The organism is Klebsiella sp. X13 (assembly GCF_003323835.1).
In the GTDB taxonomy this organism is placed as follows: domain Bacteria; phylum Pseudomonadota; class Gammaproteobacteria; order Enterobacterales; family Enterobacteriaceae; genus Klebsiella; species Klebsiella ornithinolytica.
The window spans coordinates 3,149,952-3,380,637 of sequence record NZ_CP030874.1; the positions used below are offsets into that span (position 1 = coordinate 3,149,952).

The 230,686-nt window shown below is 55.5% G+C and carries 217 protein-coding genes, 2 tRNA genes, 2 pseudogenes and 1 riboswitch (2 of these 222 only partly in view); of the genes and pseudogenes, 106 read left to right on the forward strand and 115 right to left on the reverse strand.

Features of this window, described 5'->3' with window-relative positions; all coding sequences use genetic code 11:
* The 4 genes in view from trpD to trpA are tightly spaced (at most 9 nt apart) and all read left to right on the forward strand, a layout consistent with a single transcriptional unit that may run on beyond the window.
* Nucleotides 1-211, forward strand: partial view of a bifunctional anthranilate synthase glutamate amidotransferase component TrpG/anthranilate phosphoribosyltransferase TrpD gene (trpD, locus tag DSD31_RS14945; RefSeq protein ID WP_004860999.1) — the final stretch only. 1,385 nt of this gene lie to the left of the window's left edge; only the last 211 of its 1,596 coding nucleotides appear in the window; its start codon lies beyond the left edge, outside the window; the stop codon is at nt 209-211.
* Nucleotides 212-214: 3 nt separating this feature from the next.
* Nucleotides 215-1,573, forward strand: a complete 1,359-nt coding sequence (gene trpCF / locus DSD31_RS14950; RefSeq protein ID WP_113991144.1) for a bifunctional indole-3-glycerol-phosphate synthase TrpC/phosphoribosylanthranilate isomerase TrpF — start codon at nt 215-217, stop codon at nt 1,571-1,573.
* A 9-nt stretch (nt 1,574-1,582) separates the two neighbouring features.
* Nucleotides 1,583-2,776, forward strand: coding sequence for a tryptophan synthase subunit beta (gene trpB / locus DSD31_RS14955; RefSeq protein WP_004860995.1), 1,194 nt, complete (start codon nt 1,583-1,585; stop codon nt 2,774-2,776).
* Nucleotides 2,776-3,585 carry a tryptophan synthase subunit alpha gene (trpA, locus tag DSD31_RS14960; protein WP_032724694.1) on the forward strand — a complete coding sequence of 270 codons (810 nt, stop codon included), beginning with the start codon at nt 2,776-2,778 and terminating at the stop codon, nt 3,583-3,585. The genes trpB and trpA overlap by 1 nt, the downstream gene beginning before the upstream one ends.
* Nucleotides 3,586-3,619: 34 nt before the next feature.
* Here trpA and DSD31_RS14965 read toward each other — a convergent pair whose 3' ends face one another.
* Entirely contained in the window at nt 3,620-4,075 is a 456-nt protein-coding gene (locus tag DSD31_RS14965; protein WP_032717281.1) for a MarR family winged helix-turn-helix transcriptional regulator, read from the reverse strand.
* Nucleotides 4,076-4,150: 75 nt separating this feature from the next.
* On the opposite strand from DSD31_RS14965, the gene DSD31_RS14970 reads away from it, so the two are divergent.
* The gene (locus DSD31_RS14970; protein WP_015584577.1) at nt 4,151-5,098 is read left to right on the forward strand and encodes a quinone oxidoreductase family protein; all 948 of its coding nucleotides are present in this window, start codon (nt 4,151-4,153) and stop codon (nt 5,096-5,098) included.
* Between the two features lie 164 nt (nt 5,099-5,262).
* Here DSD31_RS14970 and DSD31_RS14975 read toward each other — a convergent pair whose 3' ends face one another.
* Entirely contained in the window at nt 5,263-6,165 is a 903-nt protein-coding gene (locus tag DSD31_RS14975; protein ID WP_015584578.1) for a LysR family transcriptional regulator, read from the reverse strand.
* Nucleotides 6,166-6,285: 120 nt separating this feature from the next.
* Between DSD31_RS14975 and DSD31_RS14980 the strand changes: the two genes are divergently transcribed.
* Nucleotides 6,286-6,987: an SDR family NAD(P)-dependent oxidoreductase gene (locus DSD31_RS14980; protein WP_004860983.1), complete on the forward strand. Its 702-nt coding sequence runs from the start codon at nt 6,286-6,288 to the stop codon at nt 6,985-6,987.
* Between the two features lie 89 nt (nt 6,988-7,076).
* Here DSD31_RS14980 and rcnR read toward each other — a convergent pair whose 3' ends face one another.
* Nucleotides 7,077-7,349, reverse strand: coding sequence for a Ni(II)/Co(II)-binding transcriptional repressor RcnR (gene rcnR / locus DSD31_RS14985; protein ID WP_004860981.1), 273 nt, complete (start codon nt 7,347-7,349; stop codon nt 7,077-7,079).
* A gap of 119 nt (nt 7,350-7,468) precedes the next feature.
* Between rcnR and DSD31_RS14990 the strand changes: the two genes are divergently transcribed.
* Nucleotides 7,469-8,584 (forward strand): nickel/cobalt efflux protein RcnA, encoded by a 1,116-nt coding sequence (locus DSD31_RS14990; protein ID WP_032717276.1) that lies wholly within the window; start codon nt 7,469-7,471, stop codon nt 8,582-8,584.
* Between the two features lie 185 nt (nt 8,585-8,769).
* On the opposite strand, the pseudogene DSD31_RS26475 reads toward DSD31_RS14990, so the two are convergent.
* Together DSD31_RS26475 and ompW are read right to left on the reverse strand one after the other, a co-directional pair.
* Nucleotides 8,770-8,938, reverse strand: a pseudogene (locus tag DSD31_RS26475) (ISL3 family transposase); the annotation flags it as partial.
* A 1,048-nt stretch (nt 8,939-9,986) separates the two neighbouring features.
* A complete protein-coding gene (gene ompW / locus DSD31_RS15000; RefSeq protein ID WP_015584581.1) occupies nt 9,987-10,622 on the reverse strand; it encodes an outer membrane protein OmpW in 636 nt (211 codons plus the stop codon).
* Nucleotides 10,623-10,893: 271 nt separating this feature from the next.
* Between ompW and DSD31_RS15005 the strand changes: the two genes are divergently transcribed.
* The 6 genes from DSD31_RS15005 to yciA all read left to right on the forward strand — a co-directional run bounded on the left by DSD31_RS15005 (nt 10,894) and on the right by yciA (nt 17,212).
* Nucleotides 10,894-11,307, forward strand: a complete 414-nt coding sequence (locus DSD31_RS15005; RefSeq protein WP_004860973.1) for a YkgJ family cysteine cluster protein — start codon at nt 10,894-10,896, stop codon at nt 11,305-11,307.
* 25 nt (nt 11,308-11,332) lie between these two features.
* Nucleotides 11,333-12,076: a YciC family protein gene (locus tag DSD31_RS15010; RefSeq protein ID WP_004860970.1), complete on the forward strand. Its 744-nt coding sequence runs from the start codon at nt 11,333-11,335 to the stop codon at nt 12,074-12,076.
* A 52-nt stretch (nt 12,077-12,128) separates the two neighbouring features.
* Nucleotides 12,129-12,668: a septation protein A gene (locus tag DSD31_RS15015; RefSeq protein ID WP_004860967.1), complete on the forward strand. Its 540-nt coding sequence runs from the start codon at nt 12,129-12,131 to the stop codon at nt 12,666-12,668.
* 184 nt (nt 12,669-12,852) lie between these two features.
* Nucleotides 12,853-12,914, forward strand: a riboswitch (Fluoride riboswitch).
* A 79-nt stretch (nt 12,915-12,993) separates the two neighbouring features.
* Nucleotides 12,994-14,316, forward strand: a complete 1,323-nt coding sequence (locus tag DSD31_RS15020) for a voltage-gated chloride channel family protein (RefSeq protein ID WP_015584582.1) — start codon at nt 12,994-12,996, stop codon at nt 14,314-14,316.
* Nucleotides 14,317-14,530: 214 nt separating this feature from the next.
* A complete protein-coding gene (locus tag DSD31_RS15025; protein WP_004860958.1) occupies nt 14,531-16,714 on the forward strand; it encodes a TonB-dependent siderophore receptor in 2,184 nt (727 codons plus the stop codon).
* Nucleotides 16,715-16,813: 99 nt separating this feature from the next.
* Nucleotides 16,814-17,212, forward strand: a complete 399-nt coding sequence (yciA, locus tag DSD31_RS15030; protein ID WP_004860955.1) for an acyl-CoA thioester hydrolase YciA — start codon at nt 16,814-16,816, stop codon at nt 17,210-17,212.
* 29 nt (nt 17,213-17,241) lie between these two features.
* On the opposite strand, the gene DSD31_RS15035 is transcribed toward yciA, so the two are convergent.
* Nucleotides 17,242-17,778: a YniB family protein gene (locus tag DSD31_RS15035; protein WP_015584583.1), complete on the reverse strand. Its 537-nt coding sequence runs from the start codon at nt 17,776-17,778 to the stop codon at nt 17,242-17,244.
* A 133-nt stretch (nt 17,779-17,911) separates the two neighbouring features.
* On the opposite strand from DSD31_RS15035, the gene hxpB reads away from it, so the two are divergent.
* The 4 genes from hxpB (at nt 17,912) to DSD31_RS15055 (ending at nt 21,692) form a co-directional block, all read left to right on the forward strand.
* Nucleotides 17,912-18,598, forward strand: coding sequence for a hexitol phosphatase HxpB (hxpB, locus tag DSD31_RS15040; RefSeq protein ID WP_004860949.1), 687 nt, complete (start codon nt 17,912-17,914; stop codon nt 18,596-18,598).
* 127 nt (nt 18,599-18,725) lie between these two features.
* Nucleotides 18,726-19,487 carry a 2-dehydro-3-deoxy-D-gluconate 5-dehydrogenase KduD gene (kduD, locus tag DSD31_RS15045; RefSeq protein WP_015584584.1) on the forward strand — a complete coding sequence of 254 codons (762 nt, stop codon included), beginning with the start codon at nt 18,726-18,728 and terminating at the stop codon, nt 19,485-19,487.
* 91 nt (nt 19,488-19,578) lie between these two features.
* Nucleotides 19,579-20,169 carry a metal-dependent hydrolase gene (locus DSD31_RS15050; RefSeq protein ID WP_004860944.1) on the forward strand — a complete coding sequence of 197 codons (591 nt, stop codon included), beginning with the start codon at nt 19,579-19,581 and terminating at the stop codon, nt 20,167-20,169.
* 131 nt (nt 20,170-20,300) lie between these two features.
* Nucleotides 20,301-21,692 carry an L-cystine transporter gene (locus DSD31_RS15055; RefSeq protein WP_004860941.1) on the forward strand — a complete coding sequence of 464 codons (1,392 nt, stop codon included), beginning with the start codon at nt 20,301-20,303 and terminating at the stop codon, nt 21,690-21,692.
* Nucleotides 21,693-21,755: 63 nt separating this feature from the next.
* On the opposite strand, the gene cedA is transcribed toward DSD31_RS15055, so the two are convergent.
* A complete protein-coding gene (gene cedA / locus DSD31_RS15060) occupies nt 21,756-21,995 on the reverse strand; it encodes a cell division activator CedA (RefSeq protein WP_004860939.1) in 240 nt (79 codons plus the stop codon).
* Between the two features lie 206 nt (nt 21,996-22,201).
* Between cedA and katE the strand changes: the two genes are divergently transcribed.
* Nucleotides 22,202-24,457, forward strand: a complete 2,256-nt coding sequence (katE, locus tag DSD31_RS15065; RefSeq protein ID WP_113991146.1) for a catalase HPII — start codon at nt 22,202-22,204, stop codon at nt 24,455-24,457.
* An 88-nt stretch (nt 24,458-24,545) separates the two neighbouring features.
* Here the strand turns inward: katE and chbG are convergent, their stop codons facing one another.
* The 7 genes from chbG to osmE form a co-directional block, all read right to left on the reverse strand.
* Nucleotides 24,546-25,304 (reverse strand): chitin disaccharide deacetylase, encoded by a 759-nt coding sequence (chbG, locus tag DSD31_RS15070; RefSeq protein WP_113991147.1) that lies wholly within the window; start codon nt 25,302-25,304, stop codon nt 24,546-24,548.
* An 11-nt stretch (nt 25,305-25,315) separates the two neighbouring features.
* On the reverse strand, nt 25,316-26,662 hold the full coding sequence (locus tag DSD31_RS15075) for a 6-phospho-beta-glucosidase (RefSeq protein WP_004860928.1): 1,347 nt from the start codon (nt 26,660-26,662) through the stop codon (nt 25,316-25,318).
* A 102-nt stretch (nt 26,663-26,764) separates the two neighbouring features.
* Nucleotides 26,765-27,589, reverse strand: coding sequence for a transcriptional regulator ChbR (chbR, locus tag DSD31_RS15080; RefSeq protein ID WP_004860924.1), 825 nt, complete (start codon nt 27,587-27,589; stop codon nt 26,765-26,767).
* Nucleotides 27,590-27,616: 27 nt separating this feature from the next.
* Entirely contained in the window at nt 27,617-27,964 is a 348-nt protein-coding gene (gene chbA, locus DSD31_RS15085) for a PTS N,N'-diacetylchitobiose transporter subunit IIA (protein ID WP_004860922.1), read from the reverse strand.
* Nucleotides 27,965-28,016: 52 nt separating this feature from the next.
* A complete protein-coding gene (gene chbC, locus DSD31_RS15090) occupies nt 28,017-29,375 on the reverse strand; it encodes a PTS N,N'-diacetylchitobiose transporter subunit IIC (protein ID WP_004860919.1) in 1,359 nt (452 codons plus the stop codon).
* A 169-nt stretch (nt 29,376-29,544) separates the two neighbouring features.
* Nucleotides 29,545-29,865: a PTS N,N'-diacetylchitobiose transporter subunit IIB gene (chbB, locus tag DSD31_RS15095; protein ID WP_004860916.1), complete on the reverse strand. Its 321-nt coding sequence runs from the start codon at nt 29,863-29,865 to the stop codon at nt 29,545-29,547.
* 281 nt (nt 29,866-30,146) lie between these two features.
* Entirely contained in the window at nt 30,147-30,485 is a 339-nt protein-coding gene (gene osmE, locus DSD31_RS15100) for an osmotically-inducible lipoprotein OsmE (RefSeq protein ID WP_004860914.1), read from the reverse strand.
* Nucleotides 30,486-30,714: 229 nt separating this feature from the next.
* On the opposite strand from osmE, the gene nadE reads away from it, so the two are divergent.
* A complete protein-coding gene (gene nadE / locus DSD31_RS15105) occupies nt 30,715-31,542 on the forward strand; it encodes an ammonia-dependent NAD(+) synthetase (protein WP_004860911.1) in 828 nt (275 codons plus the stop codon).
* Nucleotides 31,543-31,654: 112 nt separating this feature from the next.
* On the forward strand, nt 31,655-32,524 hold the full coding sequence (gene cho, locus DSD31_RS15110; protein WP_004860907.1) for an excinuclease Cho: 870 nt from the start codon (nt 31,655-31,657) through the stop codon (nt 32,522-32,524).
* 80 nt (nt 32,525-32,604) lie between these two features.
* Here the strand turns inward: cho and spy are convergent, their stop codons facing one another.
* From spy to astC, 6 genes are all read right to left on the reverse strand, one after another.
* Complete coding sequence (spy, locus tag DSD31_RS15115) at nt 32,605-33,087, reverse strand: ATP-independent periplasmic protein-refolding chaperone Spy (RefSeq protein ID WP_004860902.1); 483 nt, start codon at nt 33,085-33,087, stop codon at nt 32,605-32,607.
* 361 nt (nt 33,088-33,448) lie between these two features.
* Nucleotides 33,449-34,417 (reverse strand): succinylglutamate desuccinylase, encoded by a 969-nt coding sequence (gene astE, locus DSD31_RS15120; protein ID WP_044349452.1) that lies wholly within the window; start codon nt 34,415-34,417, stop codon nt 33,449-33,451.
* A 26-nt stretch (nt 34,418-34,443) separates the two neighbouring features.
* Nucleotides 34,444-35,778, reverse strand: a complete 1,335-nt coding sequence (gene astB, locus DSD31_RS15125; protein WP_071359333.1) for an N-succinylarginine dihydrolase — start codon at nt 35,776-35,778, stop codon at nt 34,444-34,446.
* Entirely contained in the window at nt 35,775-37,253 is a 1,479-nt protein-coding gene (astD, locus tag DSD31_RS15130; RefSeq protein WP_032717266.1) for a succinylglutamate-semialdehyde dehydrogenase, read from the reverse strand. Before astD ends, astB begins: the two co-directional genes overlap by 4 nt.
* On the reverse strand, nt 37,250-38,284 hold the full coding sequence (astA, locus tag DSD31_RS15135; RefSeq protein WP_004860890.1) for an arginine N-succinyltransferase: 1,035 nt from the start codon (nt 38,282-38,284) through the stop codon (nt 37,250-37,252). The genes astD and astA overlap by 4 nt, the downstream gene beginning before the upstream one ends.
* Nucleotides 38,281-39,501, reverse strand: coding sequence for a succinylornithine/acetylornithine transaminase (astC, locus tag DSD31_RS15140; protein ID WP_113991148.1), 1,221 nt, complete (start codon nt 39,499-39,501; stop codon nt 38,281-38,283). The genes astA and astC overlap by 4 nt, the downstream gene beginning before the upstream one ends.
* Nucleotides 39,502-39,947: 446 nt before the next feature.
* Here astC and xthA point away from each other — a divergent pair, with 446 nt between their 5' ends.
* The 8 genes from xthA (at nt 39,948) to DSD31_RS15180 (ending at nt 47,618) form a co-directional block, all read left to right on the forward strand.
* Nucleotides 39,948-40,754: an exodeoxyribonuclease III gene (xthA, locus tag DSD31_RS15145; RefSeq protein ID WP_015584590.1), complete on the forward strand. Its 807-nt coding sequence runs from the start codon at nt 39,948-39,950 to the stop codon at nt 40,752-40,754.
* 250 nt (nt 40,755-41,004) lie between these two features.
* On the forward strand, nt 41,005-41,643 hold the full coding sequence (locus DSD31_RS15150) for a TVP38/TMEM64 family protein (protein WP_015584591.1): 639 nt from the start codon (nt 41,005-41,007) through the stop codon (nt 41,641-41,643).
* Entirely contained in the window at nt 41,630-42,337 is a 708-nt protein-coding gene (locus DSD31_RS15155; protein WP_113991149.1) for a TVP38/TMEM64 family protein, read from the forward strand. Before DSD31_RS15150 ends, DSD31_RS15155 begins: the two co-directional genes overlap by 14 nt.
* Entirely contained in the window at nt 42,337-42,903 is a 567-nt protein-coding gene (locus DSD31_RS15160) for a carboxymuconolactone decarboxylase family protein (RefSeq protein ID WP_113991150.1), read from the forward strand. The genes DSD31_RS15155 and DSD31_RS15160 overlap by 1 nt, the downstream gene beginning before the upstream one ends.
* 10 nt (nt 42,904-42,913) lie before the next feature.
* On the forward strand, nt 42,914-44,083 hold the full coding sequence (locus DSD31_RS15165) for an ABC transporter substrate-binding protein (protein WP_113991151.1): 1,170 nt from the start codon (nt 42,914-42,916) through the stop codon (nt 44,081-44,083).
* Nucleotides 44,056-45,591, forward strand: a complete 1,536-nt coding sequence (locus DSD31_RS15170; protein ID WP_113991152.1) for an ABC transporter permease subunit — start codon at nt 44,056-44,058, stop codon at nt 45,589-45,591. Before DSD31_RS15165 ends, DSD31_RS15170 begins: the two co-directional genes overlap by 28 nt.
* Nucleotides 45,591-46,223, forward strand: a complete 633-nt coding sequence (locus DSD31_RS15175) for an ATP-binding cassette domain-containing protein (RefSeq protein WP_004860866.1) — start codon at nt 45,591-45,593, stop codon at nt 46,221-46,223. The genes DSD31_RS15170 and DSD31_RS15175 overlap by 1 nt, the downstream gene beginning before the upstream one ends.
* A gap of 87 nt (nt 46,224-46,310) precedes the next feature.
* Entirely contained in the window at nt 46,311-47,618 is a 1,308-nt protein-coding gene (locus DSD31_RS15180; protein WP_113991153.1) for a sulfurtransferase, read from the forward strand.
* 5 nt (nt 47,619-47,623) lie between these two features.
* Here the strand turns inward: DSD31_RS15180 and DSD31_RS15185 are convergent, their stop codons facing one another.
* Nucleotides 47,624-48,247: a CDP-alcohol phosphatidyltransferase family protein gene (locus tag DSD31_RS15185; protein WP_044349466.1), complete on the reverse strand. Its 624-nt coding sequence runs from the start codon at nt 48,245-48,247 to the stop codon at nt 47,624-47,626.
* A gap of 86 nt (nt 48,248-48,333) precedes the next feature.
* Between DSD31_RS15185 and DSD31_RS15190 the strand changes: the two genes are divergently transcribed.
* Nucleotides 48,334-48,744 (forward strand): pyrimidine (deoxy)nucleoside triphosphate diphosphatase, encoded by a 411-nt coding sequence (locus DSD31_RS15190; RefSeq protein WP_004860854.1) that lies wholly within the window; start codon nt 48,334-48,336, stop codon nt 48,742-48,744.
* Nucleotides 48,745-49,013: 269 nt separating this feature from the next.
* Nucleotides 49,014-50,357, forward strand: a complete 1,344-nt coding sequence (gene gdhA, locus DSD31_RS15195; protein WP_004860851.1) for an NADP-specific glutamate dehydrogenase — start codon at nt 49,014-49,016, stop codon at nt 50,355-50,357.
* 799 nt (nt 50,358-51,156) lie between these two features.
* On the opposite strand, the gene DSD31_RS15205 is transcribed toward gdhA, so the two are convergent.
* The 3 genes from DSD31_RS15205 to DSD31_RS15215 all read right to left on the reverse strand — a co-directional run bounded on the left by DSD31_RS15205 (nt 51,157) and on the right by DSD31_RS15215 (nt 55,208).
* The gene (locus tag DSD31_RS15205; protein ID WP_004860845.1) at nt 51,157-53,109 is read right to left on the reverse strand and encodes a DNA topoisomerase III; all 1,953 of its coding nucleotides are present in this window, start codon (nt 53,107-53,109) and stop codon (nt 51,157-51,159) included.
* A gap of 4 nt (nt 53,110-53,113) precedes the next feature.
* Nucleotides 53,114-54,157, reverse strand: a complete 1,044-nt coding sequence (gene selD, locus DSD31_RS15210) for a selenide, water dikinase SelD (protein WP_004860839.1) — start codon at nt 54,155-54,157, stop codon at nt 53,114-53,116.
* A 301-nt stretch (nt 54,158-54,458) separates the two neighbouring features.
* Nucleotides 54,459-55,208, reverse strand: a complete 750-nt coding sequence (locus DSD31_RS15215; protein WP_004860836.1) for a GntR family transcriptional regulator — start codon at nt 55,206-55,208, stop codon at nt 54,459-54,461.
* Nucleotides 55,209-55,546: 338 nt separating this feature from the next.
* On the opposite strand from DSD31_RS15215, the gene DSD31_RS15220 reads away from it, so the two are divergent.
* Nucleotides 55,547-56,476 (forward strand): DUF7916 family protein, encoded by a 930-nt coding sequence (locus DSD31_RS15220; RefSeq protein ID WP_004860832.1) that lies wholly within the window; start codon nt 55,547-55,549, stop codon nt 56,474-56,476.
* A gap of 343 nt (nt 56,477-56,819) precedes the next feature.
* The gene (phoC, locus tag DSD31_RS15225; RefSeq protein ID WP_004860829.1) at nt 56,820-57,566 is read left to right on the forward strand and encodes an acid phosphatase PhoC; all 747 of its coding nucleotides are present in this window, start codon (nt 56,820-56,822) and stop codon (nt 57,564-57,566) included.
* A gap of 55 nt (nt 57,567-57,621) precedes the next feature.
* On the opposite strand, the gene DSD31_RS15230 is transcribed toward phoC, so the two are convergent.
* Nucleotides 57,622-58,173 carry an NAD(P)H nitroreductase gene (locus DSD31_RS15230; RefSeq protein WP_004860825.1) on the reverse strand — a complete coding sequence of 184 codons (552 nt, stop codon included), beginning with the start codon at nt 58,171-58,173 and terminating at the stop codon, nt 57,622-57,624.
* 165 nt (nt 58,174-58,338) lie between these two features.
* On the opposite strand from DSD31_RS15230, the gene sppA reads away from it, so the two are divergent.
* The 4 genes from sppA to chiD all read left to right on the forward strand — a co-directional run bounded on the left by sppA (nt 58,339) and on the right by chiD (nt 63,589).
* Nucleotides 58,339-60,192: a signal peptide peptidase SppA gene (gene sppA, locus DSD31_RS15235; RefSeq protein WP_088884041.1), complete on the forward strand. Its 1,854-nt coding sequence runs from the start codon at nt 58,339-58,341 to the stop codon at nt 60,190-60,192.
* A 281-nt stretch (nt 60,193-60,473) separates the two neighbouring features.
* Nucleotides 60,474-61,490, forward strand: a complete 1,017-nt coding sequence (gene ansA, locus DSD31_RS15240; RefSeq protein WP_015584600.1) for an asparaginase — start codon at nt 60,474-60,476, stop codon at nt 61,488-61,490.
* Between the two features lie 9 nt (nt 61,491-61,499).
* A complete protein-coding gene (gene pncA / locus DSD31_RS15245) occupies nt 61,500-62,141 on the forward strand; it encodes a bifunctional nicotinamidase/pyrazinamidase (RefSeq protein WP_004860817.1) in 642 nt (213 codons plus the stop codon).
* 194 nt (nt 62,142-62,335) lie between these two features.
* On the forward strand, nt 62,336-63,589 hold the full coding sequence (gene chiD / locus DSD31_RS15250) for a chitinase ChiD (RefSeq protein WP_113991155.1): 1,254 nt from the start codon (nt 62,336-62,338) through the stop codon (nt 63,587-63,589).
* 225 nt (nt 63,590-63,814) lie between these two features.
* On the opposite strand, the gene DSD31_RS15255 is transcribed toward chiD, so the two are convergent.
* Nucleotides 63,815-64,093 (reverse strand): YeaC family protein, encoded by a 279-nt coding sequence (locus DSD31_RS15255; protein WP_004860812.1) that lies wholly within the window; start codon nt 64,091-64,093, stop codon nt 63,815-63,817.
* Between the two features lie 44 nt (nt 64,094-64,137).
* Nucleotides 64,138-64,551: a peptide-methionine (R)-S-oxide reductase MsrB gene (gene msrB / locus DSD31_RS15260; RefSeq protein ID WP_004860809.1), complete on the reverse strand. Its 414-nt coding sequence runs from the start codon at nt 64,549-64,551 to the stop codon at nt 64,138-64,140.
* Between the two features lie 339 nt (nt 64,552-64,890).
* Here msrB and gapA point away from each other — a divergent pair, with 339 nt between their 5' ends.
* Together gapA and DSD31_RS15270 are read left to right on the forward strand one after the other, a co-directional pair.
* Nucleotides 64,891-65,886 (forward strand): glyceraldehyde-3-phosphate dehydrogenase, encoded by a 996-nt coding sequence (gapA, locus tag DSD31_RS15265; protein WP_004860805.1) that lies wholly within the window; start codon nt 64,891-64,893, stop codon nt 65,884-65,886.
* An 87-nt stretch (nt 65,887-65,973) separates the two neighbouring features.
* Complete coding sequence (locus DSD31_RS15270) at nt 65,974-66,861, forward strand: D-hexose-6-phosphate mutarotase (protein WP_004860802.1); 888 nt, start codon at nt 65,974-65,976, stop codon at nt 66,859-66,861.
* Nucleotides 66,862-66,952: 91 nt separating this feature from the next.
* Here DSD31_RS15270 and DSD31_RS15275 read toward each other — a convergent pair whose 3' ends face one another.
* From DSD31_RS15275 to DSD31_RS15285, 3 genes are all read right to left on the reverse strand, one after another.
* Nucleotides 66,953-68,410, reverse strand: a complete 1,458-nt coding sequence (locus DSD31_RS15275; RefSeq protein WP_032717255.1) for a DASS family sodium-coupled anion symporter — start codon at nt 68,408-68,410, stop codon at nt 66,953-66,955.
* Nucleotides 68,411-68,508: 98 nt separating this feature from the next.
* Complete coding sequence (locus tag DSD31_RS15280; protein ID WP_113991156.1) at nt 68,509-69,363, reverse strand: aldo/keto reductase; 855 nt, start codon at nt 69,361-69,363, stop codon at nt 68,509-68,511.
* Between the two features lie 124 nt (nt 69,364-69,487).
* Nucleotides 69,488-70,234, reverse strand: a complete 747-nt coding sequence (locus DSD31_RS15285; protein ID WP_004860797.1) for a MipA/OmpV family protein — start codon at nt 70,232-70,234, stop codon at nt 69,488-69,490.
* 427 nt (nt 70,235-70,661) lie between these two features.
* On the opposite strand from DSD31_RS15285, the gene yeaG reads away from it, so the two are divergent.
* The 4 genes from yeaG (at nt 70,662) to DSD31_RS15305 (ending at nt 76,525) form a co-directional block, all read left to right on the forward strand.
* Nucleotides 70,662-72,596 (forward strand): protein kinase YeaG, encoded by a 1,935-nt coding sequence (yeaG, locus tag DSD31_RS15290; RefSeq protein ID WP_004860792.1) that lies wholly within the window; start codon nt 70,662-70,664, stop codon nt 72,594-72,596.
* 131 nt (nt 72,597-72,727) lie between these two features.
* Nucleotides 72,728-74,011: a YeaH/YhbH family protein gene (locus tag DSD31_RS15295; RefSeq protein WP_113991157.1), complete on the forward strand. Its 1,284-nt coding sequence runs from the start codon at nt 72,728-72,730 to the stop codon at nt 74,009-74,011.
* Nucleotides 74,012-74,146: 135 nt separating this feature from the next.
* Nucleotides 74,147-74,800, forward strand: a complete 654-nt coding sequence (locus DSD31_RS15300; protein ID WP_113991158.1) for a DUF1345 domain-containing protein — start codon at nt 74,147-74,149, stop codon at nt 74,798-74,800.
* Between the two features lie 393 nt (nt 74,801-75,193).
* Nucleotides 75,194-76,525 carry a carbohydrate porin gene (locus tag DSD31_RS15305; RefSeq protein ID WP_015584604.1) on the forward strand — a complete coding sequence of 444 codons (1,332 nt, stop codon included), beginning with the start codon at nt 75,194-75,196 and terminating at the stop codon, nt 76,523-76,525.
* 185 nt (nt 76,526-76,710) lie between these two features.
* On the opposite strand, the gene yajD is transcribed toward DSD31_RS15305, so the two are convergent.
* Together yajD and DSD31_RS15315 are read right to left on the reverse strand one after the other, a co-directional pair.
* Nucleotides 76,711-77,058, reverse strand: coding sequence for an HNH nuclease YajD (gene yajD, locus DSD31_RS15310; RefSeq protein WP_004860781.1), 348 nt, complete (start codon nt 77,056-77,058; stop codon nt 76,711-76,713).
* Between the two features lie 268 nt (nt 77,059-77,326).
* Nucleotides 77,327-78,502: a glycosyltransferase family 9 protein gene (locus tag DSD31_RS15315; RefSeq protein WP_004860778.1), complete on the reverse strand. Its 1,176-nt coding sequence runs from the start codon at nt 78,500-78,502 to the stop codon at nt 77,327-77,329.
* Nucleotides 78,503-78,868: 366 nt separating this feature from the next.
* Between DSD31_RS15315 and DSD31_RS15320 the strand changes: the two genes are divergently transcribed.
* Nucleotides 78,869-79,369 (forward strand): YbaK/prolyl-tRNA synthetase associated domain-containing protein, encoded by a 501-nt coding sequence (locus DSD31_RS15320; protein WP_004860775.1) that lies wholly within the window; start codon nt 78,869-78,871, stop codon nt 79,367-79,369.
* Between the two features lie 133 nt (nt 79,370-79,502).
* Nucleotides 79,503-79,949: a DUF441 domain-containing protein gene (locus tag DSD31_RS15325; protein WP_004860772.1), complete on the forward strand. Its 447-nt coding sequence runs from the start codon at nt 79,503-79,505 to the stop codon at nt 79,947-79,949.
* On the opposite strand, the gene DSD31_RS15330 is transcribed toward DSD31_RS15325, so the two are convergent.
* Nucleotides 79,933-80,727: an AraC family transcriptional regulator gene (locus DSD31_RS15330; RefSeq protein WP_162098178.1), complete on the reverse strand. Its 795-nt coding sequence runs from the start codon at nt 80,725-80,727 to the stop codon at nt 79,933-79,935. The genes DSD31_RS15325 and DSD31_RS15330 overlap by 17 nt on opposite strands.
* A gap of 97 nt (nt 80,728-80,824) precedes the next feature.
* Between DSD31_RS15330 and DSD31_RS15335 the strand changes: the two genes are divergently transcribed.
* Nucleotides 80,825-82,009 carry a CynX/NimT family MFS transporter gene (locus DSD31_RS15335; RefSeq protein ID WP_032717253.1) on the forward strand — a complete coding sequence of 395 codons (1,185 nt, stop codon included), beginning with the start codon at nt 80,825-80,827 and terminating at the stop codon, nt 82,007-82,009.
* Between the two features lie 111 nt (nt 82,010-82,120).
* Here the strand turns inward: DSD31_RS15335 and DSD31_RS15340 are convergent, their stop codons facing one another.
* Nucleotides 82,121-82,813, reverse strand: coding sequence for a CTP synthase C-terminal region-related (seleno)protein (locus tag DSD31_RS15340; protein ID WP_064357158.1), 693 nt, complete (start codon nt 82,811-82,813; stop codon nt 82,121-82,123).
* Between the two features lie 191 nt (nt 82,814-83,004).
* Here DSD31_RS15340 and DSD31_RS15345 point away from each other — a divergent pair, with 191 nt between their 5' ends.
* Both DSD31_RS15345 and DSD31_RS15350 read left to right on the forward strand, forming a co-directional pair.
* On the forward strand, nt 83,005-83,514 hold the full coding sequence (locus DSD31_RS15345; protein WP_113991159.1) for a 2-thiouracil desulfurase family protein: 510 nt from the start codon (nt 83,005-83,007) through the stop codon (nt 83,512-83,514).
* Nucleotides 83,501-83,866 carry a DUF488 domain-containing protein gene (locus DSD31_RS15350; protein ID WP_015584609.1) on the forward strand — a complete coding sequence of 122 codons (366 nt, stop codon included), beginning with the start codon at nt 83,501-83,503 and terminating at the stop codon, nt 83,864-83,866. Before DSD31_RS15345 ends, DSD31_RS15350 begins: the two co-directional genes overlap by 14 nt.
* Here the strand turns inward: DSD31_RS15350 and DSD31_RS15355 are convergent.
* Nucleotides 83,856-84,107: a putative hemolysin gene (locus DSD31_RS15355; RefSeq protein ID WP_004860754.1), complete on the reverse strand. Its 252-nt coding sequence runs from the start codon at nt 84,105-84,107 to the stop codon at nt 83,856-83,858. The two genes, DSD31_RS15350 and DSD31_RS15355, sit on opposite strands and share 11 nt — an antisense overlap.
* A 299-nt stretch (nt 84,108-84,406) precedes the next feature.
* Between DSD31_RS15355 and DSD31_RS15360 the strand changes: the two genes are divergently transcribed.
* The 3 genes from DSD31_RS15360 to DSD31_RS15370 all read left to right on the forward strand — a co-directional run bounded on the left by DSD31_RS15360 (nt 84,407) and on the right by DSD31_RS15370 (nt 85,975).
* Nucleotides 84,407-85,420, forward strand: a complete 1,014-nt coding sequence (locus DSD31_RS15360) for a sensor domain-containing diguanylate cyclase (protein WP_015584611.1) — start codon at nt 84,407-84,409, stop codon at nt 85,418-85,420.
* Between the two features lie 115 nt (nt 85,421-85,535).
* A complete protein-coding gene (locus DSD31_RS15365; RefSeq protein WP_004101234.1) occupies nt 85,536-85,637 on the forward strand; it encodes a YoaK family small membrane protein in 102 nt (33 codons plus the stop codon).
* 215 nt (nt 85,638-85,852) lie between these two features.
* Nucleotides 85,853-85,975, forward strand: a complete 123-nt coding sequence (locus DSD31_RS15370) for a hypothetical protein (protein ID WP_086816789.1) — start codon at nt 85,853-85,855, stop codon at nt 85,973-85,975.
* Nucleotides 85,976-86,017: 42 nt separating this feature from the next.
* Here DSD31_RS15370 and DSD31_RS15375 read toward each other — a convergent pair whose 3' ends face one another.
* The 3 genes from DSD31_RS15375 to lpxP form a co-directional block, all read right to left on the reverse strand.
* On the reverse strand, nt 86,018-86,281 hold the full coding sequence (locus DSD31_RS15375; protein ID WP_004860746.1) for a DUF2534 family protein: 264 nt from the start codon (nt 86,279-86,281) through the stop codon (nt 86,018-86,020).
* A 126-nt stretch (nt 86,282-86,407) separates the two neighbouring features.
* Nucleotides 86,408-87,046, reverse strand: a complete 639-nt coding sequence (leuE, locus tag DSD31_RS15380; protein WP_015584612.1) for a leucine efflux protein LeuE — start codon at nt 87,044-87,046, stop codon at nt 86,408-86,410.
* A gap of 91 nt (nt 87,047-87,137) precedes the next feature.
* The gene (lpxP, locus tag DSD31_RS15385) at nt 87,138-88,052 is read right to left on the reverse strand and encodes a kdo(2)-lipid IV(A) palmitoleoyltransferase (protein ID WP_004860740.1); all 915 of its coding nucleotides are present in this window, start codon (nt 88,050-88,052) and stop codon (nt 87,138-87,140) included.
* Between the two features lie 790 nt (nt 88,053-88,842).
* On the opposite strand from lpxP, the gene fecI reads away from it, so the two are divergent.
* The 5 genes from fecI (at nt 88,843) to DSD31_RS15410 (ending at nt 96,289) form a co-directional block, all read left to right on the forward strand.
* Nucleotides 88,843-89,361 (forward strand): ferric citrate uptake sigma factor FecI, encoded by a 519-nt coding sequence (gene fecI / locus DSD31_RS15390; RefSeq protein ID WP_004860737.1) that lies wholly within the window; start codon nt 88,843-88,845, stop codon nt 89,359-89,361.
* On the forward strand, nt 89,358-90,305 hold the full coding sequence (gene fecR, locus DSD31_RS15395) for a ferric citrate uptake sigma factor regulator FecR (RefSeq protein WP_032717239.1): 948 nt from the start codon (nt 89,358-89,360) through the stop codon (nt 90,303-90,305). Before fecI ends, fecR begins: the two co-directional genes overlap by 4 nt.
* 96 nt (nt 90,306-90,401) lie before the next feature.
* Complete coding sequence (gene fecA / locus DSD31_RS15400; RefSeq protein WP_113991160.1) at nt 90,402-92,732, forward strand: TonB-dependent Fe(3+) dicitrate receptor FecA; 2,331 nt, start codon at nt 90,402-90,404, stop codon at nt 92,730-92,732.
* 502 nt (nt 92,733-93,234) lie between these two features.
* Nucleotides 93,235-94,422 (forward strand): HD-GYP domain-containing protein, encoded by a 1,188-nt coding sequence (locus DSD31_RS15405; RefSeq protein WP_088402531.1) that lies wholly within the window; start codon nt 93,235-93,237, stop codon nt 94,420-94,422.
* A gap of 82 nt (nt 94,423-94,504) precedes the next feature.
* Nucleotides 94,505-96,289 carry a diguanylate cyclase gene (locus tag DSD31_RS15410; protein WP_015584616.1) on the forward strand — a complete coding sequence of 595 codons (1,785 nt, stop codon included), beginning with the start codon at nt 94,505-94,507 and terminating at the stop codon, nt 96,287-96,289.
* A gap of 26 nt (nt 96,290-96,315) precedes the next feature.
* On the opposite strand, the gene DSD31_RS15415 is transcribed toward DSD31_RS15410, so the two are convergent.
* Complete coding sequence (locus tag DSD31_RS15415; protein ID WP_015584617.1) at nt 96,316-96,924, reverse strand: histidine phosphatase family protein; 609 nt, start codon at nt 96,922-96,924, stop codon at nt 96,316-96,318.
* Between the two features lie 248 nt (nt 96,925-97,172).
* On the opposite strand from DSD31_RS15415, the gene DSD31_RS15420 reads away from it, so the two are divergent.
* Complete coding sequence (locus DSD31_RS15420; RefSeq protein WP_004860717.1) at nt 97,173-97,418, forward strand: YmjA family protein; 246 nt, start codon at nt 97,173-97,175, stop codon at nt 97,416-97,418.
* Between the two features lie 186 nt (nt 97,419-97,604).
* Nucleotides 97,605-98,081 carry a cold-shock protein gene (locus DSD31_RS15425; RefSeq protein ID WP_032717235.1) on the forward strand — a complete coding sequence of 159 codons (477 nt, stop codon included), beginning with the start codon at nt 97,605-97,607 and terminating at the stop codon, nt 98,079-98,081.
* Nucleotides 98,082-98,222: 141 nt separating this feature from the next.
* On the opposite strand, the gene DSD31_RS15430 is transcribed toward DSD31_RS15425, so the two are convergent.
* The 7 genes from DSD31_RS15430 to DSD31_RS15460 all read right to left on the reverse strand — a co-directional run bounded on the left by DSD31_RS15430 (nt 98,223) and on the right by DSD31_RS15460 (nt 104,486).
* The gene (locus tag DSD31_RS15430; protein WP_048024543.1) at nt 98,223-99,245 is read right to left on the reverse strand and encodes an acyl-CoA--6-aminopenicillanic acid acyl-transferase; all 1,023 of its coding nucleotides are present in this window, start codon (nt 99,243-99,245) and stop codon (nt 98,223-98,225) included.
* Between the two features lie 21 nt (nt 99,246-99,266).
* On the reverse strand, nt 99,267-99,989 hold the full coding sequence (glnQ, locus tag DSD31_RS15435; RefSeq protein ID WP_015584619.1) for a glutamine ABC transporter ATP-binding protein GlnQ: 723 nt from the start codon (nt 99,987-99,989) through the stop codon (nt 99,267-99,269).
* A 2-nt stretch (nt 99,990-99,991) separates the two neighbouring features.
* A complete protein-coding gene (gene glnP, locus DSD31_RS15440) occupies nt 99,992-100,648 on the reverse strand; it encodes a glutamine ABC transporter permease GlnP (RefSeq protein WP_015584620.1) in 657 nt (218 codons plus the stop codon).
* Between the two features lie 52 nt (nt 100,649-100,700).
* Nucleotides 100,701-101,453, reverse strand: a complete 753-nt coding sequence (gene glnH / locus DSD31_RS15445) for a glutamine ABC transporter substrate-binding protein GlnH (RefSeq protein WP_015584621.1) — start codon at nt 101,451-101,453, stop codon at nt 100,701-100,703.
* Nucleotides 101,454-101,603: 150 nt separating this feature from the next.
* The gene (locus DSD31_RS15450; RefSeq protein ID WP_015584622.1) at nt 101,604-102,158 is read right to left on the reverse strand and encodes a carboxymuconolactone decarboxylase family protein; all 555 of its coding nucleotides are present in this window, start codon (nt 102,156-102,158) and stop codon (nt 101,604-101,606) included.
* On the reverse strand, nt 102,155-103,495 hold the full coding sequence (locus DSD31_RS15455; protein WP_113991161.1) for an aspartate aminotransferase family protein: 1,341 nt from the start codon (nt 103,493-103,495) through the stop codon (nt 102,155-102,157). Before DSD31_RS15455 ends, DSD31_RS15450 begins: the two co-directional genes overlap by 4 nt.
* A 130-nt stretch (nt 103,496-103,625) precedes the next feature.
* Complete coding sequence (locus DSD31_RS15460; RefSeq protein ID WP_015584624.1) at nt 103,626-104,486, reverse strand: MurR/RpiR family transcriptional regulator; 861 nt, start codon at nt 104,484-104,486, stop codon at nt 103,626-103,628.
* 377 nt (nt 104,487-104,863) lie between these two features.
* On the opposite strand from DSD31_RS15460, the gene DSD31_RS15465 reads away from it, so the two are divergent.
* Together DSD31_RS15465 and DSD31_RS15470 are read left to right on the forward strand one after the other, a co-directional pair.
* Nucleotides 104,864-105,847 carry a DUF1852 domain-containing protein gene (locus tag DSD31_RS15465; RefSeq protein WP_004860711.1) on the forward strand — a complete coding sequence of 328 codons (984 nt, stop codon included), beginning with the start codon at nt 104,864-104,866 and terminating at the stop codon, nt 105,845-105,847.
* 27 nt (nt 105,848-105,874) lie between these two features.
* Complete coding sequence (locus tag DSD31_RS15470) at nt 105,875-106,906, forward strand: methionine synthase (protein ID WP_004860708.1); 1,032 nt, start codon at nt 105,875-105,877, stop codon at nt 106,904-106,906.
* A 172-nt stretch (nt 106,907-107,078) separates the two neighbouring features.
* On the opposite strand, the gene DSD31_RS15475 is transcribed toward DSD31_RS15470, so the two are convergent.
* From DSD31_RS15475 to DSD31_RS26565, 6 genes are all read right to left on the reverse strand, one after another.
* Nucleotides 107,079-107,555, reverse strand: a complete 477-nt coding sequence (locus tag DSD31_RS15475) for a GNAT family N-acetyltransferase (RefSeq protein ID WP_113991162.1) — start codon at nt 107,553-107,555, stop codon at nt 107,079-107,081.
* A gap of 105 nt (nt 107,556-107,660) precedes the next feature.
* Nucleotides 107,661-108,200 carry a DUF2058 domain-containing protein gene (locus tag DSD31_RS15480; protein WP_004860702.1) on the reverse strand — a complete coding sequence of 180 codons (540 nt, stop codon included), beginning with the start codon at nt 108,198-108,200 and terminating at the stop codon, nt 107,661-107,663.
* A 405-nt stretch (nt 108,201-108,605) separates the two neighbouring features.
* On the reverse strand, nt 108,606-110,150 hold the full coding sequence (locus tag DSD31_RS15485) for a sensor domain-containing diguanylate cyclase (protein ID WP_004860698.1): 1,545 nt from the start codon (nt 110,148-110,150) through the stop codon (nt 108,606-108,608).
* A gap of 278 nt (nt 110,151-110,428) precedes the next feature.
* Nucleotides 110,429-110,626 (reverse strand): hypothetical protein, encoded by a 198-nt coding sequence (locus DSD31_RS26340; protein WP_155407398.1) that lies wholly within the window; start codon nt 110,624-110,626, stop codon nt 110,429-110,431.
* A 35-nt stretch (nt 110,627-110,661) separates the two neighbouring features.
* Complete coding sequence (locus DSD31_RS15495) at nt 110,662-111,300, reverse strand: LysE family translocator (protein ID WP_004860693.1); 639 nt, start codon at nt 111,298-111,300, stop codon at nt 110,662-110,664.
* Nucleotides 111,301-111,731: 431 nt separating this feature from the next.
* Nucleotides 111,732-111,860, reverse strand: coding sequence for a hypothetical protein (locus DSD31_RS26565; protein ID WP_004860689.1), 129 nt, complete (start codon nt 111,858-111,860; stop codon nt 111,732-111,734).
* A gap of 733 nt (nt 111,861-112,593) precedes the next feature.
* On the opposite strand from DSD31_RS26565, the gene DSD31_RS15500 reads away from it, so the two are divergent.
* The 3 genes and pseudogenes from DSD31_RS15500 to DSD31_RS15515 all read left to right on the forward strand — a co-directional run.
* Complete coding sequence (locus tag DSD31_RS15500; RefSeq protein WP_113991163.1) at nt 112,594-113,820, forward strand: MFS transporter; 1,227 nt, start codon at nt 112,594-112,596, stop codon at nt 113,818-113,820.
* Between the two features lie 365 nt (nt 113,821-114,185).
* On the forward strand, nt 114,186-114,869 hold the full coding sequence (locus tag DSD31_RS15505; RefSeq protein WP_075808703.1) for a class I SAM-dependent methyltransferase: 684 nt from the start codon (nt 114,186-114,188) through the stop codon (nt 114,867-114,869).
* Between the two features lie 154 nt (nt 114,870-115,023).
* Nucleotides 115,024-115,747: pseudogene (locus tag DSD31_RS15515) on the forward strand (tyrosine-type recombinase/integrase); the annotation flags it as partial.
* On the opposite strand, the gene DSD31_RS15520 reads toward DSD31_RS15515, so the two are convergent.
* Nucleotides 115,722-116,339, reverse strand: a complete 618-nt coding sequence (locus DSD31_RS15520) for a hypothetical protein (protein WP_097358000.1) — start codon at nt 116,337-116,339, stop codon at nt 115,722-115,724. The pseudogene DSD31_RS15515 and the gene DSD31_RS15520 overlap by 26 nt on opposite strands.
* Before the next feature lie 102 nt (nt 116,340-116,441).
* Complete coding sequence (icd, locus tag DSD31_RS15525; RefSeq protein WP_004860652.1) at nt 116,442-117,692, reverse strand: NADP-dependent isocitrate dehydrogenase; 1,251 nt, start codon at nt 117,690-117,692, stop codon at nt 116,442-116,444.
* 233 nt (nt 117,693-117,925) lie between these two features.
* Between icd and rluE the strand changes: the two genes are divergently transcribed.
* The 8 genes from rluE to DSD31_RS15565 all read left to right on the forward strand — a co-directional run bounded on the left by rluE (nt 117,926) and on the right by DSD31_RS15565 (nt 126,369).
* Complete coding sequence (gene rluE / locus DSD31_RS15530; protein ID WP_015584629.1) at nt 117,926-118,576, forward strand: 23S rRNA pseudouridine(2457) synthase RluE; 651 nt, start codon at nt 117,926-117,928, stop codon at nt 118,574-118,576.
* 20 nt (nt 118,577-118,596) lie between these two features.
* Nucleotides 118,597-119,055: an NUDIX hydrolase gene (locus DSD31_RS15535; protein WP_113991164.1), complete on the forward strand. Its 459-nt coding sequence runs from the start codon at nt 118,597-118,599 to the stop codon at nt 119,053-119,055.
* Between the two features lie 56 nt (nt 119,056-119,111).
* A complete protein-coding gene (gene mnmA, locus DSD31_RS15540; RefSeq protein WP_015584630.1) occupies nt 119,112-120,218 on the forward strand; it encodes a tRNA 2-thiouridine(34) synthase MnmA in 1,107 nt (368 codons plus the stop codon).
* Between the two features lie 59 nt (nt 120,219-120,277).
* Complete coding sequence (hflD, locus tag DSD31_RS15545) at nt 120,278-120,919, forward strand: high frequency lysogenization protein HflD (protein WP_004860640.1); 642 nt, start codon at nt 120,278-120,280, stop codon at nt 120,917-120,919.
* Nucleotides 120,920-120,922: 3 nt separating this feature from the next.
* Nucleotides 120,923-122,293, forward strand: coding sequence for an adenylosuccinate lyase (purB, locus tag DSD31_RS15550; protein ID WP_004860634.1), 1,371 nt, complete (start codon nt 120,923-120,925; stop codon nt 122,291-122,293).
* 692 nt (nt 122,294-122,985) lie between these two features.
* Entirely contained in the window at nt 122,986-123,660 is a 675-nt protein-coding gene (gene phoP, locus DSD31_RS15555) for a two-component system response regulator PhoP (RefSeq protein ID WP_004860631.1), read from the forward strand.
* Nucleotides 123,657-125,123: a two-component system sensor histidine kinase PhoQ gene (gene phoQ / locus DSD31_RS15560; RefSeq protein WP_032717229.1), complete on the forward strand. Its 1,467-nt coding sequence runs from the start codon at nt 123,657-123,659 to the stop codon at nt 125,121-125,123. The genes phoP and phoQ overlap by 4 nt, the downstream gene beginning before the upstream one ends.
* Nucleotides 125,124-125,247: 124 nt before the next feature.
* Nucleotides 125,248-126,369, forward strand: a complete 1,122-nt coding sequence (locus tag DSD31_RS15565) for a ribosomal protein uL16 3-hydroxylase (protein ID WP_113991165.1) — start codon at nt 125,248-125,250, stop codon at nt 126,367-126,369.
* A gap of 299 nt (nt 126,370-126,668) precedes the next feature.
* On the opposite strand, the gene pepT is transcribed toward DSD31_RS15565, so the two are convergent.
* Nucleotides 126,669-127,898 (reverse strand): peptidase T, encoded by a 1,230-nt coding sequence (pepT, locus tag DSD31_RS15570; RefSeq protein ID WP_004860623.1) that lies wholly within the window; start codon nt 127,896-127,898, stop codon nt 126,669-126,671.
* A 274-nt stretch (nt 127,899-128,172) separates the two neighbouring features.
* Here pepT and potA point away from each other — a divergent pair, with 274 nt between their 5' ends.
* The 5 genes from potA (at nt 128,173) to DSD31_RS15595 (ending at nt 132,585) form a co-directional block, all read left to right on the forward strand.
* On the forward strand, nt 128,173-129,291 hold the full coding sequence (potA, locus tag DSD31_RS15575; protein ID WP_064357164.1) for a spermidine/putrescine ABC transporter ATP-binding protein PotA: 1,119 nt from the start codon (nt 128,173-128,175) through the stop codon (nt 129,289-129,291).
* Nucleotides 129,275-130,132, forward strand: a complete 858-nt coding sequence (potB, locus tag DSD31_RS15580) for a spermidine/putrescine ABC transporter permease PotB (RefSeq protein WP_004860619.1) — start codon at nt 129,275-129,277, stop codon at nt 130,130-130,132. The genes potA and potB overlap by 17 nt, the downstream gene beginning before the upstream one ends.
* Nucleotides 130,129-130,914: a spermidine/putrescine ABC transporter permease PotC gene (potC, locus tag DSD31_RS15585; RefSeq protein WP_004860615.1), complete on the forward strand. Its 786-nt coding sequence runs from the start codon at nt 130,129-130,131 to the stop codon at nt 130,912-130,914. Before potB ends, potC begins: the two co-directional genes overlap by 4 nt.
* On the forward strand, nt 130,911-131,957 hold the full coding sequence (gene potD, locus DSD31_RS15590) for a spermidine/putrescine ABC transporter substrate-binding protein PotD (RefSeq protein WP_064357165.1): 1,047 nt from the start codon (nt 130,911-130,913) through the stop codon (nt 131,955-131,957). The genes potC and potD overlap by 4 nt, the downstream gene beginning before the upstream one ends.
* Nucleotides 131,958-132,063: 106 nt before the next feature.
* Nucleotides 132,064-132,585 (forward strand): methyltransferase, encoded by a 522-nt coding sequence (locus DSD31_RS15595; protein WP_113991166.1) that lies wholly within the window; start codon nt 132,064-132,066, stop codon nt 132,583-132,585.
* Nucleotides 132,586-132,609: 24 nt separating this feature from the next.
* Here DSD31_RS15595 and DSD31_RS15600 read toward each other — a convergent pair whose 3' ends face one another.
* Both DSD31_RS15600 and DSD31_RS15605 read right to left on the reverse strand, forming a co-directional pair.
* Nucleotides 132,610-134,247 (reverse strand): long-chain fatty acid--CoA ligase, encoded by a 1,638-nt coding sequence (locus DSD31_RS15600; protein ID WP_044351710.1) that lies wholly within the window; start codon nt 134,245-134,247, stop codon nt 132,610-132,612.
* 305 nt (nt 134,248-134,552) lie between these two features.
* The gene (locus DSD31_RS15605) at nt 134,553-135,272 is read right to left on the reverse strand and encodes a response regulator transcription factor (protein WP_004860603.1); all 720 of its coding nucleotides are present in this window, start codon (nt 135,270-135,272) and stop codon (nt 134,553-134,555) included.
* A 144-nt stretch (nt 135,273-135,416) separates the two neighbouring features.
* On the opposite strand from DSD31_RS15605, the gene DSD31_RS15610 reads away from it, so the two are divergent.
* The 3 genes from DSD31_RS15610 to DSD31_RS15620 are packed head-to-tail and all read left to right on the forward strand — an operon-like array spanning nt 135,417 to nt 137,167.
* Nucleotides 135,417-136,028, forward strand: a complete 612-nt coding sequence (locus DSD31_RS15610) for a cytochrome b/b6 domain-containing protein (protein WP_113991167.1) — start codon at nt 135,417-135,419, stop codon at nt 136,026-136,028.
* 52 nt (nt 136,029-136,080) lie between these two features.
* Nucleotides 136,081-136,827 (forward strand): molybdopterin-dependent oxidoreductase, encoded by a 747-nt coding sequence (locus DSD31_RS15615; RefSeq protein ID WP_369974015.1) that lies wholly within the window; start codon nt 136,081-136,083, stop codon nt 136,825-136,827.
* Between the two features lie 49 nt (nt 136,828-136,876).
* Nucleotides 136,877-137,167, forward strand: coding sequence for a pentapeptide MXKDX repeat protein (locus tag DSD31_RS15620; RefSeq protein WP_032717221.1), 291 nt, complete (start codon nt 136,877-136,879; stop codon nt 137,165-137,167).
* A 104-nt stretch (nt 137,168-137,271) separates the two neighbouring features.
* Here the strand turns inward: DSD31_RS15620 and tkt are convergent, their stop codons facing one another.
* The 7 genes from tkt to pdxA form a co-directional block, all read right to left on the reverse strand.
* Nucleotides 137,272-139,275: a transketolase gene (gene tkt / locus DSD31_RS15625; protein ID WP_113991169.1), complete on the reverse strand. Its 2,004-nt coding sequence runs from the start codon at nt 139,273-139,275 to the stop codon at nt 137,272-137,274.
* Between the two features lie 18 nt (nt 139,276-139,293).
* Nucleotides 139,294-140,244: a transaldolase gene (tal, locus tag DSD31_RS15630; RefSeq protein ID WP_004860586.1), complete on the reverse strand. Its 951-nt coding sequence runs from the start codon at nt 140,242-140,244 to the stop codon at nt 139,294-139,296.
* A gap of 30 nt (nt 140,245-140,274) precedes the next feature.
* The gene (gene rpiB / locus DSD31_RS15635) at nt 140,275-140,733 is read right to left on the reverse strand and encodes a ribose 5-phosphate isomerase B (protein WP_004860583.1); all 459 of its coding nucleotides are present in this window, start codon (nt 140,731-140,733) and stop codon (nt 140,275-140,277) included.
* Between the two features lie 28 nt (nt 140,734-140,761).
* Nucleotides 140,762-141,136: a PTS glucitol/sorbitol transporter subunit IIA gene (locus DSD31_RS15640; RefSeq protein ID WP_032717213.1), complete on the reverse strand. Its 375-nt coding sequence runs from the start codon at nt 141,134-141,136 to the stop codon at nt 140,762-140,764.
* Nucleotide 141,137: 1 nt separating this feature from the next.
* Nucleotides 141,138-142,157, reverse strand: coding sequence for a 2-keto-3-deoxygluconate permease (locus DSD31_RS15645; protein ID WP_004860575.1), 1,020 nt, complete (start codon nt 142,155-142,157; stop codon nt 141,138-141,140).
* A 92-nt stretch (nt 142,158-142,249) separates the two neighbouring features.
* Nucleotides 142,250-143,968 carry a four-carbon acid sugar kinase family protein gene (locus DSD31_RS15650; RefSeq protein WP_004860572.1) on the reverse strand — a complete coding sequence of 573 codons (1,719 nt, stop codon included), beginning with the start codon at nt 143,966-143,968 and terminating at the stop codon, nt 142,250-142,252.
* A gap of 36 nt (nt 143,969-144,004) precedes the next feature.
* Nucleotides 144,005-145,012, reverse strand: a complete 1,008-nt coding sequence (gene pdxA / locus DSD31_RS15655; protein WP_004860567.1) for a 4-hydroxythreonine-4-phosphate dehydrogenase PdxA — start codon at nt 145,010-145,012, stop codon at nt 144,005-144,007.
* A 245-nt stretch (nt 145,013-145,257) separates the two neighbouring features.
* On the opposite strand from pdxA, the gene DSD31_RS15660 reads away from it, so the two are divergent.
* Nucleotides 145,258-146,052 carry a triose-phosphate isomerase gene (locus DSD31_RS15660; RefSeq protein WP_004860565.1) on the forward strand — a complete coding sequence of 265 codons (795 nt, stop codon included), beginning with the start codon at nt 145,258-145,260 and terminating at the stop codon, nt 146,050-146,052.
* A 35-nt stretch (nt 146,053-146,087) separates the two neighbouring features.
* Entirely contained in the window at nt 146,088-147,050 is a 963-nt protein-coding gene (locus DSD31_RS15665; RefSeq protein WP_113991170.1) for a sugar-binding transcriptional regulator, read from the forward strand.
* A 182-nt stretch (nt 147,051-147,232) separates the two neighbouring features.
* On the opposite strand, the gene cobB is transcribed toward DSD31_RS15665, so the two are convergent.
* The 5 genes from cobB to lolC all read right to left on the reverse strand — a co-directional run bounded on the left by cobB (nt 147,233) and on the right by lolC (nt 152,276).
* Nucleotides 147,233-148,057, reverse strand: a complete 825-nt coding sequence (cobB, locus tag DSD31_RS15670) for a Sir2 family NAD+-dependent deacetylase (RefSeq protein ID WP_004860561.1) — start codon at nt 148,055-148,057, stop codon at nt 147,233-147,235.
* Nucleotides 148,058-148,071: 14 nt separating this feature from the next.
* The gene (gene nagK / locus DSD31_RS15675; protein ID WP_113991171.1) at nt 148,072-148,983 is read right to left on the reverse strand and encodes an N-acetylglucosamine kinase; all 912 of its coding nucleotides are present in this window, start codon (nt 148,981-148,983) and stop codon (nt 148,072-148,074) included.
* A 155-nt stretch (nt 148,984-149,138) separates the two neighbouring features.
* A complete protein-coding gene (gene lolE, locus DSD31_RS15680; protein ID WP_113991172.1) occupies nt 149,139-150,383 on the reverse strand; it encodes a lipoprotein-releasing ABC transporter permease subunit LolE in 1,245 nt (414 codons plus the stop codon).
* Nucleotides 150,383-151,084 carry a lipoprotein-releasing ABC transporter ATP-binding protein LolD gene (gene lolD / locus DSD31_RS15685; protein ID WP_004860555.1) on the reverse strand — a complete coding sequence of 234 codons (702 nt, stop codon included), beginning with the start codon at nt 151,082-151,084 and terminating at the stop codon, nt 150,383-150,385. Before lolD ends, lolE begins: the two co-directional genes overlap by 1 nt.
* Nucleotides 151,077-152,276 carry a lipoprotein-releasing ABC transporter permease subunit LolC gene (gene lolC, locus DSD31_RS15690; protein WP_015584636.1) on the reverse strand — a complete coding sequence of 400 codons (1,200 nt, stop codon included), beginning with the start codon at nt 152,274-152,276 and terminating at the stop codon, nt 151,077-151,079. Before lolC ends, lolD begins: the two co-directional genes overlap by 8 nt.
* Before the next feature lie 565 nt (nt 152,277-152,841).
* Between lolC and mfd the strand changes: the two genes are divergently transcribed.
* Both mfd and ldtC read left to right on the forward strand, forming a co-directional pair.
* On the forward strand, nt 152,842-156,288 hold the full coding sequence (mfd, locus tag DSD31_RS15695; RefSeq protein WP_004860551.1) for a transcription-repair coupling factor: 3,447 nt from the start codon (nt 152,842-152,844) through the stop codon (nt 156,286-156,288).
* 169 nt (nt 156,289-156,457) lie between these two features.
* Entirely contained in the window at nt 156,458-157,420 is a 963-nt protein-coding gene (gene ldtC / locus DSD31_RS15700) for a L,D-transpeptidase LdtC (protein WP_088912284.1), read from the forward strand.
* A 213-nt stretch (nt 157,421-157,633) separates the two neighbouring features.
* On the opposite strand, the gene bhsA is transcribed toward ldtC, so the two are convergent.
* Nucleotides 157,634-157,891 carry a multiple stress resistance protein BhsA gene (gene bhsA / locus DSD31_RS15705; protein ID WP_004860548.1) on the reverse strand — a complete coding sequence of 86 codons (258 nt, stop codon included), beginning with the start codon at nt 157,889-157,891 and terminating at the stop codon, nt 157,634-157,636.
* Between the two features lie 248 nt (nt 157,892-158,139).
* On the opposite strand from bhsA, the gene DSD31_RS15710 reads away from it, so the two are divergent.
* Together DSD31_RS15710 and DSD31_RS15715 are read left to right on the forward strand one after the other, a co-directional pair.
* Nucleotides 158,140-158,775 (forward strand): TetR/AcrR family transcriptional regulator, encoded by a 636-nt coding sequence (locus tag DSD31_RS15710; RefSeq protein ID WP_015584639.1) that lies wholly within the window; start codon nt 158,140-158,142, stop codon nt 158,773-158,775.
* Nucleotides 158,776-159,019: 244 nt separating this feature from the next.
* Nucleotides 159,020-161,206, forward strand: coding sequence for a TonB-dependent siderophore receptor (locus tag DSD31_RS15715; RefSeq protein ID WP_004860545.1), 2,187 nt, complete (start codon nt 159,020-159,022; stop codon nt 161,204-161,206).
* A 55-nt stretch (nt 161,207-161,261) separates the two neighbouring features.
* On the opposite strand, the gene DSD31_RS15720 is transcribed toward DSD31_RS15715, so the two are convergent.
* From DSD31_RS15720 to hinT, 8 genes are all read right to left on the reverse strand, one after another.
* A complete protein-coding gene (locus tag DSD31_RS15720; RefSeq protein ID WP_004860542.1) occupies nt 161,262-161,801 on the reverse strand; it encodes a glycine zipper 2TM domain-containing protein in 540 nt (179 codons plus the stop codon).
* Between the two features lie 254 nt (nt 161,802-162,055).
* The gene (locus tag DSD31_RS15725; RefSeq protein ID WP_004860540.1) at nt 162,056-163,360 is read right to left on the reverse strand and encodes an NAD(P)/FAD-dependent oxidoreductase; all 1,305 of its coding nucleotides are present in this window, start codon (nt 163,358-163,360) and stop codon (nt 162,056-162,058) included.
* 240 nt (nt 163,361-163,600) lie between these two features.
* Complete coding sequence (gene ycfP / locus DSD31_RS15735; protein ID WP_004860539.1) at nt 163,601-164,143, reverse strand: alpha/beta hydrolase YcfP; 543 nt, start codon at nt 164,141-164,143, stop codon at nt 163,601-163,603.
* Nucleotides 164,144-164,169: 26 nt separating this feature from the next.
* Nucleotides 164,170-165,192, reverse strand: a complete 1,023-nt coding sequence (gene nagZ / locus DSD31_RS15740) for a beta-N-acetylhexosaminidase (RefSeq protein ID WP_015584641.1) — start codon at nt 165,190-165,192, stop codon at nt 164,170-164,172.
* 20 nt (nt 165,193-165,212) lie between these two features.
* On the reverse strand, nt 165,213-166,031 hold the full coding sequence (gene thiK / locus DSD31_RS15745; RefSeq protein ID WP_097357549.1) for a thiamine kinase: 819 nt from the start codon (nt 166,029-166,031) through the stop codon (nt 165,213-165,215).
* Complete coding sequence (gene lpoB, locus DSD31_RS15750; protein ID WP_160873623.1) at nt 166,012-166,647, reverse strand: penicillin-binding protein activator LpoB; 636 nt, start codon at nt 166,645-166,647, stop codon at nt 166,012-166,014. Before lpoB ends, thiK begins: the two co-directional genes overlap by 20 nt.
* A gap of 21 nt (nt 166,648-166,668) precedes the next feature.
* Nucleotides 166,669-167,043, reverse strand: a complete 375-nt coding sequence (locus DSD31_RS15755; protein ID WP_015584643.1) for a YcfL family putative periplasmic lipoprotein — start codon at nt 167,041-167,043, stop codon at nt 166,669-166,671.
* 3 nt (nt 167,044-167,046) lie between these two features.
* On the reverse strand, nt 167,047-167,403 hold the full coding sequence (gene hinT / locus DSD31_RS15760) for a purine nucleoside phosphoramidase (RefSeq protein WP_004860530.1): 357 nt from the start codon (nt 167,401-167,403) through the stop codon (nt 167,047-167,049).
* Between the two features lie 359 nt (nt 167,404-167,762).
* Between hinT and fhuE the strand changes: the two genes are divergently transcribed.
* Complete coding sequence (gene fhuE / locus DSD31_RS15770; protein ID WP_113991173.1) at nt 167,763-169,958, forward strand: ferric-rhodotorulic acid/ferric-coprogen receptor FhuE; 2,196 nt, start codon at nt 167,763-167,765, stop codon at nt 169,956-169,958.
* Nucleotides 169,959-170,132: 174 nt separating this feature from the next.
* On the opposite strand, the gene ptsG is transcribed toward fhuE, so the two are convergent.
* From ptsG to yceD, 14 genes are all read right to left on the reverse strand, one after another.
* Nucleotides 170,133-171,566, reverse strand: coding sequence for a PTS glucose transporter subunit IIBC (ptsG, locus tag DSD31_RS15775; RefSeq protein ID WP_004860526.1), 1,434 nt, complete (start codon nt 171,564-171,566; stop codon nt 170,133-170,135).
* A 303-nt stretch (nt 171,567-171,869) separates the two neighbouring features.
* Nucleotides 171,870-172,655 carry a metal-dependent hydrolase gene (locus DSD31_RS15780; RefSeq protein ID WP_004860525.1) on the reverse strand — a complete coding sequence of 262 codons (786 nt, stop codon included), beginning with the start codon at nt 172,653-172,655 and terminating at the stop codon, nt 171,870-171,872.
* A gap of 10 nt (nt 172,656-172,665) precedes the next feature.
* Complete coding sequence (gene holB, locus DSD31_RS15785; protein ID WP_069476085.1) at nt 172,666-173,670, reverse strand: DNA polymerase III subunit delta'; 1,005 nt, start codon at nt 173,668-173,670, stop codon at nt 172,666-172,668.
* Nucleotides 173,667-174,308, reverse strand: coding sequence for a dTMP kinase (gene tmk, locus DSD31_RS15790; RefSeq protein ID WP_113991174.1), 642 nt, complete (start codon nt 174,306-174,308; stop codon nt 173,667-173,669). Before tmk ends, holB begins: the two co-directional genes overlap by 4 nt.
* Entirely contained in the window at nt 174,298-175,320 is a 1,023-nt protein-coding gene (gene yceG, locus DSD31_RS15795; protein WP_004860519.1) for a cell division protein YceG, read from the reverse strand. Before yceG ends, tmk begins: the two co-directional genes overlap by 11 nt.
* Nucleotides 175,321-175,322: 2 nt before the next feature.
* Nucleotides 175,323-176,132, reverse strand: a complete 810-nt coding sequence (pabC, locus tag DSD31_RS15800; RefSeq protein WP_004860517.1) for an aminodeoxychorismate lyase — start codon at nt 176,130-176,132, stop codon at nt 175,323-175,325.
* A gap of 132 nt (nt 176,133-176,264) precedes the next feature.
* Complete coding sequence (gene fabF, locus DSD31_RS15805; RefSeq protein ID WP_004860514.1) at nt 176,265-177,506, reverse strand: beta-ketoacyl-ACP synthase II; 1,242 nt, start codon at nt 177,504-177,506, stop codon at nt 176,265-176,267.
* Between the two features lie 86 nt (nt 177,507-177,592).
* Nucleotides 177,593-177,829 (reverse strand): acyl carrier protein, encoded by a 237-nt coding sequence (gene acpP / locus DSD31_RS15810; protein WP_000103754.1) that lies wholly within the window; start codon nt 177,827-177,829, stop codon nt 177,593-177,595.
* Between the two features lie 210 nt (nt 177,830-178,039).
* Nucleotides 178,040-178,774 (reverse strand): 3-oxoacyl-ACP reductase FabG, encoded by a 735-nt coding sequence (gene fabG / locus DSD31_RS15815; protein WP_004860512.1) that lies wholly within the window; start codon nt 178,772-178,774, stop codon nt 178,040-178,042.
* A gap of 12 nt (nt 178,775-178,786) precedes the next feature.
* A complete protein-coding gene (gene fabD / locus DSD31_RS15820; protein WP_004860511.1) occupies nt 178,787-179,716 on the reverse strand; it encodes an ACP S-malonyltransferase in 930 nt (309 codons plus the stop codon).
* Between the two features lie 15 nt (nt 179,717-179,731).
* Entirely contained in the window at nt 179,732-180,685 is a 954-nt protein-coding gene (locus tag DSD31_RS15825) for a beta-ketoacyl-ACP synthase III (RefSeq protein ID WP_004860509.1), read from the reverse strand.
* A 53-nt stretch (nt 180,686-180,738) separates the two neighbouring features.
* The gene (gene plsX, locus DSD31_RS15830; RefSeq protein ID WP_071824628.1) at nt 180,739-181,836 is read right to left on the reverse strand and encodes a phosphate acyltransferase PlsX; all 1,098 of its coding nucleotides are present in this window, start codon (nt 181,834-181,836) and stop codon (nt 180,739-180,741) included.
* Nucleotides 181,837-182,037: 201 nt separating this feature from the next.
* Nucleotides 182,038-182,211 (reverse strand): 50S ribosomal protein L32, encoded by a 174-nt coding sequence (gene rpmF / locus DSD31_RS15835; protein ID WP_000290724.1) that lies wholly within the window; start codon nt 182,209-182,211, stop codon nt 182,038-182,040.
* Between the two features lie 16 nt (nt 182,212-182,227).
* Nucleotides 182,228-182,749: a 23S rRNA accumulation protein YceD gene (yceD, locus tag DSD31_RS15840; protein WP_004860507.1), complete on the reverse strand. Its 522-nt coding sequence runs from the start codon at nt 182,747-182,749 to the stop codon at nt 182,228-182,230.
* 141 nt (nt 182,750-182,890) lie between these two features.
* Here yceD and DSD31_RS15845 point away from each other — a divergent pair, with 141 nt between their 5' ends.
* Nucleotides 182,891-183,475: a Maf family protein gene (locus tag DSD31_RS15845; RefSeq protein ID WP_015584648.1), complete on the forward strand. Its 585-nt coding sequence runs from the start codon at nt 182,891-182,893 to the stop codon at nt 183,473-183,475.
* Between the two features lie 467 nt (nt 183,476-183,942).
* On the opposite strand, the gene rluC is transcribed toward DSD31_RS15845, so the two are convergent.
* Nucleotides 183,943-184,896: a 23S rRNA pseudouridine(955/2504/2580) synthase RluC gene (gene rluC / locus DSD31_RS15850; protein ID WP_015584649.1), complete on the reverse strand. Its 954-nt coding sequence runs from the start codon at nt 184,894-184,896 to the stop codon at nt 183,943-183,945.
* Nucleotides 184,897-185,724: 828 nt separating this feature from the next.
* On the opposite strand from rluC, the gene rne reads away from it, so the two are divergent.
* The gene (rne, locus tag DSD31_RS15865) at nt 185,725-189,021 is read left to right on the forward strand and encodes a ribonuclease E (RefSeq protein WP_113991175.1); all 3,297 of its coding nucleotides are present in this window, start codon (nt 185,725-185,727) and stop codon (nt 189,019-189,021) included.
* Between the two features lie 696 nt (nt 189,022-189,717).
* Here rne and DSD31_RS15870 read toward each other — a convergent pair.
* The gene (locus DSD31_RS15870) at nt 189,718-190,746 is read right to left on the reverse strand and encodes a LysR family transcriptional regulator (protein WP_160873617.1); all 1,029 of its coding nucleotides are present in this window, start codon (nt 190,744-190,746) and stop codon (nt 189,718-189,720) included.
* Nucleotides 190,747-190,762: 16 nt separating this feature from the next.
* On the opposite strand from DSD31_RS15870, the gene DSD31_RS15875 reads away from it, so the two are divergent.
* Nucleotides 190,763-191,977 carry an MFS transporter gene (locus DSD31_RS15875; protein ID WP_015584652.1) on the forward strand — a complete coding sequence of 405 codons (1,215 nt, stop codon included), beginning with the start codon at nt 190,763-190,765 and terminating at the stop codon, nt 191,975-191,977.
* Between the two features lie 54 nt (nt 191,978-192,031).
* On the opposite strand, the gene murJ is transcribed toward DSD31_RS15875, so the two are convergent.
* The 4 genes from murJ to rimJ form a co-directional block, all read right to left on the reverse strand.
* Nucleotides 192,032-193,567: a murein biosynthesis integral membrane protein MurJ gene (gene murJ / locus DSD31_RS15880; RefSeq protein WP_015584653.1), complete on the reverse strand. Its 1,536-nt coding sequence runs from the start codon at nt 193,565-193,567 to the stop codon at nt 192,032-192,034.
* A gap of 112 nt (nt 193,568-193,679) precedes the next feature.
* Nucleotides 193,680-194,603 (reverse strand): Gfo/Idh/MocA family protein, encoded by a 924-nt coding sequence (locus DSD31_RS15885; protein WP_004860500.1) that lies wholly within the window; start codon nt 194,601-194,603, stop codon nt 193,680-193,682.
* Nucleotides 194,604-194,605: 2 nt separating this feature from the next.
* On the reverse strand, nt 194,606-195,253 hold the full coding sequence (locus DSD31_RS15890) for a YceH family protein (protein WP_113991176.1): 648 nt from the start codon (nt 195,251-195,253) through the stop codon (nt 194,606-194,608).
* A gap of 9 nt (nt 195,254-195,262) precedes the next feature.
* Nucleotides 195,263-195,847, reverse strand: a complete 585-nt coding sequence (gene rimJ, locus DSD31_RS15895) for a ribosomal protein S5-alanine N-acetyltransferase (protein WP_004860498.1) — start codon at nt 195,845-195,847, stop codon at nt 195,263-195,265.
* 229 nt (nt 195,848-196,076) lie between these two features.
* Between rimJ and mdtH the strand changes: the two genes are divergently transcribed.
* The 7 genes from mdtH to DSD31_RS15930 all read left to right on the forward strand — a co-directional run bounded on the left by mdtH (nt 196,077) and on the right by DSD31_RS15930 (nt 201,525).
* On the forward strand, nt 196,077-197,285 hold the full coding sequence (gene mdtH, locus DSD31_RS15900; protein WP_004860497.1) for a multidrug efflux MFS transporter MdtH: 1,209 nt from the start codon (nt 196,077-196,079) through the stop codon (nt 197,283-197,285).
* Between the two features lie 113 nt (nt 197,286-197,398).
* On the forward strand, nt 197,399-197,959 hold the full coding sequence (locus tag DSD31_RS15905; RefSeq protein WP_004860496.1) for a lipoprotein: 561 nt from the start codon (nt 197,399-197,401) through the stop codon (nt 197,957-197,959).
* 122 nt (nt 197,960-198,081) lie between these two features.
* On the forward strand, nt 198,082-199,128 hold the full coding sequence (gene pyrC / locus DSD31_RS15910) for a dihydroorotase (protein ID WP_004860495.1): 1,047 nt from the start codon (nt 198,082-198,084) through the stop codon (nt 199,126-199,128).
* Between the two features lie 72 nt (nt 199,129-199,200).
* The gene (gene dinI, locus DSD31_RS15915; RefSeq protein WP_004860494.1) at nt 199,201-199,452 is read left to right on the forward strand and encodes a DNA damage-inducible protein I; all 252 of its coding nucleotides are present in this window, start codon (nt 199,201-199,203) and stop codon (nt 199,450-199,452) included.
* A 386-nt stretch (nt 199,453-199,838) separates the two neighbouring features.
* Nucleotides 199,839-200,093, forward strand: a complete 255-nt coding sequence (bssS, locus tag DSD31_RS15920) for a biofilm formation regulator BssS (protein WP_004860493.1) — start codon at nt 199,839-199,841, stop codon at nt 200,091-200,093.
* Nucleotides 200,094-200,218: 125 nt separating this feature from the next.
* The gene (gene solA / locus DSD31_RS15925; protein ID WP_015584656.1) at nt 200,219-201,337 is read left to right on the forward strand and encodes an N-methyl-L-tryptophan oxidase; all 1,119 of its coding nucleotides are present in this window, start codon (nt 200,219-200,221) and stop codon (nt 201,335-201,337) included.
* A 74-nt stretch (nt 201,338-201,411) separates the two neighbouring features.
* Nucleotides 201,412-201,525, forward strand: a complete 114-nt coding sequence (locus DSD31_RS15930) for a YceO family protein (RefSeq protein WP_004860490.1) — start codon at nt 201,412-201,414, stop codon at nt 201,523-201,525.
* On the opposite strand, the gene trhO is transcribed toward DSD31_RS15930, so the two are convergent.
* Entirely contained in the window at nt 201,511-202,575 is a 1,065-nt protein-coding gene (trhO, locus tag DSD31_RS15935) for an oxygen-dependent tRNA uridine(34) hydroxylase TrhO (protein WP_004860488.1), read from the reverse strand. The two genes, DSD31_RS15930 and trhO, sit on opposite strands and share 15 nt — an antisense overlap.
* 210 nt (nt 202,576-202,785) lie before the next feature.
* Between trhO and DSD31_RS15940 the strand changes: the two genes are divergently transcribed.
* The 3 genes from DSD31_RS15940 to DSD31_RS15955 all read left to right on the forward strand — a co-directional run bounded on the left by DSD31_RS15940 (nt 202,786) and on the right by DSD31_RS15955 (nt 205,586).
* Nucleotides 202,786-203,706, forward strand: a complete 921-nt coding sequence (locus tag DSD31_RS15940; protein ID WP_004860485.1) for a Kdo(2)-lipid IV(A) acyltransferase — start codon at nt 202,786-202,788, stop codon at nt 203,704-203,706.
* Between the two features lie 150 nt (nt 203,707-203,856).
* Complete coding sequence (gene mdtG, locus DSD31_RS15950) at nt 203,857-205,107, forward strand: multidrug efflux MFS transporter MdtG (protein ID WP_015584657.1); 1,251 nt, start codon at nt 203,857-203,859, stop codon at nt 205,105-205,107.
* 92 nt (nt 205,108-205,199) lie between these two features.
* Nucleotides 205,200-205,586: a MysB family protein gene (locus tag DSD31_RS15955; RefSeq protein WP_004860482.1), complete on the forward strand. Its 387-nt coding sequence runs from the start codon at nt 205,200-205,202 to the stop codon at nt 205,584-205,586.
* Here the strand turns inward: DSD31_RS15955 and DSD31_RS15960 are convergent, their stop codons facing one another.
* From DSD31_RS15960 to mdoG, 3 genes are all read right to left on the reverse strand, one after another.
* The gene (locus tag DSD31_RS15960; protein ID WP_004860481.1) at nt 205,587-205,814 is read right to left on the reverse strand and encodes a YceK/YidQ family lipoprotein; all 228 of its coding nucleotides are present in this window, start codon (nt 205,812-205,814) and stop codon (nt 205,587-205,589) included.
* Between the two features lie 66 nt (nt 205,815-205,880).
* Complete coding sequence (gene mdoH, locus DSD31_RS15965; RefSeq protein WP_048023067.1) at nt 205,881-208,409, reverse strand: glucans biosynthesis glucosyltransferase MdoH; 2,529 nt, start codon at nt 208,407-208,409, stop codon at nt 205,881-205,883.
* Nucleotides 208,402-209,955, reverse strand: a complete 1,554-nt coding sequence (gene mdoG, locus DSD31_RS15970; RefSeq protein ID WP_004860475.1) for a glucans biosynthesis protein MdoG — start codon at nt 209,953-209,955, stop codon at nt 208,402-208,404. Before mdoG ends, mdoH begins: the two co-directional genes overlap by 8 nt.
* 252 nt (nt 209,956-210,207) lie before the next feature.
* Here mdoG and mdoC point away from each other — a divergent pair, with 252 nt between their 5' ends.
* Nucleotides 210,208-211,368 (forward strand): glucans biosynthesis protein MdoC, encoded by a 1,161-nt coding sequence (gene mdoC / locus DSD31_RS15975; protein ID WP_088884069.1) that lies wholly within the window; start codon nt 210,208-210,210, stop codon nt 211,366-211,368.
* Between the two features lie 56 nt (nt 211,369-211,424).
* Here the strand turns inward: mdoC and ymdB are convergent, their stop codons facing one another.
* The 5 genes from ymdB to ghrA form a co-directional block, all read right to left on the reverse strand.
* Nucleotides 211,425-211,958: an O-acetyl-ADP-ribose deacetylase gene (ymdB, locus tag DSD31_RS15980; protein WP_004860470.1), complete on the reverse strand. Its 534-nt coding sequence runs from the start codon at nt 211,956-211,958 to the stop codon at nt 211,425-211,427.
* 275 nt (nt 211,959-212,233) lie between these two features.
* A complete protein-coding gene (locus tag DSD31_RS15985) occupies nt 212,234-212,728 on the reverse strand; it encodes a DUF1097 domain-containing protein (protein WP_015584660.1) in 495 nt (164 codons plus the stop codon).
* Nucleotides 212,729-212,830: 102 nt separating this feature from the next.
* Nucleotides 212,831-213,385, reverse strand: coding sequence for a TorD/DmsD family molecular chaperone (locus tag DSD31_RS15990; RefSeq protein WP_004860465.1), 555 nt, complete (start codon nt 213,383-213,385; stop codon nt 212,831-212,833).
* A gap of 22 nt (nt 213,386-213,407) precedes the next feature.
* Entirely contained in the window at nt 213,408-214,145 is a 738-nt protein-coding gene (locus tag DSD31_RS15995; protein WP_004860463.1) for a phosphatase, read from the reverse strand.
* 83 nt (nt 214,146-214,228) lie between these two features.
* On the reverse strand, nt 214,229-215,167 hold the full coding sequence (gene ghrA, locus DSD31_RS16000; protein WP_113991177.1) for a glyoxylate/hydroxypyruvate reductase GhrA: 939 nt from the start codon (nt 215,165-215,167) through the stop codon (nt 214,229-214,231).
* A gap of 272 nt (nt 215,168-215,439) precedes the next feature.
* Here ghrA and DSD31_RS16005 point away from each other — a divergent pair.
* Nucleotides 215,440-215,527: transfer RNA gene (locus DSD31_RS16005), tRNA-Ser, on the forward strand.
* 123 nt (nt 215,528-215,650) lie between these two features.
* On the opposite strand, the gene DSD31_RS16010 is transcribed toward DSD31_RS16005, so the two are convergent.
* The gene (locus tag DSD31_RS16010; protein ID WP_004860459.1) at nt 215,651-216,556 is read right to left on the reverse strand and encodes a LysR family transcriptional regulator; all 906 of its coding nucleotides are present in this window, start codon (nt 216,554-216,556) and stop codon (nt 215,651-215,653) included.
* Nucleotides 216,557-216,670: 114 nt separating this feature from the next.
* Here DSD31_RS16010 and DSD31_RS16015 point away from each other — a divergent pair, with 114 nt between their 5' ends.
* Together DSD31_RS16015 and DSD31_RS16020 are read left to right on the forward strand one after the other, a co-directional pair.
* Complete coding sequence (locus tag DSD31_RS16015) at nt 216,671-217,531, forward strand: pirin family protein (protein ID WP_004860458.1); 861 nt, start codon at nt 216,671-216,673, stop codon at nt 217,529-217,531.
* Nucleotides 217,532-217,765: 234 nt separating this feature from the next.
* Nucleotides 217,766-217,853, forward strand: a tRNA-Ser gene (locus tag DSD31_RS16020).
* A 405-nt stretch (nt 217,854-218,258) separates the two neighbouring features.
* Here the strand turns inward: DSD31_RS16020 and DSD31_RS16025 are convergent.
* Nucleotides 218,259-220,406 (reverse strand): TonB-dependent receptor family protein, encoded by a 2,148-nt coding sequence (locus DSD31_RS16025; protein WP_113991178.1) that lies wholly within the window; start codon nt 220,404-220,406, stop codon nt 218,259-218,261.
* A 194-nt stretch (nt 220,407-220,600) separates the two neighbouring features.
* Here DSD31_RS16025 and DSD31_RS26220 point away from each other — a divergent pair, with 194 nt between their 5' ends.
* The 3 genes from DSD31_RS26220 to DSD31_RS16035 all read left to right on the forward strand — a co-directional run bounded on the left by DSD31_RS26220 (nt 220,601) and on the right by DSD31_RS16035 (nt 222,821).
* On the forward strand, nt 220,601-220,771 hold the full coding sequence (locus DSD31_RS26220; RefSeq protein WP_162786322.1) for a hypothetical protein: 171 nt from the start codon (nt 220,601-220,603) through the stop codon (nt 220,769-220,771).
* Nucleotides 220,772-220,777: 6 nt separating this feature from the next.
* Nucleotides 220,778-221,320 (forward strand): TroA family protein, encoded by a 543-nt coding sequence (locus tag DSD31_RS16030; RefSeq protein ID WP_113991179.1) that lies wholly within the window; start codon nt 220,778-220,780, stop codon nt 221,318-221,320.
* 259 nt (nt 221,321-221,579) lie between these two features.
* On the forward strand, nt 221,580-222,821 hold the full coding sequence (locus DSD31_RS16035; RefSeq protein ID WP_088402217.1) for an MFS transporter: 1,242 nt from the start codon (nt 221,580-221,582) through the stop codon (nt 222,819-222,821).
* Nucleotides 222,822-222,881: 60 nt separating this feature from the next.
* On the opposite strand, the gene phoH is transcribed toward DSD31_RS16035, so the two are convergent.
* From phoH to efeU, 4 genes are all read right to left on the reverse strand, one after another.
* The gene (gene phoH, locus DSD31_RS16040; RefSeq protein WP_015584664.1) at nt 222,882-223,670 is read right to left on the reverse strand and encodes a phosphate starvation-inducible protein PhoH; all 789 of its coding nucleotides are present in this window, start codon (nt 223,668-223,670) and stop codon (nt 222,882-222,884) included.
* A gap of 508 nt (nt 223,671-224,178) precedes the next feature.
* A complete protein-coding gene (gene efeB, locus DSD31_RS16045) occupies nt 224,179-225,462 on the reverse strand; it encodes an iron uptake transporter deferrochelatase/peroxidase subunit (RefSeq protein WP_032717675.1) in 1,284 nt (427 codons plus the stop codon).
* 4 nt (nt 225,463-225,466) lie between these two features.
* Nucleotides 225,467-226,594 carry an iron uptake system protein EfeO gene (gene efeO / locus DSD31_RS16050; protein ID WP_004860442.1) on the reverse strand — a complete coding sequence of 376 codons (1,128 nt, stop codon included), beginning with the start codon at nt 226,592-226,594 and terminating at the stop codon, nt 225,467-225,469.
* Between the two features lie 47 nt (nt 226,595-226,641).
* The gene (gene efeU, locus DSD31_RS16055) at nt 226,642-227,481 is read right to left on the reverse strand and encodes an iron uptake transporter permease EfeU (protein ID WP_004860440.1); all 840 of its coding nucleotides are present in this window, start codon (nt 227,479-227,481) and stop codon (nt 226,642-226,644) included.
* A 273-nt stretch (nt 227,482-227,754) separates the two neighbouring features.
* Between efeU and DSD31_RS16060 the strand changes: the two genes are divergently transcribed.
* Nucleotides 227,755-228,939, forward strand: coding sequence for a NupC/NupG family nucleoside CNT transporter (locus DSD31_RS16060; RefSeq protein ID WP_004860438.1), 1,185 nt, complete (start codon nt 227,755-227,757; stop codon nt 228,937-228,939).
* Nucleotides 228,940-228,971: 32 nt separating this feature from the next.
* On the opposite strand, the gene DSD31_RS16065 is transcribed toward DSD31_RS16060, so the two are convergent.
* Together DSD31_RS16065 and putP are read right to left on the reverse strand one after the other, a co-directional pair.
* On the reverse strand, nt 228,972-229,406 hold the full coding sequence (locus DSD31_RS16065; RefSeq protein ID WP_113991180.1) for a DUF3574 domain-containing protein: 435 nt from the start codon (nt 229,404-229,406) through the stop codon (nt 228,972-228,974).
* A gap of 145 nt (nt 229,407-229,551) precedes the next feature.
* A protein-coding gene (gene putP / locus DSD31_RS16070; protein WP_015584668.1) for a sodium/proline symporter PutP crosses the window boundary here: on the reverse strand, nt 229,552-230,686 show its 3' portion. The gene runs 374 nt beyond the window's last position; the window shows 1,135 of its 1,509 coding nt (coding positions 375-1,509); its start codon lies beyond the right edge, outside the window; its stop codon occupies nt 229,552-229,554.

The window sequence follows — 230,686 nt, forward strand, 5'->3', positions numbered from 1 at the left end:
CGGCACGCCGGAAGAAAACCGTGACATTCTGACGCGCTTGCTACAAGGTAAAGGTGAAGCCGCTCACGAAGCCGCCGTCGCCGCCAACGTCGCCATGCTGATGCGCCTGTACGGGCATGAAGACCTGAAGGCCAACGCTCAGCGGGTGATCGACGTGCTGCGCAGCGGAGCGGCCTATGACAGAGTGACCGCATTAGCGGCAAGAGGGTAAATAATGCAGACCGTTTTAGCAAAAATCGTTGCCGACAAAGCGATTTGGGTAGAAGCCCGCAAACAACAGCAACCGCTAGCCAGTTTTCAGAACGACGTCGTCCCGACTCAGCGTAATTTTTACGATGCGCTCGCCGGTACGCGCACCGCGTTTATTCTGGAATGCAAAAAAGCGTCTCCGTCGAAAGGACTGATTCGCCAGGATTTTGACCCGGCGACCATCGCCGGCGTCTATAAAAATTATGCCTCGGCCATCTCGGTCCTGTGCGACGAGAAATATTTCCAGGGCAGCTTCGACTTTCTGCCGATCGTCAGCGCCATCGCGCCGCAGCCGATTCTGTGCAAGGACTTCACCATCGATCCTTACCAGATCTACCTGGCGCGCTACTACCAGGCCGACGCCTGCCTGCTGATGCTGTCGGTGCTGGATGACGATAGCTACCGTCAGCTGGCCGCCGTGGCCCATAGCCTGAACATGGGCGTGCTGACTGAAGTCAGCAACGAAGAGGAGCTGGAGCGCGCCATTGCGCTGAAGGCTAAAGTGGTCGGGATTAACAACCGCGACCTGCGCGATATGTCGATTGATCTGAACCGCACCCGCCAGCTGGCGCCGCGCCTGGATCATGATGTGACGGTGATCAGCGAATCCGGTATCCATACTTACGCCGAAGTGCGCGAACTCAGCCATTTTGCCAACGGTTTCCTGATCGGTTCCGCCTTGATGGAACAGGCGGATCTCGATGCTGCGGTGAAGCGCGTGCTGCTCGGCGAGAATAAAGTTTGCGGCCTGACCCGGCCTCAGGATGCACAGATCGCCTGTGAATCCGGAGCAATTTATGGCGGACTGATTTTTGTTCCCTCCTCGCCGCGCGCCGTCAACGATGCCCAGGCGAAAGAGATTATTCAGTCCGCTCCGCTGCGCTACGTTGGCGTCTTCCGCGATGCGCCCGTCGAGGCGGTCGCCGCCCTGGCAGAACAGCTTCAGCTGGCGGCAATTCAACTGCACGGCAGCGAAGATCAGACCTATATTGACGCCCTGCGTGCGGCCCTTCCGCAGTCGGTGCAGATCTGGAAAGCCCTCAGCGTCAGCGACACGCTGCCCTCACGTCACTTCACCCATGTCGATAAGTATGTTTTCGATAATGGCCAGGGCGGTAGCGGCCAGCGTTTCGACTGGACGCTGCTGCAGGGCCAGGACCTGCGTAATGTCATTCTGGCAGGCGGCCTGGGCGCCGATAACTGTGTAGAAGCGGCGAAAAGCGGCTGTGCCGGACTCGATTTCAATTCAGGCGTAGAGTCGCAGCCGGGTATTAAAGATCCCAGCAAACTGGCTTCGGTGTTTCAAACACTGCGCGCATATTAAGGAGCAATAATGAGCACTTTACTTAATCCCTATTTTGGCGAATTTGGCGGTATGTACGTCCCGCAGATTCTGATGCCCGCCCTGCGCCAGCTGGAAGAAGCGTTCGTCAGCGCGCAGAAAGATCCTGCCTTTCAGGCGGAATTTACCGACCTGCTGAAAAACTACGCCGGTCGTCCAACGGCGCTGACTAAATGCCGTAACCTGACCGAAGGGACCCGCACCACGCTGTATCTGAAGCGCGAAGATCTGCTGCACGGCGGCGCGCACAAAACCAACCAGGTGCTGGGTCAGGCGCTGCTGGCTAAACGGATGGGTAAAACCGAAATTATCGCCGAAACCGGCGCCGGTCAGCACGGCGTGGCGTCCGCACTCGCCAGCGCTCTGCTCGGCCTGAAGTGCCGCATCTATATGGGCGCAAAAGACGTCGAACGCCAGTCGCCGAACGTGTTCCGCATGCGATTAATGGGTGCCGAAGTGATTCCGGTGCACAGCGGTTCCGCCACGCTGAAAGATGCCTGTAACGAAGCGCTGCGCGACTGGTCTGGCAGCTATGAGACCGCGCACTATATGCTCGGTACCGCGGCGGGCCCGCACCCGTTCCCGACCATCGTACGTGAATTCCAGCGCATGATTGGCGAAGAGACCAAAGCGCAAATTCTTGAAAAAGAAGGACGTCTTCCGGATGCGGTCATCGCCTGCGTCGGCGGCGGATCCAACGCTATCGGTATGTTTGCTGACTTTATCGATGAAACCAACGTCGGTCTGATCGGCGTCGAGCCTGCGGGTCACGGGATTGAAACCGGTGAACACGGCGCGCCGCTGAAGCATGGTCGCGTCGGCATCTACTTCGGTATGAAGTCACCGATGATGCAAACCGCAGACGGCCAGATTGAAGAGTCCTACTCCATTTCCGCCGGTCTGGATTTCCCGTCCGTTGGCCCACAGCACGCTTTCCTCAACAGTACCGGCCGCGCCGATTACGTGTCGATCACCGATAACGAAGCGCTGGAGGCCTTCAAAGCGCTCTCCCGCCATGAAGGGATTATTCCGGCGCTGGAGTCCTCTCACGCTCTGGCACATGCGCTGAAAATGATGCGTGAAAACCCGGAAAAAGAGCAGCTGCTGGTGGTTAACCTGTCCGGTCGCGGCGACAAAGACATCTTCACCGTACACGATATTCTGAAAGCGCGAGGGGAAATCTGATGGAACGTTATGAGACGCTGTTTGCACAACTGAAAACCCGCCGGGAAGGCGCGTTTGTTCCCTTCGTCACCCTCGGCGATCCGAACCCTGAGCAGTCGCTAAAGATCATCGATACGCTGATTGAAGCCGGTGCCGACGCCCTGGAACTGGGGATCCCCTTCTCCGATCCGCTGGCGGATGGCCCGACGATTCAGGGCGCAACCCTGCGCGCCTTTGCCGCGGGTGTCAATCCAGCGCAATGTTTTGAAATGCTGGCGGCGATTCGCCACAAACACCCGACTATTCCGATTGGCCTGCTGATGTACGCCAACCTGGTATTCAGCCCGGGTATTGACGAATTTTATGCCCAATGCGAGCGAGTGGGCGTCGATTCGGTGCTGGTCGCCGATGTCCCGATTGAAGAGTCCGCCCCGTTCCGCCAGGCGGCGCTGCGCCATAATATCGCGCCGATCTTCATCTGCCCGCCTAACGCCGATGATGACCTGCTGCGCCAGATTGCCTCCTGGGGCCGCGGCTATACCTACCTGCTGTCACGCGCCGGCGTGACCGGAGCGGAAAACCGCGCCGCGCTGCCGCTGCACCACCTGGTGGAAAAGCTGGCCGAATATAACGCCGCACCGCCGCTGCAGGGCTTTGGCATCTCCGCGCCGGAGCAGGTGACCGCTGCGCTTGAAGCCGGAGCTGCCGGAGCGATTTCCGGTTCAGCGATCGTGAAAATTATCGAGCGCAATGTTAACGATCCGCAGACCATGCTGGCCGAGCTCAAAGCATTCGTGCAGAGCCTGAAGGCAGCGACTAAAGCGGCATAACTTGCCTCCGCCGCCTGGCGCCAGTGCCGGGCGGTTATTTCCGCTGCAAGCTGTCGGCGTATTTGCGCGTCAGACGAAACAGCGCCTCAACCTCTTCCTCACTCCACTCTGCCAGTACCTGATTCATCAGCCGTGTCCTCGCCACCGCGATGCGTTCAATCACGGTTTTTCCCTGCTCGCTCAAGGTGACTTCGCTGATCCGCCGATCGTGGATATTAGGCTGTTTGAGCGCCAGTCCCTGCGCCTCCAGTTTTTTTACCTGCCGACTGACGGTGGTGTAATCGCGCCCCAGACTATCCGCCAGCTCCACAACACCCACCGGCCCGTAGCGTCCGATGGCCACCAGCAGTGGAAACAGAATTTGATCGATTTGCACATCCGCGGCCTGAAGCAGCTGTTCATCGCGAACGGGCTGGTTCATCACGCTAATGATATCGAGCAGCGCGCCGTGGAAATCGGTAATATCGTAATTATTATGTGCATCTTGCATATATTTTTTAACCGGGTATAGTGCCGTTATCTATTATGTGCATTTTACACATAATTGCCTTCAGGAGATAACATTATGAAAGCAGCCGTAGTTTTCGATCTGCAACAGGGTCCTGTCTGGGCCGATTTTACCGATCCGCAGGCCGATGCCCGTCACTCCCTGGTAAAAGTGAATGCCGCCGCCATCAGCCATGTGGTGAAAGGTCGCGCCTCCGGTAAGCATTACAGTTTCGACGGCCGGCTACCGTTTGTGGTCGGCATTGATGGCGTTGGAACGCTGGCCGATGGGCAGCGGGTCTATTTTGCCTTCCCCACTGCGCCCTGGGGCAGCATGGCGCAGTGGGCGCCGGTCGCCGTCGAGAACTGCCTGCCTTTACCAGATAACCTGGATGATATTACCGCCGCGGCGATGGCAAATCCTGGCATGTCCGCCTGGGCGGCGCTCGTAAAGCGTGCCGGACTGGCTGCCGGAGAGAGCGTACTGATCAACGGCGCAACCGGCAGCGCCGGTCAGCTTGCGGTACAGATTGCCCGCTTCCTCGGCGCAAGGAAGATCATCGTCACCGGCCGGAATACCCAGATGCTGGCCGCCCTCGGCGCCGACGTCTGCATCGACTTAACGGCAGACGATCTGACGCTACAGGCACAATTCAGCGAACAGGCGGCGCAGCAGGTTGATGTGGTGGTGGATTATCTCTGGGGCCGCAGCGCCGAACTGATGCTGCCGGCGCTGGCGAAACACAGTCCAGGCAACGCGCCGGTGCGCTACGTCCAGGTGGGTTCGCTTTCCGGCGCTGAAATTGCGCTCAACGGCGCGGTACTGAGAGCGGCCCCGCTGCAGCTGATGGGCAGTGGTATCGGTAGCCTGTCGATGCCGCAGCTGCTGGCGGCAACCGGTGAAATGCTGCAGGCTGCCGTTGCAGGTGGTTTTACCATCGCCACCACCCCGCTTGCGCTCAGCGAAGTAGCGAGCGCATGGCCGCGTGATAACAGCCAGAAACGGACCGTATTTCTGCTCAGCTAAAAAAAAACGCTTCCGCACAAAAGATGGGGTTGATATCTTAGATGAGAACCATTATCTTTCTCATTACCGAATAGTTGAGCAAAACACTCAGGTATTCGGTACGACATTGCTCACATTGCTTCCAGTATTTTTCGCCCGCACTTGTGCGGGCTTTTTTTTTGCCATCATGCCACCGGCCGACACACGCTCAACACCTGCTGGCGTAGCCAGGCATGACCGGGGGCAAGCTCCTGACGCGGATGCCACATCTGCGAGACGGTAATCTCCGGTGTGCTGACCGGCAGTTCAAAGGCGACGATGCCCTCCTGCAGGCCATGACGCAGGCAAGAGGCCGGGACCAGCGCCACCAGCTGCGAGCCTCGGGCAACCGCCAGCGCAGCGGTAAAACCCGGCACCACCGCCGCAATTTTGCGGCTCAGCCCCAATTCCGCCAGCGCCTGATCAACGGGTCCGTGCACCATCCCGTGGCGGGAAACAATCACATGTTCGCAGGCGGCATAACGCTCGCGAGTGATTTGTCCTCCCTGCGCCAGCGGATGTGTTTTAGCCACTACGCCAACAAAACGATCGCGAAACAACGCCTGCAGCCGAATTTCCGGTCCCATATTTTTCAGCACCCCAATCTCCAGATCCACGCTCCCGTCGCGCAGAAACTGCGGCCCTTTTTCACTTTTGGCGACGAAGTTAAGCTTCACTCCCGGCGCCTGCGCCGCGCAGGCGCAAATTAGTGCCGGGGCAAAAGCGTCAACAAATCCCTCGTTGGTACGCAGAGTAAAGGTTTGCTCCAGCGTCGGAAGATGAAGCGGCGCAGCGGCGTTGTTGAGCACCGAACGCATCTCAGACACCACGTTTTGCGTTCGCGCTTTTAAGTTTTGCGCATGCGGCGTTAAGACCATTTTGCGCCCGGCTCTCACCAGTAACGGGTCACCGGTGACCTCACGCAGACGGGTCAGGGTGCGGCTCATCGCCGAGGCGCTGAGACCGGAGCGGCGCGCCGCCCCCGCCACGCTCTCTTCCGCCAGTAAAATATCCAGCGCCACGAGTAAATTGAAATCGGGATCGGTCATTTAAGTTCCTGGGTTCAGTCATGGCGTCTGCTGCAGCATATTACTGCAAATGCTGCGCCTTCCGCCTGATATGTCCTATGACTATAGTCATGGACTCACGCTTTGCTCAGGAGTTTTATTATGACCACGACCGTTCGCCCTACCGTACTGATTGTCGGCGCTTCACGCGGCCTCGGCCACGCGATGGCTGCTGAATTTCTGCGCCATGGCTGGAATGTAATCGGCACCGTTCGCGATATTCAATCCACCACTCCGCTTCATCAACTCGCGCAGGAAAACCCCGATCGGGTACGCCTGGAAACGCTGGATGTGTGTGATGATGACCAGCTGGCCGCGCTGGATACAAAGCTCTCCGCTGACCGCCTGGCGATGCTGTTTGTTAATGCGGGAACCACCAATCGCGATCCGACGCAAACCATTGGCGAAGTCTCCACCGCGGAATTTGTTGAGGTGATGCTGACCAATGCCCTTGCGCCAATGCGGGTACTTGAACGCCTACAGCACCACGTGACGCCGCAGGGGCTGCTGGGCGCGATGTCCTCAGGCCAGGGTAGCCTGACCAATAATCTCCGCGGCCAGCGCGAGCTCTATCGCGGCAGCAAAGCAGCGCTGAATATGTTTATGCGCAGTTTTGCCGCCCGCTCGGCATCACGTCCGCTGGTGGTGATGGCACCGGGATGGATTCGAACCGCGCTGGGTGGCGATGACGCGCCGCTGAGTATCGAAGAGACGATTCCTCATCTGGTTACCGTGCTGCTGGCGAAACAGCAGAGGCCTGGTCTGGAGTACCTGGATTATCAAGGAAGAACCGTGCCGTGGTGATCGGTTTAATGGACGACGCACAACCATCCCGGCGTCCCTGACTCTTGTTTCAGGGCATGTAGCCGGTTTGATGATTCACGACCGGCTGCTTACTTGATATAGGAGTCGAGGACCTTGAGGACAACGTCCAGATCGGTTTCTCGCTTCGCCTCATCCCCTTCATGAACAATGTGCTCGACCAAATGGCCCTTAATGACCTCACGCATTAATCCATTGACCGCCCCGCGTATTGCGGCGATCTGTTGGAGTACAGCGGCACATTCATGCGGTTCATCGAGCATTTTTTTCAGCGCAATGACCTGCCCCTGTATCTTGTTGGTGCGGGCTTTAAGCTTTTTTTGATCGCGGATGGTATGCGACATGCTGCAATCTCCCATGGAAAAATCATGCTGATTATACCATTACGATTCTACTGGGGGGTAGTATTTTGTACTGGGGGGGAGTAGAATCCAGACACCCTCCACGACCCAGAATTCGACTCATGACCGACTTTACAACGCTGCTCCAGCAGGGAAACGCCTGGTTCTTCATTCCTGGCGCGGTGCTCCTTGGCGCGCTTCATGGACTGGAACCAGGACATTCAAAAACGATGATGGCGGCCTTCATCATCGCCATCAAAGGGACGGCCAGACAGGCTGCCATGCTCGGGCTCGCAGCCACTCTTTCACACACCGCCATCGTCTGGTTGATTGCTTTTGGCGGAATGTACATCAGTAACCGCTTTACCGCAGAATCAGCTGAGCCGTGGCTGCAGCTGATTTCTGCCATCATCATTCTCGGCACCGCCGTCTGGATGTTCTGCCGAACCTGGAGGGGAGAAAAAGACTGGCTGGCCGCCCGACAGGAGAGCGAACGGCATCATCATGATGAATCAAAACTGATTGATACCGGTCATGGCACAGTGGAACTGTCCATTTTTGAACAAGGTCAGCCGCCACACTGGCGCATACGCACGCTCAGCGGTAAAGAGTGGGATGCCGGTACTGTTTCGTTAGTGACGCAGCGAGAAACGCCCGCTGGTACGCAATCATTTGATTTTGTCGATTGCGGCAGCTATCTGCAGTCAACATCCCCCATTCCGGAACCACATGATTTTGTCGTTCGACTGTCGCTGGGACATCGCGGCCATGTCCATGATTACGATTTGGAATTTTGCGAGCATGAACATACGCACGATCATACGGAACTTGAAGGACTGGATATCAATTCCGCAGAGTACCGGGATGCTCACGAACTGGCCCACGCGCACGACATTGAAAAACGGTTCACCGATAAAGAGGTCACCAACGGGCAGATTTTACTTTTTGGCCTGACCGGCGGATTAATCCCCTGTCCCGCAGCCATTACGGTGATGTTGATTTGTATCCAGATCAAAGCCCTGGCGCTGGGCGCAACGCTGGTGGTGAGTTTTAGTATTGGACTTGCCCTGACGCTGGTGACGGTGGGGGTGGGTGCCGCAATCGGCGTCCGTCAGGTCGCCAGACGCTGGGACGGTTTTCATACCCTTGCCCGCAGAGCGCCCTATTTTTCAAGCCTGCTGATTGCCGTCATGGGGATCTATCTGGCTATCCACAGCGGGATCGTCCTGCTGCGCTAATCCTGTTCATCTTATTCCTCTTGTTCCTCTTCTTCCCGCTGAGTATCAAGAAGATGAACAGGCTGACTGACCATAACCCCGCGGATTAATAGCCGGCGGCTTTATTCGCCGCCTTTATCCGCTCGGTTCTCGCCACTTTTCCTTATGCTCCGGGCACGTGGATACACGCTGCTCTTATATAGCCAGCGATCATCCGTTAAGTCCAGCGCTCGCCCTTCTCGATCGGAAATCACCTTTATATACCGGTGTCCTTCGTAAAAACGACTTCGCCCACATGACATATGCATGGCCGATAACGTTTTTTGTTCTGGCAAGTCCACGTCTTACAGACCAGAACATTATGCCGTCAACCGCATAACATCCAGCTTCGATTATCTATAAGCATAAGTATTACAATAATGCTCATTCAACTGTATGATGTTACTCATCGAATAACCTTAACCGTAGGGAAAACAACATGCCAGATTTTTCTTTAATATTTTTTGGTGCCATTCTATTAAGCTTCCTGGTTTATGTGATAAGAAGCATAATGAAATCACACAATAAAAAAGAAACTATATTTGGTATTTTAATGTGGATAATACTAGCCTTTTCTATAGCATACATTTCTTTTTCAGATAATGCCGTTGAAGCCTTTCTTTACTTATCATCTATATCAGTAATCCTGTTCTTTACAGTAGTCATATTAAGCACCTTAATTGATTTTATACTGATCAAGACATGCATAGCGCGAGCTTTAAAAAAAATACACTCCCAAAAAAACTCGACATCCATGATATATTCAAGCTAAAAAAATCAATTTTTTACTCCAATAAAGCATGGTACATAGCATATTCAACAATCAATGGCTTCACTCTTATAGGCATAAACAAATTCAAAGACAAACCACATTCGAATAAACAGTTCAACATGAAAGCCTTAAGTGGTGAAAATTATCGCACCGACTCAATAGCACCCTTTCAGGAAGAAGAGATGGGTAAAGTCTCTTTCATTTGTCCCTTAAAAGAATTTTATGATTCCGGAAAAGCAAATAGAAAAATAGTTTATGATTATTTATTAAAATTAAAAAATGAAAAGTTCTAGTTTTTTTCTTCTGTCGTCACTATTGAAAACTTGTCCTGTAGAAAGCCCTCAGCGTTAACTGTGAGCTTTAGTCATCCCTGCGACTCAGAAATGCAGGTGTCACGGCGTTCGCTGGATAACAACAAGTCACGCTGCAGCGCGTCTTCGAGGCGTTTATACATCACGCTCTGAACGCCTCGATGTCAATATTCAGGCTAACAGCATAATGCTGCCCGGGCATACCAGACAGGTACAGTGATTCTCGGGGGAAAGAGTGGAAAAACTGGCCGTATAACGACCAGCTTTGCAGAAGGGTTTTGCAGGAGTTTTGTAGAGGAACTCAGAACCGGTAGCCGGCAGAGAACATAAACACCCACGGGTCGATACGGGTACTGACTTTCTGGTCCACGCCGCCGGCTTTAAATTTCACATCGGTGTCGATATCCATGTACCACACCGACATGTTCAGCAACCAGTCGCGGTTAATCAGGTAATCCAGCCCCACCTGACCTGCCGCACCCCAGGAGTCTTTAAGACTCAGATCGCTCAATCCGGCATTTTTACCGGTGTCATTAAAGTCTGCATTAAAGAAGGTGGTGTAGTTAATACCTGCCCCGATATACGGGCGCACTTTGCTCTGGGCATCGCCAAAGTACCATTGCGCCATCAGCGTTGGCGGCAACTGATGCACAGTGGCGATGGTCCCGGTCGGGCCGGTGCCAACCTTGTGACGAAATGGCGTAGCCGCCAGCAGTTCAACGCCGATGTTGTCCGTCGCCATATAGGTGAAGGTCAAGCCCAGCTGCGTGTTATTACTGACGTTAAACCCACCCAGACTGCCTAATACGTTATCAGAACCTTCCGTCGGTCGAACGGTGGCAGAACCCGCGCGAATAAAGAACTCCCCGGCTTCATGCGCCCAGACGCTGCCGGAAAGGGTACTCAAAATAATGCCAACCGCTGCTAACTTTTTCATATCCACTTCCTCATTATGGTTATTCAGCGCGGGCCAATATACCCATAACGAGTTACCTTTGATCCGTTCTGGATCACATAAAGTTGTAAGATTTAACATTTATTGATCCAGATTAATTTTTACTTTCATGGCGATACCAAAAAACTCACATTCGCATCAATTTTCACTGTTCGAGTCGCAAAAATTTTTTCCCGCCTCTTGCCGCCCTCGATGCGTCTGGATAATTTATCTGCCGACAATCTGTGTTGATGCGTTTTTATCAGGTGTAATCATGAGTGAAATCAACCCGTGCATGACGTGCGGTGCCTGTTGTGCGTATTTTCGAGTCTCTTTCTACTGGGCGGAAGCCGATGATGCCGGCGGCGTTGTGCCGACCAGGCTTACCGAGCCGCTCACCCCTTTTCTGCGCTGCATGAGCGGCACCAACCAACGACAAATCCGCTGCGCCGCCCTCAAAGGTGAAATCGGTGAATCGGTGCACTGCTCAATTTATCGGCATCGCCCCTCTCCCTGCCGCGAATTCAGCCAGTCCGGTGAAGGCGGCGAGGTAAACGAAGCCTGCAACCGGGCCCGCGCCCGCTACGGTCTGCCGCCGCTCATCCCTCTTTACAAAGATATACTTAGCCTGACAGCGGCAGAGGCTGCTACCTGCGAGGGATTTGCGGTACAATCGCCGGCTAGTTAACACCTGCAATACTCAAGGAGAGTGCATGTCTATCACGGCGAAGACCGTCTACCGTGACACGGGAAATTTTTTTCGTAATCAGTTTGTCACCATTTTGCTGATTGCGTTGTTATGCGCGTTAATTACGGTAGTCCTTGGCCATGCTTTTTCACCCAGTGAAGAGCAGCTCTCGATTCTGAGCGAAGGGGATAATCTGGCGGGGAGCGCCGGGCTGTTTGAGCTGGTACAAAACATGACCCCAGAGCAACAGCAGATCCTGCTGCGCGCCTCGGCCGCATCGACCTTCTCCGGTCTGGTGGGTAATGCCATTCTTGCCGGCGGCGTGCTGCTGATGATTCAGCTGGTCTCCGCCGGACAGCGGGTCAGCGCGCTGCGCGCTATCGGCGCTTCTGCGCCGGTACTGCCAAAGCTGCTGCTGCTGATTCTGTTCACCACCTTTGTGGTGCAGATGGGGATGATGCTGGTGCTGGTACCGGGCGTGCTGCTCGCTATCGTACTGGCTTTTGCCCCTGTCATGCTGGTGCAGGATAAGCTGGGAATTTTTAACGCCATGCGCAGCAGTATGCGTCTGGTGTGGGCCAATATGCGTCTGGTCGCCCCGGCGGTGATTGGCTGGCTGCTGGCGAAAACACTCCTGCTGCTGTTTGCATCCAGCTTTGCGGTACTGACGCCGAACGTCGGCGCGGTGGTAATCAATACGATCAGCAATCTGATATCTGCGCTGTTGCTGATCTATTTGTTCCGCCTGTATATGCTTATCCGCAACTAAATTAACCTGGGCCGGGACTCTTCCGGCCCTATCTGAACGACGGGTCCGATGTATGAAGCAGTTTCTGGATTTTTTACCGCTGGTAGTCTTCTTCGCCTTCTACAAGCTTTACGATATCTACGCCGCAACCACCGCGCTGATTATCGCCACCGCTATCGTGCTGATCTATACCTGGGTACGCTATCGTAAAGTCGAAAAGATGGCGCTGATTACCTTTGTGCTGGTTGCCGTATTTGGCGGCCTGACCATTTTCTTCCATAACGATGAGTTTATAAAATGGAAGGTCACGGTCATCTACGCTCTGTTTGCCGGCGCTTTGCTGTTCAGCCAATGGGTGATGAAAAAACCATTGATTCAACGCATGCTCGGGAAAGAGCTGACCCTGCCACAGCAGGTCTGGTCGCGTCTGAATCTCGCCTGGGCGCTGTTTTTTATTCTCTGCGGTCTGGCCAATATCTACATCGCCTTCTGGTTGCCGCAGAATATCTGGGTCAACTTCAAGGTCTTCGGCCTGACGGCGCTGACGCTGGTCTTCACGCTGTTGAGCGGCGTATACATCTATCGCCATATGCCGCAGGACGATAACCACTAATTAAGAAGCGGGGGTAGCGCTTCTGCCCCCGCCCTTCTTTGCGTGACGTGTTCCCCTCTCATCGTCTTGTTCTCGTTTTCAGCATGGGCAACCATCTCTCTTAAGCATCGCCTGACTTGCCGTTTCCCTGTCCCGACTTTTGTGCAGAAAACGCTTCAGCTGACGCGTTTCACCTTGTAAAATGAGCCTCACAGGGGATGGCATTCCCCCTTGAACCGCCATGTGGCTAATGATGCCTGCTTTTTATTCCCGGACCGGGAATGAGCAGGCATATCTATCATGCAGGCAACGCGTCCGGGATGGTCAACCCTCTAAGGATTCGTTCATGCGATCGCTTCATACTTCACCTCTCACCACGCTCTTGTTCCTCGGACAGTGGCTTTTTATCGCCTTTATCGTTGCCGTTCTTGCGGGGAGCGCATCCGCCGCCTTCCTCTTTTCCCTTGAGTGGGCAACGGCCAGCCGCGAAAGCCATCGCTGGATGATTTGGCTGTTACCCGTTGCCGGCTTCAGCGTCGGATGGGTTTATCTCCGCTATGGTAGCCGCGTCGAGGCCGGTAATAATCTCATTCTGGAAGAGATCCATCACCCCGCTCAGGTCATTCCTCTGCGGATGGCGCCGCTGGTCTTTATCAGCACGGTCATCTCTCATCTCTTTGGCGCATCGGTTGGTCGGGAAGGTACCGCAGTACAAATGGGGGCCTCGATAGCCGATCAATTCACCGCGCTTCTGCGCCTTAACAATAACGGCCGGCGTATCGTGTTGATGACCGGGATCAGCGCGGGCTTCTCCTCGGTGTTCGGTACACCGCTCGCCGCGGCATTATTCGCGCTGGAGGTGCTGGCGATCGGTCGGATGGACTACCGGGCGATCCTGCCCTGCCTGTTTGCCGCGATCGTCGCAGACCAGGTAGGATTGATGTGGGGCGTACAACATACCCACTATCTGGTCACCTCCATTCCTGCGCTTTCAGCCTGGACACTGCTTGCCGTGATCCTTGCCGGATGCTGCTTTGGCCTGGCCGCCCGCCTCTTCGCCGATACAACGCATCTGCTGAGTAGCCTGATGAAAAAACAGCTACCCTACGCGCCTCTCAGACCGTTTATTGGCGGACTGGTGATTGCGACGGCCGTCTCTCTCCTGCATGGCGAACGCTATATCGGGCTGGGGATCCCGGAGATCAGCGATGCGTTTTTGCATCCGCTGGCAGCGTGGGATTTTTGTGGCAAGCTGATCTTTACCGTTATCTCGCTGGGAAGCGGTTTTAAAGGCGGGGAAGTGACGCCGCTGTTCTACATCGGCGCGACGCTCGGCAATACGTTAGCACCGCTGATGCACCTGCCTGTCGGGTTCCTCGCGGGTCTCGGCTTCGTGGCCCTGTTTGCCGGCGCGGCCAATACGCCCGTCGCTTCTACGCTGATGGCCATTGAACTGTTTGGCGCAGAGATCGGCGTGTATGCCGCGCTGGCCTGCGTGGTGGCCTACCTGGTCTCTGGCTATACGGGGATCTACCGGGCGCAGCGGATTGCCGGCCCAAAACACCGTGTCGTACCGACCGGTATCCGTCTGGCGGAGCTTCCGGCCTGGCATCAGCGGCAAACGCCCGCCGCGTCTGAGACGAAAGAAGACAAACATCCTTCCCCGTAAGCCGCCCGCTCTGCGCCGCATTCCCGCGGCGCGGACCCCCATCCCCTGCTGCTGCCGTCAACCCCGCCTGTTTATTCACCTTTCTGCTATAACCCGGCAAAGTTGCGCCAATTGTGAGGATTTAATGAAGATTCATTTGCATGCATTGAAATGATAATAATTATCATTGATATTCGCAGTCTCAATTTTTAACGCTTTGATATGGATATTTACAATGAGACCGCAAAACTATTATGCCATTACGCCACTCGCGCTGGTATTTGCTGGCTTTCTGACGCCCGACGCCTTTGCTGAGGAAGCGGAACGCGATACCGAAACAATGGTGGTACACAGCACGGCTGAAGAAGCACTCAAGCAGCAGCCGGGGGTATCTGTCATCACCGCTGAAGATATTGCCCGCGATCCACCGGTTAACGATCTGTCGGAAATCATTCGTAAAATGCCCGGCGTCAATTTAACCGGCAACAGCGCCAGCGGCAGCCGGGGTAACAACCGGCAGATCGATATTCGCGGAATGGGGCCGGAGAACACCCTTATCCTGATCGATGGCGTTCCGGTGACATCCCGTAACTCGGTACGCTACAGCTGGCGCGGCGAACGTGATACCCGCGGGGATAGCAACTGGGTGCCACCGGAGATGGTCGAACGCATTGAAGTTCTGCGCGGCCCGGCAGCAGCCCGCTACGGATCCGGTGCCGCCGGCGGCGTGGTCAATATCATTACTAAACGCCCCACTAACGACTGGCATGGCTCGCTATCGTTTTATACCAACCAGCCGGAAAACAACAAAGAGGGGGCGACGAATCGCGCCAACTTTAGCCTCAACGGACCGTTGGCCGGCGATGCGCTGACCATGCGTCTGTACGGTAACATCAATAAAACCGATGCTGACGCCTGGGACATTAACCATGCCCAAAATGGTTCGTACGCCGCCGGTCGCGAAGGGGTGCGCAACAAGGACATCAACGCCCTGCTGTCATGGAAACTGACGCCACAGCAGATTGTCGATTTTAACTACGCCTATAGCCGCCAGGGCAATATTTACGCCGGCGATACCCAATACAGCAACGGTAACCTCAGCCCCGATGGCCTGGTCAGCGAGCTGTATGGCCACGAAACCAACCGTCTGTATCGCCAGTCCTGGGGGCTGACCTATAACGGAATCTGGGACTGGGGCCAGTCCAAAGCCGGAGTCTATTACGAGAAAACCAATAACACGCGTCTGCAGGAAGGTTCTACCGGCCGCGTGGAGGGGATGATCAACAGCAATGAGTACGCCACCAGCCGCCTCGAATCCTGGCGTTCAACCGGCGAGCTGAATCTCCCCTTCCACTGGCTGGCCGACCAGACCCTGACCCTCGGGATGGAGTGGAACCGCGATGAACTCAACGACCCGGCCTCCATGCAGGCAACCAACGTTACTGGCGAGACCATCCCTGGCACCTCAGGCGAGGCCTCCCAGCGCAGCACCACCAACAGCGCTACCCTCACGGGTCTCTACCTGGAAGATAATATTGAGGCAACGCCGGGCACCAATATCATCCCCGGACTGCGTTTCGACTACCACAATGAATTTGGCAGTAACTGGAGCCCAAGCCTGAACCTGGCGCAGGAGCTTGGTGAGATGTTCAAAGTCAAAGCCGGCATTGCGCGTGTCTTCAAGGCGCCAAACCTGTACCAGTCCAGCGAAGGCTATCTGCTGTCGACCCGCGGCAACGGCTGCCCGAACACCATCAGCAACGGCAGCTGCTACCTGCTCGGTAACCCGGACCTCGATCCGGAAATCAGCATCAATAAAGAGCTCGGCCTTGAATTTAACCTCAACGGCTATAACGCAGGCGTAACGTGGTTCCGTAACGATTATAAAAACAAAATCGTCTCCGGTACCGATGTGCTGGGCTATACCTCGAGCGGCAACAATATCCTGCAATGGCAAAACGGCGGCAAAGCGATCGTCGAAGGGCTGGAAGGTACCCTGCTCATCCCGATTGTGGCCGATACGCTGGACTGGCGAACCAATGCGACCTATATGATCAAATCGGAGAACAAAGATACCGGTAATCCGCTGTCGGTGATCCCGAAATATACGATTAACACCATGCTGGACTGGCAGGTCAACAGCAAGCTTTCGGCAAACGTCAACTGGACGATGTACGGCCGGCAGAAACCGCGTCAGTATGCGGAGATCCGCAACGAGACCGGCACGCTCGCCACGAATGAAATCGGTGCCTATTCCGTTGTCGGTATCGGTGCGAACTACCAGCTGCTGAAAGATCTTCGCCTGAATGCCGGCATCAGCAACCTGTTCGATAAGCAAATTTATCGCGAAAACGCGGGCGCTTCGACCTATAACGAACCCGGACGCGCCTATTACGCTGGCGTCACCCTCTCCTTCTGAATGCCCACGCCCGCAGCCGCGGGCGTATTCCCCTGTTTTCTCCCTGCCATTTTCATAGTAGCATCGCGCTGATCTTCTTTGACCAGCACAGAGTACAGAATGACAACAACAGATCTCACCCCGAAGGGCGAAATGGTTTTACGCACCCTGGCAATGCCAGCAGACACGAACGCCAATGGCGATATTTTTGGCGGCTGGTTGATGTCGCAGATGGATATCGGCGGCGCGATCATGGCCAAAGAGATTGCGCAGGGTCGCGTAGTGACCGTGCGCGTTGACGGAATGACCTTTTTACGGCCGGTGGCCGTGGGCGACGTGGTGTGCTGCTACGCACGCTGCGTGAAACGCGGCAACACCTCGATCACCATCAACATCGAAGTCTGGGTGAAGAAAGTGTCGTCTGAGCCGATTGGCCAACGTTATAAAGCCACGGAAGCCCTGTTTATCTATGTGGCGGTCGACAATCAGGGCAAGCCACGCGCGATACCTGGCGAATAAAAAAAGTGCCCGGCGTGCCGGGCCATTTTTTACAAGAATCCGAGCAGCGAGAAGAACACATAGCCGAGAACAATCATGATCACCGGCAGGATATACAGCGGGAAGTACTGCACCAGAATCGTATGCCGGGGTACCACAATACGCTCCGCAATTTGCTCACGCGTGAGCCCTTCCGGCCCCTTCGCCTGTTCAAGAATCAGCTGATCTTCCACCCCTTCACGCAGGAACTTCGCCTGGCGGCTCATGCGCGCGCCTGACGCCTGCAGCGCCATGCCAACAAACACCAGAAGATAGATAATCCAGAAGCCAATATTCAGGCTGTGTTTAAAATCCGGCAGCGGCGAGTTGTACCAGAAAAAGTTAAGGAACGGGGTATTAAAACGCATCATTTCAATCATGACGTGCGCAAAATCCATCAGCACCGCATCAATGCCCGGTTTTTTTTCGCTGTGTTCATACATAAACTTCAGTACCGAAATCAGCGTTGAAATCACCGCGGGTATAAAAATAACCCACCCTAAAATACGTTTAAGCACTGCAATGCGTCCAGCTTGTTGATACGTCATGGATTCCCCTTGTTTAAGACGCCTTCATCACCGTCTAAGTCTACCCTCACCGGCGAATTTCGCCCAATAATGCGCGGTATGATATACCATGAGGACAAATTCGTTATCTACTTGCGCTACAGGAGAAGGACTTATGTCAGCCAGGCGACAAATTCATGCCGCTATTTTCGATATGGATGGATTACTGATTGATTCCGAACCGCTATGGGATCAGGCGGAGCTGGAGGTTATTGAAAGCCTCGGCGTCGATATCAGCCGCCGCGATGAGCTGCCCGATATGCTGGGGTTGCGCATCGATTTAGTGGTGGATCTGTGGTTTGCCCAGCAGCCATGGAAAGGCGCGGACCGTGCTGAAGTCACCGCGCGGATTATCAGCCGCGCGATTGAGCTGGTTGAGGCCTCCCGCCCTCTGTTACCCGGCGTACGAGAAGCCGTCGCCTTATGTAAGGCACAAGGGTTAAAGGTTGGCCTCGCATCGGCCTCGCCGCTGCGGATGCTGGAAAAGGTCCTCACCATGTTCGAGCTGCGCGAGCAGTTTGACGCCCTCTCCTCTGCCGAATCGCTGCCGTACAGCAAGCCCCATCCTCAGGTCTATCTCAACTGTGCCGCCAGCCTGGGCGTGGACCCAATGGCCTGCGTCGCGCTGGAAGATTCGGTCAACGGAATGATCGCCAGTAAGGCAGCCCGCATGCGCTCTATCGTCGTTCCGGCCGAGGAAAATCGTCACGATCCGCGTTTTGTGCTGGCAGACGTTAAGCTCACGACGCTGGAGTCACTCACCGCCACCGATCTCTGCGGCCTGCTTTCCGGCCAGCGGTAGGCGCCCAGCGGTTGAATAATCACAAAAATAAAACGATGTTTCATTTTTAATTGTTTTTCCGCTCAGCACCCTCTATGCTTGAAAAAACGGCGTGGTTAAACGCATAAATCAGCATACAGAGGTGCATATGGTACTTAACGCCTTCGACCTGACGGGTAAGGTCGCTATCGTGACGGGATGTGACACCGGGCTGGGCCAGGGAATGACGCTGGCCCTTGCCCAGGCCGGCTGCGATATCGTCGGCATCAATCGTAAGATCCCACAGCAAACGGCCGAACAGGTGCTGGCGCTGGGACGTCGATTTACCGCCATTCAGGCTGACCTCAGCCGCCAGGATGCCATCGCCGACATCGTCGCGAAAGCCGTCTCCGCCATGGGCCGGGTGGACATTCTGGTTAATAACGCTGGTACGATACGCCGCGCCGATGCGCTCACCTTTAGCGAAAAAGAGTGGGACGACGTCCTCAATCTCAACCTCAAGTCGGTATTCTTTTTATCGCAGGCGGTCGCCAGGCAGTTTATTCGCCAGGGCAGCGGCGGAAAGATCATTAACATCGCGTCCATGCTCTCGTTCCAGGGCGGGATTCGCGTCCCCTCGTATACTGCCTCAAAAAGCGGCGTGCTCGGTTTAACCCGCCTGATGGCCAACGAATGGGCCGGACAGAATATCAACGTCAATGCCATCGCCCCCGGGTACATGGCCACCGATAATACCCGGCAGTTACGCGATGATGCCGATCGCAGTAAAGAGATCCTCGACCGTATCCCGGCCGGGCGCTGGGGCGTCCCGGATGATTTACAGGGCCCGGTCGTGTTCCTGGCGTCGCAGGCAGCGGATTACATCAATGGATATACGCTGGCGGTTGATGGCGGCTGGCTGGCGCGTTAATAATTTTGTGACAAAGAGTTACACCGTCACCTCTTTCACACACTGTATAAAAACCCTATACTGTATGAATTGACAGTTTAGGGTTTTTATCATGACGGCGGAAGGCCATCTCTTCTTTTCTATCGCCTGTGCGGTATTTGCGAAAAATGCGGAATTAACCCCCGTTCTGGCACAGGGTGACTGGTGGCATATTGTTCCCTCAGCGGTACTGACCTGCCTGCTGCCGGATATCGATCATCCGAAGTCATTTCTCGGGCAGCGGCTAAGCTGGATATCGAAGCCCGTCGCCCGCGCCTTTGGCCACCGCGGGTTCACCCATAGCCTGCTGGCGGTTTTTGGCGCAATCACGCTGTTTTATCTGAAAGTGCCGGAAAGCTGGTTCGTGCCCGCCGATGCCGTGCAGGGACTGGTGCTTGGCTATCTCAGCCATATTCTTGCCGATATGCTCACCCCGGCGGGCGTACCGCTGCTGTGGCCCTGCCGCTGGCGCTTCCGCCTGCCGATCCTCGCGCCGCGAAAAGGCAACCAGCTGGAGCGGGCGCTGTGCATGGCGCTGTTCGTTTATGCCGTATGGATGCCGCAAACTTTCGCTGAGAACAGCGCCGTGCGCTGGTCTTCGGGGATGATTAATTCACTGCAAATCACCTTTAATCGTTTTATTAGCCACCAGACCGGACGATAAACAGGCAAAACAGTCAAAATAGTTATAACCCATTCCATTTGAATATAAGTAATGAATTCCTCTTCTGCTAACCTTGCGCCATTAGAGCTGGTAACAGACCAGCCAGATAAAAACCTATCAGGAGAACGGGGATGAATTTTCCATTAATAGCGAACGTTATCGTGTTCGCGGTTTTGCTGTTTGCGCTGGGGCAAACCCGCCACAAACAGTGGAGCCTCGCCAAAAAAGTACTGCTCGGCCTCGTCATTGGCGTGGTGTTCGGCCTGGCGCTGCAGTTGATTTATGGTTCCGACAGCCAGGTGCTGAAAGACTCCATTCAATGGTTCAATATCGTCGGCAATGGCTATGTCCAGCTGCTGCAGATGATCGTCATGCCGCTGGTTTTCGCTTCTATTCTCAGCGCCGTTGCTCGCCTGCATAATGCCTCGCAGCTGGGGAAAATCAGCTTCCTGAGTATCGGTACCCTGCTGTTCACCACGCTGATTGCGGCGCTGGTCGGCGTGCTGGTGACCAACCTGTTCGGCCTGAGCGCCGAAGGTCTGGTGCAGGGCAGCGCGGAAACCGCGCGTCTGAATGCGATTCAGAGCAACTATGTCGGTAAAGTCGCTGACCTGAGCGTACCGCAGCTGATCCTCTCTTTTGTACCGAAGAACCCGTTTGCCGATCTGACCGGTGCGAACCCGACCTCGATCATTAGCATCGTTATCTTCTCCGCCTTCCTCGGCGTCGCCGCGCTGAAACTGCTGAAAGATGACGTTGAAAAGGGCCAGCGCGTCCTGACCGCGATCGACACCCTGCAGAGCTGGGTGATGAAGCTGGTACGTCTGGTGATGCAGTTAACGCCGTACGGCGTGCTGGCGCTGATGACCAAAGTGGTGGCCGGTTCCAATCTGCAGGACATCATCAAGCTCGGTAGCTTCGTGATTGCCTCCTATATTGGCCTCGGCATTATGTTTGTGGTTCACGGTCTGCTGCTGGCGATTAACGGCGTGAGCCCGCTGAAATATTTCCGCAAGGTGTGGCCGGTCCTGACGTTCGCCTTCACCAGCCGCTCCAGCGCCGCGTCGATCCCGCTGAATGTCGAAGCGCAAACCCGTCGCCTGGGCGTACCGGAATCCATTGCCAGCTTCTCAGCCTCCTTTGGCGCAACCATCGGTCAGAACGGTTGTGCGGGTCTCTACCCGGCGATGCTGGCCGTCATGGTGGCCCCGACTGTCGGTATCAACCCGTTTGATCCGCTGTGGATCGCCACGCTGGTCGGCATCGTCACCGTGAGCTCCGCAGGGGTTGCAGGAGTCGGCGGCGGCGCAACGTTCGCGGCGCTGATCGTCCTGCCGGCCATGGGCCTGCCGGTGACTCTGGTGGCGCTGCTTATTTCCGTCGAACCGCTGATCGACATGGGCCGTACGGCATTGAACGTGAACGGCTCAATGACGGCCGGTACCCTGACCAGCCAATGGCTGCGCCAGACCGACAAAACGATTCTCGACAGCGAAGAAGACGCCGAACTGGCGCATCGCTAAGCCAACAGGCACAAAAAAACCGCAGATAGCCATCTGCGGTTTTTTTTATTTCTCGCTACCCTCTCATGAGGTGATTTCGCCTTCCTGGCGCATCTGCATGGCCCAGCGCTGCGCCGCTTCCGGAACGCTAAACGCTGGCGAGCGGCGGAAATGTTCGCCCATCAGCACAAAGGCGACATACTTGCCGCGCAACAGCCACACATCGCGAAAACCGTCCATTTTGACGGCGTGTTCCGGAGGGGCGGGCTCCACCCGAGGCACGTAGCTAATGACAGGGCGGTTTTGTTGGCGAAGTGTTTTCATAACCAATAGATTCACTAAACAAAGCGGGAAACAGAAACAGCTATCATAGCCGATTGCCCTGCCTTTCGTCGCCCCTTACGTGTGTTCTGCCCGCCGGGCAATAGTTTTCACGCCTCCTGCCGGCTCATCTGGTGAGATGCTCTATAGTTAGAAGGGTTTTGGTACCGCAACGACCATTTTTCAGTAATGAAAACAGGAGACGAGCAATGTCTGATCAGAACCATAAACCACAAAACCACAAAGCGCCTCATGACGGCAGCGAATCACAACCCGGACTGGACGCTCTGGCTCCGGACGATCAATCATGGCGCCCGACGCCGCATCCCACGGCTCCCGGAGAAGAACCCAGCGCGCCGGGAAGCCTCAAAGCGCCCGATATCCACAGTAGCAAACTTGACGCGCTGGCTCACCAGCGCAAAGGCAGCGAAAACGTCCCCCTGACCACCAATCAAGGGGTACGGATTGCCGACGATCAGAATTCGCTCCGCGCGGGGAACCGGGGCCCCACGCTGCTGGAAGACTTTATTCTGCGTGAAAAAATAACCCACTTTGACCATGAGCGGATCCCGGAGCGAATCGTCCATGCGCGCGGGTCGGCGGCGCACGGCTATTTTCAGTCCTATCGCAGCCTGCGCGACGTGACGAAAGCGGATTTTCTCTGCGATCCCGCGAGGAAAACCCCGGTATTCGTCCGTTTCTCTACCGTCCAGGGCGGCGCCGGCTCGGCCGATACGGTGCGCGATATTCGCGGCTTCGCCACTAAATTTTATACCGATGAAGGCATTTTTGACCTCGTCGGGAACAACACGCCGATCTTCTTCATCCAGGATGCGCTGAAATTCCCCGATTTCGTTCATGCGGTGAAGCCGGAACCACACTGGGCTATCCCGCAGGGACAAAGCGCTCACGACACCTTCTGGGATTACGTCTCTCTACAGCCGGAAACGTTACATAACGTGATGTGGGCAATGTCCGATCGCGGCATACCGCGCAGCTATCGCACCATGGAAGGATTTGGTATTCACACCTTCCGCCTGATCAATGCCGAAGGTAAGGCTACCTTTGTCCGTTTTCACTGGAAACCGGTGGCCGGTAAAGCCTCTTTGCTCTGGGATGAGTCGCAAAAGCTGACCGGTCGGGATCCGGATTTCCATCGCCGCGATCTGTGGGAAGCGATAGAAGCCGGCGATTATCCGGAGTATGAGCTGGGTCTGCAGCTGATCCCGGAAGAGGATGAACAGGCGTTTGACTTCGATCTGCTGGATCCCACTAAGCTGATCCCCGAAGCGCTGGTCCCGGTACAGAGGGTCGGGAAAATGGTGCTTAACCGCAACCCGGATAACTTCTTTGCCGAAAACGAACAGGCGGCGTTCCATCCAGGCCATATCGTACCGGGGATAGATTTCAGCAACGACCCGTTACTGCAGGGGCGGCTATTTTCGTATACCGATACCCAGATCAGCCGGCTGGGTGGGCCTAATTTCCATGAAATCCCGATTAATAAACCCACCTGCCCGTATCACAACTTCCAGCGCGATGGCATGCACCGGATGGATATTGATACCAACCCCGCCAACTACGAGCCAAACTCGCTCAACGATAACTGGCCGCGCGAAACGCCACCGGCCCCTAAGCGCGGCGGTTTTGAGTCGTACGCTGAACGCGTCGACGGTGAGAAAATTCGCCAGCGTAGCCCCTCGTTCGCCGAGTATTACGCCCACCCGCTGCTGTTCTGGCGCAGCCAGACCCCGGTTGAGCAGCAGCATATTATTGATGCCTTTAGCTTCGAGTTAAGCAAAGTTGTCCGGGTATGGATCCGCGAACGGGTGGTCGATCAGCTGGCGCACATCGATATCCCGCTGGCGCAGGCCGTCGGCAAAAATTCAGGCATCGCGCTGAGCGACGAACAGTGCAAGATTACCCCGCCGCCGGACGTGAACGGGGTGAAAAAGGATCCCAGCCTGAGCCTGTATGCCATCCCCGGCGGGGAGATCAAGGGCCGCGTCGTCGCCGTGCTGCTCAACGAGCGCCCGGCAGCGCAGGATGTGCTGACCCTGCTGCAATCCCTGAAGGCGAAAGGGGTTCATCCCCGATTGCTTTATTCACGGATGGGAGAAGTGATTGCCGATGACGGCACGCGGCTGCCCATCTCCGGGACCTTTAGCGGCTCGCCATCGCTGACGGTCGATGCGGTCATCGTCCCGGGTGGCGACATGTCCCTTCTCAGCAACAGCGGGGAGCTACATTACTACCTGCTGGAGGCCTATAAGCATTTAAAACCGATCGTGCTGGCGGGCGACGGGCGCCAGTTTAAGGCTCTGCTGCAGGTCGCCACTCAGGGGGAGGAAGGACTTGTCGAGGCGGACGCCATTGACGCTCCGGCGATGGATACGCTGTTCACGCTGATGGCCGCGCATCGAGTGTGGTCGCGCGCCGGCAAAACGGCGGCGATTCCGGCCTGACAGAAAAGGACGGCGCGGGATCCCCCTCGCCGGATCTCCGACGCACGGGTGCAATCAGGGGAAGCCGTGCGCTTCCCCTCCGCCCGCGTTAAACGTCGCGGTAAGTCCCTAAACGGTACCCGCGCTCGGCAACCGCGTACTTGAGTGATGCCGAGGTCAGCACCTCCAGCTCTGCCAGCCGCGGGTAGCAATAGGCGCTGCCCATAATGGTGCTATCCACAAACGCCGGATGGCACATCACTTCCAGAGACGATTCACCCCGCTGGATAGAGGCATCCAGGGTTTGTAAAAACAGCGCCTCCGAGATGGCCTCGCCGTAGAACTCGCTGGTAAAACCGTCGCTGCTGCGCGCGGCATCCTGCGCCAGGTCATCACGCTCAGCGACCTGACGGTCAATACGCAGCGCCACCCCCTTCTCGCGGGCAAATGCCGCGACAATGGGATAAATCCGGGCGATCATATGCACGTGGTGATGGCTGTCGATATGCGTCGGCTCGCAGCCAAACAGCGCGATAAACCGGCGATACTGGCACTCCAGCTCATGCGCAATTTCATCCAGCGGCAGGCTATCCTCTTCCGCCATTTGCCAGATCCACTTCCCCAGACGCCCCTCGCGGGTCAGACCCGGCATCGCCGATAAAGGCTCGCCCAGAGTCAGGACAAAATGCATCCCGACCCCCAGCTCCGGCACGCAGCGGCTCAGCTGAGCCGCATGGCTAATCGCCGCCCCGTTAACCAGCGCCGTTGTCGAGGTGACCAGGCCATTTTTACAGGCTTCAATAATGCCGTAGTTCTGACCTTTACTCAGGCCAAAATCGTCGGCATTAACGATTAACACGCGTTCCATCAGCTCTCCCGTTACGCTTTCAGTTTCTCGATTGTCGCGGCAAAGTTTGGCAGCCACCTTTCGTGCGCGAGGATCATTTCGCGCGCCAGCTGCTCGGCATCGCGGTCAGAGTGAATCAGCGGACTCAAATTGAGCGCCAGCAGTACGTCGTTCAGTTCGCCGCTGATCGCGGCCTGGCTGGCCGCCACTTCAAAACCTTTGATGGTATAAATCAGCCCCAGCACTTTCTCATCGAAATGGCTGATGCGCGGCGTCGGCGTCGCCCCTGCACTGCCGAGGGTGCAGGTCATTTCCACCGCCCAGTCCGCCGGAATATTATCAATATGGCCATGATGCGGGATATTCACGTAGTGCTCGGTCTGCTTGTCATTGTAGATAGCATTGATCACTTCACAGGCCGCATCGGAGTAATAGGCGCCGCCGCGCTGCTCCAGCTCTTTTGGTTTCACCTTCAGATCCGGGTTTTTATACAGCTCAAACAGCTGTTTTTCGACCTTCTGCACCACCTGGGCGCGCGCGCCGCCTTTGTAATACTCGCCCATTTCGATGGCCAGCATCTCTTTTGGTTTAAAGTAGTAGAGCAGATAGGAGCACGGAATCAGGCGCAGCGAGCGGATCAGCCCTTCGCTGAACGGTAAATCGAAGATGTTTTTCACCGAGTTGGCGCTCAGGGTACCGGAGGCTACGCCATCGAGCAGCTCGTCGAAGCGCGATTTGCCATTCACCAGCACATCGCGAACGAACACCAGGTGATTAAGACCAAACAGGTCGATATTCAGTTCATCTTCCGGCGTCAGCTGCAGCACATCGGTGATAAACATTTTCATGCCGATCGGAATATTACACACGCCGATAAAGCGCTTAAAGTTGGTGTGGCGATAGACCGCCTCGGTCACCATCCCCGCCGGGTTGGTAAAGTTGATGATCCAGGCATCCGGGCAGATCTCCTGTACATCCTTCACGATATCAAAAATCACCGGAATGGTACGCAGACCTTTAAACAGACCGCCGGCGCCGTTAGTCTCCTGACCGAGGTAGCCGTGGCTGAGCGGAATGCGTTCATCTTTTTCACGCGCCTTCAGCTGGCCAACCCGCAGCTGTGTGGTGACGAAATGAGCCCCTTCCAACGCGGCGCGGCGATCCAGCGTTTTGTAGACCTTCATCGGAACGCCCGCTTTTTCCACCATACGCTGGCACAGCGCATGGATAATATCGAGTTTCTCCTGCCCTTCTTCTACATCAACCAGCCACAATTCCGTTACCGGCAGTTCGTGATAACGTTTGATAAACCCTTCCAGTAATTCCGGGGTATAGCTGCTGCCGCCGCCGATAGTGACAATTTTTAATTTCTGGCTCATTATATTCTCCCTTGGGGCACTACGAATTGTACGTAGCCCACCCTCCGCCTGGAGGCGGAAAGTTAAATTGAATATGTCCTGGCGCGGAACAATCCGCTCCGGTTAATTAATGCTGGTCAGTTGTTTTCGGTAATTGCTTGGCGTAAATGAGGTCAGCTTCTTGAATGTTTTAATAAACAAACTTGGGCTGCTGTACCCCGATTCGTAAGCAATATCGGTGACCGAGTAGTTGGTGATTTCCAGCTGCTTCTTGGCGAAATTGATGCGAATATCATTGATTATCTGCATCGGCGTTTTACCATAATAGCGTTGGGTTGCCCGGGTTAAATATTCCTGGGTTTTCCCGGAGAGCGCGACCATATTCTCCAGCGCGCCTTCACCAAACTTCAGTTTATCGTGCATATCCTCGACGGTATTTTTCAGCCATTGCGGAATGACATCCTGCACCGGCTCCTCGCGATAATGCCGTAAACGGTTAATGGTATAAAACGAGACCAGCTCAATAAATTCGTCAAACTCAGTTTCGCGAAAGTTCAGCGAAGCGATAACCGACTCGATGTAGCTGAGAAAGGTGCTTTTTACCGCGTAGACCTGCGAAGCAACCAGACCAAACGGCAGCAGCGGCAGATAGTGTTTCTCAAAGAAACTTTTGCTGATGCCAACGTTAAGAATGCGAGTCGCGCCAAAAGCATAAAAACTCTGGTGGTGCGACCCCATCGGGATAAAGACAAAATCCCCGCGCTCCAGCAACACCCGTTTGCCATTGATTTCCTGATAATAGCGCCCGGTTAAAACGATGGTGTACTCGTAATAATCATGCTGGTGAAGCCCGCTTACGCTTTCCGTTTTGTTATAGATAACCACATGAAAATTTTTCCCGTTGAAAAGCTGTTGTTCCCGTGCGGTACTGATCTCGGTGGTTATCATCTTTGGCTGCCTCATCGTGTTGATGGCCTATTGTACCTTCTCGTGCAGCTCAATCAATTCGGCAACCAGCTCGCGCGCCAGCATTGAGGTCATCAGATGATCCTGCGCATGAACCAGTACCAGACTGACCTTCATTTTGCCTTCGCCTTCATCGCTTTCAATGAGCTGCGTCTGCACGCGATGCGCTTCGCTCAGCGCCATTCGCGACTGCTCCATCATGTTTTTAGCGGCGGCAAAATCGCCCTGCTTGGCCTGCTTAAGTGCAGCATATGCCAGGCTACGGGCCTGTCCGGAGTTGATAATCAGCCCCATCACCACCTCTTCGAGGTCATTTTCAGGTGCGTCAACCGCTTCGATATTATCCAGATCAAACATAGTATTTCCTCATTTCTCAGGCGGTACGGGAAAGCTCCCGTACCGCTCGACATCAGAATTTCAGCGCGTTAGCGATATCTTCTTCGCTTTCCTGCTCTTCAATAACCGCCTGTGCCTTGTTGGAGACCGCGACGAACGGCAGGTAAACCAGCACCGACACACACAGGTTGAACAGCGCCACGCAAAGTGCAGCGATACTCCCGTTACTGTTGAAGAATGCCCCGAGGCCGGTAGGCATGGTCCACGGCGCCAGGTTGGTCACCGGCGGGATAATTCCCATCGAGTAAGCAGCCAGCGTAATCGCGGCCAGAATCGGCTGAATCAGGACGAACGGGATAAACATCACCGGGTTCATAATAATCGGCAGACCAAACAGAATCGGCTCGTTAATCTGGAAGATGCCTGACGGCAGCGCCAGTTTAGCCACCTGACGATGATCTGCGCGGCGTGAGCCGATGAAGATGGCGATAATCAGACCGAGCGTGGCCCCGGAACCACCCAACAGGATGTAGGAGTCCAGCATCGGCTTGGCCCAGAAGTGGAACTCTTTGCCCGCAGCGATAGCGGCTTCAACGGAACCGTACTGGTTGTACAGCGCGATGTTTTCCAGCGCCCACGGAGTCATGATGCCGTTGTCCAACGCGGTCAGCGCCAGAGACCCGTGTACGCCGAAGAACCACAGCAGGGAGTTAAAGATAACGTAGGCCCAGCCCACCACGCTGCCCATCGACGCCAGCGGTCTGGAGATGGAGTCCATGATGATCTGGTGGAAGTTGCTGCCATGGTTGGCCAACAGCCAGGAGATAATGCCGAATACGGAGAGGATCAGGAAGCCCGGAATCAGCGCAGAGAATGAGCGCGATACCGAGGCCGGTACGCTGTCCGGCAGGGTAATAACCCAGTTGCGACGGATAACAAAGGTGAACATTTCCGCCACCAGCAGGCCAATAATCATGCCCGAGATGATGTTTGCCCCACCCAGCCAGTTTGCGCCGACCGCATAGGCCTCGCCTACGCTGTAAGGTGTAACGGTCATAAAGGCAGCGACCGATAACAGCCCCGCGGCCAGCGGATCGACTTTGCGCTCTTCAGCCAGCGCCATGCCGATAAAGAACGGCGCCATCAGCGACATTATCCCTAACGTCCCGTTATAAACGTTGCCGCCGATAGCCTTAAAGCCATTTAACGTTTCAATGGTCGAGCCATCCAGGCGAATACCCATTGAATAGAAGAAAGAACCTTCACCAAAGCTCAGAAAAACGTTGTTGATTAATACGAACATGGCCCCCGCGAGGGTCAGCGGCATTAATTTAATAAAGCCGTTTTTAATCGCATTAATGTGCGGTTGCTTTCCTATTTTAACTGCAAAAGGAAGGAGTACCTTTTCAAGCGAGTCAATCACTTTGCTCATAGCAAATACCCTTAAAAGCCGTAATCGAATCATTACGGCATAGATGTATGAAATTACTCTTTGACGGGAAAATAAACTCTCACCTTTCGCTATTCAGGAAAATCAGATAATGCTTTAACGCACTGTTGATTCAGCGAAAAACAAAAAGATATTGAGTTTTAAAATTAAATTATTGTGCAGCAGCTTTCTTAATGGCCGCAACGGCCGCTTTCAGTACACCTAACCCATCGACTTTGCCATAAAGCACAGAGTCGATAACTTCCACCGGCTTATTCGGTAACAGCCGCTGAATTTCTGGAAGCATATACGCAATTTGTGGACCTAATAATACGACATCGGCTTCAGGGCCTTTTTCTCCAGCAAGTGTCTCAGGATAGGCCTCAATGATGACCGGCACTTCATATTTTTCGGCCTGTGCACGCATTTTAGAGACCAGCAGTGAAGTAGACATTCCAGCCGAGCAAAACAAATAGATGTGTTTCTTTTCCATGAGCGCTTCCTCAATTTGTAAGACCTGGCGGCTTCAGTATCATCTGATGTCTGACAGCCGGTTAAGACAGGTAATCATTCAATTAGTATTGTTTATGCATTGAGTATACGGCATCGTGCGGGGCCTGGATAATTCCTGGTTAATCAAAATTGTCTCTCATTGACCTCGTGTTTTGACTACCTTCACATTTCCCCCAAATAATTCGCGCAATTAAATAAGCATTAGCGGTCATAAAAAAACCCGACCAGTGGTCGGGCTTTCGTAGATCTCAGCATGTTGCATTACTTGCTGTTGCGCGGGTCGGTATCGTACTCCGCACAGGTCTGGTAGCCGGAGTTCATGACGCGACCGGTATCGTCGAGGGCAACAAAGTAGGTTTCAAGTTTACCATCTCGTTGACCCAGGATATAGGTCTGGCAGGTTCCACGTGCGTGGATCATGGTGACCTCAGAAGACGGTTTACCCGCAATCTGTAAAACCTGTGACCGGGTCATCCCTTTTTTGACATCTTTGACGACCGGTTGAGTGAACTGGTCGGCGGTACGATCGTAAGCCGTACACCCTGCCAGCATGGTCAAAACTGCTGCTGCGCCCAGAAATCCTGCTAAATTCTTGTTCATATTGCGTCCTCTTTTCTTCTGCGTGTTAATAAGCCTGGAATAAATACCGTTATTTTTCAAGCCGAAGGTACAAAAGGAGCAAATTTAAGCTTTTTCTAATAAAAAAATCCTATGTCATTGATTGCTCTCTTTTGCGCCACTCAATTCTGTGATCCTTGTCGTTTTCCCGGCAAAGAGGTAGCTTTAACCCCTACTGGCAGCCAAACAGATTCACTTTCCGGAGGGCGCGATGACGCTACAACAAGAAATTATTCAGGCGCTGGGCGCGAAGCCCCAGATCGATGCTGAGGGTGAAATTCGCCGCAGCGTGGACTTTTTGAAGTCGTACTTGCAGACCTACCCTTTTATTAAGTCACTGGTTCTGGGAATCAGCGGCGGCCAGGATTCAACCCTGACAGGCAAACTTTGTCAGCAGGCCATTAATGAACTGCGTGCCGAAACCGGCGATGAAAAGCTGCAGTTTATTGCCGTACGCCTGCCTTACGGTGTCCAGGCGGATGAGCAAGATTGCCAGGATGCGATCGCCTTCATCCAGCCGGATCGGGTGCTGACGGTGAATATTAAAGGTGCGGTACTGGCCAGCGAGCAGGCATTGCGGGAAGCCGGGATTGAGCTCAGCGACTTTGTTCGCGGCAATGAGAAAGCCCGTGAACGCATGAAAGCACAATACAGTATTGCCGGGATGACCCACGGCGTGGTGGTAGGCACTGACCATGCGGCGGAGGCGATTACCGGCTTCTTTACCAAGTACGGAGACGGCGGCACGGATATCAACCCCATCTTCCGTCTCAATAAGCGCCAGGGCAAGCAGCTGCTGGCGCTGCTGGGCTGCCCGGAGCATCTGTATAAGAAGCTGCCGACCGCCGATCTGGAAGACGATCGCCCGTCGCTGCCGGACGAAGCTGCGCTGGGCGTAACCTACGACAATATTGATGACTATCTGGAAGGTAAAACGCTGGATGCGAGCATCGCCCGAATTATTGAAGGCTGGTATCTGAAAACCGAGCATAAGCGCCGGACGCCGATCACCGTTTTCGATGACTTCTGGAAAAAATAACGCGCTCCCCCCGCATTTCTCTGACCCCGGCCATCGCCGGGGTTATTTTTTGCACTTTTCGCTGCCTGCACGCCCTGTTATACTGGATATATAACCAGCATCAGGAGCCCGTGTGGTGAGAAGGCAATCTGCCCCGCGTCTGGAATTCGACGCCGCGGCTATCTATGAATATCCCGAACATCTGCGTCCGTGGGTCGAGGCACTGCCTAATCTGCCGGGCGTGTATCTGTTTCACGGCGAGAGCGATACGCTCCCGCTGTATATCGGTAAGAGCGTGAATCTCCGCAGTCGGGTGCTGTCGCACCTGCGTACTCCCGAAGAGGCGGCCATGCTGCGTCAGGCGCGAAGCATCAGCTGGCAACGTACCGCGGGAGAGCTGGGCGCGCTGCTGCTGGAGGCGCAGCTGATTAAAGAACGTCAGCCGCTGTTTAATAAACGCCTGCGGCGTAATAAGCAGCTCTGCTCGTTGCTGTTGGAAGACATCCGCCCGCAGGTGGTGTACGCCCGCGAGGTTGATTTTTCCCACCACAATCATCTGTATGGCCTGTTTGCAAACCGGCGGGCAGCGCTGCAGGCGCTGAAAACCCTCGCTGACGAACATCATCTTTGCTACGGGCTGCTGGGACTGGAGACGCTTACTCCGGGTCGCGCCTGTTTCCGACACGCGCTGGGGCGTTGCGCCGGCGCCTGCTGCGGTCGGGAAAGTCTTGCCGCACATCATGAAAGACTCCGCGCCCGGATGGCGCAGATGCAGCTGGTGTGCTGGCCGTGGCCTGGGGCCGTCGCGCTGGAGGAGAAAGGCCCAGACCTCACCCACTATCACGTCATTCATAACTGGCTGTGGCTGGGATCGGTCGAGACGCTGGAGCAGGCCGAGAGCTTAACGCGCCAGCCGGCCGGTTTTGATCATGACGGCTACAAAATTCTCTGCAAACCGCTGCTGAGCGGCCGCTTTACGCTGCATCCGCTCTCCCCTCGTTAGCACAAAAAAAACCGCCGGTCCTGCCCAATGCCTGACGGCGATGTTGGGCAAGACCGGCGGTCTTCATTCATAGCGCTGAGTTATTCAGCTGGTGCAGGCATTTTACCTTCTGGCGCTTTGCGATCTGTCAGATGCTTCTCAAAATTCGCATTGAACTGTTTTTTCTGTTCCGGCGTCAGAATGTTGTAAATCTTGTTCTGGGTTTCCATACGGGAAAGCGCCATCGCTTTATGCTGCGCTTCCATTTTATCGATCTGCGCTTCCGCTTTCGCTTTATCGAAGGTATCGCTGGCGATCAGCTCATGCATCGCGCGGCGTTCGTCCAGGGACGGACGTTTCATGTTTTCGCGCTGGCCCTTCATGATGTCGCGGATCTGCTGTTTTTGCGCATCGGTCAGATTGAGCCCCTTGAACATCATTTCGTGCTGGCCGCCATGCATACCTTTATGGTGCATCATCGGTTTGCTTTCGGGCTGAGCCGCGGTGGTATCAGCAGCGTGAGCCAGGTTAGCGGCACCCAGAGCCAGTGTAGAGGCAACAAACAGAGCAGTAATCTTCTTCATATCCAGTCCTTACTTTAAGTTATTCTTACGGCGTGTTGCCGTGTTGACGAGATAAACTTTACGACGTTTATCGTCAATTAGTCAGAGCAAGAGTAAAACAATGAAAGTGTAAAAAACATTTTCTCACCAATTGTGGAGAAAATAAGGAAATTAAGGAGGGAATTGCAACAAAAAATATATAACGCATTGTTTTTTATTGGTTTTGATGGATTATAAAGCAGCAGAGATTAAAAACAAAGCATTTATCCAGGAATAATCTGCAATCAGCCCCCCGCGCACGAAAAAATAAAATTATGCACAGGAGGTGACTATACAAAATTAAACGGCCGCCCGAATGAGCGGCAGAATATTCGGCGAGCGGCTACGATAAACGCTCCAGCATCAACCCGGCCCGCAGCCCCCGCGCCACGGACGGGTTAGGAAACAGAACAAACTCCTGTGCCTTTTCTACCACATAGCGGGTATCACCATCTTCGGCGAGCAAGGTTCCGCCAGGAAAGGCGGTAAAATTGAGCGTCTGATCCGACATACAGAGATGAAAATTATCGCTATGACGGGTAATTTGCTGCACCACCCGATAGCGCAGCGGCGCCGGATCGGCGTCAACGACCGTCAGATCGCCCACCAGCAAACGCATTAGCGCCCGTTGGGTGACGTTAAATTGCGTCAGATCGTTAGCGCCAAACGGTAACGCCTTACCAAGTTCCAGGGTACAGGAGAGCGCAGCAAAGCGTTCGCAGCTGAAGTGGGTGAATGTCCCCGCCGGCTGCTGATGGAAGACCAGCGCCTCCAGCCCGGCACCTCCCAGCCAACTTAAAAACCCGTCATCCCACGGAGTTTCCCGCGCCGGAAGCACGCCAAAGCGCGTATGCAGCGATCCGCGTATCGCGGTATGTAAATCAAGGTGCCAGCGGCTGCCCGTGCCGGCGCCATAAAACCGCGTCAGTACCTGCTCCAGCTGACGCGCTCTGGCCGTCTCGTCGCTGACGGGAAAACGCTGCCAGCGCCCGCCAAACATCCGGTTCATGTCGCTGTCGCGGTAGCGCTTATTTTCCCGCAGCGCGAGCGGGTTGCCAAAGATCACCAGCAGCCGCCAGTGCAGCGGCAGCTCACCGCTAAACAGCTGCTGTAGCAGCAGATGGGTCATCTCCACCGGAGCGGTTTCATTGCCGTGGATACCCGCGGACAGAACCAGCGAACGCTCGCAGCGCGCATGCGGAGTCAATTGCAACACCCCGCAGTCCAGCCAGTGCCAGCGAAAATGCGCCGTTTCGCCATGAAAATGGTGAGGCAAACGCCCCGCCAGAGTTAATGCCAGAAAGTCGTCCACGACGCCTCCTTGAAACGAAAACTGAGTCACAGCGACTGCTGGAACGGATAAACGGAACCCAGCTGCAGGATTTGCGTCAGCCGATCGAGCGCCTCGCGACCTTCGTTCAGCAGCTGTGGATCCGCCAGATCCGCCTGGGTGAGACGATCGCGATAGTAGCGATCGACCCAGTCATTGAGGGTCACAAACAGCGCCTCGTTCATCAACACCGCCGGATTCACCGCCCGCAGCTCCGCCTCCGTCAACACCACTCGCAGGCGTAGACAGGCCGGCCCCCCGCCGTTCGCCATACTTTCGCGCAGATCGTAAACCTGCAGTTCATCAATCGGATTATCTGCGGCCAGAAGCGTATTCAGGTAGCGCCAGACGCCAGGATGTTCCTGTGCCTCCTGAGGGAGAATCAGCCGCATCGTTCCATCGGGCTTACTCAGCAACTGACTATTAAACAGATAGGTCGCCACCGCCTCTTCTACCGTCACCGCCTGAGTCGGTACGATAACGGGCGTAAACCCGACAACCTGCCCGGCAAGCTGGCGCATCAGCTGCGGCTGATCGACGAACGCCTGCTCATGGCAAAACAGCACCTGGCGATTACTCACCGCAATCACATCGTTGTGAAATACCCCTTTATCAATCACCGCCGGATTCTGTCGGGCAAAAATCACCTGCCGCGGGTTAACCTGATTCAGGCGCGCAACCGCCTGACTGGCTTCCAGCGTCTGCCGTGCCGGGTAGCGCTGCGGGCTTTCTCCCTCGCCGCCCTGCTGACGACCGTAAATAAAAAGCTGCAGACCCGGCGCGCCATACTCGCCGCCGAGGCGGTTATGGTTCGCCGCCCCTTCATCGCCAAACAGCGCCACCTGCGGTAGAGGAGGATGGATAGCAAAGCGCTGCTCATCGGGGAAGATCGCGCGCAGCAGCGCCTCGGTCGTTGGCGCTTCGCTGGCGCGGTGGAATTTATCGTTAAGATTGGCCACGGTCAGGTGAACCCGGCCATCCAGCGAATCGGCGGAAGGTGAAACCGTCGCCGCGTTGGCCACCCACATTGACGAAGCCGAGCTCACCGCCGACAGCAGATCCGGCGCCTGGCGGGCCGCCTTCTCGATGACCTGCGGATCGCTGCCGCTGAATCCAAGCTGGCGCAGCAGGGGAACATTCGGCCGTTCCTGTGGCGCAATGACGGCCTGGGGATAGCCGGCATCCGCCAGCGCCTTCATCTTTTTCAGCCCCTGCTTCGCCGCCAGCTGCGGGTTCGATACCCGATAGCGATGCCGTGTCGACGCCTCATTGCCAAAAGAGAGTCCGGCGTAGTGATGGGTCAGACCGGGAAGCCCGTCAAAATTTACCTCAAAGGCTTTCATCGTCCGGCTCCTCGCAGGAAGTCGAGACCGGGACTGAGGGTCTCCGGCAGCGTCAGTTCCGGCGTTTCGAGACTTGCCATCGGCCACGCGCAATAATCGGCCGCGTACCACGCTCCCGGACGGTGGTTACCGGAGGCCCCCACGCCGCCAAACGGTGCGGTGCTGGCGGCGCCGGTCAGCGGTTTGTTCCAGTTGACAATTCCGGCCCGCGCCTCCAGCAGCAGACGGTCGAATTTCTCGCGCTCTGCGGAAATCAACCCGCAGGAAAGCCCAAATCGAGTGGCATTCGCGAGGGTAATCGCCTCAGCAAAATCGTCATAGCGCCAGACGCTGAGCAGCGGACCAAAAACTTCCTCGTCGGCGACTTCCGCCACCGTCGTCAGCTCGATGATTCCCGGCGTCAGCAACGAGGTTCCGGCCCGTAGCAGCCGCGGCTCCAGCAGCGTTTTTCCGCCGTTAGCAACGTGCCCGAGCCAGGCCTGATGAACCTTTTGCGCCGCCTGGGGCGAGATCAGCCCGCCAAGGAACGGCTGCGGCGACGCATCCCAGGCGTCGGGCACCAAAGTTTGTGACACCGTCACCAAACGGGCAAGAAACGCATCGCCTTTCTCGCCGCGCTTCACCAACAGGCGACGAGCACAGGTACAGCGCTGTCCGGCGGTAATAAAGGCTGACTGGATAGTCAAATGTACCGCCGCATCGATGTCCTGCGGGTCGTCGACAATCAGCGGATTGTTGCCGCCCATTTCCAACGCGAGAATCTTTTCCGGCTGGCCGGCGAGCTGGCGGTGCAGCTGAAACCCTGTCGCCGAGCTGCCGGTAAACAGCAGCCCGTCAATATCCGGCTGGGCGCTGAGCGCTTCGCCGGTTTCTCGTCCGCCCTGCAGCAAGTTCAGAACCCCCGGCGGTAGTCCCGCCTCGGCCCATAGCTTCACCACCGCCTCGCCGCTGTGTGGCGTCAGTTCGCTGGGCTTAAACACCAGCGTATTCCCCGCCAGCAGCGCCGGCACAATATGCCCATTGGGCAAATGGCCGGGAAAATTGTATGGGCCAAACACCGCCAGCACGCCATGCGGGCGATGACGTAGCGTCGCCGAGCCGTCGCCCATAGCCGTCTGCGACTCACCGGTACGGCTATGGTAGGCTTTCAGGGAAATAGCGATTTTGTTGATCATCGCGCTGATTTCCGTTACCGCTTCCCACTGCGGCTTACCGGTTTCCGCGGCAATGATGGCGGTTAACTCTGTTTTGTTCGCTTCCAGCAGCGCGGCAAACTTTTCTACGATCGCCTGACGGACGCTGAACGGCTGTCTGGCCCACGTCGGGAAGGCTCGTCTCGCGGCACTGACCGCCAGCGCCACCTGTCCGGCATCGGCGTCGTTACCCTGCCAGAGCAGCGCCTGGCTGACCGGGTTGGTTTTTGTCCGCGCCGGACCGTGTCCGCTCTGCCAGTCACCGTTGATCCATAAACTCATGATTTTTTCTCCTCCGGAATCAGACGCACCAGTCTCACCCGGTCGCCGACATGGCATTTCAGGGCATCCAGTTCGCGCGCGCTTAACAGCAGGCGATCGGTATCCGGATCGGCGTGCACCAACAGCGCGCGAAACTGCAGATACTGCTCGTTGGCAACCAGGCATACCGGCCATTCCCCCGGCGCGGGCTGCCCTTCCGCAACGGTCACCAGCCGGCTTTTACGAATCGCCCGTACCCGGTCAATGTCGCACTCCAGCGTCGGCCCACCGTCGAAAATGTCGATATAGTTGCGATAGCGAAACCCTTCTTTCTCCAGCACCGCACGTGCCGGCGCCGTTTGCGGGTGCACTTCGCCGATCACCGCGCGCGCCTCATCGGATAGAAAGTCGATATACAGCGGATGCTTCGGCATCAGGGCGGCAATAAAGGCTTTTTGCCCGGTCCCGCACAGGTAGTCGGCACGAGAGAACTCCATGGCGAAAAAGCGTTTGCCGAGGCTTTCCCAGAACGGGGAATAGCCCTGTTCATCAATCACGCCGCGCATCTCCGCCACCACTTTTTCATTAAAGTGTTCGCGGAACGCGGCCATAAACATAAAGCGCGATTTCGACAACAGATAGCCGTTGCCCTCTTTACGCCAGGCCGGATCGAGAAACAGCGTGCACAGCTCGCTGCTGCCGGTGTGATCGTTGCTGAGAAACAGCGTCGGCAACGCATTGTAGACATTCAGCTCTTTCGAGGCATGAACCTGCGTCCCCACGCGGTAGTTGTACCAGGGATCGTTCAACCCCACCGCAACTTCGATAGCGCAAATCCCCACCACCGCGCCGCTGCTGGTCTCTTCAAGCACAAAAACATAGCCCTGTTCGCTTTTTGGCAGCTCCCCTCGCCAGGTTTTCTGTGAACGTTCAATCCGCGCCGCCAGCGTCTTTTCATCGGCAGGCAGCGATGTCAGGCCGCCGCCGGTTTCACCGGCCAGGGTCATCAGACCGGCCAGATCTTCGGCGACTACAGGACGAATCACCATCATGATGACGCTCCCGCGAGGAAGTGTTGGCAGGCCAGCTCAAAGCGATCCAGCCCGGTTTTGACCTCTTCCTCACTCACAATGAGCGCCGGAGCGAAACGCACCACGTTCGCGCCGGCAATCAGAATCATCAGCCCCTCTTCCGCCGCCTGGGTACTGATGGCTTTCGCCTTTCCGGCCCAGGCATCATTGAGGACGCAGCCGATCAGCAATCCCAGCCCCCGGATCTCCTTAAACAGACCATAACGCGCATTAATGGCGTTCAGTCTCTCGGTAAACCACTGGTGGCGCTGCTTCACGCCGTTCAGTACCGCCGGCGTATTGACGATCGACAGCACTTCGCCGGCCACCGCGCTGGCCAGCGGATTACCACCATAGGTGGTACCGTGCGTCCCGACGGTCATAACGCTGGCACAGGCTTCCGTTGCCAGCAGCGCGCCAATCGGGAAACCGCCGCCCAGCGCTTTCGCCGTCGACAGGACATCCGGCGTGACGCCATAGTGCATGTAGGCATACAGTTCACCGGTACGACCCACACCGGTCTGGACTTCATCAAAAATCAACAGCGCATGATGGGCGTCGCACAGCTCGCGCAGGCCGCGCAGGAAAGCCGGATCGGCTGGCACCACGCCCCCTTCGCCCTGCATCGGCTCGACAATGACCGCGCAGGTATTGTCATCGATAAGCGCCCGGGCTGATTCGAGATCGTTATAGACAGCATGCTCGATCTGCGGCGGCAGCGGGGCAAAATCCTGAGAATAGGCCGGCTGGCCGCCCGCGGAGACGGTAAACAAGGTGCGACCGTGGAAGGCATTTTTGAACGCGACGATACCGCTTTTATGGCTGCCGAAACGGTCATGAGCATATTTGCGCGCCAGCTTCAGCGCCGCTTCGTTAGCCTCTGCGCCTGAGTTACAGAAGAAAACGCGATCGGCAAACGTCGCGTCAATCAGCTGTTTCGCCAGGCGCAGGACCGGCTCATTGGTATACCCGTTGCCGGTGTGCCAGAACTTTCCGGCTTGTTCCGTCAACGCGCGAATGAGCTGAGGGTGAGCATGTCCCAGGGCATTCACCGCAATGCCGCCGGCAAAATCGATATACTCTTTTCCCTGCTGATCCCACAGGCGTGAACCTTCACCGCGTACCGGAATAAAAGCCGCTGGCGCGTAGACCGGCATCATCCATTCATCAAAATTGTTACGCGTAATTGACTGAGACATATCGACCTCTTCCGGTAAATAAAAAGTATGAATAATGTTAAAAATTATGGGTTATTACGCTGTAAATGTAGATTGCACGCTTCGTGCCAGCCAGAGGGGAAAATGCATAAATCAGAGTCAAGTAAGGAATATCAATAGGTTACGATTTCTCTTTATGCATAATAAATGCATAAATAGTGAATAAATATCTTATTCGCCGACCATAACAGTGAATAAATCAAATAGTTTATGCATCGGTAAGATATAATTCTGTATTTGTGATCCTCTACGAAATTTATCGTAGATATCCGCCCTTTTTTAGCGCAGCCTGCGCCAGAATGGTGCGCGCGGGTTACGTCAGCGACGCCAATCGGAACAACAGGCACAATAAAATGCCTTCCGGCAGCCAGCCCGGCGAATTTCTGCTACCATCCCTGCACTATTCACCTTGCACAGTGGCAGCGACTATGAAATTTCTCTCTTTTAATATCAACGGCCTGCGTGCCCGCCCCCACCAGCTGGCCGCCATCGTCGACAAACATCAGCCTGACGTCATTGGCTTACAAGAAACCAAAGTACACGACGACATGTTTCCGCTCGAAGAGGTTGCAAAGCTCGGGTACAACGTGTTCTACCACGGTCAAAAAGGGCACTATGGCGTGGCGCTGCTGACCAAAGAGACGCCGGTCGCCGTACGCCGCGGTTTCCCCAACGATGGCGAAGAGGCCCAGCGCCGCATCATCATGGCGGAAATTCCGTCGGCATTCGGGAATGTCACGGTGATCAACGGCTACTTCCCGCAGGGCGAAAGCCGCGACCACGAAACCAAGTTCCCGGCAAAAGCGGCGTTCTACCAGAACCTGCAAAACTATCTTGATAGCGAACTGAACAAAGATAATCCGCTGCTGATCATGGGCGATATGAACATCAGCCCAACCGACCTTGACATCGGCATTGGCGAAGAGAACCGCAAGCGCTGGCTGCGCACCGGTAAGTGCTCATTCCTGCCGGAAGAGCGCGAGTGGATGGCGCGTTTGCTGGACTGGGGTCTGGTTGACACCTGGCGTCAGGCCAACCCGGACAACCAGGATCGCTTCTCCTGGTTTGACTACCGCTCCAAAGGCTTTGACGATAACCGCGGTCTGCGTATCGACCTGCTGCTGGCAAGCTCTCCGCTGGCGCAGCGCTGCGTAGAAACCGGTATTGATTACGACATTCGCGGTATGGAAAAACCGTCTGACCATGCGCCGGTCTGGGCCACCTTCAAACCGTAACGCGTTTTCTCCGTCGACTCTCCCGGCCTGACGGTCGCGGAGAGTCCGCTTATCCTGAGCAAAATCAATAAATCCGCGGTAAGACATTGTTGTAGCTCGCCATTTATTATACTGTCGCGCAGACCCTGGCAAGCGGGGTGGAGGTTCACGGAACGCGGTTAAAACAGGAGATCCCCCATGGAAAAGAAGCCGTCATAAAGCAGAATCCCGGCTGCTGCTGATTTTCGCCCTGCTCTGCGCCACGCTGGCGATGATCTCCTTCTCCGGCTTTGCCGATCTGGTGACCCACTTCCGCCATCTCCAGTCGCTGATTCAACACAGCGGCCCGCTCGGCTGGACGCTCTATGTTGCCTTATTTATCGTCGCGACCCTGTGCCTGATTCCGGGCAGTATCCTGGTGATGGTCGGAGGCGTGGTCTTTGGCCCGGTATGGGGCACCCTGTTATCGCTGTGTGCGGCCACGGTGGCCTCGGCGCTCTCGTTTTTGCTGGCCCGCTGGCTGGGTCGGGATCTGCTGCTGAAATATGCCGGACATACCGCGACCTTTCAGGCGATTGAACGTGGTATTGCCCGCAGCGGTACTGATTTCCTGATTTTTACCCGCCTGGTGCCGCTGTTTCCGTACAACATTCAAAACTATGCCTATGGTCTGACGGCCATTCCGTTCGGCTCATTTATGCTGATCTCGGTCCTGACAACCCTGCCAGGGCTGTTTATCTATACCCTGATGGCGAGCGAACTCGCCAGAGAGGGCATTACGTTGGGGTTTATGCTGAAACTGAGTCTGGCCGGCCTCGCCTTATTTGGCATTATTCAGGGCGCCAAAATCTTTGCCCGGCGGCGGCAGATCGATCCCGACAAACTGCAGGTTAGCCATGAAGAAAAATAACGCCCGTCTCATCTGGTACGCTCGCGCGGCGCTGATCCTCATTGTCGTGGCCGGGCTCGTCGCCTGGTGGCGTATCCCCGCCGTGAATGCGTTTATTCAGCACAGTCTGGCGGCTTTTTCCGCCCTAGATCAGCACGCCATTGAGCGCTTTATTCACGCCTACGGTCCGCAGGCGGCCCTGGTTTCTTTCGCCTTAATGATCCTGCAGGCTGTCGTGGCGCCGCTCCCCGCCTTTCTGATCACCTTCGCAAACGCGTCGCTGTTTGGCGCCTTCTGCGGCGGTGCCCTTTCCTGGGTCAGCGCCATGGCCGGCGCCGCGCTGTGTTTTTTTATCGCCAGGGTGCTGGGCCGTGAAGCGGTTGAGAAGCTGACCGGAAAAACGGTGCTGCGCAGTATGGACGCTTTCTTCGACCGCTACGGCCACCAGACGGTGTTGATCTGCCGGCTGCTGCCGTTTGTCCCCTTTGATCCCATCAGCTATGCGGCGGGTCTGACGTCGATTCGCTTTCGCCAGTTTATGTTTGCCACCGGCATCGGCCAGTTGCCCGCCACGATAGTGTACTCGTGGGTGGGCAGCCAGTTAACCGGCGGGACATTCTGGTTTATGACCGCCTTATCCGTTCTGTTTGCGCTGACGCTGATTATCTTTATTGCTAAAGCCTGCTATCTCGAACGTCATAAGAGGAAATCCTGATGAGGTTGCCGCCGCTGCGTACCACCCCCCTGATCCTGCGCCCGCAGGCCTGGCTGCATCGTCGCCACTACGGCGAGGTGCTTAGCCCTATTCGCTGGTGGGGGCGTATTCCGCTGGTCTTTTATCTGGTGTCGATGTTTGTCGGCTATCTTGAACGCAAGCGTTCGCCCCTTGATCCGGTGCTACGCGCGCTGGTCAGCGCCCGCATCGCTCAGATGTGTCTGTGCGAATTTTGCGTGGATATCACCAGCATGAAGCTGGCTGAACGCACCGGCAGCGCCGAGAAGCTCTTCGCCGTCGCCCGCTGGCGCCAGAGCCCGCTGTTCAGCGAAGACGAACGTCTGGCGCTGGAGTATGCCGAAGCCGCCAGCCTTACGCCGCCAACCGTCGACGATGCGCTGCGCGGCAAACTCATGGCGCGATTTGATGCCCAGGCCCTGACCGAACTCACGGCGCTGATCGGCTTACAAAATTTGTCGGCACGGTTTAATTCCGCCATGGCGATCCCGGCTCAGGGCCTGTGCCAGATCCCTCAGCCAACCTCTTCAGAAGACACCAAATCATAAGGAGCGGATCATGCGCTACTGTTTACTCTGGCTCGCGGCGCTGCTGTGGGCCCCGCTTGCCGCTCACGCCGACGATAGCTGGCAACAGATCGCCCGCCAGGCCCGCGGACAGACGGTGTGGTTTAATGCCTGGGGCGGCGACCCGGCGGTAAATCGCTATCTCGACTGGGTCAGCGCGGAGGTGAAACGCGACTATGCTATCGACCTGCGCATTGTGCATATCGCCGATGCCGCAGATACGGTAAAGCGCCTACAAACGGAAGCCCGCGCCGGGCGCAAGCATCATGGCTCCGTCGATCTGCTGTGGGTCAACGGCGAGAACTTCCGTACCCTGAAAACCGCCAACCTGCTGCAAACCGGATGGGCGGAGACGCTGCCAAACTGGCGCTATGTTGATACCCGCCAGCCGGTGCGTGAAGATTTCTCCCTGCCGACCGAAGGCGCAGAGTCCCCGTGGGGCAGCGCGCAGCTCACCTTTATCGCCCGACGTACGCAGACGCCGACGCCACCAGACAGCCCGGAGACGCTGCTGACCTTTGCCGCCGCGCATCGCGGCGAGGTCACCTATCCGCGTCCGCCGGACTTTACCGGTACCGCCTTCCTCGAACAGTTGTTGATGACTCTGACGGAACGCCCGGAAGCGCTGCGTCGCCCCCCGGAGCCGCAGACGTTTGCCGCCGTCACCGCACCGCTGTGGCGCTATCTCGACCGGCTTCATCCCCTGCTGTGGCGGGAGGGGCGCGACTTCCCGGCCTCGCCGGCCCGCATGGATGCCATGCTGGCAACCGGTACGCTTCGGCTGTCGCTGACGTTTAACCCGCTGCATGCCCGGCAAAAAGCGGTCAGCGGCGAGCTGCCGAAGGACAGCTATGGCTTTGGTTTTGAGCGCGGGATGCTCGGCAATGTGCACTTCGTGACCATTCCAGCCAATGCGCGCGCCCCGGCGGGCGCCAGAGTGGTGGCCAACTTCCTGCTCTCCCCGGCGGCGCAGCTGCGTAAAGCCGATCCGGCGGTGTGGGGCGACCCCAGCGTGTTGAACCCGCAGAGCTTACCCGACGACCAGCGCCAGGCCCTGCAGGCGCGGGCTCCGCAGAACCCGCCGCCGGTACTGGCGGCCCCCCACGCGGCCTGGGTTGATGCTCTGGAGCAGGAATGGCTGCGCCGTTACGGTACCCACTGATTCTGCTGGCCTGGGGAATCATGGCGCTGATTTACCTGCCCGTCTTCCCGGCCATTGCGCTCATGCTCGCGCCGGCGTTCCGCCTCGCCTGCTGGCAGGCGCTGTTCGCCGATCCTCAGATTTGGCAGGCGCTGGCGGCGACCCTGCTCTCCACGCTCCTCGCGGTCGGCGGCGCGCTGCTGATAAGTCTGACTCTCGTCGCCGCGCTCTGGCCCTCCCGCGGCTGGCGGCAGCTGGCGGGACGCCTGCCGCTCCTGTTAGCCGTGCCCCACGTCGCCTTTGCCACCGGCGCGCTGCTCCTTTTCGCCGAAGGCGGCTGGCTGTATCGCGTCTGTTCCGTTTGCTCCCCGCCGGCCGATCGCTACGGCATTGGTCTGGGGCTGACGATGGCCATCAAAGAGAGCGGATTTTTGCTGTGGGCGATCTACGGTCTTCTGAGCGAAAAACGCCTGGCCGAGCAGGCTACGGTCCTGAAAAGCCAGGGATACGGCCGCTGGCAGTGTCTCAACTGGCTGATACTGCCGACGCTGTTGCCTTCACTTGCTATCGTTCTGGTGGCCACCACCGCATGGAGCCTGTCGACGGTGGATGTCGCGCTGGTGATCGGCCCGGGCAACCCGCCTACGCTTGCGGTACTCGCCTGGCAATGGTTAAACCAGGGTGATGATATGCAGCAGGCGAAAGGTGCCCTCGCCAGCCTGCTGTTGCTGCTCATCCTGGGAGGGGTGCTTGTTTGCGCCTGGGGTGGATGGCGTCTCTGGCAGCGACAGATCCCTGACCTGCGAGGCATTCGTCGTCCGCAGCCGCGCGCGCTTGCCGGACGGCTGCTGGCAATCGGCCTGCCGTTGAGCGGCCTGCTTTGCGCGCTGCTGCTGGCGGCGCTGGCGCAGAGCGCCTCTCCGCTAAGCGATAGCCTGGCGAACAGCCTGGGGCTGGCGCTTCTCGCCTCTCTGGCAGGGGCGCTTGTCTGCCTGCTGTGGCTGGAGTGCGGTCCTTCCCGCGGCGATAGCTGGGTCTGGCTACCGCTGGTTCTGCCCGCGCTGCCGCTGGCCGACGGTCAGTATCAACTGGCGCTGTATACCTGGCAGGATGGGCAATTTGCCACCGTCTTGTGGGGCCATCTGCTGTGGGTGGTTCCGTGGATGCTGTTTGTTCTGCGTCCGGCGTGGCGTCACCGCGATCCGCGTCTGGAACTGGTCGCGCGAACCCTTGGCTGGGGACGCTGGCAACGCGTCTGGCGGGTAAAACTTCCGATGCTGGTGCGCCCGCTGCTGATGGCGCTGGCGGTCGGCTTCTCGGTAAGCATTGCCCAGTATCTGCCCACCCTGTGGCTGGGGGCCGGCCGGACGCCGACATTAACCAGCGAAGCCGTAGCGCTCAGCAGCGGCGGCGATACGCAAACGCTCGCCGCGCAGGCATTATGGCAACTGCTGCTACCGGCGATGGTCTTTTCCCTGACCGCTCTGCTGGCATGGCTGGCTGGCCGCTATCGACGAGGATTACGCTAGTGCTCACCGTAAACAATCTGACCCTGACGTTGCATCATCGTCCCCTGCTGCGGGAAATCGCCTTTTCCGTTTCTCCGGGAGAAGTACTGACGCTGATGGGGCCATCCGGCAGCGGCAAATCTACGCTGTTCGCCTGGATGATTGGCGCGCTGGAGGCCCCTTTTCACGCCAGCGGCGAACTGTGGCTCTACAACGAACGCTGCGATGAACGCCCCACCGAGCGACGGCGGATTGGGATTTTGTTTCAGGATGCGCTGCTGTTCGACCATTTCAGCGTCGGGCAAAACCTGCTGCTGGCGCTGCCGGCCGACATCCGCGGCGCGGCGCGCAAAATTCAGGTGCAGCAGGCGCTGGAACGGGCCGGGCTGGCCGGGTTCTATTCCCGCGATCCGGCGACACTCTCCGGCGGCCAGCGCGCCCGCGTCAGCCTGCTCCGCGCCCTGCTGGCGCGCCCGCTGGCACTGCTGCTGGATGAGCCGTTTAACCGCCTGGATGCCGAACTACGCGCCGGTTTTCGCCGTTGGGTATTTGATGAGCTGGCGCGCCTCGCCATTCCGGCGGTGCTGGTGACCCACGACAGTGGCGATATTCCCGACCGCGGCCGCTGTCTGAATATCCGCGACTGGCAATGAAAACCCTGCTAACCTGCGTTATCGCAAAGAATTCCCCACGGAGGCAGCGGAAAATGTGCGCTCAATTTTCTCTTGTCGGGCATTTCGATGAAACGTGTTTCTCAATTGACCGCACTCGCCCTGCTGATCGGGCTTGCTGCTTCCACCTCCTTCGCCGCTGAAACCATGCCAACGCTAACGCTCTCCGCGCTCCAACAGCAGCACGGTATCGCGATTGATACACGCCTCAGCGCGTTCTACAACGGCTGGCCCCAACAGCCTAACGGCCCGCAGGGTCACGAACCGCAGGCGCTGAATCTCTCCGCCAGTTGGCTCAGCGCCATGAACGATGAACAGCTTAGCGCGTGGGCCCAACAGCATCAGCTGCGGGCCGATACCCCCGTTGCGCTGTACGGCAGCGATACAGACAACGCGAAAGTCGCCGCACGCCTGCAGGCCGCCGGGTTTACCCATCTCAGTACCCTTAGCGATGCGCTGAGTCACCCCGAACGTCTGCAAAAGCTGCCGCACTTTGAGCAGCTGGTTTACCCGCAGTGGCTGCACGATCTCCAGCAGGGTAAAGCGGTGACCGCCGCTCCGGCCGGACAGTGGAAAGTGATTGAAGCCGCCTGGGGCGCGCCCAAATTCTATCTGCTGAATCATATTCCCGGCGCCGGATATATCGACACCAACGAGGTCGAAAGCGAACCGCTGTGGAATAAGGTCTCCGATGCCCAGCTGAAAGCACTGCTGGCGAAACAGGGCATTCGTCATGACACCACGGTGATTCTCTACGGTCGCGACGTCTACGCCGCCGCCCGCGTGGCGCAGATTCTGCTGTACGCCGGGGTGAAAGACGTGCGTCTGCTCGACGGCGGCTGGAAAAGCTGGTCCGATGCCGGTCTGCCGGTGGAACGCGGCATGCCGCCGGAACAAAAACCGGCGCCTGACTTCGGCGCGCCGATTCCCGGCCAGCCGCAGCTGATGCTGAATATGGAGCAGGCGCGCGCGCTGCTGCATCGTCAGGATGCGTCGCTGGTCAGTATCCGTTCCTGGCCGGAGTTTATCGGCACCACCAGCGGCTACAGCTATATCAAGCCAAAAGGCGAGATTGCCGGCGCCCGCTGGGGGCACGCCGGGAGCGACTCCACCCACATGGAAGACTTCCACAACCCGGACGGCACCATGCGCAGCGCGGAGGATATCACCGCCATGTGGCGACAGTGGAATATTCGTCCCGACCAGCAGGTCTCTTTCTACTGCGGCACCGGCTGGCGCGCCTCAGAGACCTTTATGTACGCCCGCGCCATGGGCTGGAAAAATATCTCGGTGTACGATGGCGGCTGGTACGAGTGGAGCAGCGACCCGAAAAACCCGGTGCAGACCGGCGTGCGCGGCCCGGATAACAGCCAGTAACCGCGTTATGCCTGGCGCTGAAGCTGCTTCAGCGCCAGGTAGCCACTGTAAATACGGGTGGCGGTGGTCAGCCAGCAGAGCGCGCCGAACAGCCACGCCAGCCAGGCGAAATATGCGGGAAACAGGCAGCACAGCACGAACAGCAGGATGGTTTCACTCCCCTCCGTCAATCCTCCCAGGTAGTAAAACGATTTATGCGCATAGCCCGGGTTGGCTATCTGATGTTTTGCCGCCAGCGCGGCAAAGGCGAGAAAACTGCTGCCGGTTCCGATAAAAGAAAAAAGCAGCCAGCCCCCGGCCACGGCGTTTTGCGCCGGATCGGCGATAATAAACCCAAACGGTACCAGGGCATAAAACAGAAAGTCGAGGGAGATATCGAGAAATCCCCCCGCGTCGGTCAACCCGCGGCGACGCGCCAGCGCGCCATCTACGCCATCGAGAAGCCGGTTCACGACAATCGCCGCCAGCGCCGCCCCGTACCAACGAAGCCCCAGAAACGGCAGCGCCAGAACACCAATGGCGAAACCCGTCAGGGTCACGCCGTCGGCAGAGACGCCGAGGCGCTCCAGCCGCGCGGCGCAAACATTGAGCAAGGGTTTCAGGCGAGGATGCAGATGACTATCGAGCACAGCATATCTCCGATGGGCTAAAGGTTGTCTGGCAAAGATAAAGGCGGTGATAATAGGCCATTATCCTGCCCGGAACGATGATTCAGATGCAAAAAACGCTTGATGTTGTAGCCGCCATTATTGAACAGGACGGCAAAATTCTGCTGGCGCAACGCCCGCCCCATGCCGATCAGCCCGGCCTATGGGAATTTGCCGGCGGCAAAGTGGAGCCCGGCGAGAGCCAGCCGCAGGCGCTTATCCGCGAGCTGCAGGAGGAGCTCGGCATCACGGCGGAGGTTGAGCGCTATATCGCCAGCCATCAACGGGAGGTCTCCGGCCGCCTGATTCACCTGCACGCCTGGTGGGTGGCGCGCTTTAGCGGCCTTCCTGCCGCCCACTATCACCGTCAGCTGCGCTGGTGCACGCCGCAAGAGGCGCTCACCTTCGACCTTGCTCCGGCAGATATTCCGCTACTGAACGCGTTTATTGCCCAACGCGCCGCCGATCTTCCCCGCTAATTCCCTGCCACTGGCGTCATCGTTTTTAGTTATGACTGACGCCAGATTATAAATTTTGCTGTCTGGATAATTTTTCCTTGCTTGCCTAACGATTCCCGGTGTTATAGTCGGAAAATCGGTCTTTTCAAGGGCCGAATAATAAAAAAAGAGATACAAAATCATTCAGATTGCATCGGGCGGCCGCAGAAGCGCTCCCGAAGCGGGCAGCGAAGCAATCTGCAACGTGACGCGTATACATGCAACCACAACCATAAGGGGAAATTATATCTATGGATCAGATGTGCACTCTGGAAAGTTTTCTCACCCGCGTTCAACAGCGCGACCCGCATCAAACCGAGTTTGCTCAGGCCGTCCGCGAAGTTATGACCACGCTGTGGCCTTTCCTTGAGGAAAACCCGCGCTATCGCCAGCTCTCTTTGCTGGAACGTCTGGTTGAACCAGAGCGTGCTATTCAGTTCCGCGTCGTCTGGGTCGACGACCGCAATCAGGTTCAGGTTAACCGCGCGTGGCGCGTGCAGTTCAACTCGGCAATTGGCCCGTACAAAGGCGGCATGCGTTTCCACCCGTCGGTTAACCTGTCGATTCTCAAGTTCCTCGGCTTTGAACAGACCTTTAAAAACGCCCTCACTACGTTGCCAATGGGCGGCGGAAAAGGCGGCAGCGACTTCGATCCGAAAGGTAAGAGCGACGGTGAAGTGATGCGCTTCTGTCAGGCGCTGATGACCGAACTGTATCGCCATTTGGGCCCGGACACCGACGTTCCGGCAGGCGATATTGGCGTGGGCGGTCGTGAAGTCGGCTTTATGGCCGGGATGATGCGTAAACTCTCCAACAACAGCGCCTGCGTGTTCACCGGCAAAGGGCTCTCCTTCGGCGGCAGTCTGATTCGTCCGGAAGCGACCGGCTACGGTCTGGTGTACTTCACCGACGCGATGCTCAAGCGTCACGGCCTGGGCTTCGAAGGGATGCGAGTCGCGGTTTCCGGTTCCGGTAACGTGGCGCAGTATGCTATCGAAAAAGCGATGGCCCTCGGCGCCCGCGTGATCACCGCCTCCGACTCCAGCGGCACCGTTGTCGATGAAGCTGGCTTTACCCCGGAAAAACTGGCCCGTCTGTGCGAAATCAAAGCCAGCCGCGACGGCCGGGTTGCCGACTACGCCCGCGAGTTTGGTCTGACCTACCTTGAAGGCAAACAGCCGTGGTCCGTTCCCGTGGATATCGCGCTGCCTTGCGCCACGCAAAACGAACTGGACGCCGATGCGGCGCGTCTGTTGATCGCTAACGGCGTGAAGGCCGTTGCCGAAGGCGCTAACATGCCGACCACCATCGCCGCCACCGACCTGTTCCTCGATGCCGGTGTGCTGTTCGCCCCTGGCAAGGCCGCGAACGCCGGCGGCGTCGCCACTTCTGGCCTCGAAATGGCGCAGAACGCAGCCCGTATGAGCTGGAAGGCGGAGAAAGTCGACGCCCGCCTGCATCACATCATGCTGGATATTCACCACGCCTGTGTTGAATACGGTGGCGAAGCGCAGCAGACCAACTACGTCCGCGGCGCCAATATCGCCGGTTTCGTCAAAGTGGCCGATGCCATGCTGGCGCAGGGCGTCATTTAAGACGTCGTGGTTCCCTGCCGTCGTCCCCTGACGTCCGGGGATGAGCGGCAACCCCGAAAGCCCGTCATGCGGGTCACTGAAAGGTGACCCGCTTTTTTGGGTTTATCGCAGGCCAGGGCGAGTCGGTAAACGGTGGCTGGCGTGAAAGGGGCTTCGCACTCTGGCGCATGTTTCTGTGGGATATTCCGTTCACCATAAGTTCCGCGTATTTCTGTTTCCTGCGCTGCAGGTGAACGACCCAGGGCCGGTTTCGCCCGGCCCTGGGAGGACAGCGCGGGGGTTAAGGCGCGTCAGGAACACGGGCGAAAACGCAGGGGCGCATCGAGGACTGGCCGCAGGACAAAAACGCCGGAAGCGTTGGCCCCGGCGGGGTGATTCCCATGGCTGGGACGAATAAGGCGGCCAAAGGGCAGGTCGAGACAGGGAGGTTGAGTCCCGCCCGGTCCGCCAGATGAAGCCGGAGTGGAGCATACCGCGCAACGGCCGTTTTCAGCGCAATGCCGGGGGGCATCGGAGGCGGGTGAACGCCCCCCATGCCGTTCACCCGCAGCGGGTATGAGAAAAGTGTCGAATTTATCGTGAACGGAACATGCCACAAAAGTGAACGGAATACTCCCCAGAACACATACTCCAGAATATGCTCCCCCCTTTCGCGCAAACCAGCGTAAAACGACATCCCTGGCTTAATAGCGAACGACGGGACAGAAACTCCTGCAGATATATTGAAAACCTGACAGCGCCGCATAAGAATCGGTCTGCCGACCCTTAAACGATCGGCATTACGGAAGACCGGTTTTTTTTATGGATTTTCCGCGGCGGAGTCCGCAGCGGGCTTCTTGTCTTTCGTTTTAGCTTTGGTTTTACCTTTGCTGAAACTCTTTTTAGCGCCTCCCGGCGCGACAATGCCGCGGAACTGACGCACCGGCGTACTCCTGGCCTGCTCAATCAGCTGATAAAGCGTGCCGACCAGCGGCTGCATAAAGTCCTGATAACGGCACTGCTTCTCGCTAATTTGCGTCAGTACCGACTCCCAGTGAGCGGTCATATCCGGCCGGGCAGCCATCTCCGGCAGGGAGTGAATCAGCGCACGTCCGGCATCGGTGGAGTGAATATAGCGCCCCTTTTTAACTAAAAAGCCCCGCTTAAACAGCAGTTCAATGATCCCGGCGCGGGTCGCCTCCGTACCCAGACCGTCGGTCGCACGCAGAATTTTTTTCAGTTCTTTATCCTGCACAAAACGAGCAATCCCGGTCATCGCCGACAGCAGCGTTGCATCGGTAAAATAGCGCGGCGGCTGAGTTTGCCGCTCCACCACTTCGCCCTTTTCACACAACAGCTCGTCGTCTTTGGCCACCACCGGCAGCGGGGTACCGTCGTTCTCTTCATCCCGCTCTTTGTTACCCAGCAGCGCGCGCCAGCCGGCTTCGGCGAGGAAACGCGCTTTGGCGACAAATTTGCCATTGGCAATATCAAGATCGATCTGACACTTGCGGAAGACCGCATCCGGGCAGAACTGCATCAGATACTGGCGGGCAATCAGGCCATACACCTTCTCTTCGTTATCGGACAGTTTCACCTGGCTGCTGCGGGCGGTCGGGATGATCGCATGGTGCGCATCCACTTTTTTATCGTCCCAGCAGCGGTTGCGGATTTCCGGATCAACCGCCGGCTGCGGCAGCAGATCCGCCGCATGAACCGCGATGGCATTAAGAACCGCATGCCGACCGGCAAAATGCTCCTCCGGCAGATAGCGGCTGTCCGAACGCGGATAGGTAATCAGTTTGTGGGTTTCATACAGTTTCTGGCAGATATCCAGCACGTTTTGCGCGCTAAAGCCAAAGCGCTTCGCCGCCTCAATCTGCAGCGTCGAAAGCGAAAACGGCAGCGGCGCCGGCTCAGAATCCCGCTTATCGTTGTAGGCGGTCACCCGCGCCGGCTGGCCCTCAATGCGCGCCACCACGTGTTCGGCCAGCGGACGATGCAGCAGACGCCCCTCTTCATCCTGATACGGTTCGCAGGCATCGCTCGGCACCCAGGTGGCAACGAAACGCTCATCCTTCGGCGTCACGATATGCGCCTTGACGTCAAAGAAATCTTTGGCGACGAAATTCTCAATCTCTTCATCACGTCGCACGACCAGCCCCAGCACCGGCGTCTGCACCCGCCCGACCGACAGCACCCCCTGGTAGCCGGCATTGCGGCCGAGCAGCGTATAGGCGCGGGTCATGTTAATCCCGTACAGCCAGTCGGCGCGGGCGCGGGCCAGGGCCGAAACGCACAGCGGAATAAACTCGCTGTTGGCGCGCAGACGAGCAATCGCCCGCTCCACCGCCTGCGGGTTGAGATCGTTAATCAGGCAGCGCTGAACCTGCTGGCGCTTTTCTGGCGCCAGCTGCAGATAGTCGAGAACTTCGTCTACCAGCAGCTGCCCCTCTCTGTCCGGGTCACCGGCGTGAATCACCTCCTGCGCATCGCCCAGCAGACGCTTGATGACGTTGAGCTGTTTGGTGACCGACGGTTTGGGCTGCAGCTGCCACTTCTCCGGCACAATAGGCAGGTCGAGCAGATTCCAGCGCGCATAGCGCCCGTCATAGACGTCCGGCTGAGCCTGCTCGAGCAGATGGCCGATACACCAGGTGACCACCTGCCCGTTACCGCACTCAATGTAGCCATCACCTTTGCGATGCGGTTTGGGGAGCACGTCGGCGATTGCGCGACCAAGACTGGGTTTTTCCGCAATAAACAACCGCATGTAATCAACGGATCTCGATCATGGGACGTCCGCCGCGTGCGGTCACCAGCTCGCCGATGGCGGCAAGCTTAATGCCGAACTCTTCGGCTGCGGCGCGCACTTCGGCTTCCGCTTCCGGCGTCACCGCCAGCAGCAGACCGCCGGAGGTTTGCGGGTCACACAGCAGATCGCGCCACGCCGCCGGCATGTCGCCCATCAGATGGCCGTAGCTGGCAAAGTTGCGCCCGGTGCCACCGGGAACGGCGCCCGCGGCAATGTACTCTTCAACGCCCGGCAGTTTCGGGATATCCGCGTAATTGAGTAGCGCCTGAACACCCGCCCCGCGACACACTTCGCTCAGATGGCCCAGCAGGCCGAAGCCGGTGACGTCGGTCATCGCTTTTACGCCGCCGATGGTGGCAAAGGCCGCGCCGGCGAGGTTCATCTGGCACATGGTTTCCGTCGCCAGCCCCTGGTGCTCCGGTTTGAGCAGCGATTTTTTCTCTGCGGTGGTCAGCACGCCAATGCCTAACGGCTTGGTGAGATAGAGTTTGCAGCCCGCCTCGGCGGTGCTGTTTTTCTTGATCCGCTCGGTCGGCACCACGCCGGTGACCGCCAGACCGAAAATCGGCTCCGGCGCGTCAATCGAGTGGCCACCGGCCAGGGAGATGCCCGCCTGCTGGCAGGCAAAACGCCCGCCTTCCACAACTTCGCGGGCAATTTCCGGCGCCAGGGTATTAATCGGCCAGCCAAGAATGGCAATCGCCATAATCGGTTTTCCGCCCATCGCGAAAATGTCGCTGATGGCGTTGGTGGCGGCGATACGGCCAAAGTCGAACGGGCTGTCGACTATCGGCATAAAAAAGTCGGTGGTGCTGATGATGGACGTCCCGTTGCCAAGGTCGTAAACCGCCGCATCATCACTGGTTTCATTCCCCACCAGCAGGTTCGGGTCGATAAACTTCGCCCGATCGCTCTTCAGAATGGTTTCCAGTACTTTAGGGGAAATTTTACAACCACAACCGGCTCCGTGGCTGTATTGCGTTAAACGAATAGTTTGCTCGCTCATGGACATCTCCTGTCATTGCAATCCCGCTATGGTAGCGCTCAAACGCCAAGGTGGTAAGTATGACAGTCCGAAATCGCGAATGGTTGCTCATTAAGCAGACAAATAGACGATTTTGCGATGGACAAGCCGCATTACCTCGCCATCTTCACTTTTGCTGAAAGTCCGGCATGGCTAAAAATAGACAAAATGCGGAGCGGCGGGTCGATAAAAGCAGCGCCGGCCACCGTCAGATTCTTCGCCCGGGATCCTGCCCCGCTCTCACACTCAACGGGCCCGCCTGCCAGCAAGCGGCAGCGCGCCGCTATGGCGCTTTTCGACGTAGCTCAAGCGTAAAATCATAGTAATCATTCAGGCACCAGGTCCGGGTGTATTCCACGGGCCTGTCATCGGAGGTGAAGCCGATCCGGGTCACCAGCAGAAGCGGCTCATCTTGTTTGATGTTCAGATAGTAAGCCAGCTGACTGTCCGTTGATACGGCCCGGAAATGCTGAGTTGCCCGCAGCACCGGTGAGCCTTTTGTCTCCAGGTGCAGATATAACGATTCATCCATTTCGCTGATTTTATCCAGCAGATGCGCAGGCAAAACCGCCGTCTGCAGGGAAACGGCGATACCGTTAATTTTCCTCAGCCGGGTCAGCTCGACAATTTCACTTTGACCGTCTGTCAGTTGCAGAGCGCGGCGCTCCTCCTGGGTCGCTAACCGCCGCAGATATCCCACCAGCTCGCTTTGCGCTGTGCCTCCGCTCGCTGCCGCCATTTCACTAAAACTTTCCAGCGACGGCAGGGACTGGCGCACCTGCGGAGCCACGAAGGTACCGGACCCCTGATTCCGAATCAGAACCCCTTCCTCCAGCAACTGCTGTAATGCTTTTCGGGCTGTGCCTCGCGCAATTTTCAGCATCTCTACCAGCGCCCGTTCTGACGGCAGAACATCGCCTGGACGCAGCCGGCCTTCAGCAACGGCCGACTTAATGGCGTTAACCAGCTGCATATACAGCGGCAACGCGCTGGATTCATCGAGATAAAACCCGGGATGCGAAGTTGTGTTCATCGTCTCTCTGCGCAAGTGGTGACTGGTCCAGCTCCTGTGAACCAATTCTTAACCAATAATCGATCGTTGTCATCCCCAAATCAGACGCAGAGAAAAGCCTCTCAGATCACAAAATGGCCATTTTGTCGTAGTCAGGATCTCTTTTTATTCAGTATGGTTCACTAATGGTACACAAGTGGTTTAGTTTTAATTAAACCAAAGATGGCCGATGACGACTGAGGTGAATTTATGCAGGGAATTTTTTTCGCCAGCATCCAGCGACGGGTCGAGGCGCGGATAGTGCCTGCCCAGGCCGCAGGTAAAATCAGAGAACGAATTCAGCAACGAGGCATATCCCGATGAAAACTAAACGCTTGCTGGACTGCTGTGCCTCCGATTTTGTATCGATGAATAAAGAGCAGCTGCTGTATGCCATTCGCGCCAGCGAAGGTCGGGTAATGGTCAGCGAATCTATCGCCATCACTCAGCCATTGCTGAACAATGTCACCAATGCCGAGCTTGCCGCATCGCAGGGTGCGGATATCTTGCTGATTAATATGTTTGACAGTGAAAACCCGCATATTGAGGGGTTGCCTGCCGATATCGCGCCGGACAAAACGTTGCATGAACTGCAGCGCCTGACCGGGCGTATTATTGGTGTCAATCTGGAGGCGGTAGACCCGGAATTTGCGGTTGCCCATGACGATATCTGGAAAATGAGACCGGGGCGCTCGGCAACGGCTGACAATGCCCGTAAGCTGGTCGCGATGGGAGCGAAAATTCTGGTGTTAACGGGCAACCCGGCTAACGGGGTCAGCAACCGGGCGCTGGGGATAGCGGCCGAAGAGATTCGCCAGGCGGTGGGCGACAGCGCGGTGATTATCACCGGGAAAATGCACGGTGCGGGAGTGGTGCGCGAAAGCGGCAGCAGCATTATCAGCGAGCAGGATGTTATCTGGTTCGCCGCCCAGGGGGCGGATATTGTGTTGCTCCCGGCCCCAGGCACGATACCGGGAATGAGTCAGCAACGTGTGGCATCGCTTATCGATACTGCGCATGCGCATGGCGTGCTGGCGATGACGGCGATTGGGACCTCCCAGGAAGGCGCTGATGTCGGCACCCTTCGTCAGATAGCGTTGATGAGTAAAATGGCGGGCGCCGACCTGCACCATATTGGCGATACGGGTTATATGGGGATGGCATTACCGGAGAATATTCTGGCCTACAGTATTGCTATTCGCGGGGTCAGGCATACCTACACCCGCATCGCGCGTTCGGTTTATCGGTAAACAGGTATCATCGGTACCTGAGTCGTCTCTCATCCGGCACAGAAAAACGCGCCGAATGAGAGAGTGTAGAGCCTGTCCCGGCAGGCGTTATAGCACAGGCAGTTTGCACAGGGACCGCGGTGAAACCACGGCGTACAGGTCGTTCGTGAGTCTTCGCTGCGCTCCCCCTTCGGGCGGCCCTGATAGGCGTTCAAAGATACATCGTTGTGAGCACGCCCCGGGTCAAAATGACCAGCAAAATCGTCCTGTTGAGACAGGCTCTTGATTTCAGCAAAACAATGGTTCGTTAACTTTGCGTCAGTTTCGCGCCATTGTTCCTCTCCACCACAATAAGGATATCCTGATGAAAAAGCGTGTACTCGCCCTTTGCTTTGCCAGTCTCTTTTCGGTTAGCGCCTTTGCGCTGGTTCCCGCCGGGAATGATGCCACTACTAAGCCCGATCTCTACTATCTGAAAAATGCCCAGGCCATTGACAGCCTGGCGCTGCTCCCGCCGCCGCCGGAAGTGGGCAGCATTGCGTTTTTAAACGATCAGGCGATGTATGAGAAAGGCCGTCTGCTGCGCGCCACCGCCCGCGGCAAGCTGGCAGCAGAGGATGCCAACCTGAGCGCGGGTGGCGTGGCCAACGCCTTCTCCGCGGCATTCGGCTCTCCGATCACCGAAAAAGACGCCCCGGCGCTCCACAAGCTGCTCACCAATATGATTGAAGACGCGGGCGATCTGGCGACCCGGGGCGCGAAAGAGAAGTATATGCGTATTCGTCCGTTTGCCTTCTACGGCGTGTCCACCTGCAATACCACCGAACAGGATAAGCTGTCGAAAAACGGCTCCTACCCTTCCGGACACACCTCTATCGGCTGGGCTACCGCCCTGGTGCTGGCTGAAATCAACCCGCAGCGCCAGAATGAGATTCTCAAACGCGGCTATGAGCTCGGTGAAAGTCGGGTGATCTGCGGTTACCACTGGCAGAGCGATGTTGACGCCGCGCGGATTGTCGGCTCAGCGGTGGTTGCCACCCTGCATACCAATCCGGCCTTCCAGCAGCAGCTGCAAAAAGCCAAAGACGAGTTTGCGAAACAGCAGAAATAGTCGACGCGACAGCCCGGCGGTTCACGCCTGCCGGGCTATGCTTACGCGATGTTGCTCAGAAACGGACCACAAACGGCGCGGTGTCCGGCAGAGAAACGGTGGTTGAGGCTTTAAGCTGCGGCGTTCCCAGATAGAGAAAACCGACGATTTTATCCTGCTCGCGGCAGGCAAAACCTTCACGGACGATCGGGCTTTCGGTCAATGCACCGCTGCGCCAGATACCGTTAAAGCCTTGCGCCAGCGCCGCCATCTGCATGGCCATCACCGCGCAGCCGGCCGACATTTCCTGCTCCCATTTCGGCACCTTCGGGTGATCTTCGCAGCGAGCGACGACGGTGATAATCAGCGGGGCGCGGAACGGTGCACTGCGGGCCTTTTCAATGCCTTTGTCATCCTGCCCGGCCTCAATCGCCCCTTTCTCCAGCAGTTGACTGAAGCGTTCACGGCCTTCATCAGAAATAATAAAGAAACGCCAGGGTTGCAGCGTCCCGTGATCCGGGGCGCGCAGTCCGGCACGGAGAATATTTTCCAGTTGTTCACCGGTCGGCGCCGGCTCGGCAAGACGAGAAGCGCTGCGGCGGTTTATCAATAGTTCGAGAGCATCCATCTATGTGACTCCTATGATGTCATTTTTCATAAAATTAACATGCACAGGAATTTTGTTACAGCACGACCGGTGATTCCTGCTGACAACCGCCAGCCGTCTCTTTAGGATAACCAGACGCGGCAACTCATGCGGTTAGCCCATTTTTAACAATGTTAGGGAGAATACATGCGAACTCTTTGGCGGCTGCTCGCCGGATTTTTTAAATGGACATGGCGGGTACTCAACTTTATTCGCCAGCTCGCACTGAACCTGGTTTTCCTGTTGCTGGTTCTGGTTTGTGTCGGTATCTGGGCACAGTTCAGCAGCACCACCACGGAACATACCGCTCGCGGCGCGCTGCTGATGGATATAACCGGCGTGGTGGTCGATAAACCGTCCGCCAGCAGCAAACTCGGCGTGATCGGTCGTCAGCTCTTTGGGGCCAGTTCCGATCGTCTCCAGGAAAACTCGCTGTTTGATATCGTACAGACTATTCGCCAGGCGAAAGATGACCGCAATATCACCGGTATCGTGCTGGATCTGAAAAATTTTGCCGGCGGCGATCAGCCTTCGATGCAGTATATCGGTAAGGCGCTGCGCGAATTTCGCGATAGCGGCAAACCGGTGTATGCCGTGGGGAGCAGCTACAGCCAGGGGCAGTATTATCTGGCCAGCTTCGCCAATAAAATCTGGCTTTCGCCGCAGGGTGATGTCGATCTGCACGGTTTTGCCACCAACGGCCTGTATTACAAATCGCTGCTCGACAAGCTGAAAGTCTCCACCCACGTTTTCCGCGTCGGGACCTATAAATCGGCGGTCGAGCCGTTTATTCGCGACGATATGTCGCCTGCCGCCCGGGAAGCCGACAGCCGTTGGATTGGCGAGCTGTGGCAAAACTACCTCAATACCATCGCCGCTAACCGCCAAATCACGGCTCAGCAGCTGTTCCCTGGCGCTCAGGGGCTGATTGATGGTCTGCGTAAAGTGGATGGCGATACGGCGCAGTACGCGCTGAACAACAAGCTGGTTGATGAGCTGGGCACCGCCACCGACGTGGAGAAGGCGCTGACTAAACAGTTCGGCTGGAGCAAAGCGGATAATAACTATCGCGCCATCAGCTATTACGATTACAGCGTGAAAACGCCGTCCGACCAGGGCGCCACCATTGCGGTGATCTTCGCTAACGGCGCGATCATGGACGGCGAAGAGACGCCGGGTAACGTCGGGGGAGACACCACCGCCGCGCAGATTCGCGATGCCCGCCTCGATCCGAAGGTGAAAGCGATTGTTCTGCGGGTCAACAGCCCGGGCGGCAGCGTCAGCGCCTCGGAAGTGATTCGTGAAGAGCTGGCGGCAGCAAAAGCCGCGGGTAAACCGGTGGTGGTTTCCATGGGCGGCATGGCCGCTTCCGGCGGCTACTGGATCTCCACGCCGGCCAATTATATCGTCGCCAACCCAAGCACCCTCACCGGTTCGATTGGCATCTTCGGCGTCATTAACACCGTCGAAAATACGCTGGATTCGATCGGCGTCCATACCGATGGCGTGGCGACGTCGGCGCTGGCGGACGTATCAACCACCAAATCGCTGCCGCCTGAAGTTCAGCAGCTGATGCAGCTGAGCATCGAAAACGGCTACAAACGTTTTATCACGCTGGTGGCCAACGCGCGTAACAGTACGCCGGAGAAAATCGACCAGATTGCCCAGGGCCATGTCTGGACCGGTGAAGATGCGAAAGCCAACGGGCTGGTCGATAGCCTGGGCGACTTTGATGACGCGGTGGCAAAAGCCGCGGAGCTGGCGAAGCTGAAACAGTGGCACATCAACTACTATCAGGAAGAGCCGACCTTCTTCTCGATGGTGATCGATAACCTGACCGGTTCGGTCCGCGCGTCGCTGCCAGCGGCACTGCAGGCCTGGCTGCCGGCGCCGGTTGCCGCCGCGGCCAATGCCGTCAAGGCTGAGAGCGATAAGCTCGCCGCGTTCAACGATCCGCAGAACCGCTACGCATTCTGCTTAACCTGCGCCAATATCCGCTAATTCCTTCATGCAGCCCAGTTCCCCCGACAACTCAATGTTGTCGGGGGAGCACTACGCGGCCAACGCACCTGCAGCCTGATGTATGACGGGTATCCCCTGAATAATTCGAGTGCCAGGCAGGCGGCAAGCGGGCGCATCCCCGGGATGCATAGTCCGCTATGTGACCGGGGTAAACACGCGCGGCCAACGCACCTGCAACGTGAAGTATGACGGGGATTGCGCTGTATTTTTTTAGCGGTCACCTTATACTGCGCCTGTCTACGTACAACCTAAGCGATGATATGCAAAAGAAATCGATTTACGTTGCCTACACCGGTGGGACCATCGGTATGCAGCGCTCAGAACACGGTTATATCCCCGTTTCCGGCCACCTGCAGCGTCAGCTGGCGCTGATGCCTGAGTTCCACCGTCCGGAGATGCCGGACTTTACGATTCATGAATATGAACCGCTGATGGACTCTTCCGATATGACGCCGGAGGACTGGCAGCACATCGCCGACGACATCCGCGCGCATTACGACGAGTACGACGGCTTTGTTATCCTCCACGGTACTGACACCATGGCCTTTACCGCCTCAGCGCTGTCGTTCATGCTGGAGCATCTGGGCAAACCGGTCATTGTGACAGGGTCACAAATCCCGTTGGCCGAACTGCGTTCCGACGGGCAGATCAATTTGCTGAATGCCCTGTACGTTGCCGCTAATTACCCGATTAATGAAGTGGCGCTGTTCTTCAATAATCGTCTCTATCGCGGCAACCGCACGACCAAAGCCCATGCCGATGGTTTCGATGCCTTCGCCTCCCCCAATCTGGCGCCTTTACTGGAAGCCGGGATCCACATTCGTCGCCTCGGTACACCGCCAGCCCCACAGGGTATCGGCGAGCTGGTTGTGCATCCCATCACGCCACAACCCATTGGCGTCGTTACGATCTATCCGGGCATTTCTGCCGATGTGGTACGTAATTTCCTGCGTCAGCCGGTGAAAGCGTTGATTCTGCGCTCCTATGGCGTCGGCAACGCCCCGCAAAATGGCGAGTTCATTCAGGTTCTGGCGGAAGCCAGTCAGCGCGGGATCGTGGTCATCAACCTGACCCAGTGCATGTCCGGCAAGGTCAATATGGGCGGGTATGCCACCGGTAACGCCCTCGCCCAGGCGGGCGTCATCAGCGGTTTTGATATGACCGTTGAGGCCACGTTGACCAAGCTACACTATCTGCTGAGTCAGAACCTGAGCGTCGATGAGATCCGCAACCTGATGCAGGAAAACCTGCGTGGCGAACTGACCCCCGATGAGTAAGGAGAACCGATGACGAATCGCGCACTACTGCTGGTCGATTTACAAAATGATTTTTGCGCGGGCGGCGCGCTGGCCGTACCGGAAGGTGATAGCACAATCGATATCGCCAACCGATTGATCGACCATTGTCTTGCCCGCGGCGAAACCGTCGTCGCCAGCCAGGACTGGCACCCGGCAAACCATGGCAGCTTCGCCAGCCAGCACCAGGTCGAACCTTATACCCAGGGACAGCTCGATGGCCTGGTGCAAACGTTCTGGCCCGATCACTGCGTGCAGAACGGCGAAGGTGCGGCGCTGCATCCGCTGCTGCAGCAGCAGGCGATTGCCGCGGTGTTTCATAAAGGGGAAAATCCGGCCATCGATAGCTACAGCGCCTTTTTTGACAATGGACATCGGCAAAAAACCCGGCTTGACGAGTGGCTACGCCAACGCGAGATCACCGATCTGATCATTCTTGGGCTGGCAACCGATTACTGCGTCAAATTCACCGTGCTGGATGCGCTGAATCTCGGCTATACCGTCAACGTGATTACCGACGGCTGCCGCGGAGTCAACCTCCAGCCGCAGGATAGCGCGCACGCCTTTATGGAGATGGCCGCCGCGGGTGCTACGCTGTACACCCTCGACGACTGGCTGGAAACTCAGGCCTAAGCCTTGTCCCCGAACTTGTGCCCGAAGCCGCCGCCTCGGGCCATTTTCCCGCGTTTCTCTTTGACTATAAATTGAGCTGACTCTCAGATTCAACGCCCTATCGCTGGTAGTGTTAACGCGTTGTTTTTTCGCCACGCCATTTACGTGGCGTGTTTGTTTTTCAATGTCACTTTTTAAGTCAAAGAGGATCTGATATGAAGCTTTTGCCTTTACTGGCAGCATTACCCCTGCTCTGCGCTTCCGTGGTCTCCGCCAGCGCCCTGATGTCCGTCGGCTACTTTAACGGCGGTGGTGACGTCACTGCCGGTCCCGGCGGCGATATCGATAAGCTGGACGTTCGGCAGATAACCCATCTCAACTACTCGTTTGGTCTGGTCTATAACGACGAAAAAGATGAAACCAATGACGCTTTAAAAGATGCCAGCAAGCTGCATCAGATTTGGCTGTCGCCGAAAGTACAGGCTGACCTGCAGAAAATCCCGACATTGCGCCAGCAGAACCCGAACCTGAAAGTCCTGCTTTCCGTCGGCGGCTGGGGAGCTCGCGGATTCTCCGGCGCAGCGGCGACGAAGGAAACCCGGGCGGTGTTTATTCAGTCCGCGCAGGAGATTGTTGAAAAGTATGGTCTGGATGGCATCGATCTCGACTGGGAGTATCCGGTCAATGGCGCCTGGGGACTGGTCGCCAGCCAACCGGCCGATCGCGATAACTTCACGGCCTTACTGAAAGAGCTGCGCGCGGCTTTTGGTAGCAGGAAACTGGTGACCATCGCCGTGGGCGCTAACGCCGAGAGCCCGAAAAGCTGGGTGGATATCAAAGCGATTGCGCCGTCGCTCGACTATATCAACCTGATGACTTACGACATGGCCTACGGAACCCAGTACTTCAACGCCAACCTGTATGATTCAACCCGCTGGCCGACGGTCGCGGCTGCGGATAAGTACAGCGCCGATTCTGTGGTCAATAACTATCTCGCCGCCGGTTTAAAACCGAGCCAGATGAACCTGGGGATTGGCTTCTATGGCCGGGTGCCAAAACGCGCCCTTGAGCCGGGTATCGACTGGACGAAGCCGGATGCGCAAAAAAATCCCGTCACTCAGCCGTGGTTCGGACCACAGCAAATCGCCCTGTTTTCATCGCTGGGTTTTGATCTGACGAAAGACACGTACGTGAAATATAACGACATCGTCGACAAAATGCTTAACGACCCGCAAAAACGCTTTACCGAACATTGGGATGATGAGGCGAAGGTACCGTGGCTGTCGATCCAGTCGGCGGACGGCAAAGCGCTGTTCGCGTTGTCGTACGAGAATCCGCGTTCGGTGGCGATAAAGGCTGATTACATTAAGCAAAAAGGTCTGGCGGGGGCTATGTTCTGGGAGTATGGCGCCGATGACCACAATCAGCTGGCGAAGCAGCTCGCGACATCGCTTGGGATTAAACATTAATCGGCGATCGGCCGTCGGGTGAGATAAGCGGCGCCCCACCCGAAGGCTACAACTTTGCCCGGTAGCGGCGTTGCCTTACCGGGCCTGTTAAATCCAGCCGCAGGTCCTTGCAAGGATTACCGGGTCTGCTTAATCCAACTACAGGCCCTGCAAGGATTACCGGGCCTGCTTAATCCAACTACAGGCCCTGCAAGGGTTAACCCCTGCGGGCATCAGTCCGTCCCGTCACTGCATCTTCAGCGTGGCAATCGGCTTGGGCGCGATACCAAAATCTTCTTTCAGCTGCTGCTTGCTCTTCATCACCATCTGGCCGTTGGTGTCGATGGTCATGTGCTGCGCGTCGCTGTTATGCCGCGCCTGGTAGAGCATCACCAGCTGCAGGCTGTTCTCTTTCTGCTCGGGCGTTAAGGCCACACCATCCGGCCATTTTCCCAGCTCCACCGCCGTCGCCAGGCGCTGATACACTTCCGGCGTCATACTGTCTATTATTTGCTCGATTTCCATGGTCCGCTCAACTCCGCACTGGAATAATTTGCTGAATCGTTTCTTTAACCTTTAATCTGCTCGCCATTATCGTCGTCATTGAAGCTTAATGAGGCCGAATTGACGCAAAAACGCTCCCCCGTCGGCTGCGGTCCATCGGGAAATACATGTCCCAGATGCGCATCGCAGTTTCCGCAGCGAATTTCAGTGCGCTGCATACCGTGAGAGTAATCGTTCAGATAGCGAATCGCCTCCTCGCTCACCGGCTCGTAAAAGCTCGGCCAGCCGCAGCCTGAATCATACTTCGTTTGCGAGTGAAACAGCGGCGCGTCGCACACCAGGCAGTGGTAGACGCCGTCCCGTTTGTTGTGGAGCAGTCGTCCGGTGAACGGCGGCTCAGTACCGTGATTCTGCGTCACGTAAAACTGCATCTCGCTCAAATTTTTTTTGAGCTCGTCCGAGGAGGGTTTATTCGCCATGTGCTTGCTTCTCACTGTGAAAGGACAACTTTACGCCTCGATTCTAACAAAACATTAACAATGAAGCGTGGACTTTTGTTCTAAACTTATTCGATGCCAAAAGGCAGCCCAGATAATTGTGACTAACATCACATTTTTATCTTTAACGCCCTTTAAAATTCCGGGCGCGGCCCCAATATGGAATTGGGCTCAAAGGGAGAGTGAGGCAAAACATTCGAGCAAAGGTATGCTCAGGATTGATTTGTCGCAATGATTGACACGATTCCGCTTGACGCTGCGTAAGGTTTTTGTAATTTTACAGGCAACCTTTTATTCACTAACAAATAGCTGGTGGAATATATGACTATCAAAGTAGGTATCAACGGTTTTGGCCGTATCGGTCGCATTGTTTTCCGTGCTGCTCAGGAACGTTCTGACATCGAGATCGTTGCAATCAACGACCTGTTAGACGCTGACTACATGGCATACATGCTGAAGTATGACTCCACTCACGGCCGTTTTAACGGTACCGTTGAAGTGAAAGACGGTCATCTGATCGTTAACGGTAAAAAAATCCGTGTTACCGCTGAACGTGATCCGGCTAACCTGAAGTGGAACGAAGCAGGCGTTGACGTTGTTGCTGAAGCAACCGGTCTGTTCCTGACTGACGAAACCGCTCGTAAACACATCACTGCTGGCGCGAAAAAAGTCGTTCTGACTGGCCCGTCCAAAGACAACACTCCGATGTTTGTTAAAGGCGCTAACTTTGACAAATACGAAGGCCAGGACATCGTTTCTAACGCATCCTGCACCACCAACTGCCTGGCTCCGCTGGCTAAAGTTATCAACGACAACTTCGGCATCATCGAAGGCCTGATGACCACAGTTCACGCGACCACCGCGACTCAGAAAACCGTTGACGGCCCGTCTCACAAAGACTGGCGCGGCGGCCGCGGCGCAGCACAGAACATCATCCCGTCCTCTACCGGTGCTGCTAAAGCAGTAGGTAAAGTACTGCCAGAACTGAACGGCAAACTGACCGGTATGGCGTTCCGCGTTCCGACTCCGAACGTATCCGTTGTTGACCTGACCGTTCGTCTGGAAAAAGCAGCGTCTTACGAAGAAATCAAGAAAGCAATCAAAGCGGCTTCTGAAGGCGCAATGAAAGGCGTTCTGGGTTACACCGAAGACGACGTTGTTTCTACCGATTTCAACGGCGAAGTTTGCACTTCCGTGTTCGATGCTAAAGCAGGTATCGCACTGAACGACAACTTCGTGAAACTGGTTTCCTGGTACGACAACGAAACAGGTTACTCCAACAAAGTTCTGGACCTGATCGCTCACATCTCCAAATAAGTTGAGATGAGACATTGATCCAAAAAGGCGACTTCGGTCGCCTTTTTTTATGGCTTCATGTTTACGGCTAACCTTTAGGATTGCACCATGATTAACAAAATTTTTGCTCTCCCGGTAGTTGAACAACTTACCCCTGTCCTCTCCCGCCGCCAGCTTGATGAGCTGGAGCTGATCGTTGTTGACCATCCGCAGGTTAAAGCCTCCGTGGCTTTCCAGGGCGCGCACCTGCTCTCCTGGAAACCGGCTGGCGAAGAAGAAGTGCTGTGGCTCAGCAACAATACGCCGTTCAAAAACGGCGTCGCCCTGCGCGGCGGCGTGCCGGTTTGCTGGCCGTGGTTCGGTCCGGCGGCGCAGCAGGGTTTACCGTCCCATGGCTTCGCCCGTAACCTGCCGTGGGCGCTGAAAGGCCACGATGAAGATGAAAGCGGGGTGATGCTGACCTTTGAACTCAAAAGTAGCGATGCAACCCGCAAATACTGGCCGCACGAATTTACGCTCTATGCGCGTTTCAAACTGGGTAAAACCTGCGAGATCGAGCTGGAAGCGCACGGTGAATTTGAAACCACCTCCGCACTGCATACCTACTTCAACGTCGGCGACATTGCGGCAGTGAAAGTCAGCGGTCTGGGTGACCGTTATATTGATAAAGTGAAGAATGCCGAAGAAGGCGTATTAAGCAACGGTACCGAGACCTTCCCTGACCGTACCGACCGCGTCTATCTGAATGCCGAAGCCTGTAGCGTGATTCACGACGCTGCGCTGAACCGCAACATCGATGTTGTCCACCATCACCACAGCAATGTCGTGGGCTGGAACCCAGGCCCGGCGCTCTCCGTCAGCATGGGCGATATGCCGGATGACGGGTACAAAACCTTTGTTTGCGTCGAAACCTGCTGTGTCACCGAAACGCAGAAAACCAGCGAAGAGAAACCGTCTCGCCTGGCGCAAACTATCCGCGTCGTGAAACGAGGCTAGTCCCTTCCACTCCCGATAGCCGGGAGATGAGGGATTAAAAACAGGGCGATAACGCCCTGTTTTGTTTACTGACACTCGTGACGTTTTTCCGTTACCAGAATCCCACCAGTTTCATCCACGCGCCTCCCAACACTAACCAGATAGCAATCGAGGCCAGCGATACCACAAAACTGACTCCCCACCACTGCCCGGTCGTGTTATATCCCGAGCCAAACAGCGCTGGCCCCGGGCCCCCGGAGTATTGCGTAAGCCCCATCGACAAGTTTGAGGTATACCCCAGCACCAGCGCGGCAAACAGCGGCGGTACGCCGACGGAAACGGCCACGGCAAGAAATGCCAGATACATCGCGGAAATATGCGCCATCGCCGACGCGAAAAAATAGCGGGTGTAGAAATAAACCACGACAAGCAGTAAAAAAACCGTTATCCATTCGAAGTGGCCGACATAGCCGACAATTCGCTCCGATATCCAGCTAATCATGCCGTACTTATTGAGCGCATTGGCCATCATCACCAGTACGGCAAACCAGAACATGGTGTCCCAGGCCGTTTTTTCTTCAATAATATTCTTCCACGACATGATGTTGCTGATCAGCAGCACCATCAGTCCAATAAACGCCGAAAGCGTCGCGGGAATCGAAAAGAAAATATCACCGACGGTCCATAGCAATATCAGCAGGACAAAATCAAACGCCAGAATTTTTTCTGCCAGCGACATCGGTCCCATTTTGCGCAGCTCTTCCCGGGCAATCGAGGGTATCTCCGGCGTTTTCTTCAACTGCGGCGGATAGATCGCGTAAATCACCAGCGGCAGCAGGATCAGTGAGGCAATCCCCGGAGCGATGGCCCCGACAAACCAGGTCGTCCAGGTGATCTCTATTCCCTGGCTTCGCGCCAGTTCGGCGACCAGCGGGTTACCCGCCATCGCCGTTAAAAACATCGTGCAGACGATGGCATCGATCTGTGAAACGCAAATCATTAAAAAGGCGCCGGCTTTTCTCGCCGTCGCCCCAGGTTCTGACTGGTAAGCCGTGGCAATGGACTGCGTAATCGGGTACATAATTCCGCCGCCCCTCGCGGATGCCGAAGGGATCCCCGGTCCGAGGACGACATCTGACAGCGCCAGTCCATAGGCAACGCCCAACATGCTGGAACCGCATTTAGAAATAAACCACAGCGCCACCCGCTTGCCCAACCCGGTCTTGATCACCGCCCGGGAGATGAACATAGCGATACCAATCAACCAGATAGTCCCGTTAGCAAACCCGGATAACGCCGCAACTTTGTCGCTTTTACCCGGCGAGAGAGGCGTCACGCCCAAAAACGCAGAGACGATCAGCGCAATCATCGTCACCGCCCCCATCGGGAGCACCTTTAGAATGATGGCAAAGATAGTGGCGGCAAAAATGGCAAACATTTGCCATGCGTGGAGGGCGAGTCCATCAGGCGGCGGAGTAAACCAGATAATAACGCCGAAGAGTATCGTGAGAATGGCTTTCCACAGCGGGAAAGCCAGCTTCACATCCAGAGGCTTGTTAAGTTCAGTCATGTAAATCTCCTTTTTCTTTTATCTTTAAGGAGATAATCACCACTGGACCTTGATGTTCATCAACTAAGCGCCAAAGTGTTTTGGCGAATAACTGTTCTTTACACCATATCGAGCGGGACTTTTTTGCCCGGCGCGGGAAAAGCACTATCCAGCCGCGCCAGCTCCTGCACGGTGAGCGTTATCGACAGCGCAGCGGCATTTTGCGTAACATGCTCTACGCTTGCCGCTTTCGGGATAGCCATAACGCCCGGATGACTGATGACCCAGGCCAGCAGAATTTGTGCCGCGCTCACCCCTCGGTCTTCAGCAATATTTTTCACAACGCTGTGATTTAAAAGTCCATCGCGCAGACGTCCGGCCTGAGCCAACGGGCTGTAGGCCATCACCGGCAGCGACCGTTGCTGACACCACGCCAGCAGGTCATGTTCAATGCCCCGCGACGCCAGGTGGTACAGTACCTGATTGGTCGCGCACCGTTGGCCCCCGGCAACCTGCCACAGCGTCTGCATCGCGGCAGTATCGAGATTCGATACGCCCCAACGGCGAATTTTGCCCTGCGCCACCAGCCTCTCCATGCCCTCAACGGTTTGCGCAAAGGAAAACTCGCCGGCCCAGTGCAGCAGGTACATATCGAGGTAATCGGTCCCCAGACGGCGCAGGCTGGCCTCGCAGGCATCCATCATCTGCTGTCCACTCGCATGCCACGGATAGACTTTAGAGACCAGTACGACGCGATCCCGCAGGCCGCGAATCGCCTCTCCCACCACCTCTTCCGCCCCGCCATGTGCATACATTTCGGCGGTGTCGATGACCGTCAGCCCGCGTTCCACGCCCGCTCGTAGTGCAGCCACCTCCTGCGTACGTCGGGCCCTGTCTTCACCCATATACCAGGTTCCCTGCCCGATAGCAGGAACCGCCGCACGATCGCCAAAAGATACTGTTTTTTCCATCATCGCCTCCTCCGGTTATGCCGTTGCACCACCGTAATGCAAAACAGGGCGTGACGCCCTGTTTTGATGCACAAATTTCTTCGTTATGGTGCACGATCGTCTGCTCGACGAACGCTATCGTGTGCGATCAGAAGGTGTAGGTAATCCCCGTGGAGATCAGACCGCTCCAGGATTTGTCGACCATCGGACTGTCGGTGATTTCATTAGACAGGTGGGTGTAACGCGCCACGCCATACACGCTCCAGTCGCCGAGGAAACGATAGTTAGCCGACAGCTCAAGGTACGGGTTCCAGCTGCTATCCGGGTCGTAGCTACGCATGCCGCTACGATTAGACTCATGCTGAGAAACGCCGTAGTAGTATTCGTTCTGGTTATCGCTGTTCCACTCGAGGCCAATCCCCGGCGTCAAGGTCAGGTTGCCGTTGGTATAGCGATAAAGCCAGGCCGTATCCCAGGTGATACCGTTGCTGTTACCCAGCGTGTCGCCCGCAAGCGTCGTACGCAAGAAGCCGTACTGCGTGTTGTGGACATAAGAGAGCCCGGCCATCATGGTGGTTTTACGGCGATCCAGCTTGCGCATTTGCTCACTATCGCTGTCGCCCGGCTTGAAGTACATCGGCGACCAGTAGGCGGTCACGGACAGCTTATCGGTGTTGTCATTCCACAAATAGTAGCCGCCACCGAGGCCGTGAAACCAAAAGCTGTCGCTCTCATAGCTAATTGCCGGGACGGGGAAAACATCGGCATCGTATTGTTTATAAGGGTTCTCGACGATACCCACGCCGGCCCCTAACGTAAATTTCCCTTCCGCGTGGGCAGCCGAAACAGAGGCCGCAAGGCACACGCTGAGTGCCAGAGGTTTGATCTTATTCACAATCCATATTCCCGTTTGTCAATTAATACGCCGGGGCAGTTTACCGTCGTAGGCCTCATGCCTCAAATTCTTTACCCGTCATTACATAAACCATTCAATTTCTCATCAACAGATGACCATAAACTTGCAGCCGGATGACAGCCCCATGACGCGGCCTGGCAAGACGTGCGAAAAAGCGCCTTTTTTCCGGATGAGTTATTGATATGTCATTGAAATTGATTTTTGCCGGCATGCAAGTTTTCTAAATGCATCTACGCTTTAATTTAGAAGAAGTGATTTTGGCGCACGTTGTCTGTGTCGCTTCGTCAACCTGGCATAAGGGTTGCTGGAGAATCGATGAACGTCGCGCAGTTTACCTCTTCCGGGAGCTCCCACTATTCATATGAACGGCTCTCAACTTGTGCTAAAAACGAAAGGACGGCATGCCATGAATATATTCGATCACTATCGCCAGCGTTATGAAGCTGCCAAGGACGAAGAGTTCACACTGCAGGAGTTTCTTACCATCTGCCGGCAAGATCGCAGTGCTTATGCCAACGCGGCAGAACGGCTGCTGATGGCCATTGGTGAGCCAGTCATGGTCGACACGGCCCTGGAACCCCGGCTGTCCCGTCTCTTTTCAAACCGGGTTGTCGCACGCTATCCGGCATTTGAAGAGTTTTACGGCATGGAAGATGCCATCGAGCAGATCGTCTCTTACCTGAAACACGCCGCACAAGGTCTGGAAGAGAAGAAACAGATTCTGTATCTGCTGGGCCCGGTCGGCGGGGGTAAATCGTCGCTGGCTGAACGTCTGAAATCCTTAATGCAGCGTGTACCTATCTATATACTGAGCGCCAACGGTGAACGTAGCCCGGTCAACGATCATCCGCTGTGCCTGTTTAACCCGCAGGAAGACGCGCAGATTCTCGATAAAGAGTATGGCGTGCCTACCCGTTATCTCGGCACCATCATGTCGCCGTGGGCGGCAAAACGTCTGCACGAGTTCGGTGGCGACATCACCAAATTCCGCGTGATCAAAGTGTGGCCCTCTATCCTTGAGCAAATTGCCATCGCCAAGACAGAACCGGGTGATGAGAATAACCAGGATATCTCCGCGCTGGTCGGTAAAGTGGATATTCGTAAACTGGAGCATTATGCCCAGAACGATCCGGACGCCTACGGCTACTCCGGCGCCCTGTGCCGCGCCAACCAGGGGATTATGGAGTTCGTCGAGATGTTTAAAGCGCCTATCAAGGTGCTGCATCCGCTGCTGACCGCCACGCAGGAAGGCAACTATAACGGAACCGAGGGAATTTCGGCCCTGCCGTTTAACGGCATTATTCTCGCCCACTCCAACGAATCCGAATGGGTGACCTTCCGTAATAACAAAAACAACGAGGCTTTCCTCGACCGCGTGTATATCGTCAAGGTGCCTTATTGCCTGCGTATCTCCGAAGAGATGCGTATCTACGAAAAACTGCTTAACAACAGTGAGCTGACCCACGCGCCGTGCGCCCCGGGGACCCTGGAGACGCTGTCGCGCTTCTCCATACTGTCGCGGCTGAAAGAGCCGGAAAACTCGAGCATTTACTCCAAAATGCGCGTGTACGACGGTGAAAGCCTGAAAGACACCGACCCGAAAGCGAAATCCTATCAGGAGTACCGCGATTACGCCGGCGTCGACGAAGGGATGAACGGTCTGTCCACCCGCTTCGCCTTCAAAATATTGTCGCGCGTGTTTAACTTTGACCACGCCGAGGTCGCCGCGAACCCGGTCCATCTGTTCTACGTCCTGGAACAGCAAATCGAGCGCGAGCAGTTCCCGCAAGAGCAGTCGGAACGTTATCTGGAGTTCCTCAAAGGCTATCTGATCCCGAAATATGCCGAGTTTATCGGTAAAGAGATTCAGACCGCCTATCTTGAGTCCTATTCCGAATACGGGCAGAACATCTTTGACCGCTATGTCACCTATGCGGACTTCTGGATTCAGGATCAGGAGTACCGCGATCCGGACACTGGCCAACTGTTTGACCGTGAGTCGTTGAATGCGGAGCTGGAGAAAATTGAGAAGCCGGCCGGGATCAGCAACCCGAAAGACTTCCGTAATGAGATAGTCAACTTCGTCCTGCGCGCCAGGGCTAATATCAACGGACGGAACCCGAACTGGACCAGCTACGAAAAACTGCGCACGGTGATTGAGAAGAAAATGTTCTCCAATACCGAAGAGCTGCTGCCGGTGATTTCGTTTAACGCCAAAACCTCAACCGACGAGCAGAAAAAACACGACGATTTTGTCGATCGTATGATGGAGAAAGGCTATACCCGTAAGCAGGTCCGTCTGCTGTGCGAATGGTACCTGCGCGTACGTAAATCATCCTGATAACGGAAATTGCCCGGCGGTGCGTTGCCCGCCGGGCCTACAAAAACAGCGACCTGTAGGCCGGGTAAGCTCAGCGCCATCCGGCATTTCCGTCGCAGCGTAAGGTTGGCAATTGCAGCACAGGAGGGCATATGACCTGGTTCATAGACCGGCGCCTGAACGGAAAGAATAAAAGTGCGGTGAATCGCCAGCGCTTTTTGCGCCGTTATAAGGCGCAGATTAAACAGTCCATCTCCGAGGCGATCAATAAGCGTTCAGTGACGGATATTGACAGCGGAGAATCCGTTTCTATCCCGACGGATGATATCAACGAACCGATGTTTCATCAGGGACGCGGGGGGCTGCGTAACCGCGTCCATCCGGGAAACGACCACTTTGTACAGAATGACCGCATCGAGCGTCCTCAGGGCAGCGGCGGCGGTGGCGGGAGCGGTCAAGGGCAGGCCAGCGCCGACGGCGAAGGCCAGGATGGTTTTGTCTTTCAAATATCGAAAGATGAGTATCTGGATCTGCTGTTTGAGGATCTCGCCCTGCCGAACCTGAAGAAAAACCAGCAGCGCCAGCTCACCGAATTTAAAACTCACCGGGCTGGCTTTACCGCCAACGGCGTGCCGGCCAATATCAGCGTGGTGCGATCCCTGCAAAACTCGCTGGCGCGACGTACGGCGATGACGGCGGGCAAGCGTCGCGAACTACGGGCGCTTGAGGAGGATCTGGACACCATAGCCAAAAGCGAACCGGCGCAGCTGCTGGAAGAGGAGCGTTTACGTCGGGAAATCGCCGAGCTGCGGGCAAAAATCGAACGCGTGCCTTTTATCGATACCTTTGACCTGCGCTATAAGAATTACGAAAAACGCCCGGAGCCGTCCAGTCAGGCGGTTATGTTCTGTCTTATGGATGTCTCGGGTTCGATGGATCAGGTCACCAAGGATATGGCCAAACGATTTTATATCCTGCTGTATCTGTTCCTCAGCCGGACCTATAAGAACGTTGAGGTCGTCTATATTCGCCACCATACGCAGGCCAAAGAGGTGGACGAGCACGAGTTTTTCTACTCCCAGGAAACCGGCGGCACTATCGTCTCGAGCGCCCTCAAGCTCATGGATGAGGTTGTTAAAGCACGGTACGATCCGTCGCAATGGAATATCTATGCCGCGCAGGCCTCGGACGGCGACAACTGGGCGGATGATTCACCGTTGTGCCATGAACTGCTGGCTAAAAATATTCTGCCGGTGGTGCGTTACTACAGCTATATAGAAATAACCCGCCGCGCGCACCAGACGCTGTGGCGCGAATATGAGCATCTGCAGGAAACCTTTGAGAACTTTGCGATGCAGCACATTCGCGATCAGGAGGATATCTATCCGGTGTTCCGCGAACTGTTCCACAAGCAGGGTTCCGAGGCCAGAAACTAGCCAATAAAAACAGTCAGTTACATTAAGATCCTGACTGTTTTCCTTGAAGGCTGGCCGTTGAGTTTTTGCGCTTCAATTCAAATAATGACGTCTGAATAAGCCTCAATCAGTGCCTGACTGGAAGCGACTGCCACTATGCGTCTGACCGCCCACCTCTACATTCGTCTGCCCCTGCTGATTTCAATCGTTTTGGGCGTTGTCTGTTTTTTCTTGCTTCCGACACAGCTCGGGACCTTGCAAAGAGTGCTGATCGGCTGGAATACGCTGGCATGGCCTTATCTGGTTTTTATCTGGATCCGCATGTTGATTACTGATGTATCGGGCATTCAGCGCATTGCCCGGTTACAGGACCAAAGCGCGATGCTCGTGCTAACGATAGTCATTGTGGCCTGTGCGGCCAGCATCGTCGCCATTTTAAGCGAACTCAATGCGTTGAAAGAGCTCTCCGGCACGCCGCGCGTGGTCCATCTCCTGTTGACGGTGACAACCCTCATTGTCTCCTGGGCCCTCGTGCCCAGCTCTTTCGCTATGCACTATGCCCATCAGCACTATCTGCATCGGACGCAGGAGGTCACCCCGATGATATTTCCTGAAAAGCCGGAGGAGCCTGGATACTGGGATTTCCTGTACTACGCGTTTACGATTGCGGTGGCCGCACAAACCGCCGATGTGGCCACCGGGACAACCGGGATCCGGCAAATCACGCTGCTACAATCGGTTATCTCCTTCGTGTTCAATCTCGCAATACTGGGTCTGTCGGTCAACGTCGGCGCAGGTCTGCTGAATTAGCCTCTCCGAATCCGTTTCAACTGGCGCAGCAAGAAAGCCGGCTGTCGTTCCAACATGACGCGACGAAGGTTGCCCTTCCCCCCGCCCCTCCTTCTCCCGACCGGTTCCTTAGGGTCAGCATTGCCGTTTAAAACGCTTATTTTTGTGCGCTAGTCCACAATTTAATATTCCGCAAGGGCAATATTTACTTTTAAATAAATGTGCTGTTTTAGAGCCAGAGGTTACACCATACACTATGCCTGAACGTGCAATGCTGCCTGAAAAATTAATATTCTTTTATAGCAATTAAAATATTTTACATTTTAACCGCCACCAGCCGCGGCTGAGATTTAATAATTAAATCCCGTGCAATTTGTTACGGAACTTATATTTTAAAACACCAGGAATTAATTAATGAAAAAATCTTTATTACCCCTTGCCATTGCGTCGTCACTTTCAATGGTGTCCACAGCCGTATTCGCAGATGATAAAACAGATGCCCCATCCAAAACCGTCACCGCCACCGACACCTTGGCTGGTATTGATTTTTATGGGTATTTCCGTTCAGGCATGGGGGCCAGTGACGGCGGTGGTTCGATGAAAGACGCAACCGGCGGCAGCTTCGAGAAAAATAAACTCGGTCGTCTGGGTAATGAATTTGACACCTACGCGGAAGTCGGTTTTGGTAAAGAATTATATCGTTCAGGAAGTCAGTCTGTATATATCCAGACGATGATCAATATGTACGACGGCGACACCAACAGCAGCCACGAAAATAAGTTTGGCTGGGAAAACATGAATATCCAGTTCCGTAATTTTATGGGCCTGGATGAAACAACCTGGGCGGGTATCCGCCAGTATAATAAATACAGCATTGACGCTAACGACTACGATTTCTGGAACCATACCAACGTCGGCGGCGGTATTGAAAAAATGAGTCTCGGTCAGGGAAAACTTTCTGTCGCCTTCTTACATCGCGATATTGATGAAGATCTTTCAGCCTTCGCCGAAGGCGAAGTGGACGCCCAGCAGCTGATCGATTCCAATCAACTTGAACTGATGTATGACAGCCAGCCTCTGTGGGATGGCGCAACGCTGGCGGTGGGTTATAAATACCTGCACGCAGATGCCAACGATGAGCAAGTAGAGCGAGCCAACCACGATTATGTCGATGGCCAAACCGCGATGGTGGTGTTGAAGCAGCAGATCTTCGACAAAGGCGTTAACAATACGGTTATTCAGTATTATGGCAAAGGCTCCGCCCTGCAAGGCGTGACCTTTGGTGCTGCGGACACGCTCAATGGCACGGTTAAAGAGGGTGAAGGTTGGGCACTGCGTAACTACGGCACTATCCCGGTTGCCGCGGACTGGGATGTCAGCCATGCGCTGAACTATGCTGCCGCCAACGATGTTGAGCTGTGGAATGGTGATAAAGGCGATGCGTCAACGGCGTCCGTCAGCGCGAAAGTGACCTATCACTGGTCTGATTACACCCGGACTTACCTTGAAATGGGTTATTTCGACGACAAGAAAACGGTTAACGGGACTGACTACGATCGCAGCGGGGCAAAATACACCCTTGCGCAGGCGCTGTCCTACGGTCGCGATAAGCCAGAATTGCGTGTATTCGTCAGCCATTACGATAGCGACCGGGATAACTGGACGGATGCCAGCGAATCGTCCTTCAACAATGGTCTGGACAACGACACCTGGGCTGTGGGTATTCAGGCTAACGTCTTCTGGTAATAATGGACTGTCCGCTGCGGGCGACTGGCATAAGCTGCCCGCAGTCGGCAAACCGGCGCAGGATTCTGTCTGAGTGAATACGCCGGGCAGCACGGTCGCGGAGATAGCCGGATCGGAATCCACGCAAAGAGGCGCGTGGCAGGGCTGCTCAGACAGCCCTGAACCCGCAGGGAAGATAGCTGATTTTATGACTTCTTATTGAGCATCGATTTTAAATCCGCAAAGGGGTTATAGGTTGCGGCGGCCACATCTTTTTGCGCATCCTCCCCCGCCACCACTCGCGTCCCGTACTGGTCAGCCTCGGTGTATTTGGAGTGCTCATGATCGTGGCAGTACAGACACAATAACTCCCAGTTACTGCCATCTTCCGGATTATTGGTATGATCGTGATCGATATGGTGAACCGTTAATTCACGCAGGTTGGAATAGACAAACTCCCGCGAGCAGCGCCCACATATCCACGGATAGATTTTTAATGCTTTTTCACGATAGCCGCTTTCCAGCCGGGCATAGTTTTTAGGGATCAGAGCCATTGGAGATGTTACCTGTTACAAAGAGATAATGGGTTAGATAGTACCCCCAATCTGCTCCGCAAGGGAACAGAAGGTCTGATGAAAGCGCAACAGGATATGGCGTATGACGGGTAATCCCTGCGGCGCAAATCCCCCTTGTCGCTCCTGCTAGCGCGCTGGCTGAGCGGAAATCTGACGCATAAAGACGCATAAAAAAGCCAGCGATCTTGTATCGCTGGCCACGGGATGACGCCCTGCTGCCGGACTGACTCTTTACCGGCAGCGACGATTATCGATCGTTCAGACAATCCCGCGCGGGCTCTTTTGCCAGCACGCCGCCTTCAATCTCACGCATAATCAGACTGGCCAGATTCTCCATTTGATGGACCTTGCCGCATTTGACAATGATCTGCCGCGCGTTGTCATATCCCGGCGCCCACAATCGGTTGTTCATGCGCACATCTTTATAGATAGCCACCAGCGGTTTTCTCCACGCCGCCGCCATATGCACCACCGAGGTATCCGGTGAGATAATCAGATCGGCCTCGGCAATCAGCGCCATGGCGTGATGCAGCGTTTTGAAGGGGTTAATGCTCACCTTTTCTGGCAGCGGGAGTCGGATCTCATTGCGGTGATCGAGCAAAATAATCTGTACATCGGGATAAGCCTCCTGCAGTTTGCCGATCAGGGATGACAACTGCGCCTGCGACAGACTGCGGTCCGGATGCCCGGCAAAAATATTAATGATGACTTTTCGCCCGACAAGCCCCGCCAGATACTGCCGGGTTTGCTGATAAATATCCTCTGGAATATGGAGGTCATAACGCTCCAGATGTTTTTTATCCAGATTCAGATGCTCGGCGATAAACGTATAGGTTTGGCTGACATGCCAGTTTTCACAATCAAAATCAAAGGATTTTGAATAATGATTAATCGATGCCCATTTATTAAACCCCAGAACCGATTTTGCTTTTATTTGTCGCAATAACAGCATCCGGTGTATGGGCATATCGAATAAAGAGGGATCGATAACAATGTCATACTTATTATTCGCAAGCTCATTAATAACGGACTCAGGAACATTATGGGTAAATTTACGCAGGAAATCACCGGAGGCTACATTCTCAGCCTCATAGATCCGACGAATGCCCGGATGATACCGCATCACCTGGCTATTCGATTTTGTCAGCAGGAAATCCACGATAAACCCAGACTGATGAAGGCACTTAACCAATGCGGAATCGACAACCACATCCCCGATAGCGCCTTCATTGCGCATCAGCAGCACCGTTTTTGCCGATGATAAATCCAGCTCAGACCGCGCAGGGCTATCCCACAGCGTTTTTGCAATATAAACACGTAAGGCGTTACGCACTCTTTTTGTAAAATAATTACGGCGTCTGTTAAGTTCCCTTATTTTTTTAAACTTCTTTGGGGATACCCGCACCGCTGTGTTGTCCATCATCATATCCTCGTCACCACAATTAACCGCACCACTATCGATTTTGTTAAGGACTCAATAAAATGAGAAAAGTTCTATTGCTTAATAAATTCTTTCCATTTTGTTGGGATCGGTGCTTTGGCCAGCGATAAATTGAAGAGAAATTGCCTAAATTATGAATTAAATGCGAATAATCCGATGAGAAATACGAATTGACCCTCACCGCTCGCGGAGATATTCATCGTTACGCATCATGTCGTCTGTCTCTCTCCTCGGTCGAACATTCACCGCGCAAGAAATCAGCAGCAAAATGCCCCCTCAGGTTCCGTTGGTTCTCATCTGGTGTGAAGACGATTATGCTGACGACTTTGTCATGATGGAAAGAGTGAGATGAACATGCCGGAAAAACGCAACACCCACCGTCAGCTGCTCGCGCTGCTTGAACAGCACCAGGCCCACTATCGCGTCGTGGAACATGAGGCCGTGGGGAAATGTGAGGCCGTGTCGGAGATTCGCGGTACCGCTTTGGGCCAGGGGGCAAAAGCGCTGGTCTGTAAAGTCAAAGGGAACGGCGTGAACCAGCATGTCCTGGCGATCCTCGCCGCCGACCAACAGGCGGACCTGTCACGCCTGGCGCAGCATATCGGCGGCAGCAAGGCATCGCTGGCCAGTCCGGCGGAAGTCGATACGCTCACCGCCTGCGTTTTTGGCGCCATCCCACCGTTCAGCTTTCACCCGGATTTGCGGCTGATTGCCGATCCGCTGCTGTTCGATCGCTACCCTGAGATTGCCTTTAACGCCGGCCAGCTGGATAAATCCATTATCCTGAACACCGAGGATTATCTGCGCATTGCCCGCCCGGAGCTGGTCGCCTTTCGCCGCGAAAGCTGAGAGGTGATGGCTCACCGCCACGCCAAATTGTGCAGATGCCTGGAAACGCGGTCACTGGTCAAAAAAAGCCTGTCTATTCACGCTATTACGCGTAGAGTAGACAGGCTTATTATTTTGGCAAGGATCTCCCGTCATGTTCGATACAACCCTGTTTATTCTGCTCGGGCTGGCCGCGCTGGGTTTTATCAGCCATAACACCACCGTGGCTATTTCTATCCTCGTTTTAATCATCGTTCGCGTCACACCGCTCAACGTCTTTTTCCCGTGGATTGAAAAACAGGGGCTGACGATCGGTATTATCATTCTGACCATTGGCGTAATGGCTCCCATTGCCAGCGGCACGCTGCCGCCGTCGACGCTGCTGCACTCGTTCGTCAACTGGAAGTCGCTGCTGGCGATTGCCGTGGGCGTATTCGTCTCGTGGCTGGGCGGACGCGGCGTGGCGCTGATGGGCTCGCAGCCGCAGCTGGTCGCCGGACTGCTGGTCGGCACGGTCCTTGGCGTAGCGCTGTTCCGCGGCGTACCGGTTGGCCCGCTGATCGCCGCCGGCATTATTTCGCTGTTTATCGGGAAGTCGTAACCAGACTCGCCAGGTAGCGGCCTGGCGTCTGGCCCAGCCCCTTTTTAAACATCGTAATAAACGCGGTCGTCGAGTCATATCCCAGCGTTTGCGCGGTCTGCTGGACCGTTTGCCCGCGAATCAACATCTGCAGGGCCAGGATCAGCTGCAGCTGGTGTCGCCAGCGGCGAAAGCTCAGTCCGGTCTCGCGCACCACCAGCCGCGCCAGATTCCGTTCGCTCATCGCGAATTCTGCCGCCCACTGCGCCAACGTCTGCCAGCGGGCCGGATCAACCGCCATGAAATCCGCCATCTGGCGAATCTTCGGATGTGGGGAAACCGGCAGCTGCAGATGTTCCTGCGGCTGTCGCGGGAGCTCATCGAACAGCACCTGCACCAGCCGTTGCGTTGTCGGATGGGCAAACGCCTCCCCATGACGTCCGGCAAGGGTCAGAATAAGCTCGCGCACCAGAGGCGAAATTTTTAAGGTACAACAGTGCGCCGGCATTGGCGCAGCATCCGGTTCAATAAACAGAAAACTGATTTGTGCCCCCGGCGTGGCGCGGTTGCTGTGGGGCATCTGACCCGGTACCCACACCGCATACTGCGGCGGCACCATCCACATTGCGTTCTCCACCTCGCAGGTGAGCGCCCCATGCAAGGCGAGGATCAGCTGGCCTTTGCGGTGCTGATGGCGCGGGATGAACTGCTCGTCTTCCACCACCTGAATACGAAACGCGAGGGCCGATTCATGGCCGCTGTCCGGATCGTAGCCATCCAGGCCGAGTCCTATCATGATTTTGTCCGATATTAGCGATAATCTGTCATTTTAGCTTGATTTAAACCATCGGCAAACGCGCTATTGTAGCCGCCCTGTTTACTCGTCAGAGATTGCCATGAGTTCTGTTTTGCCTTCTACCGGCCGCCGTCATCTGCTGCTGATTGCCGGGATTTTATTCATTGCCTCCACGCTACGCGTGACTTTTACCGGCGCAGCCCCGCTGCTCGACGCCATTCGCGCTGACTATGGTCTCTCCACCGCACAAACCGGGATGCTCACCACATTGCCGCTGCTGGCCTTTGGCCTGGTATCACCGCTGGCGGCAGGCGTCGGTCGCCGGCTGGGCATTGAGCGCAGCCTGCTGGTGGCGCTAGTCCTTATTTGTCTGGGTATCGGACTGCGTTCGCTTCCTTCCACCGCCTTGCTGTTCGGCGGTACGGCGATCATCGGCTGCGGAATTGCGCTCGGTAACGTTCTGCTGCCGGGTCTGATCAAACGCGACTTCTCACAGCATGTTGCCAGGATGACCGGGGCCTACTCGATCACTATGGGCGGAGCGGCCGCGCTGGGTTCAGCCATGGTGGTGCCGCTGGCGCTGGCGGGTTTCGGCTGGCACGGCGCACTCTTGATGTTAATGGTCTTTCCGCTGCTGGCACTGCTGGTATGGTTGCCGCAAACGCGCAAGACCGCGACCGCGCCGCTCACCGGTTCCGGCGCCATGCACAATCGCGGAATCTGGCGCTCCGCGCTCGCCTGGCAGGTCACCCTGTTCCTCGGCATCAACTCGCTGGTCTATTACGTTATTATTGGCTGGCTGCCGGCCATTCTGCAGAGCCTTGGCTACAGCGAAGCGCAGGCGGGCTCTCTGCATGGTTTGCTCCAGCTGGCCACCGCCGCCCCCGGGCTGGCAATTCCGCTGATTCTTCATCGCCTTAAAGACCAGCGCGCCATCGCGATCATTGTGGCGCTGATGTGCGCCATCAGCGCCTGCGGACTGTGGTTCTGGCCGGGACAGGCGGTAGTCTGGACGCTAATCTTTGGTTTCGGTTCGGGGGCAACCATGATTCTGGGGTTGACGTTTATCGGCCTGCGCGCAAACTCTGCGCATCAGGCAGCGGCTTTGTCGGGGATGGCGCAGACCATCGGATATCTGCTGGCCGCCTGCGGACCACCGCTCATGGGGAAAATTCATGATGCCAACGGCGACTGGCAGATCCCGCTTCTCGCCGTGGCGCTGATTTCAGTCGTTATGGCCCTGTTCGGCGCGCTGGCCGGTCGCGACCGGGAGATAAACGGATAGCGCTTTGATAAGCCGCCATTACGATGGCGGCAATATTTTCCTGCTCACCCGCGCGTCCGGGGCGGCACCGGCAATGCGAACTGAATCCTGGAAGATTAACCGGCGGTGAGTTTATTGGTTTGCGGCATGTAAAAACGCCTGCACCAGCGGTGCGGGACGCCCTTCCAGGGCATGACGTTCATGCTGGAACAAGGTCGCCACAAAAAACGGATGCGTGACCAGCTCCACCGCGCGAATCTCCCCCTCTTCATCCCATCCGGTTACCCGCAGCTCTCCCTGCTCAAGTTCACGGGCAAAGCTGTCGGCGATACCATAGTTGCAGTGGTAGCCCTCTTCAATATGATCGCGGCCATACGCACGGGCTATCAGGGTATGAGCGCGCAGCTCAATGGTGTCCGACTTTTCAACCAGCGAACAGCTTAGCGGCGCTATCACCATCCGTCCTTCGGTATCGGTTTCAGCATGTGCCGCATCCTGCCAGCCCATCACGTTACGCGCATATTCGATTATCGCGTGCTGAAAACCACCGCAGGTTCCGAGGAAAGGCACGCTGTTTTCGCGCGCGTAGCGAATGGCGGTAAATGCGCCTTCGGCATTTTCATACGGGCTGGCGGGCACCACCCAGATAGCATCGTAATCCACCAACGCGTCGGCATGGTGAATATCACGAGTTGCCAGCCAGTCATAGCGCACGGGCAGTTCCAGCACGGCGGCGGCATCGTCGATAGCCAGGGGGATAGCTTTATGGGCAATCACGTCAGGATTGTAGTCGCCAACCAGGGCAATACGCAGGGGGGTGTTCATAGCAGGATCCTTATGTCAGAGCGATTTTCGGGCAACACAAGGAGCCTCAGATTAGCGATCTCCGTCGCGGAACACAACCCCTGTTTTCACCGCGCCAGAAGGTCCTTCGCGCTTTTGGATTGCTTTGTAGGCGGGTAATTTCCGCGCGCAGGCGCTATTGTATAGCGCAGAGAAACAATGATGGACCGCCTATGAAAAGCAAAATTTTAGTCAGCGCCTGCCTGATGGGGTTTCAGGTTCGCTATAATGGCAGCCAAAAAGCGCAGCTTGCCGACGCGCTGGCACGTTGGCAGCGCGACGGTCGGCTGGTGATTCATTGCCCGGAGCTCGCCGCCGGGCTGCCGGTCCCCCGACTCCCGGCCGAAATCCTTCACGCCCAGGGCACGGATGTCATGCAGGACCGCGCGCGTATCGTTGAGAGCGACGGTCAGGACGTCACTCCGCACTATCAGCTGGCCGCATGGCTGGCCCTGCGCACCGCACAGGAAGCCGGCTGTAAGGCCGCGTTGTTAACCGACGGCAGCCCGACCTGCGGCAGCCAGTTTATCTACGACGGGATGTTCAGCGGGCAGCGAAAGCCGGGGTCAGGCGTGGCGGCGGCGCTGCTGCGTGAACACGGCATCGCCGTTTTTTCCGACCGACAGCTACCCCAACTCCTCGCCTGGATGCAACAGAGAGAAAATAGCGATGATTCACTGTAAACGCGTTTATGATCCGGCAGAGCCCGGCGACGGTTACCGCGTTCTGGTTGACCGACTCTGGCCGCGCGGTATGAAAAAAGAGGCTTTGCGCTACGATGAATGGTGCAAATCGCTCTCGCCCTCTTCGGCGCTACGTAAAGCGTTCCACGGCGAGGCGATCGATTTTGTCAGCTTCAGTCAACAGTATCGCGAAGAACTCGACGCCCGGCGCGACGAAGGATTGCGTCTCGCCGGGCTGGCTCGCCAACAGCCATTAACCTTGCTGTATGCCGCCAAAGATACCCGGCAAAACCATGCGCTGGTGCTGGCTGAGTGGCTGGAAAACCTGTCTGCCGGCGAGGCTACGCCTTAGCGGGGTGATCCCGGCGCCACAGCTCCCATTCATCGAGGGTTTCCCCGCCGGGCAGCTTACAGTCGCTGCGCACGCCCTGCGGCGTCTGAACCGGTATCAACTTACCGCCCTTCTGACCGCAGTAAACCGAGGCCGGGTTCGCCATGCCGATAGACTTCGGCGGCGGCGGCGCATCCTGCGGCTGCGGCTGCTTCGCGCAGCCGGCCAGGGCCAGCGGCAGCAGCATTATCATCCACTTCATTTCTGCTCCTTCTTTGCACAGAGCACGTATTTGCCCTGATTCTTCATGGTTTCTCCATTTTAACTACACTTTTGCCGCGTAGAGTAGCGCTTGTTCTCGAACTGACCAGAGAACAGATCATTCCATAATCAATGAGTTTTCCCCGTCGCCCCCGACGGGGCTTTTTTTCCCCGCTGCGATCGCAGGTATTCCCTTCATTAATGTGTTAAATTTGTTGTATCTATGTTTACTCTTCGTTGGTAGCCGTTTTCCAGCATAAATGACTGACGGCCCCACCCGCGATCGGGAGCCGTACATTCATGTCAGATTTTATTCTTGCTCGCGTCTCGCAAACGCTCGCCACTGAACATTCTCTCGAAATGTTAGTCAGGCAGCTGCTTGAGATGCTGGAGCTTGTGACCAGAATGGAGTCAACTTATCTGACTCGTATTGATTTAAAAGCGCAGCGCCAGCTGGTGCTGTACGCGCATAACAGCAGCGAAATGCAGATCCCGGAAGGGTTTTCGGTGCCGTGGAATGAGTCGCTGTGTAAACGTGCAATCGATGATAACTGCCAGTTCAGTAACGATGTCAACACCCGCTGGCCGTCGTGCATCGCCGCTCAGGGGCTGGGGATTATCACCTTCTTCAGCATTCCCGTGCGCCTCGCCGATGGCTCGCTGTACGGCACATTATGTGCAACCAGCCGCAATAAGCAGCCCTATAACCTCGAAGGCGAGCAGGTGATGGCGCTGTTTGCCAACTTAATTTCTCACTATGTTGAGAAAGAGACGCTGGTTGATCAGCTTCGCGCCGCCAACGTCGCGCTGGAAATGCACTCCTATACCGACGAGCTGACCGGTTTAGCCAATCGCCGGGCGCTGTTTAAGCATCTGTCGTCAATGTTTCCCCGCGAGCGCGAGCAGCAGCGCAATCTGCTGATGATCTTTATCGACCTTGACGATTTTAAAGCGATAAACGATCGCTTTGGTCATCAGTGCGGGGACAGCTTTCTGGTCCAGATTGGCGAACGGCTGAAGGCGCATATTCGCCAGGGAGACCTGGTGGGACGTCTCGGCGGTGATGAGTTTTTAGTCGTCGGCACCGAACTGGACACGCTGCAGCAACAGTCCTTTGTTGCGACCCTGCGGCAGGCCTTATGTGGGGTTTACTTTCTTGGCGAACACCGAATTAACTATCCTGGCGCCAGTTTTGGCATCACAGAGGTAAATCCCCAGGTTCTGGATGTCGAAAGTGCGCTGCGCGCTGCGGATGACGCTATGTATCAGGATAAAAAGTCCCGGCGGCGGGATTCCTTTCTGAATATTGATTAAAACCTGACGGCGATATCCAGTATGATAGCGAGGTTTTCCGGTAAGCTGTTGCGATGCGGCGGCTTAATGGTTTTGTGGCAGGACAGGTCATATTTTTAGCTTCAGGGGTAACATCATGAGATTGGGTATTCTTTTCCCGGTGGCCATTTTTATCGTCGCCGTTGTTTTTCTCGGTTGGTTTTTCGTCGGCGGCTACGCGGCTCCGGGCGGCGCGTAATGAAAAAAAGCACCATTCTGATGATTATCATCGCGATCGTTGCCCTGGCCGGCGTTCAGTTTGGCTGGTGGTAGCATCGGCGGTCGGGGATCGTTCGTCAGAGCGTTATTGCGGAGTTATCCTATCCACTCAATAAGTTAACGCTATACACTCACTTCATCAGCCGACTCCGCACGCTCTTTGCCCGCGGACGGTGGACAACGGAGAAGTGAGAAATGAAAAAACCGATCGTGTTATCGTTGATTCTTGCGCTATGCACGCTGTTATCGGGATGTATTGTTGACGACGGCTATCACCACAGGCACCACCATCATCATTATGACGGCCGCGGCTGGTGACGAAAGGGTTAAGCAGGGCGAACGCGCGTTCGCCCCATAGCCTTAGTCCTGACGGTCAGAACCTAAAAAGAAGAAGCCCAGCGGAATGGAAAACAGCAGCGTGAACACGATGCTGTACACGGTCACCATCGCCCCCTGCAGGAAAAACATCGATGTGCTCCATTCGGAGTACGGCATATTGTATTCGCTAACGACCCCGCCAAACGTTGCGCGGCCCACCACGGTGAGCGCGATGGCAAACACAATCCCTATCGACAAGAAGAATTTCTTGCTGTTTTTGTTGCTGATGAGCTTTTGCAGAATCATCCGGGTTCCCTTTTCTCTGACCGATAATCGGCTGTATATGTAACATCAATGCAATAAAAATTGAAGGGTTTTTGTTACAAGCCAGAGGATAAAGCTATCAGGCCGGAATCACTACCGGCCAGCGGTTTACGATTGCAGGGTTGCCAGGCGCGCAGCAAAGCCGACAAACACCAGACCAATCAGACTGTTGCCGATTTTTGCCAGTTTCTTTCTGGTCTTCACGTAGCGCGTCACGAACGAGCCGGACAGGATCAGGAAGCTCATATACATAAAGCTAATCACTTCCAGCGTCAGCGCGAGGATAAAGAACGCCAGTCCGGGTGTTGTCGCGTTAACGTCGATGAACTGCACGAAAAAAGAGACATAGAAAAGAATGGCTTTGGGATTGGTCAGGCTAAGCGTCAGCGAGCGTTTCAGAATCGCGCTTCCCGGTTCAGCCCCGGCGTCCGCGTGCCCTTCCCGCTGAGTCAGAACGGAATAGAGCATCTTGCCACCCAGCCACAGCAGGTAAATCGCGCCCAGATAACGAACGATATTAAACAGCACCGGCGTGGTCTTAATCAGGGTCGCAACGCCGGCAAACGCCAGCAGCATCAGCACCGCGTCGCCGATGAACACGCCAGCCGCCGCCAGATAGCCCTTTTTAACGCCGTGTGCGATACCGGTTTTCAGAACAAAAAAGGTATTAGGGCCGGGCACCAGGATGATAAAAATAGCCCCGACCAGATAGGTCAGATAATTCAACACACCAAACTCAGCGAACACGCTGCACTCCTTCGCTTTCAACAAAAAACATGATCGCGCTCACGTTAACGCAACTGCCGCGATTTTGAAAGCGCTTACGGTGCTTGTTGGCTTAGTAGAGTGAGCCTTCGCCCAGCGGGCGGGTTTTGAAGCGCCGATGTACCCACAGATATTGCTCCGGCGCGCGCAGAATCTCTTTTTCAATCACCCGGTTGATATAGCTGGCCGCATCCTGTTTATCTTCGCCAGGATAGTCATTCAGCACATCGCTGATGTACAGGGTGTAACCTTTACGGTCCATCTTACGCACCATACTGATGCTCAGCATCTTCGCACCGGAGAGACGCGACAGGACGTAGGTGCCGTTTGTCGTCGCCGCCTGAGGGACAGAGAAGAACGGCGCAAACACGCTGCCTTTCGGGCCATAGTCCTGATCCGGGGCGAACCATACCGCCTCGCCGGCTTTCAGCGCGTGCACCAGACCAGATAAATTGCGGCGATCGATCATCGCTTTATTCGAACGCAGGCGTCCGCGGGTTTGCACCCACTCCATCAGCGGGCTGTTGTGCGGGCGATAGGTCGCCATCATCGGCCGACACAGACCCATGGTACGGCCACCGAGTTCCAGCGACATAAAGTGCACGCCAACGACCATAACACCCTGCCCGGCGCTTAACGCTTTGCTCAGATTCTCAAAGCCTTCAACGTCGAACCATTTTTTAACCCGCTCGTCGCTCCAGAACCAGGCCATACCGGTTTCGATAAGTCCCATGCCCAGCGACATAAAATTCTGCTCAATCATCTTTTCCCGCGCTTGCGGTGACATGTCCGGAAAACAGAGTTCAAGATTACGTCGGGCAATATGTTCGCGGCGCTTAAGGAAGCGGCGTGACGCCTTGCCTGCGCTGGTGCCGATGATGTGTAACAGAGGATAAGGCAATTGCACGATTAACCAGAGAATGGCAAGGCCAAACCAGGTCCCCCAGTTGCGAGGGTGCAGAAGACTTTTATTAAAAGCGCAAGGCATGATTTTTCCTGTAAACGTCTATAAATGAGTAGCGCTTAAGGAAAAAACGAAGTCCATTCATCAGTCGTTAGGCGGTACGTATAGCAACTATGACAATAGTAATCCGGCTAAATTCACTCCGGCAAGTAAAAAACACCTCCGCGGTGAAAAAAGCATAATACCCTCATAGTTGTAACAGAATGTAAAATAAAAAAGAAGATCCCATTACAAATATTTACTGTGACAACCCTTTTCTCGCTAATTATTTCGATCCGCTGATTGCACATTATTAAATCAATTTGTACTCTTCAGCGTCATATTGCTTCGCAGCCCCTGCCGTCACTGGCCGGCAACAACTTACCCACCCTGTCATCCTGCCCGAGGCGACGCGGTGGTAAAAAGTATAAACGTTGCTAAAGAATCGCGGTAATCAATATAACGCATCTCCATATATCAGAGTCAGAATCTATAAAACAGTATGCAACATATCTTTTCATTCCTTTTCTATATATCAAATAAGAATCACCTTATTTTATAAATCCGCACAATGTCTGGCGCTTTCGCTAAATAAATCATCCATTATTCGTTTACGACGAACAATTATCCTTTTTTATCCCCGACCTTCAATGATAAGCCGCCCGTAACACGGGCCGGAGACCTGATGCCGTGAAATCAACAACATTTTCTAATCGCAACAGTCACTTATTGAAATTATTGTTCGCACGACCCATTTTTGCGCCGCCTTTTAATTGTAATGATAACCATTCTCATATTAACATGTCGCTATTGATAACCTGTTTTGAACCCGCTTATGTCTCAGCTTTCCGCCACCACGCCGTTCACGCTCGCGTCTCTGTATCAAGCCCATCACGGCTGGCTGACAACCTGGTTAACCGGCAAGCTGCAATCCGCCTTTGACGCCGATGATGTCACTCAGGATACCTTTCTGCGCGTGATGGGCAGCGAATCGCTGACGGCGATCCGCGATCCTAGATCCTTCCTGTGCACCATCGCCAGACGGGTGATGATCGATCTGTTTCGCCGTAATGCGCTGGAACGCGCGTGGCTGGAGATGCTTGCCCAGCTTCCGCAAACCCTGGTCCCTTCGCCGGAGCGACAGCACATCCAGCTGGAGACGCTGCAGCAGGTCGATGCCATGCTTGATGGCCTGAGCCGGAAAGCCCGCGCGGCCTTTTTGCTTTCGCAGCTGGAGGGGCTGACGTACGCCGAGATTGCCGAACGCCTGATGGTATCGGTCAGCTCAGTAAAAAAATACGTCGCCAGAGCGACTGAGCACTGCCTGCTTTTTCGCCTGGAGAATGGCCTGTGAGTTCCGCATTAACCGAATCCCGTCGTCTGGCTCTGCGTTCCGCATCGCGCTGGTACGCGGTATTAAGCGATAGTCGCGTCAACCCCCGACAGGAGGTCCGCTGGCAACAGTGGTATGAACAAAGCCGCGATCACCAGTGGGCGTGGCAGCAGGTCGAAAACCTGCGCCAGCAGATGGGACAACTTCCCGGTCCCCTTGCCAGCCGGACGCTCAACGACAGTCGCCTGACGCGTCGCCAGGTGCTGAAAGGGCTGATGCTGCTGGTTGCCGCCGGCGGCGGCTGGCAGATGTGGAGCAGCGAACTGGCGGAAGGATTGCGCGCCGATTACCGCACGGCAAAAGGCATGCCCCTGCGGCAAACGCTCAGCGACGGCACTCTGCTGACGCTCAATACCGACAGCGCCGCCGATGTGCGCTTTGATGGCCACCAGCGCCTGATTCGCCTGCGCTACGGCGAAATTGCCATCACCACCGCCCGCGACCGCCGGCAACGACCGTTTCGCGTCCAGACCCGCGACGGTTTACTCACCGCGCTGGGCACCGAATTTACCGTCCGCCAGTTTGCCCGTGACACGCGCCTGACGGTGCAACAGCACGCCGTCGAGGCGCTGCTGCCAGACGGACAGCGCAAGATTGTCCACGCGGGCGAGAGCCTGTGGTTTACCCGCGATGCCTTCACCCGCCTTCAGGCGCTCAACAGCAGCGACGCCAGCTGGACGCAGGGCGTCCTCAGCTTCCGCGATCGTCCGCTGCATGAAGTGCTCGCCACACTCTCCCGCTATCGCCCCGGGATCTTACGCTGCGATCCCGCCGTCGCCGGTTTGCGTCTGAGCGGCACCTTTCCGCTGGGCGACACCGATGCGATTTTGCACATCATCGCGCAGACCCTGCCGGTAAAACTGCAATTTGCCACCCGCTACTGGGTCACTGTCATCGCAGCCTGAGAAAAAAAACAAAAAATTTGCCTTCTCCATTGTCCCTTTTCACCCGCTCGTTCGACTTAACAGGTGATGACAACCAAAAACGATTGTGGAGAACACATGACGCCTTTACGCGTATTACGCAAACCGATGCCTCTGGTGATGGCAATCCGTTTAAGCCTGCTGCCGCTCGCGGGGCTGGTCGCTGCCCCCGCATTGGCGGCAACGCAGTTTGATATTGCCGCCGGGGATTTAGACAGCGCACTGAACCAGTACGCCGCCCGCAGCGGCATTACGCTCTCGGCGGATGCTGGCCTGACGCGCGGAAAACACAGCGATGGCCTGCACGGCCGCTATGAGCTGGAAGAGGGTCTGCAAACGCTGCTCAGCGGGAGCGGACTGCAGCTGAAATCTCTGGGCAATCAGGCCTGGACGCTGGAACCGGCGCCGGTTAATACGGAATCCACGCTGACGGTGATCGGCGACTGGCTTGGCGACGCCCGGGAAAACGATGTTTTTGAACACGCCGGCGCCCGCGATGTTATCCGCCGCGACGATTTCGCCAAAACCGGCGCCACCACTATGCGCGAAGTCCTGAATCGCATTCCCGGCGTCAATGCGCCGGAAAATACCGGTACCGGCAGCCACGATCTGGCGATGAACTTTGGCATCCGGGGGCTGAACCCACGCCTCGCCAGCCGTTCTACGGTACTGATGGACGGTATTCCGGTGCCTTTCGCCCCCTACGGTCAACCTCAGCTATCGCTGGCGCCGGTATCGCTGGGCAATATGGATGCGGTGGATGTGGTTCGCGGCGCAGGCGCCGTGCGCTACGGGCCACAAAACGTGGGCGGCGTAGTGAACTTTGTCACCCGGGCCATCCCGCAAGACTTTGCTATCGCGGGCGGCGTAGAAGGCCAGCTCAGCCCGACCTCTTCGCAGAACAATCCCAAAGAGACGCATAACCTGATGCTGGGAGGGACCGCCGATAACGGACTGGGGGCTGCCCTGCTCTATTCAGGTACCCGCGGCAGCGACTGGCGTGAACATAGCGCCACGCGCATCGATGACGTGATGCTGAAAGGCAAATATGCGCCAAACGCGGTGCACACGTTCAACAGCTTGCTGCAGTACTACGATGGTGAAGCCGATATGCCCGGCGGCCTGTCCCGCGCCGATTATGCTGCCGATCGCTGGCAGTCCACCCGCTTAAAAGATCGCTTCTGGGGACGACGTCAGCTGGCCAGCCTCGGCTATCAGTTCCAGCCCGATGACCGGCACAAGTTCAACATTCAGGGCTTCTATACCCATACGCTGCGCAGCGGTTATCTGGAGCAAGGGAAACGCACCACGCTTTCCCCGCGTGAATACTGGGTGCGCGGTATCGAGCCGCGCTACAGCCAAAGCTTTATGCTTGGCGCTTCCGCGCATGAAGTCGGCGTCGGCTATCGCTACGTGAATGAATCCACGCACGAGATGCGCTATTACACCCCCACCGTCAGCGGCAAGTTGCCCGACACCGCCAGTCCGTACGACCGCGATACCCGCTCTGGCACCGTGGCTCACGCCTGGTATATCGACGATCGCATCGATATCGGCAACTGGACGGTCACGCCGGGGATGCGTTTCGAACATATTGAGTCTTACCAGGACGACAGCCTGAAAGGCACCCGTCAGCAGGTCAGCTATAATGCCCCGCTGCCGGCGCTTAACGTACTTTATCACCTCACCGACAGCTGGAATCTTTATGCCAATACAGAAGGATCGTTCGGTACCGTACAGTACAGCCAAATTGGCAAGGCTGTGCAAAGCGGCAATGTGGAACCGGAAAAGGCCCGCACCTGGGAAGTCGGTACCCGCTACGACAACGGCGCGCTGAGCGCGGAAATGGGACTCTTCCTGATTAACTTCAACAATCAGTACGACTCCAACCAGACCAACGATACCGTCACCGCTCGCGGTAAAACTCGCCACAGCGGACTGGAGACGCAGACGCGTTACGATCTCGGCGATCTCAATCCGCAGCTGGAAAATCTGTCGGTCTATGCCAGCTATGCCTATGTCAACGCCGTCATTCGTGAGAAAGGCGATACCTACGGCAACCAGGTGCCTTTCTCACCCAGACATAAAGGTACGCTCGGGGTAGATTACAAACCGGGTAACTGGACGTTCAACCTCAATAGCGATTTCCAGTCCAGTCAGTTTGCTGACAACGCCAACACCGTGGAAGAGAGCGCTGACGGCAGCAACGGCCGCATTCCGGGCTATATGCTGTGGGGCGCCCGCGTCGCCTACGATTTTGGCCCGCAAATGGCCAATCTCAATCTGGCGTTTGGCGTAAAAAATATTTTCGACCATGAGTACTACACCCGCTCATACGACGATAACAACAAAGGCATCTATGTCGGCCAGCCGCGTACCTTGTATCTGCAAGGCGCCATGACATTCTGATGATGACGTGGTGGTAATCAAAACGTTCGTCACCGTCCCGCCCAGGGGCGGTGACGGTGTTGTTTTACCGTGGGGCCGACGTTCGGCCCTGTACTGGCTTCACGCCGCCAACAACTCGCGAGGCAACAGCGTCTCCGTCAGCGGCGACCGGCAAGCGTTCATCACACCATCACGCAGCCTGTTCTAAAATTCGTTTTGCCGACGATCGAATCAGATAAGCCTCATCCCGGCGGCGAGGTAACGCAAGCTACTCACGACAATGTATTTTCTTTTTATGAGCAAAATGATTAACTGACGCCTGTTAAAGACTTTTTTCACGCTTTTATGCGTCTTTGTCGCCACGCATTTCGGGCTTGAGTATGGCTATAAATGAAATTATTTCGGGATTTGCTCACCGATTATTTCGCCGCGAACTAGCGTCTCTACCCCCTGCTGGCGTTATCTGGATACAGGCCACCAGAATGAGCCGATATTATCCCAATCACGCGGATGGAGAAAAACGATGCGTCTCGCCTTAAAATCAGCATTGATGCTAACCACGCGCGTTATACAGATAATCAACCCGGAACTTCAGTTGCATATGCAACGCACGGCGCTAATTGCTCTCGAACTTTCGTTAGCTCTGGAACTGCCGCGGTCGCAGCAGCAGACCATATTTTGCGCCGCACTGCTTCACGATATTGGCGTGCTCGGCGATAAGCGAATCGTCACCTCGCTGAATGACATTGATAATATCGAAGACCCTCACCAGCATCGGGGGGCCGAGATGCTCAACGGCTTACCCACCTTCGCGCCTGTTTTGCCTGTTATCCGCCATCACCACTTTAACCCGGCGCATAAAGGTAACCTCGAAGAGCATATCGTTTTTTTTGCCGATGCTTTTGAACGTCTGCTCTCCACCGGAAATATCACCACGGATCACCACCCCGACATTATCATCGACACCTTCCGCACCTTGCATCATGAGATTGATCCGATGCTCTGTGACACCGTCTGCCAGCTCGCGCAAAAAGAGCATTTCTGGCTGCATCTTCATCCCGGACATATCCAAAGGATGCTGGAGATCATCGGCCCGATTAACGAGCTGTACATCGATATCGACGGGCTGAAAGATATTTGTTTGTTAATCGCCAAAATTGTCGATACCTACAGCAGTTTCACCGCCAGCCACAGTATTATGGTCGGTGAAATATCCTGCCTGCTGGCAACCTATATGCATCTGCCGGAACAGGAGTGCAAAAAAATCGAAATTGCCGGCTATTTGCACGATATTGGTAAAATTAATATCCCACTGGATATCCTGGAAAAGCAAAGCGAACTCACGCCTGATGAACTCCGTCAGGTGCGAGAACATAGCTATATGACCGGTGAAATTCTCAGCGCCTTTAGCGAACTGGGTGAAATCATTAACTGGGCGGCAAACCACCATGAAAAACTCGATGGCAGCGGCTATCCGCTGCATCTGAATCAGGATTATCTGCAACTCCCTGACCGGATCATCGCCATTGCCGATATTTTTACCGCTCTGACCGAAGATCGCCCCTATCGCGTCGCCATGCGTTATCAGGATGCATTACAGCTGATAGAGAACGATGTTATAAATGGCGCCCTGGATAAAGATGTTTTTTGTACCTTATGCCAGCATGCCGGCACGCTACATAGCACGATTATTCGCAAAAAACGCAGCTAACCCTCTGCCCGCAAGTGGGCAAAAGCGGGTTCTATAATTAGACGTAACGTCATTTGTTCATCTGCACGCAAGGAAAATTCGGGTGAGAATCGCCACCATGACCAACTGGGCCTACGGGATCACCGTTTGCCTGACCATCACTTCCGGTATTGCCATGCTGATGGCGTCCAACGCGGAGACGGCCGAACGCCAGGCCGTACAACAGCGGCAGATCTTCGACCAGTTAACCGAAACGGTTGAAACCGAGAGCTGGGAATTATCCGACCTCGCTCGCGCTTACGTCATTAACAAAAATCCGGATGTGTTGCAGGAGTACCGCCAGCAGGCCCGTTCGCTGACGACCATAGAGCACCGGCTGGAAAAGCTGAAAGATCGGGGAGCGACGCCGCAGGAGCTGATGTTGCTGCGCGAGGGGCTGCAGATCGCGGATGAGCTGCAGGATGAACAGCAGGCCGCGCTCGCCAGTATTGAACGCGGCGCAGACAGCGAGGCGCTCTCCCTGCTCTACGGCAAGCATTATGAACAGGAGCTGGACCGGGTACAGACACAGATCGATCACTTCCGCCTTATGCTGGAAGGCCGGGCCGCCAGCGCCATTGCACAAGCCACGGAAAAATCGCACACCTGGCGTACGTTATCAGAAATAATGGTCGCGCTGACGGCGCTGATGTTCCTGTTTGTCCTCGGGTTTATCCTTCAACGGCGGGTATTATACCCGGTTGTTCGTTTAAGCGATGTGGTACAGCGTCTCGCCTCACAGGATTATGCCGTCGAAGCTCCCCAGTTCACGCAGATCGATGAGATTGGCGATATGGCGCAGGCGATCCGTATTTTCCGCGAAAATGGCCTGGCGCGTCAGCGTCTTGAACAAGAGCGCGATGCCGACTGGGCGATTCGGGAACTGCTGGCGCGCATGACGCAGCGTCTGCAAGGCTGCGAATCTTTTGATGATGTTATCAAGGTCGCCGAGCTCTTCGCGCCGAATATCGCCCCCGCAATTCCCGGGCGCCTGTATGTTCTCGAAACCAATCCCTGGCAGTTGCGCTGTGTGGCCCAATGGCTCTCGCCGCCGGATGAACCCGAGGTCTTTTATCCTGACAACTGCTGGGCCGTCCGCCGTGGGTTAAGCCATCCACCGGTCAATGGTGAGCCTGACATCGCCTGTTCACACCTGCCGGACGCCTGCATTCATCAATCGCTTTGCGTGCCGCTGGTTGCGCAAGGAGAAGCCATCGGCCTGCTCTCCTTCAGGAATGTCACCTCTGCTACCGCCCCTTCGCGTGCCTATCTGGAGCTGATGGCCGAAGCGCTGGGTCTGGCGCTGGCAAACCAGCGTCTGCGCAGCGCGCTGCTGGAGAAAGCGCTGTTTGATTCGCTGACCGGGCTGCGTAACCGTCATCATCTGGATGATGCCTTGCATACGCAAATCAATCTCGCGGTGCAAAACCATGCTCCGCTGAGCTGCCTGATGATCGATATCGATCACTTCAAGACGATTAACGATCGGTATGGTCACGAAGCCGGCGATCTGGTGATCAAGAGCGTGGCGGTCATTGTCCAACGCGCGGTACGCGACAAAGGCATGGCTTTTCGCTACGGCGGCGAGGAGTTTCTGGTGCTGCTGGCCGGCGCCAGTGAAGAGGCGGCCCGGGCCTGCGCAGAGGAGATTTACGACAGTGTCCGCAGCCTGACCCTGCGGGATGGCCTCACCGAGATTGGCCAGGTGGATGTCTCCATCGGCATTGCCAGCTTCCCGCAGCATACCCAGAGCGACAGCCTGCTGCGTGCCGCGGATGCCGCACTTTACCGGGCCAAAGAGCAGGGCCGCTCCAGAATAGTCAGTTTCGGCATGCTGAAATCCGACTAAACGCCACAAGGGGATAAGCTGTCTGCTTATCCCCGCAGCAGCAAATGGGTGGCTATCCCCCATTTCACCAGCGATAACCGACCTGCCGCATACTCCAGAACCGAGTAGCTGCCATTCTGATGCGTATAGCGAGGGAAGTGCTCCGCGCCATGGCCGTCAAGAATGGAGATAACCGCCTGTATGACCTGGCCATGAGAAACCACGCACACGCAGCGATCCCCCGCCTCACCGGCTGCAAGCAGCGCCGCGGTTGTTCTGGCGGCGGCGGCGGCCAGCGACTCGCCGTTCGGCGGCGTCACGTGCGGATCGCCGGAGTAGATCGTATCGAACAGCCTTCGCTGCGCGTCGTTGAGCTGCGGATAGACCGTGCCCTCTAATGGCCCGAAACCCCGTTCAATGAGCCGCGCATCAAAGCGGATTGGACAGGCAAAATGGGCCGCGATCGGCATAGCCGCCGCGACGGCGCGACCTGCAGGAGAAGAGACCACCCGATCTATCTCCTCACCGTCAAGCGCACGAATCAATGCCGCTATTTGTCGATGCCCACGCGCGGTTACCGGGCTATCAAGCTGCCCCTGCAGGCGGTTAACGCCATTCCATTCGGTTTCACCATGTCTGACGAGCAATATCTTCATTGACAGCATCGGGTTACGAGTTAGCGGGCAACATTACCCTCTGCAGAGAATAAAAAGAAAGTGATGCCCGGTCCAGCGTTCCCCTGACGCGCATCCTGTTGGCCGCGCGGTGGAACAGAAAATCAGACCGCCATACTCTCAGGCGTTTTTCACCTTCGGATCTCCGCAATGCGGATGGCAGAAAAAATGAAATAAGGATGATATGATCTCTGGAAAATGATGCCGGCATTAACCTAAGGGCCTACTGAATGAATAATGAAATACCGTTAAAGTATTATGACATCGCCGACGAGTACGCGACAGAATGCGCAAAGCCGGTCAGTGAAGCGGAACGCGAACCTCTGGCGCACTATTTTCAGCTGCTGCTCAGCCGTCTGATGAACAACGAGGAGATCAGCGAAGAGGCCCAGGCAGAAATGGCGCACGAAGCCGGTCTCCACCCGGATCGTATCGATGAGATCGCGACGTTCCTTAATCAGTGGGGCAATGAGTAGCCTGCCACCAGTTCTCTGGCCAGGATAAACAGGCGTGTTGTTATTCTGAGGCACGCTATTTCCCCTCGCATAGCCAAAATTTATCGTCCAGACTGAAACCAAAGACGTGGTCTGCGCAGCCATTGTGCATTACACTGCGCGCTGCAAAAATTGAGTTAATACACGATTAAGTAGGTGGTAACGGCGATGAACGGAACAATCACAACCTGGTTTAAAGATAAAGGTTTTGGATTTATCAAAGATGAAAACGGCGATAACCGCTATTTTCATGTGATTAAGGTCGCCAATCCTGAGCTGATTAAGAAAGATGCGGCGGTGACCTTCGAACCCACCACCAATAACAAGGGTTTGTCAGCGTACGCGGTGAAAGTGGTACCAGAAAGCAAATATATCTATATCGCCGGCGAACGCCTGAAGCTCACGTCGATCAAATCCTACCTGGTCTACAGCGAAGAGGTACCTGCCGATACCCGCATTGATAAAGAAAATGCGGTGCTGTCCGTGGGGATCCTGATGAGCAGCATCAAGCCGAAATCCGACGTTAAGCCCGGTGACATGCGCTCGCTGAAAAAACTGGCGATCACCACTTTTCAGGGCACGACATTGATCTTCTCAGAAGATGAAATTGACATCGATGCCACGGTGAAACTGCTTAAAGTCTGATCGTACTCTGATCCAGGCCGGCAGGCTGCACCCTTCTGATGCAGCCTGCCGGCCCCTCAAACCGCTCTCCATACGCCCTCTCTTGCCCCGGTTCTGCAACCTCGGGTGCCAGAGTAACATCGGCGCATTCACTCACACAGGTCATGCATTTACCGCCCCTTGCAAGATAGCCTGCTGCCGATCCAGGGTGAAAATGCGCCACTCTACCTGGCGAGCATTCAGCACAAACAGGGCCGTAGCCAGGGTATTTTCCTCATCCGGATCCTGCGGCGATAAACGGTATATCGGCAGTGCCGCAACCTGCTGATCGGATAAGATAGCCAGGGCGCCCGTTGCATCCAGTTGCGATGACGTTGTTAACTCGTCGATAAGGCGAGCCTGGCGCGAAGCGGAACTGTCGGTAATGACCTGCTGCACATCCCTGAGCGATTCGTGAATCAAATGGTTAGCATGACCAAATGTGCCATCCAGCAAACGCACTGAATGCCCGGCGCCTGTCGCTTCAATGCTGAACAGACGACTATCTCCGGACTGTCCCAGGGTGTGATGGAATGCACCTGAACGCGGCAGGGTGGTTAAAACGGCAATGGCCTCATCCAGCGTGCTAGCATTCAGTGCAGCGCGCGCCAGGATTTGCCGCGGTATACCGACGGGCCGGTGCAGCGCGCGAATGTTATTTACGGTATTCACGATCCCCATGGCATTGACTGCAAAAGTATGACCGCAAAGCGAACCTGGGTAAGCAAAGCTGGAAAAGGCCATCCCCTCGGTAGGTGAAATACTGACCCATGCGCAATCGTCGCGTAGCTGCGGGAACCCGTCTTCGTTGTGGGCGATCACGCGCTCCCCCTCGCGGCTCTCCCCCACTACCGTGGTACAACCATCGGACGTTGATCGCACTAAATCACCCCGGCAGTTCCAGGCGAAAACTTCGTCAACCGGCGCTTGTAAACCCGCTGCCATACCGGTCAGCTCCTGCCAAATCAACGGAAACTGCTGCTCAACCAGGGTTCGCATCGCCCGAGTTTGCGCACTGTCTTTCATACCGATAACCGTTTGCCACAGCGGAATATGTACCAGCTTTTGATGCCAGGCGTCGCGACCGAATTCGCCCAGGCGTTGACCAACGGCAAACGAAGATCCACTAATTGTGATTTTTTTCATATTGTTATCATTCACTTCTATTCAGGATACGTGTTGCAAAAATTCTTTCAGGCGCGGATTACTGCTCGCGTTTAGCAGCATATCAGGTGATCCATCTTCGGCAATGGTTCCCCTGTCAATAAAGATCAAGCGCGATGCCACGTCACGCGCAAAGCCAATTTCGTGCGTGACAATGACCATAGTCATCCCTTCATCAGCCAGCGAGCGCATAACCTTTAACACTTCATGACGCAATTCAGGGTCAAGCGCGGAAGTAGGTTCATCGAACAGCATCATTTTCGGCTTCACCGCCAGCGCACGCGCAATCGCCACGCGCTGCTGTTGGCCGCCGGATAACTCCGATGGATAGTGATTAGCTCGGTCCTTCAGGCCGACGCGATCCAGCAATGCCAGCGCCTGTTCGCGCGCCGCTGCTTTACTCTGTTTACGCACCCGAATGGGGCCAAACATCACATTCTCCAGCGCGGTTAAATGCGGAAAGAGATGGAATTGCTGGAACACCATGCCTGCTTCACGGCGGATATCACATTCGCTGGCGTGCGGATCGGTAATATGCATCCCCGCCACCAGCAGCGTACCAGAGCTAATTGCCTCCAGTTTATTGATACAGCGTAGCAGCGTCGATTTACCCGACCCCGAAGGTCCGATAATCACCACCACTTCTCCGGCTTCAATTTTCAGATTGATATCATGCAGCACGGGCGTCGTGCCGAAGCTTTTAGATACTGCGCTAAATTCAACCATGCTCATAAAATATGGATCCTTTTCTCTAGTTGCTTCAGCAGAAAACTCAGGCACAACGTCACCATCAGATAAATCAACGCTACTGCCGTCCACACTTCCAGGGCACGAAAGTTGCCGGCAATAATTTCCTGTCCTTGCCGCGTTAACTCAGCTACACCGATGACAATGAACAACGAAGTATCTTTAATACTGATAATCCATTGGTTACCCAGCGCTGGAATCATACGCCGCAATGCCAGAGGCATAATCACATGCCACACGGTGCTGCGTTGGGATAATCCCATTGCCAGGCTGGCTTCTTTAAAACCTTTATTGATCGATAATATTGCTCCACGCGTTATTTCGGCAATATAGGCACCGGAGTTAATTACAATCGTCGCAATCGCGGCAGTAACGGGTTCGATACGCACAGGTAATATCATCGGTAATGCGAAATAAATAAACATCACCTGTACCATGATCGGCGTACCACGAATTAATTCAATAAACACTAACGATAGCGTTTTCGCTATGCGACCACCAAAAGCCCGGCAGGTCCCGGCGAACAAACCAATAATAAAACCGCCCAACAGACCTGACAGTGAAATAATCAATGTCAGTTGCAACCCCTGCAACAACAGTGGCAGGGATTGCCATATATAATGACTATCAAAATTCATAATAAAACCAGTTCAGATGGAGTATGGGCCGAATTTCTTCGGCCAGAAGATGTTATTTCGGTTGTTTATCGAACCACTTCACATAAATTTTGCTATAGGTACCATCTGCGCGTAATGCCTCAAGTGCGGCATTTATTTTTGGTGTCAGGCTGCTGTTTTTCTGCATCGCGAAGCCATACTGCTGTGGCAAAATGCTATCGCTTTCCCCTGTAGATTTAACTTTCCCACCGCCCGCCGTTTTTACGTAATAGAGCACGTTCGGCGAGTCATGTACCACGGCGTCGAGGTTCCCTGCCTGCAGATCGAGATAGGCATTGTCGATGTTCGGAAATTCAATATAGTTAGCTTTGTATTTTGATTTCATAAAGGTCGCGGCGGCGGTGCCTTGTTTAAGCCCTACTTTCTTGCCCGCCAGATCGCTGAAGCGGGTGATGCTATTATTACCTGTCTTCACCGCCATTAATAAATCAGCGTTATAATATCCATCGCTAAAGTCGACAACCTGTTTTCGCGCATCGGTAATGGTAATCCCCGCCATAGCTACATCTAAATTACGCGATTGCAAGCCAGGAATTAACCCACCGAAATCCATGGGGCGTAATTCGTAGCTTATATTCATTTTTTTGGCAATCGCATCCCACAGGTCGATATCAAAGCCCACGTATTTATCACCTTGTTTAAATTCAAAGGGAACAAATGCCGTATCAACACCCACCGTAATTTTATCCTGGGCTGCGGCCAGGAAACTGGTGGAACACGCGACCAGAGCCAATGTGATTTTTAATTTGCTAAGTAAAGTAGACATAATAAACCTCAACGTCGATGAGAAAATATATATAACAAAACAGGTGCTGCGCCCGCTGAAAGGCTAACAACTGATGTGTGTATTCCATGACAAATTATGCCTGCCAAGAGGAATGAAGAAAAAATAGACTCCTGTTTGTCAGTCAATTATTTAAGCGGGAATAATCTCATCCCCGGTATCGGGTACTGGCGTCTGTGCACCGTTCATAAGCATAGAAAGTAAGCTGTAATAGCCGTTAATTCCCATCAAATCCACCACGCCCTTTTCTCCCCAAAGCGCTATGGCGTGTTGCCAGGTATCATCGCGGATTTTTTTCTCCTGGTGTAGCTGCTGGCAGAAATGATAAACCACCCACTCATCCGCTTGTAAATCCAGCGGTAGACGGCATTCATTAATAGCCTGTACCGCAGCGGCTGAAATTCCCTTCTCGCGGGCAATGGGCGCATGAATCGCCCATTCCACCGGCTGGGACCAATGGCGCGCGGTCATAAGAATGGCCAGTTCAGACAACCGTTGTCCGAGTGCGCTGCGATAACGCAGGTACTCCCCCATTCGCTGTGCGTGAGCCATCAATTCAGGGCTACGCAGCAACGGTTCAAAGGGCGGTAACAGCGCACCACGGGGGCCGTTGATGATCTCCTCTGCCAGCGGACGCTGATATTCATCCCACTCCTGTTCGGCCAGCGGCGGTAAGCGATTAATCATGCTGGCCTCGCTAACTTGTGCGTTTCTTCACGAATGACCTGGTGCAGCGTATCTACCACAAAATCAAGCTGCGGCGGGGTAATGATAAACGGCGGGGCTATCAGGATATGATCGCCATATTGCCCATCAATGGTTCCTCCCATCGGATAGACCATCAGGCCACGGGACAAACAGTTGGCCTTGATTGCCGCATGCAGCTTTAATGCGGGATCGAACGGAGTTTTGTCCCCTTTATCATGGACCAACTCAACACCGGCAAACAGGCCTCGTCCGCGGGTGTCACCGACATGCGGTAGCGCACCCAGCACATCACGCAGCGCGCTTTGTAAGTAATGACCCTGTTGTTTCACCGCTTCCAGCAGATTGTCACGCTCGATAACCTGCTGGACCGCCAATGCCGCGGCGGCGGCAGTGGCGTGACAGATGTAGGTATGTCCATGCTGGAACAGACCGCTACCAGCCTGAAGTGCGGCCATAATCTTCTCACCGGCCAGTACCGCGCCGATCGGCTGATATCCGCCCCCCAAACCTTTTGCGATGGTCACCAGATCCGGGACAACATCATCCTGCTCGAAAGCGTGCAGCGTGCCTGTACGTCCCATGCCGCACATCACTTCATCGGCAATATACAAAATGCCGTATTTATCGCACAGTTGACGCACGCCGCGCAGATAACCCGGGGTCGGTGGGGTCGCGCCGGTTGTCGCGCCGACCACCGTTTCTGCACAGAAACCGATGATGGTTTCCGGGCCGGCCTCAATCATTGCCTGCTCCAGTTCCAGCAGCAAACGCTCGGTATACTGCTGCTGGCTCTCATCCTCGCGCCGATCGCGATATTCATTGCAGGCGGCGACGCGAATCACATCGATCAGCAACGGTGCGAATTGACGGCGACGCCATTCATTTCCTCCCACGGCCAATGCTCCCAGCGTATTGCCATGGTAGCTCTGCTTGCGGGCCATAAATTTGGTGCGCTCCGGCTGACCGATTTCGACAAAATACTGGCGCGCCAGTTTCAATGCGGTTTCGACCGCTTCGGAGCCCCCGGAGACGAAATAGACGTAGTTAAGGTCTCCCGGCGCCTGGCGAGTCAACTGCTCCGCCAGTTGCTCAACGGTATCGCTGGTAAAGAAACTGGTATGCGCATAGGCTAACCGATCGATCTGTCGATGCAAGGCGGCCAGCACGTCAGGATGCCCATGCCCAAGGCATGAGACGGCGGCTCCGCCACAGGCATCAAGATAACGTTTGCCGCTGGCATCGGTGATGTAAACACCTTGCGCGCTCGCCGCGACGGCGGGGGTGTGGCGTAAGCTGCGATGAATGATCTGACTCATGCTCTGTTCCTGCTCCTGAAAACGCTATTGCGTACTATGAGGATTATCTTGCAGGATTCATTTGAATCACGTCAACGCAATTATGATACACATGTATTTAATTTTCTTATCACAGAGACAAATGCTTCATTTATCCGGATTTGCCGGGGACCACATACGCGCCAGAGTCGATCAGATAACGCTCGGCGCTCTCGATTTTGCTGACCGCCTCGTTGCCGTGACGCGCCACCAGCATCGCCAGCAGGCATTCCGCCAGCCCCATCCCGGAGACGACCGACGGGAAAAATGAAGGGCTGTCAATTGAAAACAACAATGTACACTCCGCAGCCTGAGCTAAAGGGGAGACCGGTGAGTCGGTGATGGCGATAATGCGAGCACCAGCCCGCTGTGCCGCATGCAGGACATCCAGGGACTCTCGTGAATAGGGGGCAAAACTGGTGAGCAGAACACAATCGCGAGCGGTTAGTTCACGGGTAAACACTTCAATGTTGCTTGCCAGGCCATCAATCAATGACACCCGACGATTGAATAAGCGGTAGACGTAATACAACGACCAGGCAATCGGGAAGCTGGCGCGAAACCCGCAGATATAGACGTTGTCCGCCTCATCCAGCAGCGTGACGGCTCGCGGCATCGCCTGCTGATTTTCACTCCCGGTGAAGACCAGATTCGCCTGATGCGCCTGAAAGACTTCCTCATACAGATTCGATTGCGTATCTTTGGCAACGAGCTTTTTTGCTTTAGATACATATGTATCATTGCGTAAGCCGAGATCGTCAATAAAGGCATCTTTCAGCTCTCCCCAGCCGCTAAATCCGAGACGCTGCGCCAGACGCAGCAGCGTGGCGGGCTTCACCCCGGCTTGTGCCGCGAACGCTCGCATAGATTGCACAACCAGTATATTCACGTTTTGCAGACAGAACTCCGCAGCCCGCTGTAACTCAGGGGAAAGTGTACTGAACTGACTGACAATATTTTCTTGTGGATTCATCATGTTGGTCACCGGATTTCAGAAGCAAATATCTAAACACATTTGTGATTGAGACTCTACTCTCCGGGTTGCTCAGCCCTGCAACTCACCCACTTCGCCCGAGAAGCTGCACTCTGACCGCCGGCTATCCGCAGCGATGCTCCGGCACTTCGTCAGCCTTGCTACCATGGGTTTGCTCTTCGACCATGAAGATGACTCATGTTGTAATGAAATTATGTCGCTTTCACTCCTCCAGGGACTCTGGCATAAAATATGCTCTATTAATCAGAGACAATATGATGATCGCTGAATGAAATAACCAGATAAAAAGAAAGGATATACTGGGATTCAGGGAATAACTTCAGTTTTCATATCAGAACTTAGGGTGCACCATCGCGATGAATAAAGATTTTGCTTTTACTATTAAACGTAGTCGTTTTGACGCGCATTATAACCCCGCTGAAAATACGCGAATTACAACCAACTTCGCGAATCTGGCCAGAGGGGAAAATCGCGAGGAGAACTTGCGTAACACGCTGACGATGATTGACAATCGTTTTAATGCGCTGGCGTACTGGGATAACCCGAAAAGCGATCGTTATTCTGTTGAGCTTGAAATTATTTCAGTTGAAATGACACTCACTGACCAGCACCGCAGCGGCAGCTTTCCGGTCATTGAGATATTAAAAACGAACATTCTCGATAAAAAAACGCACGAACGTATTGACGGTCTCGCCGGGAATAATTTCTCCTCTTACGTACGCGATTATGATTTTAGCGTGCGGCTGTTAGAGCATAACCAACAGCAATCCGCCTTTAGCATCCCGGATGGTTTTGGTGAATTACATGGAAATATCTTTAAACACTTCGTTAATTCAACGGTATACCAGCAGAACTTTAACAAACCGCCGGTAATCTGCCTTAGCGTATCGAGCAAAGACACCTATCAGCGCACGGGAAATCAGCATCCGGTACTGGGTATCGAATACCAGCAAAATGGCTCGTCGTTGACTGAACAATATTTTTCCAGAATGGGATTAAAGGTTCGCTATTTTATGCCGCAGAATAGCGTTGCGCCGTTAGCATTTTATTTTTCTGGTGACTTGCTTAGTGATTACACTAATCTTGAGCTTATCAGTACCATCAGTACAATGGAGACGTTCCAGAAGATTTATCGGCCTGAAATTTATAATGCCAACGCCGCCGCAGGGCAATATTATCAACCGAACCTGAATCACCAGGATCATTCATTAACCAAAATTGTTTATGATCGGGAAGAACGCAGCCAACTGGCGATTGAACAGGGAAAATTTACTGAAGAGCATTTTATCAAGCCTTACCAGAATATTCTTGAGAAATGGTCTGCTGGCTACGCGCTTTAATTTACCGAACATACAAGGTTTTCTATTATGAAAAAATTATTACCCACGTCGACGGCTGGCAGCTTACCTAAACCTTCCTGGCTGGCAGAGCCTGAGAAACTATGGTCTCCGTGGAAATTACACGACCAGGAATTAATTGAAGGGAAAAAAGATGCGCTAAGCTTGTCGCTGTATGATCAGTTACGCGCAGGAATTGACATTGTCAGCGATGGCGAACAAACGCGCCAGCACTTTGTCACCACCTTTATTGAGCATCTCAGCGGCGTCGATTTTGAGAAACGCGAGGTGGTGAAAATTCGCAATCGCTATGAGGCGAGCGTGCCGACGGTCGTGGGTGAAGTGGCGCGTCAGAAGCCCGTTTTCGTTGAAGATGCCCGGTTTTTACGTCAGCTGACCAGACAACCTATTAAATGGGCTCTGCCAGGACCGATGACGATGATCGATACCCTCTATGATAACCACTATAAAAGCCGTGAAAAGCTGGCCTGGGAATTCGCCAAAATTCTCAATCAGGAAGCGAAAGAATTAGAGGCGGCGGGTGTCGATATTATCCAGTTTGATGAACCGGCATTTAATGTCTTTTTTGATGAGGTGAATGACTGGGGGATTGCCGCGTTAGAAAGAGCCATTGAAGGACTAAAATGTGAAACGGCGGTACATATCTGCTATGGATATGGCATCAAAGCCAATACTGACTGGAAAAAGACGCTGGGATCAGAGTGGCGCCAGTATGAAGAGGCGTTCCCAAGGCTGCAAACATCGAATATCGATATCATCTCGCTGGAGTGTCATAACTCGCGTGTCCCCATGGATCTGCTGGAGCTGATTCGCGGCAAAAAGGTGATGGTGGGAGCGATTGACGTGGCAACCCAGGCGATTGAGACGCCGGAAGAGGTCGCCGGTACGCTACGTAAAGCGCTTGAGTTTGTCGATGCCGATAAGCTTTATCCTTCGACCAACTGCGGGATGGCGCCCCTGTCTCGTCAGGTCGCCAGAGGCAAGCTCAATGCGCTAAGTGCCGGCGCAGAGATCGTCCGCAAGGAGCTGCTGGCGAAATAACGCTGGCGGAGCCAGCGCGCTGAAAGAAAGTCCGGATCAGGCGTTCGGTTCGCTATCCCCCTGGCCGGACCGAACAGCGCGCAATACGACCGCACAGAAAGCCTGAGGTGCCGTGCGTTCATCTCTCCCTTTAACCGCCGTGCAGCCCGTCGGAACGCTGTCTCCGCGGGCGTTAATCGGATAACGTCTTACTCATATTGATTCCCGTCACCCAAAAGCCGGTGGACTCGTAGACGTGGCGGGCGCGTTGGTTATCTCCGGCCACGCGAAGTCGAATCTGTTCGATCCCCTGCTCCCGCATCTCCCGCTCAAAAGCGCGTAGCGCCTGCGTGCCCAGCCCCTGCCCCTGACAGGCGTTGAAGATATAAAAATCAAAGATGAACACGGTTCGCGCGGCGGTATCGGGTTTGTACCTGAGGTAGCCGACGTGCTCGTCGCGATTGTCTGATTGGCTAAAAAGAGACAGCAAAACCTGCCCGGGGGTATTCACCCCCTCAGGAAGATCCTCGGCGATTTCACGCGTCGCTTTTGTCAGTGAATCCTCTGCGCTAAGCCGATAGTTGGCGGCAATTTCACGCGCATAATCCGTAATAAAGTATTCCAGATATGCCGGATATTCTTCTTCGCGCATGGGGCGGAACATCATCATTGATTCATCCTTTGAGGGGGCGATATTTTCGCAGCGAGACGATGCATTCATCCCTTTTCATTGACGCGGCCATCCACAGCGACAGATGACGAGCGGCGAGGCCAGCTACCACATTAAATCATCAGGTACTTTGAAATCAGCATACGGATCGTCTTCATCCTGCTCTTCCTGGCTGAGCGCGCTGTGTAACACAATGCTGTCCGCATCGCGCTGTGCAATCTTATCTGCGACGTTAGCCGGAATAATCGCGTATACGCTCTCGCCGCTGCTGTCTGGCACCAGACGCGCGATCGCCAGACGGCCGCTAATCAGTTGAGCCTGAATCAGCTTATCGACAAAAATTTTCTTGATGAGGTTGTTGTCGGTAAAGTTAAAGCCAATGTCGCCTTTTGCCGGAACAATCCGGTTCATTTCAATAAGCTGCTTCACCTGGGCTTTATATTCTTTGGCTAAAGCGGCCTGCTTTTGCTGTTCACCCAGCTGCTTATCACGCTCGAGCTGCGCTTTTTTGTTTTCTTCCACCGCTTCTCGCGCTTCACGTGCCTGAACCCGTGATTTTTTGGCCGTTCTTTGCACTTTAGCGACCTTTTTGCTGGTCACTAACCCGGCTTTCAGCAGCTGCTCTTGTAAGGTGAGTTTTGTCATTTCGTCTCTGAACCCGTTGAGAAATTTCTGCGATTATAGCGGGAATGTTGGCGGCTGTGCCAGATTGCATCGCCGCAAGGCGAGCTGGTTTATGGAAGCGGCGGCCTTACAGGTCGAGGGAAGCATGGCAGAATTCCATTTCGAAATGGGGCAAGGTCAAGGGTGATGCAGGCGGAACGTTGCGCCGGTTCCGGTCTGAAAACCACTCTCAGAATATGCGTAAACATCCGCGACATGTCGGATTTAAAGACGTTGGAAACCAACATGGCGTCCGCAGGCTTTTACCCGATTCACCGACGGTATTACTGGACATGCGTCGGCAAAAGTCCAGGCCAGCAACGCTGTGTTCATTAAGAAACAAACGAACACTCACTACTTGAGAGCATTACCTTCTGACAATCCTGGCTATTGGCTATGCCCACTGACCACGACTCTGTTTCGTCCTTGTCGTTTCGCTTGATATAACGCGGAATCAGCTTCCATGAGAAGCCGCTCGTAGTCACCCTCATAATCTTTTAGCCCCGCCACACCGATCGAGACCGTAAGGTGTCCGGCCTCAGAGAACTCGGTATCCGATATGACCTGGCGGATCCGTTCGGCTATCGCAGCAGACTCGGCGAGCGTGGTTTCCGCCAAAAGGATAACGAACTCCTCGCCCCCAAAGCGGCTGATAACATCCTCTTTTCGACATGTCAGTCTGAGCAAATCCGCGGTATGAACCAGCACGGTATCCCCCGCACTGTGCCCGAAACGATCGTTAATCGTTTTAAAATGATCGATATCTACTGCGATTGCGCACTGATTTTTAAGGTTCTTGATATACGTTAATTGCTCATAGAAACCACGCCTGTTATATAAACCCGTCAAAGGATCTGTCATCGCCTCATCACTGAGCGCTGCAAATTGTGCAGAGACTAAACGAAAACGTTTTTCCATCGCATCTCTGAGTAAATACGCCTCCTGGTACCAGGCCCTGATCGAAGAGAGTTTCTCTGGCGACATGAGACTGTCATTGGCCTGAACCAGCCGCGCAAGCTGCTCCAGCGGTTTTGCGATACGGGAAGAAAGAAAAGCCACCCCTGTAGTAATAAAGAACAGTATCGCCAGCACCAGTCCGGAAATTTTCTTCACAGTATTGAGCAACATACTGGTGACGACCTCTGACGGCGTCGACACAATAATATTCCAGTCAGATTTCTTAAGACCCGCATAGCCAACCAAATAATCTCGTCCGACAAAAGAACCGTTTAAGTTGTTGCTCATATACGTTTTCAATTGCGGCGTGAGATTGACGGGCGAGCGGGTCATCGTGGGAACAGTATTGAATATAACCTTGCCATCGCGATCGACAATAGTGACAGAGACATTATCTTTATAAAAATGAAGGCCAATAAGATCGCTGAGCATACTCTGTTTTTTCAGATAAATGCTGCCGCCGAGATACCCCAGATAGTGACCATCTGGCGAACGGAGTGGATGCGAGAGCATTATCATGTCATTTCCGGCAATCGACGTGAACGGACCAGAAATCAGTGGCTTTCGCGCAACCAGAGCAGCCTGGCTTGCTTCGGAATGTACTCTGACGCCTGTCAGTGCGGGCAAGTAAGGTGACGTGGCAACAATCACCGCCTTCGCATCAACCACCCCAACCGAGTTAAATACCGCTGACCGGATCCGCAGACGCTCGACCTCATCCCTGGCCACGGATGCATCGGTGCTCTGTAACTCAGACGCTGTCCAGGCTAATTCACGCTGGGCCATGGCCAGATATCGGTCTGTGGTATCCGCAATTTTCATCGCGTAAGCCAGGTTGCTCTCACGGAGAGAATCTTCTATTTCTTTCTTTTGAAAGAAATAGATACCGGCAAGGAGAAGAATAGTTGTCAGGATAGCTCCTCCGGAGTAGAGCGCAATAAGCAGAGGGAGGAGAAACGGTTTTTTTTGAAACATTTATCACCTGTATTTCAGAACATCCTGGCGACCTGCCGTCAATTTTATCTTATGTAGCTGGCGCAGCCCTCTAAGGGCTTCCCTTCTGACAGGATTTTCATTGCTGCTGTTTTGCCGTCATAGACAACATTCACGTGTTCATGTGGGGATGATAGCAAATACCTGAGCAGGTATTATCACTACTCTGTTTTCGCTCCACCTTATTGTTGATCATTGCGCCTTCCTGGTCATCAGCCGCAGCTTTTCAGGTGTCACTATTCTGTGTCGGTGTACCCGGTTTAATAAATTCCGGCATCACGGCATACGGCCAGGGTCAGCGAGATATGTTCAGAAACGTTATCGCCCTGGTTTCTGCGGATAGCCAGGTTTGTCACGATGAGTCCAGCATTCTCCCCCCACCAGGCCGGGATATTCAATGGGAGGTGGTCAACAAGATGGATCGCAGGGTCATCAGCGATAGCCAACAAAATATCCATGTTCACGACGCCCTGGGCGATAAGGGAGCAGAGGTTCAGATGTAAGGCTGCAGAGCGGAAATGATGAGGCCTGCAGCAAAACACATGAACACCACCCCACCGGTTTTATTGAGTTTACTGAAGAGATGACCGGAAGACATCTTCATCTTTACGGAGTGTGCGAAAAATCCGTAAAGCGAGTGGATGACGATCACCAAAAGACAGAAAATAGCCGAGAGTATCGAAAACTGAGGGGCAAATGGCTGCTGCGGGTTAATGAACTGCGGGAACAGGGCCATAAAAAAGACGATGGCTTTAGGGTTCAGCAGAGAAACCAGCATCCCCTGGCGGAAGCTTTTACCGGTGGACGGCGCGACATCGCTTCCCGCAGTGGCCGCGTTATTGTTCATCGCCCGGGGTACTGAACGGAATAATTTGCTGCCGAGATAAATCAGGTAAGCGGCCCCGATGATTTTCACTGCCAGCAGGGCCAGCCAGGAGGTGGTAATGATCGCCCCAATGCTGCTGGCCGCGACGATCGATATCACCCCCATTCCGGCGGCGACACCAATGATCCCGGCCATGGCATGGCGCAAGTTATAGTTGAGCGTGTTCGTCAGGGTGAACAAAACGCCCGGGCCGGGGCTGGCGATGGTCAGGCTGGCGATAAGAATATAAAAAGCGATTTGTTGCATGAGGATACATCCTGTCAGCTGCAAGGGCGCCTCTGCACCCCGGTAAGATCAGCGGGAATGATCCCGATATAGTGAGTCGACAAATACGGTGCTATCTGACAGGCACTCACTGGCAGCGTCAATTTCCCGCCGGAGCCAGCCCCTTTTTTCAGAAGTATTCGTGATACAACAGAACAGTGAATACACTAAATTTTACTTTATAGTAACATTTTATTCTTGTCACAAAATTTTGCTGATACCTTAAAAATCAATTGATTAAATTTTATATCTTACAAATTTTGCCCTATTTGCTGCTACTTTAATCACATCGATGACGATGAAGTCTATTTCGGAACCAGCGATGATAAATATTCCGAATTTCATTCCCGTATTTTATGTTATTGACTCTTGCAGCCTGCAAAAAAATCACTGCCTTTAACTCCGGCAGAACGCTATTGCAGGAGGATGCTCTGCGTTTTCTCTGCGGCCTGCGCGATCGATGCGATCATGATGCGATAGACGCAGCGTTGCGCCGCTTCGTTACGAGAAGCGCTTTCAGGGTGTTCGTAAACATCCGGCATATTTCGTCCTTAAATGCGGTAGAGCTCAACATGATTTCCCGCAGGAGTTGACCATACTCATTCAAGGCCTGACTGAGCATGCCGTCATTGGTTGAGGCTGGAACGCAGGGGAAGGATAATGACCGCTAAACCGGTTGGCTTCGGATACATTGTATTACGGCTGAACTTTATGATAAGGCCGCCGCGAGCTGCCAATGACTTTTTTAATTTAAATCCCGATCGGTAAATAATTTATCTATTTCATAATTAATAATAACGTTGTGTCATTAAGCGCGTTGCCCCGAGAATGATAACTTTGCTTGCGGACGGTGCAGGAGCGCCATGAATAACGGGTCAAATCCGCATTTTTTATGGCATCCATATTGCTTTATTTATTGCTCAGGCAATGGAGAGGCAATACCTATAGCGGACTGAGTGAAGGGATAACGGATGGAAGCTCAAAAAATGCACACCGGAACCTTCGCGTTAAAAGAGACGCCCGCCGGCGACCGCTGCTCTTTGCTCTTCCCTGTCCACGCCATGCGATTTATGCTCAGGAGCTGCCGCTTGATTACGGCGAGTTTTATTGTCTGTCGGTGAACATATCGAGACATCACAGGAAGACGTTGCGGCTTATAAACGCAATGTGCGGGGAAAAGTTCCTCCCGGCATCAGCCTGGAACAGTTAATGCAGCGTTTAACGGAGGGTGCTTGCGCTTTACTTCCGTTCAGTTCATCCCTCCAGGAGGGCATCATGCGATACATACCAGGCCGCATCCCCGTTATCCTTGCGGTCAGTAATCTGTTTTTTACCTGTGCGGTCTCTGTTGACCTGACAATTGCCACTCTGGTGGGCTATCAGCTGGCCCCGTTGGATGAACTGGCCACCGTGCCATTTGCGCTCATCACTGTTGCCGGCGCGTTCTCGAGTCTGTTTGCTGCCGGCATGATCGGGCGGGGAAACGAGAAACTCGCGTTTATGTTGGGGTCTGGATGCGGTACCGCCGGTGGATTATTGTCTTTTCTCGCTGTGCTGAAGGGCAGTTTTTTACTTTTTTGCACCGGCTGCTTTCTTGTTGGCGTCTATCAGGCTTTCAGCCAGTACTATCGTCTGGTTGCCGCCGATCACTCCCCGCCGGAAGTGAAGGGGCAGTCTATCTCTCTGGTCATGGTTGGCGGTGTTGTAGCGGCAATCCTGGGGCCGCTGTTGACGATTGTTGCGCGGGATGTCCCGGGGCTACCTCGCTTTGCCGGCGTTTATCTCGTGGTGGCCGCGCTGGGTATTCTGTCTGCACTTAATCTGGCCCTGTTCTTCGGTCATGCGAAAAAATATTCCCCTACTCCGGACACCGCTGCGCCTTCAGAACGGTCACCGACCAGTCGGGAATTAATGAAACGCCCGGATTATCGCACCGCCTGGTTTCACCTGGTTGTTGGCTCCCTGGTGATGCTGTTTCTCATGACGGCGGCCCCACTCTCCGTGACGCACCACCATTCAATGAATGATGGTGCCCTGGTCATTCAGCTGCATCTGCTGGGAATGTATGTCCCTTCGCTGTTTACCGGTCTCCTGATACGAAAAGTGGGGCTCACCGTACTGTTATATAGCGGGATCGCTCTCAACATGTCAGCTATCGTGGTTAACCTGACCGGGGAAACGATGCTGGCATACAGCTTAAGTCTGCTTCTGGTGGGGGTCGGATGGAACTTTATGTTTGTGGGGGGCTCTACGCTGCTCAGTCTCTCTTATCGTGATCATGAGCGAAAAAAAGCGCAGGGTCTGGCCGAAACCAGCCGCTTTATTTTCTCCGCGATCGCCACATCAGGGGCGGGTGTGATGCTGGCATTGCTGGGCTGGAAGCTGCTGGGCCTGATGATGTTACCGGTCTTACTGATATGTCTGGTATCCACCTGGCAGTACGATCAGGCTATCAGGAAAGCACGCCGAACGGCGTCGCGTACTGCTGAAGACGGTTCTTAAATCCGCTCACTCCGGCCGGATGTCACATATTGGACATTCTTGAGTGCCGGCCCGTTTTTTGCGCAAGGAACACGCGGACGCTACGAGCGTAAAATAACACAGGTTTGCCGGATGTGAGGTGACTTATCAGAGAGAGGCCTCATCGTTCATCAGGGGACTTCAGGGTTCGTGCAAAACCGGCCCTGCGCTACGGGTTTTATAACGACAGCGTCTGGTGTCACTCGCCAACAATCTCGATTTTATGCCGGATACAGCCCTGTTACTTCATGCCACGCATGCTGTTTTCGCCACACAAACGCTTCATCCCATAGCCCTATGGCATATAAACTGGCGACTATGGCCGCTGACAAAAAGGCATTTTCACTATGAATCCCTATGAACAAACATATCGGCAACTGCGGGCTAATGGCGCTACCGCCTGGGCTGGGGAAGGTTATCTCAGGGCCAAAAAACAGCAGGAACAGATCTTTCACTGGCTCAACTTACATCACTACCTTCCTCATCCCGGCGCGCCGATACTTGAATTGGGGTGTGGGAACGGAGCCATGGCCGCCCAGTATCTTGCCGAACAGGGATTTGCTGTGTGGGGGATAGATTTATCAGAAACCGCCATCAGATGGGCAGAAGAGCGTTTTCAGCGCGTCGGTCTTTCAGCACACTTTCTTGTCGGTCATGTCGGTGATATCCATCAATGTCAGGATGCCACGTTTGAGCTCATTATTGATGGTAGTTGTTTGCATTGCCTGATTGATGATGCCCGCACCCGCTGCTTTGCGGAGGTGAGAAGATTACTCAAACCCGGAGGACGATTTGTCGTCGGCTCCATGTGTGGAACCCCTCGTTACCCTGAAGACAGAGCGACATATCACGCCGCGAAGCATCATTTACTCAAAAATGGTCAGCCCTGGCGAACGCTGAGACCACTCCCGGCCTTAATCAATGAGCTCAGGGAGGCGCAATTTGATGTACTTGCGACCCGCGTGAACAGCAACCCATGGTGGGATCATGCCACCCTGGTATGTTCAGTGAATCAGTCTGCGGCGGATTGATCATTCTAATCACACCAGCCATCCGCCAGCGACGTCGACCGCCCTAGAACGGCTTTATAAAGCGCAGGGCATAAGCATGAAGGATTTACTGGGACATAAGGCTCAACAGCTAACAGACAGATACTATAATGACCGCTGCAAGGGTCAGTAGTCCTATGTTGCAGAGGGCCAGCCGAGAATGGCTCAGGTCATACGCTCAGTGTTAATTGATGTGTTCAAAGAAGCACAACATTATGTGTGAGGTGACGCCTGGATATAATCCAGCTCTTGCTACTAAACAGCCTCGCCGCCGAATCGCCAGACAGCGTTTAAACCTCGATGAATGGCAAAAGATTTTCGCGATAGCTGACGTCCGCCATCAGTATATGGGCAATGCAATACTATTGGCGCTCGTTACTGGTCAGCGCCTCGGTGATATTTCGAATATGAAGTACAGCGATATTTGGGATGACTATCTTCATGTCGTTCAGGAGAAGACGGGAAGCAAGCTGGCGATCCCCCTATCCCTAAGACTTAACGCGATTGACTGGAGTTTGAGGGATGTAGTTGCGCGTTGCCGTGACTATGCAGTGAGTCCATACCTGATCCACTTCTTCCGGGCCACCTCAATGGCAGAACGAGGGGCACAGGTAAAGTCGAACACTATAACAATGAATTTCAGTAAAGCCCGGAATAAAACCAACATTGATTGGGGAGAAGGTACACCGGCTACGTTTCATGAACAAAGGCCATTATCTGAAAGACTCTACAAGGAACAAGGTATCGATACAAGAATACTTTTAGGTCATAAAACTCAGAACCAAACCGATCGATACCATGATGACAGAGGAAAAAATTGGACCACAGTCCGAATTAGTCAACGACGAGCTTTTTCCTAAAGGATTCGTCATCAAATAATTGAATTTTTTCAATAATTTTAAGTACCGAATCCTGTGTTGTTTCTCGCTCTGTGATTATTGCATTCATATAATATGAAATTCTCATCCATGCCTTTAAATGGTTTTCTTCCAAAGTCGCGACTACGGGAACAAAACTATTGAAAAGATCTATATCATTTTTGCAGTGTATACGAATATCTTTTATTGCTCTCTCAGCTAACCCATGAGTTTCAATATAACCTTTCAACGACATTAATTCTTTACTATTTTTTTCGTGCTCACTCCCATAAAACTTTCCTACTCTGTAACTTTCTGGGACATGTTTGTTTAATGTGTTAAAGAAAAAAATAAACATTTCACGAAGCCGTTTTTCTGCTTTTACTTTATTCTGTCTTTCGTTTTTCTTTTGGAGATGATCAATAATATAAAGAATGATTATAAATTCTAAAATCACCCCTGTGAATTCCGGTAACAAATTCCCTTCAAAGTAATCGATGTAATTGATACTCTTGATAAAAAATGGAGCAAGCATTAGAAGAATAAACAATACAACAAAGATCCATCTTGGTTTTTTAATCCGAATGCACTTCACATTGACCTCATTTTGATAACTTGTTTTGATAATCATTCGAAAGCTAATAATAAAAAAACGGGAGCTCCGAGGCTCCCGTTTTTGTTTAACCCATCAAGTGGATTACATGTTCGCGATGATCGCGTCGCCAAACTCGCTACATTTCAGCAGTTTAGCGCCTTCCATCAGACGTTCAAAGTCATAGGTCACGGTCTTAGCGGCGATAGCGCCTTCGGTGCCTTTAACGATCAGGTCTGCGGCTTCGAACCACTGCATATGGCGCAGCATCATCTCAGCGGACAGAATGATAGAACCCGGGTTCACCTTATCCTGACCAGCATATTTCGGTGCTGTGCCGTGGGTCGCTTCGAACAGCGCGCATTCGTCACCGATGTTCGCGCCCGGTGCGATACCGATACCGCCAACCTGCGCTGCCAGAGCATCGGAGATGTAGTCGCCGTTCAGGTTCATACAGGCAATGACGTCATACTCCGCCGGACGCAGCAGGATCTGCTGCAGGAAAGCATCGGCGATCACGTCTTTGATAATGATCTCTTTACCGGTATTCGGGTTTTTAACCTTCTGCCACGGGCCGCCGTCAATCAGCTCGCCACCGAACTCTTCGCGGATCAGCTGGTAGCCCCAGTCTTTAAACGCGCCTTCGGTGAACTTCATGATGTTGCCTTTGTGTACCAGGGTCAGCGAATCGCGATCGTTGGTGATAGCGTATTCCATCGCCGCGCGAACCAGGCGCTTGGTGCCTTCTTCAGAGCACGGCTTGATACCGATACCGCAATGTTCCGGGAAGCGAATTTTCTTCACGCCCATCTCATCGCGCAGGAATTTGATCACTTTTTCTGCTTCAGCAGAGTCCGCTTTCCACTCGATGCCCGCATAGATGTCTTCGGAGTTTTCACGGAAGATAACCATGTCGGTCAGCTCAGGGTGTTTAACCGGGCTCGGAGTACCCTGGTAGTAACGAACCGGGCGCAGGCAGACGTAGAGGTCCAGCTCCTGGCGCAGCGCAACGTTCAGAGAACGAATACCGCCGCCAACTGGCGTCGTCAGAGGGCCTTTGATAGCAACACGATAGTCACGAATCAGATCAAGAGTTTCGGCAGGCAGCCAGACGTCCTGGCCATACACCTGGGTCGATTTTTCGCCGGTGTAAATTTCCATCCAGGAAATTTTACGCTCGCCTTTATAGGCTTTCTCAACGGCGGCATCCACCACTTTCAGCATCGCCGGAGTCACGTCAACACCGATACCATCACCCTCGATAAACGGGATGATCGGGTTGTTAGGGACATTCAGTTTGCCATCTTGCAGGGTGATTTTTTGACCTTCCGCCGGAACTACTACTTTGCTTTCCATTAACCTCTCCTTCGAGCGCTTCTGGTTCTGCTCTTCCTTTTCACACTAACCGAGCGTTGGCTTTATCCGCCCACTCCGCCACCGGGTCATCCCGCTAACCGGAGATTCGCGTCCGTGCCGCCTTCTAGTAGCGCGAATCAGTTTGAGCAATATTTTTGTTAAAAAATTGTGATGAGCATGTCAATACTACCTGAATGTTTGCGTCCATGAAAGGCATTCGTAATTAGGCTATAATGCGGCAATTGTCAGGACCTGAAAATACCATGCAGAAAACTTCATTTAGAAAACATCGCGTTGAGCGATTCAGCTCACAACAAGTCGCCAGACAACGCAAAGAACACGCGCCAAAACGCGTGATCTTGTTCAATAAACCCTACGATGTGTTGCCGCAGTTTACGGACGAAGCCGGGCGCAGCACGCTGAAAGATTTTATTTCCGTCTCCGGGGTCTACGCCGCAGGTCGTCTTGACCGCGATAGCGAAGGCTTGCTGGTGCTGACCAACGATGGCGCGCTGCAGGCTACGCTGACTCAACCCGGCAAGCGCACCGGTAAAATTTACTACGTTCAGGTTGAAGGCCTGCCAACGGAAGATGCGCTGGCCGCGCTGCGCGCCGGCATCACGCTCAACGATGGTCCTACCCTGCCCGCAGGTATTGAGCGGGTCGCTGAACCGGCCTGGCTGTGGCCGCGCAACCCGCCTATCCGCGAACGCAAATCCATACCCACCAGCTGGCTGAAAATCACCCTTTATGAAGGACGCAACCGCCAGGTGCGACGCATGACCGCTCACGTAGGTTACCCCACGCTGCGGCTTATTCGTTACGCCATGGGCGGCTATACTCTCGACGGACTGGCCAACGGCGAGTGGCGCCAGGTCGGCTAATCACACAAGGAACGGGAAGTATGTTTAAACCGCACGTCACCGTCGCCTGCGTCGTACACGCGAAAGACAAATTTCTGATCGTTGAGGAAACCATCAACGGCAAAGCGCTGTGGAATCAGCCGGCAGGACACCTCGAAGCAGATGAAACGCTGGTGCAGGCCGCCGAACGAGAGCTGTGGGAAGAGACCGGCATTCGCGCCATGCCACAGCATTTTATCCGCATGCATCAGTGGATTGCGCCGGACAATACGCCGTTTTTACGCTTCCTGTTCGCCATCGAACTTAACGATACGTGCGCCACACAGCCGCATGACAGCGATATCGACCGCTGCCTGTGGCTGAGTGCGCAAGAGATCCTGACGGCATCAAATCTGCGCTCTCAGCTGGTTGCCGAAAGCATCCGCAGCTATCAACAGGACCCGCGCTATCCGCTGTCATTAATTGGTGCGTTTAACTGGCCGCTCCTGGGGGGTGCCTGAGCCGCTCGTGCGTGCTAGAATATGCCGCCTTGAAGTTCAATGTGGTGAATATTCCAATGTCAGAAAGCCAAAAAAAAGTGATCGTCGGCATGTCCGGCGGCGTCGACTCCTCTGTTTCTGCCTGGTTGCTGCTTCAGCAAGGTTATAAGGTAGAAGGCCTGTTCATGAAGAACTGGGAGGAAGACGATGGTGAGGAATACTGCACCGCCGCTGCCGACCTCGCCGACGCGCAAGCCGTCTGCGATAAGCTCGGGATTGAGCTTCATACCGTTAACTTTGCCGCAGAGTACTGGGACAACGTGTTTGAACTGTTCCTGGCCGAATACAAAGCCGGGCGCACGCCGAACCCGGACATTCTGTGCAACAAAGAAATCAAATTTAAAGCCTTCCTGGAGTTCGCCGCAGAAGATCTGGGCGCCGACTATATTGCGACCGGTCACTACGTGCGCCGTGCCGATGTCAACGGTAAAAGCCAGCTGCTGCGCGGCCTGGACGGCAACAAAGATCAGAGCTACTTCCTGTACACCCTCAGCCATGAGCAGATTGCCCAGAGCCTGTTCCCGGTTGGCGAGCTGGAAAAGCCGCAGGTGCGCAAGATCGCGGAAGATCTCGACCTGATCACCGCGAAGAAAAAAGACTCTACCGGGATCTGCTTTATCGGTGAACGTAAATTCCGCGAGTTCCTCGGGCGCTACCTTCCTGCTCAGCCGGGCAAAATCGTCACCGTTGACGGCGACGAAATCGGTGAGCATCAGGGTCTGATGTACCATACCCTTGGCCAGCGTAAAGGCCTCGGCATCGGCGGCACCAAAGAAGGCAGCGAAGACCCGTGGTACGTGGTTGATAAAGACGTCGAAAACAATATTCTGGTCGTAGCTCAAGGCCACGACCACCCGCGTCTGATGTCCAGGGGCCTGATTGCCCAACAGCTGCACTGGGTCGATCGCGAACCGGTTACCGGCACTCTGCGCTGCACGGTGAAGACCCGCTATCGCCAGACCGATATCCCGTGCACCGTGAACGCGCTGGATAACGAGCGCATCGAAGTGCTGTTTGACGAACCGGTTGCGGCGGTGACGCCGGGCCAGTCGGCGGTCTTCTATCTTGGCGAAGTGTGCCTCGGCGGCGGCGTGATCGAGCAGCGTCTGCCGCTGCAGTCCTGACAGACAGTTTTTACCGCCGGTGAGACAAAACTCTCCCCGACGGTTTACAAGGAGTAGGTGTGGCGAAGAATTATTATGACATCACGTTGGCGCTGGCGGGCATCTGCCAGGCCGCCCGTCTGGTTCAGCAGCTGGCGCACCAGGGCCATTGCGACAGCGATGCCCTGCACGTTTCGCTGAACAGCATCATCGATCTCAACCCGGATTCAACGCTGGCGGTGTTCGGTGGTAGTGAAGCCAATCTTCGCCTCGGGCTGGAAACGCTGCTTGGCGTGCTCAACAGCGGCAGTCGCCAGGGCCTCAATGCCGAGCTGACCCGCTACACGTTAAGCCTGATGGTGCTCGAGCGTAAGCTTGACGGCAGCAAAGGGGCGATGGATACCCTTGGCAACCGCATCGCCGGTCTGCGCCGTCAGCTGGAACATTTCGACCTGCAGTCTGAAACGCTGCTCAGCGCCATGGCGGGCATCTATGTTGACGTCATCAGTCCACTTGGTCCGCGTATTCAGGTGACCGGCTCACCGGCCGTGTTGCAAAGCCCGCAGGTTCAGGCCAAGGTCCGCGCCTCCCTGCTGGCAGGCATTCGTGCCGCCGTGCTCTGGCATCAGGTGGGCGGCGGGCGCATGCAGCTCATGTTTTCTCGTAATCGTCTGGTTAACCAGGCAAAACAAATTCTTGCTCATTTAACCCCGGAGTTGTGATCTATGGAATTATCCTCACTGACCGCCGTTTCCCCTGTCGATGGACGCTACGGCGATAAAGTCAGCGCGCTGCGCGGTATCTTCAGCGAATTCGGTTTGCTGAAATTCCGTGTACAAGTTGAAGTACGTTGGCTGCAGAAGTTAGCCGCGCACGCAGCGATCAAGGAAGTTCCTGCTTTTGCTGCCGACGCAAACGGTTTCCTTGATAAAATCGTTGCCGACTTCAGCGTTGAAGATGCGCAGCGCATCAAAACCATCGAACGTACCACCAACCACGATGTGAAAGCGGTAGAGTATTTCCTCAAGGAAAAAGTGGCCGATATCGCTGAACTGCATGCGGTATCCGAATTCATCCACTTCGCCTGCACCTCCGAAGACATTAACAACCTCTCCCACGCGCTGATGCTGAAAACCGCGCGCGATGAGGTGGTTCTGCCGTACTGGCGCAAGCTTATCGACGCGGTGAAAGACCTGGCGGTTCAGTATCGCGATGTACCGCTGCTGTCCCGTACTCACGGTCAGCCGGCCACGCCGTCCACAATGGGTAAAGAGATGGCTAACGTCGCTTACCGTATGGAGCGTCAGTATCGTCAGCTGAACCAGGTAGAAATTCTGGGCAAAATCAATGGCGCGGTGGGTAACTATAACGCCCACATCGCGGCGTATCCGGAAGTGGACTGGCACCAGTTTAGCGAAGAGTTTGTTACCTCGCTGGGCATTCAGTGGAACCCGTACACCACGCAGATTGAGCCGCATGACTATATTGCCGAGCTCTTCGACTGCATCGCCCGCTTCAACACCATCCTGATCGACTTCGATCGCGACGTGTGGGGCTACATCGCGCTGAACCACTTCAAGCAGAAGACGATCGCCGGTGAAATCGGTTCATCCACCATGCCGCATAAAGTGAATCCGATCGATTTCGAAAACTCCGAAGGTAACCTCGGCCTGGCTAACGCCATGATGCAGCATCTGGCGAGCAAACTGCCGGTTTCCCGCTGGCAGCGCGACCTGACCGATTCAACCGTACTGCGTAACCTCGGTGTGGGTATCGGCTATGCGCTGATTGCTTACCAGTCGACCCTTAAAGGCGTCAGCAAACTGGAGCTGAACGGCGATCGCCTGCTGGACGAGCTGGATCATAACTGGGAAGTGCTGGCTGAGCCGATCCAGACCGTGATGCGCCGCTACGGCATCGAAAAACCATACGAGAAGCTGAAAGAGCTGACCCGCGGTAAGCGCGTGGACGCGGAAGGGATGCAACAGTTCATCGACAGCCTGCCGCTGCCGGAAGACGAGAAGGTTCGCCTGAAAGCCATGACGCCGGCTAACTACATCGGTCGCGCGACGACTATGGTTGACGAACTGAAGTAATCGCCTGGTCTCGCCTTCCTGCGGGAATCGGCGAAGAGTGAGTGAATGCAGAGAAACAGATGGCCGGGAATTATTCCGGCCATCAATTTGTCATGACGTCGTCAGGGCGATAAATCCCCCCGTCACCCGCCTGAGTTTGCTTTTTTCGTCACATCCTCCATCGTCGCGCCGCTTTCCATTTCATCGTCTCTTAACCCAGCCTGAGTTTCCCCCTCTCCTTCACCTGCGCGCTGCTGAGAGCTCCGTCGTCATCGCTGATACGATGCGGATTTTTTGTAGTTGCTCTTTGTCGGCCGTTTCTGGCGGGATTTTCAGCCAAAGCTGAAGAAAAGAAAACTAAGATTAAACATGTTGTTAGCATCAGGAAGCCGGTTCCAACCCACTCAGTCTCATCCCTGAACGCTCTGCGCCGGGATACTCTTCCCGGGCAGCCCCACCATTTTATCCACACAATGTTCGTCGGGCTGGCAACAGGAGGATAAACTTGCCAATATATGCCCACGATATGCCCCTTCTCTTGCCGGATGTATATCGGGCGCTGGCGCTACCGCCCTCTCTCTACCGGCGTGGCAGGCCAGAAAACAGGACGGCTGGCGAAGTTACATCGCAAGCCTTTCATTTACAGCCGTTTAAATTCAGTATATCTATTCAGCGCTACACTATTCGAAACCAAAATAAACGGGAGAAAAGGCATGCGCGTACTCGTCGTTGAGGATAACGCTTTACTGCGCCATCACCTGAAAGTTCAGCTCCAGGAATTAGGCCATCAGGTGGACGCAGCAGAAGATGCAAAGGAAGCCGATTACTATCTGGGTGAGCACGTGCCGGATATCGCCATTGTCGATCTGGGTCTGCCCGATGAAGACGGTCTTTCACTGATTCGCCGCTGGCGCAGTCATGACGTGTCGGTTCCGGTACTGGTGTTGACCGCCCGTGAAGGCTGGCAGGATAAAGTCGAGGTGCTGAGCGCCGGGGCGGACGACTACGTCACCAAACCGTTCCATATTGAAGAGGTCGCGGCGCGCATGCAGGCGCTACTGCGTCGCAACAGCGGCCTGGCGTCACAGGTTATTTCTCTGCCGCCTTTCCAGGTTGACCTGTCACGCCGCGAGCTATCGATTAACGAACAGCCCATCAAGCTGACCGCATTTGAATACACCATTATGGAAACGCTGATCCGTAACCGTGGCAAAGTCGTCAGCAAAGATTCATTAATGCTCCAGCTCTACCCCGATGCTGAACTGCGCGAAAGTCACACCATCGACGTACTGATGGGGCGGCTGCGGAAAAAAATTCAGACTCAGCATCCGCATGACGTCATTACGACCGTGCGCGGCCAGGGCTATTTATTTGAACTACGCGAATGAAAAGCCCGCTCCGGCATATTTTGCCGCTTTCTTTACGCGTTCGTTTTCTGCTGGCGACGGCGGCAGTGGTGCTGGTGCTTTCGCTGGCCTACGGCATGGTTGCGCTGGTGGGCTACAGCGTCAGCTTTGATAAAACTACCTTCCGCCTGCTGCGCGGCGAAAGTAACCTGTTCTATATGCTGGCAAAGTGGGAAAACAACCATATCGACGTGGATATCCCCGAAAACCTCAACATGCAGAGCCCGACGGTGACGTTGATATACGATGCCAAAGGCAAACTGCTGTGGATGCAGCGCGATGTCGGCTGGCTGGCAAAACGCATTCAACCTGAATGGCTGAAAAGAAACGGCTTCCACGAAATCGAGTCCGACGTTGACAGCAGTAGCATGCTGCTGCGCAACAATCATCAGTTCCAGGAGGAGCTGGACGCTCTTCGCCAGCAGGATGATGGTTCCGAAATGACCCACTCGGTGGCGATCAATATCTACCCGGCAACCGATAAGCTGCCGCAGCTGAGCATCGTGGTGATCGACACCATTCCTGTCGAACTGAAACGCTCTTATATGGTCTGGAGCTGGTTTATCTATGTGCTGGTTGCCAACCTGCTGCTGGTGATCCCGCTGCTTTGGGTGGCGGCCTGGTGGAGCCTGCGCCCCATCGAGTCGCTGGCAAAAGAGGTCCGCGAGCTGGAAGAGCATCACCGCGAAATGCTCAATCCGAATACCACCCGCGAACTGACCCGACTGGTCAGCAACCTTAACCGGCTACTGACAAGCGAGCGCGAGCGCTACGACAAATATCGCACCACGCTGACCGATCTGACCCATAGTCTGAAAACGCCGCTGGCCGTGCTGCAAAGCACCCTGCGTTCTTTACGCGGCGAGAAGATTGACCTCAATGAAGCAGAACCGATCATGCTGGAGCAGATCAGCCGCATCTCACAGCAAATTGGCTACTACCTGCATCGCGCCAGTATGCGCAGCGGCGGTACCTTGCTCAGCCGCGAACTGCACCCCATTGCGCCGCTGCTCGACAAGTTGACCTCGGCGCTGAACAAGGTTTACCAGCGCAAAGGGGTCAATATCAGTCTCGATATCTCTCCGGAGATCAGCTTTGTCGGCGAACAGAATGATTTTATGGAAGTGATGGGCAACGTGCTGGATAACGCCTGCAAATACTGCCTGGAATTTGTCGAAGTTTCCGTGCGTCAGACCAACGACAACCACCTGCATATTCTGGTGGAAGATGATGGCCCCGGTATCCCGCTGAACCAGCGGACTGCCGTATTCGATCGCGGGCAACGAGCCGATACGCTGCGACCAGGTCAGGGCGTAGGACTTTCCGTCGCCCGGGAGATCGTTGAGCAATACGATGGCGACATTCTCACCGGCGAAAGTCTGCTCGGCGGAGCCTGCATGGAGGTCGTTTTCGGCCGCCAGCTGCCCGACGATACGGAAAGCTGAACCGCCCCGCTTCCCGCGCCTGGGCAAACTCTGTGACTGCGAAGCACAATCGCCGTCAACAAAGAGGCAGTTTGAAGCATGGCGTGTATAATCCCAGACAGACACCTGCTGTGGAATAAATAAAATGGATTATCAATTAACGCTCAACTGGCCTGACTTTATCGAACGCTACTGGCAAAAACGCCCGGTAGTCCTCAAGCGCGGCTTCGCTAATTTCGTCGATCCCATTAGCCCGGATGAACTGGCCGGGCTGGCGATGGAAAGCGAAGTCGATAGCCGCCTGGTCAGCCACCAGGACGGGAAATGGCAGGTCAGCCATGGCCCTTTCGAAAGCTACGATCACCTGAGCGAAAACAACTGGTCGCTGCTGGTGCAGGCGGTGAATAACTGGCACGAGCCGACGGCCGCGCTGATGCAGCCCTTCCGCGCGCTCCCCGACTGGCGTATTGATGATCTGATGATCTCTTTCTCCGTGCCCGGCGGCGGCGTAGGTCCCCATCTCGATCAGTACGACGTGTTTATCATCCAGGGAACCGGCCGGCGTCGCTGGCGCGTGGGCGATAAAGTCCCGATGAAGCAGCACTGTCCACATCCGGACCTGCTGCAGGTGGATCCGTTCGACGCCATCATTGATGAAGAGATGGAACCGGGCGATATTCTCTATATTCCGCCGGGATTCCCGCATGAGGGTTATTCCCTGGAAAACTCGCTCAACTATTCGGTGGGCTATCGCGCGCCAAATGCCCGCGAGCTGTTCAGCGGCTTTGCCGACTATATTCTGCAGCGTGAACTGGGCAGCCAGCGCTATGCCGATCCGGATGTGCCTTCCCGCGATCACCCGGCGGATATTCTGCCGGCTGAACTCGACCGCCTGCGCGATATGATGCTGGAGTTGATTAACCAGCCAGAGCATTTTAAGCAGTGGTTTGGCGAGTTTATCACCCAGTCCCGCCACGAGCTGGACGTGGCTCCTGCCGAGCCGCCGTATCAGCCTGATGAGATTTACGACGCGCTGCAACAGGGCGATCGCCTGGTGCGGCTGGGCGGGCTACGCGTGCTGCGTATCGATGGCGAGGTGTTCGTCAACGGCGAGAAAATTAATTCGCCGCACCGTCCGGCGCTGGACGCGCTGGCAACGCATCTGTCGCTTAACGCGGAACATTTTGGCGATGCGCTGGAAGACCCGTCGTTCCTCGCGATGCTGGCTGCGCTGGTCAACTGCGGCTACTGGTTCTTCGAGGACTAAACCGCGCGATGCCCGGTGGCGGCTCGCGCCTTACCGGGCCTACGGACCGGGCACCGGGATTGTGTATCGAACCGCATGTATTGCCCGGTGGCGGCTCACGCCTTACCGGGCCTACGGGCCGGACGCCGGGATTGTGTATCGCACCGCATGTATTGCCCGGTGGCGGCTCGCGCCTTACCGGGCCTACGGACCGGACGCCGGGATTGTGTATCGCACCGCATATATTGCCCGGTGGCGGCTCGCGCCTTACCGGACGTATAGCCCGGATAAGCGCCGCGCTATCCGGCGGCTCTCCGCGATCAGACGCCGCGTTTTGCCGTCAGCTCCGCGATGCGCACAATCACCTGAACCGCCTTCTCCATCCCCTCCAGCGTGACGAATTCATGCTTGCCGTGATAGTTATAGCCGCCGGTAAACAGGTTCGGACAGGGGAGTCCCATAAAGGAGAGCTGCGCACCGTCGGTACCGCCGCGAATTGGCTTCATTTGCGGTTCAATATCGCAATCCACCATCGCCTGGCGGGCAATCTCGACGACGTGCGGGTGCGACATCACTTTTTCATGCATATTGTAATAGCTGTCTTCAATCACCAGCTCAATATAGCAATCCGGATGCAGCCCCTTACCGACCTTTTTGGCTATTTCCATCATTTTGCGCTTGCGGGCCTCGAACTGCTTACGGTCAAAGTCGCGAATGATGTAGTGCATTTCGGCCCGGTCAACGCTGCCTTTCATGCTCGCCAGATGGTAAAAACCTTCGTAGCCTTCGGTGGTTTCCGGCACCTCGTCGGCAGGGATTTCCGCATGAATCCGTGCCGCCAGCGACAGCGCATTCACCATCACCCCTTTTGCGGTGCCCGGATGGACATTATTGCCCACGATCTTAATGGTCACCGACGCGGCGTTGAAGTTTTCAAACTCCAGCTCGCCCACGCCACCGCCGTCAACGGTATAGGCCCAGCGGGCGTCAAACGCGGCGACGTCAAAATGCTTCGCCCCTTTCCCGACCTCTTCGTCCGGCGTGAAGGCCACGCGAATATCGCCGTGAGGAATGTTTTTCGCCTTCAGCGTCGCCAGCGCGGTCATTATCTCGGCAATACCGGCCTTGTCATCGGCGCCAAGCAGCGTTTTGCCATCGGTGGTGATCAGCGTTTGCCCGAGCAGCTGGTGCAGGACCGGGAACATCACCGGGGAGAGCACTTCATCGCCAATCCCGAGAGCGATATCACCGCCACGGTAGTTTTCAACGATTTGCGGGTTTACGTTTTTGCCGCTGAAGTCCGGCGCCGTGTCGACGTGGGAAATAAAGCCAATGGGCGGAATAGCGCCGGCAACGTTGGCCGGAAGGGTTCCCATCACCGTCCCTTTCTCACTTAGCGTTACATTAACCAGTCCCATCTCTTCCAGCTGCGCCTGCAGCAGGCGTAACAGCTTCCACTGACCTTCCGTGCTTGGAACCTGACGCACGCCAGGCTTCGACTGTGTGTCCAGAGAAACGTACTGTAAAAAACGCTCAAGCAATTTATCCATGTAGCCACCCTCATCTTTTGTGACAACATTATTCATAAGCCCGAAAAGACAAATATTGCGTCAGGTCATTTTTAGCCCGGCAAATAAAAATTTAATACATGAACCGACGTATTGTTGTAAAGGTCGTGCATCCATATGAGACAGGCATTGGCGATCGCAAGCGATTGCCGTAGAATGCTTGCCCTCGTTTATTATGCGCAACCGCAAAGGTGGTTAACCACAAACCCCGCAACGGTCAATCGTCCGCTGCGTCTACATGGGACAGAGTTAAAAATTGAATATACAACCGCGTTCGCTTTCGCCGCTGGTGCAACTGGCGGGAATTCGCAAAAGCTTTGATGGAAAAACGGTTATCTCAGATCTGAATCTGACCATCAACAACGGTGAGTTTCTCACCCTGCTTGGCCCCTCTGGCTGCGGTAAAACCACCGTTCTTCGTCTTATTGCCGGGCTTGAAAACGTCGACAGCGGGCGAATTCATCTCGAAGATCAGGACATCACTCATGTTCCGGCGGAAAACCGCCACGTCAATACCGTCTTTCAAAGCTACGCTCTGTTTCCCCATATGAGCGTATTCGAAAACGTCGCCTTCGGTCTGCGGATGCAGAAAACGCCGGCGGCGGAAATCACGCCTCGCGTCCTCGATGCGCTACGCATGGTCCAGCTGGAGGAGTTTGCCCAACGCAAACCGCATCAGCTCTCCGGCGGCCAGCAGCAGCGGGTGGCTATCGCCCGGGCAGTGGTCAACAAACCGCGCCTGCTGCTGCTGGATGAGTCCCTGTCGGCGCTGGATTACAAGCTGCGTAAACAGATGCAAAACGAGCTGAAGGCGCTGCAGCGTAAGCTTGGCATCACCTTCGTCTTCGTCACCCACGATCAGGAAGAGGCCCTGACCATGTCCGACCGCATCGTGGTCATGCGCGATGGGAAAATCGAGCAGGACGGCACGCCGCGTGAAATCTACGAAGAGCCGAAAAACCTGTTCGTCGCCAGTTTTATCGGCGAGATTAATCTGTTTAATGCAACGGTCATTGAACGCCTTGACGAGCAGCGCGTCCGCGCCAGTGTTGAAGGCCGTGAATGCAATATCTACGTCAACTTCCCCGTCAAGCGGGGCCAGCGGCTGAACGTTCTGCTGCGCCCGGAAGATCTGCGCGTCGATGAAGTCCACGACGGCAGCGATGCCGACGGACTGATCGGCTACATCCGCGAGCGCAACTACAAAGGCATGACGCTGGAGTCGGTTGTCGAACTGGAAAATGGCAAAATGGTGATGGTCAGTGAATTCTTTAACGAAGACGATCCGGACTTTGACCACCCGCTTGACCAGAAAATGGCCATTAACTGGGTAGAAAGCTGGGAGGTTGTGCTGGCAGATGAAGAACACAAGTAAATTCCAGAATGTGGTGATCGCCACTATCGTGGGTTGGCTTGTGCTGTTTGTGTTCCTGCCCAACCTGATGATCATCGGTACCAGTTTTTTGACCCGCGACGACGCCAGTTTCGTCAAGCTGGTCTTCACGCTGGATAACTACACGCGCCTGCTGGATCCGCTCTATTACGACGTGCTGCTGCACTCGCTCAATATGGCGCTGCTGGCGACCCTGGCCTGCCTGGCGCTCGGCTATCCTTTCGCCTGGTTTCTGGCCAGGCTGCCGGAAAAAGTGCGTCCGCTGCTGCTGTTTCTGCTGATCGTGCCGTTCTGGACCAACTCATTGATCCGTATCTACGGGCTGAAAATATTCCTCAGCACCAAAGGGTATCTCAACGAGTTTCTGCTGTGGCTGGGGGTGATTGATACGCCGCTGCGCATCATGTACACCCCGTCCGCGGTCATCATCGGACTGGTCTATATTCTGCTGCCGTTTATGGTGATGCCGCTCTACTCCAGTATTGAGAAGCTGGATCGTCCTCTGCTGGAAGCGGCAAGGGATCTGGGCGCCAGCAAGCTGCAAACCTTTATCCGCATCATTATTCCACTGACGATGCCGGGCATTATTGCCGGCTGCCTGCTGGTGATGCTGCCGGCGATGGGGCTGTTCTACGTCTCGGATCTGATGGGCGGCGCTAAAAACCTGTTGATCGGTAACGTTATCAAGAGTCAGTTCCTGAATATCCGCGACTGGCCGTTTGGCGCCGCAACCAGCATTACTCTGACGCTGGTTATGGGCCTGATGCTGTTAATTTACTGGCGCGCGGCGCGTCTGTTGAATAAGAAGGTGGAGCTCGAATGATCGGTCGACTGCTGCGCGGCGGCTTTATGACCGCCATTTATGCTTACCTTTATATTCCGATCATTATTCTGATCGTCAACTCGTTTAACAGTTCGCGCTTTGGTATTAACTGGCAGGGCTTCACCACCCGGTGGTATAGCCTGTTGATGAACAACGATAGCCTGCTGCAGGCAGCGCAGCACTCGCTGACCATGGCGGTGCTATCGGCCACCTTTGCGACGCTGATCGGCTCGCTGACCGCCGTCGCGCTGTATCGCTATCGTTTTCGTGGTAAACCGTTCGTCAGCGGGATGCTGTTCGTGGTGATGATGTCGCCGGATATCGTCATGGCCATCTCCCTGCTGGTGCTGTTTATGCTGATCGGCATCCAGCTCGGGTTCTGGTCGCTGCTGTTTTCGCACATCACCTTCTGCCTGCCTTTCGTGGTGGTGACGGTCTATTCGCGTCTCAAAGGTTTTGATGTGCGGATGCTGGAGGCGGCGAAAGATCTGGGCGCCAGCGAGTTGACCATTCTGCGTAAAATTCTTCTGCCGCTGGCGCTGCCTGCCGTGGCCGCCGGATGGCTGTTGAGCTTTACGCTATCGATGGATGATGTGGTGGTATCGTCATTCGTAACCGGCCCGGGTTACGAGATCCTGCCACTGAAGATCTACTCGATGGTCAAAGTGGGCGTATCGCCGGAAGTGAACGCCCTGGCGACGATTCTGTTAGTTCTGTCGCTGGTGATGGTCATCGCCAGCCAATTGATTGCACGTGATAAAACTCAGGGGACGTTAAAATGAAAAAATGGTCACGCCACCTGCTCGCAGCGGGCGCTCTGGTAATGGGTATCAGCGCCGCGCATGCGGACGACAGCAAAACGCTCTATTTCTATAACTGGACCGAGTATGTGCCGCCGGGTCTGCTGGAGCAGTTCACCAAAGAGACCGGCATCAAGGTTATCTATTCCACTTACGAGTCGAATGAAACCATGTATGCCAAACTCAAAACCTATAAAGACGGGGCGTACGATCTGGTGGTGCCTTCCACCTATTTCGTCGACAAGATGCGTAAAGAAGGCATGTTGCAGAAGATCGATAAGAGCAAGCTGACTCACTTCAATAACCTCGATCCGCAGATGCTGAATAAACCGTTCGATCCGGGCAACGATTATTCCATTCCCTACATCTGGGGCGCTACGGCCATTGGCGTCAATAGCGATGCTATCGACCCGAAAACCGTCACCAGCTGGGCCGACCTGTGGAAACCAGAGTATAAGAGCAGCCTGCTGCTGACCGACGATGCGCGGGAAGTGTTCCAGGTTGCCTTACGTAAGCTGGGCTATTCCGGCAATACTACCGACCCGAAAGAGATTGAAGCCGCCTACAACGAGCTGAAAAAACTGATGCCTAACGTGGCGGCGTTTAACTCCGATAACCCGGCCAACCCCTATATGGAAGGCGAAGTGAATCTCGGCATGGTGTGGAACGGTTCGGCATGGGTTGCCCGCCAGTCAGGCACGCCGCTCGAGGTCGTCTGGCCGAAAGAAGGCGGGATCTTCTGGATGGATAGCCTGGCGATTCCGACGAATGCGAAAAACGTCGACGGCGCGCTCAAGCTGATTAACTTCCTGCTGCGCCCGGAAGTGGCAAAACAGGTGGCGGAAACCATCGGCTACCCGACGCCAAACCTCGCCGCGCGTAAAATGCTCAGCCCGGAAGTCGCCAATGATAAGTCGCTCTACCCGGATGCCGACACCATCGCCAAAGGCGAATGGCAAAACGATGTCGGCAGCGCCAGCACCCTGTATGAAGAGTATTATCAGAAGCTAAAAGCGGGCCGTTAATCCCGTCAGGCGGAGCCCCGGCTCCGCCGTTTTTTTGTCCTCTCTCTGCGTGGCTCAGCTACACTTTTCCTCATGACACCGCTGAATGTCCGGCTCGAGGTTAATCATGATGGCGACGGTATGGCTGTTTCTGGCACTGTTCAATCTGGTCGTATTTACCGCCTTTATCATTCCGCACAAGCAGCCGGCCGAGGCCTCTCCTCTGTTTCCTGTCGCCGCGATCAAACTCTTAAGGTTCATGTGGCTGGTTCCGATCCTTATTTTTGGCTATAGCCTGTCTCTGGTGGCAACCATTAGCCTGATTGAATGGGGATGTCTGGCGATTGCCGTGATCGGTAATATCCTGATGATAAAAGGCAAACTTGATTTAGGCCGGTGCCATACCTGGGCGGGTTACTATCTGCCCGGCGTATCGGCTATCAGAACCGGCATTTTTAGATGGCTTCCCCACCCTATGTATACCGGCATCGTTCTGGTCATTCTCTCGTGCAGCCTGATTTACGTCACCCACCTGCCGGCTTACATCAGCGCGATGGCGTTGATCTGTTGTCTTTATATCATCATTTTTTTACTGTTCGCCGCTTACAGAGAAAGCAAAATGCTTATGCCCCTGGCTCACGGGGCATAAACCTTAGGGCGGCCAAAAACCGATTTAGCCCGCCTCGCGCCCATCCGCCATCAGAATCTGACCGAACTCGGCGCGCAGTCGGTTTTTCAGGACTTTACCGGTGGCGCTGACGGGGAGCGCATCGATGAACAGAATCCGGTCCGGCAGCTGCCATTTCGGCACCCGTGCCTGGTACCAGGCCAGCAGCTCCGGCTCTTCAATTTCGCCCCCTTCTGCCCTGACGCACAGCAGCACCGGACGCTCATCCCAGCGCGGATGCTGCGCCGCAATCGCCGCCGCGCTGCGAATCGCCGGATGGGCAAGGGCAATATTCTCCAGCTCCACCGTCGAGATCCACTCTCCGCCGGACTTAATGATATCTTTCGCCCGATCGTGAATCACCAGGTAGCCATTCTCATCAAGAGTGCCAATATCGCCGGTATCGAACCAGCCGTCATCGGTCAACGCCGTATCGGGACGACCATAGTAATTTGCCGCCACCCAATGGCCGCGCACCTGCAGATAGCCCTGACTTTCGCCATCGTTGGCCAGCGTCTGGCCCTGCGCATCCACCACCCGCAGATCGATGCCAAAAATGACGCGTCCCTGACCGTGCCCCCGTTTTTCCTGTGTCTCCTGGGTCAGGGCCTTATGTTTGCTCAGCGGCGTGTTGATGGTGCCGATGGGCGAAGTCTCGGTCATCCCCCAGGCATGAATCAGCGCAATATCATAATCGCGGCGGAAGACTTCAATCATCGACGGCGGCAGCGCCGACCCGCCGACAAAAGATCGTTTAAAATGCGGCAGGCGAATATCCGATTTACGCAGCGCGGCAAGCAAACCGGCCCAGATGACCGGAACGCCGAAGGCGACGCTGACCTGCTCTTCGCTCAGCAGCCGCAGCAGGCTGTCGCCGTCCAGATTCGGCCCCGGCAGAACCAGGCGAGCGCCCGCCATCGCGGCAATAAAAGGCGTGCCCCAGGCATTGACGTGGAACATCGGCACCACCGGCAGCAGCGTGTCCTGTGCCGATATACCGGCCGCATCCGGCTGATTGCCGCTCAGCGTATGCAGTACCAGCGAGCGGTGGGTATTCAGCACCCCTTTCGGCTTCCCCGTGGTCCCGGAGGTATAGCACAGCGAGGCTGGAGAATCTTCGCTCACCTCGGGCCAGCGATACGCCGGATCCGCTTCAGCGACCAGCTCATCAAAAAACAGCAGCGCATCCAGCGCGGCGAGCGCTTCGTCATTCCGCGGCGCCAGCAGAACAAAATGCTTTACCGTTGGCAATTGGGGCCGCAGCGCGCAGATAAGCGGCAGAAAGGTGTAGTCGAAAAACAGAATCTCGTCCGCGGCATCATTGATGATAAAGGCGAGATGTTCCGCGGACAGGCGTGGATTGATGGTATGCGTCACCCATCCCCCAGAACTGATGCCAAAATAGATTTCCAGATGACGGCGATTATTCCACGCCAGCGTGCCGCAACGGGCGCCTGCCGGGAGATCCAGCAGATGCATGGCGGAGGCCAGATGCCGGGCGTTATCCGCCACCTCTCCCCAGGTACTGTACTCCCTTCCCCCCAACGTCCCGACCGAGACAATTCCCGTATCGCTATGATATCGCGCGGCATGTTCAATGAGCGCCCGGGTCGTTAAATCCTGATACATCATCGGTGGATGCATGACTGATACTCCGCGACTGGCTGATATGTTGTGTAAGTGATGCGGTCCGGTGTGCACGCGAACACTCACTAAATCTGGCAACAACCCGGGCAGCCAACCAAAACAGATGTGCAAAATTTAGCGTTCACGCACAACAATTCTCGTCTGGCGGCGGGGAATGTGATGGGAGATGGCTTTTCACCCGCCGCGACAGCGCGCGCTATCGGCAGAAGAGAGGCCGGTGAACGGCGAGCGAGACAGCGGCGCGCAGCGAAGAAAGTACGAGTGGTACTCGCGCCGCATTCGACTCGCGCCGGCGGAATGTTTCAGCAGCCAGGCTCGGGGTGCGGGGCCGTAAATTTGTAGCCTTTTCCCCAAACCGTCAGGATAAACTCCGGCTCCGCCGGATTATCTTCTATTTTCATCCTCAGCCGATTAATGTGCGTGTTGACCGTATGCTCATACCCTTCATGCTGATAGCCCCAGACCTGGTTGAGCAAGCTGATGCGGGAAAAGACCTTATCGGGATGCCTGGCAAAGAACCACAGCAGGTCGAACTCGCGCGGCGTCAGGTCAAGCGGGAGATCGCGCAGGCGCGCTTCGCGCGCAAGCGGGTCGATGGCCAGCCGGTCAATATGCAACATGCCGGCGTCCTGCATCAGATTCTGGGTCATGGCCTCCTGACGGCGGAAGAGCGCCTTCACTCGCGCCACCAGTTCAAGCATTGAAAAGGGTTTCGCGAGGTAGTCATCTGCCCCGAGCTCCAGCCCCAGGACACGATGGACTTCACTTGAGCGCGCGCTGATTATCACTATCGGCATGTAGCTTGCCATAGTGCGGGCATGCCGGCAGATCTCCAGACCGTCGATGCCCGGTAACATCAGATCGAGGATCAGCGCGTCCCAGCCGCCCTGCCTGACCATCGCCAGCCCACCGACGCCTTCAGCAGCATGGCTGATTTCATAGCCCTCTTCGCATAAATGTAGCTGCAGAAGCTCCGCGATATTTTCATCATCTTCAATAATTAACACTTTTTTGGGCTTCATCGCTGCCGCCTTATTGATCGCTTTCAGAGAAAGTCTATACGACATTTGCATCGCGAGTTATCACATTTAATTTAACTTTTCGTGATACATCGGCGAACAGATTCAGGCCACACTGTGATTAACGCAATAACCGGGAATATCATGATGAACAGCCCCTCAGGTCAGGTGAAACCCGCTATCGTTCATCCTTTGTGGTTAAGAATTTGCCACTGGGTCAATGCGCTTTCGATATTAATTATGGTGGCCAGCGGCTGGCGTATTTATAACGCATCACCGTTGTTTAATTTTGATATTCCGGATGCACTGACTCTTGGCGGTTGGCTGGCCGGCGCATTGCAATGGCATTTTTCAGCAATGTGGTTATTTGCTCTTAACGGTGTATTTTACCTGCTGATGAATGTTGTCAGCGGACGCTTAAAAAAACAATTCTGGCCGCTGTCGCCACGAGGGGTCATTCACGATTTTATTTCCGCATTACGCGGCAGGCTGACACATGACAATCCCGGCCATTATAACTACGTCCAGAAACTGGCCTATCTCTTCGTCATGCTCGATAGCATTATTCTGGCGCTATCCGGTCTGGTTATCTGGAAGTCTGTGCAGTTTCCGCTGCTACGAACTTTACTCGGGGGATATGACACCGCACGGGTGATTCATTTCCTGGCGATGTCCGCGCTGATGGGGTTTGTCGTTATTCATCTGCTGATGGTGCTGCTGGTCCCGAAAACGTTACTGGCGATACTCCGCGGACGATAAGGAAAATACAGTGAACAATCATAAAAATTTACTCTCCGCAGCCGACAAGACAATCGTCGTTCAGGAGGCGAGCCGGGAAATTAACAAGCAGCTCTCATCGGAAGGCCGCCGCCGCTTTATCAGGCAGGGATTAACCTTTGGCGGCCTGATGCTGTTAACCGGTTGCGATATCAGCAATAACAGCGAGGTCGAAAAAACCTTAAGCCAGATCTCCCGATTTAACGATCGTATTCAACACTGGTTATTTAATCCTGATAACCTTGCGCCGGTTTATCCCGAAAGTAGGATCGCTCGCCCTTTCCCGTTTAATGCATTTTATAGCGAGGATCAGGCGCCTACGATCGATGCCGGCGATTATCGCCTTGAAATTACGCGATTAGTAACGGACAAACGCCCCTGGACACTGGCCGAACTCCATACAATGGCGCAGGTCAGCCAGGTCACACGGCATATTTGCGTGGAAGGATGGAGCGCCATTGGTAAATGGGGCGGGGTTCCTTTTGCCCTCTTCCTCAAAAGGATCGGTGCCGATCTGCGCGCCAGCTACGTCAGTTTTCGCTGTGCTGATAATTATTATACCAGTATTGACATGGCCACTGCGCTCCATCCCCAGACGATTATTGCATTAACCTACGATGGCCAGCTATTGCCGCGTAAATATGGTTTTCCGATGAAGTTAAGAATTCCAACCAAGCTCGGCTATAAAAACCCGAAGCATATTATGGCGATTGAAGTGACCAATCGTTACCCCGGCGGCTACTGGGAAGACCAGGGTTATAACTGGTTCGCGGGTAGTTAATTTATGGCCGTCATCATCCGTTATTTATACAACATGAAGGAATTACCAAATGAAAAAAATGAATACCTTACTGATGTGCTCTGCTTTATTTTTCGGTATATCCAGCGTCTACGCTGCCGATAATATGGCGAAAGATAACATGGCCAAAGATAATATGGGTAAGATGTCTCACAACTGCACGAAAGATAGCATGAAAAAAGAGTGTATGTCGAAAGATGGGATGTCAAAGGACGCTATGTCGAAGGATAGTATGAGCAAGGACGCCATGAGCAAAGATGGTATGGCCAAAGATTCAATGTCGAAAGACAAAATGGGCAAAGACGCGATGGGTAAACAATAACCGCGCCGCCCGGCGACGAGGTCAAAGGGGTTGCCTGCCGGTTGGTCAGGTAACCCCCTTTTCATTTCATGGAGCCAAAGCCCGCGCGTTCTGCGACGCTATGACTACAGCAGCGCTTTCGCTTTCGCGACCACGTTGTCGACGGTGAAGCCGAACTCTTCGAACAGCTGCTCTGCCGGCGCAGACTCACCGAAGGTGGTCATGCCAACGATAGCGCCATTCAGGCCGACGTATTTGAACCAGTAGTCGGCGATGCCGGCTTCAATGGCCACGCGAGCAGAGACCGCTTTCGGCAGCACCGATTCACGGTACGCCGCATCCTGCTTGTCGAACGCGTCGGTAGACGGCATGGAGACCACGCGCGCCTTCACCCCTTCGGCAGTCAGTTTGTCCCACGCGGCAACCGCCAGCTCCACTTCAGAGCCGGTGGCAATGAAGATCAGCTCCGGCTGACCGGCGCACTCTTTCAGCACGTAGCCACCGCGAGCGATGTTCGCCAGCTGCTCAGGAGTACGATCCTGCTGCGCCAGGTTCTGACGGGAGAGGATCAGCGCGGTCGGGCCGTCGTGACGCTCAACGCCATATTTCCACGCCACCGCCGATTCCACCTGGTCACACGGACGCCATGTGGACATGTTCGGGGTCACGCGCAGGGACGCCACCTGCTCTACCGGCTGGTGCGTCGGGCCATCTTCGCCCAGACCGATGGAGTCGTGGGTGTAGACCATCACCTGACGCTGTTTCATCAGCGCCGCCATACGCACCGCGTTACGGGCATATTCCACGAACATCAGGAAGGTGGAGGTGTACGGCAGGAAACCACCGTGCAGAGCGATCCCGTTGGCGATCGCGGTCATGCCGAATTCACGCACGCCGTAATGGATATAGTTACCGGCGGTGTCTTCGTTAATCGCTTTCGAACCAGACCACAGAGTCAGGTTGGACGGCGCCAGGTCAGCAGAGCCGCCGAGGAATTCCGGCAGCAGCGGGCCAAACGCTTCAATCGCATTCTGCGACGCTTTACGGCTGGCGATTTTCGCCGGGTTAGCCTGCAGCTTAGCGATAAATTCACTGGCTTTGGCGTCGAAGTCAGCCGGCATTTCGCCCTTCATACGACGGGTGAATTCAGCGGCTTCCTGCGGGAAGGCTTTCGCATAAGCAGCGAACTTCTCGTTCCAGGCCGCTTCTTTCGCCTGACCGGCTTCTTTGGCATCCCACTGTGCGTAGATTTCAGACGGGATTTCGAACGGCGCGAATTTCCAGCCCAGCTGTTCGCGGGTCAGCGCAATCTCTGCATCGCCCAGCGGCGCGCCGTGGGAATCGTGGGTACCGGCTTTGTTCGGCGAACCGAAACCGATGATGGTTTTGCACATCAGCAGGGACGGTTTGTCGGTGACCGCACGCGCTTCTTCTACCGCACGTTTGATGGCGTCTGCGTCGTGACCGTCAACGCCGCGCACCACGTGCCAGCCGTAGGCTTCGAAACGTTTAGCGGTGTCGTCGGTGAACCAGCCTTCCACATGACCGTCGATGGAGATACCGTTGTCATCATAGAACGCCACCAGTTTACCCAGTTTCAGGGTACCGGCCAGGGAGCAGACCTCGTGAGAGATCCCTTCCATCATGCAGCCGTCGCCCATGAAGGCGTAGGTGAAGTGGTCAACGATATCGTGGCCCGGACGGTTGAACTGCGCGGCCAGCGTTTTTTCCGCGATAGCCATGCCCACAGCGTTAGCAATCCCCTGACCCAGCGGGCCGGTGGTGGTTTCTACGCCAGCGGTGTAGCCCACTTCCGGGTGGCCCGGCGTCTTAGAGTGCAGCTGACGGAAGTTTTTCAGCTCTTCGATCGGCAGATCATAACCGGTGAGGTGCAGCAGGCTGTAAATCAGCATCGAGCCGTGGCCGTTGGACAGCACAAAGCGGTCGCGGTCGGCCCAGGCCGGGTTGTTCGGGTTATGTCTCAGGAAGTCCCGCCACAGGACCTCCGCAATGTCAGCCATCCCCATCGGGGCACCGGGGTGGCCGGATTTGGCTTTCTGTACCGCGTCCATGCTCAGCGCACGCAGCGCGTTGGCGCACAGACGGCGGGGGGTTTTCGTGGTGTTCATGAGCTTCTTTCCCTGCCCTTACAGCATCTGCTGAATCTGGTTTTCCAGTTTGACCTGATCGACGGCGAACAGCCGGATACCTTCCGCCAGTTTTTCCACCGCCATCGGATCCTGATGATGCTGCCAGAGGAACGCCGCCTGCGTCATCGGGCTGGGGCGAGTTTCCGTGACGCAGCCTGGCGCCAGCTGGCGACTCAGCGTCCCTGCACTGGCGGCCAGCTCATCGAGCAGCGCCGGGGAGATGGTCAGACGGTCACAGCCCGCCAGCGCCTGGATCTGCTCAATGCGGCGGAAGCTAGCCCCCATCACCACGGTGTCGTAGCCGTGAGATTTGTAGTACTGATAAATCTGGCGCACGGAAACCACGCCCGGATCGCTGTCGACCTGATACTCAGCCTGCGGCTGGTTTTTCTGATACCAGTCATAAATACGCCCGACGAACGGCGAGATTAAAAAGACGCCCGCTTCGGCGCAGGCCCGCGCCTGTGCGAAGGAGAACAGCAGGGTCAGATTACAGTTGATGCCGCTCTGCTCCAGCTCCTCTGCGGCGCGAATGCCCTCCCAGGTGGCGGCGAGTTTGATGAGGATGCGCTCCGGCCCAATGCCGTTCTTTGCATACATCTGGATAAGCTTGCGCGCTTTCGACACGCACATCCCGCGATCCCAGGCAAAACGGGCATCGACTTCGGTAGAAATACGCCCCGGCACGTGACGTAGCACCTCAGTGCCGATATCCACCGCGACCTGATCACAGGCGTTAATCAGCTGGGTTTCTGCGCTGCCGCCCTGCTGACGCGCCTTGCCGATTGCGTCGGCAATCAGCGCCTGATATTGCGGGAGCTGCGCGGCCTTCAGCACCAGCGAAGGGTTGGTGGTGGCATCCTGCGGGGCAAACTTTTTAATCGATTCGATATCACCGGTATCGGCCACCACGGTGGTATATTTTTTCAGCTCGTCTAACTGGCTCATAGTCTGTTCCTTATATTACGACTGCGGATATTAATCTCTGGCGTGCTGGTGTTCGTAATAGTCGATACGCTCCACTTTTGACGCGGAGCCGCCGCCTTCATATTCGGATTCAAGCCAGGCCTGAATAATTTTTTTGCCCAGCTCCGGGCCAATCACGCGCGCGCCAAGGGTAATAATCTGCGCGTTATTACTTTTGCGCGCCCGCTCGGCGGAGAAAGTATCGTGGCATTGGGCGGCACGTACTCCCGGTACTTTATTCGCCACAATGCTCATCCCAATACCGGTGCCGCAAATCAGGATGCCGCGATCGTGCTCGCCCTGCTTTATCGACATCGCCACCGCATGAGCAACATCCGGATAGACCGTACTGCCCTGGCGTTTATCGCTGCTGTAATCCGCGACCTTCATCCCGAGCCCATTCAGATAAGCGACGATAGCGTCGCGGAAAGCATAGGCGGCATCATCCGCACCAATAGCGATTGTTTTCATGATAATTTCCTTAATTTAGCTCCAGGTCTTAATTTAGATCCTGATAGAAAGATATTCGGTCACCACGCTGGATATCATGTGGTGATTGACCACACAGATGTACCATCCCCGGTAATTCAGCCGTTGCAGCACCATCAAAATTTAAAGTGATATGGCCAAGCTGTTTTAAATTTGCCGTTGCAACACTACCTACCGCCGTCACCCGATAAATAGCCTGATTTATTTTCATTATCTGCCCGGGTGATAATTCAGCCGTTAGCTCACTGCCCCGGTGTACCGCGCAATACATCGCAATATCGTCAGGAACGGGCTCAGAGAATAAGATTAGCTTCTGTTCCTGCAGATAGTTTTCAACATACTCCCCGACAGCCGTGATAAGTAATGAATACAACGGCACAGTCATATTATTTGTTTCCTTTTGCGGCATGAGAAGATAATGCCACCTTCTCTTCACTGCTCTTTTCTTTCACCGGTTCAACCACCGGCGCGCGCTTTTTCAGACGTTTATCAAACCAGGCCACCAGTACCGGCGCGGTAATCATCGTGATGATGCTCGCCGTCGCCAGCTGTGCGGTGGCGGCATCAACGTACATCGCCAGCGAGGGGTCGGCTTGAGCGACCATTGCTGGCGTCAGCGCCGAGCTGGCTGCCGTCGTACCCAGCGCGGCTCCCAGCGCGGTTTTCTTCTTCAGGAACAGGTTGTAGATAAAATAGAACACAATGCCGGTCACCGCAGAGATAATGCCGAGCAGGATCCCCGACAGACCGGCGGTAAATACCGTGTTGATACTGGAATTGGCGCCGATAGCAAACGACATAATAATAATGATTAGCGGCTGAGCGGCGGCGCACAGCTGTTTAAAGCGCTCATCAAGGTTGCCCCACAGCATCCCAATCAGCAGCGGGATCAGCATCGACAGCAGCGCGGCGAAAGGAATATTGGCCAGGCCGCTGACCCCCAGCACCATCATAGTAACAAACGGGCCGTCCTTGACGCAGAAGACGGAGATCGCCCCGGCGTCGCTGGCATCGCCGTAGTTGCTGCACAGCGCGATATACAGCGAGCTGTTGGAGCTGGTTAAACAGGCAATCAGCGCCAGCGTGGAAATCCCGAGGAAACCGTTAGGGCCGAACAGCGCCCCCGCAGCCCACACTGCCAGCGCGCCGGCGAGACATTTAAGGAATAGCAGTACCGCACCTTTATAAAGCGGCAGCCCGGCCTGACGGATATTAATCGAGGTGCCGCAAATGAGTAGGAAAATCCCCATCATCGCGCTGGAACCGACTTTGAATAATGCGGTTGTCGGGCCACCGATGCCCAGCACTTCGGGGGCCAGGGTATTAATAAAAATCGCCGCAAGCAGTGGGATAATAATTAAACCGCCTGGCACCTTATTCATCTTTTCAAGTATATTTATGTTCATAGGGTAACTCATAAATTATGATTTGACAGAGATAACGACGCAATACTACCCAGACGACCATTACGCCGATTTTTATTTATATGAATTATTAATTATTGCTGTGCTTCTTTATAAATTCTTTCGACAATGGTGCTAATAATATCCTCCGGCCCGGTTAAACCGCCTTTACCAATGCAAATCAGGCCGGCATAATCGCCGCCGATAATACGCACCATATCGGTTTGCGGTATCACATAGTCAATCATTTCAATTCCCGTGGCGCCGAGTTCTTTAAGAACATTCACCATCGTGTCGCCACCGGTCATATACAGACCTTTAATTTCTCCCGACGCGCAGCTAAGCACTTCACGGACAATATTCCCCAATCCCTGGTTAATATTTTTCGCAGCCTGACCGTGCGCCAGACCAAAGCGCTGTTCTTCTTCCTGTAGATCCAGCAGTCGTCCGGTTAACGCTGATTCAAAAACGAATATGGCGTTCTGCTGCGCCGGTACGCACTGCCGGGCATGCTGTACCACGCGATTAACTTCGATTTCAGCGGCGTTTTTCCTGTCGACCAACAGTTCGGCGTCAACGGGGATGTGGCAAACCCTTTCATCATTGGCGATCAGATGCTGGAGCTGCTTTTTCGTCACCGGCGTTGCGCTACCGGCAACCACAAGAATCGATCCGCGCTGGCTTTCCGCTGCCGTCGTCGCTGATACGCTACTTCGCGTCTCCCGCATCAGGCCACGACGCACCGCCAGTCGTTCGGTAAAGGGGCCCGGGTCGACCGCCAGTACGTTCCAGTTCAGCGCAACCACCGCCCCGGCAATCGCATCGACATCTTCCACGGTAATGGCATCGACCACAATCACCCGCACGCCGCGCTGCTGCTGTTCCTGGAGATCCTCCTGCAACTGCCCCTCGCCTTTCATCACCGAGGCCAGCGCGATATGTCCAACCTGATGATGAGTCTGCGCCGCCAGCAGCCCCGGCACCCAGGACTCGGTAACCGGAGTGCGTACATCGCGTGCCACATCTGTGCGTGAAAGCGCGACGGAGTCAATCACCGAGTAGCCGCCAACCAGAATACGCCGCGACTGCGGCATAGCCGGCACCACAACGGCAACCGTTTCCAGCGGCAGTTGCTCCAGCATGGCGTCGATTTCAAAACCTATGCCGCCGCGCAGGGTGGTATCGATACGCTTGGTAAAGTAGTGCGCGCCGCGGGTCTGCAGCTGTTTCACCGCGGCGCTGACCTGCTGCTGGGCTTCCGCTTTCGGCAGAGGACGGCTGTCGCTGCTGACCACCATCGCCGGATACTCCACCTCATTGCGAGCGAAGGATTCGGTATCGAAGAACGCGGCGGTTTTTAAACCGCTGCGCGCCAGTAATACCCCAACGGTGGTCGCACCGGTCAGATCGTCGGCGACGATCCCCAGCTTACCGCCTTCCCCTTGCGGCCAGACCATTTCGATGCAGGCCGGCGTCACGCCGGAAACATAGATGCCTTCATGAATAAACTCCGCCAGCGGACCGCTTTTACCGGTTGGATGCAGGTTGATAGTCGGAATACCCCGTTTCGGATAGAGCCCACAGCGCAACGTACCGCCGCAATCAATAACCATCAAACCAATTTCGTCTTCCGGTGGCTCGCCGTTCTTAAAGACGTCAACGGAAGGCCAGCCGGTCAGCTCACTCAGTCGTTCAACAACCGGGGGAACCAATCCCCCGGTGATATAAGCAATCTTTTTGCTCTGATGGATATCAATCGTCAGCGGCCCACCCCAGCCTTTACTGCCTTTGCTAATCAACAGATGCTTTTCCATCTCTTTGTCCTCATTGATTCGCATTAACGCCCGCGATTATTGATGTTTCATTTTCCAGTAACGCGCCGCGACCAGCGTCGATTCCAGCATGCTGACGGTTCCTGCTTTGCCAGTACCGGCAATATCGAAAGCGGTCCCGTGGTCAACGGAGCTGCGCATAAACGGCAGGCCGAAGGTGATAGTAATGGAGCGTTCAAAGTCGAGGGTTTTGCAGGCGATATGCCCCTGGTCGTGGTACAGGGAAAGGATCGCGTCATAACGTCCCTGCTTGCCAAGATGGAATACCGAATCCGCCGGAACCGGGCCAATCGCATTGATTCCCATCTCCTGCGCCGCCTTCACCGCCGGAATCAGGTTGTCCGCTTCCTCGTGACCAAACAGGCCGTTATCAGAAGCGTGCGGGTTAAGCGCCGCAACCGCGATACGCGGATTGGCAATTTTGAGGGCGGTGAACTCATGGTGAATTTGCTGTACGCAGGCCAGCACGCGTTCTTTGTTGGCATAATCACACGCCGCTTTCAACGCCATATGGCGACTGACGAAGAACACCCGCAATTTTTGAACATGAAACATCGTCAGGCCATAATCTGACTGCGTTTCAACCTGATAGATCTCGGTATGACCCGGTAATTTACAGCCTGCCAGCTTAATCGCTTCTTTATGAATCGGCGCCGTCGAGACCACATCAATCAGGCCTGCTTTACCTAATTCGATGGATTTCATCACATAATCTAGCGACATTTTTCCCGCCAACTGCTGCACTTTTCCCCATTCAATGCTGTCGCAATCGTAATCGCCGGTTTCCATCACATCGATGGTTCCCCAGCGATACAGCGCTTCCTCCGGGTGTGTGATTTTGTTCAACGCAAAATCACATCCCATGATCTTCATCGCCCGGGCGACAATGGGGATCGATCCAATCAGAAAAGGTTGGCACTCGTCATACACGCTTTTATCCATCATGGTGGCAACGGTGATCTCCGGGCCGATCCCAGCAGGATCGCCGATAGTGATTGCGACAACAGGTTTTTTTTCTTGTGACATCGTGGGCCTCTCGTAGTTGAACGTCATTTTGTTCATATGTTCACTTGCTAATCATATGAGCAAAACATTACCTGAGGATTAAGAAGATATTGGTGATCTTTGTCACATAAAAAAATCAACCGAATTATTTAATAAAAAAATGTGATCTAACATATGTTCACACAGTGATAAAAAGTTCAATCTTTCACAGCGGTGAATAAACCATGTTCACAACGCATTGATTTACTTACGATGGAGAACGAAAGATGAAGACAATTTGGTTAGGCACCAGTTGGAAGATGAACAAGCCGCTTTCCGAAGCGATGCAATGGTGCGAGATTTTGGCGCAGCGTCTGGGGCAGGTTGTTCATCCGGATATTCAGCCTTTTGTCATCCCTCCTTTTACGGCCATTCATCCGGTCAGCCGCTATTTGCAGGAGCGACATATTCGCTGTCTGACCGGCGCGCAAAATATGCATGAAGCCGACAGCGGTCCATGGACAGGTGAAATATCCGCAGACATGCTGCTGGAAGCGGGAGCGACGCTTGTTGAGCTCGGTCATTCCGAACGACGCGGTGCCTTCAACGAAACCGACGCCGCCATTAACAGAAAGGTCCATAGCGCGTTGCGTCATGGCTTGCGTCCGCTGATATGTATTGGCGACAGCGCCGAAGAGAAAAGCTGGCAGGTCTCGCGCGAAACGGTCGTCCGTCAGATGAAAATCGCCCTTCATGGCTTAAGCCGGCAGCAGGTTGTAGACACGCTTGTTGCCTATGAACCAATCTGGGCGATTGGCGAACAGGGTACGCCGGCCCGTCCGGAGCAAGCAGGAGAGATCCATCGGGCGCTACGCCAGGGGCTATGTGAACTTTTTGGTCAGGAAACCGGGCTGCAAATCCCCCTGCTCTACGGCGGCAGCGTTAACAAGCAAAATGCGGTGGAATTACTGCAACAAGAGGATGTCGACGGTCTCTTCATTGGCCGGGCGGCCTGGGACGCCACTGGCTATTGTGAAATCGTTCAACGCGTTACACAGGAATTTATTCTTAAGTCGCAGTAATATTAGGCGGACATCAGAGATGGAAACACCAAACGATGACTGAACAAGACCCAGATTATGCACTGCTGACCGAAATCGCCGTGGCCTATTATGACCAGGAACAAACTCAGGAAGAGATTGCCCAGCGATTCGGCATTTCACGGATTAAAGTCGGTCGGCTGCTGAAAAAAGCCCGACAGGAAGGGATTGTGGAGATCAGCGTGAAATATCACCCGGTCTTTAGCTCGCAGATAGAGCAGCAGTTTATTTCCCATTTCGGCATCAAACGCGCCTTAATCGCCCTGGACCACCATGATGAAGACGAACAACGTCAGCAGGTGGCGGCGTTGGTCAGTAACTACCTTGCCGGCATCTTAAAGAATGATATGACGGTGACCGTCGGACAAGGGCGCAATGTGGCTGCCGTCGCCAACCACGTTGGGATCTTCCCGGAGCGGCACTGCCGTTTTATCTGTGGAATCGGCGGAACCAAACGCGACAACCAGCTCATAGATGCCGATCACATCAGCCGTAACCTGGCACGTAAATTTAACGGCTTCAGTGAAACGCTCTACGCCCCTGCATATGTTGAAACTCCGGAGTTGCGAGCGGCATTTATGCAAAACCGCCTCGTCAAAGCGACCCTTGAGCAGGCCAGCAAAGCTGACGTTGCGATAATTGGTCTCGGCGATATGAATGAGAACAGCTTTATGGTTCAGCTCGGCTGGTTTTCCCCCAAAGAGATTGCGACAGCCCGGCAGGATCAGGGAGTGGTGGGAGATATCGCCGGATACAGTTTTTTCAATATCCAGGGGAAACCGGTCGATACCGTTATGAACGATCGGGTTATCGGCCTGAGTCTTGAACAACTGCGGTCCATCCCCTGCGTCATTGCCATCGCCTCGGAAAGTACCAAAGCAACGGCGATACTCGGCGCCCTGCGCACTGGCGTCATCGATGTCCTCGCCACCAGCGCGTCCAACGCCCGCGCGGTCATCAATATGCACAAAGCGTTATAAAACGTGGCGCGTGGTGCGGCCTGCATAACCGGGGAGCGCTGGCCGTTGCTCCGGTTTGCCGCCTGCTCTGCTGTCATACCCGGCGGGAACGATCGGGCCGATATGAAACAGGCCGCCTATGAAAAACATAGAGCGGCCTGGTGTCTTTCGCGCCCGGCAATCAACGCCATCGCGCGACGGAATCAGAGATCTTTCAACAGCCGGTCGACGAATGCCGGTACAACCTCGCTCGCCAGACCATAGTGTTTTTCGGCAAATTCGCTGCCGACCTGGCTGGGTTCGAGGTTGAGCTCCACGGTATGCGCTCCCTGCAGACGGGCTTCGTGCACGAAACCTGCCGCCGGGTAAACGTGCCCGGAAGTGCCAATGGCGATGAAGATATCGGCATCGGCCAGCGCGTTGTAAATGTCATCCATCCCCAGCGGCATCTCCCCAAACCAGACCACGTGCGGGCGCAGCGGCGCCGGGAACTGACAGCAGTGGCACTTATCTTCCGCCGTGACGTCTCCGGTCCACTCCAGCACCTGTCCGCTCCACGAACAGCGCACCTTCAACAGCTCGCCGTGCATATGAATCACCCGGCGGTTTCCCGCGCGTTCGTGCAGGTTATCAATGTTCTGGGTGACCAGCACAAATCGATCGCCCAACGCCGCTTCCAGCCGCGCCAGCGCCTGATGTGCCGCATTCGGCGCTATCTCGGGGCTCTGCAGCTGCCGGCGACGGGCGTTATAAAATGCCTGCACCAGCGCAGGATCGCGGGCGAAGCCTTCCGGCGTCGCCACATCTTCCACCCGGTGCTCTTCCCACAAACCATCGGCCGCGCGAAACGTTTTAATACCTGACTCCGCCGAAATGCCGGCGCCGGTCAGCACCACAACCCTGGGTTTATCTACTGTTTCCACAGCCGCCTTATCCTCTTTAAAAAAAATCCGCTGGCGCAGACGTTCACGCAAGCGACGTTTATTGCGACGAAAACGGCTCAATCGGTGTAAGCGGCGCGACAACATAGCTCCCCCTGTGGTTAATGAGTCAAATGAAGGAAGGCCGCACCGCGCATACCTCCGGCATCGCCATGGCGCGCACGTTCAATACGCGGTACCCGGGCAACCGGAAGTAAATGTCGCGGCAGGCGCTGCGCCAGCCCTTCGCTTATGGCAGTAAAGTTAGACAATCCTCCGCCAAGCACCAGCAGATCCGGATCAACGATAGTCAGAATATTACCCAGACAGACCGCCAGCAGGTCAAGATAGCGTTCGACGTGCTCACGCGCCCGCGCATCGCCCTGCTGCCAGAGCGCCACGATGTCGGGTGAAGTCAGGGTGTGTTGATAGAAATGTTCATAGAGCCAGGCAAAACCGCGGCCGGAGAGATAGTTTTCAATGCAGCCCAGCTGGCCGCAGCCGCAGCGGGTGAGCGGGAAATCACGCCCCGCCACCTCCAGCGCATCCACCGGCAGCCGGATATGGCCAAATTCACCGGTAATATAGCTATGTCCGGTAATCGATTTACCGTTGAGGACCAGGCCGCCGCCCACTCCGGTACCGAGAATCAGCCCCATGACCAGCGGATATTGCGTAAATTCATCGTCCCAGGCTTCGGAGAGAGCAAAGCAGTTGGCATCGTTATCCAGACGGACTTCACGCCCGAGCCGGGCGCTCAGATCGCTGCGCAGCGACTGACCGCTGGCAGCGGGAACGTTGGCGGCATACAGCGTGCCGTCCGCAGTTTCCGGCATTCCCGGAATCCCAATCCCCACCGTCCCCTGACAGTCAAAGCGGCTGTCAGCTTCATGGACCAGCGCCTCTACCGCCTGCAGAAAGTCGGCATAACTCTCCTTCGGCGTGGCAACGCGTTTTTCCCACTGCAATCGCCGCGCGCTATCAAACACGCCCAGCGCTATTTTGCTGCCACCAATGTCAAATCCGTAGTACATAGCAATTCCTCTTTACTGACCGAAAAGGTCAGGACGTAAAGAGTGGACGACAGAAGTTCTTGTAGGTCCGCGCAAGCGAAGCGCCAGCGGGCGCAATGTCAGGCGGCGGCTTCGCCTTACCCGACCTACGAGTTCATCCCCCGCAATCCACTGAATTACTGGCCACTCAGCACCCTCGCCGGGTCTATGCGGCTGGCGCGGCGGGCGGGATACCAGCTGGCCAGCAAACTCAGCAACAGTGCCGTCACCAGCACATAAATAACATCCAGCCAGTGCAGTTCAGACGGCAGGAAGTCAATAAAATAGATGTCGCCGGACAAGAATTTGTGCCCGATCAGGTATTCGAGGCCGTTGATGATGGACGTCAGATTCAGCGCACAAATGACGCCGATCGCCACGCCAATCAGGCTCCCGACCGAACCGGCAAGCAAACCATACCAGACAAAAATGGCGCGGATCAGGCCATCTTTCGCCCCGAGCGTGCGCAGTACCGCAATATCGCTGCGTTTATCTTTCACCGCCATCACCAGGGTGGAAACGATGTTAAAGCAGGCCACGCCTATCACCAGCACCATCGCGAGGTACATAATGGCGCGGATCATCTGAATATCACGATACATATAACCGTAAGTCCCGATCCAGCTTTTGATGTAAACGTAGCTGTTGGTCACTTCGCCGGCATCACGCACCAGCGTGTTGGCGTGGAACACATCGGTAACTTTAATCGCAATCCCGGTCACGCTGCCAGCCATCTCCAGATACTGTTGGGCATCGCTCATCGGGATCATCGCAAAACTGTGATCGAGCTGGCCGCTGAGCTGCAAAATCCCGGTCACATGCAGCCTGACGCGTTTCGGCTGCAGGAGCTGATGTTCGGCGTCAGAGTTGGGGATCATGATGGAAACCCAGTCGCCCTGCTTCACGTGCAGCGCATCCGCCACCCCTTTACCGAGAATGACCTGCTGTTCGCCGGCTTTAAAATTAGCCCACGCGTTATTCTGAACAAACTGAGGCAGCGAACTCAGGCGGCTTTCCTGCTGCGGATCGACACCCTTGACCTGAATGGCGCGCATGTTGCTGCCGCTCTCCACCAGCCCGGTGAAGTTAATATACGGCGCCGCGGCAACGATCCCTTTAACCTTTTCCACCTTCGCCAGCGCGTCGTTCCAGTTGGTCCACGGCTGCTTCACCGGCTCGATTTCGCCATGCGGCACCACGGCCAGAATTCGGTTGTTCAGCTCACGTTCAAAACCGTTCATTGCGCTGAGGCCGACGATCAATACCGCCACCCCGAGCGCAATCCCGATGGTTGAAATCACCGAAATCAGCGACACCATGCCGCCACGCCGCCGCCCGCGGCTAAAACGCAGGGCAATCAATAACGATAACGGAGAAGTCATTACCTGGCCCCCATCAGGGTCAGTTCCGCGTCCAGATGGCCATCACGCATCTCCAGCTGGCGATTCATCCGTTTGGCCAGTTGCAGGTCGTGGGTCACCACCAGAAAAGCGGTGCGCTGGGCAACGTTCAGTTCCCCCAGCAGCTGAAAAATACTGTCGGCGTTGCGGGCATCGAGGTTACCGGTCGGCTCATCCGCCAGCACCAGCCGCGGCTTGTTGACCAGCGCCCGGGCAATCGCCACCCGCTGGCGCTCGCCGCCGGATAGCTCTGACGGGCGGTGGTTGCTGCGGTGTTCCAGCCCCACGGCATGCAGCATCGCCTTAGCCTGACGTTCAATATCCGCTGCTTTCTGTTTGCCAATCAGCAGCGGCATTGCCACGTTTTCAAGGGCGGTGAAATCCGGCAACAGGTGGTGGAACTGATAGATAAAACCCAGTTCACGGTTACGCAGGTCGGCTCGCGCGGCCGCAGAGAGCCGGTTCATCGACTGCCCGGAGAAGATCACATCGCCGGAGGTCGGCGTATCCAGTCCGCCGAGCAGATGGAGCAGCGTACTTTTCCCGGAACCCGAGGTACCGACAATCGCCATCATCTCCCCTTCCTCAATGCTGAAGCTGACATTGTGCAACACGTCGGTTTGCACAGTGCCTTCCTGATAGCGTTTGCACAGATTGTCGCATTGCAGCAGGATCTTATTCATAACGTAAAGCCTCAGCGGGTTGAGTGGCGGCAGCGCGCCAGGAAGGATACAACGTTGATAACAATGCCAGCACCATGGCCACCAGAACGATAATCGTCACCTGTAAAGGCTCGATTGCGACCGGCAGCGCAGCGCCGTCAAGGAACGCGCCGATAATCGGCATTAAATTATTTAACTGGCTGGCAAGCAGTACGCCGAATGCGGCGCCAAGCAAAGCGCCGACGATCCCGGCGCTGGCCCCCTGGACCATAAAGACCAGCATAATCTGTCGCGGGGTTAGCCCCAGGGTTTGCAAAATCGCCACCTCGCCCTGTTTTTCCATGACCATCATCCCCAGCGAGGTAATGATATTAAACGCCGCAACGGCCACGATCAGGCTCAGCAGCAGGCCCATCATATTTTTTTCCATACGCACGGCCTGGAACAGCTCGCCTTTCCGCTCGCGCCAGTCCTGCCACTTCGTTCCCTGCGGCAGCGCCTGCTGGCTGAGGGTATCCACCTGCAAAGGCTGACTCAACCACAGACGCCAGCCGGTAATGTTACCCAGCGGGTAGCGCATCAGGCGCGAGGCGTCGTCGATATTGGTCAACATCTGATAGCCGTCCACTTCACTGTTGGCGGCAAAGGTGCCGATAACGTTAAACAGTCGTTGGCTGGGCACCCGCCCCATTGGCGTGAACTGACTGGCTGAGGGCACCATGACCCGAATCCGATCGCCGCGGTTGACCCCCAGCTGACCGGCAAGCTGTTCGCCCAGAATAACGTTATATTTCCCGGCCTGAAGATCGCTTTGCTTCACGTTAACGAGATAGGGAGTGAGCGGATCGTTTTGCGTCGGGTCGATACCCAGCATCACGCCAACTGCGACGCTGCGGGCGCTTTGCAGCACCACATCGCCGGTCGTTAATGGCGCAATACGCGTAACGCCCTGTAATTTGATGGCGCTTTCCGGCAGTTGCTGAGGGTTCACCGAGCCCTGCTGTGCGCTGATCATGGCCTGCGGCATCAGCCCCAGGATGTTGTTCTGCAGCTCGCGCTCGAAGCCGTTCATGACCGAAAGCACGGTCACCAGCGCCATCACGCCAAGCGTAATGCCGATGGTGGATAGCCAGGAGACGAAACGACCGAAGCGGTCGGCTGCGCGCCCGCGCATGTAGCGAAGGCCGATAAAGAGTGCGGCAGGTTGGTACATGTAATCCATCTGGTTGCTGATAGCCGATGCACGAGTATATATGGCATAGCACAACGCGTAAATCACTGAAACGGTAAGTTTTTGTCGCGCAATAAGAAAAAAGTAAAGATAAATCAAATGGATATTTGATTAGTCAGCGCATATCTATCAGAATCTTTCCCCGTGGCGGGTCCTCTCACCGTCAATCAGGTTGGCGAATACGGGTCAATCGCGGATAATCATCAACATTGAATATTAGCGGTTTGCCCTTATATACCCGTCATACTTCAAGCTGCATGTGCATTGGCGACGCTGGTTTACCCGAATCACTTACCTGCGTAAGCTCATCGGGTCGCAATCGGCAAAATGAGGGACCTCTTTGTCCCTCGCCAGAGGCATCGTCGACTGTTCAGGTTCGTTCCTGACGAATTTGTCGCTCACTTGCCGCGTAACCTGGCCTGTGGCCTTGTCCCTTCGGGGTCAGTGCAAGCGCTGTTCAACAATGCCTGAGGTGTTTTTGAGCAGCAATTCGAAATATTTAGGGTACACATATCGAGCGAATCAAGAAGGGATCCTGATAACAGCTATGCCTCAACAATACCGATACACACTGCCGGTCAAGCCCGGCGAACAGCGGCACCTCGGTGAATTAACCGGCGCGGCTTGTGCCACGTTGGTTGCGGAAATGGCCGAGCGCCACGGTGGGCCGGTTATACTCGTCGCCCCCGATATGCAAAATGCCCTGCGCCTGAACGATGAAGTTCGCCAGTTTACCGACAGCATGGTGACGGGCCTGGCAGACTGGGAAACGCTACCTTACGATAGCTTCTCGCCGCATCAGGACATTATCTCTTCCCGCCTCGCCACTCTCTATCAATTACCCACCATGCAGCGCGGCGTGCTGATCGTGCCGGTCAGCACACTCATGCAGCGCGTCTGTCCGCATAATTTCCTCCACGGACACGCGCTGGTGATGAAAAAAGGCCAGCGTCTGTCGCGTGACGCCCTGCGCACTCAGCTGGACAGCGCCGGCTATCGCCATGTGGATCAGGTAATGGAACACGGGGAGTACGCCACCCGCGGCGCCCTGCTTGACCTGTTCCCGATGGGTAGCGAGCAACCCTACCGCCTCGACTTCTTCGATGATGAAATCGACAGCCTGCGCCTGTTCGACGTCGACAGCCAGCGTACGCTGGAAGAGGTGGCCGCCATTAATCTGCTGCCCGCACATGAGTTCCCGACCGATCAGGCGGCGATTGAGCTGTTCCGTAGCCAGTGGCGCGACCGTTTTGAGGTCAAGCGGGACGCCGAACATATCTATCAGCAGGTCAGCAAAGGGACCTTACCGACCGGGATTGAATACTGGCAGCCGCTGTTTTTCAGTGAGCCGCTGCCGCCGCTGTTCAGCTACTTCCCGGCAAACGCCCTGATCGTCAATACCGGCGATCTGGAAGCCAGCGCCGGGCGTTTTCAGAACGAAACCCGCGCCCGTTTCGAAAGCCGCGGCGTCGACCCGATGCGTCCGCTGCTGCCGCCGGAACAGCTCTGGCTGCGGATCGACGAACTGTTCAGCGAGCTGAAAAAATGGCCGCGTATTCAGTTAAAAACGGAGCGTCTGGCCGAGAAAGCCGCCAATATTAACCTCGGCTATCAAACGCTGCCGGACCTTTCGGTGCAGGCACAGAACAAAGCGCCGCTGGACAATCTGCGTCGTTTCCTCGAAACCTTTAACGGCCCGGTTATTTTCTCGGTTGAGAGCGAAGGTCGCCGGGAGGCGCTGGGCGAAGTGCTGGCGCGCATCAAAATTGCGCCGAAACATATTCTGCGGCTGGAAGAAGCCACCGGCAACGGCCGCTATTTAATGATTGGCGCCGCCGAACACGGGTTTATCGATAGCCCGCGTAATCTGGCACTGATTTGCGAAAGCGACCTGCTGGGCGAGCGCGTGGCGCGTCGTCGCCAGGATTCACGCCGCACCATTAACCCCGACACCTTAATCCGTAACCTGGCGGAACTGCATATCGGCCAGCCGGTGGTGCACCTGGAGCATGGCGTTGGTCGTTATGCCGGTATGACCACGCTGGAAGCTGGCGGCATCAAAGGGGAATACCTGATGCTGACCTACGCCAACGATGCCAAACTGTATGTGCCGGTGTCATCATTGCATCTGATTAGCCGCTACGCCGGCGGGGCAGAAGAGAGCGCCCCGCTGCATAAACTCGGTGGCGATGCCTGGGCGCGCGCGCGGCAGAAAGCGGCGGAAAAAGTGCGCGACGTGGCGGCGGAACTGCTCGATATTTACGCCCAGCGCGCGGCGAAATCGGGCTTTGCCTTTAAGCACGATCGCGAACAGTACCAGCTATTCTGCGACGGTTTCCCGTTTGAGACCACGCCGGATCAGGCGCAGGCAATTAACGCCGTTCTCAGCGACATGTGTCAACCGCTGGCCATGGACCGCCTGGTCTGTGGCGACGTCGGCTTCGGTAAAACCGAAGTAGCGATGCGTGCCGCGTTCCTGGCAGTGGAGAACCACAAGCAGGTCGCGGTCCTGGTGCCAACCACCCTGCTCGCGCAGCAGCACTTCGATAATTTCTGCGACCGCTTTGCCAACTGGCCGGTACGCATTGAAATGCTGTCACGCTTTCGCAGCGCGAAAGAGCAGGCGCAGATTCTTGAACAGGCCGCCGAGGGTAAAATCGATATTCTTATCGGCACGCATAAGCTGCTGCAAAGCGAAGTCAAACTGCGCGACCTTGGGCTGCTGATCGTCGATGAAGAGCATCGCTTCGGGGTTCGCCACAAAGAGCGAATCAAGGCGATGCGTGCCGACGTCGATATTCTGACGCTGACCGCCACGCCGATCCCACGAACGCTGAACATGGCGATGAGCGGAATGCGGGATCTGTCCATTATTGCCACGCCGCCCGCCCGCCGTCTGGCGGTGAAAACCTTCGTCCGGGAGTATGACTCGCTGGTGGTTCGCGAGGCGATTCTGCGTGAAGTGCTGCGCGGCGGCCAGGTCTACTACCTCTATAACGACGTGGAGAATATCCAGAAAGCGGCGGATCGACTCGCGGAGCTGGTGCCGGAGGCACGTATTGCCATCGGTCACGGGCAGATGCGCGAGCGCGAGCTGGAACGGGTGATGAATGATTTCCACCACCAGCGCTTTAACGTGCTGGTCTGTACCACCATCATTGAGACCGGGATCGATATCCCGACCGCCAATACCATTATCATCGAGCGCGCGGACCATTTCGGTCTGGCTCAGCTGCACCAGCTGCGCGGACGCGTTGGCCGCTCGCATCATCAGGCCTATGCCTGGCTGCTGACGCCGCACCCGAAAGCGATGACCACCGATGCGCAAAAGCGTCTGGAAGCCATCGCCTCGCTGGAGGATCTCGGCGCCGGTTTCGCGCTGGCTACGCATGACCTGGAAATCCGCGGTGCCGGCGAGCTGCTGGGCGAAGATCAGAGCGGGCAGATGACCACCATCGGTTTTTCGCTCTATATGGAGCTTCTGGAGAATGCTGTCGATGCGCTGAAAGCCGGACGCGAACCTTCGCTTGAGGATCTGACCAGCCAGCAGACTGAAGTTGAGCTGCGTATGCCTTCACTGTTGCCGGACGACTTTATTCCTGATGTGAATACCCGACTCTCGTTCTACAAGCGGATTGCCAGCGCCAGGAATGAGCACGACCTGGAAGAGATTAAAGTCGAACTGATTGACCGCTTCGGCCCGCTGCCGGATGCGGCGAGAAACCTGCTGGATATCGCCCGCCTGCGTCAACAGGCGCAGAAGCTGGGTATCCGGAAGCTGGAGGGTAATGAGAAAGGCGGCGTGATTGAGTTCAATGAAAAGAACAACGTCAACCCGGTATGGCTGATTGGCCTGCTGCAAAAACAGCCACAGCACTTCCGCCTGGATGGTCCGACGCGACTGAAGTTCATGCAGGATCTTGGCGAGCGTAAAACGCGGATGGAGTGGGTTCGCCAGTTTATGCGTCAGTTAGAAGAGAACGCGACCGCATAATCGCAGCGCGGAGACGGTGCCCGTCGCCGTCTTCCGCGCCTGTTTTTCTTCCGTCGCGGTCACACCCGGTAAACTTTACAAACATTTTGCAATTCACCAGGGTTTCCCCACAGATGCCCGCGCGATAATCCCCGTCTGTTTCCTCATAAAAAATAACCACTTATTTATTATGACTACTCTCATATCGCGTTTCTCACTGTGGCTGATAATGGTGGCCGTTGCTGGCGTCCTGGCCCTTCCTGCCCGCGCCAATACCTGGCCCTTACCGCCGTCAGGCAGCCGCCTCGTCGGGCAAAATCAGTTTCACGTCGTCCAGAATAACGGCGGTTCGCTGGAAGCTATCGCCAAAAAATACAACGTGGGCTTTCTGGCATTACTTCAGGCTAATCCCGGCGTCGACCCTTACGTTCCGCGTGCCGGCAGCGTGCTGACCATTCCGCTCCAGACTCTACTGCCGGAAGCGCCGCGCGAAGGGCTGGTGATTAATCTCGCCGAGCTTCGCCTCTACTATTACCCGCCGGGGAAAAACGAGGTCACCGTCTACCCTATCGGTATCGGCCAGTTGGGAGGCGATACCCTGACCCCTACGATGATCACCACCGTCTCCGACAAGCGCGCAAATCCAACCTGGACGCCGACGGCGAATATTCGCGCACGGTATAAGGCGATGGGGATAGAACTCCCGGGCGTGGTACCTGCCGGGCCGGATAACCCGATGGGCCACCATGCTATCCGCCTTGCGGCCTACGGCGGCGTCTATCTGCTGCATGGCACGAATGCCGATTTTGGCATCGGAATGCGCGTCAGCTCCGGCTGTATCCGCCTACGCGATGACGACATCAAAACCCTGTTTAAGCACGTCACCCCAGGGACAAAAGTCAATATTATCAACACGCCAGTGAAAGTCTCCGTGGAGCCTGACGGTAGACGCTTGGTGGAAATCCATCAGCCGCTGTCCAAACACTTAAATGACGATCCGCAGACGCTGCCGATAGTCCTGAATAGTGAAATGATGGCGTTTAAGCAGGCCGCGCAGACCGATCAGACGGTGATGGATCGTGCGATGACGCTGCGTTCAGGTATGCCGATTGACGTTACCCGCCACCATACTGCTGGCGAGCAGTCATTGTAAGTGCGTAGACTGAAATAAAAAAACCGCCCCTGGGGGCGGTTTTTTTATGGGATAACAAAGGGGTAAAACGATAGTGCGACGCTTCGCGGTTTCATAAAGGGGTGAAAACCGCGTCACGTAAGTGGCATAACAGGGAACAACTTACTGCTCGCGGCCTGATAAAGGGGTCAGGGGTCGCGTTTTGTCAGTGGCATGACAGGGGTAAAACGAAACTTATTTGTAGATAACCGCAGTGCCATGCAGGGTGTTTGGACCCGTGACTGAGGTGATACGGAAAGAGGTTGCGCCCATTTCTTCCGCTTTCTGCGCCAGCTGGTCTTCCAGCGAGCCCAGGTTTGTCCCGGCGGAGGCAGAAACAGTACCTATTTTGTGTTGGCCGGCAGGTGTGGATTGCACCTCAACAGCCGCGAAGCTGGCGAAAGAAAGAGAGCTTAGCACGGCGGCCAGCGTCAGCGTTTTGATGTTTTTCATGATTATTATACCTATGCAGATGATTTTTTTAGTAGGGTCGCAAGAATTAACTAACGATCGATAGGTAAATAATAATGTGACCTATATCACACGTCAATGAATTTTTATAACGATCGTTTATTTATTTATAAACAACTTAAAATTCATACATATATGAATTATTTATTTTTGCGGGTTCAGCGCTGGAAGGTTGTAACGTTTGTTTTTATAATGCCCCTTCAACAAACCAACATAGGTACAGCGGCATCATGACAACTGACGTTCAAAGTTGCACAAAAAAAAGCCGTGGCCGACCTAAAGTGTTCGACAAGGAAGCGGCGCTGGATAAGGCTATGGCACTTTTCTGGCAGCACGGCTACGAGGCAACTTCTCTTGCCGATCTGGTGGAGGCGACCGGGGCAAAAGCACCGACGCTGTACGCTGAGTTCGTCAACAAGGAAGGGTTATTTCGCGCGGTTCTGGATCGCTATATTTCACGTTTTGCCGCCAGACATGAAGCGCTGTTGTTTGCCGAAGAAAAATCAGTCGATCAGGCGCTGCGGGACTATTTCACCGCCATTGCCACCTGCTTTACCAGCAAAGACACGCCGGCAGGCTGCTTTATGATCAATACTTCCGCGGCGCTGGCGGCATCATCTACCGCGATCGCCAATACCATTAAGTCGCGGCACGCGATGCAGGAACAAACGCTGACCCAGTTCCTCCAGCAGCGTCAGCTGCGCGGTGAGCTGCCGGAAAACGGCGATGTGCGACAGCTGGCGCAGTTCTTAAACTGCGTGTTGCAAGGGATGTCCATCAGCGCACGCGAAGGGGCTGATTTCACCAGACTGATGCAAATCGCCGATACCACTCTGCGGCTGTGGCCGCAAATCCTCCAGCACTAATCTGCGCTTCCCCGGTGACGGTCGCCACCGGGTTTTCACCCTTCTTCCCTGATTAACCCCAATTTTACTCATGTTTTCACGCTGTTAGGTGTCAATTTTGTTGTAAATGATATTGATAACAATAATCACTACGTGCAAAATCCGCTCTTAAGTTTTTCTGCTTATTTCCATCTGTAACATCCGATGCGCCCGCATCGAACACTAAAAACAATATGAATGCCGTTAACTCATAAAAGGAATGCGTATGAACAAGCGTCTCTGGGTGCTTAACCCACTGCTGCTGGCCACCGCCCTGCCCGCCTTTGTCGCGCAGGCGGATGAAGAAAACATTATCGTTAGCGCCAACCGAACTCACCGCACCGTCGCCGAAATGGCGCAAACCACGTGGGTTATCGAAGGTCAGGAGATAGAACAACAGGTTCAGGGTGGAAAGGAGTTCAAAGACGTCCTGGCCCAGTTGATTCCCGGCATTGATGTCAGCAGCCAGGGACGAACCAACTACGGAATGAACATGCGTGGGCGGGCCATCGTGGTGCTGATCGACGGCGTTCGCCTCAACTCTTCCCGTACCGACAGCCGTCAGCTCGACGCCATCGACCCGTTCAACATTGAGCATATTGAAGTCATCTCCGGCGCCACTTCGCTGTATGGCGGCGGCAGTACCGGCGGCCTGATCAATATCGTGACCAAAAAAGGGCAGCAGGAACGCCAGGTGGATCTGGAATTAGGTGGCAAAAGCGGGTTTGCCAACAGCAACGATCACGACGAACGCGTAGCGGCGGCGGTCAGCGGCGGCACCGACCATGCCTCCGGCCGGTTATCGGTGGCTTATCAGCGTTTTGGCGGCTGGTATGATGGCAATAACGATGCGCTGGTCCTCGATAATACGCAGACCGGCCTGCAGCACTCGGATCGTCTGGATGTCATGGGCACCGGCACCATCAACATTGACGATAACCGTCAGCTGCAGCTGGTAACGCAATACTATAAAAGCCAGGGCGATGATTACGGCCTGTATCTCGGCAAAAACATGTCGGCCGTCACCGGCGAGGGTAAAGCCTATACCACCGACGGACTCAATTCCGACCGCGTTCCTGGCACCGAACGGCATCTGATTAGCCTGCAATACTCCGATGCCGATTTCTATGGCCAGAATCTGGTCAGTCAGATCTATTATCGCGACGAGTCGCTGACCTTTTACCCCTTCCCGACGCTCACCAAAGGTCAGGTCAGCAGCTTCTCCTCATCTAAACAGGATACCGATCAGTACGGTGCGAAGATTACCCTCAACAGCCAACCGCTCGACGGCTGGGATCTGACCTGGGGGCTGGATGCCGATCATGAGACCTTTAATGCCAACCAGATGTTCTTCGATCTGAACACCTCGATGGCATCAGGCGGCCTGCACAACGAGTCTATCTATACAACAGGACGTTATCCGGGCTATAGCATTACAAACCTGGCGCCGTTCCTGCAGAGTAGTTATGACCTGAATGATATTTTCACCCTGAGCGGCGGCGTGCGCTATCAGTGGACGGAAAACCGGGTTGATGATTTTGTCGGCTACGCCCAGCAGCAGGATGTCGCCAGCGGCAAGGTGAACTCGGCCGATGCCATCCCGGGTGGTAAAACGGATTATGATAACTTCCTGTTTAACGCCGGTATTGTCGCCCACCTCACCGACCGCCAGCAGACCTGGTTTAACTTCTCGCAGGGCGTCGAGCTGCCGGACCCGGGTAAATACTATGGTATCGGCAAATACGGCGCGGCGGTCAACGGCAACTATCCCCTGCTGTCGAGTGTCAACGTGGGTGATTCGCCGCTGCAGGGGATCAAAGTCAACTCCTACGAACTGGGCTGGCGTTACACCGGCGATAATCTGCGTACCCAGCTGGCGGCATACTACTCCACCTCGGACAAAACCATTGTTGTTAACCGTACCGATATGACGATCGACGTACAATCCGACAAACGGCGTATTTACGGTGTGGAAGGGGCCGTCGATTACTTCTTCCCGGATAGCGACTGGAGCACAGGTGCAAACTTCAACGTGTTGAAATCCCAGGTGAAGAGTGACGGTAGCTGGCAGAAATGGGATGTGACTCTCGCTTCGCCTTCCAAAGCCACCGCCTGGGTCGGCTGGGCGCCGGATCCGTGGTCGCTGCGCGTGCAGACTCAGCAGGTATTCGACCTGAGCGATGCCAGCGGTAATAAGCTCGACGGCTACAATACCGTAGACTTTATCGGCAGCTATGCGCTCCCGGTTGGCAAACTGACCTTCAGCATCGAGAACCTGCTGAACGAAGACTATGTCACCATCTGGGGACAGCGCGCCCCGCTGCTCTACAGCCCGACCTACGGCAGCAGTTCACTGTATGAATACAAAGGTCGCGGGCGTACCTTTGGCCTGAACTACGCCGTCAGCTTCTGATAAAAAAAGCCCCTCAGCCTGAGTGCAGGAGGGGCAAATAACAGTCACGTCTTTTTTACGCTTTGTTGTTAAGGACCAGCTGGCCGTTACTGTCCAGCGGAATCTGCGTACCGGGATCGTGTTCCATGCGGATTTTTCCCTGCTGATCGCCGATTTTGTAGGTCACATCGTAGCCCAGCATTTTGTCCGACTTGTCGTACACCGTTTTACAGCGCTGCTGGGTGGTGGTGTAGGTATCCCCTTCCTGCATCGAGCCCTGAATCTGGTTACCGGCATAACCGCCGCCCAACGCGCCCACTACGGTCGCCACGCTGCGACCACGACCGCCGCCAAACTGATGGCCGATGACCCCGCCGGCAACGGCGCCAAGAACGGAGCCGGCGATGCGGTTTTCATCCTGCACCGGACGACGATGGGTCACGGTGACGTTACGGCATTCCTGACGCGGAGTTTTTACGGTCTCTTTTATCGGTGTACTGGACACCACTTGCGCATATTGCGGGCCACGATCTAAGACGTTAAGACCAGCGACAGCTGCAACACCCAGCGCGGCAGCCACGCCAATCCCTATACCCGCCAACATTGATTTATTCACGGGGTATCCTCCCTTGTTGCTGATAGAAACAATTCTGCTATCGACCCGGGAACCTTGCAAATGAGAAAGCGGATGAAAAATGCGAGGAAAAGCGGAAAACGGAGTGGATTCAGAGGAATCTGAGATGTTATGCGCTCAATGACAGACAGAAATTCTGTCGTTGAGCCGGCAAGGAGATAACCGGCTCAACGTTAGCCTTGTCACAATCCCGAACGCGCCTGGCGGCACAATCCGGGAATGAGGCAAACAGATACTCAGTGCAGCTTCAGACGGGGACGAATGATGCGGTTGATGCGACCTACCAGCATCATCAGGCCGGTCTTGCAGTAGCCGTGCAGCGCGATCTGGTGCATACGGTACAGAGAGATATAGACGAAGCGCGCAATACGTCCTTCAACCATCATTGAACCGCGCATCAGGTTGCCCATCAGGCTCCCGACGGTCGAGTAGTTGGAGAGCGAAACCAGCGAACCGTGATCTTTGTAGACGTAGGACTTCAGCGGTTTGTCTTTCATCTGCGCCAGAATATTATTCAGCGCGCAGGTCGCCATCTGGTGAGCCGCCTGGGCGCGCGGCGGCACAAATCCGCCTTCCGGACGCGCGCAGGATGCGCAGTCGCCGATCGCATAAATATCCGGGTCAAGCGTCGTTTGCAGCGTTGGCTGAACCACCAGCTGGTTAATGCGGTTGGTTTCCAGACCGCCGATCTCTTTCATAAAGTCCGGCGCTTTGATCCCCGCCGCCCAGACCATCAGGTCGGCATTAATGAACTCGCCGTCTTTGGTGTGCAGACCGTTGGCATCGGCGCTGGTCACCATGGTTTTCGTCAGGACGCGCACGCCAAGCTTTGTCAGTTCATTGTGAGCGGCGCCGGAAATACGCGGCGGCAGCGCAGGAAGAATACGCTCACCCGCTTCAACCAGGGTCACGTTCAATGCCTCGTTAGTCAGCCCTTTATAACCGTAGCTGTGCAGCTGCTTCACCGCGTTGTGCAGTTCAGCCGAGAGCTCAACGCCGGTTGCCCCGCCGCCCACGATCGCGATATTGACTTTGCCGTTGGCGCCGAGGTTAGCCGAGTATTTCAGGAACAGGTTCAGCATTTCCTGATGGAAACGACGCGCCTGGTGCGGGTTATCAAGGAAAATACAGTTCTCTTTGACGCCCGGAGTATTAAAATCGTTAGAGGTACTGCCCAGCGCCATCACCAGCGTGTCGTACGGCAGTTTGCGCTCGGCGACCAGCAGCTCGCCCTTCTCGTCACGCAGCTCGGACAGCGTAATGGTTTTCGCTTCACGGTTAATATCCGCCACTGAACCCAGCTGGAACTGGAAACCGTGGTTGCGGGCGTGGGCCAGATAGCTCAGCGCATCGACACCTTCATCGAGCGAACCGGTCGCCACTTCATGCAGCAACGGCTTCCACAGATGGCTATGATTACGGTCCACCAGCGTGATTTTCGCTTTTTTGTTACGCCCCAGCTTTCTCCCCAGCTGAGTCGCCAGTTCCAGTCCACCGGCACCGCCACCTACGATTACGATTTTTTTCAATGGTGTAGTCACGAGACCCCCTAAAAATATTAACCAATTGTTAATTAAAAGTTATATAAATAGCTCTTATTTAACAACAAGTTACAGCAGTGAAACCATTCAGCGAAATTGAGAATACCATGAACGGGTCATTGGTCATACCAAAATTGATATGCATCAAGTTTTACCGCCTGTTTTTTAACCATGCCATCACCGGCGACATAAAAAAAGCCCGCCGTATTCACATACGACGGGCCGGAGGCCGGGAGCAGATCAGCCTAGCGTCTTAAAGGCTTTTATCCGCTGCAGATGGGGTGAGATGTTTTTGAATTTGTGGGTCTGCTCATGATCCCAGATGATTTCATAGTAGTGATGCAGCAGGTCGGCGGAACGCTGGCTGTCCAGCGCTTCGTCCTGGCGGGAGAGTATCACCAGACAACGATCGCGGTTTTTCTCGCGGAAATTGTTGACGCACTTGGTCCCGATATCAGCATACTCTTCAGGCCTGTCGATCTTCCCTTCCATGTTTTCCGCAGGAAACAGATTGGGGTTAAAAATAGCCTGACGCACATCGCAAAGGAAACCGATCCGTTCCGCCCAATAGCCGCCCAGACCGACGCCGCAAATCAGCGGCCGATCGTCAGTATTAAGCTGCAGCATTTTATCGACTTCTTTTAACAAGTGCTGCATATCATGTTTTGGGTGCCGCGTGCTGTAGCTTATCAGACGCACATCGGGATCGATAAACTGCAGCTGCAGCACCTTCTCATGGTTTCCGGGACTGTTTGAGTCAAAACCGTGTAAATAGATAATCATCGCATCCTCACCAGACTTCAGGTCAATTACGCAGACTTCGCCTCTTGCCAACGCGCGTGGAGCTGCTCCAGCTGCGCATTAACCGTCTTCCAACGGGCAGAATCCCTTAACTCCTGACGGGTAAATGAACCTTTATGATACAATTTCGTAACACGCTCTGCTTTGATCGGCGACAGGTTATCCAGCACGCTGACCGCCCCCTTACGATTATTGCAGACCAGGATCATATCGCAACCTGCATCCAGCGATGCCTGCCCGCGTTCGGCATAGCTGCCCATGATCGCCGCCCCTTCCATCGACAGATCGTCAGAGAAGATCACCCCATCGAAACCCAGTTCACCGCGCAACACCGTCTTGAGCCAGTGCGCTGAACCGCTGGCCGGGCGCGGATCCACATCGCTGTAGATAACGTGGGCAGGCATAATGGCGTCGAGACGATTTTCCGCCACCAGGGTGCGGAAAACCGCCATATCCCGGGCCCGAATCTCGGCTTCAGCACGCGGATCTCGCGGCGTCTCTTTATGCGAATCCGCGGTCACTGCGCCGTGTCCCGGGAAGTGTTTCCCGGTGGTTTTCATTCCCGCCTCGTGCATTCCGTCGATAAAGCGGCGGGCGATAGCCAGCGCTTTATCCGGATCGTCATGATAAGCGCGTTCACCGATCGCGGCACTGATGTGGCCGACATCGAGAACCGGCGCAAAGCTGATATCGATATCCATCGCGATCATCTCGCTGGCCATCAGCCAACCGGCCTGAGCCGCCAGCGCGCCGCCCTCTTCCATCCCCAGTAGCGCCGCAAAAGATTGCGCGGCCGGCAGTCGGGTAAACCCCTCGCGAAAGCGCTGAACGCGACCGCCTTCCTGATCGACGGCCACCACCAGATGATTGCGCGAAGCCTCGCGGATCTGGCGCACCAGCTCCCGCAGTTGGGCCGGATCGTGATAGTTGCGGGTGAATAAAATCAGCCCGCCCACCAGCGGATGAGCGAGAATCTCACGCTCTTCCGCATCCAGTTCAAACCCTTCGACATCCAACATTACCGGACCCACACTGACCTCTCTTATCCTTTTCATTCTTTGCCTAACTGACACCATGTTTCATCTGCCAGCGTGATAAATTGCCGGTCGCCGGTCTGCTGCCAGCGGCGTTCATACCAGCCCGCCATCAGCAATATGACCCAGGGACGCCAGCGTTGTACCTGTCGCCACAGCAGCCGCTCATCAATATGTGCCAGCCGGGAATATGCGGTGACCAGCTGGCGATGCGCCGTCGGCGCAATCCACACCGCGGCCAGCTCCAGCGCAATGTCGCCATCGCCCGCATATTCCCAGTCGATCAACCGCGGCCCCGCTTTCGTATGGACAATATTGCCGGCGTGCACATCCATATGTAGCGGCGCCAGCCGCAGAGGGCGAGGCTCGCCGCGCTGCAACAAACGTTTATGCCAACGCAACCACAGCGGCGTGCGCCGCGCAGGATCGCAGGCCAGCCAGTAGCGTTCAAGCAGCGGTGCCAGCGCCACACGCCAGCCCAGACGCGGCTGCCGGTGCAGATGATACAATAACCCTGCCAGCCGCGGGCACTCCGGAAGCGTGCTTTTCATCTCGCCGTCGCAATATTCCACCGCCAGCCATCCCGGCGAATAGAAAAGCGGCGCGGGGACGACGGTCTTCGGCAGGCGAGACAAGGTGCGGTACTGGCGGAGGAATTCACGGGCGGGAGCGTCGGGGTCGTGCGGCTGGCGCAGGACCAGCCGCCGGACGCCGTCGCTGATAATACAGCTGCCGCCGCTCAGGCCATTCTGGCCCAGGCCGGCGACAGGTGAATAGCGGGGAAAAAAGCGCGACAACACCTCATCGCGCGTCAGTTTACTGTTGCTGAACGGCACCTTTACCTGACCAAATAATCTCGCCGGTCTGAACCAGCATCAGCTGCATTTTCAGCTCAGGTGAATTGACGTTGCCGGTCGCATTTGAGTACAACACGTACTGAGCTCCCACGGTACGGGCAATCCCCATCGCTTTGCTGCGGCTGCCGAGACTATCCTGAGGGGATAAACCCAGCTGCTGTTTTGCCACGCCCAGCTGCTGGGCAGACACCAGCGTAAATTTGCCATTCCCGCTCAGGGCATTGCGCAACGCCGTCGTCGCCTCTCCGGCGTTTAGCGTGCCGTTGGTGCGGTTATTCACGCTGTCGACCAGCAGAATACTTCCCGCATTGACGCCGCCTGCCTGCAGCATTTGTCCCACCATCGGTTGTACCGCCGCATTCCAGTCATAATGACGCACGCGCGGCGCTGGCTGTGCCGGCTGCTGCTCGTGTTCAATCGGCCCGGGCTGCCCCGGAATAGTCGGAACCGTAGGTACGGTTGGTACCGTCGGCTGCGGCTGGGCGGGCTGCGTTGGCTTCGGCTGCGCCTCCTCAACGGGAGCGGGCTCCTGACGTTGCCCCACGCACCCAGCAAGGAATATCGCCAGTGCCGTGATTAACGCGTAGCGACACATTTTAATCATTACAATTACCCCTTACAGATAAAGATACAGGCGGGCCTTATGCGCCCCCAAAATATTCGCGCTACCGTACAAGGTGACAGAAGAGTGCGCAGGCACCGTGATACTCCGGGCCGGCTCCAGCGGATGCATTTCCAGTCCTCTGGCGTCATACCAGAAGAAGCGGTAATGCACGGTGATCGGTTCCTGTCGTTCATTAAACAGTCTGGAAGTGGCGGTTGCCTGAATCTCTGAGGCCGTGACCTCTGGCGCATCGGCGCTGATGCCCGCCGCCAGCACGTTGGATTCCATCACCAGAGTCTGCTGTTCACCCACGGGGATTTCCGCATGGGAACCGCACCCGACCAGGAGCACAGCCGCCAGAAGCGGGCCGAAATGAGCTGCGCGCATCGATTAACCTTTGTGAGCCAGCATCGGACCTAGCGGGCGACCGCCCAGCAGGTGCATGTGGATATGGTAGACTTCCTGGCCGCCGTGGCGATTGCAATTGACAATCAGACGATAGCCATCGTCAGCAAGACCCTCATCACGCGCAATTTTTGCCGCCACGGTCATCATGCGCCCCAGCGTCAGTTCATGTTCAGCGGTCACATCGTTGACGGTAGGAATCAGGATATTGGGGACAATCAGAATGTGGGTCGGCGCCTGCGGGGAAATATCGCGAAAAGCGGTCACCAGTTCATCCTGATAAACCATATCCGACGGGATCTCCCGGCGAATGATTTTGCTAAAAATCGTTTCTTCTGCCATGACTGATTCCTTATTAATTTTTATACCGTGCTCTGGCCTGCCTCTGCAGATAAACGCGGATGCACAGGATTCGCCTAAGAGTATGAGCGAGTTACTCCTCCTCTTTCAACCTGAATGCGCTTTTTCTTATCCCGCGGCGCTGTTAGCTGCTGATGGATTAATCATATCTCCGGTGAATGCGTTTAACCGAAGCGCTAATTGCCGTTTCTGATAACACTTCTTACTTCTGTTTACACATTAAATACTAATGCGTATATTTCTCATTTGTATTCACTATTGGATGCGGTGCGCTTCCAGACACGATATGACCGTGGCCGTAGAGTCCCGGCACATAACAATAACTATTTGATTAAGGGTTTATGATGCTTCTCACGATTAATTCCCGGGATCGGCGTATCGCGCCGTCCCTGCTGGCCGTTGGTATTGCGCTGGCGCTTCATCCCGGCCTCAGCATTGCCGCCGCCGATACCGACGATACCATCATTGTAGAAGGTACAACGGAAATCAGGCCTGATGCCCAGCAGCAGGATTACAGCGTTAAAACCACCACCACTGGCACTAAACTGCTATTAGTACAACGGGATATCCCACAATCCGTCAGTGTCATCAGCCAGCAGCGCATGCAGGACCAGGAACTCAACACTATCGAACAGGTTCTGGATAATACGACCGGCGTGAGCGCATCCCGCGTTGACACCCATCGTACTAACTTTTATTCCCGCGGCTTCTTCGTCAGCAACTTTGCGTATGAAGATATGCCAACGTTCCTCGATAACCGATGGAACTTCGGCGATACCGCTGGCGATACGGCAATTTATGACAAAATCGAAGTAGTACGCGGCGCGGCGGGGTTAATGAGCGGCACGGGCAACCCTTCAGCCTATGTCAACATGGTACGTAAGCATGCCGACAGTAAAGAATTTAAAGGCTCGGTTTCTGCCACCTATGGCAGCTGGAACAATCAACGTTATGTATTGGATCTCCAGGCTCCGTTAACCGAGTCGGGCAACGTCCGGGGACGGGTCATCACCGGCTACCAGGATAAGGATTCGTGGGTTGAACGTAACCACTATCGTAAAAAATTCATCTACGGCGTCGTGGATGCGGACGTCACGGATTCCACCACTCTTTCGTTGGGCTATGACTATCAGGAGAGTGAGGAAGACAGCCCGACCTGGGGCGGTTTCCCGTCAATGTTCAGCGATGGCAGCAAGACCCATTTCCGTCGAGGCTTTAACACCGCGGCCGACTGGACCTACTCTAACGTCGATTCAACCAAAATCTTCGCCAACCTCACACAGCGCTTTGATAACGGCTGGGAAGCCAAAATCAATACCATGCACGCGGAAACCAACTTTGACAGCAAGTTAATGTATATCGACGGTTATCCCGATAAAGCAACGGGACTGTATGACGCATCCAAATGGTATGGCGCCTGGGGCGGCTGGAACAAGGGTCAACGTAAACAGGACTCAGTGGACGCATTCGTACGCGGCGGGTACAACCTGCTGGGCCGCCAGCATGAAGTCATGTTCGGCGGCAGCTATAGCCGCCAGCGCAATAACTATGACAACGCCTATCCGGTTAACGATAACTATGGCCTGATGGACGTTGGCAGTATTTACGACTATAACGGTAAGCTGTCCGACCCGGCATGGTCCAATTTTGCGCTCTATCAGCGCGACGTGATCCGGCAGAAATCCCTGTATGCCGCGTCGCGCATCTCCCTTGCGGATCCGCTGCACCTGATCCTTGGCGCCCGCTATACAGAGTGGAGCGCTAAATATAACCTCGAGCGCCAGCCGGATGAAATCCGTCACGCAAAATTCGACGACGTGACCCCGTATGCCGGCCTGATTTATGACATCGACGATACCTGGTCCGTTTACGCCAGCTATACCTCTATCTTCCAGCCGACCGGCCAGCGCGATATCAATAGTGTGTTCCTCGATCCGACGACCGGTAAGAGCTATGAAACAGGCGTGAAAGGTGACTGGTTCGACACTCGTCTGACAGCAACGGTATCCCTCTTCCGTATTGAACAGGACAACGTCGCCGTGAATACCGGGACAACAATTCCAGGTTCTGGTGGCCAGACGGCATATAAATCTGTCGATGGCACCGTCAGCAAAGGGATTGAATTTGAGCTGAACGGTGCGCTGACCGATAACTGGCAATTAACCTTTGGCGGCAGTCGCTACGTTGCAGAAGATGAAGACGGAAATGCGGTTAACCCAAGCCAGCCGCGTACCTCACTGAAGTTGTTCACCCGTTACCAGTTGCCAGTGTTGCCGGCATTGACCATCGGCGGCGGCGCGCGCTGGCAGAATAAAACCTGGCAAGAGCTTGATACTGGCCCGAACAACGTCAGCACGATTACCCAAAGCGGTTACACGATTATCGATCTGTTCACCCGCTACCAGGTGAGTAAAAACTTTGCCGTGCAGGGCAATGTCAACAACCTGTTCGACAAAGAGTACTACGACTATCTGGGTAGCTACGGCGTGTATGGTGCGCCACGCAACTTCTCAGTTAATGCCAGCTACAGCTTCTGATCTATCGATTTAAGCTGTTCTCTACCAGTCAGTCCCCGCTCGTGAATAATATGGCGGGGGCTTTTTCATCCCCGATATCATCCATCTCGTCTCTTGTTCACCTGTTCATCCGCGGCCCAAGGCAGCAATAAAAAAGGCAGCCAGTTGGCTGCCTTAGTCTCCCCACATCACGACTTAGTTGCTGCGGATGTATTCATCCATTTCAGTTTTCAGGTTATCGGATTTGGTCCCGAAGATTGCCTGAACACCTGAACCTGCAACAACCACACCAGCAGCGCCCAGTTTTTTCAGGCCAGCCTGATCAACTTTCGCTACGTCGGCCACGCTGACGCGCAGACGGGTGATGCATGCATCAAGGTTAGTGATGTTGTCTTTACCGCCGAACGCTGCAATCAGTGCCGGAGCCATTTCGCTGGTCGCACCGGCTTTGCTGTCTTCAGTGGTATCTTCACGACCTGGAGTTTTCAGGTCCAGTGCTTTAATCAGCACGCGGAAGATAACGTAGTAGACGATGGCATAGCAGATACCGACGATCGGGAACAGCCACAGCTTGCTGCTGTTACCAGACAGGACGATGAAGTCGATCAGACCGTGAGAGAACGACGTACCATCACGCATACCCAGCAGGATACAGATCGGGAAGGCCAGACCGGCAAGAATTGCGTGGATAACGTACAGAATCGGCGCAACGAACATGAAGGAGAACTCGATCGGCTCGGTGATACCGGTCAGGAACGAGGTCAACGCTGCGGAGATCATGATACCGCCCACTTTCGCGCGGTTTTCCGGCTTAGCGGAGTGCCAAATCGCGATAGCAGCAGCCGGCAGGCCGTACATTTTGAACAGGAAGCCACCGGACAGTTTACCCGCAGTCGGGTCGCCTGCCATATAACGAGGGATATCGCCGTGGAAGACCTGACCTGCCGCGTTGGTGTATTCACCAATCTGCATCTGGAAAGGAACGTTCCAGATGTGGTGCAGACCAAACGGTACCAGGCAGCGTTCGATGAAGCCGTAGATACCGAACGCCACAACCGGGTTCTGGTATGCCGCCCACTGAGAGAAGGTCTGGATAGCAGTACCGATCGGTGGCCAGATGAAGGACAGGATCACGCCGGTGAAAATAGCGGCGAGACCGGAGATAATCGGAACAAAACGCTTGCCCGCAAAGAAGCCCAGATATTCAGGCAGCTTGATACGGTAGAAGCGGTTGAACATGTACGCTGCAATAGCACCAGAGATAATACCGCCGAGTACGCCGGTATCAGCCAGGTGTTTGGCCGCAATTTCTTCAGCAGGTAAATGCAGAACCAGCGGCGCAACGACCGCCATGGTTTTCACCATGATGCCGTAAGCAACAACGGAAGCCAGCGCAGATACGCCGTCGTTATTGGTGAAGCCAAGCGCCACACCGATAGCGAAGATCAATGGCATATTGGCAAAGACTGAACCGCCTGCTTCTGCCATAACGTGGGAAACAACGGCTGGCAGCCAGCTGAAGTTTGCGGAACCGACGCCCAGCAGGATACCTGCGATAGGCAGCACGGAGACCGGCAGCATCAGCGATTTACCGACCTTCTGCAGGTTAGCAAATGCATTCTTAAACATAATTGAGAGTGCTCCTGAGTATTTGGTGCTTTTTACGTTTTCACGCATTGGCACGGGGGGAGAACCGTGCCGTGGACAGGACATCTAAGCGCCCTTTATTTATTACACAGAGTAAAATAATTGACGGAATCATTGTTTGACGGCTATCACGTTTCAATCAGTCAGCGTTGAAAAATTTACACCAACTTACATAAGCCGTGTCTGGATGTTGCAAAAAACCCTTCACCGCCCATTTTGTGGCGGTGAACTTTACTCGCTTTACCTATTAATTACGAGCCTTAAAATAATAGAAAGATCGGCAGGTTACAGTCTGGCGGGGTCAATGTGGAACAGGCTGGCGAAATTTTGCGTGGTCTGTTGCGCCAGCTGCTCAAGCGAAACCCCCTTCAGTACCGCCATGTATTCCGCAACATCGCGTACCATTGCCGGCTGGTTTTCTTTGCCGCGATGCGGGACCGGCGCCAGATACGGCGAGTCGGTTTCCACCAGCAGACGGTCGAGCGGAACATAGCGCGCGGCATCGCGCAGCTGTTCGGCATTACGGAAGGTGACGATCCCGGAAAACGAGATATAGAAACCCATATCCAGCAGTTTACCTGCCGTCTCCCTGTCCTCAGTGAAACAGTGTAGTACGCCACCGCAATCCGTCACTTTTTCTTCCTGTAAAATCGCCAGCGTGTCGGCGCGCGCGTCGCGGGTATGCACGATAACCGGCTTGTTTAACTCGCGGCCAATGCGGATATGATCGCGAAAGGAAGCCTGCTGGCGGGGTTTGGTTTCCGGCGTGTAAAAATAGTCCAGCCCGGTCTCCCCCATTGCGACAACCCCCTCTTCCGCCGCCAGCTTGCGCAGCTCGTCAACATCGTACTCTTCATCCTGATTGAGCGGATGGACGCCGCAGGAGAAAACCACATTGTCGCGCGGGCCGACCAACTCACGCATTCCGCGGTATCCCGGCAGCGTCGTGGCCACCGCGAGGAAAAACTTCACGTCACGGGCAGCGGCTTTTGCCAGCACATCGTCCACGTCTTTGTGCAGCGTTTGATAATCCAGGCCATCCAGATGGCAGTGGGAGTCGACTAAAAACATAATGTCTCGCTCAGAGGTGGGATACGGGAAGTACCGTCCCAGGTTGCAGGTAATGTTCCCAGCGCAGAAGGCGCTCGGTTAGCAGCAGTTCGCGGTTGACGCCAACCACGTTCAACAGCTGGTCCCGGCAGGCGCTGACGTCGCGTGCGATCGCCTGCAAGCGGGCGGCAGGCAGCGCCTGCGCCAGCTGATTGACCAGCGTCCAGGCATCAGGGTTACTCACCAGGGTGATTCCCTGCTGCCGTTTTTGTGCATCCAGCAGCAGCGATGCCAGCCAGTGCAAACGAACTGCGGCCTGTTCGTGATTCAGAATCGGCAGCAGCGCCAGCCAGTCGCCGCTGCTTAACACGCTCGCCAGCGTCTGGACCAGCTGCTGCCGGGAAGCCCAGTGACTTTCCTGCAGCAGATCCAGCGCCGCCGCAGGCGCATTCGCGCTCAGGCGTAGCGCGGAGAGCAGCGCCTCCTGAGGCAGTGCCACCTCGCGTTCCAGCCACGCCAGCCCGTAGGACTCTGACGGTGGCGCAAGGTGATGGAGGCGACAGCGGCTGCGCAGCGTGGCCAGCAACCGCGCGGGTTCCTGACAGGCGAGGAAAAACCAGGTGTTTTCCGGCGGTTCTTCCAGCGTTTTTAACAGGGCATTTGCCGCGGCATCCGTTAACAAGGCAGCATCGCCTATCCATACCACTTTGGCGCCGCCAAGACGGGAACGCTCATACAGCTTTTCGTTAACGTCACGCACCGCGTCAATACCGAGGGCGCTTTTGCCTTTTTCCGGCGCCAGGGTGTAGTAATCGGGGTGCGTGCCAGCCTGCATCAGCTGGCAGCTATGGCACTGCCCGCAGCTTTTATTTCCTTCCGGCTGGCGGCACATGAGATAGCGGCACAGCGCATAGATCAGCGCCTCGCCCCCCATGCCAGGCAATGCCTGAAGCAGTAACGCATGGTGACCCCGTCCAGCCTGATAGCCGGCGACTAATTGTTCAAATGACGGGCGTAACCACGGGTACCATTTCATGCGCTTTGCTCCGCGACCCACCGACTGATAACCGCCCTGATATCGCTTGCGACGGCGTCCAGCGATTGCGTCGCATCGATGGTGTGAATAGTAGGATCCTGCGCCGCCAGCTCAAGGTAGCGCGCCCGGGTACGATTGAAGAAATCCAGCGACTCTTGTTCAATGCGATCGAGTTCGCCGCGCGCGCGCGCGCGCTTCAGACCCACCTCCGGCGTCACATCCAGATACAGCGTCAGGTGCGGGCGAAAATCGCCCAGTACCGCATCACGCAGCGTCGCCAGCATCGTCTGGTCGATACCGCGACCGCCGCCCTGATAGGCCTGGGTCGACAGATCGTGACGATCGCCGATGACCCATTGGCCGCGAGCCAGAGCGGGTTTGATCACCGTCTCGACCAGCTGAACGCGGGCGGCGTAAAACATCAGCACTTCGGCTTTGTCATTAATCACTTCATCGCCGGTGGATTGAATATCCAGCACCAGGCTGCGCAGCTTCTCGGCCAGAATAGTGCCGCCCGGCTCACGGGTAAACACCAGATCGCTGATACCCGACTCCTGCAGCGCCTCCACCACCAGATTGCGCGCGGTGGTCTTCCCTGCGCCTTCCAGGCCTTCGATAACGATATAGTTATTGCGCATTTTTTTCCTTAAGTACTTTCAGATAATCCTGTACCGAGCGGTTGTGGCTGGCCAGATTGGTATTAAACGTATGCCCACCTTTACCATCGGCAACAAAATAGAGATAAGGCGTTTTCGCCGGGTGCGCCGCGGCGTTCAGAGAGGCTTCTCCCGGTACGGCGATAGGCCCCGGCGGCAAACCGCCGATCGCGTAGGTATTGTAGGCCGTCGGCGTCTCCAGATCTTTGCGAGTCAGCTTGCCAGTATAACTCTCCCCCATACCGTAGATCACGGTCGGGTCGGTTTGCAGACGCATGCCAATCCGCAGACGATTGATAAATACCGACGCCACGCGGTCGCGTTCTGCGGCAACCGCCGTCTCTTTTTCAATAATGGACGCCATGGTCAGCAGCTGGTTCTGATCTTTGTACGGCAGATTATCCATCCGCCCTTCCCAGGCTTTTTCGACCTGCGCGACCATCTTCTGATGCGCGCGCTTGAGGATCGCCACATCGCTGGTATGGGCGGTATACATCCAGGTATCCGGCCAGAACCAGCCTTCAACCCAGTCCGCATGCTCGAGGTTAAGCGCCTGGGCGACGGTTTCGTAGCGATCGTCCGCCAGCGTATGTTTGATGTACGGCGCATCGCGCAGCTGACGCAGGTAGTCGCTCACCCGCATCCCTTCCACAAACCGCAGCGGGAACTGGGCCTCTTTGCCGCTGCCCAGCAGTTGCAGCATTTCACGCACCGTCATGTTCGGCGTGAAGCGGTAGGTACCGGCTTTAAAGTGGGATAATTCAGGCTCAAGACGTAGCAGCCACTGGAATACGCGCGGCCGGTTAATGACCTTATCGCCGTACAGCTGTTCGCCCAGCGCCATGCGCCCGGTACCGGCCTCTAAGGTGAAGATCGTCTCTTCTTTAATCAGCAGCTTGCTCTGGGCAAGCTGACGAACTTTCCAGATGCCCGCGCCTGCAGCAATGCCCAGCACGACCAATAACAGCAGGATAAAACGTAACATTTTCTTCATGACTAACCAGACAGCTCACACAGTGGGGCTAAAAAATGATAAAGCTCTCGCGAGGACCAGCATGTCTCGTCCCAGCGGCGAACCGGTACCAGCGGCATCAGCGCATTGCATATCAGCACTTCATCGGCATCACGCAAGGCATCTGCGCCCGCAGTGACTTCGACAACGCGAAACGGCGATTGTGCCAGCTGCGCGATGCAATGCTGACGCATAATGCCATTGACTCCGGCATGATCGAGACGTGGCGTAAACACATCCATCCCCTTGCGCCAGAACAGATTTGCGGCACAGCATTCCGTAAGCCACCCGTCGCTGTCAAGAACCAGCGCCTCATCGGCGTCCGTCTGCTCAAGATGAGACCGGATCAACACCTGCTCCAGTCGGTTCAGATGCTTCAGCCCGGCCAGCAATGGATTACGCCCCAGGCGAACCGGGCTTAGCGTCAGCGCAACGCCGGTTTCTTGCCAGCGCGCATAATGGGCGGGATAAGCTGAAACGCTGAGGATACGTGTGGGACTCTGACAGCTCGCGCCGCTGTAGCCGCGACCGCCCGCCCCCCGGGTCAGTATCACTTTCAGCACGCCGCTTTGCTGTTCAAGCGCCAGGCGCTGCATTTCAGCTTCCAGCTGCTGCCATTGTGCGTAGGGAATCATGAGCGCTGCGCAGGCCAGCTGCAAACGTCGGAGATGGGCCGGCAACATCTGCACTTGATGTCCCACGATACGTGCGGTGGTAAAGCACCCGTCGCCGAACTGGATTGCCCGGTCACTGGCGGCGAGGGTGTCCCGTTCAATGCCATTAATCAAGAACATAGCGGCTCCTTATCGGTGGCCTGTCAGTGTCTCAGGATGAATTACGCAGGACAAGCAGAGAAAGCTGAAGAAAAAAGAAGGCCCGCATTTTATGCAGGCCTGAGTCAGGATTTAGCGGCAGGCGCGACGGGCTTAGATCTTTTTAAAGATCAGTGAACCGTTGGTGCCACCAAAGCCGAAGGAGTTACACAGCGCGTACTCCATACCGGAAACCTGACGCGCTTCGTGCGGAACGAAGTCCAGGTCACAACCCTCATCCGGATTATCCAGGTTGATGGTCGGCGGAACCACGCCATCGCGCAGCGCCAGGATGGAGTAGATCGATTCTACTGCTCCGGCGGCGCCCAGCAGGTGCCCGGTCATTGATTTGGTTGAGCTGACCATCACGCGGCTTGCAGCATCGCCGAAGACAGATTTAACCGCCTGCGCTTCTGCTTTATCGCCCGCCGGCGTCGAGGTGCCGTGCGCATTGACGTAAGCAATCTGGCCCGGTTCAATCCCTGCATCGCGGATGGCATTCACCATCGCCAGGGCCGCACCGGCACCATTCTCCGGAGGAGACGTCATATGGTAAGCATCGCTGCTCATACCAAAGCCGACGATTTCCGCGTAGATTTTCGCGCCGCGTTTTTTGGCGTGTTCGTACTCTTCCAGCACGACCATACCCGCACCGTCGCCCAGCACAAAACCGTCACGATCTTTATCCCACGGACGGCTTGCCGCCTGCGGATTGTCGTTGCGGGTTGAGAGCGCACGCGCGGCACCAAAGCCACCCACGCCAAGCGGGGTACTGGCTTTTTCCGCACCGCCGGCCACCATTGCGTCAGCATCGCCGTACGCAATGATACGCGCAGCCTGACCAATATTGTGTACGCCAGAGGTACAAGCGGTCGCGATAGAAATACTCGGCCCACGCAGACCAAACATGATGGTCAAATGCCCGGCCACCATGTTAACAATTGTAGACGGTACAAAGAACGGGCTGATCTTACGAGGTCCGCCGTTGGTCAACGAACTGTGGTTTTCCTCGATCAGGCCGAGACCGCCAATGCCGGAACCAATAGCGGCACCGATGCGGGTTGCGTTCTCTTCCGTTACTTCAAGACCAGAATCCTGCATGGCCTGAACGCCAGCGACAATTCCATATTGAATGAAGGCATCCATCTTGCGCTGTTCTTTGCGCGAGATAATGTCATCACAGTTAAAATCCTTTACTAAGCCAGCAAATTTTGTTGCATAGGCGCTAGTATCGAAATGGTCGATCAGGCTGATGCCACTCTGACCGGCAAGGAGAGCTTTCCAGGTAGACTCTACGGTATTGCCGACAGGAGACAACATGCCCAGTCCGGTCACAACTACACGACGCTTAGACACGGTTGTCCTCCAGGGAGGGAAAATAGATTCTTGTGGGACAAAAAGATAAAACTCAGGCGGTCGAATGACCGCCTGGAGATGTTCACTTACGCCTGGTGACCGTTGATGTAATCAATGGCAGCCTGAACAGTGGTGATTTTCTCAGCTTCTTCGTCCGGAATCTCAGTATCAAACTCTTCTTCCAGAGCCATTACCAGCTCAACGGTGTCAAGAGAATCAGCGCCCAGGTCTTCAACGAAGGAAGCATTGTTGGTAACTTCTTCCTGCTTAACGCCCAGCTGTTCGCCGATAATTTTCTTAACGCGTTCTTCGATAGTGCTCATACTCTTAAATTTCCTATCAAAACTCGCTTTCGCGATGGTTTTCGTAGTGTATAAAATGTTGAAAAATTTGCAACTAAATCCCGGCAGGTCTTACCACGATTTTACGCTATTTTGCGGGTGTTTGCCCTCAGAACGCAAATCATTTTGCACAAAACCGCATTCGGGATCGCACAGACTGCGCGGTTCCTGAGCGTTTTGTGCAAATCTCGGTCAGACCATATACATTCCGCCGTTGACGTGCAGGGTTTCACCAGAGATGTAACCTGCTTCGTCAGAAGCTAAGAACGCAACCGCACTGGCGATTTCTTTTGCATCGCCGAGGCGACCCGCAGGAACTTGCGCCAGAATACCCGCACGCTGATCTTCAGACAGCGCACGCGTCATGTCCGTTTCAATAAAGCCCGGAGCAACAACGTTAACAGTAATACCGCGGGACGCGACTTCACGTGCCAGCGATTTACTAAAACCAATCAGACCCGCTTTCGCCGCAGCGTAGTTGGCCTGACCAGCATTTCCCATGGTACCGACCACAGAACCGATAGTAATAATGCGGCCGTGACGCTTTTTCATCATAGCGCGCATTACTGCTTTTGACAGACGGAAAACTGATGACAGGTTGGTTTCGATAATATCGTTCCACTCATCATCTTTCATTCGCATTAACAGGTTATCACGAGTAATACCGGCATTATTAACCAGGATATCAACTTCACCAAACTCTGCGCGAATATTTCCCAGAACAGATTCGATAGATGCCGGATCGGTCACATTCAACAGCATACCTTTGCCATTAGCACCGAGGTAATCGCTGATCGCCTGCGCACCGCTTTCGCTGGTGGCCGTGCCGATCACTTTTGCGCCACGGGCGACAAGCGTTTCTGCGATTGCGCGGCCAATGCCGCGACTTGCACCGGTAACCAGCGCGATTTTTCCTTCAAAACTCATGGTATTCCTCTTTTATTGCTCAAGCGCCGCAGACATCGCTGCTGGCTCGTTAAGCGCGGAAGCGGTCAGGGTGTCAACAATACGTTTGGTCAGACCGGTGAGGACTTTACCCGGTCCCACTTCATACAGATGCTCTACGCCCTGGGATGCCATAAACTCAACGGTTTTGGTCCACTGAACCGGGCTGTACAGCTGGCGAATCAGCGCATCGCGAATCGCGTCTGGCGCCGTTTCACACTTCACATCAACGTTGTTCACCACCGAAATAACCGGTGCGTTAAAGGTGATGTTTTGCAGTTCAACCGCCAGTTTTTCCGCCGCAGGCTTCATCAGCGCGCAGTGGGACGGGACGCTCACCGGCAGCGGCAGCGCACGTTTAGCACCGGCAGCTTTGCAGGCGGCACCGGCACGCTCAACGGCTTCTTTGTTGCCGGCAATGACCACCTGGCCCGGCGAGTTAAAGTTGACCGGAGCCACGACCTGCCCTTCGGCAGACTCTTCGCAGGCTTTGGCAATAGACGCATCGTCAAGACCGATAATCGCTGACATGGCGCCGGTCCCTTCCGGAACAGCTTCCTGCATAAATTTGCCGCGCATTTCGACCAGACGCACCGCGTCGGCAAAATCAATCACGCCGGCGCAAACCAGCGCGGAATACTCACCCAGGCTATGACCCGCCAGCAGAGCCGGGGTCTTACCGCCCTGCTGCTGCCAGACGCGATACAGCGCCACGGAAGCAGTCAGCAGCGCAGGCTGAGTTTGCCAGGTTTTGTTCAGTTCTTCCGCCGGGCCCTGCTGAGCAAGCGCCCACAGATCGTAACCCAACGCCGCAGAGGCTTCACGGAAAGTTTCTTCGATAACCGGATACGCCGCTGCCATGTCAGACAACATGCCGACCGTCTGAGAACCTTGTCCCGGGAACACAAAAGCAAATTGCGTCATGTCTAAATCCTTATACTAAAAACGAACCAGCGCGGAACCCCAGGTGAAACCGCCACCAAAGGCTTCCAGCAGAATCAGCTGACCACGCTGGATGCGGCCATCGCGAACCGCTTCATCCAGCGCACAGGGAACGGAAGCCGCGGAGGTATTGCCATGACGATCGAGCGTCACCACCACGTTATCCATCGACATTCCCAGTTTTCTCGCCGTCGCGCTGATGATGCGCAGGTTAGCCTGATGCGGTACCAGCCAGTCCAGCGCCGAGCGATCGAGATTGTTCGCCGCCAGCGTCTCATCAACAATGTGCGCCAGCTCGGTCACGGCAACTTTAAACACTTCGTTGCCCGCCATCGTCAGATAGATCGGATTTTCCGGCTCTACGCGATCGGCGTTCGGCAGCGTTAACAGCTCGCCGTAGCGGCCATCCGCATGCAGGTGGGTGGAAATGATCCCCGGCTCTTCAGAAGCGCCCAGTACGACGGCTCCCGCGCCATCACCAAAAATAATGATCGTCCCGCGATCGTCAGGATTGCAGGTGCGCGCCAGAACGTCAGCGCCAATCACCAGCGCATAGTCCACGGCTCCGTTTTTCACGTATTGATCGGCGATGCTCAGCGCGTAGGTAAACCCTGCGCACGCCGCCGCTACGTCAAAGGCCGGGCAGCCATTAATACCCAGCATAGCCTGAATCTGACACGCTGAACTTGGAAATGCGTGAGTACCCGAGGTGGTCGCAACAACGATCAGACCAATTTGCTCCGGTTTAACGCCCGCCATATCCAGCGCATTTTTTGCCGCTTCAAAACCCAGCGTAGCAACGGTTTCATTCGGTGCAGCAATACGACGTTCACGGATACCCGTACGAGTGACAATCCACTCGTCAGACGTCTCTACCATTTTTTCCAGGTCGGCGTTAGTACGCACTTGCTCGGGCAGATAACTGCCGGTACCAATAATCTTCGTATACATGTACGCTCAGTCACTCTTGGGTAATATACCCGCCTTGTTCAAACCGCTGGTCGTCAGCCTTCTTCGTTCGTCCCGCTTTGCTGCCGGGAGTTCCCGTTTCTGTCGCCCGTGGGCAGTTCGAAACCTGCTGGGTATAAAGATTCCAGGCGAGCGGCGATCCGCTGAGGAATTTGCCGCTGCACCGCCTGCACTGCCTGCTCTATCGCCACGCTGAAGGCGCGCTGATTGGCAGCACCGTGACTCTTAATCACGGAACCGCGCAATCCTAACAGACAGGCGCCATTATACTGGTCGGGGTTGAGGTGACTGAATCGCCTGGCCAGGCTTTTTTGTAACCAACGCTTCAATAACAGCAGCCACCACGACCGTTTTTTGCCCTCACCCTGTGATTTCAGCAGCGAGAGGAACATTCTGACAACACCTTCCATAGTTTTTAATGTGACGTTGCCCGTGAATCCATCACAAACCAGCACATCGGTTTTGCCCGTCAATAGTTCGTTGGCTTCAAGATAGCCGATATAGTTCAGCGACGGCAGTGTCTTTAGCACCGCAGCGGCATCGCGAATACTGCTGAGGCCCTTCATCTCTTCTTCGCCGATGTTCAGCAGCGCGACGCGGGGGTTCTCAATGCCGACCACTTCTTCGGCCAGTACGGCGCCCATCACCGCAAACTGCACCAGCATCGTACTATCGCAATCTACGTTGGCGCCTAAATCAAGCACCACCGTTTTGCCCTTTTGCTGATGCGGTAAGACCGTCACCAGCGCCGGACGCTCAATCCCTTCAATGGGTTTGAGTAATAATTTTGCCAGCCCCATCAGCGCACCGGTATTCCCCGCGCTGACGCAGGCTTCCGCCCGCCCTTCTTTTACTAACTCCAGCGCCACGCGCATTGAGCTTCCGCGGCTACTGCGGATCGCCTGAGCGGGCCGCGCATCACTAGCAATAACTGACTGCGCAGGGATCACCTGCAGTCGCGAACGTTGTTCGAAATCAGCTTTGGCAAGTAATGGCGTGATGGTGTCGGGGTCGCCGACTAAAAGAAGTGTGAGTTGCGAATTAGAGTTCAGTGCCTGCAGTGCTGCAGGCACTGTCACGGATGGGCCAAAATCACCCCCCATGACATCTAACGCCAGGGTTAGACGTGTCAAGGTATCGTCGCTGCCCGGTTCGGTTATTCCCCAGTCACCTGGGGAAATCCTCGCTAAGCTTCATCACGCTTATACTCTTTGTCTTTCACGCTACAAGTATGTTGACTGCGCTTGTTCATCCCGATCGCATAGTTGTCTATGCTGCCAGCGATGTCCTCGCTTACGCCTCTTGCCGCGCGAAATCCATGGAGTAGTGCGTGATTACTTAGCGATAACCTTGCGACCGCGGTAGAAACCGTCGGCAGTGATGTGGTGACGCAGGTGTTTCTCACCAGAAGTTTTGTCTACAGACAGGCTGGTGACTGCGGTCAGAGCGTCATGGGAACGACGCATGCCACGTTTGGAACGGGTTGGTTTATTCTGTTGTACGGCCATGGACCTTACTCCTCAATTACTTATGCTTTAAGCTGGCTAATACGGCAAATGGATTTGGTTTTTGTGCCTCTTCAGGCAGTTCACCAAAGACCATGTCCGCGTCGGACACTTCACAGTGTTCAGAATCATGCACCGGAACTACAGGCAAGGAGAGAATGATTTCATCCTCAACCATCGCTTGCAGGTCGATTTCACCGAATTCGTTAACCTCAATCGGCTCATACGCTTCCGGCAGTGCTTCGGCCTGTTCGTCATTTCTGACGGGGCTAAAACAATACGTTGTGTGGACATGATGGGGGAACGGTTTCCCGCAACGCTGACATTCGAGGGTTACTGATACCTTTGCATCGCCGGTAATAACGGCAAGGCGCTGATTATCAATAGCGAACGACATGCTGCATTCCACATCGGTGTCCACGCTGACGACTGAATCGGCTACACGTTCAACCTGATCACGGGCATAAATACCTTCGTAATCGAGGCGTTTTTGAGCCGTGCGAACCGGATCGAGAGTCAGGGGTAATTTTACCTTTTGCATAGGGCGCGCATATTAACTTTGTAATGTCATAGAGTCAAAGAAAAAGGCAGCCTCAGGTTGCCTTTCGCCATTTATTCGCACACATTGCGGCCCATAGTTTAAAATGATGCTCTTCGAAGCGCTATATGTGGATGAAAAAATATGTCTGAGCTTATCCTGGCATCGACATCGCCCTGGCGGCGAATGTTGCTGGAAAAACTGGCAATGCCGTTTGACTGCGCGGCGCCTGACGTCGACGAAACCCCTCATCCAGGCGAACCCGCCCGCCAGCTGGTGGTCCGTCTGGCACAGGCAAAGGCGCAGGCTCTTGCCGAGCGCTATCCGCGGCACTTAATTATCGGTTCCGATCAGGTCTGCGTCCTCGATGGCGAAATTACCGGCAAGCCACACAGCGAAGAGAATGCGCGCCTGCAGTTAAGGAAAGCCAGCGGCACGATTGTGACCTTTTATACCGGGCTGGCGCTTTATAATTCCGCCAACGGCCATCTACAAACCGAGTGTGAACCCTTTGATGTCCATTTTCGCCATTTAAGCGAGCAGGAAATAGACAATTATGTGCGCAAAGAGCGTCCGCTACACTGCGCCGGGAGTTTTAAAAGTGAAGGACTGGGCATTACCCTCTTCGAACGCCTGGAAGGACGCGACCCGAATGCGCTGGTGGGCCTGCCGCTGATCGCCCTGTGTCAGATGCTACGCCGGGAAGGCTGTAATCCGCTGTTGCGCTAGCCGTTTATTCTGCCGGGCCGGAACCGCCGTTCTGGCCTGCTTCTTTGCCCTGATTTTTCTCGTCTCAACCAGTCATCTCTTTTCCCCTGTCGACTGAAATGACCGTGGATTCACTCACGTATCGACCCCGGCTGCCCATTACCCCGCCAGCCTGATTAGATGGCGCGGACTGTCGGTCTGTTTATCCATCCGCTGGTGGACGACACAACACGGCTATTGCCGAAGTCAGGATGGCGCTGACAACAGATCAGTGGCTGCGGGGAGCGAGTCGACCGCTGTCTGGCGCCTGACCCGGAGGTCTGGCGATGGAGTACACCGGCAATCTTGATTGGTTGTGTGGTATGGGGATATCGCGCAGGCGCGGCGTGCTGCGGATGAATTGCCCCGGAAAGGTGTAAAGGTCGCGGTGAAGGCTGGCACAGCGACGCGGCAGATGACAGCGGCGGACTCACCGTCCGCCGGGACGATCATTTGCTATTACGTAGCACCTGCAGGCAGCGCTTCAGCTGGTTATCCAGCGGCGCTTCGACACGCATTACTTCCCCGGTCCCCGGATGAGTAAATTTCAGCGCGGCGGCATGGAGGAACAACCGATTCAGGCCGGTGCCAGCCAGCTGTTTGTCAAACTCGCGGTCGCCATAACGGTCGTCAAAAGCAATCGGGTGGCCCGCATACTGCGTGTGAACGCGGATCTGATGCGTACGCCCGGTAACCGGACTGCAGCGAACCAGCGTCGCGTGCGTATAGCGCTCTTCAACCTTAAAGCGCGTCTCCGACGGTTTTCCTTCCTGACTGACGCGAACGATACGTTCGCCGCTCTGCAGAATGTTTTTCAGCAGCGGTGCCTGCACCACTTTGGTGTGCGACTGCCACTGCCCGCGCACCAGCGCCAGATAATCCTTCTGCATTCCTTTTTCGCGCAGCTGTTCATGCAGCGAACGCAGTGCGGAGCGCTTCTTCGCCACCAGCAGTACGCCGGAGGTATCGCGGTCAAGGCGGTGAACCAGTTCGAGGAAACGGGCTTCCGGACGCAGCGCGCGCAGGCCTTCAATGACGCCGAAACTCAGGCCGCTGCCGCCGTGCACCGCGGTACCGGAAGGTTTATTCAGCACCAGAATATGGTCATCCTCATACAGAATCACATCGGCCAGCGCCGACACCTTCTGCAGATGCGGGGAGACGGCTTCTTCTTCACGCTCGGCAACCCGAACGGGAGGAATGCGGATTTCGTCGCCGGCTTCCAGCTTGTATTCCGGCTTGACGCGTTTTTTATTCACCCGCACCTCGCCTTTACGCAGGATGCGATAAATCATGCTCTTCGGTACGCCCTTTAGCTGCGTACGCAAAAAGTTATCGATGCGTTGCCCCGCTTCATCGGCGGTAATGGCAACCATTTTTACGCTTGGAGTCTCAGTTTTCATGGTGCGCGATTCTAAATAGCCCGACGCATTAGCGCCACTCATTTTTATATGCTTATATTTATCATTATCCGGTTTTCATTGAATGCTTCATCAGCGTTTTGTTTGTTATTAGAACAATCTGTATGCGCTGGTGAAAAAACTGTGAGTAACCGGGTGATAAAAGGTAAAAGTCAACTTGCTATAACAAGGTTAGCAATGGAATAATGATGCCGTTTTCCGTGTTGAATCTTGTTAGAACAAGAAATTAGCGGAATGACCAATTTTGTCTGACCGATCATCCACGCAGCAATGGCGTAAGACGTATTGATCTTTCAGACAGTTAGCGGGCTGCGGGTTGCAGTCCTTACCGGTACAGGCCTCTATGGATTTCACGTCGCAGGAAGGCGTCGACTCCGGGTATTCCCGGGTGCTCTACTCAGTCCGCTGATTGAGATGAGCGGGTTAAGCCACTACATCTGTAACGTGAAAGACGACGAGATATACGCAAAATTATTCAGGATGCGCCAAGGCGGCGAAAGAGAGAATCTCCGGAACTGACATCATCAGTAGGTCAGCGACAGGGGTGAACGAGCAAGCCGAAGCAGAAGCAACCTGAAAAATGACGTGTATAAATGGAATCTTCTCTGGTGATACATCCCAGGCTGTTCCCCTGCTAATTGCGCTGTGTTTCCGTTTGAAATACAGGCGACCGACACTCTGCGCCTCTTAAGCGCGCGACAACCGTGAGGTTGGCGACGTGAAACAGACACGAGGCCATCGGTTTTCCCCGGCAAGGCAATACTCTGCCCGCAGCTTAGTCGTCAATGTAAGAATAATGAGTAAGTTACGATGAAAAGAATGTTAATCAACGCAACTCAGCAGGAAGAGTTGCGCGTCGCCCTTGTTGATGGGCAGCGCCTGTACGACCTGGATATCGAAAGCCCCGGGCACGAACAGAAAAAAGCGAACATCTACAAAGGCAAAATTACCCGTATTGAACCTAGCCTTGAAGCCGCGTTTGTTGATTACGGCGCCGAGCGTCATGGTTTCCTCCCCCTCAAAGAAATCGCCCGCGAATACTTCCCTGCCAACTACAATTCTCACGGTCGTCCGAATATTAAGGATGTTCTGCGTGAAGGTCAGGAAGTAATTGTTCAGATTGATAAAGAAGAACGTGGCAACAAAGGTGCCGCGCTCACCACCTTTATCAGCCTGGCGGGTAGCTATCTGGTACTGATGCCGAACAACCCGCGCGCGGGCGGCATTTCACGCCGTATCGAGGGTGACGACCGTACCGAACTGAAAGAAGCGCTGGCCAGCCTTGAGCTGCCGGACGGCATGGGGCTTATCGTGCGTACCGCGGGCGTCGGCAAATCTGCCGAAGCGCTGCAGTGGGACCTGAGCTTCCGTCTGAAACACTGGGAAGCCATCCAGAAAGCCGCTGATAGCCGCCCGGCGCCGTTCCTGATTCATCAGGAAAGCAACGTTATCGTGCGCGCCTTCCGTGATTACCTGCGCCAGGACATCGGCGAAATCCTGATCGATAACCCGAAAGTGCTTGAGCTGGCTCGCCAGCACATCGCCGCACTGGGTCGCCCGGATTTCAGCAGCAAAATCAAACTGTACACCGGTGAAATCCCGCTGTTCAGCCATTACCAAATCGAATCGCAGATTGAATCCGCCTTCCAGCGCGAAGTGCGCCTGCCTTCCGGCGGGTCAATCGTTATCGACAGCACCGAAGCGTTAACCGCTATCGATATCAACTCCGCTCGCGCCACCCGCGGCGGTGACATCGAAGAAACGGCATTCAACACGAACCTGGAAGCGGCCGATGAGATTGCCCGCCAGCTGCGTCTGCGTGACCTCGGCGGCCTGATTGTCATCGACTTCATCGACATGACGCCGGTGCGCCACCAGCGCGCGGTTGAAAACCGCCTGCGCGAAGCGGTGCGTCAGGATCGTGCCCGTATCCAGATCAGCCATATTTCTCGCTTCGGCCTGCTCGAAATGTCGCGTCAGCGTCTGAGCCCGTCGCTGGGTGAATCCAGTCATCACGTCTGCCCGCGCTGTAGCGGTACCGGCACCGTTCGTGATAACGAGTCCCTGTCGCTCTCGATCCTGCGTCTGATTGAAGAAGAAGCGCTGAAAGAGAACACCCAGGAAGTTCACGCTATCGTGCCTGTGCCGATTGCGTCCTACCTGCTGAACGAAAAACGCGCTGCGGTGAGCGCCATCGAAACCCGTCAGGGCGACGTTCGCGTGATCATCGTCCCGAACGATCAGATGGAAACCCCGCACTACTCCGTGCTGCGCGTACGCAAAGGCGAAGAGACCTCTACCCTGAGCTATCTGCTGCCTAAACTGCATGAAGAAGAGATGGCGCTGCCTGCGGACGAAGAACCGGCCGAGCGTAAACGCCCTGAGCAACCGGCTCTGGCCACCTTCGTGATGCCGGACGTACCGCCTGCACCCGAGCAAGAAGTTCCTGTTGCCGCACCTGCCGCCGCAAAACCAGCGGTTGCCGCTGCCGCGCCGGCGCAGCCTGGTCTGCTCTCGCGCTTCTTTGGTGCCCTGAAAAACATCTTCTCCGGTGCAGAAGAAGCTAAACCGGCAGAACCTCAGGTAGAGAAGAAAGCCGAAGAGAAACCGGAACGTCAGCAAGAACGTCGCAAACCGCGGACCAACAATCGCCGCGACCGCAACGATCGTCGTGATAACCGTGATAACCGCGACGGTCGTGATAACCGCGATAACCGCGCTGAAAATAGCGAAGGCCGTGAACCTCGTGAATCCCGCGAGGAAAACCGCCGTAATCGTCGCGAGAAACAGCAGCAGAATGTCGAGCCGCGTGAATCTCGCCAGACGGTGACCGAGGATGCTGAAAAAGGCAAAGCGCGCGATGAGCAGCAGCCGCGTCGTGAGCGTAATCGTCGTCGTAACGATGAGAAGCGCCAGGCGCCGCAGGAAGCTAAGCCACAAACGCGCGAAGAGCCGGTAGTCCAGCAGGAAGCCGAGCAGGAAGAACGCGTTCAGACGATGTCTCGTCGTAAACCGCGTCAGTTATCCCAGAAGGTTCGCATCGAGTCTGCGGTCGCAGAAACGGCCGCTCAGGTTGTTGAAACCGCGGCTGCGGTCCAGCCGGAAGCTGTCGCTCCGCGCACGGAACTGGCGAAAGTCGATCTGCCTGCCGTCGTTGAAAGTAACGGCGACCATGACGACAACAACGAGTCTCGCGAAGCCAACGGTATGCCGCGTCGCTCTCGTCGCTCGCCGCGTCATCTGCGCGTCAGCGGTCAGCGCCGTCGTCGTTACCGCGATGAGCGTTACCCGACCCAGTCGCCGATGCCGCTGACCGTAGCCTGTGCATCTCCGGAAATGGCGTCAGGTAAAGTGTGGATTCGTTACCCGGTTGCCCGTCCGCAGGATCAACAGCAGGAAGAACAGCAGGTTCAGGCCTCCGTGACTGAAACTGTCGCTCCTGTTGCTGTCGCTGAAGCTGCCATTGCAGAAGTGGTCGCCCCGGCGGTTGCCGAAGCAGCGCCTGTTGCCGCCGAACAACCTGTCGTAGCCGAAGCGACCGTCGCTGAAGCCGCGCAGACTGTTCAGCCGGAGGTCGCCCGCGAAACCGAGGTTGCTCCGCAGGATATTATCGCCGCAGAAGCGCCGGTAGTTGAGGCAGAAAGCATTGTTGCGCCGGTTGTTGCCGAGCCGGAAACAGTAGCGGTAGACACGGCTGCAGAAGCCGTTGTTGAGGAACCTGCCCCGGTTGTGGCAGCAGAAGCTCCGGCACCGCAGGTCATTGAACCGGCGCCGGTGGTTGAAGCTACTCCGGTAGTTGAAGCTACTCCGGTAGTTGAAACTGCTCCGGTGGTTGAAGCTGCTCCGGTAGTTGAAGCCGTGCCGGTCGTCGAATCAGCGCCTGCTCCGGTCGTGGTCGCTACACCAGCGGCAGCGGTTGTCGTGTCTCATCGCCACGCCACCGCCCCGATGACGCGTGCTCCGGCGCCGGCCTACGAGCCAGAAGCGCCGCGTCACAGCGACTGGGTTCGCCCGTCGTTTGCCTTTGACGGCAAAGGCGCAGCAGGCGGCCACAGCGCAACTCACCAGGCGACGGCGGAACCTACCCGTCCACAACCTGCCGAGTAAACGCGGTACGTCATAAAAAACCGGCCACAGGCCTAATGCGGGTTACTTAAAGGTAACCCGCATTTTTTTTGCTTTATCGCCGGACAGGGTGATGCCGGTAAACGGTGGTTGGCGCGAAAGGGGTCTGCCGCGGGGGTGCAGTGGAGTATTCCGTTCACTTTTGTGGCATGTTCCGTTCACGATAAATCCGCCACTTTTCTCCCCCCCGCTGCGGGTGAACGGCATTGCGCTGAAAACGGTCGCTGCGCGGTATGCTCCACTCCGTCTTCATCTGGCGGAGGCAAGCCTTACAGGGAGGTGACCTCTTGCCGTCCCCCAACAGCCAGACGGCGGAGACAAAGGTATCGCGTCGCGACGATTTTCCTGCCGCAATGCCGGGTTCCCAGGGCCGGGCGAAACCGGCCCTGGGTCGTTCGCCTGTCGCGCAGGAAACAGCAGCGTGCGGAATCTCACGTGAACGGAATATTCCACACAACACATGCGCCAGAGTACGAAGACCCTTTTCGCATAAACCAGCGTAAAAATGACATCCCTGGCTTAACAGCGAACGACGGGACAGAAACTCCTGCAGAGATGTTGAAAACCTGACCACGCCGCATAAAAAACGGTAATCTCCGTGAGATGACGGATTCTTACACCTCTGCCGGATCGGTCAGCCGCCCCTTAAACAATCGATATTAGCCTCTGGCCGTTTCTTTATTCCCCCTCCGGGCGCTGCATCCCGGCAACCTGCGGCATCACTTCGCGCATCAGATCGAGAAACTTCCGCAGGCGGGTCGGATAATAACGCGCCCACGGATAGACCAGGTGGACCGGCAGCGGAGAGGCCCGCCACTGCGGAAATGGCTCAATCAGCCGACCGGCGGCGATATCCTCCGTCACAGCCCAACTCGACACGATAGCAGCCCCCAGCCCCGCCAGCGCCGTATTACGGGCCACATACACGCTATCGGTACTCAGGCACGGCACAATACCAAACGAAAGCTCCCGGCTATCCTCCTGATGCTGCAACTCCACTTCATGTTGATAAAAGGTACTGATGGCCACCCACGGCAGCCGCGACAGATCCTGAGGTATCGCTAATGCCGGATAGCGCGACAACAGCTCCGGGGCGACCACCAGACTACGCGGAACTTCGGCCAGCAGCACCGACACCGTGGCCGGGTCAACTTCAGCCCCCACCCGAATCGCACAATCGATATTGTCACTGAGAAAATCGACGGTTTTGTCATTCAGCATCCACTCCACCGCCAGCTGCGGATAGCGCTGCAGAAAACTGACCAGCGGCCCCAGCAGCTGCTGCTGACCAAAGGCATGAGGCGCACGCACGCGCAGTACCCCTACCGGCCGCTCGTCGGCGATACTCATCTCGTCCTCCAGCGCCAGCCAGGCATCTACCACCTGACGCGCGTGCTGGTAACAGCGTTCGCCATCATCGGTGAGCTTCATGGCATGGGTTGTGCGCAGGATCAGCCGGCTACCGAGCATACTCTCCAGCGACTGCAGACGGCGGCTGACCGTCGCCTGGGTAGTCTCCAGCTGCCGCGCCGCCGAAGAGAGTGAACCGGCCTCGACGATTCGAATAAAGGTCCGCATCAGTTCGATGCGATCTATACGCTCCTGCCTCTTCATTATCATTTTCTCTATACGTGAAACGTATAACCGTTTTACCACCACGCTATCTACCGCGCCAGCGGCATTCGGGGAAGAATAGCGCCATCTCATCTACGAGGACTTCATCATGACCCCGACTCCACTATCCTCCCGCGAGGCAGGCTGGATCATTTTTATACTCGCTCTTGGCGCTGGTTTTAGCGTTGCCTCTATTTATTACGCCCAGCCCCTGCTCCCGCTGATGGGTGCCAACCTGCGCCTGAGCGTTGAAGGGATGGGTCTCGTCCCGACCCTGACCCAGGCGGGCTACGCGCTGGGCATTCTGTTTCTGCTGCCGCTCGGCGATCGCCACGACCGGCGGACGCTGATTCTGCTGAAAAGCGCGGCGCTGGCGGTCCTGCTACTGCTGTGTAGCCTGACGGACCAGCTCACTTCACTGCTGGTGGTCAGCTTACTGATCGGGATGGCCGCGACGATGGCGCAGGATATTGTTCCGGCAGCAGCGATTCTGGCCCCGGCCGGTAAGCAGGGAAAAATGGTCGGGACGGTGATGACCGGCCTGCTGCTGGGGATTCTGCTCTCGCGGACCGTCAGCGGCCTGGTCGGGGCGCTGTTCGGTTGGCGGGTGATGTATCAGGCGGCAGCCGTGAGTATCGCTCTCATCGGTCTGCTGATGTGGCGTATTCTTCCCCGCTTTGCGATTCACTCCACGCTAAGCTATCCGCAGCTGATGAAATCCATGGCGCACCTGTGGCAACGCTATCCTGCGCTGCGACGCGCGGCAGTGGCTCAGGGCTTTTTATCCATAGCCTTCAGCGCCTTCTGGTCAACGCTGGCGGTGATGCTGCTCGCACATTATCAGATGGGCAGCGCCGTGGCCGGGGGATTCGGCATCGCCGGAGCGGCCGGAGCCCTTGCCGCCCCGCTGGCGGGTGGCCTGGCCGATAAATATGGCGCGGGAAGAGTCACTCAACTGGGTGCAGGCCTGGTGACCCTCTCTTTTGCCCTGATGTTCCTGATGCCGGTCCTGCCGCCACATGGTCAGCTGCTGCTAATCGGTCTTTCGGCCATCGGCTTCGATCTCGGTCTACAGTCCAGCCTGGTCGCGCACCAGAATCTGGTTTATAGCCTCGAGCCGCAGGCTCGCGGTCGCCTGAACGCCCTGCTGTTCACCGGCGTGTTTATTGGGATGGCGCTCGGTTCAGTACTCGGCAGTCGGCTATACGTGGTCGCCGGCTGGAACGGTGTTGTTGTTCTGGCCGTGGTCACCGGCGCGATTGCGCTCGCGATTCGTCTGCGGGAAAGCGCCCGTCTGGCATCCGTAGCGCGCGCAGTCCGATAAAAAAAGACCCGCTCCGCCATGCGGAACGGGTCTTTTTCAATCCGGCGAATGACCTCAGGCCGTACGTCGGGCAAACTCTTTTACCCGGAAGCCCAGCGCCATTAAGGTGGCAAAATACGCCACTACGCCCGCCGCCACAACCGCCATCAGGCGCAGCAGACGGAACGGCATGGAGCCCTGCGACCACTCCGGCATGATATACATCATACCCAGCAGCGCCGCCGACATCACCAGCACCGCAACCACCAGGCGCAGCAGGAAGGAGAACCATCCCGGCTGCGGAGTAAAGATCTTTTGCTTACGCAGCTGCCAGTACAACAGACCGGCGTTAAGACAGGCCGCCAGGCCGATAGAGAGCGACAGCCCGGCATGCTTCAGCGGGCCAATAAAGATCAGGTTCATCACCTGGGTCATAATCAGCGTAACGATCGCGATTTTTACCGGGGTTTTAATGTCCTGCCGTGAATAAAAGCCCGGCGCCAGTACCTTAACGACAATCAGTCCCATCAGTCCGACGGAGTAAGCCACCAGCGCGCGTTGGGTCATCGCCGCATCAAACGCGCTGAATTTCCCGTACTGGAACAGCGCCACGGTGAGCGGCTTCGCCAGGATCCCCAGCGCCACGGCGCTTGGCAACGCCAGCAGAAAGCACAGGCGCAGCCCCCAGTCCATCAGGCGGCAGTACTCATCATGATTACCGCTGGCAAAGCTTTTTGACAGCGATGGCAGCAGGATAGTCCCCAGCGCCACGCCAAGGACCCCGGACGGAAACTCCATCAGGCGATCCGCGTAATACATCCACGACACCGAACCGGATACCAGGAACGAGGCAAAGATGGTGTTGATAATCAATGAAATCTGGCTGACGGAGACGCCGAGGATCGCCGGCCCCATCTGTTTGACCACCCGCATTGCGCCGGCATCTTTCAGGTTAATGCGCGGCAGAACCAGCATGCCAATCTTTTTCAGATGCGGCAGTTGATAGGCCAGCTGCAGCACGCCGCCGACGGTGACCGCCCACGCCATCGCCAGCATGGGCGGATGGAAATAGGGTGCGGCAAACAGAGCAAAACCAATCATACTGACGTTGAGGAACGTCGGAGCGAAAGCGGGAACGGAAAAACGGTTCCAGGTGTTGAGAATCGCCCCGGCTAGCGACGCCAGTGAAATCAGCAGAATATAAGGAAAGGTGATGCGCAGCAGCTGGGTGGTCAGGGTAAATTTATCCGGGCTGTCGGCAAAACCGGGCGCGGTCACGGTAATCACCCAGGGTGCCGCCAGCATTCCAAGAACGGTAACGACCGCCAGAACCAGCGTCAGCAGGCCAGAGACATAGGCCACAAACACGCGGGTCGCATCTTCGCCCTGCTTGCTTTTATATTCGGCAAGAATGGGAACAAATGCCTGAGAGAACGCCCCTTCAGCGAAGATACGGCGCAGCAAATTCGGTAATTTAAACGCGACGAAAAAGGCATCCGTCGCCATCCCTGCGCCAAAAATTCGGGCGACGATAGCATCACGCGCAAACCCCAGAACGCGTGAAAACATGGTCATCGAACTGACTGCTGCCAGTGATTTTAAAAGGTTCATTAACGTGTTATTCCACAACCCTGAAGTAAAACGCCCGCGATTGCGGGCGCTGGAAAGTGGCGATAGTCTACCGGGTTCGTCATGAATTACTACTCCCAGATGTTACAACCAATTATTCACTCATTGCCTCGCGCCAGAGTTTTTCGACCACCCGTTGCGCCAGCAGCGCCTGTTCACCCGCAGTTTCCGGAACCGTCTGATTTTGCACGCATTCGATGAAGTGGCGAGCGCAGCCGGCAAAACCCCGTTGCTCGAGCGTGGTTTGCCAGCCCGGAACCGGGCGCATAATCACCCCCAGACCGCGCTCTTCCTGCCATTCACGCATATCACAGACGGCGTACAGTCCGCCGTCAGTCACCGCCTGCACCCACTCCCGCTGACTACCGGCACGCCGGTGCATGCTGGTGGTGACCTCCAGTTGAGGCGTGCTGAAGTGGTGTTCGGCGTAGAGCATTTCGCCCTGGGCCGTGGTATGCAGCGAGCCGCCGCTCAGGCGCGCGGTACCGCCCGCCAGCCACAGCGCGGTATCCACCACATGCAGATAATCATCCAGCAACGTAAAACGCAGATCGTGGCCGACGCTGTCGCTGCGATGTTTATCCATGCGCAGCGATGCGGCGCCGCCCATCTGCGTTTTGAGTTCACGATACAGCGGCGCAAAGCGACGGTTAAAACCGACCATCAGCGTGAGCTTGCGGCGCGCCGCCAGTTCGACCAGCGACTCTGCCTCATTCAGCTTATCGGCCAGCGGTTTATCCACGCACACATGCACCCCGGCATGCAACAGGCGGCTCACCACCTCAAAATGCGAAGCCGTTGAAGTATGCACAAAGACCGCGTCACACTGCGCCGCCAGCTGCTCCAGCGAGTCGGCATAAGGAATGCGCCAGGCGTCGCAGATGCGTAGCGCTTTCTCTTTACCCGGCGACCAGGCCGCCTGCAGCGTCCAACCGTCTGCGGCGCCCAGCACCGGCAGCCAGGCCTTCTGCGCGATGCCCCCTAACCCCACCACGCCAATGCGTAATTTCGCGGTCACGATTAATCTCCCAGGTGAGCCAGCAGCGAGGCCAGCCGCTCTTTCAGTTCCGCGACTTCGCCTTCCAGCGCCTCAACCCGCGCGAGAAGATCATGGGCCGGCGGCGAGACGGCCTCGACGGCGGTAATAAGCGAGTCCATATCATCGCAGAACAGATGCATATAGCGGGATTCTCGTTTCCCTGGCTCGCGCGGCAGACGAGCGACGAAAGGTCCGTCATCCCGGGTTGCCAGCGTTTCCAGCACGCTCTCCACTTCCGCCATATCGCTAAAGTCATACATTCGCTGCGCTCGGCTGCGCAACTCGCCCGGCGTCTGCGCGCCGCGCAGCAGCAGCGTCGTCACGATCGCCACTTCCGCCGGAGACAGTTTCAGATCGCCAAACTCGGAATTACAAAAGCGCTGTTCATATTTGGTCACCCGATTGCCGAAACCGCTGACCGTACGCAGGTAATGGCGTTTGACCAGGGCATCCAGCAGATCCTGAATATCACTTTCGCTCAGCGACATCACCGGCTCACGATTGGTTTTCTGATTGCAGGCGGTCACCACCGCATTGACCGACAGCGGATACTGCTCAGGCGTGGTTACTTGTTTTTCCAGCAGACACCCGATGACGCGCGCTTCGTGTGCGGTTAACTGATATTTCATGCTCTCTCCTCAGCGACCCGGAGTCCAGTCCGGTGTCGTCAACGCCGTCAGTACATGGTCACGCCACTGCCCGTCAATCAGCAGATAATTTTTGGCGTACCCCTCTTTTTCAAAGCCAAGACGAGCCAGTAAATCGCCGCTACGTTGATTATGCGGCATGTAGTTGGCCATGATGCGATGGATATGCTGCGTGCGCTGCATATAGCGAATCGCCGCGGTCAGGGCCTCAAACATCAGCCCCTGGCCTTGCCACTTCTCGCCAATGGAATAGCCGAGGTAGCAGGCATGAAACGACCCGCGAACCACATTGGAAAAATTTGCCACGCCGATAATCTCTTTCTCTTCCGGATCGAGCAGCGCAAAATAGAATGCCGAGCCCTGTTTATGAAACTCGGAAATCATCGATAAACGCGCCTGCCAGCCAGAGGGGTAGCAGTGGCTGTCATCGCGCACTGGCTCCCAGGGTTTTAAGAACCCTTTATTCTCCGCGTAATAATCGGCCAGACGCCAGGCGTCACGATCGTATACCAGCCGCACCACCAGCCTGTCCGTCGTCAAACGCACCTTAGGTACGTTACTGCGATAGCCAAACATTCCCTTCTCCTGTTCCCCTGACTGATTACCCTGCTCCTTTCACTATACCTGTCCTGAACGGTTGTGTGAAAACAGCAACATACCATTTTCTGCACCATCTCCCTTTTTCGATGAATAGACTCTATCGATCTTGCTTTTTGATAAAAAAATATTGTCGCAATGATGCTGGGAAAGTCAGCATCTTCCCCGCACACTATCCGGGTAACTCTTTATTTTCCCTGGAGGGGAAATGTCCCGCGTATCGCAGGCAAGGAGCCTGGGTAAATATTTCCTGTTGGTCGACAACATGCTGGTGGTTCTGGGCTTTTTTGTCGTCTTCCCGCTAATTTCTATTCGCTTTGTTGACCAGATGGGCTGGGCGGCGCTGATGGTCGGGATTGCGCTCGGCCTGCGCCAGCTGGTACAGCAAGGATTAGGCATTTTTGGCGGCGCGGTCGCCGATCGCTTTGGCGCCAAGCCGATGATCGTCACCGGCATGCTCATGCGCGCGGGTGGTTTCGCGGCGATGGCCGTGGCCCATGAACCGTGGGTTCTGTGGCTCTCCTGCATTCTCTCCGGGCTCGGCGGCACCCTGTTCGATCCGCCGCGCGCCGCGCTGGTGGTCAAGCTGGTGCGTCCGCATCAGCGCGGGCGATTCTTTTCGATTCTGATGATGCAGGACAGCGCCGGGGCGGTGATTGGCGCCCTGCTCGGCAGCTGGCTGCTGCAATACGACTTCCGCCTGGTCTGCAGCGTGGGCGCGGCGTTGTTTGTCGCCTGCGCCGCGTTCAACGCCTGGTATCTCCCGGCGTGGAAGCTTTCCACCGTGAAAACACCGGTGCGGGAAGGCCTGGGCCGGGTGCTGCGCGACAAGCGCTTTGTCACCTACGTTCTGACGCTCACCGGCTACTATATGCTGGCCGTCCAGGTGATGCTCATGCTGCCCATTATGGTTAACGACATCGCCGGTTCACCGACCGCGGTAAAATGGATGTATGCCATTGAAGCCGCTATATCGTTAACCCTGCTCTATCCCATTGCCCGCTGGAGCGAACAGCGCTTTCGCCTGGAGCATCGGCTGATGGCCGGGTTACTGGTGATGACCCTCGCCATGTTGCCTATTGGCTTGACCAGCAATTTACAGCAGCTGTTTACCCTGATTTGTATCTTCTATATTGGATCGATCGTTGCGGAACCGGCGCGGGAAACCCTGGGAGCCTCTTTAGCCGATGCCCGGGCGCGCGGCAGCTATATGGGCTTCAGCCGGCTGGGGCTGGCCTTCGGCGGCGCGTTTGGCTACGCCGGCGGCGGATGGTTGTTCGATGCGGGTAAAGCGCTGAATCAGCCCGAACTGCCGTGGCTGATGCTGGGTGTTATCGGCCTGTTTACCTTCATTGCTCTGTGGTGGCAGTTCAGCCAGAAGCGGTCGACGTCCGGCATGCTGGAGCCACGTACCTGACCAGAGATTTAAGGTAAGGCCTGTTTTCAGCATTTTCCGCTAGTGCGTCGAATGCTGGCAGGCCATACTGCTTTATGTCAGGATAAGTCCTGGCATGACCGTTAAGGAATCTAATGAAAAAGATGTTTATCGTGGCCGCGCTCATTGTCAGCGGCCTTCTGAGCGGCTGTAACCAGCTCACACAGTATTCAGTTAGCGAGCAGGAAATTAACCAGGCGCTACAGAAACGTAACCATTTCGCCAAAGATATCGGCCTGCCGGGCGTGGCGGATGCCCATATTGAGTTACACGATCTGACCAGTGCGATTGGCCGTGAAGAGCCGAATAAAGTGACGCTGAGCGGCATTGCCAACCTGGATCTGAACTCGTTATTCGGCAATCAGAAAGCCACCATCGACCTGAAGCTCAAGGCGCTGCCGGTCTTTAATAAAGAGAAAGGCGCGATCTTCCTGCAGGAGATGGAAGTGGTTGATGCGAAAGTGTCGCCTGAGAAACTGCAGTCCGTCGTACAGACCCTGATTCCCTATCTGAATCAGTCTCTGCGTAGCTATTTTAACCAGCAGCCGGCCTACGTTCTGCGCGAAGATGCCAGCACCGGCGAAGCGCTGGCGAAAAAATACGCAAAAGGCATCGAGGTGAAACCGGGCGAAATTATCATCCCGTTCACCAATTAATACGACGGGCGCTGCGGCGCCCGTTTTTTTACGGAAATTGATGCAAAGGAAAACGTTTACGCTTATCCTTAGTGCCCGGCAAAAACAGCCCTGATGACTGACCCTATTAGCCGGAGCTTTCCATGACAGCACAATCCCAGGTATTGAAAATCCGCCGCCCTGACGACTGGCATATCCATCTCCGCGATGACGATATGCTGAAGACCGTCGTGCCTTACACCAGTGAGTTTTATGGCCGGGCGATCGTGATGCCGAATCTGGTGCCGCCTGTCACCACCGTTGAAGCGGCGATAGCCTATCGCCAGCGTATCCTTGACGCCGTTCCCGCCGGGCACGACTTTACGCCGTTGATGACCTGCTACCTGACCGATACGCTCGACCCGGCGGAGCTGGAGCGTGGATTCCACGCTGGCGTATTCACCGCAGCCAAACTCTATCCGGCCAATGCCACCACCAACTCCAGCCACGGCGTCACCAGCATCGATGCCATCATGCCGGTGCTGGAGCGCATGGAAAAGCTGGGCATGCCGCTGCTGGTTCACGGTGAAGTCACCCACGCCGAGATTGACATCTTCGATCGCGAAGCGCGCTTTATCGAAACGGTAATGGAGCCGCTGCGTCAGCGTTTACCGGGCCTGAAAGTGGTGTTCGAACATATCACCACCAAAGATGCCGCCGAATACGTTCGCGACGGTAACGAACTGCTGGCCGCGACCATTACGCCTCAGCATCTGATGTTTAACCGTAATCACATGCTGGTTGGCGGCGTGCGTCCCCATCTTTACTGTCTGCCGATTCTGAAGCGCAATATCCACCAGCAGGCGCTGCGTGAGCTGGTTGCCAGCGGCTTTAGCCGCGCGTTTCTGGGAACCGACTCCGCTCCGCACGCCCGCCATCGTAAAGAGGCCAGCTGCGGATGCGCCGGTTGCTTTAACGCGCCGACCGCGCTGGGCAGCTATGCGACGGTATTTGAAGAGATGAATGCCCTGCAGCACTTCGAAGCGTTTTGTTCACTCAACGGCCCGCGCTTCTACGGCCTGCCGGTGAATGATACCTTTGTTGAGCTGGTGCGCGAAGAGAGCACCGTCGTTGAAAGCATCGCCCTGCCGGACGACACCCTGGTGCCTTTCCTTGCCGGTGAAACCCTGCGCTGGACGATGAAAAAATAAAAGCGCTGCCCCTTGTTGTAAACGCAAACTGAATACTGTATAAATAACCAGTATATTACACAGGGGGCAATCATGCGCATCGAAGTGTCTATCGCCAAATCTACAGCCTTACCGCACGGCGCCTTAGAAGCGCTAAATAATGAACTCTCCCGACGCATTGAACAGCAGTTCCCGGCTCTTCCAAGCCAGGTAACCGTACGCTTTGCCGCCAATAACAATTTGTCCGTCATTGGCGGCCTGAAAGAAGATAAAGACCGGATAAGCGAAATCCTGCAAGAAACCTGGGAAAGCGCTGATGACTGGTTTGTCCATGACGCATCCTGACGCCTCTCTGGCAGCATGCCGCAGCAGAATAGCACGGGCTCTGAACAAACAGAGCAGGCCAGTCTGAAGCAAAAGCTGCCGGAACATCGCGTCAGGCACAGCAAATTCAATTTGCTCCCTCATTGTGCTTTTTTTGCCGGGTCGCCCCGGCTTTTTTATCCCCGTTGCAATCTCAGACTTTTCTTTTTCCTCCTGATTATTTCCTTTAAAAATAACGATGCGCGGCACTAAATTTGCGCAAAAAAGCACCAAACAGATGAAAGCTCGCCCTGTTTGATTTAATTTCTCGAGTTTATTCTTAACAGCTGATATAATTAACTTGCTTCAAAAAATATGCATTAAACCTCGAGAATTGTTGTCTTTTAACATATGAATAAGGGGTTATGATGGAAAAGAATAATGAAGTCATCCAGACCCATCCCCTCGTCGGATGGGACATCAGCACCGTTGATAGCTACGATGCAATGATGTTGCGCCTGCACTACCAAAACCCCACTCAAGAAAGCAGTAACGAAGCTGAAATTGGCCAGACGCTCTGGCTAACGACGGAAGTCGCACGTCAATTTATTTCTATCCTGGAAGCAGGTATTGCGAAGATAGAATCAGGCGAATACCAGGCAAACGAGTACCGCAGGCATTAATGATTATGCCGCGATCGATATATGCTAACTAAACAGGCACCTGCGGGTGCCTGATTTATTTTCGGGCTTGTATATGTGCAGGTTGTTAATTACCCTGCTAATAAAGCAAAAAACCGGAACAGACCATGCAATACGACCTCATCATTATCGGCAGCGGCTCCACTGGCGCCGCTGCCGGCTATTATGCCCGCCGGGCTGGACTTAACGTGCTGATGACCGACGCGCACACGCCTCCGCATCAGGAGGGCAGCCATCACGGTAATACGCGTCTTATCCGTCACGCCTACGGTGAAGGAGAGAGATATGTCCCGCTGGTGCTGCGTGCGCAGGCGCTGTGGGATGAGCTTGCAACCCTCAGCGGCGAGGCGGTCTTCGAACGCACCGGGGTGATTAACCTCGGCCCGGCAAACTCGACGTTTCTCAGCAACGTTGCGAACAGCGCCCGCCAGTTCCAACTGAACGTCGAAGAGATGGATGCCCCGGCTATCATGGCCCGCTGGCCTGAGATTCGCGTACCGGATGATTATCGTGGCATATTCGAACCGGCATCCGGGGTTTTACGTAGCGAGCTGGCCATCGAAACCTGGATACGTCTCGCGCGTGAGGCGGGCTGCGCTCAGCTGTTTAATTGCCCGGTTACCGCCATACACCATCACCCGGATGGCGTGACAATCGACACCGCCGATGGCAGCTACAGCGGCAAGAAACTGCTGGTTAGCGCCGGTACATGGGTAACGCGTCTGCTGCCCGACCTGCCAGTCCAGCCCGTACGCAAAATCTTCGCCTGGTTCCAGGCTGATGGACGCTATAGCACTAAAAACCACTTCCCGGCATTTACCGGTGAGCTGCCAAACGGCGACCAGTTCTATGGTTTCCCGGCGGAAGACAATGAACTGAAGATCGGCAAGCACAACGGCGGGCAACTTATCTCCGCGCCGGAAGAACGCACGCCATTTGGCGCGGTGGCCACCGACGGCTCTGAGTCGTTCAGCTTCCTGCGTAACGTGCTGCCCGGTATCGGCGGCTGCCTGCATGGCGCCTCCTGTACCTACGATAATACGGCGGATGAAGACTTTATTATCGACACCCTCCCCGGCCATCCTGAAACGTTGCTGATTAGCGGGTTAAGCGGTCATGGTTTCAAATTCGCCCCGGTGCTGGGAGAAATTGCCACGCAGTTTGCCCAGGGGGAAACCCCCGCCTTCGACCTGACCCCCTTCTCGCTGGCACGCTTTCAGGGTTAGATGGCCGCCGCGCGGTGTTGATTTGAGCAATAAAAAACGGCCTCAGAGGAGGCCGTTCATCACAGAGAGAGTTTATGCGTCGCCTGTACGATTTACTGGTCAACAACGTCCGCGAGCACTTTATGATTTATCTCGCACTGTGGCTGCTGCTGGCGATCGTTGATCTTATCTGGTTATGGTTTTTCTGAGGTCTCAGGGTCCGGGATCCCCAGCTTCGTGTTCAGGCGGCCGCGAGATTTGTTGAAGATCTTATTGCCGTTTTCTCGTCCGGCACGCAGCTGACGCTGCTCCTCTTCCGGCAGCTTATGCTCTTCCATGCACGCCTCGCTACAGCAGCCGGCGAACTTCTCGGCGCAGCTCGGGCACTGGATAAACAGCAGATGGCAGCCGTCATTCAGGCAGTTCGTATGGCTATCACACGGGGTACCGCACTGATGGCAATGGGCAATCACATCATCGGAAATCCGCTCCCCCATCCGCTCGTCAAAGACAAAGTTCTTACCGATAAAGCGTACCGGCAGCCCCTGTTCGCGCGCACGACGGGCATATTCAATAATCCCGCCCTCAATGTGCCAGACCTTACTGAAGCCGTTGTGCTTCATCCAGGCGCTGGCTTTTTCACAACGAATACCGCCGGTGCAGTACATAACGATTTTTTTATCTTTATGTTCCTGCATCATCTCGACCGCTTTCGGCAGCTGATCGCGGAACGTGTCCGCCGGGATTTCCAGCGCCTGCTCAAAATGGCCCACTTCATATTCATAGTGGTTACGCATATCGATAAACACCGCATCGGGATCGTCCAGCATCGCATTCACTTCCGCCGCTTTCAGATAATCACCCACGTCTGAGGCATCAAACGTCGGATCATCGATCCCATCCGCCACGATACGATCGCGGACTTTCAGGCGTAGCACCCAGAAGGATTTTCCGTCGTCGTCCAGCGCGATGTTCATCCGCAGGCCATCCAGCGCCGGGTCGAAGGCGTAGAGAAACTCGCGTAGCGCATCGACCTGACTTTCTGGCACGCTGATTTGGGCATTGATCCCTTCGTGGGCCAGATAGATACGACCAAACACGTTTAATTTGGTGAGGGCAATCCACAATGCATCGCGCGTGGCTTTTGGATCCACGATGGTGAAATATTTATAAAACGAGATCGTTGTACGCGGTTCGCTCTCAGCTAACATCTGCGCTTTTAACGTCTCATTTGAAATGCGGTTATGTAACACTGGCATGGTGTACCTGCTCGACATAGGAAATGAGGTAAATAAACGGCCGGCATCATATAGCAAACGACGTTAATTTACATCCCCACATTTTGCGCTACATTCATTTCACTCCCGTTCGTTCGCGTTTAACAATAAATGCCACCTGGGACAGCCGTTTTGGCTGAAGCATGAAAAAATGCGATAATAGAATGAGTTGCTTATTTAAACAGGTATGAGATGACCCATTTACCTAAATTTTCCGCGGCGCTGCTGCATCCGCGTTACTGGCTGCTTTGGCTAGGTATTGGCCTGCTGTGGCTGGTTGTTCAGCTTCCCTATCCGTTGATTTACCGCCTTGGCAATGCGATTGGCCGCCTGGCAATGCGCTTTATGAAACGCCGCGCCAAAATCGCTTACCGTAACCTGGAGCTGTGCTTCCCGGACAAAAGCGAAGAAGAGCGCCATCAGATGGTGGTGCAAAACTTCGAATCGGTGGGGATGGGGTTAATGGAGACCGGGATGGCCTGGTTCTGGCCGACCCGGCGTATTGCGCGCTGGACCGACTCCATCGGCGTTGAGCATATCCGGGACGTTCAGGCGCAACAGCGCGGCATTCTGCTGATCGGCATTCACTTCCTCACGCTGGAAATGGGGGCGCGGATGTTTGGTATCAACGAACCCGGCATCGGCGTCTACCGTCCAAATGACAATCCGGTCATTGACTGGCTGCAAACCTGGGGCCGGCTGCGCTCGAATAAAGACATGATCGACCGTAAAGATCTGAAAGGGATGATTCGCGCGCTGAAAAAAGGCGAAGTGATCTGGTATGCGCCGGACCACGACTACGGCCCGACCGCCAGCGTATTCGTGCCGCTCTTTGCCGTCGACCAGGCGGCAACGACGTCGGGGACCTGGATGCTGGCAAAGATGTCGAAAGCCTGCATTGTTCCGTTCGTTCCGCGGCGTAAACCCGACGGTAAAGGTTATGAGCTGATTATTCTGCCGCCGGAATGCGATCCGCCGCTTGATGATGCGGAAACGACCGCGGCCTGGATGAACCGCATCGTCGAGAAATGCATCCTGATGGCGCCGGAGCAATATATGTGGCTGCACCGCCGCTTTAAGACCCGCCCGCCCGGCGTACCTTCACGCTATTAAGTGTGCTTCCTCCGGCAGCCCGATGCTGGCCGGAGGCACTTTCCGCTTTAGCATTAAGCGCTCTCCTCCATTGCGATGATCGTTACTCAGGCGCATAATTAGCAGGCTCATCTTTTGTTTTTGTCCTGCATCGCAGGCCAATGGAAGCCTATGTCGTCTGCAGATAGTCCGATTAACTGGAAACGAAATCTCACGGTCACCTGGCTCGGCTGTTTTTTGACCGGTGCCGCTTTTAGCCTGGTTATGCCCTTTCTCCCGCTCTACGTCGAGCAGCTTGGCGTGACGGGCCACAGTGCCCTGAATATGTGGTCAGGACTGGTATTCAGCATTACCTTCTTGTTCTCCGCCGTTGCCTCTCCCTTCTGGGGCGGCCTGGCCGATCGCAAAGGGCGCAAAATTATGCTGCTGCGCTCCGCGCTGGGGATGGCTATCGTCATGATGTTGATGGGGCTGGCGCAAAACATCTGGCAGTTTCTGGTACTGCGGGCCTTGCTGGGGCTGTTGGGTGGTTTTATTCCCAATGCGAATGCCCTGATCGCCACCCAGATCCCGCGCCAGAAGAGCGGCTGGGCGCTGGGTACGCTATCTACCGGCGCCGTGAGCGGCGCGCTGCTTGGCCCGCTGGCGGGCGGCTTTCTTGCCGACCATTGGGGACTGCGCACCGTCTTCTTTCTGACCGCCAGCGTCCTGCTCGTCTGTTTTATCCTGACGCTGTTTTTCATTCGCGAGCAGTTCGTCCCGGTCGCGAAGAAAGAGATGCTTAATGCAAGGGATGTCTTTTCGTCCCTGAAAAGCCCAAAGCTGGTCTTGAGTCTGTTTGTCACCACGATGATTATTCAGGTCGCCACCGGCTCAATCGCCCCTATCCTGACCCTCTACGTTCGGGAGCTGGCCGGAGACGTCGGAAATATCGCCTTTATCAGCGGGATGATAGCCTCCGTTCCGGGCGTCGCGGCGCTGATCAGCGCCCCGCGCCTCGGTAAGCTCGGGGATCGTATCGGGCCGGAAAAAATCCTTATCGTCGCGCTGATGGTCTCCGTTCTGCTGCTGATTCCAATGTCATTCGTCCAGACGCCGCTGCAGCTGGCTATTTTACGCTTTCTGCTGGGTGCCGCCGACGGCGCGCTGCTGCCGGCCGTCCAGACGCTGCTGGTGTACAACTCAACCAGCCAGGTGGCCGGGCGCATTTTTAGCTATAACCAGTCATTTCGCGATATCGGCAACGTCACCGGCCCATTGATCGGCGCAGCGGTATCTGCCAGCTATGGTTTCCGGGCGGTCTTTTTTGTCACCGCGACGGTCGTCCTGTTCAACGCTATCTATTCCACCCTCAGCTTGCGGCGTCCTTCCGGTGATGAACCCGCGCAGAACGCGGACTCGGGCGGTCGTTCGGTAAATTAAGTTCAACAGCGTCGCCTTCCCCTTGACGCAACGCTCACCGCCTTCTATAGATTGAATCGTGTCCATTTTTCATTCTTCTTAGGGGGTTATCTATGCCAAAGGATTCGATTTTCTATGCCACGCTCGAAGAAGCTATCGATGCGGCCCGCGAAGAGTTCCTGGTCAATAATCCGGATAGCGACGAGGAGAGTGCCAACGTTGAGCAGCTGAATATCCAAAAGTACGTTCTGCAGGATGGCGATATCGCCTGGCAGGCCGAATTTTTTGCCGACGAAGATGAAGAAGGCGAATGCCTGCCGATGTTAAGCGGCGAAGCGGCACAGAGCGTTTTTGACGGCGACTATGACGAGATAGAGCTGCGTCAGGAGTGGCTGGAAGAGAATACGCTGCATGAGTGGGACGAAGGAGAGTTTCAGCTGGAACCCTCTCTGGATACCGAAGAGGGTCAGACCGCCGCCGATGAGTGGGATGAACGCTGATTAGTTGTACGGACCGTGGCTGGCATCAAGCGGCAACAGCAACGTATCGAACACCAGCGAAAAAGGCAGATCGAGAATGGTGATGTATCGCCATGACGAATCACGCACATCCCACTGCACGCCGGGGTAATACTGATTCCCATGCCCCTGCCCCGGCACCGTGCGGCTAATAATACTGCCGCAGCCGCTGAGCAGCAGCGCCATGGCAATAACCAGTAAAATTCTCATCTGCTACCTCAATGCTCAGATAAAAAAATACCGGCAATATTGCCGGTATTTTCCTTCACATACCGCTTATTTCGTTTTCAACGCCAGCGGGTTGAGCGTCACCTGCTGATAGGCGCTCACCCACGAAGAGTATTTCTCCGGCGCGGCCCACACACGATAGTGCAAACGTGACAAGGTGACCGGGTCGCTCAACAGCACCAGACGACGGTCGCGATTGAGTTTGTCGGGCGTCTCGTTCAGCGCCTGTTCAACGTGACGTTCGCGGGCGATATCCAGAATGTGACCATGGCGGTGACGTGCCGTCGCCATTGCCGTCGCCAGCGCGTTGAAGGACGGGTTAAACACGGCGTGCATAAACCCATCGTCCAGGGAACGCTGACGGTTCAGGGTCAGATATGCATCGGTATCCTTCAGCACCTGCGGCGGGGAATACTCTTCCGGGATCAGGAACAGCTTCCAGCGTTTGGTACGCAGGCCCACGGTGGCCCGACTGGAAATCACCGACACGAACGGCGACAGGATCAGCGAGAAGACGATCGGCGCCAGCCAGAACAGGAAACGCAGATCCAGCCACGCCATACCGACCGCCCACACCAGCCCCAGCAGCAGCTGCGAACCGTGGCGCATAAAGGCTTCACCCCATGGGGTGGAGTCATCATCACGCTGCGGAGAATTCCATACCACTTCCCAACCGAGGAACGCACTGACCACAAACACGGTATGGAACAGCATACGCACCGGCGCCAGCAGTACCGAGAACAGCACTTCCAGCAGCAAAGAGAGCGTCACGCGAATGAAGCCGCCGTACTCTTTTGAACCTTTGCACCACACCAGAATAATGCTCAACAATTTCGGCAGGAACAGCAGCACCATCGTCGAGGCGAACAGCGCAATCGCCAGCTCCGGACGCCACTGCGGCCAGACCGGGAACAGCTGCCGCGGCTGCAGGAAGTACTGTGGCTCAGTCAGCGCATGCACGACCTGTAGCGCGGTCGACAGGGCGAGGAACATGAACCACAGCGGCGCCGACAGGTAGGACATGACGCCGGTCAGGAACACCGCCCGGTGCACCGGGTGCATGCCTTTGACCAGGAACAGACGGAAGTTCATCAGGTTACCGTGGCACCAGCGGCGGTCACGCTTCAGTTCATCCAGCAGGTTCGGCGGCAGTTCTTCATAAGAGCCCGGCAGATCGTAGGCAATCCACACCCCCCAGCCGGCACGACGCATCAGCGCCGCTTCCACGAAGTCGTGCGACAGAATCGACCCGGCAAATGAACCTTCTCCCGGCAGCGGCGCCAGCGCGCAGTGCTCGATAAACGGCTTCACGCGGATAATGGCGTTATGGCCCCAGTAGTGTGATTCACCAAGCTGCCAGAAGTGCAGGCCGGCGGTGAACAGCGGACCGTAAACGCGGGTCGCAAACTGCTGGCAACGGGCATACAGGGTGTCCATACCAGAAGCGCGCGGCGAGGACTGAATGATCCCGGCATTCGGGTTCGCCTCCATCAGACGCACCAGCCCGGTCAGACATTCACCGGTCATCACCGAGTCAGCATCCAGCACCACCATATAGCTATACTGGCTGCCCCAGCGACGGCAGAAGTCATCGATGTTACCGCTCTTACGCTTCACACGACGACGACGACGGCGATAGAAAATCTGCCCCTCGCCCTGCACTTCCGCAATCAGCTCCATCCACGCTTTCTGCTCGGCAACGCAAATATCCGGATTGTAGCTGTCACTCAGGATATACACGTCGAAGTGCTGCTGTTGCCCTGTCGCCTTCACCGACTCCCAGGTGGCACGCAGGCCGGCGAATACGCGATCGACGTCTTCGTTGCAGATCGGCATGATCAGCGCCGTACGGTGTTCTGGGTTCAGCGGTTCATCGCCGACGGTTGACGCGGAGATACTGTACTTATCGCGCCCCATCAGCAGCTGCAGGAAGCCCATCAGCGCGGTCCAGAAACCGGCGGAAACCCAACAGAAAAGGACCGCGAAAAGGATCAGGATCCCAGTTTGCAGCATGTACGGCAGCAGCTGCATGAAGGAAATCCACAGATTCTGCCCGACCATGTCAGCCGGATTGATGAGCGCCCATCCCTGATACGGCAGGATGGTTTTCATGTACCAGGTTGCGACAACGGTCTGCGCCAGCGTCAGCAGCAGCAGGATGTAACGACGGATGGTCCCGACGGTACGCCACTTCTGCTCGCTCTCCTGCTCTTCTTTGGTCAGGCGAGAAAGATAGCGCGGGGTGACATCACGTCCCCGTAGCCGATCCCAGAAACGCCCAACCGGGTTGGTGCGCCACGGGTCCGGGAACATTGAGGAGCGTTTTGCTTTCGGCATTGCGTTGAGCTGAGTACGCCCTTCATCATCTTTTATCAGCTGGTTACCGGCCAGGGAGTCTGGCCAGCTATGTTCCAGTCGTGATTTCACGGAACCCAGCGGGGAATCGTCTTCACGAACAAAAGCATGATGATCGGCGTCCAGCGCTTCATGTACGGCCTGCAGGCTTGTATCAGGCAGCGCGGCTTTTTCAGCCTCAGACAGCGGCAACGCGTCAATGTACTTCGTTATCTTATTCATTGGCAGGCAGCTGATAGCTCCAGGTTTCACTCAGCGTCTGATCAGCATTGACCAGCGCAGCGCGCATTTCCGTGGTTTTCTTCGGATCTTTTACCTTCACACGCAGAACCATACGCCAGCCCTTAGTGACCGGGTTATAACGCACGGTATTCTCAACAATTTCTGCGTTATCGCCGATGCTCGCCTGCGCCGTTACCGGCGTATCTGACGGCATTTTTTTCATTTCAGCGCCGGTGAAGTCAACGATAAAGGCAATGGTGCCATCCGGCTGACGAATCAGGTTCGACTGCTTCACATCCCCGGTAGAACGGCGGGTCTGCATCACATAGGCGTTATCCGGCGCGTGCAGTTTGTCTTCATCGCGGCTGAAGGTAATCGAGTATTTGAAGTTCATCTCTTTACCCGGTTCCGGCAGCTGATCCGGCGTCCAGTAGGTCACGATGTTATCGTTGGTTTCGTCATTGGTCGGGATTTCAACCAGTTCGATTTTCCCTTTACCCCAGTCGCCCTTCGGCGTGATCCAGGCGCTCGGGCGCAGATCGTAACGGTCGTCGAGGTCCTCAAAGCGCGAGAACTGACGGCCGCGCTGCAGCAGGCCGAAGCCCTGCGGATTTTCCATCGCATAGCTGCTGACGGCCAGATGCTTCGGATTGTTCAGCGGACGCCAGATCCACTCGCCGTTACCGGCAAGAATCGACAGGCCGTTAGAATCATGCAGCGCCGGACGATAGTTGGTCGCCGGAGAGGGTTGATTCGGCCCGAACAGGAACATGCTGGTCAGCGGTGCAACGCCTAGTTTGCCGACTTTGTCACGCAGGTACACTTTAGACTGCACATCAACGACGGTATCGCGGCCCGGCATAATCACAAAACGGTAGGCGCCGGTCGCACGTGGGGAGTCAAGCAGTGCATAAATAGTCAAACGCTTGTCCGTGGCTTTTGGATGCTCAATCCAGAACTCACGAAAACGAGGGAATTCTTCGCCGGAAGGCAGCGCGGTATCGATAGCCAGGCCGCGCGCGGAAAGCCCGTACACCTGGCCCTGACCCAGAACACGGAAGTAGCTGGCGCCGAGCATGCTGACGATTTCGTCGTTCTTATCTTTGCTGTTGATCGGGTACAGTACTTTGAAACCGGCGAAGCCCAGGTCTTTCACCGTATCTTTATCATGCTGGACGCTGCCAAAATTAAAGTAATCCGGATTATATTTAATCTTACGCACGCTGCTTGCCGTCACTTCGTTAATGGTGACCGGCGTGTCGAAGTACATACCCTGATGATAAAATTCAAGTTTGAATGGGGTTTTCTGATTGTTCCAGTAAGCCTTATCGTGATTAAACTGGATTTGCTGGTAGTCCGCGTATTTCATGTCGCGGAAAGCGGAGGGCAAGTTGCTCTTCGGCGCTTCATAGCCTTTCCCGGCTAACGCTTTGGCCTGTTTTGCAACGTCATCAATGCTAAACGCCCATGCAGATGAAGTACACAGGGACAACATTACGGCTGCGCTTAACCAGCGCATTTTCATCATCTGTGGTTTAAGTTTCATATAAGTAAGCACTTCCCCCTTTGTGTGCTTAAATCGATCCGATCTATTTTAATGGTAATTCAGGCAATCCGACAACATAATCCCTGCTTTGTTCACCTTAGCGGCGCAGGTAATAGGCAGTTAACTGCCACATTTGTACTTTACGTACTTATCCTGGAGACAGGTATCCAGAGTTGATGTAGGGTTGCTGAGAATTTAAACGTTATCACGTTGAGTGATAAGACGAATTGTCCGAGAATGTAGTGATATTGTATGAATAATACGCCAGTACAACGTGAATATTTCTTCGATAGCATCCGCGCCTGGCTGATGCTACTGGGGATCCCTTTTCATATATCACTGATCTATTCCAGCCACAGCTGGCATGTGAATAGCCTCGAGCCCTCCTGGTGGCTGACGCTGTTTAACGATTTTATCCATGCTTTTCGCATGCAGGTCTTCTTTGTCATTTCTGGCTACTTTTCCTACATGCTTTTTTTACGTTATCCGCTGAAGAAGTGGTGGAAAGTGCGCGTTGAGCGTGTCGGCATTCCGATGCTGACCGCCATACCTCTGCTGACGCTGCCGCAGTTCATCATGCTGCAGTACGTTAACGGCAAGGCCGAAAACTGGCACACCCTCTCGGGTTACGACAAATTCAATACTCTGGCGTGGGAACTGGTTTCTCACCTGTGGTTTTTACTGGTGCTGGTGGTCCTGACCTCTCTGGGAGTCGTGCTGTTTCGCTGGCTGACCGGCCGCCGCTCAGCCAGGGCATCGACCTTTGGTGACACCGTCACATTAGCTCAGCTGTCGATGATTTTTCTGGCGCTCGGCGTGCTTTACGCGGTGATCCGCCGCTCGCTGTTTGTCCTTTACGCCCCCGTGCTCAGCAACGGCCTGTTTAATTTCATCGTGATGCAGACTCTGTTTTACCTGCCCTTCTTCATTCTTGGTGCCCAGGTATTTATCAATCCGCGCTTAAAAACGATGTTTACCACTCCGTCGCCATGGTGCTTCGTCGGCGCGCTGCTAGGCTTTATCGCCTATCGCCTGAATCAGCAATATGGTTCCGGTGATGGCTGGATGTATGAAACCGAATCGGTCATTACCATGGTTCTGGGTCTGTGGATGGTGAACGTGGTCTTTTCTCTCGGCCACCGTCTGCTGAACTTTCAGTCGGCGCGGGTGACCTATTTTGTTAATGCTTCGCTGTTCATTTATCTGGTGCACCACCCGCTGACCCTGCTTTATGGCGCATGGCTGGCGCCGGCGATCAAATCCAACGCGCTTGGGTTTATTGCTGGCTTAGTCTTCGTGGTCGGTATTGCGCTGGTGCTGTATGAAATTCATCTGCGCATTCCTCTGCTACGCTTTCTCTTTTCGGGAAAATTCCAGCCGAAAGCAGCTAAGACTCAAGTGTCCGCTGGCTGATCGCCCGCCCGCTCGCCCGCAGATGTCAGGCGGCGGGTGGTCGGGACCCCCGACTTTCACGCACCTCGCTGCGGCTCAAGCAAGCGCCGGTAAATGTCCGCGGTCTCCTCATCGAAACAGACAAAGCAGACGCGCTCTAAAGGATTGTAACGCGTCAGAAAGGTGCTGACCGTCTGCACGGCAATTTCTGCCGCCGCCTGCTTAGGATATCCATATACGCCGGTACTGATGGCCGGGAAGGCAATCGATCGATAGCTGTTCGCTGACGCCAGCTGCAGGCTGTTTCGATACGCGTCAGCAAGCAGTTCAGCCTCCTGATGCCCGCCACCGTGCCAGACGGGCCCGACGGCATGGATCACCGCGCTGGCCGGCAGCTGACCCGCGGTAGTAATCACCGCATGACCCGGAGGGCACTCGCCTTGTTGTTGCCGGACGACCTGACACGCGGCAAGGAGCTCCGGCCCGGCTGCACGATGGATTGCGCCATCCACGCCCCCGCCCCCTAGCAGCGAGGGATTAGCGGCATTGACGATAACATCGACGTCAAGCGTAGTGATGTCGCCGAGAATAACCTCAGGTTTAACAGTCATTTCGCCTCCTGTCGGCAAACGTCTTTACATAAAGCACAGAGGGTAATATGGCACGATAGCCCGCCCGACGAAAGTCCGGGAAGCTTGCGGCGGCTATAACCCGTCTGGAGGATAGCAAGGCTATGTTGCGGGTTAATATTCTTTCACGTTACGGTTGCGTGGCGGGGGCTACCCCGTGAGTCGGGTCGACGGCCGCAAGTCTGAACAGCCCGACCAGTGCCAGCAGAAAGAAAAACAGGACCTGAGGTCCTGTTTCTTGTGCGGGTGACATCAGCTTATGCCTGGTCGGGCGTTTCGTTCACTAATGTGGATTTGTTTTTCCGCGCACGCGCGGCCAGCCATAGCCCACAATTTTTCATCGCGTAACCAAACACCAGCCCTAGCGCCAGAGAAGGTACCACCAGCCGCCAGTTCCCGTCGCCGGCAAATGTGGCGCAGGCGCCAATAAAAGTGCCGGGGACAAAAGAGAGCAGCAGCTGACGAGCCTGAATACACATCAGGAAGGCCACGCCCCCGGTCATCATATAGCCAAGGATTTCCAGATGCGGCGCCAGCGCACTGCCGTAAATAATGACCAGCGCCCACACCACACCGCTCATTACCGTACAGGTTGAGATCAGCAACCCTTTTAGCCCGCCCTGCGGGCAAGCGAAATAGGCCGTGCAGCCCAGGAAGCCCGCCCAGCTCAGCAGACCAAGCGCGACCGCCACCCATCCCCAGATTCCGGAGAGAATGCCTGTCGTTATTGCGATTGCGAAGAGTATGTTCATGACGCGTATCATAGCAGATACGCGTCCGCCAAATGAGATCTGAAGCACGTTATATGCAAGCTCATACTTTCCATTGCAATAAAAACGTGACAAATATCACATTTACTCTTCCGATTCTTCCTGCAGTTCATCCCACATGGCGGAGAGCGCTTCCCGCGTCAGGGGCGCCATCGTCCGCCAGAAAGGTGTCCCGGCATGCGCCTCGACTTTGCCGAGGAAAACCCCGCACCACGGCAAAATGTAGTCAGCAAACAGCGTTTCCAGCGTTTCGCTTTCATCTTCCGTAGCATGATCTTCAAGCCACGAGGCCGCCAGCAGCAGTGACCCAATGTGGTCGGCCTGACCTTCTCCGGTCGGGATCCCGTGTTCGCTGAAGAAACCGCGAACTTCAGCTTCGCTTGCCCCTTCAACCCACGCGCTACGATAAGGAGGAACGCTGCACTCTTCACCGACAAACAGCGCATTGTAATCGGCGGCCAGCGGTTGCACGTCGCAGCTTTTTTGCAGACGTTCCAGCAGCTCATCCTGCTCCAGCGGCCAGCTCGCCGCCAGCTTCCCTTCACGGATCAGGGTAAACAGCGGCACCAGAAGCGGATCCTGCGGCTGACGGTAGTACAAAGAGCCCAGCACGCGGCAGAGGATTGAAAACTCGTTCATTCAATTTTTCCAGTTATTCATATTAAAGATCGGCAAATTCAGGGATCGCCGGCATCCCGCGAGACTCAAGGAAATTCAACAGCCGACGCGGGGACACGTTAAGGATCCGCTCTTCGGGGAAGTTCACATCATCGAGGATCTTACGACACTCTTTGAACTCGCCGAGCGTAAATGCGGTATGCGAATCCGATCCCAGCGCGACCCAACCTCCGGCATCGCGCACGGCGGCGGCAACCGCCCGGCAGTTATCTTCGCTGCCCACACGCGACGAGACGAAGGATGAGTTGTTGATTTCCAGCGCCACCTGGTATTTTGCCGCCGCGGCGGCTATCGCCGGAATATCGACGGGGTATTTCGGATTACCCGGATGGCTAATAATATGTACCGCGCCGCTCGCCATAGTGGCGATCATCGCTTCAGTATGGGTGGCTTTATCCTGCGGCGGGAAAACCGGCTCATGGAAGCCCGCAATGAACAGGTCCAGTGAGGTCAGCATCGGCCCGGTGCAGTCAATTTCGCCGAGGGTATTTTTTATGTTGGCTTCAATACCCCGTAAAATGCCGACGCCGTCGACCATCCGCGGCCAGATGCGCATATTGACGAAATGCCAGTAGTGCGGAGCATCGGCCATATCCGGACCATGATCGGTTATGGCAAAAAGTTTGATCCCCTTACGCTTTGCTTCAGCAATATAATCGTGCAGGGTACTGTAGGCGTGGGTACTGGCGACGGTATGCATGTGCAGGTCAACAGGATACATCACAATCTCCTTCTCTGTTTGTGGCAAGAATAGCAGGAATCAGGACGCATGATTAGCAAAACCCCGCCACAGCGGGGTTTCTCTTAGTATCCGCGCTGACGATCGACCTGCCCGTTCAGCGCCTCCCCACGCTCCAGGCGGCCAATGGTGCTGGCAATATAGGTGATCGCTTCCAGCGGACGGGTGACTGCGGCGACATGTGGCGTCATCGCCACCCGAGGATGCGCCCACAGCGGACTTTCCGCCGGTAATGGCTCGCGGCTAAAGACATCCAGCATCGCGCCTTTAAGCTTACCGCTATTCAGTGCCGCCAGCAGATCCGCTTCGACCACGTGAACGCCACGTGCCAGATTGAGAACATAGCTGTTATCCGGAAGCTGCGCCAACAGTCGCTGATTAATAATGCCGACGGTTTCCGCCGTGTTTGGCAGCAGGTTGATCAGTACCCGCGTCGCGCCGAGGAAGTCGCCCAGCTCCTCCTGACCGGCAAAGCTTTGCACCTGAGGCCAGGATTTACGACTACGGCTCCAGCTCCGCAGCGGAAATCCCCATACCTGAAGCGCTTCCGCCACTTTCGAACCAAGCACGCCCGCGCCCATTATCCCGATAGTGAACTCTTCGCGACGATAATCCTCCAGCGGCTGCCAGCGGGCCTGCTGTTTTAATGCCTGGTAGTCGTCGAAGCGACGGAACCAGTGCAGCACCTGGCTCACCGCATACTCTTGCATCTGCTGACCCATTCCGGTGTCTTCGAGGCGAAAGAGTGGAATCGACATCGGCAGCATTTCCGGGTGTTCACGGAGTTTACTCAGAATTGAATCGACGCCAGCGCCGAGGGCAAAAACGGCTTTTAAGTCCCGTCCCTGAAGCATTTCCACCGGCGGATGCCAGACCAGCGCATAGTCCGCATGCTGAGTATCGCCGGATTTCCATTCGCGTACGCGCGCGCCCGGCAGCTGTTTTTCCAGCTCAGCAATCCAGTAAGCGGTATCAAATGTCGGGTGATAAAAGATTATGTCCATCATGGCTCCTGATCGCGGGCGCTGGTTGCAGGTTGACCCTGGCGCCGTATTTTACTTATTGTTTTCTATTGGATTGCCAGCATAGCAAATTTCATTTTTCTATCGAATAAAAAGAGGGTGGCGACAAAAAAATCGATTGTCGCGCATTTAAAAAGCAAGTTGCGCGAAGTTTGTCTAAACGCGCTGTTTTTTGAAAAAGTTGATTGACGAGAGATACGTATTTCCCTAAATTAGCGCCCGTTGACCACCCAGGGTGAGCAGCAAAACAATATGGTGAGGTGTCCGAGTGGCTGAAGGAGCACGCCTGGAAAGTGTGTATACGGCAACGTATCGGGGGTTCGAATCCCCCCCTCACCGCCATATTTAAAGAAGAGCTCGTACGCAAGTACGGGCTTTTTTTTCGCCTGTGGCACCGCCCGGGGGGGATGAGAAGCCCCGACCGGGTGTCGACATGCGTGCTTTGCCCGGGATACAGCCCCCTTATCAATCCTCTTCCATCCGCTGGTATTCTTCGCTCAGAAAGTCTACCAGTGCTCTCACCGACGGCAGCAGACCGCGACGAGAGGCAAAAACCGCATGAATGACTTCCCGCTGTGGTTGCCACGCATCCAGTACCACCTCCAGGGTCCCGGCAGCCAGCTGATCGCGCACCATTAAGAGAGGAAGCTGAACCACCCCAACGCCGGCTATCGCCGCTTCACGCAATGCCAGCATGTCCGTCGTGACCATCCGCGGCGTGAAATAGACTTCCGCCCTTGCCCCCTCCGGCCCGCTCAGTTGCCACTTATGCTGATGCTTTCCGGCATCGAGACTCAGTCCCGGCCACGTACTCAGCTGCGATGGCGCCTGTGGCCTCCCCATTCGCGCAATACAAGCCGGGCTGGCGACCAGACGCTGTCCGCGGTCGGCCAGTACCCGCATCACCAGATCGCTATCGTCAAACGGACGCGGGCGCACGCGGATCGCAACGTCAATCCCTTCGCCAACAACGTCCACCCGCCGATTGGTAGCCTCCAGCTGCACATTGACGCCCGGGTAACGTAGCATAAACCGCGCCAGCATCGGCCCGACATGGGCATGCAATAAGGTCACCGGGCAGGTGAGTTTAACGCTGCCGCGCGGCTCCGAACGCAGCGTTTCCACCGCCTGCTGCGCCGCCTCGGCCTCTATCAGCATCGCTTTGCAGTGCTGGTAGAAGGTCTGCCCCACTTCGGTGACCACGAACTGCCGGGTCGTGCGATGAATCAGCCGCACACCAAGCCGCTCTTCCAGCTGCGCGATCCGACGGCTTAATTTTGATTTCGGCTGATCGAGCGCCCTGCCCGCCGCGGCGAATCCTTCATGATCGACGACCTGGACAAACCAGGCTAAGTCATTGAGATCGAGCATCCTTCCTCCATTGTTCCATTTTCAGAACAGTATAGGCCAGTTTTGCTATCTACCGGTTTATTGGCCGCAGATCTAATCTTATAGTCATCAGAAATCGCGACACAGGAGAGCACCATGAAACAGATTACAGGCGTCTACACCGCACCGGCCCAACATTGGGTTGGGGATGGCTTTCCGGTTCGCTCACTGTTCTCTTACCAGACTCATGGCGAACCGTTAAGCCCCTTCCTGCTGCTGGACTACGCCGGTCCTCACCACTTCCCGGCGGGAAGCGGCAGACGTGGGGTTGGCGAACATCCGCATCGCGGATTTGAAACCGTCACCATCGTCTATTCCGGTGAAGTTGAACACCGTGACTCGACGGGTAAAGGTGGGGTCATTGGCCCGGGCGATGTGCAGTGGATGACCGCCGGCGCCGGCATTCTGCATGAAGAGTTCCATTCGGCGGAGTTTACCCGCACCGGCGGCGAACTGAAGATGATCCAGCTGTGGGTCAACCTGCCGGCGAAAGACAAAATGACTCATCCGGGCTATCAGAGCATCACCGCGGATGTCATCCCCGATGTCGCCCTGGCGGACGGCGCGGGAAATATCCGGGTTATCGCCGGCAGCTATGACCAGGTGACTGGACCTGCGCACACTTTCTCGCCACTGAACGTCTGGGATATGCAGCTGAATCAGGGCCATGACATCACGCTCCGTCAGCCTGATGGCTGGAGCAGTGCGCTAGTGGTCCTTGAAGGTGAGATTACGGTCAACGGTGCAGAGCAGGCACGTGAAGGGCAACTGGTGGTGTTTAGTCAGCAGGGAGAAGCGATTCATCTTCATGCAACGGCGAATGCCAAAGTGCTGCTGCTGGCCGGTGAACCGTTGCGGGAGCCCATTGTGGGCTACGGTCCGTTTGTGATGAATACCAGGCAGCAGATCGCAGAAGCCGTGCGCGATTTTAACGGCGGACGCTTTGGCCAAATCTGACATCAGTGCCTTCCCGGCCTGCCAGCGTGGCGCTAAAGCAGCGCACGAGGCTGGTGAAGCATCGCAAACAGCTTGATTCTCTGCGTTAAAATCGCTGCCCCGTCGGTTTTCAGCGGGGCAGTGTTCATTGCTTGACCGAACGGTAAAGAAAGAATAAATACTGCTTGACCGTTTTAGTGCAACTCCCTATAGTAGCGCCCCGTTGCCCACCCAAGGTGAGCAGCAAAACAATATGGTGAGGTGTCCGAGTGGCTGAAGGAGCACGCCTGGAAAGTGTGTATACGGCAACGTATCGGGGGTTCGAATCCCCCCCTCACCGCCATATTTAAAGAAGAGCTCGTACGCAGGTACGGGCTTTTTTTTCGCCTGTGGCACCGCCCGGGGGGATGAGAAACCCCGACCGGGGGTCGACAGCTGGCGCAGCCAGCTGGACAGACCGCGAGCCTGCGAGCGGGCTGCCCGCACAAAAATGCCGGGAGCATTTTTGAACAACGCCTGCGTTGGCCCCGAAGGGGCGAGGCCCAGGGACGGGCCGAGTAACGGTGAGCGAAGCGAATCTATCCCCCCCTCACCGCCATATTTAAAGAAGAGCTCGTACGCAGGTACGGGCTTTTTTTTCGCATATTGCACCCAGCTGGAGGTATGGCCTTATCGCTCCTCCGCCAAACCCCCGCTCTCTGACCTGACCGCTTCGCGGTGCATCCCTGCCCCGCGAAGCGTCACACGTTTAGAACGCCAGCGACGCCTGAACAAAGAAGGTTCGCGGCTCGCCGACATATTTGCCGTAGTTATTATCCGTTGAACGCGTGTAGTAGCGCTGATCGAAAAGGTTTTTAACCCCGGCGCCCAGTTTCAGATTTGACCACGACGGCCCCATGTCATATTCGCCGCGCATATTCCACACCATATAGCCGGCAATATTACCGTACTGGCCATCATCGCTCTCCTGGGTGATATAACCATTCCCGGCAGCAGAAGACCCCGGAGAATGCTGGCGGGATTGCGAATAGCCATCGACGTTCCACACCCAGTTGCCCGTCGCGTAGCGGGAACCTACCGTCAGCACCTGGCGGGAATAGAAGGGCAGATCTTTACCCGAAAACTCGCCGCTGACGGATACGGCGCGGGTATAGGTATAGGTGGAATAGAGGCTGACCCCATCCAGGCTGTGCGTCAGTTCGCTGAGATCGTAGTTCAGAGCCAGCTCGACGCCTTGATGTTTGGTGGCGCCCAGCGTGGTCCAGCCGATGGTGTTGTTGATGTACTGCAGCTGATTATCAAAATCAATGTAGAAAGCCGTCAGCTCCGCTTTGAGTAAGGAGTCGTCATAGCGGGTACCGACTTCATAGGTGCGCGCCTTTTCCGGTTGCAGGCCCGGAGCCGGCTGCCCGTGATTCCCTCCGCGGGTGAGCTGGAAATACTGCAAGCTGCCGAAAGAGGTATTGGCATTAGCAAATAGCTTCCAGCTATCGGACAGGTGATACATCACGTTGATCGATGGCAGCGGTTCACTGTACGATTTTTCACGCGCAATATCGGCAAAAGCGTCATTCACATGCGTGCGGATGCTTTCATAACGCAGCCCCGGGGTAATCGTCCAGTTACCAACGTTGACGGCATCATCAATATAAAACGCGTTAGCTTCCGTACCGCCGGAGGTATGCTGATAATAGTTTTCTTTAGAATTCGGGGCAGAGGTCGTGGTCGTCGGATCGTACCAGTTGGACTGATATCCTTTTTCATCCGATGTCTCGTTCAGATAGCGATAGCCAAGGGTGACTTCATGGGCCATATCCCAGAAGCGGAACAGATGCGAATAGGTTGGTTCGATGGCCCAGGTGGTGTAGTGGCGAGGGGCGGCAGCCAGACGACTCTGCCCTTCCAGAGCCCCGGAGCCGTTGGTCTGAATATCGCTGGTGCGGAAACTTTTGGTGAAATAGGTCAGCACTTCAAACTGGCTATCCTCTTCCTGATGGCGATATTTGAAAGACATATCCTGGCGGCGTCCGGCAAACTGATCGAACGGGCGCACTGACTGGAAGGGATTTTGCTGGTACTGCTCTTTCGTCAGGCCGCCGGGCATACCCGCGGAGGCGTTATAATAATGGAAGTTACCGGTCAGTTCGTCCTGCGGAGTGAAACGATAACGCGTTTTCAGCATAAAATCGTCAATATCGGTATTGTCATTATTTTCCCGGTATCCCTGGCCGTGCAGACCCGAGTACAGCAGCTCCGCCCCCAGACCGTTCTCCGCCGTGCCGCCAACGGAAGCGCTGGTCAGCGTTTTTAATCCGCCGTGTGAGGCCCCTTCCGTTTGCGCGCTCACCGCACCGCCGAACGTTTCCGGAATATCCTTCGAGACAAAGTTGATCACTCCGCCGACGTTCTGCGGCCCGTAACGAACGGCGCTGCCGCCGCGGATGACGTCAATGGACTGAATGTTCCCCATTGACAGCGGAGCCATTGACAGCTGAGGCTGGCCGTAAGGCGCGACAGAAAGCGGTACGCCGTCCATCATGATGGTTGAGCGAGGCGAAAGGCGCGATGTCAGGCCGCGCACGCCGACGTTCAGTGACACATCGCTCCCGCCGGTGCCGTTATTCTCCTGAACCTGAACCCCGGGAATACCGCGCAGCGCTTCTGAAATCGTCTCGCCGCCTTTTTCCTTAACCTGCTGCTCCGTCACGATGGTCCTTGCGCCGGGATGATCGAGCACTACCGTGCTGTAATCCGGCGAATCAAGCCAGTTGCCCACGACCGTCAGGGTATCCGTACGATCGGTTGATGAAGAGTTATCATTTTTATCAGCAGCCCAGGCCGGGAACGCTAAAACAATAGCGCTAGCAAGCAGCGAGAGCCGGAAGTGACCAGACATGAGAAAATCCCCTGTAAAATAAATATATTAATTATCAATTATTTGTATTGCGAATGATTTGAATTATGAGAAACGAAATGATAATAGTTAGCAATACATAGCAATGTAAACTTTTTTTTGAACCGAAGGTTGTTTTACGCTCCAGCCAAACTGGCCGGGTTGTCTCACGGCTGCGGACAGACGGATTGGATAAAATGAGGCAGAAACTTTTCTGGCGGCTGGTATTAGGCTGGCTACTTTTACTGTTGGCAGCAAATCTGCAGGCATCCCCCGTCACGGCGACGGATATTGCCGGAAGAGAAGTGACCCTCCAGCAACCGGCAAAAAGAGTCATCCTGGCGGATGCCAGGGCCATTCAGGCATGACAGATTGTGCATCCGGATAATCCTTTTGCGCAGCCGATTGCCCGGGATAATCCCCTCAAAACCAAAGCGCCGGACCTTGACTCGCTTTATCTTGCAAAGTCCCCCCAGCTAAAACAGCTGCCGATGCTTGGCAATGCATATCTCACTGATTTCAGCGTCGAGCGCGCCGTTCAGATGCAGCCGGATCTGAACGTCTTCGATTTTGGCGTACGGGAAAAACTGAAAGAGAGCCGCGTGCTGGATCTGCTTGCGGCGATCGGTATTCCCGTCGTCTTTATCGACTTTCGCCTACGCCCTCTTACCAACAGCGTCACCAGCAAAAGGCTGCTGGGGAAAGTGCTGGGCGGCGCCGAAGCGTGGGCGCGTTTCTATGAAGAGCGGCTCAACCTGATACGCCAGCGCACCGCCGGATTAAATGACAAAGAAAAGCCGCTTAATAAATGGTTAAGCGAAATGTCAGGGCACAAACTCCGCTACAAGAAAGATTGTCTACAGGCGAAGCAAAACTCCCACATACAGGCATACGTCCTTCTCCCGGAATCGGCATAAATGCCTCCCCGACTGGCCGCCCCGCAGGCAGAATCCGACGTTCGTCGTTTTTTGTCGTCAACACATTACGTTACCACTCTTTCCCCATGAAGCATGACAGACAATGTTTTAAATAAAACCCTGGTCATTTATTCCGTTATAAATATTAAAAACATACAGTTAATGTCATCATAACAGCCCACAATGCCCCTCAACCGAGTAGATCGCATCCGCCGACAAATTTATACTTAGCGCACATTTTTATTCCAAAGGTCTGGACATGACGTTCTCTTCTCCACTTAACAAACGCGGCGTAACGCCGGCGAAAGCCATGGTCGCGGCGATCAGCGGCTACGCAATGGATGGCTTTGACCTGCTGATCCTCGGTTTCATGCTGCCGGCAATCAGCGTTTCGCTGGCGCTCACCACTTCTCAGGCCGGTTCCCTCGTTACCTGGACGCTGATTGGCGCGGTACTGGGCGGGATTTTTTTCGGCCATCTCAGCGACCGTCTGGGCCGCATTCGCGTCCTGACCTTCACGATCCTGATGTTCTCGGTCTTTACCGGTCTCTGTGCGGTTGCCCAGGGCTATTGGGATCTGCTGGCCTATCGCACCCTTGCGGGTATGGGGCTCGGCGGCGAATTCGGTATCGGCATGGCGCTGATTGCCGAAGTCTGGCCGGCCCATAAGCGCAACCGCGCCTCGGCGTGGGTTGGTATCGGCTGGCAGCTTGGCGTGCTGCTGGCCGCCTTTATCACCCCTCTCCTGCTGGATATCATCGGCTGGCGCGGGATGTTTCTGGTTGGCCTTCTGCCGGCGCTGGTCTCATTTGCCATCCGCCGCGGGATGGGAGAACCGGAGGCGTTTACCAAAGATAGCCGCGTCGCGCAGGAAATATCGTTCACCGCGCGCCTCAGGATGCTGTTTGCCGACCGCACTACCTCGAAGGCCAGTATCGGCATCTTCATCCTCTGCTCGGTACAGAATTTTGGCTACTATGGCCTGATGATCTGGATGCCCAGCTATCTCTCCTCCAGTTTTGGCTTTTCGCTCACCAAATCAGGGCTGTGGACGGCGGTCACCGTCGTGGGGATGACCTTCGGCATCTGGCTGTTCGGCGTGCTGGCAGACCGTTTCGCGCGCTGGAAGATCTTTCTGATTTACCAGGTGGGGGCCGTCGTGATGGTCATCGTCTACGCCCAGCTGCGGGACCCGACCCTGATGCTGTTTACCGGAGCGGTAATGGGGATGTTTGTCAACGGCATGATTGGCGGCTATGGCGCGCTGATCTCTGATACCTACCCGCTACAGGTCCGCGCCACCGCGCAGAACGTGCTGTTTAACCTCGGGCGCGGCGTGGGCGGCTTTGGACCGCTGGTGATTGGCCTGTTCGTCAGCCACTGGTCGTTTACCGCGGCGATCACCCTGCTGGCCCTGCTCTATCTGCTGGATATTTTCGCCACCCTGTTCCTGCTGCCAAAAACCCAAGGCAGCGAAGATGCGCTGGGCGCGATCGGCTAACGCCCTGCGCTCCAGATAACAAAGCCCGGGTTTCCCCGGGCTTTGCACACAAGATAGCGATCAGTAGTAGGCTTTCAACGTTCGCTGGCAAAGCATCGAACGGACGCAATCATCGGCGGTAAAACGCACAACGCCGATCATGTCGTCTTCCGCAAAACGCGCCAGCGCATCGACCAGCCCGGACTTCACGCCAGAGGGTAAATCACACTGGGTAATGTCGCCGTTCACGATGACCGTCACGTTTTCCCCGAGGCGGGTTAAAAACATTTTCATTTGCGCAGCGGTCACGTTCTGAGCCTCGTCCAGAATCACAACCGCATTTTCAAATGTACGTCCGCGCATATAGGCGAACGGCGCGATTTCCACCTTGCCAATTTCCGGTCGCAGGCAGTATTGCATAAAGGAAGCGCCCAGCCTTCTCACCAGTACGTCGTACACCGGTCGGAAATAGGGAGCAAACTTCTCGGCGATATCTCCCGGTAAGAAGCCGAGATCTTCATCGGCCTGCAGAACGGGACGGGTAACAATAATCCTGTCCACATCTTTGTGAATCAGGGCTTCAGCGGCTTTTGCTGCGCTAATCCAGGTTTTACCGCACCCGGCTTCGCCCGTGGCAAAAATCAGCTGTTTATTGTCGATGGCATTCAAATAATGCGCCTGAGCGTCATTGCGCGCTTCAATTGGGGAAGTATCACGGCTGTCCCGCGCCATGCCAATTGCTTCTACGCCACTCATTTGCACAAGCGATGTGACCGATTCTTCTTCGCGTTGCTTATGGCTGCGCGAATCCTGTCTCAGCACACGTTTGGCCTCACGACGAGCTTTGGTCACTGCTTTTTGTCTTCCCATGGATAGCACCTTGCGTTGTTGGTTTACATCACACGCGTCAATATCGACGCGATTATGCGCACGAACGATTGAGGTTTGGCTTCCTTGTAAGCCATTGCTTGCCTGTCGAATTGACAACGGGTCACGGCTACGCGCACCGCGTACCCGGTCTGGGTTTAGGTTATTGGTGGTGACTGGAGAAAAATTCGAGGTGTGGGAATCGCGGCCGGAAGTGTGGCCCCCGTGCTGAGGAGTACGGTAAGAAGATTTACATTTTCCGTTACAGCAATCGGGCATTCGCGATCTCCATAGTGAAACGACATCACTGCCGGGAACTACCGCGTCTGTAATAAGTACATCAAAAATAATTCTTAATGCAACTTATTTTTTACATGCGGACAACAAATAATTCTCATCGCAGCTCAGGAGAGTTTCCGACAAATAGATTACAGAAAAATAACACAAGGCAGGAAATACAAAAAAAGAATGGAAAAACAGCAGAAACGCCCTGCCCTTGCGGGCAGGTGCGTCAGGCTTCGAGCAGAGATTGCGCCAGGTAGTGCTGGCTGTCGATTACGCCCGGTAACACAAAGAAGTAGCCGCCGCCGATAGGTTTGACGTACTCCTCCAGCGCTTCGCCGTTAAGGCGTTTTTGCACCGTCAGGAATCCCTTCTCCAGATCATGCTGATAGCAGACAAACAGCAGTCCCATATCCAGCTGCCCGGAGTTGGTCACCCCCAGCGAATAACTGTAGCCGCGACGCATCATCAGACTGGACTGCGTCTGCGGTGTGCGCGGGTTCGCCAGACGAATGTGGCTATCCAGCGCGATAATATCGCCATCAGGATCCCGACTGTAATCCGGCACGTCATGCTCATGCTGCATACCCAGCGGCGCGCCGCTGTGCTTATCGCGCCCAAAAATGGTCTGCTGCTCTTTCAGCGGGGTGCGATCCCAGAACTCCACATGGAACTGGATGATACGCGCCGCCTGATAGCTGCCGCCGGTTGCCCACGCAGGCTCGCCTTGATCGGAGGTCACCCATACCACTTCATCCATCAGCGCCTTATCGGTACTGACCGGGTTCGCGGTGCCGTCTTTAAAGCCCAGCAGGTTAACCGGCGTCTCTTTGCCTTTACTCCGCGCGGCGCTATCGGAAATAAACCCTTCGCGCTTCCAGCGGACGCTGAGCAGGTCCGGCGTATGTTTAATCACATCGCGCAGCGCATGGATAACCGTATCCTGAGTATTGGCACAGATTTGCAACAGCAGATCGCCATGACAGAGCGCCGCATCCAGCGAATCGTTGGGGAAGCGGGTCATTTTTTGCAGCTTTTTCGGCGCCTTATCCGCTAATCCATAGCGCTCATCAAACAGCGAATGGCCAACCGAAACGGTGACGGTCAGGTTATCCGGGGAGATCCACGCGCCGAGGATCCCCGAATCCATCGGCGGCAGACGCGGATTTGGCGTGTCCGGCGCCGGCCCCCCTTTGGTCAGAAAGGCAATGCGCTGAGTCAGCAGGCGAAACAGGCGCTCCAGGTCAGCTTTATCGCTGGCCAGCACATCAAAGGCCACCAGCATCATCGATGCCTGCTGCGGCGTCAGCACGCCGGCCTGGTGCTGCCCGTAAAAAGGCTGCGCTTCGGCACGCGCGTCCGGCGACAGCACGCCCGGAGAGCTGTTGCCCTTCGCCGCGTGTGCCACCGGACAGCCGCCGGTGATAGCCAGCGCGCCGCCAAGCGCGCCGATCCCTTTTAATAATCGACGACGTGAAGGTTCATTCACATCAAGTTGCTTCTGTTCTGCCATCGACTTAGTCCAGCCCAAGGATCCCGCGCAACTGAGCCAGATCTTCCGCCAGCGTGGTGATCGGCCCTTTTAACGCATTACGATCCGCATCCGTCAGCTTGTCATATGTTTCGAAGCCGTCTTTAGTGCGGTATTTGCTGAGGATAGCGTCAACTTTTTTGAAGTTAGCGTCAACTTTCGCCAGCAGCGCGCTGTTCTCTTTTTGCAGCTGCGGGCGCAGCAGGTCAACGATCTTCTGCGCGCCGTCGATGTTCGCCTGGAAGTCCCACAGATCGGTGTGGCTGTAGCGATCTTCTTCACCGCTGATTTTGCTGGCCGCGACTTCTTCAATCAGGCCCGCCGCGCCGCCCACCACTTTCGACGGCGGGAACGCCAGTTCGCTGATGCGTTTTTGCAGTTCAAGCACATCGCTGTTCAGCTGATCGGCATACTTTTCCATCCCCTTGACGCTGTTGTCGCCAAACAGGGCTTTTTCCAGACGGTGGAAGCCGGTGAATTTCGGATCTTCGGCTTTTTTCTCGTAATCGTCTTCACGAGCATCAATACTGCCGTCCAGATCGGAGAACAGCTCCGCGATCGGTTCAATGCGCTCGTAGTGCTGACGCGTCGGAGCATACAGCGCTTTCGCTTTTTCAATATCTCCCGCCTTCACCGCGTCGGTGAACGCTTTCGTGCCGCTAACCAGCTGTGCGGTTTCCGCCGTAACGTAGGCTTTATAGGCGGTAATCGCCTCGCCAAGGCTCAGCAGCGCATCGGCTTTCGCCGCATCTTTGGTGGCGGCACCGGTCACAATCAGCTTGCCTTTCGGGTTGGTCAGCAGCCCGCAGGTCATGTCGTATTCGCCCGGCTGCAGGTTCGCCGTCAGCTTTTGCGTAAAGCCTGGCGCAATGTTCTCGCGCTCTTCAACGACCATCACGCCTTTGAGAATCTCCCACTCTAGCGCTTTCTGACTGTGGTTTTGAATAATGAACTGCGTTTTCCCCGCTTTCACGGTGACGTTCATCGGCTCACACTGTTTGTCGTTAACGGTGACTTTTACCTGCGGGATATCCGCAGCCTGAGCGTAGAAGGCAGAGCTGAACAACGCTGCGACGGCAAGCTGCAGCGCATTACGGCGAAAATGAATCATCATGATCATCCCTTTCGGTAAGTATGTTGTAACCATAATCCTGCGGCGCTCTACTTAAGCGGAGCGGTGCGCGAGGTTGCTGTATTGCTACGCGGCGGCAGCGCAAACAGCACCAGCGCCGGAATCAAATAGATAAAGTAGACCGCCACTTCACTGACGGTAGGCGCCTCCTGGTAACCGAAGATCCCTTCGAGCAGCGTGCCGAAAAGCGTGTGGGTCGACAGCACGCCGCTCAGGTCAAACGCCACGTCCTGGAAGTGGTTCCACAGACCGGCCTCATGGAAGGCGCGAATGGCCCCGGCCGCCAGCCCGGCCGCCACCAGCAGAATGAACAGACTGGTCCATTTGAAGAACACGCCGAGGTTGAGGCGGATCCCGCCCCAGTAAAGCAGAAAGCCGAGGACAATCGCGGTAGCCAGCCCCAGCATCGCCCCGAGCGGCGGCCAAATCCCCACATCCTGCTGGAAGGCCGCCAGCAGGAAGAACACCGACTCCAGCCCTTCCCGCGCGACGGCGAAAAAGACCATCATGATCAGCGCCCAGCCATGATGATTACCGCGCTGCAGCGCATTATCCACCGCCTGTTCCAGCTGCTGTTTCACGTTGCGCGAGACTTTGCGCATCCAGAAGACCATCCAGGTCAGGATGCATACCGCTACCAGTGCCACGATGCCTTCGAACAGCTCCTGTTCCCGCTGGGGAAACTCGCCGGTCGTTTCGTTAATGAAGATCCCCAGGCCCAGGCACAGCGCCGCCGCCAGGATAACGCCAATCCACATGACGCCAATCAAGCTGCCGCGCTGGGTGCGTTTGAGATAGCTGGCAATCAGGCTGACAATCAGCGCCGCCTCCAGCCCTTCGCGTAACATAATGAGAAATGGAACGAACATGCCGACACCCTTCAATGTGAATCGCAGTCAGTGGATGCAAAGATAAGTAAATATTTCTGATAGTGATTATCATTACAATAATCAGAAACACAAGTGAAATGTAGAGAGTTTGGTATCGAGTTGTAAATTAATCGCTTTAAAATAATTACTTAGGGGATTATCTGTCTTCATCGCGGTCAGGCAGCCGGCGCGGCGGTTTTTTCGCTACAGATATTTACCAGGCTGACCGGCTGTGGCTAAATAGCGGCCTTATTGACCTGCGAAAAGAACAACATGACACAATTCTTGCACTTCCTGCTGGCGCTGGCGGTTATTCTCGGCCTTGCCTGGCTTGCCAGCTATGACCGACAAAAAATCCGTGTTCGTTATATTATCCAGTTAATTATCATTGAAATTGCGCTGGCATTCTTTTTTCTGCATGCCGAAAGCGGTCTGTGGATAGTTAAAAATATCTCAAGCTTTTTCACTTCGTTGCTCGGTTTTGCTGCCGAAGGCACCAACTTTGTATTTGGCGGTATGAGCGAAAAAGGAATGGCGTTTATTTTCCTTGGCGTGCTGTGCCCGATTGTCTTTATTTCGGCGCTGATCGGTATTCTTCAGCACTGGCGCATTCTGCCTGTTTTCATCCGTGTGATTGGCACCCTGCTCTCCAAAGTCAACGGCATGGGTAAACTGGAATCCTTCAACGCCGTCAGCTCGCTGATTCTCGGCCAGTCGGAGAACTTTATCGCCTATAAGGGCGTGCTCGGCGACCTCTCCTCACGCCGGCTGTTCACCATGGCAGCCACCGCGATGTCAACGGTATCGCTCTCCATCGTCGGCGCCTATATGAGCATGCTCGATGCAAAATATGTGGTCGCGGCGTTGATCCTTAATATGTTCAGCACCTTTATTGTACTGTCGATTATTAACCCGACGCGTCCGGGTAGCGAAGAAGAGATTAAGCTGGAGAAGCTCCACGAATCACAAAGCTTCTTCGAAATGCTCGGGGAATATATTCTTGCCGGCTTTAAAGTGGCGATGATTATTCTGGCGATGCTGATTGGTTTTATTGCCCTGATCAGCGCCATTAATGCCCTGTTTGCCACGCTATTTGGCCTGAGTTTCCAACAAATTCTCGGCTACGTTTTTTATCCGCTGGCCTGGCTGATTGGTATTCCGCTCAGCGATGCGTTGAGCGCCGGAAGTATTATGGCAACCAAGCTGGTGGCGAATGAGTTCGTGGCGATGATTGAGCTGCAAAAAATTGCCGCCGGCATGACCCCGCGTGGACTGGGTATCCTCTCGGTCTTCCTGGTCTCTTTCGCGAACTTTGCCTCCATCGGCATTATTGCCGGAGCCATTAAAGGACTGAACGAACAGCAGGGGAATATCGTCTCCCGCTTCGGCCTGCGTCTGGTCTACGGCGCCACGTTGGTCAGTCTGCTTTCCGCCAGCTTCGCCGGCCTGGTGCTGTAACAGGCAGGGCGGGGAATTTCCCCGCCCTGTTTTCAGAAGTGAACGCAGACCGGCTGGTCAACGCGCATCACCGACTCCTGGGCAAAGCGCGATTTATAGAGGTGACGTAACGCCTCAATCCCCTCTTCGCTGCCACCGTCTTTACCATGAATCAGCATCAGCGCTTTGCTCTGCTCGCGGGCCACGCTGCCGTCATTCCCCAGCCACTGGCCCCGGGCGTCAAACACCGTTAACCCCTCGCGAAAACGCGGCGTGACGTCGCGGTCAACAAACTGCTGCCACTCCTGGGTGGTGATATCTTTACCCGCCGGCCGGCTTAAACCGAAATAGAGCGTGGTCTGCACCATCGCATTCTCTGCCGGGCATACCGCTGCCGTGGGAGTCGGCGGACGCTTCTTCGCCGGCGCCACGCAACCGCCAAGCAGCCCTGCCATCACCAGCACCAGCGCACCCTGTCTGAACGTCATTTTGCTATCCTCATTGTTTTTTGTGCCCCCGATATCAGCGTATTTTCATGGAATTAGCAAGAGGGGGGAGCTGTGGCGGACGCCGGAACTGCTTTCAGCAACAAAAAAGCCCGCTGAGCGCGGGCTTGATTAAGCGGTCCTGAATTTACTCGGCGGTAGCCGGTATCGGCGGAGCCGAATGATAATGGGCGTCCGCTTCGGCAAAGCGTTGCTGCATGGATGTCGACGGGGCTTTGCCCAGCAGGCTGAAGACCACGATGCCCAGGCTGCCGAAGATAAAGCCAGGGATGATTTCATACAGCCCCAGCCAGCCGAACTGTTTCCAGACAATCACCGTCAGCGCGCCAATCACCATCCCGGCCAGCGCCCCGTTACGCGTCATGCGCGACCACATCACCGAGAACAGCACCACCGGACCAAACGCGGCGCCGAAGCCTGCCCAGGCATAGCTCACCAGACCCAGCACACGGTTGTTCGGGTTTGCCGCCAGCGCAATGGCGATCAACGCCACCACCAGGACCATCGTCCGTCCGACCCACACCAGCTCTTTCTGACCGGCGTTTTTACGCAGAAACGCTTTATACAGGTCTTCGGTAATCGCGCTGGAGCACACCAGCAGCTGGCAGCTCAGGGTGGACATTACCGCCGCCAGAATCGCCGACAGCAGAATACCGGCAATCCACGGGTTAAACAGGATTTGCGCCAGTTCGATAAACACGCGCTCGGAGTTCTGATTCACCGCGCCGGCCAGCGCCGGGTTATTATTGAACCATGCAATACCGAAGAAACCGACCGCCACGGCACCCGCCAGGCAGAGAATCATCCAGGTCATGCTGATACGACGTGCGTGAACGATACTGTGGTGGGAATCCGCCGCCATAAAACGCGCCAGAATATGCGGCTGGCCAAAGTAGCCCAGGCCCCAGCCCATCAGCGAAATAATCGCCACAAAATTCAGTCCTTTGAGCATATCGACGTTTTCAATGCTCTTCTGCTTGATCACTTCCAGCGATTCGCCAAAACCGCCAACGGAAATAATCACCATCACCGGCGTCAGAATCAGCGCGAAAATCATCAGGCTGGCCTGCACGGTATCGGTCCAGCTTACCGCGAGGAATCCGCCGACGAAGGTATAGACAATCGTCGCCGCCGCACCGGCCCACAGCGCCGTTTCATAGCTCATGCCAAAGGTGCTTTCAAACAGACGAGCACCGGCGACAATCCCGGAGGCACAATAAATGGTGAAGAACAGCAAAATAACCAGCGCCGAAATAATACGC

Bases quoted from the DNA above. Each gene is read 5' to 3' on its own strand.
- trpCF (WP_113991144.1), top strand. From the start codon at position 215: ATGCAGACCGTTTTAGCAAAAATCGTTGCCGACAAAGCGATTTGGGTA.
- trpB (WP_004860995.1), top strand. From the start codon at position 1,583: ATGAGCACTTTACTTAATCCCTATTTTGGCGAATTTGGCGGTATGTAC.
- trpA (WP_032724694.1), top strand. From the start codon at position 2,776: ATGGAACGTTATGAGACGCTGTTTGCACAACTGAAAACCCGCCGGGAA.
- DSD31_RS14965 (WP_032717281.1), bottom strand. From the start codon at position 4,075: ATGCAAGATGCACATAATAATTACGATATTACCGATTTCCACGGCGCG.
- DSD31_RS14970 (WP_015584577.1), top strand. From the start codon at position 4,151: ATGAAAGCAGCCGTAGTTTTCGATCTGCAACAGGGTCCTGTCTGGGCC.
- DSD31_RS14975 (WP_015584578.1), bottom strand. From the start codon at position 6,165: ATGACCGATCCCGATTTCAATTTACTCGTGGCGCTGGATATTTTACTG.
- DSD31_RS14980 (WP_004860983.1), top strand. From the start codon at position 6,286: ATGACCACGACCGTTCGCCCTACCGTACTGATTGTCGGCGCTTCACGC.
- rcnR (WP_004860981.1), bottom strand. From the start codon at position 7,349: ATGTCGCATACCATCCGCGATCAAAAAAAGCTTAAAGCCCGCACCAAC.
- DSD31_RS14990 (WP_032717276.1), top strand. From the start codon at position 7,469: ATGACCGACTTTACAACGCTGCTCCAGCAGGGAAACGCCTGGTTCTTC.
- ompW (WP_015584581.1), bottom strand. From the start codon at position 10,622: ATGAAAAAGTTAGCAGCGGTTGGCATTATTTTGAGTACCCTTTCCGGC.
- DSD31_RS15005 (WP_004860973.1), top strand. From the start codon at position 10,894: ATGAGTGAAATCAACCCGTGCATGACGTGCGGTGCCTGTTGTGCGTAT.
- DSD31_RS15010 (WP_004860970.1), top strand. From the start codon at position 11,333: ATGTCTATCACGGCGAAGACCGTCTACCGTGACACGGGAAATTTTTTT.
- DSD31_RS15015 (WP_004860967.1), top strand. From the start codon at position 12,129: ATGAAGCAGTTTCTGGATTTTTTACCGCTGGTAGTCTTCTTCGCCTTC.
- DSD31_RS15020 (WP_015584582.1), top strand. From the start codon at position 12,994: ATGCGATCGCTTCATACTTCACCTCTCACCACGCTCTTGTTCCTCGGA.
- DSD31_RS15025 (WP_004860958.1), top strand. From the start codon at position 14,531: ATGAGACCGCAAAACTATTATGCCATTACGCCACTCGCGCTGGTATTT.
- yciA (WP_004860955.1), top strand. From the start codon at position 16,814: ATGACAACAACAGATCTCACCCCGAAGGGCGAAATGGTTTTACGCACC.
- DSD31_RS15035 (WP_015584583.1), bottom strand. From the start codon at position 17,778: ATGACGTATCAACAAGCTGGACGCATTGCAGTGCTTAAACGTATTTTA.
- hxpB (WP_004860949.1), top strand. From the start codon at position 17,912: ATGTCAGCCAGGCGACAAATTCATGCCGCTATTTTCGATATGGATGGA.
- kduD (WP_015584584.1), top strand. From the start codon at position 18,726: ATGGTACTTAACGCCTTCGACCTGACGGGTAAGGTCGCTATCGTGACG.
- DSD31_RS15050 (WP_004860944.1), top strand. From the start codon at position 19,579: ATGACGGCGGAAGGCCATCTCTTCTTTTCTATCGCCTGTGCGGTATTT.
- DSD31_RS15055 (WP_004860941.1), top strand. From the start codon at position 20,301: ATGAATTTTCCATTAATAGCGAACGTTATCGTGTTCGCGGTTTTGCTG.
- cedA (WP_004860939.1), bottom strand. From the start codon at position 21,995: ATGAAAACACTTCGCCAACAAAACCGCCCTGTCATTAGCTACGTGCCT.
- katE (WP_113991146.1), top strand. From the start codon at position 22,202: ATGTCTGATCAGAACCATAAACCACAAAACCACAAAGCGCCTCATGAC.
- chbG (WP_113991147.1), bottom strand. From the start codon at position 25,304: ATGGAACGCGTGTTAATCGTTAATGCCGACGATTTTGGCCTGAGTAAA.
- DSD31_RS15075 (WP_004860928.1), bottom strand. From the start codon at position 26,662: ATGAGCCAGAAATTAAAAATTGTCACTATCGGCGGCGGCAGCAGCTAT.
- chbR (WP_004860924.1), bottom strand. From the start codon at position 27,589: ATGATAACCACCGAGATCAGTACCGCACGGGAACAACAGCTTTTCAAC.
- chbA (WP_004860922.1), bottom strand. From the start codon at position 27,964: ATGTTTGATCTGGATAATATCGAAGCGGTTGACGCACCTGAAAATGAC.
- chbC (WP_004860919.1), bottom strand. From the start codon at position 29,375: ATGAGCAAAGTGATTGACTCGCTTGAAAAGGTACTCCTTCCTTTTGCA.
- chbB (WP_004860916.1), bottom strand. From the start codon at position 29,865: ATGGAAAAGAAACACATCTATTTGTTTTGCTCGGCTGGAATGTCTACT.
- osmE (WP_004860914.1), bottom strand. From the start codon at position 30,485: ATGAACAAGAATTTAGCAGGATTTCTGGGCGCAGCAGCAGTTTTGACC.
- nadE (WP_004860911.1), top strand. From the start codon at position 30,715: ATGACGCTACAACAAGAAATTATTCAGGCGCTGGGCGCGAAGCCCCAG.
- spy (WP_004860902.1), bottom strand. From the start codon at position 33,087: ATGAAGAAGATTACTGCTCTGTTTGTTGCCTCTACACTGGCTCTGGGT.
- astB (WP_071359333.1), bottom strand. From the start codon at position 35,778: ATGAAAGCCTTTGAGGTAAATTTTGACGGGCTTCCCGGTCTGACCCAT.
- astD (WP_032717266.1), bottom strand. From the start codon at position 37,253: ATGAGTTTATGGATCAACGGTGACTGGCAGAGCGGACACGGTCCGGCG.
- astA (WP_004860890.1), bottom strand. From the start codon at position 38,284: ATGATGGTGATTCGTCCTGTAGTCGCCGAAGATCTGGCCGGTCTGATG.
- astC (WP_113991148.1), bottom strand. From the start codon at position 39,501: ATGTCTCAGTCAATTACGCGTAACAATTTTGATGAATGGATGATGCCG.
- xthA (WP_015584590.1), top strand. From the start codon at position 39,948: ATGAAATTTCTCTCTTTTAATATCAACGGCCTGCGTGCCCGCCCCCAC.
- DSD31_RS15150 (WP_015584591.1), top strand. From the start codon at position 41,005: ATGATCTCCTTCTCCGGCTTTGCCGATCTGGTGACCCACTTCCGCCAT.
- DSD31_RS15155 (WP_113991149.1), top strand. From the start codon at position 41,630: ATGAAGAAAAATAACGCCCGTCTCATCTGGTACGCTCGCGCGGCGCTG.
- DSD31_RS15160 (WP_113991150.1), top strand. From the start codon at position 42,337: ATGAGGTTGCCGCCGCTGCGTACCACCCCCCTGATCCTGCGCCCGCAG.
- DSD31_RS15165 (WP_113991151.1), top strand. From the start codon at position 42,914: ATGCGCTACTGTTTACTCTGGCTCGCGGCGCTGCTGTGGGCCCCGCTT.
- DSD31_RS15170 (WP_113991152.1), top strand. From the start codon at position 44,056: ATGGCTGCGCCGTTACGGTACCCACTGATTCTGCTGGCCTGGGGAATC.
- DSD31_RS15180 (WP_113991153.1), top strand. From the start codon at position 46,311: ATGAAACGTGTTTCTCAATTGACCGCACTCGCCCTGCTGATCGGGCTT.
- DSD31_RS15190 (WP_004860854.1), top strand. From the start codon at position 48,334: ATGCAAAAAACGCTTGATGTTGTAGCCGCCATTATTGAACAGGACGGC.
- gdhA (WP_004860851.1), top strand. From the start codon at position 49,014: ATGGATCAGATGTGCACTCTGGAAAGTTTTCTCACCCGCGTTCAACAG.
- DSD31_RS15205 (WP_004860845.1), bottom strand. From the start codon at position 53,109: ATGCGGTTGTTTATTGCGGAAAAACCCAGTCTTGGTCGCGCAATCGCC.
- selD (WP_004860839.1), bottom strand. From the start codon at position 54,157: ATGAGCGAGCAAACTATTCGTTTAACGCAATACAGCCACGGAGCCGGT.
- DSD31_RS15215 (WP_004860836.1), bottom strand. From the start codon at position 55,208: ATGAACACAACTTCGCATCCCGGGTTTTATCTCGATGAATCCAGCGCG.
- DSD31_RS15220 (WP_004860832.1), top strand. From the start codon at position 55,547: ATGAAAACTAAACGCTTGCTGGACTGCTGTGCCTCCGATTTTGTATCG.
- phoC (WP_004860829.1), top strand. From the start codon at position 56,820: ATGAAAAAGCGTGTACTCGCCCTTTGCTTTGCCAGTCTCTTTTCGGTT.
- DSD31_RS15230 (WP_004860825.1), bottom strand. From the start codon at position 58,173: ATGGATGCTCTCGAACTATTGATAAACCGCCGCAGCGCTTCTCGTCTT.
- sppA (WP_088884041.1), top strand. From the start codon at position 58,339: ATGCGAACTCTTTGGCGGCTGCTCGCCGGATTTTTTAAATGGACATGG.
- ansA (WP_015584600.1), top strand. From the start codon at position 60,474: ATGCAAAAGAAATCGATTTACGTTGCCTACACCGGTGGGACCATCGGT.
- pncA (WP_004860817.1), top strand. From the start codon at position 61,500: ATGACGAATCGCGCACTACTGCTGGTCGATTTACAAAATGATTTTTGC.
- chiD (WP_113991155.1), top strand. From the start codon at position 62,336: ATGAAGCTTTTGCCTTTACTGGCAGCATTACCCCTGCTCTGCGCTTCC.
- DSD31_RS15255 (WP_004860812.1), bottom strand. From the start codon at position 64,093: ATGGAAATCGAGCAAATAATAGACAGTATGACGCCGGAAGTGTATCAG.
- msrB (WP_004860809.1), bottom strand. From the start codon at position 64,551: ATGGCGAATAAACCCTCCTCGGACGAGCTCAAAAAAAATTTGAGCGAG.
- gapA (WP_004860805.1), top strand. From the start codon at position 64,891: ATGACTATCAAAGTAGGTATCAACGGTTTTGGCCGTATCGGTCGCATT.
- DSD31_RS15270 (WP_004860802.1), top strand. From the start codon at position 65,974: ATGATTAACAAAATTTTTGCTCTCCCGGTAGTTGAACAACTTACCCCT.
- DSD31_RS15275 (WP_032717255.1), bottom strand. From the start codon at position 68,410: ATGACTGAACTTAACAAGCCTCTGGATGTGAAGCTGGCTTTCCCGCTG.
- DSD31_RS15280 (WP_113991156.1), bottom strand. From the start codon at position 69,363: ATGATGGAAAAAACAGTATCTTTTGGCGATCGTGCGGCGGTTCCTGCT.
- yeaG (WP_004860792.1), top strand. From the start codon at position 70,662: ATGAATATATTCGATCACTATCGCCAGCGTTATGAAGCTGCCAAGGAC.
- DSD31_RS15295 (WP_113991157.1), top strand. From the start codon at position 72,728: ATGACCTGGTTCATAGACCGGCGCCTGAACGGAAAGAATAAAAGTGCG.
- DSD31_RS15300 (WP_113991158.1), top strand. From the start codon at position 74,147: ATGCGTCTGACCGCCCACCTCTACATTCGTCTGCCCCTGCTGATTTCA.
- DSD31_RS15305 (WP_015584604.1), top strand. From the start codon at position 75,194: ATGAAAAAATCTTTATTACCCCTTGCCATTGCGTCGTCACTTTCAATG.
- yajD (WP_004860781.1), bottom strand. From the start codon at position 77,058: ATGGCTCTGATCCCTAAAAACTATGCCCGGCTGGAAAGCGGCTATCGT.
- DSD31_RS15315 (WP_004860778.1), bottom strand. From the start codon at position 78,502: ATGATGGACAACACAGCGGTGCGGGTATCCCCAAAGAAGTTTAAAAAA.
- DSD31_RS15320 (WP_004860775.1), top strand. From the start codon at position 78,869: ATGAACATGCCGGAAAAACGCAACACCCACCGTCAGCTGCTCGCGCTG.
- DSD31_RS15325 (WP_004860772.1), top strand. From the start codon at position 79,503: ATGTTCGATACAACCCTGTTTATTCTGCTCGGGCTGGCCGCGCTGGGT.
- DSD31_RS15335 (WP_032717253.1), top strand. From the start codon at position 80,825: ATGAGTTCTGTTTTGCCTTCTACCGGCCGCCGTCATCTGCTGCTGATT.
- DSD31_RS15340 (WP_064357158.1), bottom strand. From the start codon at position 82,813: ATGAACACCCCCCTGCGTATTGCCCTGGTTGGCGACTACAATCCTGAC.
- DSD31_RS15345 (WP_113991159.1), top strand. From the start codon at position 83,005: ATGAAAAGCAAAATTTTAGTCAGCGCCTGCCTGATGGGGTTTCAGGTT.
- DSD31_RS15350 (WP_015584609.1), top strand. From the start codon at position 83,501: ATGATTCACTGTAAACGCGTTTATGATCCGGCAGAGCCCGGCGACGGT.
- DSD31_RS15355 (WP_004860754.1), bottom strand. From the start codon at position 84,107: ATGAAGTGGATGATAATGCTGCTGCCGCTGGCCCTGGCCGGCTGCGCG.
- DSD31_RS15360 (WP_015584611.1), top strand. From the start codon at position 84,407: ATGTCAGATTTTATTCTTGCTCGCGTCTCGCAAACGCTCGCCACTGAA.
- DSD31_RS15365 (WP_004101234.1), top strand. From the start codon at position 85,536: ATGAGATTGGGTATTCTTTTCCCGGTGGCCATTTTTATCGTCGCCGTT.
- DSD31_RS15370 (WP_086816789.1), top strand. From the start codon at position 85,853: ATGAAAAAACCGATCGTGTTATCGTTGATTCTTGCGCTATGCACGCTG.
- DSD31_RS15375 (WP_004860746.1), bottom strand. From the start codon at position 86,281: ATGATTCTGCAAAAGCTCATCAGCAACAAAAACAGCAAGAAATTCTTC.
- lpxP (WP_004860740.1), bottom strand. From the start codon at position 88,052: ATGCCTTGCGCTTTTAATAAAAGTCTTCTGCACCCTCGCAACTGGGGG.
- fecI (WP_004860737.1), top strand. From the start codon at position 88,843: ATGTCTCAGCTTTCCGCCACCACGCCGTTCACGCTCGCGTCTCTGTAT.
- fecA (WP_113991160.1), top strand. From the start codon at position 90,402: ATGACGCCTTTACGCGTATTACGCAAACCGATGCCTCTGGTGATGGCA.
- DSD31_RS15405 (WP_088402531.1), top strand. From the start codon at position 93,235: ATGCGTCTCGCCTTAAAATCAGCATTGATGCTAACCACGCGCGTTATA.
- DSD31_RS15415 (WP_015584617.1), bottom strand. From the start codon at position 96,924: ATGAAGATATTGCTCGTCAGACATGGTGAAACCGAATGGAATGGCGTT.
- DSD31_RS15420 (WP_004860717.1), top strand. From the start codon at position 97,173: ATGAATAATGAAATACCGTTAAAGTATTATGACATCGCCGACGAGTAC.
- DSD31_RS15425 (WP_032717235.1), top strand. From the start codon at position 97,605: ATGAACGGAACAATCACAACCTGGTTTAAAGATAAAGGTTTTGGATTT.
- DSD31_RS15430 (WP_048024543.1), bottom strand. From the start codon at position 99,245: ATGAAAAAAATCACAATTAGTGGATCTTCGTTTGCCGTTGGTCAACGC.
- glnQ (WP_015584619.1), bottom strand. From the start codon at position 99,989: ATGGTTGAATTTAGCGCAGTATCTAAAAGCTTCGGCACGACGCCCGTG.
- glnP (WP_015584620.1), bottom strand. From the start codon at position 100,648: ATGAATTTTGATAGTCATTATATATGGCAATCCCTGCCACTGTTGTTG.
- glnH (WP_015584621.1), bottom strand. From the start codon at position 101,453: ATGTCTACTTTACTTAGCAAATTAAAAATCACATTGGCTCTGGTCGCG.
- DSD31_RS15450 (WP_015584622.1), bottom strand. From the start codon at position 102,158: ATGATTAATCGCTTACCGCCGCTGGCCGAACAGGAGTGGGATGAATAT.
- DSD31_RS15455 (WP_113991161.1), bottom strand. From the start codon at position 103,495: ATGAGTCAGATCATTCATCGCAGCTTACGCCACACCCCCGCCGTCGCG.
- DSD31_RS15460 (WP_015584624.1), bottom strand. From the start codon at position 104,486: ATGAATCCACAAGAAAATATTGTCAGTCAGTTCAGTACACTTTCCCCT.
- DSD31_RS15465 (WP_004860711.1), top strand. From the start codon at position 104,864: ATGAATAAAGATTTTGCTTTTACTATTAAACGTAGTCGTTTTGACGCG.
- DSD31_RS15470 (WP_004860708.1), top strand. From the start codon at position 105,875: ATGAAAAAATTATTACCCACGTCGACGGCTGGCAGCTTACCTAAACCT.
- DSD31_RS15475 (WP_113991162.1), bottom strand. From the start codon at position 107,555: ATGATGATGTTCCGCCCCATGCGCGAAGAAGAATATCCGGCATATCTG.
- DSD31_RS15480 (WP_004860702.1), bottom strand. From the start codon at position 108,200: ATGACAAAACTCACCTTACAAGAGCAGCTGCTGAAAGCCGGGTTAGTG.
- DSD31_RS15485 (WP_004860698.1), bottom strand. From the start codon at position 110,150: ATGTTTCAAAAAAAACCGTTTCTCCTCCCTCTGCTTATTGCGCTCTAC.
- DSD31_RS26340 (WP_155407398.1), bottom strand. From the start codon at position 110,626: ATGGATATTTTGTTGGCTATCGCTGATGACCCTGCGATCCATCTTGTT.
- DSD31_RS15495 (WP_004860693.1), bottom strand. From the start codon at position 111,300: ATGCAACAAATCGCTTTTTATATTCTTATCGCCAGCCTGACCATCGCC.
- DSD31_RS26565 (WP_004860689.1), bottom strand. From the start codon at position 111,860: ATGCCGGATGTTTACGAACACCCTGAAAGCGCTTCTCGTAACGAAGCG.
- DSD31_RS15500 (WP_113991163.1), top strand. From the start codon at position 112,594: ATGCGATACATACCAGGCCGCATCCCCGTTATCCTTGCGGTCAGTAAT.
- DSD31_RS15505 (WP_075808703.1), top strand. From the start codon at position 114,186: ATGAATCCCTATGAACAAACATATCGGCAACTGCGGGCTAATGGCGCT.
- icd (WP_004860652.1), bottom strand. From the start codon at position 117,692: ATGGAAAGCAAAGTAGTAGTTCCGGCGGAAGGTCAAAAAATCACCCTG.
- rluE (WP_015584629.1), top strand. From the start codon at position 117,926: ATGCGGCAATTGTCAGGACCTGAAAATACCATGCAGAAAACTTCATTT.
- DSD31_RS15535 (WP_113991164.1), top strand. From the start codon at position 118,597: ATGTTTAAACCGCACGTCACCGTCGCCTGCGTCGTACACGCGAAAGAC.
- mnmA (WP_015584630.1), top strand. From the start codon at position 119,112: ATGTCAGAAAGCCAAAAAAAAGTGATCGTCGGCATGTCCGGCGGCGTC.
- purB (WP_004860634.1), top strand. From the start codon at position 120,923: ATGGAATTATCCTCACTGACCGCCGTTTCCCCTGTCGATGGACGCTAC.
- phoP (WP_004860631.1), top strand. From the start codon at position 122,986: ATGCGCGTACTCGTCGTTGAGGATAACGCTTTACTGCGCCATCACCTG.
- phoQ (WP_032717229.1), top strand. From the start codon at position 123,657: ATGAAAAGCCCGCTCCGGCATATTTTGCCGCTTTCTTTACGCGTTCGT.
- DSD31_RS15565 (WP_113991165.1), top strand. From the start codon at position 125,248: ATGGATTATCAATTAACGCTCAACTGGCCTGACTTTATCGAACGCTAC.
- pepT (WP_004860623.1), bottom strand. From the start codon at position 127,898: ATGGATAAATTGCTTGAGCGTTTTTTACAGTACGTTTCTCTGGACACA.
- potB (WP_004860619.1), top strand. From the start codon at position 129,275: ATGAAGAACACAAGTAAATTCCAGAATGTGGTGATCGCCACTATCGTG.
- potC (WP_004860615.1), top strand. From the start codon at position 130,129: ATGATCGGTCGACTGCTGCGCGGCGGCTTTATGACCGCCATTTATGCT.
- potD (WP_064357165.1), top strand. From the start codon at position 130,911: ATGAAAAAATGGTCACGCCACCTGCTCGCAGCGGGCGCTCTGGTAATG.
- DSD31_RS15595 (WP_113991166.1), top strand. From the start codon at position 132,064: ATGATGGCGACGGTATGGCTGTTTCTGGCACTGTTCAATCTGGTCGTA.
- DSD31_RS15600 (WP_044351710.1), bottom strand. From the start codon at position 134,247: ATGCATCCACCGATGATGTATCAGGATTTAACGACCCGGGCGCTCATT.
- DSD31_RS15605 (WP_004860603.1), bottom strand. From the start codon at position 135,272: ATGAAGCCCAAAAAAGTGTTAATTATTGAAGATGATGAAAATATCGCG.
- DSD31_RS15610 (WP_113991167.1), top strand. From the start codon at position 135,417: ATGAACAGCCCCTCAGGTCAGGTGAAACCCGCTATCGTTCATCCTTTG.
- DSD31_RS15620 (WP_032717221.1), top strand. From the start codon at position 136,877: ATGAAAAAAATGAATACCTTACTGATGTGCTCTGCTTTATTTTTCGGT.
- tkt (WP_113991169.1), bottom strand. From the start codon at position 139,275: ATGAACACCACGAAAACCCCCCGCCGTCTGTGCGCCAACGCGCTGCGT.
- tal (WP_004860586.1), bottom strand. From the start codon at position 140,244: ATGAGCCAGTTAGACGAGCTGAAAAAATATACCACCGTGGTGGCCGAT.
- rpiB (WP_004860583.1), bottom strand. From the start codon at position 140,733: ATGAAAACAATCGCTATTGGTGCGGATGATGCCGCCTATGCTTTCCGC.
- DSD31_RS15640 (WP_032717213.1), bottom strand. From the start codon at position 141,136: ATGACTGTGCCGTTGTATTCATTACTTATCACGGCTGTCGGGGAGTAT.
- DSD31_RS15645 (WP_004860575.1), bottom strand. From the start codon at position 142,157: ATGAACATAAATATACTTGAAAAGATGAATAAGGTGCCAGGCGGTTTA.
- DSD31_RS15650 (WP_004860572.1), bottom strand. From the start codon at position 143,968: ATGGAAAAGCATCTGTTGATTAGCAAAGGCAGTAAAGGCTGGGGTGGG.
- pdxA (WP_004860567.1), bottom strand. From the start codon at position 145,012: ATGTCACAAGAAAAAAAACCTGTTGTCGCAATCACTATCGGCGATCCT.
- DSD31_RS15660 (WP_004860565.1), top strand. From the start codon at position 145,258: ATGAAGACAATTTGGTTAGGCACCAGTTGGAAGATGAACAAGCCGCTT.
- DSD31_RS15665 (WP_113991170.1), top strand. From the start codon at position 146,088: ATGACTGAACAAGACCCAGATTATGCACTGCTGACCGAAATCGCCGTG.
- cobB (WP_004860561.1), bottom strand. From the start codon at position 148,057: ATGTTGTCGCGCCGCTTACACCGATTGAGCCGTTTTCGTCGCAATAAA.
- nagK (WP_113991171.1), bottom strand. From the start codon at position 148,983: ATGTACTACGGATTTGACATTGGTGGCAGCAAAATAGCGCTGGGCGTG.
- lolE (WP_113991172.1), bottom strand. From the start codon at position 150,383: ATGACTTCTCCGTTATCGTTATTGATTGCCCTGCGTTTTAGCCGCGGG.
- lolD (WP_004860555.1), bottom strand. From the start codon at position 151,084: ATGAATAAGATCCTGCTGCAATGCGACAATCTGTGCAAACGCTATCAG.
- lolC (WP_015584636.1), bottom strand. From the start codon at position 152,276: ATGTACCAACCTGCCGCACTCTTTATCGGCCTTCGCTACATGCGCGGG.
- mfd (WP_004860551.1), top strand. From the start codon at position 152,842: ATGCCTCAACAATACCGATACACACTGCCGGTCAAGCCCGGCGAACAG.
- ldtC (WP_088912284.1), top strand. From the start codon at position 156,458: ATGACTACTCTCATATCGCGTTTCTCACTGTGGCTGATAATGGTGGCC.
- bhsA (WP_004860548.1), bottom strand. From the start codon at position 157,891: ATGAAAAACATCAAAACGCTGACGCTGGCCGCCGTGCTAAGCTCTCTT.
- DSD31_RS15710 (WP_015584639.1), top strand. From the start codon at position 158,140: ATGACAACTGACGTTCAAAGTTGCACAAAAAAAAGCCGTGGCCGACCT.
- DSD31_RS15715 (WP_004860545.1), top strand. From the start codon at position 159,020: ATGAACAAGCGTCTCTGGGTGCTTAACCCACTGCTGCTGGCCACCGCC.
- ycfP (WP_004860539.1), bottom strand. From the start codon at position 164,143: ATGATTATCTATTTACACGGTTTTGACTCAAACAGTCCCGGAAACCAT.
- lpoB (WP_160873623.1), bottom strand. From the start codon at position 166,647: ATGTGTCGCTACGCGTTAATCACGGCACTGGCGATATTCCTTGCTGGG.
- DSD31_RS15755 (WP_015584643.1), bottom strand. From the start codon at position 167,043: ATGCGCGCAGCTCATTTCGGCCCGCTTCTGGCGGCTGTGCTCCTGGTC.
- hinT (WP_004860530.1), bottom strand. From the start codon at position 167,403: ATGGCAGAAGAAACGATTTTTAGCAAAATCATTCGCCGGGAGATCCCG.
- fhuE (WP_113991173.1), top strand. From the start codon at position 167,763: ATGATGCTTCTCACGATTAATTCCCGGGATCGGCGTATCGCGCCGTCC.
- ptsG (WP_004860526.1), bottom strand. From the start codon at position 171,566: ATGTTTAAGAATGCATTTGCTAACCTGCAGAAGGTCGGTAAATCGCTG.
- DSD31_RS15780 (WP_004860525.1), bottom strand. From the start codon at position 172,655: ATGTTTTTAGTCGACTCCCACTGCCATCTGGATGGCCTGGATTATCAA.
- holB (WP_069476085.1), bottom strand. From the start codon at position 173,670: ATGAAATGGTACCCGTGGTTACGCCCGTCATTTGAACAATTAGTCGCC.
- tmk (WP_113991174.1), bottom strand. From the start codon at position 174,308: ATGCGCAATAACTATATCGTTATCGAAGGCCTGGAAGGCGCAGGGAAG.
- yceG (WP_004860519.1), bottom strand. From the start codon at position 175,320: ATGAAGAAAATGTTACGTTTTATCCTGCTGTTATTGGTCGTGCTGGGC.
- pabC (WP_004860517.1), bottom strand. From the start codon at position 176,132: ATGTTCTTGATTAATGGCATTGAACGGGACACCCTCGCCGCCAGTGAC.
- acpP (WP_000103754.1), bottom strand. From the start codon at position 177,829: ATGAGCACTATCGAAGAACGCGTTAAGAAAATTATCGGCGAACAGCTG.
- fabG (WP_004860512.1), bottom strand. From the start codon at position 178,774: ATGAGTTTTGAAGGAAAAATCGCGCTGGTTACCGGTGCAAGTCGCGGC.
- fabD (WP_004860511.1), bottom strand. From the start codon at position 179,716: ATGACGCAATTTGCTTTTGTGTTCCCGGGACAAGGTTCTCAGACGGTC.
- DSD31_RS15825 (WP_004860509.1), bottom strand. From the start codon at position 180,685: ATGTATACGAAGATTATTGGTACCGGCAGTTATCTGCCCGAGCAAGTG.
- rpmF (WP_000290724.1), bottom strand. From the start codon at position 182,211: ATGGCCGTACAACAGAATAAACCAACCCGTTCCAAACGTGGCATGCGT.
- yceD (WP_004860507.1), bottom strand. From the start codon at position 182,749: ATGCAAAAGGTAAAATTACCCCTGACTCTCGATCCGGTTCGCACGGCT.
- DSD31_RS15845 (WP_015584648.1), top strand. From the start codon at position 182,891: ATGTCTGAGCTTATCCTGGCATCGACATCGCCCTGGCGGCGAATGTTG.
- rluC (WP_015584649.1), bottom strand. From the start codon at position 184,896: ATGAAAACTGAGACTCCAAGCGTAAAAATGGTTGCCATTACCGCCGAT.
- rne (WP_113991175.1), top strand. From the start codon at position 185,725: ATGAAAAGAATGTTAATCAACGCAACTCAGCAGGAAGAGTTGCGCGTC.
- DSD31_RS15870 (WP_160873617.1), bottom strand. From the start codon at position 190,746: ATGAGATGGCGCTATTCTTCCCCGAATGCCGCTGGCGCGGTAGATAGC.
- DSD31_RS15875 (WP_015584652.1), top strand. From the start codon at position 190,763: ATGACCCCGACTCCACTATCCTCCCGCGAGGCAGGCTGGATCATTTTT.
- murJ (WP_015584653.1), bottom strand. From the start codon at position 193,567: ATGAACCTTTTAAAATCACTGGCAGCAGTCAGTTCGATGACCATGTTT.
- DSD31_RS15890 (WP_113991176.1), bottom strand. From the start codon at position 195,253: ATGAAATATCAGTTAACCGCACACGAAGCGCGCGTCATCGGGTGTCTG.
- rimJ (WP_004860498.1), bottom strand. From the start codon at position 195,847: ATGTTTGGCTATCGCAGTAACGTACCTAAGGTGCGTTTGACGACGGAC.
- mdtH (WP_004860497.1), top strand. From the start codon at position 196,077: ATGTCCCGCGTATCGCAGGCAAGGAGCCTGGGTAAATATTTCCTGTTG.
- DSD31_RS15905 (WP_004860496.1), top strand. From the start codon at position 197,399: ATGAAAAAGATGTTTATCGTGGCCGCGCTCATTGTCAGCGGCCTTCTG.
- pyrC (WP_004860495.1), top strand. From the start codon at position 198,082: ATGACAGCACAATCCCAGGTATTGAAAATCCGCCGCCCTGACGACTGG.
- dinI (WP_004860494.1), top strand. From the start codon at position 199,201: ATGCGCATCGAAGTGTCTATCGCCAAATCTACAGCCTTACCGCACGGC.
- bssS (WP_004860493.1), top strand. From the start codon at position 199,839: ATGGAAAAGAATAATGAAGTCATCCAGACCCATCCCCTCGTCGGATGG.
- solA (WP_015584656.1), top strand. From the start codon at position 200,219: ATGCAATACGACCTCATCATTATCGGCAGCGGCTCCACTGGCGCCGCT.
- DSD31_RS15930 (WP_004860490.1), top strand. From the start codon at position 201,412: ATGCGTCGCCTGTACGATTTACTGGTCAACAACGTCCGCGAGCACTTT.
- trhO (WP_004860488.1), bottom strand. From the start codon at position 202,575: ATGCCAGTGTTACATAACCGCATTTCAAATGAGACGTTAAAAGCGCAG.
- DSD31_RS15940 (WP_004860485.1), top strand. From the start codon at position 202,786: ATGACCCATTTACCTAAATTTTCCGCGGCGCTGCTGCATCCGCGTTAC.
- mdtG (WP_015584657.1), top strand. From the start codon at position 203,857: ATGTCGTCTGCAGATAGTCCGATTAACTGGAAACGAAATCTCACGGTC.
- DSD31_RS15955 (WP_004860482.1), top strand. From the start codon at position 205,200: ATGCCAAAGGATTCGATTTTCTATGCCACGCTCGAAGAAGCTATCGAT.
- DSD31_RS15960 (WP_004860481.1), bottom strand. From the start codon at position 205,814: ATGAGAATTTTACTGGTTATTGCCATGGCGCTGCTGCTCAGCGGCTGC.
- mdoH (WP_048023067.1), bottom strand. From the start codon at position 208,409: ATGAATAAGATAACGAAGTACATTGACGCGTTGCCGCTGTCTGAGGCT.
- mdoG (WP_004860475.1), bottom strand. From the start codon at position 209,955: ATGAAACTTAAACCACAGATGATGAAAATGCGCTGGTTAAGCGCAGCC.
- mdoC (WP_088884069.1), top strand. From the start codon at position 210,208: ATGAATAATACGCCAGTACAACGTGAATATTTCTTCGATAGCATCCGC.
- ymdB (WP_004860470.1), bottom strand. From the start codon at position 211,958: ATGACTGTTAAACCTGAGGTTATTCTCGGCGACATCACTACGCTTGAC.
- DSD31_RS15985 (WP_015584660.1), bottom strand. From the start codon at position 212,728: ATGAACATACTCTTCGCAATCGCAATAACGACAGGCATTCTCTCCGGA.
- DSD31_RS15990 (WP_004860465.1), bottom strand. From the start codon at position 213,385: ATGAACGAGTTTTCAATCCTCTGCCGCGTGCTGGGCTCTTTGTACTAC.
- DSD31_RS15995 (WP_004860463.1), bottom strand. From the start codon at position 214,145: ATGTATCCTGTTGACCTGCACATGCATACCGTCGCCAGTACCCACGCC.
- ghrA (WP_113991177.1), bottom strand. From the start codon at position 215,167: ATGGACATAATCTTTTATCACCCGACATTTGATACCGCTTACTGGATT.
- DSD31_RS16010 (WP_004860459.1), bottom strand. From the start codon at position 216,556: ATGCTCGATCTCAATGACTTAGCCTGGTTTGTCCAGGTCGTCGATCAT.
- DSD31_RS16015 (WP_004860458.1), top strand. From the start codon at position 216,671: ATGAAACAGATTACAGGCGTCTACACCGCACCGGCCCAACATTGGGTT.
- DSD31_RS16025 (WP_113991178.1), bottom strand. From the start codon at position 220,406: ATGTCTGGTCACTTCCGGCTCTCGCTGCTTGCTAGCGCTATTGTTTTA.
- DSD31_RS26220 (WP_162786322.1), top strand. From the start codon at position 220,601: ATGAGGCAGAAACTTTTCTGGCGGCTGGTATTAGGCTGGCTACTTTTA.
- DSD31_RS16035 (WP_088402217.1), top strand. From the start codon at position 221,580: ATGACGTTCTCTTCTCCACTTAACAAACGCGGCGTAACGCCGGCGAAA.
- phoH (WP_015584664.1), bottom strand. From the start codon at position 223,670: ATGGGAAGACAAAAAGCAGTGACCAAAGCTCGTCGTGAGGCCAAACGT.
- efeB (WP_032717675.1), bottom strand. From the start codon at position 225,462: ATGGCAGAACAGAAGCAACTTGATGTGAATGAACCTTCACGTCGTCGA.
- efeO (WP_004860442.1), bottom strand. From the start codon at position 226,594: ATGATGATTCATTTTCGCCGTAATGCGCTGCAGCTTGCCGTCGCAGCG.
- efeU (WP_004860440.1), bottom strand. From the start codon at position 227,481: ATGTTCGTTCCATTTCTCATTATGTTACGCGAAGGGCTGGAGGCGGCG.
- DSD31_RS16060 (WP_004860438.1), top strand. From the start codon at position 227,755: ATGACACAATTCTTGCACTTCCTGCTGGCGCTGGCGGTTATTCTCGGC.
- DSD31_RS16065 (WP_113991180.1), bottom strand. From the start codon at position 229,406: ATGACGTTCAGACAGGGTGCGCTGGTGCTGGTGATGGCAGGGCTGCTT.